Annotated in this window: 207 protein-coding genes, 2 tRNA genes and 1 pseudogene (1 of these 210 only partly in view); 103 read left to right on the top strand and 107 right to left on the bottom strand. The window is 33.4% G+C overall.

The genetic code is table 11. The features are described from left to right. Positions 1–301: 301 nt before the first annotated feature. The 6 genes from LG651_RS04520 to panC form a co-directional block, all read right to left on the bottom strand. Positions 302–6,763 carry a LamG-like jellyroll fold domain-containing protein gene (locus tag LG651_RS04520; RefSeq protein ID WP_226694956.1) on the bottom strand — a complete coding sequence of 2,154 codons (6,462 nt, stop codon included), beginning with the start codon at positions 6,761–6,763 and terminating at the stop codon, positions 302–304. Positions 6,764–7,051: 288 nt separating this feature from the next. Beyond that, positions 7,052–8,416, bottom strand: coding sequence for a DNA repair protein RadA (gene radA / locus LG651_RS04515; protein WP_226694955.1), 1,365 nt, complete (start codon positions 8,414–8,416; stop codon positions 7,052–7,054). Continuing rightward, positions 8,416–9,567, bottom strand: coding sequence for an alpha/beta hydrolase (locus LG651_RS04510; protein ID WP_226694954.1), 1,152 nt, complete (start codon positions 9,565–9,567; stop codon positions 8,416–8,418). The genes radA and LG651_RS04510 overlap by 1 nt, the downstream gene beginning before the upstream one ends. Before the next feature lie 64 nt (positions 9,568–9,631). Continuing rightward, complete coding sequence (locus tag LG651_RS04505) at positions 9,632–10,600, bottom strand: lysylphosphatidylglycerol synthase transmembrane domain-containing protein (RefSeq protein WP_226694953.1); 969 nt, start codon at positions 10,598–10,600, stop codon at positions 9,632–9,634. Between the two features lie 6 nt (positions 10,601–10,606). After that, complete coding sequence (panD, locus tag LG651_RS04500) at positions 10,607–10,957, bottom strand: aspartate 1-decarboxylase (RefSeq protein ID WP_226694952.1); 351 nt, start codon at positions 10,955–10,957, stop codon at positions 10,607–10,609. 13 nt (positions 10,958–10,970) lie between these two features. Further along, the gene (panC, locus tag LG651_RS04495) at positions 10,971–11,822 is read right to left on the bottom strand and encodes a pantoate--beta-alanine ligase (RefSeq protein ID WP_226694951.1); all 852 of its coding nucleotides are present in this window, start codon (positions 11,820–11,822) and stop codon (positions 10,971–10,973) included. 183 nt (positions 11,823–12,005) lie between these two features. Between panC and LG651_RS04490 the strand changes: the two genes are divergently transcribed. The 10 genes from LG651_RS04490 (at position 12,006) to LG651_RS04445 (ending at position 27,597) form a co-directional block, all read left to right on the top strand. After that, positions 12,006–12,815, top strand: a complete 810-nt coding sequence (locus tag LG651_RS04490; protein WP_226694950.1) for a glycogen/starch synthase — start codon at positions 12,006–12,008, stop codon at positions 12,813–12,815. Between the two features lie 22 nt (positions 12,816–12,837). Beyond that, positions 12,838–14,436, top strand: coding sequence for a DUF4270 domain-containing protein (locus LG651_RS04485; RefSeq protein ID WP_226694949.1), 1,599 nt, complete (start codon positions 12,838–12,840; stop codon positions 14,434–14,436). A gap of 44 nt (positions 14,437–14,480) precedes the next feature. Next, on the top strand, positions 14,481–16,334 hold the full coding sequence (glmS, locus tag LG651_RS04480; protein ID WP_226694948.1) for a glutamine--fructose-6-phosphate transaminase (isomerizing): 1,854 nt from the start codon (positions 14,481–14,483) through the stop codon (positions 16,332–16,334). A gap of 201 nt (positions 16,335–16,535) precedes the next feature. Beyond that, on the top strand, positions 16,536–19,289 hold the full coding sequence (locus LG651_RS04475; protein ID WP_226694947.1) for a TonB-dependent receptor: 2,754 nt from the start codon (positions 16,536–16,538) through the stop codon (positions 19,287–19,289). Between the two features lie 11 nt (positions 19,290–19,300). Next, entirely contained in the window at positions 19,301–20,959 is a 1,659-nt protein-coding gene (locus LG651_RS04470) for an SGNH/GDSL hydrolase family protein (protein WP_226694946.1), read from the top strand. A 167-nt stretch (positions 20,960–21,126) separates the two neighbouring features. Continuing rightward, positions 21,127–22,635: a F0F1 ATP synthase subunit beta gene (gene atpD, locus LG651_RS04465; protein ID WP_226694945.1), complete on the top strand. Its 1,509-nt coding sequence runs from the start codon at positions 21,127–21,129 to the stop codon at positions 22,633–22,635. 56 nt (positions 22,636–22,691) lie between these two features. After that, a complete protein-coding gene (locus LG651_RS04460) occupies positions 22,692–22,985 on the top strand; it encodes a F0F1 ATP synthase subunit epsilon (RefSeq protein ID WP_226694944.1) in 294 nt (97 codons plus the stop codon). Between the two features lie 146 nt (positions 22,986–23,131). Beyond that, positions 23,132–25,177: a BspA family leucine-rich repeat surface protein gene (locus tag LG651_RS04455; protein WP_226694943.1), complete on the top strand. Its 2,046-nt coding sequence runs from the start codon at positions 23,132–23,134 to the stop codon at positions 25,175–25,177. Positions 25,178–25,303: 126 nt separating this feature from the next. Then, a complete protein-coding gene (locus LG651_RS04450; RefSeq protein ID WP_226694942.1) occupies positions 25,304–26,008 on the top strand; it encodes a phosphatase PAP2 family protein in 705 nt (234 codons plus the stop codon). 5 nt (positions 26,009–26,013) lie between these two features. Next, a complete protein-coding gene (locus LG651_RS04445; RefSeq protein WP_226694941.1) occupies positions 26,014–27,597 on the top strand; it encodes an ArnT family glycosyltransferase in 1,584 nt (527 codons plus the stop codon). Between the two features lie 14 nt (positions 27,598–27,611). Here LG651_RS04445 and LG651_RS04440 read toward each other — a convergent pair whose 3' ends face one another. From LG651_RS04440 to LG651_RS04425, 4 genes are all read right to left on the bottom strand, one after another. Then, on the bottom strand, positions 27,612–28,487 hold the full coding sequence (locus LG651_RS04440) for a lysylphosphatidylglycerol synthase transmembrane domain-containing protein (protein ID WP_226694940.1): 876 nt from the start codon (positions 28,485–28,487) through the stop codon (positions 27,612–27,614). Beyond that, complete coding sequence (locus LG651_RS04435; protein ID WP_226694939.1) at positions 28,453–29,421, bottom strand: glycosyltransferase family 2 protein; 969 nt, start codon at positions 29,419–29,421, stop codon at positions 28,453–28,455. The genes LG651_RS04440 and LG651_RS04435 overlap by 35 nt, the downstream gene beginning before the upstream one ends. A gap of 8 nt (positions 29,422–29,429) precedes the next feature. Then, on the bottom strand, positions 29,430–30,488 hold the full coding sequence (locus tag LG651_RS04430; protein WP_226694938.1) for an NAD-dependent epimerase: 1,059 nt from the start codon (positions 30,486–30,488) through the stop codon (positions 29,430–29,432). Positions 30,489–30,644: 156 nt separating this feature from the next. Continuing rightward, positions 30,645–31,409 (bottom strand): XRE family transcriptional regulator, encoded by a 765-nt coding sequence (locus LG651_RS04425; RefSeq protein WP_226694937.1) that lies wholly within the window; start codon positions 31,407–31,409, stop codon positions 30,645–30,647. A gap of 80 nt (positions 31,410–31,489) precedes the next feature. On the opposite strand from LG651_RS04425, the gene LG651_RS04420 reads away from it, so the two are divergent. Genes LG651_RS04420 through LG651_RS04410 form a run of 3 tightly spaced genes read left to right on the top strand, consistent with a single transcriptional unit; the run spans position 31,490 to position 36,318 of the window. Next, entirely contained in the window at positions 31,490–34,528 is a 3,039-nt protein-coding gene (locus tag LG651_RS04420) for a DNA polymerase III subunit alpha (protein WP_226694936.1), read from the top strand. A gap of 13 nt (positions 34,529–34,541) precedes the next feature. Beyond that, positions 34,542–35,759, top strand: a complete 1,218-nt coding sequence (dinB, locus tag LG651_RS04415) for a DNA polymerase IV (RefSeq protein WP_226694935.1) — start codon at positions 34,542–34,544, stop codon at positions 35,757–35,759. Between the two features lie 16 nt (positions 35,760–35,775). Continuing rightward, the gene (locus LG651_RS04410) at positions 35,776–36,318 is read left to right on the top strand and encodes a hypothetical protein (RefSeq protein WP_226694934.1); all 543 of its coding nucleotides are present in this window, start codon (positions 35,776–35,778) and stop codon (positions 36,316–36,318) included. Here the strand turns inward: LG651_RS04410 and LG651_RS04405 are convergent. Both LG651_RS04405 and LG651_RS04400 read right to left on the bottom strand, forming a co-directional pair. Beyond that, positions 36,315–36,761 (bottom strand): DUF3157 family protein, encoded by a 447-nt coding sequence (locus tag LG651_RS04405; RefSeq protein ID WP_226694933.1) that lies wholly within the window; start codon positions 36,759–36,761, stop codon positions 36,315–36,317. The two genes, LG651_RS04410 and LG651_RS04405, sit on opposite strands and share 4 nt — an antisense overlap. Positions 36,762–36,808: 47 nt before the next feature. Continuing rightward, positions 36,809–38,305 carry an aminotransferase-like domain-containing protein gene (locus LG651_RS04400; RefSeq protein ID WP_226694932.1) on the bottom strand — a complete coding sequence of 499 codons (1,497 nt, stop codon included), beginning with the start codon at positions 38,303–38,305 and terminating at the stop codon, positions 36,809–36,811. Between the two features lie 71 nt (positions 38,306–38,376). On the opposite strand from LG651_RS04400, the gene LG651_RS04395 reads away from it, so the two are divergent. From LG651_RS04395 to LG651_RS04380, 4 genes are all read left to right on the top strand, one after another. Beyond that, a complete protein-coding gene (locus tag LG651_RS04395; protein ID WP_226694931.1) occupies positions 38,377–40,203 on the top strand; it encodes a TonB-dependent receptor plug domain-containing protein in 1,827 nt (608 codons plus the stop codon). Between the two features lie 14 nt (positions 40,204–40,217). Next, complete coding sequence (bioB, locus tag LG651_RS04390; protein WP_226694930.1) at positions 40,218–41,312, top strand: biotin synthase BioB; 1,095 nt, start codon at positions 40,218–40,220, stop codon at positions 41,310–41,312. Between the two features lie 159 nt (positions 41,313–41,471). Continuing rightward, positions 41,472–42,338: a cupin-like domain-containing protein gene (locus LG651_RS04385; protein WP_226694929.1), complete on the top strand. Its 867-nt coding sequence runs from the start codon at positions 41,472–41,474 to the stop codon at positions 42,336–42,338. 56 nt (positions 42,339–42,394) lie between these two features. Then, positions 42,395–42,910 (top strand): DUF6646 family protein, encoded by a 516-nt coding sequence (locus LG651_RS04380; protein ID WP_226694928.1) that lies wholly within the window; start codon positions 42,395–42,397, stop codon positions 42,908–42,910. An 83-nt stretch (positions 42,911–42,993) separates the two neighbouring features. Here the strand turns inward: LG651_RS04380 and LG651_RS04375 are convergent, their stop codons facing one another. Together LG651_RS04375 and LG651_RS04370 are read right to left on the bottom strand one after the other, a co-directional pair. Beyond that, positions 42,994–43,653, bottom strand: a complete 660-nt coding sequence (locus LG651_RS04375) for a response regulator transcription factor (protein ID WP_226694927.1) — start codon at positions 43,651–43,653, stop codon at positions 42,994–42,996. Between the two features lies 1 nt (position 43,654). Beyond that, positions 43,655–45,589, bottom strand: a complete 1,935-nt coding sequence (locus LG651_RS04370; protein ID WP_226694926.1) for a tetratricopeptide repeat-containing sensor histidine kinase — start codon at positions 45,587–45,589, stop codon at positions 43,655–43,657. Positions 45,590–45,895: 306 nt separating this feature from the next. Between LG651_RS04370 and LG651_RS04365 the strand changes: the two genes are divergently transcribed. Both LG651_RS04365 and LG651_RS04360 read left to right on the top strand, forming a co-directional pair. Continuing rightward, a complete protein-coding gene (locus LG651_RS04365) occupies positions 45,896–46,399 on the top strand; it encodes a hypothetical protein (RefSeq protein WP_226694925.1) in 504 nt (167 codons plus the stop codon). A gap of 62 nt (positions 46,400–46,461) precedes the next feature. Next, entirely contained in the window at positions 46,462–48,156 is a 1,695-nt protein-coding gene (locus LG651_RS04360; RefSeq protein ID WP_226694924.1) for a hypothetical protein, read from the top strand. A gap of 173 nt (positions 48,157–48,329) precedes the next feature. Here LG651_RS04360 and fbp read toward each other — a convergent pair whose 3' ends face one another. Then, positions 48,330–49,334: a class 1 fructose-bisphosphatase gene (fbp, locus tag LG651_RS04355; RefSeq protein WP_226694923.1), complete on the bottom strand. Its 1,005-nt coding sequence runs from the start codon at positions 49,332–49,334 to the stop codon at positions 48,330–48,332. A gap of 117 nt (positions 49,335–49,451) precedes the next feature. Between fbp and LG651_RS04350 the strand changes: the two genes are divergently transcribed. Together LG651_RS04350 and LG651_RS04345 are read left to right on the top strand one after the other, a co-directional pair. Continuing rightward, a complete protein-coding gene (locus LG651_RS04350) occupies positions 49,452–49,931 on the top strand; it encodes a GNAT family N-acetyltransferase (RefSeq protein WP_226694922.1) in 480 nt (159 codons plus the stop codon). 141 nt (positions 49,932–50,072) lie between these two features. After that, a complete protein-coding gene (locus LG651_RS04345) occupies positions 50,073–51,902 on the top strand; it encodes a GNAT family N-acyltransferase (RefSeq protein ID WP_226694921.1) in 1,830 nt (609 codons plus the stop codon). 39 nt (positions 51,903–51,941) lie between these two features. Here the strand turns inward: LG651_RS04345 and LG651_RS04340 are convergent. Then, positions 51,942–52,023: transfer RNA gene (locus LG651_RS04340), tRNA-Leu, on the bottom strand. 163 nt (positions 52,024–52,186) lie between these two features. On the opposite strand from LG651_RS04340, the gene LG651_RS04335 reads away from it, so the two are divergent. The 3 genes from LG651_RS04335 to pth all read left to right on the top strand — a co-directional run bounded on the left by LG651_RS04335 (position 52,187) and on the right by pth (position 54,487). Next, positions 52,187–53,128, top strand: coding sequence for a ribose-phosphate pyrophosphokinase (locus LG651_RS04335; RefSeq protein ID WP_226694920.1), 942 nt, complete (start codon positions 52,187–52,189; stop codon positions 53,126–53,128). Between the two features lie 24 nt (positions 53,129–53,152). Then, a complete protein-coding gene (locus LG651_RS04330; RefSeq protein WP_226694919.1) occupies positions 53,153–53,773 on the top strand; it encodes a 50S ribosomal protein L25/general stress protein Ctc in 621 nt (206 codons plus the stop codon). Positions 53,774–53,860: 87 nt separating this feature from the next. Next, a complete protein-coding gene (gene pth / locus LG651_RS04325) occupies positions 53,861–54,487 on the top strand; it encodes an aminoacyl-tRNA hydrolase (protein WP_226694918.1) in 627 nt (208 codons plus the stop codon). Positions 54,488–54,583: 96 nt separating this feature from the next. On the opposite strand, the gene LG651_RS04320 is transcribed toward pth, so the two are convergent. Next, positions 54,584–55,477: a heparin lyase I family protein gene (locus LG651_RS04320; protein ID WP_226694917.1), complete on the bottom strand. Its 894-nt coding sequence runs from the start codon at positions 55,475–55,477 to the stop codon at positions 54,584–54,586. A gap of 21 nt (positions 55,478–55,498) precedes the next feature. Further along, the gene (locus LG651_RS04315; RefSeq protein ID WP_226694916.1) at positions 55,499–58,162 is read right to left on the bottom strand and encodes a zinc-dependent metalloprotease; all 2,664 of its coding nucleotides are present in this window, start codon (positions 58,160–58,162) and stop codon (positions 55,499–55,501) included. A gap of 63 nt (positions 58,163–58,225) precedes the next feature. Between LG651_RS04315 and LG651_RS04310 the strand changes: the two genes are divergently transcribed. The 12 genes from LG651_RS04310 to LG651_RS04255 all read left to right on the top strand — a co-directional run bounded on the left by LG651_RS04310 (position 58,226) and on the right by LG651_RS04255 (position 68,497). Beyond that, the gene (locus LG651_RS04310) at positions 58,226–59,161 is read left to right on the top strand and encodes a bifunctional riboflavin kinase/FAD synthetase (RefSeq protein WP_226694915.1); all 936 of its coding nucleotides are present in this window, start codon (positions 58,226–58,228) and stop codon (positions 59,159–59,161) included. Then, on the top strand, positions 59,154–60,470 hold the full coding sequence (locus tag LG651_RS04305) for an HTTM domain-containing protein (RefSeq protein WP_226694914.1): 1,317 nt from the start codon (positions 59,154–59,156) through the stop codon (positions 60,468–60,470). Before LG651_RS04310 ends, LG651_RS04305 begins: the two co-directional genes overlap by 8 nt. Positions 60,471–60,547: 77 nt before the next feature. Continuing rightward, positions 60,548–61,819 carry a serine--tRNA ligase gene (serS, locus tag LG651_RS04300; RefSeq protein WP_226694913.1) on the top strand — a complete coding sequence of 424 codons (1,272 nt, stop codon included), beginning with the start codon at positions 60,548–60,550 and terminating at the stop codon, positions 61,817–61,819. Positions 61,820–62,412: 593 nt separating this feature from the next. Continuing rightward, complete coding sequence (locus LG651_RS04295) at positions 62,413–64,206, top strand: tetratricopeptide repeat protein (protein ID WP_226694912.1); 1,794 nt, start codon at positions 62,413–62,415, stop codon at positions 64,204–64,206. 2 nt (positions 64,207–64,208) lie between these two features. Next, positions 64,209–64,721: a GNAT family N-acetyltransferase gene (locus tag LG651_RS04290; protein ID WP_226694911.1), complete on the top strand. Its 513-nt coding sequence runs from the start codon at positions 64,209–64,211 to the stop codon at positions 64,719–64,721. 2 nt (positions 64,722–64,723) lie between these two features. Beyond that, on the top strand, positions 64,724–65,068 hold the full coding sequence (locus LG651_RS04285; RefSeq protein ID WP_226694910.1) for a DUF4286 family protein: 345 nt from the start codon (positions 64,724–64,726) through the stop codon (positions 65,066–65,068). Positions 65,069–65,092: 24 nt separating this feature from the next. Further along, on the top strand, positions 65,093–65,545 hold the full coding sequence (locus LG651_RS04280; RefSeq protein WP_226694909.1) for a GNAT family N-acetyltransferase: 453 nt from the start codon (positions 65,093–65,095) through the stop codon (positions 65,543–65,545). Positions 65,546–65,577: 32 nt separating this feature from the next. Further along, positions 65,578–66,342 (top strand): sulfite exporter TauE/SafE family protein, encoded by a 765-nt coding sequence (locus LG651_RS04275; RefSeq protein ID WP_226694908.1) that lies wholly within the window; start codon positions 65,578–65,580, stop codon positions 66,340–66,342. Positions 66,343–66,440: 98 nt separating this feature from the next. Beyond that, positions 66,441–66,869 carry an NINE protein gene (locus LG651_RS04270; protein WP_226694907.1) on the top strand — a complete coding sequence of 143 codons (429 nt, stop codon included), beginning with the start codon at positions 66,441–66,443 and terminating at the stop codon, positions 66,867–66,869. Positions 66,870–66,965: 96 nt separating this feature from the next. Beyond that, the gene (locus LG651_RS04265; protein WP_226694906.1) at positions 66,966–67,289 is read left to right on the top strand and encodes an ArsR/SmtB family transcription factor; all 324 of its coding nucleotides are present in this window, start codon (positions 66,966–66,968) and stop codon (positions 67,287–67,289) included. Positions 67,290–67,333: 44 nt separating this feature from the next. Beyond that, the gene (locus LG651_RS04260) at positions 67,334–67,834 is read left to right on the top strand and encodes a DUF6428 family protein (RefSeq protein WP_226694905.1); all 501 of its coding nucleotides are present in this window, start codon (positions 67,334–67,336) and stop codon (positions 67,832–67,834) included. Between the two features lie 45 nt (positions 67,835–67,879). Continuing rightward, a complete protein-coding gene (locus LG651_RS04255; protein ID WP_226694904.1) occupies positions 67,880–68,497 on the top strand; it encodes an arsenate-mycothiol transferase ArsC in 618 nt (205 codons plus the stop codon). Positions 68,498–68,657: 160 nt separating this feature from the next. Here LG651_RS04255 and LG651_RS04250 read toward each other — a convergent pair whose 3' ends face one another. The 3 genes from LG651_RS04250 to mfd all read right to left on the bottom strand — a co-directional run bounded on the left by LG651_RS04250 (position 68,658) and on the right by mfd (position 73,845). Then, a complete protein-coding gene (locus LG651_RS04250) occupies positions 68,658–69,017 on the bottom strand; it encodes a YraN family protein (protein WP_226694903.1) in 360 nt (119 codons plus the stop codon). A gap of 107 nt (positions 69,018–69,124) precedes the next feature. After that, on the bottom strand, positions 69,125–70,453 hold the full coding sequence (locus tag LG651_RS04245) for a TlpA family protein disulfide reductase (RefSeq protein WP_226694902.1): 1,329 nt from the start codon (positions 70,451–70,453) through the stop codon (positions 69,125–69,127). 32 nt (positions 70,454–70,485) lie between these two features. After that, on the bottom strand, positions 70,486–73,845 hold the full coding sequence (mfd, locus tag LG651_RS04240; protein WP_226694901.1) for a transcription-repair coupling factor: 3,360 nt from the start codon (positions 73,843–73,845) through the stop codon (positions 70,486–70,488). Positions 73,846–74,089: 244 nt separating this feature from the next. Between mfd and LG651_RS04235 the strand changes: the two genes are divergently transcribed. Further along, on the top strand, positions 74,090–74,521 hold the full coding sequence (locus tag LG651_RS04235) for a tellurite resistance TerB family protein (protein WP_226694900.1): 432 nt from the start codon (positions 74,090–74,092) through the stop codon (positions 74,519–74,521). Between the two features lie 59 nt (positions 74,522–74,580). Here LG651_RS04235 and LG651_RS04230 read toward each other — a convergent pair whose 3' ends face one another. Then, the gene (locus tag LG651_RS04230; RefSeq protein ID WP_226694899.1) at positions 74,581–76,704 is read right to left on the bottom strand and encodes a Tex family protein; all 2,124 of its coding nucleotides are present in this window, start codon (positions 76,702–76,704) and stop codon (positions 74,581–74,583) included. A 128-nt stretch (positions 76,705–76,832) separates the two neighbouring features. On the opposite strand from LG651_RS04230, the gene LG651_RS04225 reads away from it, so the two are divergent. Genes LG651_RS04225 through LG651_RS04210 form a run of 4 tightly spaced genes read left to right on the top strand, consistent with a single transcriptional unit; the run spans position 76,833 to position 81,962 of the window. After that, positions 76,833–79,271 carry an MORN repeat-containing protein gene (locus tag LG651_RS04225; RefSeq protein WP_226694898.1) on the top strand — a complete coding sequence of 813 codons (2,439 nt, stop codon included), beginning with the start codon at positions 76,833–76,835 and terminating at the stop codon, positions 79,269–79,271. Then, a complete protein-coding gene (locus LG651_RS04220; protein WP_226694897.1) occupies positions 79,255–80,271 on the top strand; it encodes a hypothetical protein in 1,017 nt (338 codons plus the stop codon). The genes LG651_RS04225 and LG651_RS04220 overlap by 17 nt, the downstream gene beginning before the upstream one ends. A 10-nt stretch (positions 80,272–80,281) precedes the next feature. Further along, positions 80,282–81,283 carry a hypothetical protein gene (locus LG651_RS04215; RefSeq protein ID WP_226694896.1) on the top strand — a complete coding sequence of 334 codons (1,002 nt, stop codon included), beginning with the start codon at positions 80,282–80,284 and terminating at the stop codon, positions 81,281–81,283. A gap of 58 nt (positions 81,284–81,341) precedes the next feature. After that, positions 81,342–81,962 carry a hypothetical protein gene (locus LG651_RS04210; RefSeq protein WP_226694895.1) on the top strand — a complete coding sequence of 207 codons (621 nt, stop codon included), beginning with the start codon at positions 81,342–81,344 and terminating at the stop codon, positions 81,960–81,962. A gap of 64 nt (positions 81,963–82,026) precedes the next feature. On the opposite strand, the gene LG651_RS04205 is transcribed toward LG651_RS04210, so the two are convergent. From LG651_RS04205 to metG, 4 genes are all read right to left on the bottom strand, one after another. Beyond that, positions 82,027–82,230, bottom strand: coding sequence for a hypothetical protein (locus tag LG651_RS04205; protein WP_226695012.1), 204 nt, complete (start codon positions 82,228–82,230; stop codon positions 82,027–82,029). A 162-nt stretch (positions 82,231–82,392) separates the two neighbouring features. Beyond that, positions 82,393–83,097, bottom strand: coding sequence for an OmpA family protein (locus LG651_RS04200; protein ID WP_226694894.1), 705 nt, complete (start codon positions 83,095–83,097; stop codon positions 82,393–82,395). 24 nt (positions 83,098–83,121) lie between these two features. Further along, the gene (locus LG651_RS04195) at positions 83,122–83,589 is read right to left on the bottom strand and encodes a lipocalin family protein (protein WP_226694893.1); all 468 of its coding nucleotides are present in this window, start codon (positions 83,587–83,589) and stop codon (positions 83,122–83,124) included. A 226-nt stretch (positions 83,590–83,815) separates the two neighbouring features. Continuing rightward, a complete protein-coding gene (gene metG / locus LG651_RS04190; protein WP_226694892.1) occupies positions 83,816–85,912 on the bottom strand; it encodes a methionine--tRNA ligase in 2,097 nt (698 codons plus the stop codon). A gap of 38 nt (positions 85,913–85,950) precedes the next feature. Here metG and LG651_RS04185 point away from each other — a divergent pair, with 38 nt between their 5' ends. Continuing rightward, on the top strand, positions 85,951–86,970 hold the full coding sequence (locus LG651_RS04185; protein ID WP_226694891.1) for a S66 peptidase family protein: 1,020 nt from the start codon (positions 85,951–85,953) through the stop codon (positions 86,968–86,970). Between the two features lie 184 nt (positions 86,971–87,154). Here the strand turns inward: LG651_RS04185 and LG651_RS04180 are convergent, their stop codons facing one another. Further along, positions 87,155–87,934: a TerB family tellurite resistance protein gene (locus LG651_RS04180; protein ID WP_226694890.1), complete on the bottom strand. Its 780-nt coding sequence runs from the start codon at positions 87,932–87,934 to the stop codon at positions 87,155–87,157. A gap of 139 nt (positions 87,935–88,073) precedes the next feature. Here LG651_RS04180 and LG651_RS04175 point away from each other — a divergent pair, with 139 nt between their 5' ends. Beyond that, positions 88,074–88,484, top strand: coding sequence for a BrxA/BrxB family bacilliredoxin (locus LG651_RS04175; RefSeq protein WP_226694889.1), 411 nt, complete (start codon positions 88,074–88,076; stop codon positions 88,482–88,484). Positions 88,485–89,478: 994 nt separating this feature from the next. Beyond that, complete coding sequence (locus LG651_RS04170; protein ID WP_226694888.1) at positions 89,479–90,366, top strand: AraC family transcriptional regulator; 888 nt, start codon at positions 89,479–89,481, stop codon at positions 90,364–90,366. Here the strand turns inward: LG651_RS04170 and LG651_RS04165 are convergent. The 6 genes from LG651_RS04165 to rseP all read right to left on the bottom strand — a co-directional run bounded on the left by LG651_RS04165 (position 90,363) and on the right by rseP (position 94,944). Then, positions 90,363–91,019, bottom strand: a complete 657-nt coding sequence (locus LG651_RS04165) for an HD domain-containing protein (RefSeq protein ID WP_226694887.1) — start codon at positions 91,017–91,019, stop codon at positions 90,363–90,365. The genes LG651_RS04170 and LG651_RS04165 overlap by 4 nt on opposite strands. Positions 91,020–91,024: 5 nt before the next feature. Then, positions 91,025–92,017 carry an acyl-ACP desaturase gene (locus tag LG651_RS04160; RefSeq protein WP_226694886.1) on the bottom strand — a complete coding sequence of 331 codons (993 nt, stop codon included), beginning with the start codon at positions 92,015–92,017 and terminating at the stop codon, positions 91,025–91,027. Positions 92,018–92,029: 12 nt separating this feature from the next. After that, a complete protein-coding gene (locus LG651_RS04155; RefSeq protein ID WP_226694885.1) occupies positions 92,030–92,764 on the bottom strand; it encodes a lysophospholipid acyltransferase family protein in 735 nt (244 codons plus the stop codon). A gap of 302 nt (positions 92,765–93,066) precedes the next feature. After that, a complete protein-coding gene (locus LG651_RS04150; protein ID WP_226694884.1) occupies positions 93,067–93,375 on the bottom strand; it encodes a GIY-YIG nuclease family protein in 309 nt (102 codons plus the stop codon). A gap of 52 nt (positions 93,376–93,427) precedes the next feature. Then, positions 93,428–93,501 (bottom strand) — tRNA-Asn (locus LG651_RS04145). A gap of 99 nt (positions 93,502–93,600) precedes the next feature. Further along, complete coding sequence (gene rseP / locus LG651_RS04140; protein WP_226694883.1) at positions 93,601–94,944, bottom strand: RIP metalloprotease RseP; 1,344 nt, start codon at positions 94,942–94,944, stop codon at positions 93,601–93,603. Between the two features lie 162 nt (positions 94,945–95,106). Here rseP and LG651_RS04135 point away from each other — a divergent pair, with 162 nt between their 5' ends. From LG651_RS04135 to feoB, 3 genes are all read left to right on the top strand, one after another. Further along, positions 95,107–95,781, top strand: coding sequence for an SCO family protein (locus tag LG651_RS04135; protein ID WP_226694882.1), 675 nt, complete (start codon positions 95,107–95,109; stop codon positions 95,779–95,781). A gap of 195 nt (positions 95,782–95,976) precedes the next feature. Then, complete coding sequence (locus LG651_RS04130; protein ID WP_226541308.1) at positions 95,977–96,210, top strand: FeoA family protein; 234 nt, start codon at positions 95,977–95,979, stop codon at positions 96,208–96,210. Continuing rightward, positions 96,207–98,309 (top strand): ferrous iron transport protein B, encoded by a 2,103-nt coding sequence (gene feoB / locus LG651_RS04125; protein ID WP_226694881.1) that lies wholly within the window; start codon positions 96,207–96,209, stop codon positions 98,307–98,309. The genes LG651_RS04130 and feoB overlap by 4 nt, the downstream gene beginning before the upstream one ends. A gap of 162 nt (positions 98,310–98,471) precedes the next feature. Here the strand turns inward: feoB and pgl are convergent, their stop codons facing one another. Then, positions 98,472–99,182 carry a 6-phosphogluconolactonase gene (pgl, locus tag LG651_RS04115; RefSeq protein WP_226694879.1) on the bottom strand — a complete coding sequence of 237 codons (711 nt, stop codon included), beginning with the start codon at positions 99,180–99,182 and terminating at the stop codon, positions 98,472–98,474. Next, a complete protein-coding gene (zwf, locus tag LG651_RS04110; RefSeq protein WP_226694878.1) occupies positions 99,163–100,719 on the bottom strand; it encodes a glucose-6-phosphate dehydrogenase in 1,557 nt (518 codons plus the stop codon). Before zwf ends, pgl begins: the two co-directional genes overlap by 20 nt. Positions 100,720–100,889: 170 nt before the next feature. Here zwf and gndA point away from each other — a divergent pair, with 170 nt between their 5' ends. Both gndA and LG651_RS04100 read left to right on the top strand, forming a co-directional pair. Then, positions 100,890–102,305 carry an NADP-dependent phosphogluconate dehydrogenase gene (gene gndA, locus LG651_RS04105; RefSeq protein WP_226694877.1) on the top strand — a complete coding sequence of 472 codons (1,416 nt, stop codon included), beginning with the start codon at positions 100,890–100,892 and terminating at the stop codon, positions 102,303–102,305. A 106-nt stretch (positions 102,306–102,411) separates the two neighbouring features. Continuing rightward, positions 102,412–103,290 carry a 3-keto-disaccharide hydrolase gene (locus LG651_RS04100; protein ID WP_226694876.1) on the top strand — a complete coding sequence of 293 codons (879 nt, stop codon included), beginning with the start codon at positions 102,412–102,414 and terminating at the stop codon, positions 103,288–103,290. An 81-nt stretch (positions 103,291–103,371) separates the two neighbouring features. On the opposite strand, the gene LG651_RS04095 is transcribed toward LG651_RS04100, so the two are convergent. Then, entirely contained in the window at positions 103,372–104,028 is a 657-nt protein-coding gene (locus tag LG651_RS04095; protein WP_226695010.1) for a metal-dependent transcriptional regulator, read from the bottom strand. Between the two features lie 93 nt (positions 104,029–104,121). On the opposite strand from LG651_RS04095, the gene LG651_RS04090 reads away from it, so the two are divergent. The 7 genes from LG651_RS04090 to LG651_RS04060 all read left to right on the top strand — a co-directional run bounded on the left by LG651_RS04090 (position 104,122) and on the right by LG651_RS04060 (position 111,881). Then, on the top strand, positions 104,122–106,482 hold the full coding sequence (locus tag LG651_RS04090; protein ID WP_226694875.1) for a TonB-dependent receptor: 2,361 nt from the start codon (positions 104,122–104,124) through the stop codon (positions 106,480–106,482). A 61-nt stretch (positions 106,483–106,543) separates the two neighbouring features. Further along, positions 106,544–107,050: a thioredoxin family protein gene (locus tag LG651_RS04085; protein ID WP_226694874.1), complete on the top strand. Its 507-nt coding sequence runs from the start codon at positions 106,544–106,546 to the stop codon at positions 107,048–107,050. Positions 107,051–107,150: 100 nt separating this feature from the next. Next, entirely contained in the window at positions 107,151–108,068 is a 918-nt protein-coding gene (locus tag LG651_RS04080; protein WP_226694873.1) for a metal ABC transporter solute-binding protein, Zn/Mn family, read from the top strand. Between the two features lie 281 nt (positions 108,069–108,349). Continuing rightward, on the top strand, positions 108,350–109,105 hold the full coding sequence (locus LG651_RS04075; RefSeq protein WP_226694872.1) for a metal ABC transporter ATP-binding protein: 756 nt from the start codon (positions 108,350–108,352) through the stop codon (positions 109,103–109,105). Positions 109,106–109,109: 4 nt separating this feature from the next. Continuing rightward, complete coding sequence (locus LG651_RS04070) at positions 109,110–109,574, top strand: GNAT family N-acetyltransferase (protein ID WP_226694871.1); 465 nt, start codon at positions 109,110–109,112, stop codon at positions 109,572–109,574. A gap of 26 nt (positions 109,575–109,600) precedes the next feature. Then, positions 109,601–110,728, top strand: coding sequence for a metal ABC transporter permease (locus LG651_RS04065; RefSeq protein WP_147132257.1), 1,128 nt, complete (start codon positions 109,601–109,603; stop codon positions 110,726–110,728). Next, positions 110,721–111,881, top strand: a complete 1,161-nt coding sequence (locus LG651_RS04060; protein ID WP_226694870.1) for a metal ABC transporter permease — start codon at positions 110,721–110,723, stop codon at positions 111,879–111,881. The genes LG651_RS04065 and LG651_RS04060 overlap by 8 nt, the downstream gene beginning before the upstream one ends. Before the next feature lie 61 nt (positions 111,882–111,942). On the opposite strand, the gene LG651_RS04055 is transcribed toward LG651_RS04060, so the two are convergent. Further along, positions 111,943–112,419 carry a regulatory protein RecX gene (locus LG651_RS04055; RefSeq protein WP_226694869.1) on the bottom strand — a complete coding sequence of 159 codons (477 nt, stop codon included), beginning with the start codon at positions 112,417–112,419 and terminating at the stop codon, positions 111,943–111,945. 93 nt (positions 112,420–112,512) lie between these two features. Between LG651_RS04055 and LG651_RS04050 the strand changes: the two genes are divergently transcribed. Then, positions 112,513–114,939 (top strand): T9SS type A sorting domain-containing protein, encoded by a 2,427-nt coding sequence (locus LG651_RS04050; protein ID WP_226694868.1) that lies wholly within the window; start codon positions 112,513–112,515, stop codon positions 114,937–114,939. Between the two features lie 76 nt (positions 114,940–115,015). On the opposite strand, the gene LG651_RS04045 is transcribed toward LG651_RS04050, so the two are convergent. The 4 genes from LG651_RS04045 to gdhA all read right to left on the bottom strand — a co-directional run bounded on the left by LG651_RS04045 (position 115,016) and on the right by gdhA (position 121,950). Then, positions 115,016–117,421 carry a TonB-dependent receptor plug domain-containing protein gene (locus tag LG651_RS04045; protein ID WP_226694867.1) on the bottom strand — a complete coding sequence of 802 codons (2,406 nt, stop codon included), beginning with the start codon at positions 117,419–117,421 and terminating at the stop codon, positions 115,016–115,018. Continuing rightward, a complete protein-coding gene (recO, locus tag LG651_RS04040; RefSeq protein WP_226694866.1) occupies positions 117,421–118,140 on the bottom strand; it encodes a DNA repair protein RecO in 720 nt (239 codons plus the stop codon). The genes LG651_RS04045 and recO overlap by 1 nt, the downstream gene beginning before the upstream one ends. Next, on the bottom strand, positions 118,140–120,488 hold the full coding sequence (gene porZ, locus LG651_RS04035) for a type IX secretion system anionic LPS delivery protein PorZ (protein ID WP_226694865.1): 2,349 nt from the start codon (positions 120,486–120,488) through the stop codon (positions 118,140–118,142). The genes recO and porZ overlap by 1 nt, the downstream gene beginning before the upstream one ends. A 118-nt stretch (positions 120,489–120,606) precedes the next feature. Next, the gene (gdhA, locus tag LG651_RS04030) at positions 120,607–121,950 is read right to left on the bottom strand and encodes an NADP-specific glutamate dehydrogenase (RefSeq protein WP_226694864.1); all 1,344 of its coding nucleotides are present in this window, start codon (positions 121,948–121,950) and stop codon (positions 120,607–120,609) included. 203 nt (positions 121,951–122,153) lie between these two features. Here gdhA and LG651_RS04025 point away from each other — a divergent pair, with 203 nt between their 5' ends. Together LG651_RS04025 and LG651_RS04020 are read left to right on the top strand one after the other, a co-directional pair. Then, on the top strand, positions 122,154–122,984 hold the full coding sequence (locus tag LG651_RS04025; protein ID WP_226694863.1) for a THC0290_0291 family protein: 831 nt from the start codon (positions 122,154–122,156) through the stop codon (positions 122,982–122,984). Between the two features lie 90 nt (positions 122,985–123,074). Continuing rightward, positions 123,075–123,797 (top strand): DUF3298 and DUF4163 domain-containing protein, encoded by a 723-nt coding sequence (locus LG651_RS04020; protein ID WP_226694862.1) that lies wholly within the window; start codon positions 123,075–123,077, stop codon positions 123,795–123,797. On the opposite strand, the gene LG651_RS04015 is transcribed toward LG651_RS04020, so the two are convergent. Then, positions 123,777–124,241, bottom strand: coding sequence for a DinB family protein (locus tag LG651_RS04015; RefSeq protein ID WP_226694861.1), 465 nt, complete (start codon positions 124,239–124,241; stop codon positions 123,777–123,779). The genes LG651_RS04020 and LG651_RS04015 overlap by 21 nt on opposite strands. Before the next feature lie 52 nt (positions 124,242–124,293). Between LG651_RS04015 and LG651_RS04010 the strand changes: the two genes are divergently transcribed. The 6 genes from LG651_RS04010 (at position 124,294) to LG651_RS03985 (ending at position 129,530) form a co-directional block, all read left to right on the top strand. Next, positions 124,294–124,647 (top strand): arsenate reductase family protein, encoded by a 354-nt coding sequence (locus LG651_RS04010; protein ID WP_226694860.1) that lies wholly within the window; start codon positions 124,294–124,296, stop codon positions 124,645–124,647. 258 nt (positions 124,648–124,905) lie between these two features. Then, positions 124,906–125,463 carry a TetR/AcrR family transcriptional regulator gene (locus LG651_RS04005; RefSeq protein WP_226694859.1) on the top strand — a complete coding sequence of 186 codons (558 nt, stop codon included), beginning with the start codon at positions 124,906–124,908 and terminating at the stop codon, positions 125,461–125,463. Between the two features lie 66 nt (positions 125,464–125,529). Continuing rightward, complete coding sequence (locus LG651_RS04000; RefSeq protein ID WP_226694858.1) at positions 125,530–126,078, top strand: carboxymuconolactone decarboxylase family protein; 549 nt, start codon at positions 125,530–125,532, stop codon at positions 126,076–126,078. A 655-nt stretch (positions 126,079–126,733) separates the two neighbouring features. Next, positions 126,734–127,333 carry a hypothetical protein gene (locus LG651_RS03995; protein ID WP_226694857.1) on the top strand — a complete coding sequence of 200 codons (600 nt, stop codon included), beginning with the start codon at positions 126,734–126,736 and terminating at the stop codon, positions 127,331–127,333. A gap of 363 nt (positions 127,334–127,696) precedes the next feature. Beyond that, entirely contained in the window at positions 127,697–128,290 is a 594-nt protein-coding gene (locus LG651_RS03990) for a hypothetical protein (RefSeq protein WP_226694856.1), read from the top strand. A gap of 649 nt (positions 128,291–128,939) precedes the next feature. Next, positions 128,940–129,530, top strand: a complete 591-nt coding sequence (locus LG651_RS03985; protein ID WP_226694855.1) for a hypothetical protein — start codon at positions 128,940–128,942, stop codon at positions 129,528–129,530. A gap of 58 nt (positions 129,531–129,588) precedes the next feature. Here LG651_RS03985 and LG651_RS03980 read toward each other — a convergent pair whose 3' ends face one another. Then, positions 129,589–130,662, bottom strand: coding sequence for a PA0069 family radical SAM protein (locus LG651_RS03980; protein WP_226694854.1), 1,074 nt, complete (start codon positions 130,660–130,662; stop codon positions 129,589–129,591). 203 nt (positions 130,663–130,865) lie between these two features. On the opposite strand from LG651_RS03980, the gene LG651_RS03975 reads away from it, so the two are divergent. Further along, positions 130,866–131,294, top strand: coding sequence for a phage tail protein (locus LG651_RS03975; protein ID WP_226694853.1), 429 nt, complete (start codon positions 130,866–130,868; stop codon positions 131,292–131,294). Between the two features lie 5 nt (positions 131,295–131,299). Here the strand turns inward: LG651_RS03975 and LG651_RS03970 are convergent, their stop codons facing one another. From LG651_RS03970 to LG651_RS03930, 9 genes are all read right to left on the bottom strand, one after another. Beyond that, complete coding sequence (locus LG651_RS03970) at positions 131,300–131,899, bottom strand: hypothetical protein (protein ID WP_226694852.1); 600 nt, start codon at positions 131,897–131,899, stop codon at positions 131,300–131,302. A 3-nt stretch (positions 131,900–131,902) separates the two neighbouring features. Beyond that, positions 131,903–132,685, bottom strand: coding sequence for an enoyl-CoA hydratase/isomerase family protein (locus LG651_RS03965; protein ID WP_226694851.1), 783 nt, complete (start codon positions 132,683–132,685; stop codon positions 131,903–131,905). 4 nt (positions 132,686–132,689) lie between these two features. Further along, a complete protein-coding gene (locus LG651_RS03960) occupies positions 132,690–134,102 on the bottom strand; it encodes a sensor histidine kinase (RefSeq protein ID WP_226694850.1) in 1,413 nt (470 codons plus the stop codon). Positions 134,103–134,373: 271 nt separating this feature from the next. Next, positions 134,374–134,916 (bottom strand): CopD family protein, encoded by a 543-nt coding sequence (locus LG651_RS03955; protein WP_226694849.1) that lies wholly within the window; start codon positions 134,914–134,916, stop codon positions 134,374–134,376. 5 nt (positions 134,917–134,921) lie between these two features. After that, positions 134,922–135,938, bottom strand: a complete 1,017-nt coding sequence (gene hemH / locus LG651_RS03950) for a ferrochelatase (RefSeq protein WP_226694848.1) — start codon at positions 135,936–135,938, stop codon at positions 134,922–134,924. 37 nt (positions 135,939–135,975) lie between these two features. Next, positions 135,976–136,458, bottom strand: coding sequence for a hypothetical protein (locus LG651_RS03945; protein ID WP_226694847.1), 483 nt, complete (start codon positions 136,456–136,458; stop codon positions 135,976–135,978). A 40-nt stretch (positions 136,459–136,498) separates the two neighbouring features. Continuing rightward, the gene (locus tag LG651_RS03940) at positions 136,499–137,206 is read right to left on the bottom strand and encodes a ThuA domain-containing protein (protein WP_226694846.1); all 708 of its coding nucleotides are present in this window, start codon (positions 137,204–137,206) and stop codon (positions 136,499–136,501) included. Between the two features lie 3 nt (positions 137,207–137,209). Beyond that, the gene (locus LG651_RS03935; RefSeq protein WP_226694845.1) at positions 137,210–137,371 is read right to left on the bottom strand and encodes a hypothetical protein; all 162 of its coding nucleotides are present in this window, start codon (positions 137,369–137,371) and stop codon (positions 137,210–137,212) included. Between the two features lie 6 nt (positions 137,372–137,377). Then, positions 137,378–138,277 carry a helix-turn-helix transcriptional regulator gene (locus LG651_RS03930; protein WP_226694844.1) on the bottom strand — a complete coding sequence of 300 codons (900 nt, stop codon included), beginning with the start codon at positions 138,275–138,277 and terminating at the stop codon, positions 137,378–137,380. A 188-nt stretch (positions 138,278–138,465) separates the two neighbouring features. On the opposite strand from LG651_RS03930, the gene hemA reads away from it, so the two are divergent. The 8 genes from hemA (at position 138,466) to LG651_RS03890 (ending at position 145,801) form a co-directional block, all read left to right on the top strand. Next, positions 138,466–139,728: a glutamyl-tRNA reductase gene (gene hemA / locus LG651_RS03925; RefSeq protein WP_226694843.1), complete on the top strand. Its 1,263-nt coding sequence runs from the start codon at positions 138,466–138,468 to the stop codon at positions 139,726–139,728. Further along, positions 139,721–141,295 carry a hydroxymethylbilane synthase gene (gene hemC / locus LG651_RS03920; protein ID WP_226694842.1) on the top strand — a complete coding sequence of 525 codons (1,575 nt, stop codon included), beginning with the start codon at positions 139,721–139,723 and terminating at the stop codon, positions 141,293–141,295. Before hemA ends, hemC begins: the two co-directional genes overlap by 8 nt. A gap of 82 nt (positions 141,296–141,377) precedes the next feature. Beyond that, entirely contained in the window at positions 141,378–142,403 is a 1,026-nt protein-coding gene (hemE, locus tag LG651_RS03915) for a uroporphyrinogen decarboxylase (protein ID WP_226694841.1), read from the top strand. Positions 142,404–142,552: 149 nt separating this feature from the next. Continuing rightward, a complete protein-coding gene (locus LG651_RS03910; protein ID WP_226694840.1) occupies positions 142,553–143,311 on the top strand; it encodes an EI24 domain-containing protein in 759 nt (252 codons plus the stop codon). Then, positions 143,301–143,837, top strand: coding sequence for a GNAT family N-acetyltransferase (locus LG651_RS03905; RefSeq protein ID WP_226694839.1), 537 nt, complete (start codon positions 143,301–143,303; stop codon positions 143,835–143,837). The genes LG651_RS03910 and LG651_RS03905 overlap by 11 nt, the downstream gene beginning before the upstream one ends. A gap of 7 nt (positions 143,838–143,844) precedes the next feature. Beyond that, on the top strand, positions 143,845–144,489 hold the full coding sequence (locus LG651_RS03900) for a hypothetical protein (RefSeq protein WP_226694838.1): 645 nt from the start codon (positions 143,845–143,847) through the stop codon (positions 144,487–144,489). A 13-nt stretch (positions 144,490–144,502) separates the two neighbouring features. Continuing rightward, positions 144,503–145,405 carry an oxygen-dependent coproporphyrinogen oxidase gene (gene hemF / locus LG651_RS03895; protein WP_226694837.1) on the top strand — a complete coding sequence of 301 codons (903 nt, stop codon included), beginning with the start codon at positions 144,503–144,505 and terminating at the stop codon, positions 145,403–145,405. Between the two features lie 9 nt (positions 145,406–145,414). Further along, positions 145,415–145,801: a YchJ family protein gene (locus LG651_RS03890; RefSeq protein WP_226694836.1), complete on the top strand. Its 387-nt coding sequence runs from the start codon at positions 145,415–145,417 to the stop codon at positions 145,799–145,801. A gap of 1 nt (position 145,802) precedes the next feature. Here the strand turns inward: LG651_RS03890 and LG651_RS03885 are convergent, their stop codons facing one another. Then, on the bottom strand, positions 145,803–148,439 hold the full coding sequence (locus LG651_RS03885) for a DEAD/DEAH box helicase family protein (RefSeq protein ID WP_226694835.1): 2,637 nt from the start codon (positions 148,437–148,439) through the stop codon (positions 145,803–145,805). 53 nt (positions 148,440–148,492) lie between these two features. On the opposite strand from LG651_RS03885, the gene hemB reads away from it, so the two are divergent. The 3 genes from hemB (at position 148,493) to mgtE (ending at position 151,810) form a co-directional block, all read left to right on the top strand. After that, positions 148,493–149,482, top strand: coding sequence for a porphobilinogen synthase (gene hemB / locus LG651_RS03880; protein ID WP_226694834.1), 990 nt, complete (start codon positions 148,493–148,495; stop codon positions 149,480–149,482). Between the two features lie 74 nt (positions 149,483–149,556). Then, entirely contained in the window at positions 149,557–150,354 is a 798-nt protein-coding gene (gene rsmA / locus LG651_RS03875; protein WP_226694833.1) for a 16S rRNA (adenine(1518)-N(6)/adenine(1519)-N(6))-dimethyltransferase RsmA, read from the top strand. 79 nt (positions 150,355–150,433) lie between these two features. Beyond that, on the top strand, positions 150,434–151,810 hold the full coding sequence (gene mgtE, locus LG651_RS03870; RefSeq protein WP_226694832.1) for a magnesium transporter: 1,377 nt from the start codon (positions 150,434–150,436) through the stop codon (positions 151,808–151,810). Positions 151,811–151,893: 83 nt separating this feature from the next. Here mgtE and LG651_RS03865 read toward each other — a convergent pair whose 3' ends face one another. Further along, positions 151,894–152,397 (bottom strand): DUF4411 family protein, encoded by a 504-nt coding sequence (locus LG651_RS03865; RefSeq protein WP_226694831.1) that lies wholly within the window; start codon positions 152,395–152,397, stop codon positions 151,894–151,896. Further along, positions 152,394–153,533 (bottom strand): ImmA/IrrE family metallo-endopeptidase, encoded by a 1,140-nt coding sequence (locus LG651_RS03860; RefSeq protein WP_226694830.1) that lies wholly within the window; start codon positions 153,531–153,533, stop codon positions 152,394–152,396. The genes LG651_RS03865 and LG651_RS03860 overlap by 4 nt, the downstream gene beginning before the upstream one ends. Before the next feature lie 264 nt (positions 153,534–153,797). Here LG651_RS03860 and LG651_RS03855 point away from each other — a divergent pair, with 264 nt between their 5' ends. The 12 genes from LG651_RS03855 (at position 153,798) to LG651_RS03800 (ending at position 165,768) form a co-directional block, all read left to right on the top strand. Then, positions 153,798–154,754 carry a 2-hydroxyacid dehydrogenase gene (locus LG651_RS03855; protein ID WP_226694829.1) on the top strand — a complete coding sequence of 319 codons (957 nt, stop codon included), beginning with the start codon at positions 153,798–153,800 and terminating at the stop codon, positions 154,752–154,754. 24 nt (positions 154,755–154,778) lie between these two features. After that, on the top strand, positions 154,779–155,234 hold the full coding sequence (locus tag LG651_RS03850; RefSeq protein ID WP_226694828.1) for a DUF1801 domain-containing protein: 456 nt from the start codon (positions 154,779–154,781) through the stop codon (positions 155,232–155,234). Positions 155,235–155,249: 15 nt separating this feature from the next. Further along, positions 155,250–155,621 (top strand): VOC family protein, encoded by a 372-nt coding sequence (locus LG651_RS03845; protein WP_226694827.1) that lies wholly within the window; start codon positions 155,250–155,252, stop codon positions 155,619–155,621. Between the two features lie 49 nt (positions 155,622–155,670). After that, the gene (locus LG651_RS03840) at positions 155,671–156,057 is read left to right on the top strand and encodes a VOC family protein (protein WP_226694826.1); all 387 of its coding nucleotides are present in this window, start codon (positions 155,671–155,673) and stop codon (positions 156,055–156,057) included. A gap of 10 nt (positions 156,058–156,067) precedes the next feature. After that, positions 156,068–157,357 carry a serine hydrolase domain-containing protein gene (locus tag LG651_RS03835; protein WP_226694825.1) on the top strand — a complete coding sequence of 430 codons (1,290 nt, stop codon included), beginning with the start codon at positions 156,068–156,070 and terminating at the stop codon, positions 157,355–157,357. A 55-nt stretch (positions 157,358–157,412) separates the two neighbouring features. Then, a complete protein-coding gene (locus tag LG651_RS03830) occupies positions 157,413–157,823 on the top strand; it encodes a DM13 domain-containing protein (protein WP_226694824.1) in 411 nt (136 codons plus the stop codon). A 372-nt stretch (positions 157,824–158,195) separates the two neighbouring features. Beyond that, a complete protein-coding gene (locus LG651_RS03825; protein WP_226694823.1) occupies positions 158,196–159,314 on the top strand; it encodes a CNNM domain-containing protein in 1,119 nt (372 codons plus the stop codon). Further along, on the top strand, positions 159,314–159,787 hold the full coding sequence (locus tag LG651_RS03820; protein ID WP_226694822.1) for a methylated-DNA--[protein]-cysteine S-methyltransferase: 474 nt from the start codon (positions 159,314–159,316) through the stop codon (positions 159,785–159,787). Before LG651_RS03825 ends, LG651_RS03820 begins: the two co-directional genes overlap by 1 nt. 85 nt (positions 159,788–159,872) lie before the next feature. Next, positions 159,873–161,018 (top strand): serine hydrolase domain-containing protein, encoded by a 1,146-nt coding sequence (locus LG651_RS03815; RefSeq protein WP_226694821.1) that lies wholly within the window; start codon positions 159,873–159,875, stop codon positions 161,016–161,018. Between the two features lie 25 nt (positions 161,019–161,043). Then, positions 161,044–161,757: a 3'-5' exonuclease gene (locus tag LG651_RS03810; RefSeq protein ID WP_226694820.1), complete on the top strand. Its 714-nt coding sequence runs from the start codon at positions 161,044–161,046 to the stop codon at positions 161,755–161,757. A 15-nt stretch (positions 161,758–161,772) separates the two neighbouring features. Then, positions 161,773–163,452: an ABC transporter ATP-binding protein gene (locus LG651_RS03805; RefSeq protein ID WP_226694819.1), complete on the top strand. Its 1,680-nt coding sequence runs from the start codon at positions 161,773–161,775 to the stop codon at positions 163,450–163,452. A gap of 354 nt (positions 163,453–163,806) precedes the next feature. After that, entirely contained in the window at positions 163,807–165,768 is a 1,962-nt protein-coding gene (locus LG651_RS03800; RefSeq protein ID WP_226694818.1) for an acetoacetate--CoA ligase, read from the top strand. On the opposite strand, the gene LG651_RS03795 is transcribed toward LG651_RS03800, so the two are convergent. From LG651_RS03795 to trhO, 4 genes are all read right to left on the bottom strand, one after another. Further along, positions 165,765–168,110 (bottom strand): penicillin-binding protein 1A, encoded by a 2,346-nt coding sequence (locus tag LG651_RS03795; RefSeq protein ID WP_226694817.1) that lies wholly within the window; start codon positions 168,108–168,110, stop codon positions 165,765–165,767. The genes LG651_RS03800 and LG651_RS03795 overlap by 4 nt on opposite strands. A 33-nt stretch (positions 168,111–168,143) precedes the next feature. Next, positions 168,144–168,641: a gliding motility lipoprotein GldH gene (locus LG651_RS03790; RefSeq protein WP_226694816.1), complete on the bottom strand. Its 498-nt coding sequence runs from the start codon at positions 168,639–168,641 to the stop codon at positions 168,144–168,146. Then, on the bottom strand, positions 168,628–169,893 hold the full coding sequence (locus LG651_RS03785) for a PSP1 domain-containing protein (RefSeq protein WP_226694815.1): 1,266 nt from the start codon (positions 169,891–169,893) through the stop codon (positions 168,628–168,630). Before LG651_RS03785 ends, LG651_RS03790 begins: the two co-directional genes overlap by 14 nt. A gap of 216 nt (positions 169,894–170,109) precedes the next feature. Continuing rightward, positions 170,110–171,174, bottom strand: coding sequence for an oxygen-dependent tRNA uridine(34) hydroxylase TrhO (gene trhO, locus LG651_RS03780; RefSeq protein ID WP_226694814.1), 1,065 nt, complete (start codon positions 171,172–171,174; stop codon positions 170,110–170,112). Between the two features lie 412 nt (positions 171,175–171,586). On the opposite strand from trhO, the gene recA reads away from it, so the two are divergent. The 4 genes from recA (at position 171,587) to LG651_RS03760 (ending at position 175,245) form a co-directional block, all read left to right on the top strand. Next, entirely contained in the window at positions 171,587–172,594 is a 1,008-nt protein-coding gene (gene recA, locus LG651_RS03775; protein WP_226694813.1) for a recombinase RecA, read from the top strand. A 112-nt stretch (positions 172,595–172,706) separates the two neighbouring features. Continuing rightward, positions 172,707–173,114: a hypothetical protein gene (locus tag LG651_RS03770; RefSeq protein ID WP_226694812.1), complete on the top strand. Its 408-nt coding sequence runs from the start codon at positions 172,707–172,709 to the stop codon at positions 173,112–173,114. Between the two features lie 29 nt (positions 173,115–173,143). Beyond that, complete coding sequence (locus LG651_RS03765; protein WP_226694811.1) at positions 173,144–173,686, top strand: RNA polymerase sigma factor; 543 nt, start codon at positions 173,144–173,146, stop codon at positions 173,684–173,686. Further along, on the top strand, positions 173,686–175,245 hold the full coding sequence (locus LG651_RS03760; RefSeq protein WP_226694810.1) for a hypothetical protein: 1,560 nt from the start codon (positions 173,686–173,688) through the stop codon (positions 175,243–175,245). Before LG651_RS03765 ends, LG651_RS03760 begins: the two co-directional genes overlap by 1 nt. Positions 175,246–175,318: 73 nt before the next feature. Here LG651_RS03760 and LG651_RS03755 read toward each other — a convergent pair whose 3' ends face one another. Next, complete coding sequence (locus LG651_RS03755; protein ID WP_226694809.1) at positions 175,319–176,056, bottom strand: lysophospholipid acyltransferase family protein; 738 nt, start codon at positions 176,054–176,056, stop codon at positions 175,319–175,321. A 103-nt stretch (positions 176,057–176,159) separates the two neighbouring features. On the opposite strand from LG651_RS03755, the gene trpS reads away from it, so the two are divergent. Together trpS and LG651_RS03745 are read left to right on the top strand one after the other, a co-directional pair. Further along, entirely contained in the window at positions 176,160–177,131 is a 972-nt protein-coding gene (gene trpS / locus LG651_RS03750) for a tryptophan--tRNA ligase (protein WP_226694808.1), read from the top strand. A gap of 11 nt (positions 177,132–177,142) precedes the next feature. After that, on the top strand, positions 177,143–177,643 hold the full coding sequence (locus LG651_RS03745; RefSeq protein ID WP_226694807.1) for a hypothetical protein: 501 nt from the start codon (positions 177,143–177,145) through the stop codon (positions 177,641–177,643). A 20-nt stretch (positions 177,644–177,663) separates the two neighbouring features. Here LG651_RS03745 and dprA read toward each other — a convergent pair whose 3' ends face one another. Further along, positions 177,664–178,767, bottom strand: a complete 1,104-nt coding sequence (dprA, locus tag LG651_RS03740) for a DNA-processing protein DprA (protein ID WP_226694806.1) — start codon at positions 178,765–178,767, stop codon at positions 177,664–177,666. Between the two features lie 106 nt (positions 178,768–178,873). Between dprA and LG651_RS03735 the strand changes: the two genes are divergently transcribed. Together LG651_RS03735 and LG651_RS03730 are read left to right on the top strand one after the other, a co-directional pair. After that, positions 178,874–179,818 (top strand): HU domain-containing protein, encoded by a 945-nt coding sequence (locus LG651_RS03735; RefSeq protein ID WP_226694805.1) that lies wholly within the window; start codon positions 178,874–178,876, stop codon positions 179,816–179,818. A gap of 56 nt (positions 179,819–179,874) precedes the next feature. Beyond that, complete coding sequence (locus tag LG651_RS03730) at positions 179,875–180,384, top strand: acyl-CoA thioesterase (protein WP_226694804.1); 510 nt, start codon at positions 179,875–179,877, stop codon at positions 180,382–180,384. Between the two features lie 477 nt (positions 180,385–180,861). On the opposite strand, the gene LG651_RS03725 is transcribed toward LG651_RS03730, so the two are convergent. The 25 genes from LG651_RS03725 to LG651_RS03605 all read right to left on the bottom strand — a co-directional run bounded on the left by LG651_RS03725 (position 180,862) and on the right by LG651_RS03605 (position 202,348). Then, positions 180,862–181,716, bottom strand: a complete 855-nt coding sequence (locus LG651_RS03725) for a CPBP family intramembrane glutamic endopeptidase (RefSeq protein ID WP_226694803.1) — start codon at positions 181,714–181,716, stop codon at positions 180,862–180,864. A gap of 201 nt (positions 181,717–181,917) precedes the next feature. Beyond that, positions 181,918–183,150: a murein hydrolase activator EnvC family protein gene (locus LG651_RS03720; RefSeq protein WP_226694802.1), complete on the bottom strand. Its 1,233-nt coding sequence runs from the start codon at positions 183,148–183,150 to the stop codon at positions 181,918–181,920. Then, positions 183,150–183,920, bottom strand: a complete 771-nt coding sequence (locus LG651_RS03715) for a DUF4292 domain-containing protein (RefSeq protein ID WP_226694801.1) — start codon at positions 183,918–183,920, stop codon at positions 183,150–183,152. The genes LG651_RS03720 and LG651_RS03715 overlap by 1 nt, the downstream gene beginning before the upstream one ends. Further along, the gene (locus LG651_RS03710) at positions 183,920–185,260 is read right to left on the bottom strand and encodes a tetratricopeptide repeat protein (protein ID WP_226694800.1); all 1,341 of its coding nucleotides are present in this window, start codon (positions 185,258–185,260) and stop codon (positions 183,920–183,922) included. The genes LG651_RS03715 and LG651_RS03710 overlap by 1 nt, the downstream gene beginning before the upstream one ends. Before the next feature lie 69 nt (positions 185,261–185,329). Continuing rightward, positions 185,330–186,349, bottom strand: coding sequence for a sugar phosphate nucleotidyltransferase (locus LG651_RS03705; RefSeq protein WP_226694799.1), 1,020 nt, complete (start codon positions 186,347–186,349; stop codon positions 185,330–185,332). 38 nt (positions 186,350–186,387) lie between these two features. Further along, positions 186,388–186,681, bottom strand: coding sequence for a GIY-YIG nuclease family protein (locus LG651_RS03700; RefSeq protein ID WP_317197709.1), 294 nt, complete (start codon positions 186,679–186,681; stop codon positions 186,388–186,390). A 60-nt stretch (positions 186,682–186,741) separates the two neighbouring features. Further along, positions 186,742–187,176, bottom strand: a complete 435-nt coding sequence (gene dut, locus LG651_RS03695) for a dUTP diphosphatase (RefSeq protein WP_226694798.1) — start codon at positions 187,174–187,176, stop codon at positions 186,742–186,744. 1 nt (position 187,177) lies between these two features. Further along, complete coding sequence (locus tag LG651_RS03690) at positions 187,178–188,638, bottom strand: oligosaccharide flippase family protein (protein ID WP_226694797.1); 1,461 nt, start codon at positions 188,636–188,638, stop codon at positions 187,178–187,180. Positions 188,639–188,702: 64 nt separating this feature from the next. Continuing rightward, positions 188,703–189,209 carry a hypothetical protein gene (locus LG651_RS03685; RefSeq protein ID WP_226694796.1) on the bottom strand — a complete coding sequence of 169 codons (507 nt, stop codon included), beginning with the start codon at positions 189,207–189,209 and terminating at the stop codon, positions 188,703–188,705. A 232-nt stretch (positions 189,210–189,441) separates the two neighbouring features. After that, positions 189,442–190,302 carry an ATP synthase F1 subunit gamma gene (gene atpG / locus LG651_RS03680; RefSeq protein ID WP_226694795.1) on the bottom strand — a complete coding sequence of 287 codons (861 nt, stop codon included), beginning with the start codon at positions 190,300–190,302 and terminating at the stop codon, positions 189,442–189,444. Positions 190,303–190,331: 29 nt separating this feature from the next. Continuing rightward, a complete protein-coding gene (locus tag LG651_RS03675) occupies positions 190,332–190,676 on the bottom strand; it encodes a four helix bundle protein (RefSeq protein ID WP_044625626.1) in 345 nt (114 codons plus the stop codon). A 23-nt stretch (positions 190,677–190,699) separates the two neighbouring features. Continuing rightward, positions 190,700–192,277 (bottom strand): F0F1 ATP synthase subunit alpha, encoded by a 1,578-nt coding sequence (gene atpA, locus LG651_RS03670; protein WP_226694794.1) that lies wholly within the window; start codon positions 192,275–192,277, stop codon positions 190,700–190,702. A gap of 43 nt (positions 192,278–192,320) precedes the next feature. Further along, a complete protein-coding gene (gene atpH, locus LG651_RS03665; protein ID WP_226694793.1) occupies positions 192,321–192,857 on the bottom strand; it encodes an ATP synthase F1 subunit delta in 537 nt (178 codons plus the stop codon). Positions 192,858–192,863: 6 nt separating this feature from the next. Next, the gene (locus LG651_RS03660; protein ID WP_226694792.1) at positions 192,864–193,364 is read right to left on the bottom strand and encodes a F0F1 ATP synthase subunit B; all 501 of its coding nucleotides are present in this window, start codon (positions 193,362–193,364) and stop codon (positions 192,864–192,866) included. A gap of 104 nt (positions 193,365–193,468) precedes the next feature. After that, positions 193,469–193,657: an ATP synthase F0 subunit C gene (gene atpE, locus LG651_RS03655; protein ID WP_004569351.1), complete on the bottom strand. Its 189-nt coding sequence runs from the start codon at positions 193,655–193,657 to the stop codon at positions 193,469–193,471. A 40-nt stretch (positions 193,658–193,697) separates the two neighbouring features. Beyond that, a complete protein-coding gene (gene atpB, locus LG651_RS03650; RefSeq protein ID WP_262905081.1) occupies positions 193,698–194,819 on the bottom strand; it encodes a F0F1 ATP synthase subunit A in 1,122 nt (373 codons plus the stop codon). A gap of 140 nt (positions 194,820–194,959) precedes the next feature. After that, positions 194,960–195,331 carry a DUF6168 family protein gene (locus LG651_RS03645; protein WP_226694791.1) on the bottom strand — a complete coding sequence of 124 codons (372 nt, stop codon included), beginning with the start codon at positions 195,329–195,331 and terminating at the stop codon, positions 194,960–194,962. A gap of 2 nt (positions 195,332–195,333) precedes the next feature. Further along, positions 195,334–195,561 (bottom strand): AtpZ/AtpI family protein, encoded by a 228-nt coding sequence (locus tag LG651_RS03640; protein ID WP_317197707.1) that lies wholly within the window; start codon positions 195,559–195,561, stop codon positions 195,334–195,336. Further along, positions 195,533–195,940 carry a bactofilin family protein gene (locus tag LG651_RS03635; RefSeq protein ID WP_226694789.1) on the bottom strand — a complete coding sequence of 136 codons (408 nt, stop codon included), beginning with the start codon at positions 195,938–195,940 and terminating at the stop codon, positions 195,533–195,535. Before LG651_RS03635 ends, LG651_RS03640 begins: the two co-directional genes overlap by 29 nt. Positions 195,941–195,953: 13 nt before the next feature. Next, a complete protein-coding gene (gene porW, locus LG651_RS03630; protein WP_226694788.1) occupies positions 195,954–198,545 on the bottom strand; it encodes a type IX secretion system periplasmic lipoprotein PorW/SprE in 2,592 nt (863 codons plus the stop codon). A 115-nt stretch (positions 198,546–198,660) separates the two neighbouring features. Then, complete coding sequence (locus tag LG651_RS03625; protein ID WP_226694787.1) at positions 198,661–199,356, bottom strand: ABC transporter ATP-binding protein; 696 nt, start codon at positions 199,354–199,356, stop codon at positions 198,661–198,663. A gap of 12 nt (positions 199,357–199,368) precedes the next feature. Next, positions 199,369–200,847, bottom strand: a complete 1,479-nt coding sequence (locus LG651_RS03620) for a DUF5687 family protein (RefSeq protein WP_226694786.1) — start codon at positions 200,845–200,847, stop codon at positions 199,369–199,371. Between the two features lie 3 nt (positions 200,848–200,850). Beyond that, positions 200,851–201,255, bottom strand: coding sequence for a DUF2059 domain-containing protein (locus LG651_RS03615; protein ID WP_226694785.1), 405 nt, complete (start codon positions 201,253–201,255; stop codon positions 200,851–200,853). A 61-nt stretch (positions 201,256–201,316) separates the two neighbouring features. Continuing rightward, positions 201,317–202,009, bottom strand: a complete 693-nt coding sequence (locus LG651_RS03610) for a hypothetical protein (protein ID WP_226694784.1) — start codon at positions 202,007–202,009, stop codon at positions 201,317–201,319. Between the two features lie 9 nt (positions 202,010–202,018). After that, positions 202,019–202,348 (bottom strand): PadR family transcriptional regulator, encoded by a 330-nt coding sequence (locus LG651_RS03605; protein WP_226694783.1) that lies wholly within the window; start codon positions 202,346–202,348, stop codon positions 202,019–202,021. A 110-nt stretch (positions 202,349–202,458) separates the two neighbouring features. Between LG651_RS03605 and LG651_RS03600 the strand changes: the two genes are divergently transcribed. Next, positions 202,459–203,517 (top strand): ferredoxin--NADP reductase, encoded by a 1,059-nt coding sequence (locus LG651_RS03600; protein ID WP_226694782.1) that lies wholly within the window; start codon positions 202,459–202,461, stop codon positions 203,515–203,517. Positions 203,518–203,608: 91 nt separating this feature from the next. Here LG651_RS03600 and LG651_RS03595 read toward each other — a convergent pair whose 3' ends face one another. Continuing rightward, entirely contained in the window at positions 203,609–204,628 is a 1,020-nt protein-coding gene (locus tag LG651_RS03595; protein ID WP_226694781.1) for a glycosyltransferase family 9 protein, read from the bottom strand. 96 nt (positions 204,629–204,724) lie between these two features. After that, the gene (locus LG651_RS03590; protein WP_226694780.1) at positions 204,725–205,330 is read right to left on the bottom strand and encodes a DUF4254 domain-containing protein; all 606 of its coding nucleotides are present in this window, start codon (positions 205,328–205,330) and stop codon (positions 204,725–204,727) included. A 131-nt stretch (positions 205,331–205,461) separates the two neighbouring features. Between LG651_RS03590 and upp the strand changes: the two genes are divergently transcribed. After that, the gene (upp, locus tag LG651_RS03585) at positions 205,462–206,121 is read left to right on the top strand and encodes a uracil phosphoribosyltransferase (RefSeq protein WP_226694779.1); all 660 of its coding nucleotides are present in this window, start codon (positions 205,462–205,464) and stop codon (positions 206,119–206,121) included. Here upp and LG651_RS03580 read toward each other — a convergent pair. After that, entirely contained in the window at positions 206,110–207,033 is a 924-nt protein-coding gene (locus LG651_RS03580) for a DUF6427 family protein (RefSeq protein WP_226694778.1), read from the bottom strand. The two genes, upp and LG651_RS03580, sit on opposite strands and share 12 nt — an antisense overlap. A gap of 68 nt (positions 207,034–207,101) precedes the next feature. Between LG651_RS03580 and LG651_RS03575 the strand changes: the two genes are divergently transcribed. Beyond that, positions 207,102–207,329, top strand: a complete 228-nt coding sequence (locus tag LG651_RS03575) for a DUF6341 family protein (protein ID WP_226694777.1) — start codon at positions 207,102–207,104, stop codon at positions 207,327–207,329. Here LG651_RS03575 and purD read toward each other — a convergent pair. Further along, positions 207,324–208,598 (bottom strand): phosphoribosylamine--glycine ligase, encoded by a 1,275-nt coding sequence (purD, locus tag LG651_RS03570; RefSeq protein ID WP_226694776.1) that lies wholly within the window; start codon positions 208,596–208,598, stop codon positions 207,324–207,326. The genes LG651_RS03575 and purD overlap by 6 nt on opposite strands. Positions 208,599–208,683: 85 nt before the next feature. Here purD and LG651_RS03565 point away from each other — a divergent pair, with 85 nt between their 5' ends. Genes LG651_RS03565 through LG651_RS15790 form a run of 3 tightly spaced genes read left to right on the top strand, consistent with a single transcriptional unit; the run spans position 208,684 to position 212,257 of the window. After that, positions 208,684–210,003 (top strand): phenylacetate--CoA ligase family protein, encoded by a 1,320-nt coding sequence (locus tag LG651_RS03565; protein WP_226695008.1) that lies wholly within the window; start codon positions 208,684–208,686, stop codon positions 210,001–210,003. Then, positions 210,000–211,094, top strand: coding sequence for a non-hydrolyzing UDP-N-acetylglucosamine 2-epimerase (gene wecB, locus LG651_RS03560; RefSeq protein WP_226694775.1), 1,095 nt, complete (start codon positions 210,000–210,002; stop codon positions 211,092–211,094). The genes LG651_RS03565 and wecB overlap by 4 nt, the downstream gene beginning before the upstream one ends. Then, positions 211,094–212,257, top strand: a complete 1,164-nt coding sequence (locus LG651_RS15790) for a glycosyltransferase family 4 protein (RefSeq protein ID WP_226694774.1) — start codon at positions 211,094–211,096, stop codon at positions 212,255–212,257. The genes wecB and LG651_RS15790 overlap by 1 nt, the downstream gene beginning before the upstream one ends. 4 nt (positions 212,258–212,261) lie before the next feature. Here LG651_RS15790 and LG651_RS03550 read toward each other — a convergent pair whose 3' ends face one another. The 17 genes and pseudogenes from LG651_RS03550 to LG651_RS03470 form a co-directional block, all read right to left on the bottom strand. Further along, positions 212,262–213,248 carry a UDP-glucuronic acid decarboxylase family protein gene (locus LG651_RS03550; protein ID WP_226694773.1) on the bottom strand — a complete coding sequence of 329 codons (987 nt, stop codon included), beginning with the start codon at positions 213,246–213,248 and terminating at the stop codon, positions 212,262–212,264. Between the two features lie 98 nt (positions 213,249–213,346). After that, the gene (locus LG651_RS03545) at positions 213,347–214,483 is read right to left on the bottom strand and encodes an aminotransferase class I/II-fold pyridoxal phosphate-dependent enzyme (protein ID WP_226694772.1); all 1,137 of its coding nucleotides are present in this window, start codon (positions 214,481–214,483) and stop codon (positions 213,347–213,349) included. 7 nt (positions 214,484–214,490) lie between these two features. Then, positions 214,491–215,843, bottom strand: a complete 1,353-nt coding sequence (locus LG651_RS03540; protein ID WP_226694771.1) for an exopolysaccharide biosynthesis polyprenyl glycosylphosphotransferase — start codon at positions 215,841–215,843, stop codon at positions 214,491–214,493. After that, entirely contained in the window at positions 215,840–216,934 is a 1,095-nt protein-coding gene (locus LG651_RS03535) for a glycosyltransferase family protein (RefSeq protein WP_226694770.1), read from the bottom strand. The genes LG651_RS03540 and LG651_RS03535 overlap by 4 nt, the downstream gene beginning before the upstream one ends. A gap of 1,058 nt (positions 216,935–217,992) precedes the next feature. Then, entirely contained in the window at positions 217,993–219,240 is a 1,248-nt protein-coding gene (locus LG651_RS03530; RefSeq protein WP_226694769.1) for an O-antigen ligase family protein, read from the bottom strand. A 13-nt stretch (positions 219,241–219,253) separates the two neighbouring features. Beyond that, a pseudogene (locus tag LG651_RS15850) lies at positions 219,254–219,541 on the bottom strand (CatB-related O-acetyltransferase); the annotation flags it as partial. 289 nt (positions 219,542–219,830) lie between these two features. Further along, a complete protein-coding gene (locus LG651_RS03520) occupies positions 219,831–220,745 on the bottom strand; it encodes a glycosyltransferase (protein ID WP_226694767.1) in 915 nt (304 codons plus the stop codon). Between the two features lies 1 nt (position 220,746). Continuing rightward, positions 220,747–221,964 (bottom strand): O-antigen ligase family protein, encoded by a 1,218-nt coding sequence (locus LG651_RS03515; protein WP_226694766.1) that lies wholly within the window; start codon positions 221,962–221,964, stop codon positions 220,747–220,749. Positions 221,965–222,049: 85 nt separating this feature from the next. Next, positions 222,050–222,787 (bottom strand): glycosyltransferase family 2 protein, encoded by a 738-nt coding sequence (locus LG651_RS03510; protein WP_226694765.1) that lies wholly within the window; start codon positions 222,785–222,787, stop codon positions 222,050–222,052. A 16-nt stretch (positions 222,788–222,803) separates the two neighbouring features. Beyond that, positions 222,804–223,991, bottom strand: coding sequence for a glycosyltransferase family 2 protein (locus LG651_RS03505; protein ID WP_226694764.1), 1,188 nt, complete (start codon positions 223,989–223,991; stop codon positions 222,804–222,806). Continuing rightward, positions 223,991–225,139 (bottom strand): polysaccharide pyruvyl transferase family protein, encoded by a 1,149-nt coding sequence (locus tag LG651_RS03500; protein ID WP_226694763.1) that lies wholly within the window; start codon positions 225,137–225,139, stop codon positions 223,991–223,993. Before LG651_RS03500 ends, LG651_RS03505 begins: the two co-directional genes overlap by 1 nt. A gap of 4 nt (positions 225,140–225,143) precedes the next feature. Next, a complete protein-coding gene (locus LG651_RS03495; protein ID WP_226694762.1) occupies positions 225,144–226,190 on the bottom strand; it encodes a nitroreductase family protein in 1,047 nt (348 codons plus the stop codon). 6 nt (positions 226,191–226,196) lie between these two features. Continuing rightward, complete coding sequence (locus LG651_RS03490) at positions 226,197–227,726, bottom strand: MATE family efflux transporter (protein WP_226694761.1); 1,530 nt, start codon at positions 227,724–227,726, stop codon at positions 226,197–226,199. Positions 227,727–227,830: 104 nt separating this feature from the next. Then, entirely contained in the window at positions 227,831–229,117 is a 1,287-nt protein-coding gene (cysN, locus tag LG651_RS03485) for a sulfate adenylyltransferase subunit CysN (RefSeq protein WP_226695007.1), read from the bottom strand. A 3-nt stretch (positions 229,118–229,120) separates the two neighbouring features. After that, positions 229,121–230,026: a sulfate adenylyltransferase subunit CysD gene (cysD, locus tag LG651_RS03480; protein WP_044625592.1), complete on the bottom strand. Its 906-nt coding sequence runs from the start codon at positions 230,024–230,026 to the stop codon at positions 229,121–229,123. Next, entirely contained in the window at positions 230,026–230,622 is a 597-nt protein-coding gene (gene cysC, locus LG651_RS03475) for an adenylyl-sulfate kinase (RefSeq protein ID WP_226694760.1), read from the bottom strand. Before cysC ends, cysD begins: the two co-directional genes overlap by 1 nt. Beyond that, positions 230,577–230,686, bottom strand: the end of a protein-coding gene (locus LG651_RS03470; protein WP_226694759.1) for a DUF2061 domain-containing protein. 349 nt of this gene lie beyond the right edge of the window; the window shows 110 of its 459 coding nt (coding positions 350–459); its start codon lies beyond the right edge, outside the window; it ends in the stop codon at positions 230,577–230,579. Before LG651_RS03470 ends, cysC begins: the two co-directional genes overlap by 46 nt.

Raw genomic sequence — 230,686 nt, 5'->3', positions numbered from 1 at the left:
TGTAAAGGATACAACTTGAATAAAAGTGCTCAATGTAGCATAAATTAGTATAAATTACATTCATAGGTTAAAATTTTAATTAGTTTGGGACTAATAAATTTTGTACTAATAACTACTACTTTAAAATTGAATGGATTTGATTAAGAAATATTTACGAGGGAAGTAAATGTATTTAAATTAAAGCTTTATTTCATTATAAATTTATATTGGTTTTAAATTGCTTGTTATCGCGTTATTTAATTTTCGGTAAAATAATAAAAATTTAACTGTTCATTTTTATCAATTATAAACATGTCTTTCATCATTTCACAACTATTTTTTTAGTGAGTACTTCATTAGCATCGGTGCGTAAACAAATCACGTAGGCTCCTGTTGATATATTACTCAGCACGATACCATTTTCTAACCGTGATTGCTCAACATTTTCTTGCTCTATAACGCGTTGTCCGCGCATATTGATTACTGCTAAATTCTTTACTTGGGCGTTTAACTTCTTTACATAAAACGTGTTTGTGCTATTTTGGTAATACATAAAATTAGCTTCTCTCTGAGATTCGTTTACTGATAAGGTCTCTGCTTTACTCTGAAATACTATCGCAAAACGTTCGTTAAACTTCCCTTGTGCACTAGTAAAACTATATGCTTCGCCTTGGCTTAAATCGAAATACACATCGGTGGTACTATCGCGTAAATATATTGCCTGATCTGCTGGTATATTGATTTGTTCGCTTAACTGGATCTTAAAGCTATTGTTGCCCGATGAATTAAACTGCAACGGAATCTCCTTCTCTGCACTTATTACTCCATAGGCTTGCATGGTCATACCCTGACCATTTAATGCTAACAATAAATCGTTCTTGTTGGTCGCTGTACACTTCGCATCGTATCCATAATCATAATCGTCGCTTGTATAATCGCTAAATCCTAACAACAACTCTCTATTGGTTTTGGGTCCAGATACTGATGTTAAAGCTAGACGTAACTTTTGCATTCCATCTGTTGATGCCTGTGCCGTTTTACTATCACTACTTTTTGAAAACACAGAACCATTATATTCGCTCCCATCGGCATCAGACTCTTTTATAAACACGCGTTGACCATTATTAAACTCAACCTCTCCATCGGCTATTACTTCTACCATAAATCCTTGACCAACGGGCATGTACCTAGTTGGTACTATCGTGCCGTCTTGCGAACCATTGTTCGCGCCTGATATACCTACAAATTGATACGCTCGTATACTTCCTAATTTGTTTATTTGAGCATATCCGCCTTCATATTCACTTAAATAATGGGAGTTTCCTGCCCATTGTTGCCAAACACTTACTGTGCCATCGATTACGCCTTGATTATCCTCTATAAATTGGTGAATATCTATGGCTGATGCATAAGGGTTACCTACTAAATATTCTGTCTTTGAAACATCTGGCACGGATCCTGAACCGCCTCTATCGCTTACAGCTATTTTTATTGTACCGTTATTAGGCTTACCTGAAAATATATATTGCTGGGTCGCTCCTGATACACCTGTTCCTTTTTGTGTATAACCTACTCCTGTACCTATATTAGACGACGGACCTATTTGCGCCCAATCCCAATACTTTAATCCGTTTTTGTAGGTATACAACCAATACGTACTTATACTATTACTTCCGGTATATCCAGATACAAACGTCCAATTATTACCACTTGCATCTTTTAACATGTTTAAGTTAAAAGCACTATTATTAGCATTATTACTTGTTGCATTATTATCGCTTAATGGCGTGGTGCCTAAAGCCCCTACCGGAGAACTCCAATAATTATACCTAAAGGCATTGGATGTCCCTTCTTGACGACGTAACACCTTGCCCGTTGAAGAGGTTACCAAATCGCTGCGAATGCCTTGTACTAATTGTGAATCATCTTCTAAATCTAAATCGCCATTTAACTCAAAATACCAACTGTTATTTATCTCATGGTCTCCATGTACCGTTAAGGTCTTACCTGAATCGATTAATAATCCTAAACTGCTATGTGAGCCGGTTATTTCTATATCATCTTTTATATGAACGATACTCCAGTCTTTTAAATCTGTTACATCTGTAATATCCCATACAGTGCCATGTAGCCATGTTGATGTACTAGTCCAATCTCCTGCTGCTGTTGTTTCGTAAGGCATAGGCGCGGTTTGTTCTTGTACCGTGGTTATATTATGTAGGGTTAAATTATTACCTGTACTTGAATAATCGCTGGTTGTGCCACTAATGATATTGGTCATTGGGTAGTAACCTTGTAAATTTAACCATGATACTTTACTTCCTAAGCTATGATCTTCTACGTCTTTTGGAATTATACTACCTTGAATTACTCCCCCATTATTTTCAATCTCTTGGTAAACCATTTGTTGAATTTGCTCTGCCGTTAAGGCGGTGTCGAACACGCGTACCTCGTCTATATTACCTCTAAAATGTCCAAATCCTGAGGCACTTGTATTGGTTGGGTAACGGCCTATTGTAAACTCACGGGTGGAGTAAACATGTGGTGTACCATCATAATTTTGTGTGATTAATTCGGAGTTTAAATACCCACTTGAGGTGGTGCCAACTAATTCGCCGTTTAAATATAGTTTTACCGTTTCTTCTGAAGAATTAAAAACGCCTGCAACATGATACCACATATCATTCTTTAAGCTGATGCCTAATAATGGATCGGGCTGTACACTTATATTTGATGATGGATAGTTACTCGATGAGGTTACCTGGTCTTGGGTTATTACATAAAACGCTGGTGTGCGACCGTTAGTAATGTATAATCGCATACTTTCTTGCCCTGCTATACTGTACATATTTGGTAGGTTACCATCATTATCGTGCTCTATTTTTATCCAACTCATTATGGTACCATTGTCCCAATTGGTTATAAATGGTGTGCCATCTAAATAATCGTCTACACCATCAAAATCGATAGTCGCTACCTCTGAAAGTACCGTTAATTCGTCGCGGTAATCTACATCGCCGGTGGTAAGTACATCGCCATCGGCATCGGGTAGTATGCTTAAATCTGTTGGATCTTCTATCGACTCGTTTACATCTAAACTTGAATCGTTTACCCCATTGGTCTCGAAAGCATCATCTAAACCATCACCATCGGTATCGGTTCCGCTTACCGCGTTAGCCATACCGTTTTCTTCTATATCGGGCGTACCATCGTTATCACTGTCTAAATCTATGTAATCGGGCGTGCCATCGTTGTCGGTGTCTTCTAATAATAAACCGCCGGTGTAATTGTTATCTACTCCATCTAAATCGTAACCATAGGTGGGTAATACATAACCTACCGTAGGTTGAGCTTCTATATTATCTGGAATACCGTCGTTGTCGCTGTCGAGGTCTAAATGGTTAGGATAACTATCGCTATCCGAATCTAAATCACAATTAGCCGAAAAATACGCTTCAGAATAGTCAACATCCATTGCTTCGGCAGAATAACCATAAGGACCTTCATCACCATTTAATTCTATTGTCCCTGTTACCGTTACCGAAGTAATGTTATCTGGCAAATTAATTTCATAGTTATAGAAACTACCATCTTGAGTTCCTTCTAGATTAGGATTTTTAGCCTCATATAAATCTCCATCATTATCTGAAACAAATTTGTAACCATTTGTAACAATACTACCTGCAAAAACAGGATTTGAAGCTGTTGAAGATGGATTATAAATATTATAAGCTGTATTATTTTTAGGATTACTATCAATTGCTGTTCCTGTAGCCCCAGGTATTCCTCCTGTCCAAGTTATAGTCCAAATTATAACATCTGAAACATGGGTTACACTATTATTAGGTTTAATTTTAACACCTGAAATAGCGCTATCAAAGGTTTGAGTTGTGCTAAAAGTAAAACCACTTGAACCCTCAACCGGAGCCCAAGTTAACCGTACAATTTCATTATTTACTATTGTGCCATTTCCGTTAATATCACCATTTCTAGTAACAGTATTACTAGTTGTTGATGAAGAATCGTCTGTTAAAATAAAATTAGGAATAGTTCCTGAAACTGTTAAACCAAGATTAGCAGAATTACCACATTCAACCGTATCTAAAATACCATCGTTATCATCGTCTAAATCACAATTGTTACCAATCCCATCATTATCTGTGTCTATAAATAAAGAGCTATTGCTATTACAGCTATCACACTCATCGGACTGTTGTGTAAAATCTTGAGAAATACCAATGCCATTATTAGAACCATTGGGTGCTCCATAGGTGGCACTTGCGGAATCTGAATCAATAGGATTACTTGAGGTATTAATGCTATAATCGAAATTTAAATCGTTGAACAAATAACTGCTAGAATTAGCCTCTATAGCATCGGGACAACCATCGTTGTCGCTATCTGTATCCTGACTGTTAACAACTCCATCACCATCGTTATCGTTATTACAAGCTAATTCGAAAGCTGTGATATCATCAATATAATATTCAGTAGTTTCGTTTCCTGCATAAAAATAATATCGAATTTTATAAGTTGTATTTACAGCTAATGAAAACTGAATATTAGTTGCAATATTAACATCTTCGCCTACGGAATAATCGTCCTCATAATAAAAATCTGCATTTAAAATGGTACTTGTCGCAAAATCATCATCGGAAATTAAAACCCCAATATGATAACCATATGCTAAACTGCCGCTTGTGCCTCCATGTCTTAACCTTAATCTATCGAGATTCATGGTATTTGTTGTAAAGGTTGAGGCTGTTGTAAAGCTTTGTTCAATATAATCATTATTAGTTATGGCATTGCTTAAATTTGATTCGCCCGCACCTGTAAATCTAAACGAGGTGCTTTGGTGATAAAAATTAATTCCAGAACCTAAAATTAAATCGGTTGCACTAATTACTCTTCCGTATGGTAATGTTTCGAACGCACTACTTGTATTATTTCCTGTAGTTTCGAAAATGCTGCTATTACTACAATCGTCCTCGACACTATCTAAAATACCATCGTTATCGTCATCTAAATCACAGGCATTACCAATGCCATCGCCATCGGTATCGTAGTATTCAGCGTGGCTAGAATCACAGGTATTACATTCTGCAGTTTGCACCGTATTATCTATACTACTACCAACTCCTTGACCACCGCTTGCCGCTGAAGGCACACCATTGGAATCTTGACCTCCTGTAATTCCGTAATATTCGTTTAAATCGTCATGATTAATTTGACTATTTGGCGCAGAACCTTCTAATGCATCTGGACAACCATCGTTATCACTATCGGTATCGAAATGGTCTGGGATACCATCATTATCTGAATCTAAATAACTACAATCATCAACCCTTATTTTTATACTCATTCTCGGGTTTCCGCTTAAAACTTCAAGCTCAAACAAATCTGTTGTAGATACAATAGACCAGTTAAATCTATTTTCGGGAGTTGCTGTAACGCCGTCATCAGCTCTTCTTGGAATTATTCTTAATTCTGTGGCAGTTTGAGAAACCGTTCTAAAGATATCATCAGGATCTGTAAAGGCATAAGAATCATTAAATGTATAAAGAACCTCATCTTGATCGTAAGAACCATCAACGCCAGAAGCACCAGTAATACGATTGGATGACATTATAGTTAGTGAGATAGGTTCTGAAGTTGATATACGTATTTTATCTCCTGTATTAATGCCTCCAACATCACCTAAATTTGTCGCTGGGCTTGTATTGGTTGTATAGCCAATAGGGTGAGAAGTGTCATCTACCAAAACTTCAAAGGTTACATCCACAAAATTTCCTGTAGAAGGATTAAAAATTGTTTGTGTAAGTGGGCTACCCAAACTTGCTCCATCCCAGTTTAAATAATTAGAACCACAAGATAACCCTTCATTCACATCGGTAATACCGTCGTTATCATCATCTAAATCATCAATATCACTATAGCCATCTTCATCATTATCATTTATTGTTAGTATAAAAACCTTGCCATCTCCGTGATCGCTGGTTGCACCAGTTAGCACCACATTTGCAATGGTCGATCCAATTGGAGCGATGTCATCTAAATAAAAAAGAGCAATACCGATGGTTCCTCTATTTTCTGTAACGCGATCGCTTAACCAATAATCTGACCCTGTAGATGGCGGATTTACCGATCCCGGTGTTCCCATATCACCACTACCTGCACCAGTGCCACCAAAACCCCATTCAGTTGTTGTTTGATTAACAAAGGTTTTACCAAGCGATTGTACTACGGTACTTCCTGAGAGTGTCCCAAAAAGTTCTACATAATAACAATTATTAGCACTACGCTCTGTAATAGCCAAAATACTACTTGAACTGGCTGTAATACCAGGCTCATAAGTTAACGTTTGCTTTTGAGCATTTGTGGTTGTAGAAGCCGCAGAAAAATCGTCGCAAATATTATCTCCATTTCCGTTAGAAATAAAATAATGGTTTAAATTTAGATCTTGATATGCAGATAATGCTGAGTCGTTCCAACTAGCACTAGCACTAGTTGTTTCAATATTAGTTCCATTATTTTTAATAGAATTTACGGCATGACCATCGACACCTAGCTGTGTTAGTTCGTAGCTAGAGGGAATATTGTATGTGTCATAAACCAAATTATTTACAACAATACTTTGAATTGTCGCAGGATCTCTGCGATCGTTTTGTGTATCGCTCCACCTAAAATCTACACCTGTTTGTATACTCGGCGCATTTGTTTGGCAGACTAATCCATTAAACATAAGGCACGCAATAAAGGTGCAAAATAGTAGCTTTTGTGTCATTTTTTGATAGATTTGGGATATCAAAATAGAACTTCAAAATTTTATATCGTCTACATTAATAAGTAGCTTTTGGCAATAAATAATTACCTTTTTTAACCTAAAAAAACTGCAAACTATTAGTTGAAAATGAGCTGAGGGAAGAATATTTTCAAATATAATTTTTTATAAAACAATAAAATTCATCACAATATTAGTTAAAAAAAATGGTATTACCTAACAAAATATCGATATAAGGTTATTTTTTTTCGGTAAAATGCAGTTTTTTTAAAAAATCGAAATAATTTAGTGTTATTGTATTAATTGCACTACAAAATCTTCAATTTTAGAAAGTAAATTAACCTTTATTGCCGTAGTTTTAAGTGTGATTTTATTGTATTTAGATACATAAATAGTAGAAAAGCCTAACTTTTCGGCTTCTAAAATACGTTGCTCTACACGTTGCACAGGACGAATTTCTCCAGATAAGCCAACTTCGCCTGCGAAACAAACATCTTTTGGTAGAGGTTCATCTTCGTTTGAAGATAGTATTGAAGCTACAACTGCCAAATCGATAGCGGGGTCATCAACCGTAATACCTCCTGTAATATTTAAAAATACATCTTTAGCCCCTAAACGGAAACCTGCACGTTTTTCTAACACAGCTAGAAGCATATTTAAACGTTTGGCATTAAAACCTGTGGCACTACGTTGTGGCGTACCATAAACTGCTGTACTTACAAGTGCTTGTACTTCTATCATTAAAGGTCGCATACCTTCTAAAGTTGCAGCAATGGCATTACCCGAAAGGTCTTCATCTTTTTTTGAAATTAAAATCTCTGAGGGATTGGTAACTTCTCGCAACCCACTACCTTGCATTTCGTAGATACCAATTTCGTTGGTAGACCCAAAACGGTTTTTGTGAGCCCGCAAAATTCTGAATACATGATTACGGTCGCCTTCAAATTGCAAAACGGTATCGACCATATGCTCTAAAATTTTTGGTCCTGCAATATTACCATCCTTTGTAATATGGCCAATTAAAATTACTGGTGTTGCTGTTTCTTTAGCGAACTTAATTAACTCTGAAGTACATTCTTTTATTTGCGAAATACTACCCGACGACGACTCGATATAATCGCTATGTAAAGTTTGTATACTATCTATTATAACAACATCGGGCTGTAAGGCTTCAACTTGCTTAAAAATATTTTGGGTTTTGGTTTCGGTTAACACAAAACAATTTTCACTATCGGGTTTTATGCGTTCGGCACGCATTTTTATTTGTTTTTGGCTTTCTTCACCAGAAACATATAAAGTTTTATAAGGCAACTGTAATGATATTTGTAGCAATAAGGTACTTTTACCAATACCTGGTTCGCCTCCCAATAATATTACAGAACCAGGAACAATCCCTCCACCTAATACTCTATTAAACTCACTATCTATTGTGTTTAATCGCGTTTCTTTAGCCGAATTAATTTCGTTAATTCGTAATGGAACAGATGCTTTTTTTAAGTTTGTTGAAGGCGTTGTTTTCCAATCGTTTTTTTCTGGTTTTTGTATAACTTCTTCAACAATGGTATTCCATTGTTTACACGCATTACATTGCCCTTGCCATTTGGAATATTGCGTTCCACAGCTCTGACAAAAAAAACTAGTTTTAACTTTTGCCATTAAAGTCCGAAGTCCTCTTTTATAGTTTCTACTCGAATTAACACATCGTCTTTCGTAATTCCTGCAATTTCTTCAAGATCGAATGCGGCCTGATAAGCTTTTAAGGCTTTTTTAGGTTTTCCTGTTTCTTCTAAAAAGCGTCCTTCGTAATAACCTCCTAATAAAGATTCTGGGTAGTCTTTTTTTGCTAGTTTACTTAACCTGTCGTAATCTTCAAACAACTCATTTTTTTCTATAGCTGCAGATATAGCTTTAAAATCGTTAACTAAAATTTCTTTTCTAATACCGTACAAATCGTAAATGGTTTTGTATTTATCTTCAAGATAAGTAACCGGAGAATCATCTAACTCCACAATAACTTCTTTGTACTCCTTTCTAGAAATTGGCTGAAATACCTTAAACATATTTTCAATAGCACTGGGGATGGCATGTGTTGGCACCCCATAATGCGAAGTCACTTCAAAACTATCGAATTTATAATTTACATTCGGGTTACTCACACTTTGTAAATCGGTATTTAAAGCGTTTGTCATTTCCACTATACTTCCAATATCCTCTTTGGTATTAGCTAAATAATAAAAGATTTTAGATTCTGTTTTTCCTAATACTTCAGGAATATAATTTAACATATTAGGTGCTAATTCTGGACTTATGGATATATAACCTTGAAAAATAGGATTCGGTTTTAACAAATAATAGTTTATAAAATTTGCTGTACTACCATGCCCTACAGCCACTCTAAAAGTTCCTGCATTAAAATTACGCTCTAAATATGGAATTAGTTCCATACCTAAAAACTCGAAAAACACAGCACCAGTTTCAGAAGGCAGAGAACTCATTTGTGAATACATACAATCATCGAAACGTGTTCCAGATTGATTTAAACCAACTACTAAGGCATCTGGCATATCTTCCCAATAGGAAAAATAATCGGTGTTTCCAGCTACGGCTTCAAACATATAATCGCCATCTAAAACTAAAAATAACGGATAGGTTTTATTACTATCGGGATTGTAACCGCGCGGTAATTGTATTTTTAATTCGCGCTTATCTCGCAATTTTTCCGATTGAAAAATTTCGTATTTTACTTGAGCTTCAACATATATTATTGAGCAGATAAAGAACAAAAAGAAAAACGTATTTTTATTCATTTTTTAAAGATTTGAGATTTAAAATGCAAGTTACTAAAAATTAATATAGCTCGGAAAACCAGATTTAAATCTTAGTTTTAGTGTTTTTTCTATTAAAAATAGGTAAATAAACTAACGAAAAGCCTCCTAAAACTATGATTGCAAAGGTTTGCGATGCCCACATAATCCAACCAAAAGCTCTACTAGGATCTTCTGCAATACTAAATAATGAAAAAGCTAAAACTATGGCCTCTGGATACGAACCAATACCGCCATTTGTAGCAGCGATACTAAAACTAGCAGCAATAAAAGCTATTAAAAGTGCTGCAATGGGTAAATTACTTGTTTCGGGTAAAGCAAACGAGGTTACATAAAACATGAGTAAATACATGAGCCAAATAAAAAGCGTATGCCCTATAAATGCCCATTTTTTCTTCATTTTAAAAATACTTAAAACACCTTCTATAAGGCCAATTAAAAAGCCTTTAACCTTTAAAGCAAATGTAGATTTACTTTTGTTTATTAGCCAAACAATTACCCCCAAAAATACCAGACCTCCAAAAGCTGCTATAATCAATTTTAAAGGATTAAATTTTTCGATTAAAAACCCATAAATAAAATCGAATTCGAGCATTAAAGTAATGGCAATAATACTTAACATAACTACCATGTCGGCAACCCGTTCGGCAACAATAGTACCAATACCTTTTTCGAAAGGTACGTTTTCGTAATTTGTTAAAATAGAAGCACGAGCCACCTCACCAGCTCTTGGTATGGTATAATTTATTAAATAGGTAGCAAAAACAGCCATAACACTATTTCCTAATTTAACTTTATACCCCATTGGTTCTAGCTGAAAACGCCAACGATATGCCCTAGATAAATGACTTAACAAGCCCAATACCATTCCTAAAAAAATAAACGCGTAATCGGCTTTTTTAAAATATCGTATTAATTCTTCAATCGAAATTCGAGACAACGAATACCAAACTAAAAAAACTCCCAATAATAATGGGAGTATAATTTTTAAACTATTTTTTATGTTGAATTTCAAAAGAAATTATTTCAGCAAATTGGTGGCTTCGTCTGGAAAAACTAAGGCCGGTTTAAAGGTTTTAGCTTCTTCAATTTCCATAAATGCGTAGGTAATTAAAATTAAAGTATCGCCTAAGGCTACTTTTCTGGCTGCCGCACCATTTAATGTAATTTCGCCACTGTTTCGAGGCCCTGGAATACAATAAGTTTCTAAACGCTCGCCATTGTTATTATTTACAATTTGAACCTTTTCTCCTTGTATTATATTAGCTGCATCCATTAAGTCTTCATCAATAGTTATACTACCAATATAGTTGAGTTCTGCACCAGTGCATTTTACTCTATGAATTTTAGATTTTACTACTTGTATTTGCATATGGCAAAGATAATTAATTTAGTGCGATATTATCTATAAGTCTTATATCATCTGCGTATACCGCTATAAACGCTCTGTATTTCTTTTTATCGGATTTTCTATAAACCGGTTTAAGAGTTTCTGCATCGGCAATTATAAAATACTCTAACTTAAGTAAATTATGCTCTGCAAATGCTTTAGTAACCCACTGTGTAACTAATGTAGCACTTTTTGTGCCAAAATGCGCTTGAGCAGACTTTAAGGTTTTGTAAATAAAAGGAGCCGCGTCCTTATACTTTGGTTTTAACCTCGTATTACGTGAGCTCATCGCTAAACCGTTAGCTTCTCGATAAATAGCACAACCTACAATTTTTACTGGTATACTATGCTTTTCAACCAATTTTTTAATAATGGCTAATTGCTGAAAATCTTTTTCACCAAAATAAGCACGATCTGGGGCAATAATTTCGAAAAAGCGTTTTACAATAGTTCCAACGCCATCAAAATGCCCATGTCGAAATTTACCTTCCATTTCAAGTTCTAACCCATCAAAATCAAACGATTCCGACACGGTATTTCCCTCATAAATATCTTCGACTGTTGGCGCATAAACCAAAATATCGGATTCACTCAAAGTCTTTAAAAGGCTAACATCTGCATTTAAGGTTCTTGGATATTTTTCTAGGTCGTCGTTATTATTAAATTGCGTAGGATTTACAAAAATACTGACCACCACTTTATCGTTTTCCTTTAAAGCTCGTTTTACCAATTGCAAATGGCCTTCGTGCAAAGCACCCATTGTTGGCACCATACCTAGGTTGCTGTTAATTTGCCTCAGCGCAGCAATTGCAGCTGTAATTTCTTCTTTTTTATTATAAACTTCCACGCCTTAAAAAAATTTAACGGGTGCAAACTTAAGATTTTACGGCCAATTAGCATAAATTTTTGTAGTTTTGCATGTTTTTTAAATCGAAATTAAAGAAAATAAGCTTTTTATTTCGATGAAAAACAAATCAATAATTACTAGCGATTTTTTAAAAAATCGTTATCAGTCAACAAAAACAAACATATGAAAGATAAGAGGATATTATATGTATCATCTGAAGTAGTGCCTTATTTACCCGAAACCGAAATTTCTTCTATGTCTTTTGAAGCGCCAAGATTGGTGAATCAACAAGGTGGACAAATTCGTATTTTTATGCCAAGGTATGGTAATATTAACGAACGCAGACACCAACTACACGAAGTAATACGTCTTTCCGGTATAAACTTGGTAATTAACGATTTAGATATGCCACTAATAATAAAAGTAGCATCGATACCAAAAGAGCGCATTCAAGTTTATTTTATTGACAACGACGAGTATTTTAAAAGAAAAGCTACGTTAACCGACGAAGATGGCAACTTATTTCCAGATAACGATGAACGCGCCATATTTTTTGCAAAAGGTGTTATTGAAACTGTTAAAAAATTAAATTGGTCGCCAGACATTATACATGTTCATGGTTGGTTGGCTGCTTTATTACCGTTATATTTAAAAGAATATTACAAAGACGAGCCGTTATTTAGCGACAGCAAAATAGTTACATCGGTTTACAACCAGAGCTTCGACAACATGCTAAATAATGATTTAATTAATAAAATTAAATTTGACAACATTACCGAAGACGCTATAAAAATCTTAGACAAACCAACATACAACAATTTAATGAAGGTTGCTATCGACCAATCGGACGCGTTAATTGTTGGGTCAGAACATATTCCAGAAGAGCTTGATGCTCATATAAAAGCATCAGACAAACCAACCTTAGAATACAAAAGTAGAGACGAATTTGGCGAAGCTTATACAACATTTTTCAATAATTCCGTTTTAAGCTAAACAGTATTTCTTATAAAAATCTATGAAAAAGAATTTTAAAGCCCTTAAGTTTTCTGTTGCTTTTTTTATGCTTGCATTATTTTTTATTGCTTGCGACAAAGACTTTAACGTAATAGAAAGTGATGTTTTAGGTAGAAACAACTCCAATTTTTCAACGGAATTTAGCGAGTTGCCTATAGTTGCATACAATAAAAAATTAGATTCGATTCAAATAAATGGATTGTCATCAAATATGCTAGGTGTTTTTAACGATCCTGCTTATGGGCAAACCGTTGCTAGTATTGTAGCTCAAGTTACCCCATCAACATACACAGCAACCATTGGAGATAACCCAGAAATAGAATCGGTAGTTATAAATATTCCTTATTACAGCACTATTGTAGATTACGACGAAGACGGCAATGCGGAATACGAATTGGATTCGGTTTACGGCAACACATCAAAATCTATAAAACTATCTATTTATCAAAATAATTACTTTCTAAGAGACGCTAACCCAAATACAGAAGATAATAGTGTTCAAAACTATTACTCGAACTCTAACAGCACTCAAAACTCAATGTTAACTGGTACGTTTACTGTTAATTTTGACAATCATATAGGAGAAACAATTTTAGAAGACCCAGATTTTAAAGTAAGCGCTCTAAGTAATGAGGTAATTACAGATACAGATACCACTTACGCTGCACCCGCCATAAGATATACAATTACAGATGAAGACGACCTAGCATTTTGGTTTAACACATTTATTGCAAAGGCCGAGGACCAAGAATTAAGCAACGAAAGCGAATTTAAAAACTATTTTAGAGGCCTTTATTTAAAGGCTGAAGCCAACGATAACGATGGTAGTTTGGTTTTATTAAATTTAGCTTCAACCGACGCCTCTATAACAATAAACTACACCGAAGATTCTACAACTGCTGGCGAGCGAATTGATGCCACATATACCTTAAATTTCTCAGGAAACATAATAAACCCAATTATAAACAACTATAACTTAGTTACCTTTCCAACTCCAAATAAAACTGAAGGAGACGATAAATTATACCTAAAAGGTCAAGCAGGTTCTATGGCTATAGTTGATTTATTCCCAGATGGCGTTCAAGCTTTTAAAGACGAATTTTTAAACGGTGATGGTGACTTATTAAAACTTATTAATGAAGTTCATTTAGAAATTTATGAAGATTCCGATATAGAAATTGGCACATACGACGAAACTTTTCATAGATACGATCGCATTTATGCTTACGATATTAAAAACAACTCAATCACGTTCGATTATGCTAGCGATGTAACAGCTAATACAGTAACACCTGTAAGCTCAAATATAATTAGTTTAAGTCAACGTGATACTATTTCGGGTAAATACAAAATTCGTTTAACCGAACATTTTAATAATATTATTTTAAACGACTCAACAAACACAAAAATTGGTTTAGTAATTTCTAATAATGTAAATTATACCACTACAGCCGAAATTTTAAATAGTGAAGACGAAGTTACGGCAATTCCTGCCGCGACTTACATTTCGCCAAGAGGAACTATTTTACATGGAAGCAACGAAAACATTCCAGACGATAAACGTTTAAAACTTAAACTATTTTTTACCGAACCAAAATAAAAATTAGCTTAGTACCATATTAAAAACCTCAACAACTAAACATTATGTGCGGAATTGTAGGATATATTGGCCATAGAGATGCATACCCAATTATTATTGAAGGCTTAAAACGACTAGAATACCGTGGGTACGACAGTGCAGGAATTGCACTTTACAACGGTAAAACACTTCATGTTTCTAAAACCAAAGGAAAAGTTTCCGATTTAGAAGCTCGTTTTGAAACAGAAACATCAAAAGAGGGCACTGTTGGTATTGGCCACACGCGTTGGGCAACTCACGGGGTTCCAAACGATATTAACTCTCACCCGCATACTTCAAACTCCGGAGATTTAGTAATTATTCATAATGGTATTATCGAAAATTACGAATCGCTTAAACAAGAATTAACAACTAGAGGTTACACCTTTAAATCGGACACCGACACCGAAGTTCTTGTTAATTTAATTGAAGATGTAAAATTGCAAGAAAACGTAAAACTTGGACAAGCAGTACAAATTGCCTTAAACCAAGTTATTGGCGCATATGCTATTGCAGTATTCGATAAAAACAAACCCGAAGAAGTTGTTGTAGCTCGTCTTGGTAGCCCATTAGCTATTGGTATTGGCGAAAAAGACAACGAGTTTTTTATAGCTAGTGACGCCTCTCCGTTTTTAGAGTACACCAAAGATGCCGTGTATTTAGAAGACGAAGAATTAGCCATAATTAGCCGTAAAAAAGGTGTTAAAGTTCGAAAAATTAAAGATGACAGCTTAGTACCGACATACGTGCAAAAACTGCAGCTTAATTTAGAGCAAATAGAAAAAGGCGGTTACGAGCATTTTATGCTTAAAGAAATTCACGAGCAACCAAAAGCTATTAGAGACACCTATCGTGGTAGGTTACTACGTAACGAAGCCATTATTAAAATGGCCGGTGTAGAAGATAATATGAAAAAGTTTCTTAACGCCAATCGTTTTATAATTGTTGCCTGCGGAACTTCATGGCACGCTGGTTTGGTAGCCGAATATATTTTTGAAGATTTAGCACGAATTCCTGTTGAAGTTGAATACGCTTCAGAATTTAGATACCGAAATCCTGTAATTACCGAAAATGATGTGGTTATTGCCATTTCGCAATCTGGAGAAACAGCCGATACTTTAGCCGCTATTAAGTTAGCGAAATCTAAAGGTGCTTTTGTTTTTGGTGTTTGTAATGTGGTTGGCTCATCAATTGCACGTGAAACTAATGCAGGTGCTTACACCCATGCAGGACCAGAAATTGGTGTTGCTTCAACAAAAGCTTTTACCACTCAAATTACGGTATTAACTTTAATGGCATTGCGACTTGCAAGAGCAAAAGGCACAATTAGTAGTTCCGATTTTAGAAAGTACTTACTAGAGCTGGAAATGATTCCAAATAAGGTTGAAAAGTCTTTAGAATCTGATGCACACATCAAACTTATATCCGATATTTATAAAGATTCAAACAACTGTTTATACTTAGGAAGAGGTTTTAATTTCCCAGTAGCCCTAGAAGGCGCATTAAAACTCAAAGAAATCTCATATATTCATGCAGAAGGCTATCCGGCTGCCGAAATGAAACATGGTCCCATTGCCTTAATCGACGAGAACATGCCTATTATTGTAATTGCCACAAAAAAAGGACACTACGAAAAGGTAGTAAGCAACATTCAAGAAATAAAATCAAGAAAAGGAAAAATTATTGGCATAGTAACTGAAGGCGACCAACAAGTTAAAGCATTAGCAGACCACGTTATTGAAGTTCCAGAAACTTTAGAGTTTTTAACGCCGTTATTAACCACCATTCCTTTACAGCTATTATCCTATCATATGGCAGTTTTGTTAAACAAAAACGTTGACCAACCACGAAATTTAGCAAAGTCTGTTACGGTAGAATAATTTTTCAAGTTGCTTTTTCCAAAACCAAACTCTAGAAAAGAGTAATTCTCACTTATAAAGCACTTCTTTTAAACAAATAATAATTTTTTTAGTCGTTTTTTGTTAAAAAACTAATATGCATGCATAATTTTTTCTATTTTTATGTTAAGTAATATATTATTTACATATATTGCTTATTCGAACTAAAACTAAATTTTATAGATGAAAACAATTCTCCAATTCTTTTTGTTACTATTTTGCGGCCTATCCTTTTCGCAAACAACCATTTCGGGTTCGGTAGTTGATGACAACGACCAGCCAATTCCCGGAGCAAACATTTTAATTTTAGGAACCTCGACAGGAGTTGTAACCGATTTTGATGGCAACTTCACATTAACCTACGGCCAAAATCCACCATTTACAGTACAAGCTAGTAGTGTTGGCTTCGAAAGTTCCTCGATTAAAGTCACCCAAAACAACCAAAAATTAAAATTCACCTTAAAAGAAGGCACCACGCTCGACGAAGTTGTAATTTCTGCATCTAGAACACCAGAACGTGTTTTCGAATCGCCAGTAACTGTAGAGCGTTTTGGGTTAAAAGAAATTAAAAATACGGCTTCGGCCGATTTTTACGACGGATTAGAAAACTTAAAAGGTGTCGATGTTAACACCAACAGTTTAACCTTTAAATCTGTAAACACACGTGGATTTGCCACCTTTGCAAACAACCGTTTTATGCAACTAGTTGATGGTATGGACAACTCTACGCCAGCATTAAATTTCCCTATTGGAAACCTTGTTGGTATGACAGAAACAGATGTACTAAGCGTAGAACTATTACCAGGAGCATCATCGGCATTATACGGTGCCAATGCCTTTAACGGTATATTATTTATGCGCAGTAAAAACCCTTTCGATCACCAAGGCATTAGTGGTTCGGTGAAAAAAGGAATAACCTCACAAGAAGCTGCTGGCGACAACGGCTATATCGATGTTAATTTTCGTGCCGCTTATAAATTTACCGAACATTTTGCAGCCAAAATTAATTTTGGGTATTTAAAAGGTACCGATTGGGCCGCTACTAGCGAAGTGGACAAAATAGACCCAACAAGAACCCGAGCAGATTTAAATTACGATGGAATAAATGTTTATGGTGATGAGGTTTCGGCAAATATACGCTCGGAAGCACCAGACGCAATTAAAGGAATTATGCCAGACGTTGAAGTGAGCCGAACTGGATATAACGAGCGTTACTTAACCGACTATAATGCCGAAAGTATAAAAGCAGACTGGGGCTTATATTTACGCCCTTGGGCAAACGATTTTGAAATTCAATATGTTGGTAAAGTTGGTACAGGATCTACTATTTACCAAGGAACAAATCGCTATTACATCGATAACTTTTTCCAACAACAACATAAATTAGAATTTAAAAACGATAACTTCTTCTTAAGAGGTTACGTGGTTGCCGATAAAGCTGGAGATTCTTACGATATGGTATTTACAGGTATTAATATTAACCGTGCCTGGAAAAGTGACGAAGATTGGTTTAGACAATATATTGAAACTTATGCAGGAGCAACTCTTGGTGGTGCAACAGAAGCACAGGCGCATGCCGCGGCAAGAGCACAAGCGGAAGATGGCAGATACGAACCTGGTTCGCAAGAATTCATAAATGCCTTTAACCAAAGTATAAATGATCCCGATTTATCTACAGGATCTAAATTTCAAGATGCCTCTAAATACTATCATGCCGATGCCAATTATAATTTTGGACATTTAACAGATTGGGCCGAAATTCAAGTTGGTGGATCGTACAGACGCTATAGTTTAAATTCATTTGGAACCATTTACACCGATACCGACGGCCCAATCGACTATTCAGAATATGGTTTATACACACAAATTCAAAAAACCATTCCTTTTGACGAGGAACTAAGTTTAAAAATCACAGGGTCGGCTCGTTATGATAAATCTGAATTTTTTGATGGTTTTGTATCACCTCGTTTATCTTTAGGTTTAACACTTAACAAAAACCACAACATTAGAGCCTCTGTACAAACCGGTTTTAGAAATCCAACAACTCAAGATTTATTTATTGGTTTAGATGCTGGTAGAGCTATTTTAGTTGGTTCTGCCCCAGATAATTTAGACAGATATTCAAGAACCTTCGATTTAAGTACAGAAGGCCAAGCCTTAACGCAACAGCAAAGCATAACACAAACAGGTCGTGTTGCTTACGAAAACTCGTATACAGCAAGCTCGGTGTTAGAATTAGCCGAAACTGGAAACCCTGCTGTTTTAGAAGTTTCGAACCCAAACCTTATTAAACCAGAACAAGTAACTTCGGCCGAAGTTGGATATCGTGGTAAATTCAACAGTATTATTGTAGATTTTAGTGCGTATTACAACAAATACCAAGATTTTATCTCACAAGAAGTTGTTATTTCCCCTTTTTACGGTACTGTAGGAGATGGTGGTGCTTCGGTAGCTGCTATTGCAAACGACGATTACCAAGCATACAGCACCTATACCAACTCACCAGCAGATGTAAACTCATACGGTGCCTCTTTAGGTTTATCGACTAAAATATTTGGAAATTTCGATTTAAGCGGAAGTTATACTTACGCAAAATTAGATTTCGATCGTGATAGATTCCCCGATTTCACAACAAACTTCAACACGCCAGAACATAAGTTTAAAGCATCTTTTGGAAATACCGAATTATTTAAAAACTTCGGTTTCAACGTTGCATACAGATTTAGTGACGACTACTACTGGGAAGCTACTTTTGGGAACGGTTTAGTTCCAGAATTTCACGTGGTTGATGCTCAAATCAATTTAAAAGTGCCAAATATTAAGTCCGTTTTTAAAGCTGGAGCCACTAACCTTTTAGGAGACGAATACTTTACTGCATTTGGTACAGGAAACATTGGTTCAATGTACTACGTTTCTTGGACAATTAACAACCTATAATTATGAAAAAGATGATGAACATAAAATACCTATGGCTAATTGTTTTATTCGTTGGATTTGTTTCTTGTAACGATCCAGAAGATGTTTTAGCCGACTTTAATATAGACACAAGCACAGAAACCGTACCTACCCTAACAGCAGGCTCGGTTGATTTCTCAACCTACGTAGCCGTAGGAAACTCGTTAACAGCAGGTTTTACAGATAACGCACTTTTTATTGCCAGTCAAGAAAACTCTATACCTAATATTTTATCTCAAAAATTTCAATCATTAGGCGCTGGAACATTTACACAGCCATTAATGAATGATAACTTTGGCGGACTTATTTTAGGTGGAAATATAGTATACGATCCTGATACTGGCGAACAGTTATTTGCACCGCGTTTAGTAACTACTGGTGGCGCACCGTTAGCCTTAACCGATGTTATTGGAAATGTTACACCAACTACCGATTTTTTATTAAATAACCCAACAGGGCCATTTAATAATATGGGAGTTCCTGGAGCTAAAAGTTTTCATTTATTAGCTTCTGGTTATGGTAATATCTCTAACTTCCCAACTGCAGCCAACCCATATTTTATACGAATGACAGGCAGTACACCAAACGCAAGTGTTCTTGAATTAGCTATGGCTCAAAACCCTACGTTTTTTACACTTTGGGCAGGAAATAATGATGTATTAGGATATGCAACAACGGGAGGAGACGGTACCGACCCTATAACCGATGAAACAACATTTAATTTTGCTATTAATACACTTGTAACTTCACTTACATCCAATGGCGCAAAAGGCGTAATGGCAAATATTCCGTATGTAACAGACATTCCGCATTTTACAACAGTACCTTATAATGCGTTAGATCCTACAGATGAAGACTCAGGACCCGATTTAGTTGCACAAATACCAACTTTAAATACTGTTTACGGTGCTTTAAACCAAATTTTCTCGGTATTAGACCCTTCAAGAATTATAACCTTTTCTGAAACTCAAGCTAACGGTGTTGTTATACACGATGAAACACTTACAGATTTATCTATGCAAATAACCGCCTCTTTAAGCGCAAGCGATAGTTTTTCACTATTTGTGCAAAGCCTTGGTTTATCTGAATCTTTTGTGCCACTTGTAGCAACTTTAATGGGTAACTATTACGGACAAGCAAGACAGGCAACAGAAGACGATTTATTGGTTTTACCTAGCAGTTCAGTGATAGGTGAAGTTAACACCACTTCGTATGCTACACTTTTAGGTTATAACTTATCACCTGCATTAGCAGCTCAATTTTCTGTTGAAGGTATAACATTACCTTTAGAAGACAAATGGGTATTGCTACCAAGCGAACAAGAAGACATAAAAACAGCAACAGATTTATTTAATGCAACTCTTAAAACTGTAGCAGACAATGCAGGTTTAGCCTTTGTTGATGCTAACGCTTTATTAACGGAATTAGCAACAACTGGTTTAGCGTCAGATAACTTCATTTTAGAATCGAATTTAGTTACTGGCGGTGCTTTTTCTTTAGACGGAGTACATTTAACAGCCAGAGGTTATGCCTATTTAGCAAATGAATTCATGAAAGCTATCGATGTAACTTACGGGAGCAACTTTGAAGCTTCAAACAACTTGGTAGATATAGGAAACTACCCTACAAACTATTCGCCTTTGCTACAATAAGTTAAAATTTTCACAATTTATAAAACACCTTCAAATTGGAGGTGTTTTTTTATTATGAAAAAACACAAAAAAACAACTTTCAATTTAAATTAAAAGGTATATCTTTGCACGCGAAAACTAAAAGTGTTTTCATTTAATTAAAACACATAATATTAAACAAATAAGCAATGTCTAAAGTTACAGGTAAAGTTGCACAAATAGTTGGTCCAGTTATCGATGTTGAATTCGCAGCTGGTTCAGAGCTTCCAAAAATTTATGATTCATTAGAAATACAAAAGCCAGATGGTTCTGCTTTGGTATTAGAAGTACAATCGCATATTGGCGAAGATACTGTTCGTACTATTGCAATGGACTCTTCAGATGGTTTAAGTAGAGGAACTGAAGTTATCGCAACTGGTGCACCTATACAAATGCCAATTGGTGATGCCGTTTACGGACGCTTATTTAATGTAATTGGTGATGCTATTGATGGTTTAGGAAACTTACCTAAAGCAAATGATGCGGGTTTACCAATTCACCGTCAAGCCCCTGCGTTTGACCAATTATCAACTTCAACCGAAGTTTTATTTACAGGTATTAAAGTAATCGATTTAATTGAGCCTTATGCAAAAGGTGGTAAAATTGGTTTATTTGGTGGTGCCGGTGTAGGTAAAACAGTATTAATACAAGAGTTAATTAATAACATTGCAAAAGGTCACGGTGGTTTATCAGTATTCGCTGGTGTAGGTGAAAGAACTCGTGAAGGAAACGATCTTTTACGTGAGATGTTAGAATCTGGTATTATTAAATACGGTGATGATTTTATGCACTCTATGGAAGAAGGTGGATGGGATTTAGCAAAAGTAGATAAATCTGCTATGAAAGATTCTAAAGCAACTTTCGTATTCGGACAAATGAATGAGCCACCAGGAGCACGTGCGCGTGTTGCCTTATCTGGTTTAACAATTGCTGAATATTTCCGTGATGGTGCTGGCGACGGACAAGGTAAAGATGTACTTTTCTTCGTAGATAACATTTTCCGTTTTACACAAGCAGGTTCAGAGGTGTCGGCGCTTTTAGGACGTATGCCATCTGCCGTAGGATACCAACCAACATTAGCAACCGAAATGGGTGCGATGCAAGAGCGTATTACTTCAACTAAAAAAGGATCTATTACATCTGTACAAGCGGTTTACGTACCTGCAGATGATTTAACGGATCCGGCTCCAGCAACAACGTTTGCTCACTTAGATGCTACAACAGTATTATCTCGTAAAATTGCCGAGTTAGGTATTTACCCAGCGGTAGATCCATTAGATTCTACTTCTCGTATTTTAACTCCAGATATTTTAGGAGCAGATCATTATAACTGTGCGCAACGTGTAAAAGAGCTTTTACAACGTTATAAAGAGTTACAAGATATTATTGCTATTCTTGGTATGGAAGAATTAAGTGAAGAAGATAAAATGGCTGTAGGACGTGCAAGACGTGTACAACGTTTCTTATCTCAACCTTTCCACGTAGCAGAACAGTTTACAGGTATACCAGGTGTATTAGTAGATATTAAAGAAACTATTAAAGGTTTTAACATGATTATGGATGGTGAATTAGATCACTTACCAGAATCTGCATTTAACCTTAAAGGTAGCATTGAAGAAGCTATTGAAGCTGGTGAGAAAATGTTAGCTGAGGCTTAATTGGTTGATAGTTTTTCCAACAACAACCCTTACTAACAACAAACAACTAAAAGAATATGTATTTAGAAATTGTATCACCAGAAGCGACACTTTTTAGTTCGGAAGTAGATTCTGTTGTTGTACCAGGTATAAATGGAGAGTTTGAATTATTAAAAGGACATGCTCCTATAGTTTCTCTTTTAAAAGAAGGTACTGTTAAAATAAGAACACACTCTCAAAGCCATTTAGAATTAGATGATTTACACGGTAGTGTTGTTCCTCATAAAGACGACAAGAAATTACTAACTCTAGCTATTAATTCTGGTACTTTAGAAATTAATAATGATAAGGTTATTGTTTTAGCTGATTAAAACAATCGTTCATAAAAAAAAATGCGAAGCAAATGCTTCGCATTTTTTTTTATAACAACCTAAATGTTAATTAAATTAGTTTACTATAAACCAAGTAGTTATTTTTTTATATTTGAACAACCAGCTACTCTAAACTATTTAATTAATTGACATTAAAATACACCACAACAAATCTAATTTTCAATATTAGGTTGCTCATTATTATTTCTGCATTAAATTCATTTTACACATTTGCAGGAACTACACCTTTTGTTACGACCTGGCTTGCGGGCGATGAAGTCGACAATTTTGGCATTAGATTAGATAATTCTGTTTTAATACTTACCAACGGAAACGGTCATAATTTTACTGTAGATTGGGGCGATGGTAACATCACTACAAATCATACAGGAAACGCCAGTCACGATTATGAATTTGCAGGTATTTACACCGTTAGTATTACCGGCGATTTCCCAAACCTAAATTTTGCTTACCAAGACCGTTTGCTAACCATTGAGCAATGGGGCGACAATAAGTGGACATCTATGCACAACATGTTTAATGGATGTTATCGTCTTAAAGGAAATTACACCGATCGTCCTGACACATCAAACGTTAACGATATGTCTTACATGTTTTATGGAGCTCAAAGTTTTAATGAATATATTGCCAACTGGGACATTAGCAACGTTACTAATATGGAAAATATGTTTTTTAACGCATACAATTTCAATCAAGACCTTGGTAATTGGAATGTTAGTAATGTTATAAACATGAGCAACCTGTTCACCAACGCCAGGTCATTCAATCAAAATATTGGAAATTGGAATGTTAGTAAAGTTACCTCAATGTCTAGCATGTTTGAAGGCACCAGTTTCAACCATGACATTGGTAATTGGAATGTAGCACAAGTTACAGACATGAGTAATATGTTTTACCTAAACGCGGATTTTAATCACGATATAACTCGATGGGATGTAAGTAACGTTATGGACATGAAACAAATGTTTTCTCATGCCTTTAAATTCAACCAAGATATTAGTGTTTGGGACGTTAGCAATGTACTTAACATGAGCAATATGTTTTATGCTGCAGAAGCTTTTAATCAAGACATAGGTATTTGGGATGTTAGTAAAGTAACAAATATGGAGCTTATGTTTGGGTTGGCTAACAATTTCGACCAAGATTTAAGTAACTGGAATGTATCGAACGTATTAAAAATGTTCGGAATGTTTACAGGCATTACATTATCTACCCCAAACTACGACTCCTTATTAATAGGTTGGTCGAAGCTAAATTTAAGTTCAAATGTCGAGTTTCATGGTGGCTACAGCACCTATTGTTCTGCAGAAGATGCTAGAGAAAAAATAATTACAGAATATAATTGGAATATAATTGATGGTGGTTCTGTTGCGCCAATACTAAATAATTTAACCGACCAAAACGTTGTAGATAACTTTATTTTTCCGCAAATTAAAGGTGAAAAATTAACGGGAAACGAAAAATATTACACCCAACCAGATGGTAATGGTATGGCCTATAATTCTGGAGATAGCATAAATTTTGAAGATTTCGATTCCTATCCCATTCAACTGTATATTTACTCAAAGTACAATGCTTATTGCAGCTCGGAAGTAAATTTTCCGCTTACAATAATATCAAGTGCCATTAATTGTTCTAATTTAACCTTCCCTACTCCTGGTGCTACAAATGTTGATGTTTCAACAAACATTAACTGGAACAATGTTAAGGGAGCTGAAGGCTATAAGTTATCAATAGGAACAAACTTTGAAGCAAATAACATAATTGACTCATTGAACGTTGCAAATACTACCACCTTTACGCCAGAAATGGCTTTACCCCAAAACCAAACTATTTTTGTAAAAATAACGCCTTATAATGCAATTACAGAAAGCGAATCTTGCCTTATTGATAGCTTTAAAACAGTATTAACCTATACTGGAATTCCAAAATATTTCACGCCAAATAACGACGGATATAATGATAAATGGATTATTCCAGAAACTGTTAGCTCTATTTCTAATGTGCTAATATTTAACCGTTACGGTAAATTATTAAAACAATTAAATGACCCCTACTCTGGATGGGATGGTACATACTCAAAAAAAATGTTGCCAAACGACGATTATTGGTATAAAATAATATTTACTGATGGCTCCTGGTTAACAGGTCATTTTTCCTTAATCCATTAAATAAAATTATTACCTAATAAAGGCGTAACAATTATTTAAAACATACCATCAAAACTTAACCCTAAAATATAAACGCATAACATAAAATTAAGACACCAACATTTACTATAATGTAATTTTACTTACATGAAAGTTAAGTTTAAAACGGTATTACCTTTTGCTATTGTTTTAGCGGTGTTTTTTCCTCTTATTTTTGTTTCTAAAGAAGCAACTTCAATTTTTATAAATAGTTTTCATACGCCTAAATTAGATTCCTTTTTTATAAAAACAACATGGTTAGGTGAAGGTTTCATGCTAATAAGTGCATTACTTTTAATTTTGGTAAAAAAAACAAAATGGATAATTGCTTTTTTAATAGGACTTGCCATTCATTTTATTTTTATTCAAATAAACAAACTGCTATTATTTCCTGATGTCTTAAGGCCACTTGGGTACTTTGAAGCTATCGGTAAAGAACATTTACTTTACCGCATAGAAAACCTAAGAGTATACAGAACAACTAGTTTTCCTTCTGGGCATACAACAGGAGCAACATTCGGTGCAGCATTTATAGCTTTTGCTTTTAAAAAAATACGAAGTGTTTCTTGGGTTATGATGACATTATCGGTATTTGTTGGGCTGTCACGAATTTATTTAATTCAACATTTTCTAATCGATGTTTATTTTGGCTTATTATTTGGGTTTGTATCTGCAGTATTAGCCATTGTTCTAACAAAAAGAATTCATAAAAAATATGCTTGGATGAATAAATTTTTAATACCAAAATTTAAACATTTAGAAGTTTATATTGAAGAACCCGATGTTATCGAAGAATCTTGGAATTCCAACTAAATACAATGTTTCAATTTGTTAAAAAACATAAATTAAACATTGCTGTATTTTTAATTAGCTTAATACTATGCTTACTAGGTTCAGGACATTATCCTATCTATATTTTAGACGAAGCTAAAAACGCCGAAGCTGCAAGAGAAATGTTAAGCAATGGCAACTTTATAACGCCTTATTTCAACAACATTTTAAGAACGGACAAACCGCCTTTACATTACTTTTTTATGATTTTAAGTTATAAAATATTTGGTGTAAATGCCTTTGCTGCTCGTTTTTTTTCTGGTGTATTTGGGGCATTAACCATGGCAACCTCTTACCATTTTGTAAAAAAAAACACAAACAAAACTAATGCCTTAGTTTATATTTTAATATTATGGTCGTCGGTATTTTTTGTACAAGAATTCCATTTATCGGTTCCAGATCCTTATTTAATTTTCTTTATAAGTGCAGGGTTATGGTGTTTTTATAATTTTCAAGTTAGCAACAACAAAACATCACTTTGGCTATTTTATGTATGTTTAGCCTTTGGTGTATTAGCTAAAGGACCTGTTGCCATTGCCCTACCCGGCTTAATTTGTTTAATTTTTATTATAGCTACAAAACAATTTAGTATTAACGGAATTTTTAAATATAAACCTATTTTAGGCTTATTAATTATTTTAATAATTGCTTTGCCTTGGTATATTTTAGTACATATAAAAACAAATGGAGCTTGGACTCAAGGTTTTTTTATTGACCATAATATAAATCGATTTGGAAGTAAAATGGAAGGCCACGGAGGTATTTTTTTAATCACCTGGGCATTTGTTTTATTAGGGCTAATGCCTTTTTCATTTTTTATAATTAACGCCATTAAAAACGCCTATTTTAATAGAAAAAATACATTAACCTTATTTGCATTAATTGTTTCAAGTGTATTTATTGTATTCTTTAGTATTTCTGGCACAAAATTACCAAACTATACCATGCCTTGTTATCCGTTTTTGGCATTTTTAATAAGCTTGTATTTAGTTAAAACTTTTCAAAATAATAAAAAGAAAACAGGAATTACTGTGGTAGTTATTTTAATAACAATGTTATCAGTTTTATTACCCATTGCTGGGAAATTGGCTCTGGCTAACGAAAAATCACTAACGGTTGTAAGTAATGTAGCTTATTGGTTAATCCCTACTTCAGTTTTATCGGTAATAGGATTATTTTTTTATTTAAAAAATCAGTTTAATAAATCATTTCTTAGTATTGCTTCAGGTTGGATAATGCTGGCTCCTATACTATTTTTAGTAATTTACCCTAAATTAACAAATGAAAGTCCTGTACAAGCTTCAAAAAAAATCATTTCAAAAAACAGCAAAATAATAGTTTATAAACGCTTTGATCCTGCTTTTCCTATTAATTTTAAACGAACATTTAATGTAAGTAACAAAGCTTCAGAAGTGTTTCATTTTATTGAAAATAATCCGGACGGTTTTATTATCACTAATGATAGAAACGATTACAAAATTCTTTCTGAACACAAAAACTTAGAGCTTGTTCTTGAACGTAAAGCTATTTTTGAAAATCATACAACAAGAATTTTCAGAAAAAAACAGTAATTGCCTTTTAAAAATTAATATAATCGTTGCTTTATAAAGGCCTTCTTTTGACTTTTAAAGTGATAAACAATTCCAAAAAGAGAAATAACTGCTGTTAATACAGAAAATAACAACCCAACAGTTACGGCCTTTGAAGCATCAAATAAAAACATAGACGATGCTTGTAAAAAAATCATTTCGCGTACACCAATTCCTGAAAAGGAGAATATTGATAAAACAGAGGATATTAAAAAAACCAGTATATAAACTAAATAAGTGCTAAGTGGTAATTTTAAGGATAGCAGAATAAAAACGACCGATAAACACTGCAATAATTGTATAAAAAACGATAACAGAATAGCTTTTGTTGAAATTTTTAAAAAAGAATTAAACCATTGTTTTAATATAAAAAAAGAACCTAAAGCACCCAAAATTAGTAATACGCCTAAAAGCCAAAATAAATTTTCTGTTTTAAAATAAGGTACAAAAAAGCATATTAAAACAGTTAAAAAGCTAATTGCAATTAAACCAAAAAACCTATCAATAAAAACTACTGCAGAAAGCTTTTTTATTGGCCAATTAAACGTTTTATTTAAAATGTAAACCTTATAAGCATCGCCACCAACTCCACCCGGAATAAAAAAATTATAAAACATGCCTAATAAGTATAACTTATAATTACTTTTTCTAGAAATAGCAAAACCGGAACTTATAAAAATTGAATAAAGTCGTTTAGCTGATATAATTTGAGAAAAACTAAAACATAGCAATGCTACGATAAAAAACTCAATATTTATTTTTTGTAAAACACTATAAATATCTGTAAAAGAAATATTGGTAAAAACCCAATACAACAGAATACAAGTTACCGTAATTTTAAGAAGCGTATAAAGTTGTTTTTTTGTCTCCAAAACTTGTAATATTTCTAACGTTATAAGGTGTTTTGTTTTGGGACTCGTAATAGGTGCGCATCAATAAATCTGCAACAATTCCAATTGTAAACAATTGAATACCAACTAAAATTAATAAAATCCCTAAAAATAACAAAGGTCTTGTGCCAATATCGTTACCTAAAAATTTTACAATTAATAAATATATGTTTATTAATAATCCTAAGCCAAAAAATGCCATCCCCATATTACCAAATAAATACAATGGTTTTTGAAGGTATTTACGCTGAAATAATATAAGTAGCAAATCATTCATTACCTTAAATGTTCTTCCTAAGCCGTATTTTGATACCCCAAATTTTCGTGGATGATGTTTTACTGGTATTTCGGTTATTCTGGCGCCATCAATATGAGCATTTAGAGCAATAAAACGGTGTAACTCGCCGTAAAGTGGAATATTTTTTGCTGTTTCGGAAGTCATTACTTTTAAAGCACAACCTGCATCGGAAATATGAAGTTTTGTTGCTTTTCTTATTATAAAATTGGCAATTTTAGATGGGAATGTTTTTATAATATTATCTTTTCGTTTGGCACGAATACCTGTTACCAAATCCCAGTCTTCGGCAATAGCCAGCTCTAGCATGTTTGGTATATCGGAAGGGTCGTTTTGCATATCGCCATCCATGGTAACCACATAATTTCCACGAGCAAATTCTATACCAGCAGCAAGTGCAGAACTTTGTCCGTAATTTCGTTTAAGCTCGATAAGTATCACATTAGGGTTCTCAAGATCTTTTATTTGTTGTCTGGTTTTATCTGTTGAAAAATCATCGACATAAATAATTTCATATTTATACAATTTTAAAGCATCTTCAATAGATTTTGTTAATAACCCAACGTTACCTTCTTCATTATAAACAGGTATTACTACAGATATATATGTATTAGAGCTCATTATAAATTTTAATTTTCTTGAATTTCTTTTTCTAAATTTTTGGTGTTTTTTTCAGCAAAATAATCTACATACCAATCTACAAATGCTTTAACACCATCATTTAAACTCGTTGTTGGTTTATACCCAATGGCTTTTTTTAAGCTGGTTACATTCGCAAATGTTCGTTTAACATCGCCAGGTTGCATAGGCAAAAACATTTTCTTGGCTTTTATATTTAAATTATTTTCTAAGGCTTTTATAAATGCCATAAGTTTAATTGGCTTACTGTTACCAACATTGTGTAACACATAAGGTGGTTTTTTATTTTTTGCAACTGGCGGATGTTTGCTTATTCCTATAATGCCTTTTACAATATCATCTACATAGGTAAAATCGCGTTTCATTTTACCGTTATTAAAAATTTTAATGGGTTTGTTATTTATAATGGCATCGGTAAAAAGTGACGGTGCCATATCTGGCCTACCCCAAGGCCCATAAACCGTAAAAAAACGCAACCCTGTAGTTGGTATTTTGAATAAATGACTGTATGTATGCGCCATGAGCTCATTGCTTTTTTTGGTTGCCGCATATAAACTTATGGGTGTATCTACTTTATGTTTTACAGAAAATGGCACTTTTTTATGATTACCATAAACGGAAGAGCTTGAAGCATATACTAGATGTTTTACAGGGTTTTGCCTGCAAGCTTCAAGAATATTTAAAAAACCATCAACATTACTTTTTAAATATATTTCGGGATTTTGTATGCTATAACGAACACCTGCTTGTGCTGCTAGATGAATTACAATATCGAATTTATGTGTTTCAAAAAGTTGCACAACTGCTTCCTTTTGGCATAAATCCATTTTAATAAAAAAGTAATTAGAATACGTTTCGGACTGAACCTCAACATTATTTAAAACCTTATGTTTTAAAATTCCGGTTTGTGCTAAACGGTCGTATTTAAGTTGTGTACTGTAATACTTGTTTAAATTATCGAAACCAACTACAAAATGACCTGCATTTAATAGTTTTGAAACTACATGAAAACCAATAAATCCGGCGGCACCTGTTACTAACACTTTCATACGAAAACTAACTCGATTAATACACCAAGTTATTAATTATTAAACGTATAAATATGCCAATAAGTAAATACTAACAGTTATTTAATGGTTAGGAAACAAACCTATTACAAACACACACATTCGTTAATTTACAAGTAACATTACAAACTGTTTTATTTATTTTTTAATAGATTCCAACTCTACTTTTAGTTCTTGAAACATATTCATTATACTGCTTAACTTTAACTCGTCTTTATCGTACTCTTGAGTGTTAATACAGCAAGTAAACTCCCAAAGTTCTATAACATCTTCAGTTTTTACTTCGTAAGGTTGGTAAGCTTTGTTATCGGAATGCAGTTCTAAACTCCCTTTTTCTTTTATAGTATTGTAAACGCGCTTGTACACCAAACCATCATTTTTAGTTAAAACAATATAGGTTCGGCCGTTTTTTACATCATTTATATCGTCTAAAAATTTAGCGACTACAAATGAGCCGTTTTTTACAGGTAACATAGAATCGCCACTAATTGGAAATGCGCGATGTGTTCCAGTAGGTAAAAATGGTAATTTTATTTTTTGAAGTTGCTCTATGTACTCAGGGTCGGCATAACCCTGTAAATAACCCGCCGAGGCTTTTGCTGGTACAATTTCTATTAAATCTTCGTTGGCTTCATTTACGGTAATAGGAAACAATACACGTTTATTCCCTACTTCTATAAACGAGGTGTCTTTAGCGGCACGCAAATCGTTTTTTACTAAAATATCTATAGGAATATCGAAATAATTTGAAAGCTCTATTAACCGATGTATTGGTGGTTCCGAGCGCCCTTCTTCGTACGAACCAACCATGGAACGCGTCCATTTTAATTCTTCGGCAAAACGCTCTTGCGAAAACTTTTTAAGCCCACGAAGGTGCTTTATGTTAAACTGAATATGTGTCATCTTAAAAAATAAACTTTAACATTATTTGCTACAAATATAAGCAACAAAAACTACATATAGTAGCTAATTTTGTTAATCCTATGTATTTAAATTGTCATTCATATTACAGCTTACGTTACGGCACCATTGCGCCGAAGCAATTATTGGCAATAGCTTCTGCCAATGGTGTTAATACATTGGCTTTAACCGATATTAATAATACTTCGGCAAGTTTAGACTTTGTTCGCCTTTCGGAAAAATACAACATTAAACCTGTGCTTGGTGTCGATTTTAGAAACGGTGCACAACAGCAATTTGTATTGTTAGCAAAAAACAACAATGGTTTTAAAAACATAAATAGCTACCTCTCTACGTTTTTGCACGACGACACCTTAAAAATTCCTGAAACCGCACCAGAGTTAAACGACACTTTTGTTATTTATCCTTATAAAAACGGTGTAAATTACAATTTAAGGCATAACGAATTTTTAGGCATAAAGCCTCAAGACCTCAACGCACTTAAATTCTCGAAATGGAATAAATTACAACACAAACTAGTTATTTTAAAAACGGTGTCTTTTCAAAATAAAAAAGGCTTTAACATGCATCGTTTATTACGCGCTATTGATAACAATACATTGTTGAGCAAACTCTCGAAAAACGAAGAAGGCCAACCCAACGATACCATGTTGCCTTATAACGAATTGTGCGATACTTATAACGAATTCCCACAGCTTATAAAAAACACCAAGTCGGTTTTAGAAGGTTGCCAAATTGAATTCGATTTTTCGCAAGAAACACCAAACAATCAAAAATCGTATACTAAAACTGAAGCATCCGATTTCGAGTTACTAAAAAAACTCACTTACGAAGGCTTGCCTTATCGCTATAAAACACCTAACAACATTATTCATGAACGTATAAAAAAAGAGCTTAATATTATAAAAGAGAAAGGTTTTGTATCGTACTTTCTTATTAACTGGCGCATTTTAGAATATGCTCGTAGCAAAGGGTATTACCACGTTGGCCGTGGTAGTGGTGCCAATAGTATTGTAGCTTATTTACTTAAAATTACCGATGTAGATCCTGTAGAACTCGACTTGTATTTCGAACGTTTTATAAATTTATATCGTAAAAATCCACCCGATTTCGATATTGATTTCTCATGGACCGATCGCGACGATGTTACCAATTTTATATTTAAAACCTTTAAAAATACCGCGCTATTAACCGTTTACAACACTTTTAAGTTTAAAGCTGCCGTACGCGAATTAGGTAAAGTTTTTGGCTTACCTAAAACCGAAATAGATAAACTTACACGTGGCAAATACCAACTACAAAACCTAGATAAACTCTCGCAATTGGTTATAAAATATAGCGAATACATTCAAGGCTTTCCCAACTATTTAGGTATTCATGCTAGCGGTATTATTATCTCAGAAAAGCCTATACATTACTACACCGCCACCTTTTTACCACCAAAAGGCTACGCTACTACGCATTTCGATATGGTTGTAGCCGAAGATATTGGCTTGTATAAATTCGACATTTTAAGTCAGCGTGGTTTAGGAAAAATTAAAGACGCTGTAGAAATAGTTACATACAATCACCCAGAACAAGTACCTATAGACATTCATGACATTAAACGTTTTAAACAAGACGAGCGCATTAAATATTTACTAAAAAATGCCAAGGCTATTGGTTGTTTTTATGTAGAATCTCCCGCCATGCGCATGCTGCTAAAAAAACTGCAAGTCGATAATTATTTGGGCTTAGTAGCTGCGAGTTCTATAATTCGTCCTGGAGTAGCAAAATCTGGTATGATGCGCGAGTATATTTTACGCTACCGCTACCCCGAGCGCATTAAAAAAGCACATCCTGTTTTGCTTAAAATAATGCCCGAAACTTACGGCGTTATGGTTTACCAAGAGGATGTAATTAAAGTAGCCCATATTTATGGCGGATTAACTTTAGGTGAAGCTGATAAATTACGACGTGGTATGTCGGGAAAATTTAGGTCTCGCGAAGAGTTTTTACAAGTTAAACAACTGTTTTTTAATAACTGCAAACAAAAAGGTGAAGCCGAAGCTACCACACAAGATATTTGGCGCCAAATAGAAAGTTTTGCAGGTTATGCCTTTGCCAAAGGACACTCGGCTTCGTATGCTGTAGAAAGCTACCAAAGTTTATTTTTAAAAGCTTATTTCCCATTAGAATACATGGTAGCAACTATTAATAATTTTGGCGGATTTTATAATACCGAATTGTATGTACACGAAGCCAGAATGCATCAAGGTATTATTGAAGCACCTTGTATAAACCAAAGCTTTAACCAAACCATAATTAAAGGGAAAACTATTGTTTTAGGGTTTATGTTTTTACATGCTTTAGAGCAAAAAACCATTAGCAAAATTCTTAGCGACCGTCAAAAAAATGGAATTTTTAAAAGTTTAGATCATTTTATTGAGCGTGTACCCATTTCTATTGAGCAAATTTCAATATTAATAAAAATTAATGCTTTTAGATTTACAGGAATAAACAAGCGGGAATTACTCTGGGAAGCACACCTAAAAATAAGCAAAACAGTTATTAAAGACCATGTTATAACACTTTTTAAAACCCAACGCATCAATTACAAAACACCTCAATTATCTAGTTCGGGTTTGGAAAATGCTTTCGATGAAATGGAACTTCTTGGTTTTCCGTTATGCAACCCATTTCATTTACTACAAAACCCAACAAACAACCCTTTACGAGCCACACATTTAATAACGCTTGAAAATAAAACAATAACTATTGAAGGCTATTTGGTTACCGTAAAAAACACCCGAACAGCCAATGGTAAAACCATGCATTTTGGTACGTTTTTAGACTACGATGGTAATTTTATCGATACGGTTCACTTTCCGCCAATAGCATCAAAATACCCGTTTCGAGGCAAAGGTATTTACAGTATTACTGGAAAAATTATAGTAGAATTCGACTGTGTAACTATTGAGGTTTCGGCTATGGAACGTTCGGCTATTATTGAAGATCCGCGTTACGCTGTAAACTCGGTAAACAAAACGTTTCAGAATAAAAAAAGCTTTGCAACCCATAAGGCGAATCAGCTATCGCCAATGTCTCCAAAATCTATATAATTTTTGTGTTTTTATGAGTTTTCAGCGTTCTATAGTTCATATGGATTTAGACACCTTTTTTGTGTCCTGCGAGCGATTGTTAGACAGTCGTTTAAACAATAAACCCGTGCTTATTGGCGGCACTTCCGATAGAGGTGTTGTAGCTTCATGCAGTTACGAAGCTCGGCGTTTTGGCATACATTCGGCAATGCCCATGCGCTTAGCAAAACAATTGTGTCCCGAAGCCATAATTTTAAGAGGAAACTCTGGAATTTACACCAAGTTTTCGCAAAATGTTACCGAAGTCATTAAAGACACTGTACCGCTATACGAAAAAACATCAATCGATGAGTTTTATATAGATTTAACCGGAATGGATAAGTTTTTTGGCTGCCATAAACTGGCTACCGAATTACGCCAACGTATTATTAAAGAAACCGGTTTACCTATTTCGTTTGGTTTATCTATTAACAAAACCGTATCGAAAATAGCAACTGGCGAAGCTAAACCAAATAACGAAATACGCATTATTTCGGGTACCGAAAAACCTTTTTTAGCACCACTTTCGGTTAAAAAAATACCAATGGTGGGCAATGTTACTTACAAAGCTTTGTGCGACTTAGGTGTAAAACGCATAAAAACGGTGCAAGATATGCCTATGGAACTCATGCATCGTGTACTTGGTAAAAACGGATTAAGTATTTGGAAAAAAGCCAACGGAATAGATAATAGCCCTGTAATACAATATCACGAACGTAAATCTATTTCAACAGAACGCACTTTTAATAAAGACACTACCGATGTTGCTAAACTAAAAGGTATTATTGTAGCTATGGCCGAAAATTTAGCCTATCAATTACGGCGTGGTAATAAATTAACGGCTTGTATCACGTTTAAAATTCGTTATTCCGATTTTCAAACCTATACACAACAACAACGCATTCCGTACAGCGCTATGGATCACACCATAATTCCTGTGGTTTTAGATTTGTATAATAAACTTTATAACCGACGATTACTCGTTAGGCTTATTGGTGTAAAATTTAGCCATTTAGTTGAAGGCGGATACCAAATTAATTTATTTGAAGACAACGAAAAACAACTGCGTTTAATTGAAGCTATAGATAAAATGCGTGTACGTTATGGCGATAGAGCTGTAATAAATGCCGCTGGAATGGATGCCAAAAGTATAAGCCGTTGGAATCCGTTTAACGGCGAACCACCACCACTTTTAGCCAACAGACGCCAGTAATGTTTATATTTACAACATGCACACCGTAGAGTTTACCATTAGAGAACCTAAACGACATTGGCTCATTAAAGTTTTTGTTGCTGCTGCATTTTCGGGTTTCTTTACCTATTTAATTCATTTTTTTACAACGTCAGAATACAACACAGCACAAACATGGACATTAATCACCTATTTTATCTGGTTTTTTGGTGTGTTGTTTGTCGTTCTTATTCCTTTAATTGCACAACACTACATTCATTTAAATTTTACAAAACTAAAAATTAAACACAGCTATTCTATCGGCATCCTTACTTACAACGAAAGCTGGCAAGATTTGAAAAACTTAGAATACATCTCGGTGTTTAAAACACAAAATGGTTATGAAATAAATATGTGGTTTAATAAAAACGATATACTTAACCTTGCCGCTCTAGAAGATGCTGATGAGGCCATTAACCAAGGTTTATTCTTTTCAGAAAAATTAAATATTGATTTACTCGACGCCAGAAAACGAGGCTATCATAAATGGGTTGATAAAACAGCATCAAAAAAAACTAATGCAATCGTTTACAAAAACTAAAAAACTTCTATTTTCTTAGCAACACTATGGCCTATACGCTTATAAGTCACTTTTTCACCATTGGCGCAAAACTTATAAGTTCCTGTTTTTTTATTTTCTTTTACAGCGAGTAGTACTATGTCTTCAGGGTTACACTCAAAATCTTTAGCTACTTTTTGTTTAATATGTTTTATAGTTGCACGCCCTTTTTTTAATTGATTTTGAACTTTTTTATCTAATTCTGGTTCAATAAAATTTGACTGAACATGACAGGCATTTTCATTGCTTTTTATAGGTTTAACTTCGGGAATTTGGTCTCTAGGTACATCTAAATCGATGTATTCCCAAGTAAAATCGGCTTTAAGTAATACACGACGGCCATCTTCGGTTTTAACAATGTAATTGTTTTGAGAAAATGCAGTTAGGGAAATAAAAAATAGAAAAATACAAACTAAAGACTTCATAAAATTAAAATATGGTTTCGTTCAAAAATACAATTTATTTTTCTTTGCTATTTGTTCATTAGTTTATCATATGATTGTTTTAAGAGCTTCACTACAATTTCAATCTCATCTTCATTTAAATGCCCAAAACCAAAACGAATCGCGCAGTTGTTTTTATCTTGATATAAAATAGTTTTAGGCAAAAGTAAATCATGCTCATGAGCCACTTTAGCCAATTTAATTAATGAAACTTTAGTTTTAAATTGCAACCAAATTGCTAATCCGCCGCTAGGTATATTGTACGTTACAATATCTTTTAAGTGCAATTTCAATTGTTTGCATAACGCATCGCGACGCTGTTTATAAGTTACTACATTCTTTTTTAGGAGTCTGTAAATTTCGCCTTCGTAAATTAATTCCGAAAGCATTTGTTCCTGTATTAAATCGCCTTGTTGGTCAAGTAACTGCAAATAGTTTTTTGCTTCAGAAATTAAATTTTCCGGAGCAACTACAAAACCTGATTGAAAACTAGGAAATAGCGATTGCCCCATTTTTCCTAAATAAATTATCATACCATTGGCATCGGCACTTGCCATAGGTAACATAGCAGAACCGCTGAACTGAAAATCGTAATCATAATCGTCCTCAATAATGGCGAAACCATAAGTTTTTGCTAATTGCAGTAATTGTAAACGCCTTTCGGTACTTAAAGAAACGGTGGTTGGGTAATCGCGATTAGCACAAATGTAAACGCAGCGAATGCGGTTTTTAATAAAATGCGTTTTTATATATTCAATATCCAGTCCGTTTTCATCAACAGGAATAGTTATTATCGTGGCACCGGCTTGCTGAAAAATCATGTTTGCTGCATAGTTACTTAATTGTCCAACCAAAACAATATCGTTGGGTTTTAAAAGTAATTGCGAAACAATGTACAAACTCATTTCGGTGCTTCGTGTACTTACAATATTGCTCGGCTTAATATGAAACCCTCGTGTAGTATTTAAAAAATTACATAATTGAGTTTTAAATAAGGTGTTTTTTGCTTTATTTGATTTGTTCCATTTATTAACCAAAGTATTCCGTTTCATTGCGGCGCTATACCATCGCGAAAATTGATGCACTGGGTGTAAACGTAAATCGGGTTTACCATCGTTAATACTATATTTAGCTTCGGAAGATTGCGTAGTTGGCGATAAATGAAACGATTTTTGAAAAGGAAACCCTGTTGATTCAGAATATTGATAAGCTTTATTAATTGATGCTGCTGAAGCTTTTATTTTTGAAGCATTCTCTTCTGGAAACAATACAAAAGTGCCTTTATTAGCTATAATTTCTACCCAACCTTGTGATGCTAATTCGTCGTAAATAGCAACAGCCGTATTTCTATGAACACCTAATAATTCACTTAAAACACGGGTACCAGGTAATTTATTTCCTTTCGATAAATACCCACGCTGTATGGCATTTATAATTTGCTGAGACACTTGTATATACACTGGTTGCGATAAACTTTTATCGAAACTTATAAGTTGTTTTAACAAATTTCTAACCGGACTACTCACTGTTTTAAAACTGGACTATTTTAATCGTCCGGAAAGTTACGATTTTTGCAGCATCAAATTAAAACAAACTAATGAAAACTAAATTTTCTCTCTTTACAATTATAATATTATCTATTATCAACATTGGTGCTCAAGAAGAAACCGTTAAAACCGATTCGTTGCAAGAAGTTGTTATTACTTCTACAAGAATTGATTTACCGTTTAAGGAAAACTCTCGAACTATAACGGTGGTTTCTTCTGAGGACATTAAAAAAAGTGCAGCAACAAATGTTGCCGATGTTTTACAACAATTTGCTGGTGTAGATATTCGTCGTCGTGGTACTTCTGGTAGTCAGGCCGATTTATACATTCGAGGTGGCGGGTTCGACCAAACACTTTTATTAATTGATGGCATAAAAATGGACGATGCGCAAACGGGCCATCACACCATGAACGCCGCTTTACCATTAGAAGTTATTGAGCGCATAGAAATAATTAAAGGTCCAGCAGCGCGTGTTTTTGGGCAAAATGCTTTTACTGGCGCTATAAATATTGTCACTAAAAAAAATGTAGCTAATAGTATTTCAGTAAAAGTTGAAACCGGTTCTTTTGGGCAGTTAAATGGAGGTGTTACTGCTGGAGTTAGCTTAAAAAATTCATCGCATATTGTACATATAGATAAGCTTTCATCGGAAGGCTATCGTTATAATTCCGATTACGATAATAGCAACTATTTTATTAAAAGTGTATTTAATAAAACAGGTCAAGCTATAGAAATGACAACCACTTTTCAAGAACGTAAGTTTGGAGCTAATGGGTTTTATGCTAGTGCAAGTGCCACAGAACAATACGAAGAAACACAAAATAGTTTACTAGCCTTTGCAACTACATTTACTAAAAATAATTTAACCATTACACCTCGAGTGTATTGGAAACGCAATCAAGATATGTATGTGTACCTGCGTAACGACCCAACGGTATACAGAAACTTACATATTACCAATAAAATTGGAGCCGAAGTTAATGCCTCATACCAATCTAATTTAGGAATTACTGGTTTTGGGGTAGATATGTCTCAAATTTACATTAGTAGTAATAACCTTGGTAATCGTGAGCGTTTCATGACTAACCTATTCTTAGAGCACCGTTTTAAATTATTTAATAATCTTGTAGATGTAACACCTGGTGTAGCCGTAACGTATTTCTCAGATTTCGATTTTTATGCCTTTCCTGGTATAGATGTTGGGGTAAAAATAACAGACGATTTAAAAGCTTACGGTAACATTGGTTACACCTATCGTGTTCCAACTTATACCGATTTATATTATAGCGATCCTGTAACACAAGGCAACGAAGATTTAGAGGTTGAAGAAGCACTAGCTCAAGAAATTGGTTTAAAATACTTTTCAGAAAAATTTAATGCTGCTGTAGCTGTTTACAATAGAGATGCTAAAAACTTAATTGATTATATAAGGCCATCTACAGACGTTACTATTTACACAGCAACTAATATTGCAGAAGTAAACACAAAAGGAATTGAGGTAGATTTAGGCTACAATTTTAACCTTGCAAATTACAAACAAACTATTGCCGTTGGTTATAATTATTTAGAAGATGATATTATAGACCAAAACGAAGCATTATCACGCTATTCGTTAAACACTTTAAAACATCATTTTACTACACGTTTAAGCACACAATTGTTTAAAAACGTAAGCCAGAATATTATTTACAAACACGCTGAACGTGCCACAGGCCAAAGTTATAATGTTTGGGATGCATCAGTAGCTATTAACTTAAAACAATTAGAATTCACTTTTACCGCTAATAATATTTTTGATGCCGATTATATTGAGGCCGGATTTGTACCAATGCCACCAAGCAACGTACTTTTTGGTTTACGATATAATTTTAATTAAAAAAACCAATTACCATGAGCAGCTTTAAACATAACTGGACAAAATCTGAGATTTTAGAAATTTATAACAAACCCTTAATGGATTTGTTGTTTGAGGCTGCTAAGGTACATCGAAAACACCACGACCCTAACACTGTACAAGTAAGTACTTTATTATCTATAAAAACCGGCGGTTGCCCCGAAGATTGTGGTTATTGCCCACAAGCGGCACGCTACCACACTAATGTAGAAGGTAACGATTTAATGAGTGTACAACAAGTTAAAGCTCAGGCATTACGCGCTAAAGCAAGTGGTAGTTCTCGGGTTTGTATGGGCGCTGCATGGCGTAATGTAAAAGACGGCAAAGAGTTTGATGATGTTTTAGAAATGGTAAGAACCATAAACAAACTAGATATGGAAGTTTGTTGTACTTTAGGTATGCTTACCGAAAACCAAGCACAACGTTTGGCAGAAGCGGGTTTATACGCTTATAATCATAATTTAGATTCTTCGGAGGAATATTATAAAGAAGTCATTTCTACCCGTGGTTTTGAAGACCGAATTAAAACTATTAATAACGTTAGAAAAACCAATGTTACCGTTTGTTCTGGAGGCATAATAGGTATGGGCGAGCGTATTGAAGATCGCGCAGGTATGCTTGTAGCCTTAGCTACTTTAAACCCGCAGCCAGAATCTGTACCAATTAATGCTTTAGTTGCTGTTGAAGGTACTCCTTTAGAAAATGAACAACCGGTTTCTATTTGGGATATGGTGCGTATGGTTGCTACAACACGAATTGTAATGCCAGAAACTCAAGTACGTTTAAGCGCAGGTAGAACCCAAATGAGCCAAGAAGGGCAAGCTATGTGCTTTTTTGCCGGTGCCAACTCTATTTTTGCTGGCGATAAATTACTTACCACACCAAACCCCGATGTTAATGAAGACATGAAAATGTTTGAACTTCTGGGGTTAAATCCGCAAAAGCCTTTCATTAAAAAAATGCAACCTAAAACAATTGAGGCTAAAGATTCTCACTTTAAAGATTTAGGTGAAAAACCCAAATGGACACGCCCTGAGCATAAAATACCGCGTAACGAAAATGCTAAAATCAAATCGAAAAACTTAAAATAACCACTTTCCTGCGTTAGGGATTGTAGCGGTTAGCTTTTGGCGAGGCGCGCATCGAGCCAAAACTATTAGTGTAAAGCCCGACCAAAGCTTTGGGAACGCCCAAATACTATTTTTACTTTAATAACGTTTTCTTAACTTTGCTCACTTAATTTTATAAAATTGTCGCTAAACCTACAAGGTATTCCTCGTGTAAAAACAATTACAAAACAGGAGTTTTTAAATCGTTATTTTAAACCGCAAAAACCTGTGGTTATTGAGCGTTTTATTGAAGATTGGCCCGCTTATAAAAAATGGAATTTAGAGTATATTAAATCTTTAGGAAGTAATATTACCGTTCCGCTTTACGATGACAGACCGGTAAATCATGAAGATGGGTTTAACGAACCACATGCTAAAATGAAACTTGCCGAGTATATTGATTTACTTAAGCGCGAACCTACTAAGTTTCGTATTTTTTTATGGAATGCCTTAAAGGAAATACCGCAATTACAAAAAGATTTTACCTTTCCCGATTTTGGTTTACGCCTAATGAAAAGCATACCTATGTTGTTTTTTGGCGGAAGAGATTCGTATACCTTTATGCATTACGATATTGATTTGGCAAACATTTTTCACTTTCATTTCGATGGGCAAAAAAAGTGCATACTTTTCGACCAAAACCAAAACGATTTTTTATACAAAATTCCGCATTCGTTAATAACGCGAGAAGACATAGATTTTAACAACCCAGATTTTAAAAAATGGCCTGCTTTAAAAAAAGCTAAAGGTTGGGTTTGCGAGCTAAACCACGGCGAAATATTATATATTCCTGAAGGGTATTGGCACTATATGCGTTATAAAACACCTGGTTTTTCTATGAGTTTACGCGCTATTGCACGAAACCCTAAAAACCTTAGCAAAGCCATTTACAACGTGTTTATAATGCGAAATTTAGATAATGTTATGCGCCGTTTAAAAGGGCAAAAATGGATAGATTGGAAAAATGAACAAGCCATAAAAAGAACCAACAAAATATTACGTAAGTAAATTTTTATACTTGAAAAAATACATATATTTGCGCAACAAATCTTTTTAAGAAACATATGAAAAATTTAATTTTATTATTAGCATTAACTAGTACTTTATTTATTAATGCACAAGCTTTTGAGGGCAAGGGTGATGCTAAATTTCAAGTAGGTTTAAATGCTCAAGAAAATGGTAGTGGTTTAAATTTAAGTTACGATTATGGTATTGGAGAAAACATCTCAATCGGGTTATCTTCTACTTACCTTTTAGGTGTAAATGAAGCGCTTTTAGATAATGATGGAAATGATGATTTAAATGCCGATTTTGGAGATCGCTTTGACTTAAAGGCTCGTTTTAACGCCAATTTAGGTAACGTTATTAATATTGATGATAATTTTGATTTATACCCTGGTTTAAGCCTTAGCTTGAAAAATTTAGGAGGCCATATTGGTGCGCGCTACTTTTTTACTGATGGCTTTGGGGTTTTTACTGAATTGAATGTTCCTTTAGCTAAATATGAAGAATCAGTTTACGCTCCTCAAGAATTAAACAACCAAGTTACAGTAAACATTGGAGCATCGTTTAACTTATAAAAAACGATTAATTAAAATATTATTTAAAAACATTTTTAACCAATTATAAAAAGCTAATAGTTTTTTGTAATTGGTTTTTTGTTTTAAAGCTTGTAACCAGTTTCGCGATTACCATTTTTGTATTGGCTGTATATAGAAACTAAGTGCGGCGTATTTCGTGCTTCCATTTTTTTTGTTAGGTTTTTTATATGAGTTTCTACAGTGCGACTACTAATGTTTAAACTGTGAGCAATTTCTTTTTGGGTAAGCCCTTGTGAAAGCAAGTTAATAACATCTTTTTCGCGTCGCGAAATATTAAGCCACTTCCCTATTTCTAGCATCGCTTTTATATTTTTATCGATGTATTTTTCGTTATTCATTATGGCTGTTAATGCGCCAAGGGTTTCTTCTATACCTAATTGTTTATCTAAATACCCATCGACATGTATTTGTTTAAAAAGTACTTCGTAATTATCTATTTTGGCTTCTTGGGTGAGGATTATTATCTTAATTTTTGGGTATAGGTTTTTTACTTTTTTAGCAATTATAAAACCATTGTAGTCGTCGGATTCAAAATTTAAATCTAAAATAAGTGTATTTACTGTTGCTGTTGCTAAAACTTTTAGCGCTTGCTCGTAATTATGCGCCACTTGAATACTGCTAACATAATCGGGATATTGCTCGAGTAGCGACACTAAACCTTGTGAAAATATTACCGAATCGTCTACAATTAAAATATCTGCTCTTTTAGTTTTTAAATTCATTTTAACCCGTTTTATCTATTGGAAAATAAATATGAACTCGTGTACCTGTTTCTATATTCGTTATTTTACATGTGCCTTCCAATATTTCGGCACGTTGCTTAATGTTTAGCAACCCAATACCTTCTTTATGGTCTTTGGTAATACCAACGCCATTATCTTCAAAAATAAAATGTAAATTGTGGGTGTTATCTAACCTATTTTTAATGGTTAATTTTGTTGCAACAGCATGTTTTTCAATATTATTTAAAACTTCTAAAAAAATACCATAAAAGTTATTTTGTAATGCTAAACTTTGCTTATTTAATAGTTCTGGAAACTTATTTTCAAGTTCGACAAACACCTTACTATAAAGCTGAAACTCGGTTAGTCTGGACGTGATAACATCGGTAAATTTTTGTTTTCCCATATACATTTCTAACGGGTATAATCGATGTGAAACCGTACGAATTTGATTGTTCATTTTTTTTAAATCGGTTGTAATTCCATCAATTTTTTCACTAATATTATCAGAACGTTTTAAAGCTAACACGCGTAAACGCAAACCATCAAAATTTGTTGTTATTATATCGTGTAAGTCTCTAGAAATACGCTTTTTAATGCTTTCTTGCCCGTTATAAATTGCTTCTAATTTTTCAATTTTTATTTTTTGATTTGTAGTTTTTTGTCTTTGTAGAAATAAATAATATAGTACAATTAACAATAACAGAATGACAACTAAAACTATAAGCGTTAAGTTTTTTTCCCTAATATTTTTCGTTTTTTCTTCGAGCAAAAATTGGTTTTCGTTATCCTTTAGCTTTAATTTTAATATTTGGTTTTCTTTTTTATTATAATCGAATTGAGCTTGAAGCTTTTGTGCTATTTGACTCATTTCTAAATTATATACTTCCTCGTATAACGTATTGTATTGTTTTAAGCTCTGTATGGCTTTTTGGTAATTTTTAGTTTTCTCGTAATAACTAGCTTCATTATTATAATAACCAAGCTGTAAATTTTTATCGGTAATTCTTGGTAATATTTCGCTCGCTTTTTTTAAATATTCGTTCGTGTTTTTTAAATCATTACGTTTTAAATACAAACTTGTAATTCCATTAAAACTATACATCAAGGAAATAGTATCTTTTAAATTCTTATTTAAATTAATGGCTTCTAGATAGTAGTTTTTAGAGGCATTAAAATCGTCTAAACCAAAATAAACACCTCCTAAATTATTTAAAAGTCCAGTGTACTGTGGCGCGGTTGGTTTAAATAATGTAAGCGCCTTTTTATAATTTATAATAGTTGAATCTGTCTCATTTAAACTACTATAAACATTACCAATATTTGTGTAACAAATAGCCTTTCCGAAGTTATTTTTTAATATTGAGTTAAGCTCCAAAGCTTCAAAATGATATTGCAACGATTGGTTATAATTTTTTAAATGATTTTGAACACTACCAATTACCGTACAAGCATCGGCCAATTTTTGTTTATTATTAATACTATCGAAACCTTTATATGCTTTAATAGAATAATTTAAAGCTTGCTCGTATAATTGTCTGTCTTTATACAAAATTCCTGCCCGTAAAAAAGCTTTATATGCCGCTTGATTTAGTTTAAATTTTTCATATAAAGAAATACTATTTTGCAAATAAAACAAAGCACTATCTTGTTGATTTTTAGCGCTTTTTATTAAAGAAATATTGTAAAGCAAATCGGCAGTGGTTATCGATAAACTATCCAAACGAATACCTTTTTTATAAAAATTTTCGGCCGTTACATAGTCGTGTTTTGTATGATAAATTACACCTGCTTTTTTACAAAGAATACTTGCTTGATCGAATAAATTACTATCTAAAGCAATAACTAATGCATTATTAAAGATTTTTAAAGCATCATCTTTATTTATTTTTTTTAAGCTATCACCTTGTTTAATTAACCCTTGGACTGTATCCAAATTTTGTTTGACCTTTTGGTTTTGACCAAATGACATTACAACATTTAATAAAATGAATAAAAGGTAAAGATGTGGATTCATTAAAAATACAATTGCTCTACCAAATTACAGAATATTCGATTAAAAACACCTGATAATCTGAAAAATACGGGAATTTACGTATTGCTATACATACACTATGGTAAGTATATTAGATGTATAAAAAATGACTCTTTTTTCCACGTTCTTTCCCCAAAACATCTAACCAAATACTTTTCGTGCTTATTAATTATGGTTTAGCTATTAACCAATAATTAAATAACAATCATGAAAAAATTAATTTTATTAACATTTACCGTATTTGCATTTACATTTTCTAACAAAACCAATGCCCAAATGCTTGAAGGAGGCTCTATTGGTGTTGGAGCGCAATTTAATACCTTGTTTTACGGTATTAGTGCTAAATACAACATTACCGATGTGCACAATGCACAATTTATTGTAGGTGGCGCCAATTACGGTTATTCTAGCGACTATAGTTCGTTCACAGCAACCGGTCGTTACTTGTATAACTTTCTATTTTTAGATGGTATAAACCTAAAAACATATGGTTTCGGACAATTAGGTTACTGGTCGGTTAAATTCGATTATAGCGGTAACAAGTACTCTTCGGTAGCTTTTGGTGTAGGTGGCGGAGGTGAATATTCGTTCGATGGCCTAGAGCAATTAGGTTTAAACGCCGAAGTTGGTTATGGAACTGGTGGTTCTTTCGGCTATTACAGCAGTTATCGTAAAGCCTTCGTTGGTATAGGCGTGCACTACTACTTTTAATTTTAAAAATAAATCTTTTTTTTCAAGCGCTAGTTTTACTACTAGCGCTTTAATTCTCACTTATGATAATTAAAAAACAAACCATCTCGTTTTTCATTTTATTTTGTTTTGGCTTACTAATAAAAACAGTAAATGCCCAAAATTTAAATAATTTGGTTGAAACACTAGCCACTTCTTTACAAACAGTTGAAGCCGCAAAACAAGAATACAGCCAAAGCTTAAAACTATTAGAAAACAATTATGTTAACTATAGCCTAACCGCTATAGATGCAAAAGGCAATACAGAAGAAGTTATTTACAATTTTAGCTTCGGCGATATTGATATAAATACCGTTAGATCGGTAACCAAAAAAGACGTAATTATTGTTCAATTACTTATAAATAGCAAGCAAAAATTGATTAAAGAAGTTTCAAATAATGGCGATAAAATAAGTTATACCGATAATCTAGCCTTTTTTGCAAAAAACATAGATAATGCTAGAGATTTAGTAGATGCCATAAAAAACATTATACCAACAAACGAAACTTTAGAAAAAAATAAACTGGCATTAACCAGTTATCAAGATCATATTAATTGGTTGGAAAAAAATGTGCAAGATGTAGATAATGTAAAAACTCAAATCATTCAAAAAATTGAAGGAAGCACAAAAAACGACGGCCATATTAAATTAAGTACCACAATTAATTCTAAAAGTAAAACGAAAGCTATTGATGCCGAGTTTAACTTAGCAACTTTAAACCCAAATAGTTTAATGTATAAAATTAGTGGTGAAGAATTTTTTATTCAAGCCTCAAACCGTAGAAACATAAAGGCTATAAAAGTTTTTCAAGATGGTGTTCAGCAAAGTTATACCAACGTTATTTACTTTTACTGCAACTCTATAGAAAACGCCAAGGACCTGTATAAAGTTCTCTCGCAAAGTATTCCGTTAGCCGAAAAGGCCTTGGAAGCATCAAAACCAAGCATAAATACTACAGCAAATGCAGTGAGCTATTTAAATAAAGTTATTGCAAATATTTCAAGTAACGAAACCTCGTACACTCAAAGTATTGAAGGCGATTGCGTTTCTAAAATTATTGTAAAAGAAACCAACCCTAAAGGATCAACAGATAATTTATACACCTTTAATTTTAGCGATATCAATACTGATAATATTGATTACGATTCTAGCAAAACACAGCTTTTTCTTGAGATAAACACACGTAAAAAAGCAAAATTTATCCGTCATTTAAAAAACGATGAATTACAAAACTACACCGATTCGTTTAAAATATATTTCGAAAATATTGAAGACGCCTTAACAGCAAAAGAAGCTTTGCAAACCATAACTAGAAATTGCGAAGATTACCAAGGCACGCCTAACGTTACATCGGTTTCATCTGGATTAGAGGCATTAAAAAAAGAAATTACTATTGTTAAAATTGGTGACGATAATTTCGATCAAACCTTCGAAATTGTTAGTACAAATCCTTATACCGTAAAATTAACCGAAGTGTTTTCTAACCTTAAAAAAAGTGTAGAAGGTATTTTTGAGTTTGGTTTAGCCGATATAAACCCGAAGAACATAAGTATTGCCACAGCAGGTAAATCGACTTTGGTGGAACTAAACACTAATCATTTAGAAAAAATTATAAAAACCTACGAAGATGGCAACATAAAAAGCTATTCCTATAAACTTGCTATACAAGCAACCGATATTGAAAATGCTCGAAATATTGCGGCATTATTAAAACAGACTATTGAACAATTAAAATAACAGCTATTAAGTAAAATTAAGTAATTATTTATTCTCTCAATAAAGATGACAACTTAAGCACACAATACTAAAAAACTAGGTTAGTCACTTAGTTAAAAATTGCTAGTTAATTTTTAGGGACTGAAAAAGCGGGCTTTTAGCCCGCTTTTCTTATTTAATTATATGAGTTTTTTTTAAGCGTTTTTCATAAACTCTTCAGCCTTTTCAACCATATTTTTACTTCCACAAATTAATGGCGCGCGCTGGTGAAGTTCGGTAGGTTCTAAATCTAAAATTCTTGTAAACCCGTCGCTTGCTTTACCATTAGCTTGTTCTGCTAAAAAAGCCATAGGGTTACATTCGTATAACAAACGTAACTTTCCTTTTGGGTTTTTAGAGGTTTCAGGATACATATAAATACCTCCTTTTATCATGTTTCTATGAAAATCGGACACCAAAGAACCAATATATCTAGACGTATATGGGCGATCGCCTTCCTCTTGTTGGCAATATTTAATATAATTTTTTACACCTTGCGGAAAATGCACGTAATTCCCTTCGTTTACTGAGTAAATCGATCCGTCTTCAGGAAATTGCATATCTGGATGCGACAAGTAAAACGACCCAATGGCAGGGTTTAAAGTAAATCCGTTTACACCGTCACCTGTTGTATAAACAAGCATTGTAGATGTACCATAAACAACATAACCAGCTGCCACTTGTTGGTTTCCTTTTTGTAAAAAATCTTCAAGTTGCACAGGCGTACCAATTGGTGTTACACGTCTGTAAATAGAAAAAATAGTTCCAACCGATACGTTTACATCAATATTCGACGAACCATCTAAAGGATCAATTAAAACCACGTATTTATTTTGGTGTTGTTCATCTTGACTATTAATTGTTATGTAGTCATCTTCTTCTTCACTCGCAATACCACAAACAATATTACGTTTAGTTAAGGTTTGAATAAATTTTTCGTTAGCATAAACATCTAGTTTTTGCTGATCTTCACCTTGAATATTTGTATCACCAGCAGCCCCAATTATATCCACCAATCCGGCTTTATTAACTTCGTGATTTACTACTTTTGCAGCCAGTCTTATGGAGTTTAGTAAACTGGACAATTCTCCAGAAGAATATTTAAAAGATGATTGATTTTCAATTATAAATTCTCCTAAAGTTTGTTTTTTTAAAGACATAAAATTTTATTTGCGTGTATACAAATTAACATCTTTTTTTAACAAACTACAACGTTTTCGCTTCGGATTAAGTAATTTTTTTACTTTAACTTATATTTGCTTTAATTTTTAAGAAATATGAATTATACAATAAGAAAATCTGTAAAATCCGATATGCCGCAAGTGCTCGATTTAATTAACGAACTTGCCATTTACGAAAAAGAACCCGATGCCGTTGAAGTTACTCTTAAAGATCTAGAAAACGATGGTTTTGGCGAAAATCCTGCGTTTTTATGCTTTGTTGCCGAAATTGATAATAAGGTTGAAGGTATTGCATTAATTTACAATCGTTATTCTACCTGGAAAGGTAAAATTATTCATTTAGAAGATTTAATTGTTAGCCAAAAAATGCGAGGTAAAGGTTTAGGTACTGCCCTTTTAAACCAAGTTGTAAAATACGGCCATAGCATTGGTGTAAAACGCATAAATTGGGAAGTACTCGATTGGAACGAACCTGCTATTAAATTTTACGAAAGTAAAGGCGCGAACGTAATGCGCGATTGGGATGTTGTGCAGCTAAGCGAAACAGGAATTAAAAATTATCTTTCTAAAATTTAATAATAAAACTAAGATAACTTTTAACTACTATTAAATTAAGAGTATTGTTAAATAAAACCATAAAAACGCATACTTTTAAATTATATACTCAACAAACCATTATAATAGTAACTAAATAGTTTATTTAGTACTTTTACAGTCATGAATAAGCCACAAGATACAGGATTGGTTACCGCCAAAGAAGTCGCGAAAGCAATACAACTCAACAAGTACGGTTTTATTGGTACTTTTATTGGTTGGTTATTAATGAAAGTTTTAAAAATTTCGAAACTAAATCGCGTTTATAACAATAACAAACACCTATCTGATCTTGATTTTTTAAATGCCATTTTAAACGATTTTCAAATAAAATTCGAAATTCCAGAAAAAGACTTAAAACGTTTACCAAAAGATGGCGCATACATAACCATATCAAACCATCCGCTGGGAGGAATTGATGGCATTTTATTATTAAAATTAATGCTTGAACAGCGCAGCGACTTTAAAATTATTGCCAATTTTTTACTGCACCGTATAGAGCCATTAAAGCCTTATATAATGCCTGTAAACCCTTTTGAAGACAGAAAAGATGCAAAATCTAGTCTTTCTGGTTTCAAAAACTCCATTTTACATTTAAAAGAAGGGCATCCGCTTGGTATTTTTCCAGCAGGAGAAGTATCAACCTATCGCGATGGCAAGCTAGTTGTAGACAAGCCTTGGGAAGAAGCCGCCATGAAACTGGTAAAAAAAGCCGAAGTGCCTGTGGTCCCTATTTACTTTCATGCCAAGAATAGCAAATTATTTTATAAGCTTTCAAAAATTAGCGATACGTTTAGAACCGCAAAACTACCATCAGAACTGTTAACCCAAAAACGCCGTGTAATTAAAGTAAGAATTGGTCGCCCTATTACAGTAGCAGACCAAAAAGAACACACCAGCCTAAAAGATTTTACCGAGTTTTTACGCCGTAAAACGTATTTACTATCCAATTCTTTTGAAGAAAAACCTAAAATTCTAGATAATATTTCCTCATCGCTAAAACCCCATAAAATACCTAAGCGTATTGTAACTCCCGTTGACGCACAACTTATGGAAACCGAAGTTAAAACCCTTTTTAAAAATGGTTTTAGGCTATTAAAAAGTAAAAATTACGAAGTGTTTTTAGCACCAGCTCAACATATTCCAAATATTTTACGAGAAATTGGGCGTTTACGCGAAATTACCTTTAGAGAAGTGGGCGAAGGCACTAATGAAGCTATAGATTTAGACACCTTCGATACCTATTACCACCATATGTTTTTATGGGATAGCGAACAAAAACTTATTGCAGGTGCCTACCGCATGGGGTTAGGCGATAAAATTTTCGAAAAATTTGGTATTAACGGCTTTTATCTACAAGATTTATTTCGTTTCGAGCCCGAACTTTATAAAATGATGAGCGAATCTATAGAAATGGGAAGAGCCTTCATTATTAAAGAATACCAACAAAAACCAATGCCTTTATTTTTACTTTGGAAAGGTATTGTACACACAACACTTCGCTACCCAGAACACAATTATTTAATTGGTGGTGTTAGCATTAGTAATCAGTTTTCAAACTTTTCAAAATCGTTAATGATTGAGTTTATGAAATCGCATTACTACGACCCTTACATTGCACAATACGTGCGCCCGAAAAAAGAATTTAAAGTAAAACTTAAAGATGCCGATAAAGACTTTGTTTTCGATGAAACCGAAGCCGATTTAAATAAATTCGATAAGTTTATTGATGAAATAGAACCAGGTGCATTACGCCTACCCGTACTCTTAAAAAAATACATAAAACAAAATGCCAAATTGGTCGCATTTAATGTAGACCCGCTATTTAACAACTCGGTTGATGGATTAATGTATATTAAAATTGCCGATTTACCCGAAAGCACCGTGCGCCCGGTAATGGAAGAATTTCAAGCCGAATTGGAACGCAAAATTCATGGTGAAAATAAGGTATAAAAAAAAGCAGATTAAATAAATTTTAATCTGCTTTTTTAGTACTCAAGGTGGGAATCGAACCCACACTTCCGAAGAAACTGGATTTTGAATCCAGCGCGTCTACCAATTCCGCCACTTGAGCGTTTTAACAACCAATTTGGTTATTAGTCTGCAAAAATAAATATAATTTTAATATTTAAGCCAAAATTAACCACTAAAAACTTTATAGGTTAAAATAAATGTATAAATTTGCACCTCGTTAAAAATAACGCAGTGTTTGCTCACTCTAAAACAACAAGTTAACTATGCCTATTGTTATTACCGAAGCCAAAATTTTTGCATGTAAGCAAAGTAAAGTCTTAGGCGAAAAAATAGCTAAGGCATTTGGTGCCAAACTAGGAAACGTCATTACATCAACTTATAGCGATGGTGAGTTTCAACCATCTTACGAGGAGTCAATTCGTGGCACACGTATTTTCATTATAGGTTCCACCAATCCAGGGCCAGAAAATTTAATGGAAATGTTGTTAATGATTGATGCTGCCAAACGCGCATCGGCAAGACATATTACAGCCGTTTTACCATATTTTGGTTGGGCTAGGCAAGATCGTAAAGACAAACCAAGAGTGCCAATTGCAGCAAAATTGGTTGCCAAAATGCTTGAAGCAGCAGGAGCAACACGAATTATAACAATGGATTTGCATGCAGACCAAATTCAAGGTTTTTTTGAAAAACCAGTCGATCATTTATTTGCATCTACTATTTTTCTACCTTATTTAGAAAGCTTAAATCTAGAAAATTTAACCATTGCTTCTCCAGATATGGGAGGTTCAAAAAGAGCATATTCATATGCAAAAGCCTTAAAAAGCGATGTGGTTATTTGTTATAAGCAACGCGCTAAAGCCAATGTTATTTCACACATGGAATTAATTGGTGATGTTACAGGAAAAAACGTGGTTTTAGTAGACGACATGGTCGATACAGCCGGTACCTTAACAAAAGCAGCCGATTTAATGATGGAACGTGGCGCATTAAGTGTTAGAGCAATTTGTACACATCCACTGTTATCGGGCGATGCTTACGAGAAACTAAACAACTCGAAATTAGAAGAGTTAATTGTAACCGATTCTATTCCAGTAAAACCTTTAAGCAATAAAGTTAGGGTTTTAAGCTGTGCAGAATTGTTTGCTGAAGTAATGGATAAGGTTCATAACAACCAATCCATTTCATCAAAATTTTTAATGTAATTTAATAATTAATATAAATAGAAAATGAAATCAATTACAATCAATGGATCTCAAAGAGAAAGCGTGGGCAAAAAAGCAACAAAAGCCTTACGTAATGCTGGTCAGGTTCCTTGCGTATTATACGGAGGAGATAAGCCAGTACATTTCTCTGCGGCAGAATTGGCTTTCTCTAAACTTGTATACACACCAAATGCGCATACAGTTGTGATTGAGCTAGACAATGGTACAACTTTAAACGCTGTACTTCAAGACATTCAATTTCACCCAGTAACAGACCGAATTTTACATGTTGACTTCTATCAGTTATTCGATGATAAAGAAATCGCTCTTGATATTCCAGTACAGTTAGTAGGTAACTCTCGTGGTGTTAAAAATGGTGGTGTTTTAAGAAGAAACTTAAGAAAACTTCGTATTAAAGCATTACCAGCTAACTTACCAGATTTTATCGAAATAGACATTACGCCTTTAAAAATTGGTGATAAAGTTTATGTTGGTTCGTTACCTGCAGAAGATTACACATTCTTACATTCTGATAACACTGTAGTTACACAAATTAAAACGTCTAGAACAGCTGTTGCTGATGATGACGAAGATGAAGATGAAGCTGAAGGTGGTGCAGAAGCAGAAGCTACGGCAGCAGAATAAGCATAGTCTTAAATTAAAACATAAAGCATTCCGAATCGAAATTATTAAGATTCGGAATGCTTTTTTATTTTTACAAAAATGTAATTTATGTTTCAATTTTTGTATAAGTTATTTGGAAATAAAAACGTTACAGACGAACAAAATCCTATGAAAAAGTTTTTAATTGTTGGTTTAGGAAATATTGGTGATAAATATGAAAACACAAGACACAATATTGGTTTTAAAGTATTAGATTTTTTTGCAAAACAAGAAAATTTAACCTTTGAAACTAAAAAATTAGGAGATGTCGCTTTGTATAAACTTAAAGGCAGAACATTTATATTTTTAAAACCTAATACGTTTATGAACTTAAGCGGAAAAGCAGTTTTGTATTGGCAAACTCAAGAAAAAATTCCGCTAGAAAATGTATTAGTTATAACAGATGATTTAAATTTACCTTTTGGAAGCATTCGCTTAAAAACTAAAGGAAGCGACGGCGGACATAACGGTTTAAAAGACATACAAGCTAAATTAAATACGACTAAATACAACCGTTTTAGGTTCGGTATTAGTGATGCTTTTAGCAAAGGTCGGCAGGTAGATTATGTTTTAGGTGAATGGACCAACGAAGAAGAAAACCAACTTCCAGAACGTTTAGAAAAATCGGTAGAACTTATTAAATCCTTTGTTTTAGCAGGTGTAAACAATACTATGAACACCTTTAATGGTAAATAAACGCTATAATATAATTCATAAAATCGGGTATGATTTCTTAGCAATTGAAAATAAATTCCGATTTAAGCAATTCAACCGAAAAGAGTTATTGAATTGTTAAGGCTCATATTTTTCAATAGATAATGAAAAATTATCAACGAATAGTTCTATGTTCTCAGAAGTAGGATTTGCCGTAGCTCCAATTTGAATTCTTTCATAAGAAATAGGCTCTTGCAAGTTAAAATCTATTCCTTCCTGTGCAAATAAATCGCGAAACTTTTCGGGATTAGGCATATTTATTCCAGTGGTATGTATTATTTCGGTACCATTTACTAAAAGTTTATTAACTCCACTGTCGTTATTAGCCAAAATAAGTTCCCATTGAACTGTTACCCATTCATTTCTTGGAAATTTAAATGACGTTTGCTGAATTGTACTTTCTCCAATTTTACCCCTTTCAATAGACAGATAATCGTTTCCGCCCGACATTTGTAATCTAACTCCTGGACATTGATTATCCACATTTGCGGTATTATCCCAGCAAGAACAACATTCCAAATCAATTAAAAGTAAGTTTTCAATATTGGCATCGCTATTTACATAAAAATCTGCTTTAATAAGAACCTTATCATTTTCAAAGGCATTGAAGCCTTCTTTCTCAATATTCATTTTTGACAATGTGTTATCAGATGAATTAGCAAATAAACGTAAGGCACTTTCCCCTTCTATAAATATGCTTTGAGATATTGAAATTTCATTAATTGAATTGCTTGGATTAACTTGTTGTATTGATGTCCAACGACTTCCATTTAATGGAAAAAGTTCATCTAAAGTATTATTTAGAGTTTCAAAACCGTCTTGGAACACAAAATTTTCACTACCTGAACTTCCAGAATTATCATTACCTGTTTCACAACCTGATGTTAAAAAAACTGCCGCGATTAATATAATTAGCTTAAAGAATTTCATGTTAGATAATCGTGTTTTTCCAATGCCTATTGTGCATTCCATTTAAATGTGTTCTAAAAACTACTATTTTACAATAAGCTTTTTTATCGACTGGTTTTTTCCATCATCAACACTTAAAAAATACACACCTGTTTGAGCGGTTTTTAATTGTATTATTTCTTTAAAATAACCTCGATTTTCAAGGGTGTTTTTATAAATAACTCTACCTCTAACATCAACAACTTTAAGATTTAAAAAATCAGATTCAGAATTACCTAATTGCACGGTAAACTCTCCTTTGTTAGGGTTAGGGTAAACTTTTAAGTCTCCTATTTCAAAATCTTCAACATCTAACTGTGTTTCTGTTGTTTCACAAACCTCAACATACCACGAATTTAAAGTACCAACATCTCCGTTGCCAAAATCGCCTAAAGAAAGCGTCCAGTTTCCATTTAAATTTTCACCATTAAAGCTAGACAATAAACTACGTATAGATTCATAGGATTTGTTGCTTGCCGAATCGCTGCAATCTAGCGGTTGCTCATTATCATTAAAAACCATTAACATATCGTCTTCATTAGAACAATCATCAAAAGATTTTAGCAACTTTGTGGTACCATCTGGACTTGTTAATGCTATTACCAAGTCGCCAATGTATGGGTGCGTAATATCAATGCCAATATTTAAATCTTCAATTACACCAGAATCTCCAATAAAAATTGAACTACTTTGACTAAAAGAACCCGTATTATCTGTAATTGTTAAGTTTAAATTTGACGAAGAATTGTAAGTTGAACATGTTGTACCAACACTGTAATCTATGGCAAAATCTTCGGTGTTTATTGCAAAAAAATAGTTGTTTGTAGGCTCAATCATTATTCTACAATATGGTGAAGGCGTATTGGGAACCGTAATGGAGTAACTTCCATTATTAGGTATGTTATTGGCAATTTCGGTGTAAGTTACACCTCCATCGGTCGATAATAGTATGTTTACATTCGAAGCACCAGTTAAGCTATTAGTATTATTTACATTCCAGGTAATGGTTTCTGTACTACCGCCAGTCCAAACAATTCCTGTGGTGTTTTGAGATGTGATTTCGAAAGGCCCATAACTTGTACTAAAAGTTACTACCATATCGTCGTGTGTATTATTGGCACCACCTGGTTTGTTATCTCTAACGGTTAATCTAAAATCGACCGTTCTATTTACATTTGGTACTTTTTCCCATTTATTAGCCTCAATTCCAAACTTTAAATCCTTTAAATTAGGAAAATACCTTTCACTACTAGTAGTTGGAGCAAAGGACCTAAATAATACCGAATTTGAATTAGTTGAATTTGAATTTGGTAATGTAGTTGCAGCATTATTTTCATTAAACTGCTCCCAGCAATATGTTATAGCATCGCCATCGGCATCACTGCTCGAACCAATTAACTTAAATGCTGTACCAATAGGTAATATTAAATCTGGTCCTGCATTTGCTGTAGGCGTTGTATTTCCTGTATTTGTAATGGTTGCACAGCTTGTTCCCTGTATAGTTGTAACAACTTGATCTATTGAAATGGCATGAAAATAAGCATCACTATTAGCCTGTACATTGTAAGACCCAGCAATACCAGCATACCCCATTATTGTAGAACCACTTCCAGGTTCCATTTGGGAATTAAACCCTTCATTACCACCAAAAGTCCATGTATGGCTAGCTCCTAGTTGATGCCCTAATTCGTGCGCAAATAAATCAACATCAAATATAACACCTCCAGGAGTTTCACTTGCTGTAAATGCACTCCCTTTATGATTTACACCCACGGTACCCCCGTTATTACAAACACAACCAATACACCCAGCATCACCATCGTAACCAGTAGATGTCGCTAATAAATGCCCAACATCATAATTAGCATCTAAAATTTCGGTATTCATTACATTAGCTACTTCACTATTATAATTGTTAATATTTGAATACGGATCGGTGCTTGCATTCAAATAAATAATATCATCATTATTAGCAATTAATTGTAAAGACACGTTAAATTCATTCTCAAAAATGGCATTTACGTTGGTTAAACTTGCCGCCAAGGCAGCATTAACACCAGATAAAGTACCACCATGATAGGCTGCATATTCACCCGTAACCGAAATAGCAATTCGATACGTACGTTTTTGGCTATCGTCGGCATCTTTAAGCTCACCAGATTTTTGTGTTGTTTGATTTTTAAAGTTATCTATAGTTTTACATAAAAAACTATTTTCCTTTAACAAATCAGACTTATTTTTAACCGAAATTAGATTAGAATTATTTTCGTCTGGTAACATGGTTAAAGTTTGTTCGCCACCTAACACCAGTCCAGTAAACCCTTTATTTGGAGATAAACTAAAGCGCACAACAACCGAAGGATTATTAGTTTGATATCCAACATAAGATCTTATCTCAGGATATTTAGCTTGCAAATCGGGATGCATTACAGAGGCTTCTTCAACTATGTATTCCACTAAATTATCATCACTATCGGGTAACATTAAAGTTAGGTCTACCTCCTTATTTAAGCCCGCACTTTGTTTTTGCAAATATTGAGAAAGCGCCGTGTTATCGAATTGATAAACGCTACCACTTATAACCGATTTTAAATTATTTGAAGTTTTACTTTGCGAAGACTCTTTTTTTAAAAAAAATGCTTGACCTGAAGCCGAAAAAATCGTCAAAAGCATTGCTATTGATAAAACATAACGTAGATTTGTTTTCATGGTTGGGGCTATTAATTACTCCAAATATAATAAATCTTAATATAAATTGACTTTTAAAACCAAGTGAGTCAAACTAAAAATATAGAAAAATATTCAATTAATCAACCTTCGGTAGTTACCATTGGCACTTTTGATGGCGTACATATTGGGCATCAAAAAATTATAAAGCAACTTGTAAACACCTCCAAATTGGAAGGGTTAAAATCGGTAGTACTTACCTTTTTTCCGCACCCCAGAATGGTATTGCAAAAGGAATCGAATATTAAACTTATAAATACCATAAACGAGCGTTATGACATTTTAAATAGTTTAGGGTTAGACTATTTACTTATTAAAACCTTTACCAAGGAATTCTCGCGTTTATCGGCCGAAGATTTTGTAAAACAAATTTTGGTAGATAAACTTAATGCCAAAAAAGTAATAATTGGTTACGATCATCGCTTTGGTCGCAACCGAAATGCCGATATTAATAACTTAAAAGTATTTGGAGAAACTTACGGATTTGCAGTGGAAGAAATAGCTGCGCAAGACATTGACGATGTTTCGGTAAGTTCTACAAAAATTAGAAAAGCGCTTATAGAGGGCGATATTACCACGGCAAATAATTATTTAGGTTATAATTTTATGCTTAACGGCATAGTAGCAAAAGGAAAAGGATTGGGGAAAACCATAAATTTCCCAACCGCCAATATTTTAATTTCTGAAGACTATAAAATTATACCAAAACAAGGTTCTTATGTTGTAAAATCTGTTATTGAAAACACTCTAGTTTATGGTATGATGAATATTGGTGTAAACCCAACTGTAAACGGAAATACACAAACTATTGAAGTACACTTTTTTAACTTTAACAACGACATTTACAACAAAAACCTTCAAATTGAGCTGTTAAAGCGCATTCGCGACGAGCAAAAATTTGAATCGGTTGAAGCCTTAACACAGCAATTAAAAAAAGATAAAGAAACCTCGTTACAATTTATAGCAACCCAAAATGCTTAAATCGTTTTTATTTAAACACATCGATAATTCGGCTTTAATTGTTTTCCGAATATGTTTTGGTTTACTGTGTTTTTTAGAGTCGGTTGGCGCCATTTTTACCGGATGGGTAAGAGTAAATTTGGTAACGCCTAAGTTTACATTTTCGTTTATAGGTTTCGAATGGCTACAACCACTTCCCGGAAACGGCATGTATTTTTACTACGCCTTAATGGGCATTTTCGGCTTGCTGGTAATGTTAGGCTACAAATACCGTTTAGCCATAATTAGCTTTACACTTATGTGGACAGCGAGTTATTTAATGCAAAAAACCTCGTACAACAACCATTACTATTTGTTAATTTTAATTAGCAGTATTATGGTGTTTATGCCCGCTCATAAATACGCCTCGTTAGATGCGAAAATAAACCCTAAAATTAAAAGCAATGCCATGCCGCAATGGTGTAAATGGGTTATTGTTTTGCAATTATTTATTGTTTACACCTACGCATCGTTAGCTAAGTTTTACCCCGATTGGTTAAACACCACTTTTATTGCCAATTTAATGAGCGGAAAAGCAGATTACCCATTAGTTGGCCCTTTGCTTCAGCAAAAATGGTTTCATTATACTTTAACTTATGGAGGTATTTTATTTGATGGTTTAGTGGTTCCTTTATTACTATTTAAACCCACGAGAAAATTCATTTTTATAGTTTCAATTATATTTCATTTGTTCAACTCGTTTGTGCTTCAAATTGGCATATTCCCCTATTTAGCTTTAGCATTTACCTTGTTTTTCTTTGAAGCAGAAACCATTCAAAATTTATTTTTAAAGAAAAAACCGCTGTACAATTCAAATGAGATTATTATTCCAAAAAGCAGTAGTTTTTTTATTGCAATATTTTCAGTTTATTTTATTGTGCAAATTGGGCTACCATTACGCCATCACTTTTTTAAAGACGATGTACTCTGGACCGAAGAAGGCCATCGCCTATCGTGGCGCATGATGCTACGCTCTAAAAGCGGTATAATATCTTACCACGTAGAGAATAAAACTACTGGCGAACGCATAAGGATTAATTTAAACCACTATTTAACCAAAAAACAAAAGCGAAAATTAGCCATTGCGCCCGACGCAATTTGGCAATTTGCGCAACATTTAAAACAGGAATTTAAAGCAAAAAACCAAGATATTGAAGTATACGTTACTTGCCGTGTTAGTGTAAACCGCAAACCTTACAAAATGTTTATAAACCCGAAGGTAGATTTAGCAAATGTGGAGTGGCAACCCTTAAAACATAGCGATTGGATTTTGCCATATAAACCCAAATAATTTTACTTTATAAACTAAAGCATAAATATTTCGTTACTTGGGGTATTTCATTAAATTTGTCACTTAAAATTTAACCCATGTTACAAGTTCCTTTTATTAGAGAGAATAAAGATTTAATTATTGAGCGTTTAAAAAAGCGTAACATTGATGCTGCGCAAATGATAGCTGACGTTTTAACATTTGATGAAGAACGCCGAAGTATTCAAGCACAATTAGATAATACTTTAGCTGAATCGAACTCTTTATCGAAAGAAATAGGAAACTTATACAAATCGGGAAAAGCGCAGGAAGCTAATGCTTTAAAAGAAAAAACTTCGCAGCTTAAAGAAACCTCTAAAACCTTAACTGAAGCTTTAAACACTAAAGCCGAAGCATTAAACGAATTGTTGTACAAAATACCAAATGTACCAAATGAGATTGTGCCTAGTGGAAACTCGGATGAAGATAACGAAGTTGTTTTTGAAGCTGGCGCTATTCCGAAATTATACGATAAAGCAGAACCACATTGGGAACTTGCTAAAAAATACGATATTATAGATTTTGAGCTTGGTAATAAAATTACAGGTGCCGGTTTTCCTGTTTACAAAGGAAAAGGTGCACGATTACAACGTGCTTTAATTGCTTATTTTTTAGATAAAAATACAGAAGCAGGCTACACCGAATACCAACTACCGCATTTGGTAAACGAAGCTTCAGGTTTTGGTACTGGTCAATTACCCGATAAAGAAGGGCAAATGTATCATGTTACAGGCGACAATTTATATCTAATTCCAACAGGAGAGGTTCCAGGAACCAATATATTTCGCGATGTTGTTTTAAACGAAACCGATTTACCTATTAGCATTACAGGTTATACACCGTGTTTTCGTCGTGAAGCCGGAAGTTATGGTGCACATGTTCGTGGTTTAAACCGTTTACATCAATTCGATAAAGTTGAAATTATTCGTGTAGAACACCCAAGTAATTCTTATGATGCTTTAACAGGCATGGTAGAACATGTAAAAAGTATTTTAAACGAATTAAAGTTACCATATCGTATTTTACGTTTATGTGGTGGCGATTTAGGGTTTACCTCTGCCCTTACTTACGATTTTGAAGTGTTCTCGACAGCGCAAGACCGTTGGTTAGAAATTTCGTCAGTTTCAAATTTCGAAACCTTTCAAGCTAATCGCTTAAAGTTACGTTTTAAAAATAGCGACGGTAAAAACGAGTTAGCACATACTTTAAACGGTAGTTCACTGGCATTACCAAGAGTACTAGCTGGTATTTTAGAAAACTATCAAACCGAAAATGGTATAGAAATTCCAGAAGTTTTACAACCTTACACCGGTTTTAAAATAATCGAGTAGCCTTAGTTTTATTAAATAAAAGATTATTTTTATCGACGAAATACACATAATTATCGTTGTTTAACGATTTTATTGTGTGTTTCTTTGTGTTTTTTAAAATTTTTATCAAGTTAGCTTAACCAAAAACCGTTAACCTACTTAGCCATGAAAAATTTAAAACGCATTATACTTATAGTTGCGCTAGCTCTGGTAGCAAGCAAAGTATTATTTTCAGACTTCGAAATAGTAAAATCTAAAAATAATGAAACCGCCGTAGTAAGTAAATAAACTTACTTCATTTGTTTTATATCTAGTTTAAACATTTTTTAAAAACGAATTTTCTATCATTTTTAATTCTACTTCTTTTTAATTTTTAAAATAGACTAAGCGTTTTTTAAAGTTTAACCATCGAATAAAAACAAAATCACAATTTTTTCAAACTAGTCATTTCTTAATTTATAGAAATTTACGACTGTCCCCAATCGATTATCATTTAATGTAAAGTTAATAGAAAATTATTTTTGGTTGGTAAGTGCCCGGTATTCTATCGGGCACTTTTTATTAAAAGTGTAAATTAACGGGTATGTAAAACCAACAATTGTTATCTTTACATTATGAGATTATTAGCTTTCTTATTTCTTTTAATTACAACATTAGGTTTTGCTCAAAACGATGCTATTGCCAAAGCCTACTTTAAAAATGGTGAATACGAAAAAGCGCTTGTTGAGTATAAAAAGCTATACAAAGCATCACCATCAAACATTACTATCGTAAATCAAATAGTTGCCACCCACCAACAATTAGAACAATACAACGAAGCCCAAGCTTTTTTAACCCAACTAATGGCACGTATTAAATATGCTGCTTTTATTGTTGAACTTGGTTATAATTTCCAATTAAAAAACGATACTATTTCTGCGCAAAAACATTACAAAGAAGCTTTAAATAGTATAGATAAACGTGCAAGCAATGTTTATGCTGTAGCCCGAAGTTTTCAAAGCCATAGTTTATTAAAAGAAGCCATTGAAGCCTACGAAAAGGCAATGATTGTTAATCCAAAATATAATTTTAGTTTGCAGCTAGCTCAAATTTACGGCGAGCAAGGTAATATTGAAAAAATGTTTGCTAGTTATTTAAGCTATATTGAAAAACAACCCGCTTTAGCACGGGATGTAAAACGCGCCATTAACGATTTTATTAGCGAAGATGCTTTTACCGACAACAATATTTTATTAAGAAAAATGCTGCTAAAAAACATGCAGCAACAGCCACAATTAGTTTGGAATGAAATGTTAAGTTGGCTATTTATTAAACAAAAGCAGTTTGAAAAGGCCTTTATACAAGAAAAAGCAATTTACAAACGAGAGCGAATTGGAACTGGCAGAATAAAAGAATTGGCCGACATTGCTGTAAGAGAAAATGAAATTAACATAGCTCAAGATATTTACGAATACCTCATTGAAATATCTGAATTTAACGAAGACAAATTACAGGCACACCATGAACTCCTTCAATTAAAAATTAGAGAAGCCCAGCCTAAAGCATATCCAGAAATTAAAGCGACCTATTTAGAATTATTAGCTACCACTAAAAACAGCACTGAAACTATCCAGGAAAAAGAAGTTTTAAACCTAAAAATTGCCTACGCGCATTTTTTAGCATTTTACTTACAAGACACAAATGAGGCAACACGTATATTAACGAGCATGCTCGAATTACCTTTGTCTAAATTTCAAGCAGCCGAGGTTAAATTAGAACTCGCCGATATTTTGGTGCTACAAGAAAAATTTAATCAGGCTTTAATTTATTACACACAAATTCAGCGTAACTTAAAAAACAGTACTTTATCGCAAGAAGCCCGGTTTAAAGTAGCTAAAACAAGTTATTATAAAGGCGACTTTAAATGGGCAGAATCTCAGCTTAAAATTTTAAAATCGTCTACATCACAACTCATTGCAAACGACGCCTTAAATTTAAAATTACTTATTACAGATAACAAATATGAAGATTCGCTGCAAACCGCATTAAAAATTTATGCCAAAGCCGATTTGTTAGCGTTTCAAAACCGAAACGACGAAGCTATACAGTTACTAAATAACATTTTAGAAGCCCATAAAACCGAACCCATAATTGCCCAAACTTTATTTAAACAAGCCCAACTATTCGAACTTAAAAAAGAATTTAATAAGGCCAAAGCAAATTACGAAGTGTTAATTGAAAACTATCGCGATGGTATTTTAGTAGACGATGCTTATTTTTATTTAGCGAAGATTTACGAAACCGAACTAAACTTACCAGAAAAAGCAAAACAACTATACGAGCAAATTATATTTAATCATGCCGATAGTATTTATTTTGTCGATGCCCGAAAACGCTTCAGGACTTTACGCGGCGATGCTATAAATTAAAGATGAAAGTAGCCGAAACAGAACGTTTAATATTAGAAACATTTACTTTAAACGACGCGCCATTTTTTCTAGAATTAGTAAATTCCCCAAATTGGATAAAATATATTGGAGATAGAAACACTAAAACCATAAAAGATGCCGAAATTCGCATAACAAAAGGGCATTTACAAAGTTATAAAAATCACGGTTTTGGCTTTTACAAGGTGCTTTTAAAATCTGAAAACCAGAAACCTATTGGTACTTGTGGGTTAATAAAGCGAGAAGAATTACCCGACGCAGACTTAGGTTTTGCCTTTTTGCCAGAATATGAAGGCGAAGGTTTTGGCTTTGAAGCTTCAGAGGAAGTAATAAAACTAGCCAAAAATAAATACGGTTTAAAAATACTTTTAGCCATTGTACAAGCAGAAAACAAAAATTCAATTAAGCTATTAAGTAAATTAGGATTTGTATTTAAAAAAATAATTATTCCGTTTAACGACGGCAAAGAACTTAAATTATTTACAAAAAAAATATAATTATGTACATATATAATGTAACCTCAAACATAGACGAAAGCATTCACGAAGCGTGGTTAAACTGGATGAAACAGGAACATATTCCGCAGGTTTTGGCTACCGGAAAATTTACTAGTGCAACACTAACCAAAGTATTAGTAAAAGAAGATATGGGTGGTGTTACCTACTCGGTACAATACCGCGCCAATTCGCGCGAAGACCTAGAAAATTATTACAATTTGCATGCCGAAACATTGCGCAGTGAAGGGCTAAAAAAATTTGCCGACAAAATGCTTTCCTTCCGTACCGAATTGGAAATAATAGACGAATTTACTGTGAATTTCACCAATAAGTTTTCTCAAAATTAAATATAAGAATCAATCGTAAAAACTATGATTTTTAGAAAAGCTACTTTAGAAGATTTACCTTCAATAATTGCTATGTTTGCCGACGACAAGTTAGGCAAAACTCGCGAACGTTTCGAAAACCCTTTACCCAAAGTTTATACCGATGCTTTTAAACGGATAAATGAAGACAAAAACCAAGAACTTATAGTTGTAGTTAACGAGTTAAACGAAATAATAGGAACACTTCAACTTACCTTTTTGCAATATTTAAACCGCTTAGGAAGCTTGCGCGCGCAAATAGAATCGGTGCACATAAAAAAAGAATATCGCGGTAAAGGTTATGGAAAAACCATGTTCGAATGGGCCATAAATCGCGCTAAAGAACAAGGCGCTGTTTTAATACAACTCACCTCTGATAAAAAACGCCCCGAAGCCATAAAATTTTACGAAAAATTAGGTTTTACGGCATCGCATGAAGGCTTAAAACTTCAACTTTAATCGTTATTAATCTTTTTCTTAAACAACATATATTGACTTACATCGAAATTTTAGAATCGTATAATTTATCTACTTTACAATGGCTAGCCATTAGTTTTGCCGTGTTTATTTTAGGCGTTTCAAAAGCAGGATTAAAAGGCATAAGCATATTTATTGTAATAATTATGGCCTTTGTTTTTGGCGAAAAGGCCTCGACAGGCGTTTTACTTCCCATGCTAATTATTGCCGATATCTTAGCCGTAACCTATTACAATCAACATGCCAATTGGAGTATTATAAAAAAGCTAATTCCCTGGATGATTGTTGGTGTTTTAGTTGGTGTTTGGGTTGGTAACGATATTTCCGAAATGGTTTTTAAACGCCTTATGGCAATCATTGTTTTAATATCTGTTGGCATCATGCTTTTTACAGAGCGGTTGCAAACCAACAATATGCCAAACAATAAATTTTTCTCGGCAATCATGGGGTTTTTAACAGGTTTTACTACAATGGTTGGTAATTTGGCAGGCCCCATTTCTAATGTGTATTTTTTAGCTATAAGATTTAAAAAAAATGAATTTATTGGCACTGCAGCTTGGTTATTTTTTTTAATAAACCTATTTAAATTACCGTTTCACATTTTTGTTTGGGAAACCGTTACAGTTAAAACATTGGTTTTAAATTCGGTACTCATTCCTGCCTCAATAATAGGATTTTTTACAGGAGCTTATATTGTTAAACTTATTTCGAATGTAAACTACAGAAAGTTTATTTTAATAATTACCGCTATTGCTGGTATACTGTTATTTATTCGATAAATTGTAACAAAATTGCAATAACAACTACAAACTAATACAACTGGTTTAAATTTTTTACTAAATTTAAGCACTAATCAATTACAAAATACACACTAATCATGTCTGATGAAAAAAATTTAAGCGACGACCTAAACGAAATGTTAGACGACGCCAAAGATGGCGCAAAAAAAGCGGCCGGTAAAGCCGAAGAATTTGCTGGGGAAGCCAAAGAGAAAGCAAAGGAATTTGCAGATGATGCTAAAGAAACAGCATCGGAGTTCGCAAACAACGCCAAAGAAACTTTTAACGAGGTAACTGGAGAAAACAAAAAAGTATTAGCTGGTATATTGGCTATTGTTATAGGCTCTCTAGGAATTCATAAGTTTATACTTGGATACAATAAAGAAGGAATTATTCAAATAGTTCTTACATTCGTAACATGTGGATTAGCAGGAATTGTACCTTTTATTGAAGGCATTATTTATTTAACAAAATCCGACGACGAGTTTTACAACACCTACCAAATAGGTAAAAAAGGCTGGTTTTAAGCGTTAAAATATATTTAAAAAGTCAAAATTTAAGCATTTTGACTTTTTTAATTCAATTTATCATCGTAATATTGCAATATACAACTAAACAAAATTATGGGCATTACAAAATCAGACATTTTCACCACCAAACAAAACGACTTAGCACAATTTTTTAAAGTTCTTGGGCATCCTGCCAGAGTAGCTATTCTTCAATATATAGGCAATCAAAATTCATGTATTTGCAGTGACTTGGTAGACGAAATTGGTTTAGCACAAGCCACCATTTCGCAACATTTAAAAGAGCTTAAAAGTATTGGCCTATTAAAAGGAGAAATTGAAGGTAAAAGCATGTGTTATTGCATAAACGTAGAACGTTGGAACGAAATTCAACAACATTTAAACCTGTTTTTTAACAACACAAAATCCAATTGTTGTTAAATCATACTCATTAAAATGCAACTTAACTTTTAAATAGTAAAATCATGAAAACACAAGAGTTATTAAACGTTTTAAATCAAAATAAAAATAAAAGTTTACTATTTGAATATGCTCCAAATTTATTAGTTGGCGCAAATTATCATATCACCGAAGTTAAACATGTTACTATCGAATCTGTGGACTGTGGTGCACAAACCGATGCTTGGAAAGAAACCGTAATTCAGCTTTGGGAAAGCCCTAGTGAATTAGGAAAAACGGAATATATGACTGTTTTAAAAGCTTTAGGCATTTTAAATAAAGTTGGAAAACTAAAATCGTATGAAGCCAATGCGGAAGTAAAATTTGAATATAGCAACGCTAATTTTCATACAGCACAACTATTTGTTAACGATTTTGAAATACGAAACAATAATATCATTTTTAAGTTAGCCGTAGAAAAAACCGATTGTAAAGCAAAAGGTATTTGCGGAGTACCAGAAGAAGCTCCTGTTTTAGAAAATACAAGCAACGAACCTTGTTGTTCTCCAGATGGAAACTGCTGTTAAGCATAAATTTATCATTCAAAAAAAGATATATTTAATTTAAACACCATGAAAACACCCCTTTTTGAAACTATTAACCAAACCATAGTTTCATTAAACACTGATACAATTTCTGAAGAAAGAAAAGCCGTTTTAAATCCGTTAACCGAATATATTAAGGCCAAAATTGAAGCCAAAGCACCAATTAATATTAATTTTATTTGTACGCACAATTCTCGCCGAAGCCATTTAACCCAAATTTGGGCGCAAGCTATGGCTACTTTTTTTAATATTGATAATGTAACTTGTTATTCTGGTGGAACAGAAACCACGGCTATGTTCCCAAAAGTTGGTGAAACATTACAAAATCAAGGTTTTCAAGTTTTAAAATTATCTGATAGCGACAATCCTGTTTATGCCATAAAATACGCTAAAAACAATCCTGCCGTTATTGCTTTTTCTAAAATTTATAGTGATGTTTTTAATCCTGAAAGCGACTTTGCAGCCATAATGACCTGCTCGTCTGCCGATGGTGGCTGCCCGTTTGTAGCTGGTTGCGATAAACGTATTGCTATTACCTATGAAGATCCAAAAGCATCAGACGGAACACCAGAGCAAACTAAAGTTTATGCCGAACGTAGCTTACAAATCGCTACCGAAATGAAATATATTTTTGCTAATATTTAGCAAATCCATTTAAATAAGAATTCTTCGAAGCACCTAATTTTAAAACATAATTTTAATGTTTTTTTAGGTGCTTCGATGTTTTTTTAACACAAAGCTTAATTAGGTTACAAAACTTGAACAAGGCGGTGAAAATTGAGCAATTAATTTATAGATATCATTATTAAAAATGATAAAAAGCATCTTCTAAATGCTCTAATTTAAATTGTTTTCCTTCTTTAACAATCGCTATTATATCAAAACGAACTTCTACATCTAATTCGTTTATTGTAACATATTCATCAACTGCTTTAACTAGGTTATTTATTTGTTTAGGTTTTACAAAATCTTGCGGATTCCCAAAATCGGTAGTAGAGCGGGTTTTAACTTCAATTATGGCAAGAATATCTTCTTTTTGGGCAATAATATCGACTTCAGCTTTATTAAAACGGTAATTGCGTTCTAAAATAGCGTAGTTGTTTTCAATTAAAAAATCTACCGCCATTTGCTCGCCTTTATTCCCTAATTCGTTGTGTTTTGCCATATCACTAAAATAAGATTTATTATTCTGATATTTTTAAGGCAATACTGATGAAGACTTATTTAAATACAAACTATTGTTTGCGCTCTGGCATTTTTAAAGCAGAAAAACTATTCTGCCTCAAAAAAATCTTTTAATGCCTCGAAATTTTCTGGTTTTACTATGATTTTTTTATTCTTATCGAGCACAAAATAAGTTGGAGTTGCTGTAACATTGTAGTCGTTTCCTATTTGATTATCCCATTTACCTTCACCATAAACATGAATAAACTCGGGGTAATCGTAGGTTAGCGTTTTCCAACCGTAAATTTGGTCTTCTAAACCAATAGCAATCACTTTTAATTTACCTTTTTGGAAAGTATTAACGAATTTGTGTAACTCTGGAATTTCCTCTAAACAATGCGAACAGCCACTGCTCCAAAACACAATAATATAATTTTCGGCCAGCTTTAATTCGCTTAACTTTTTGGTAGTTACTGTATTTTCTTTTTTAAACTCAATTGAAAAGTCTGGTGCTACACTACCATTCGATAAATTTTTATACAAAATTAAATTATGTAAAAGCTCTTGATCGTTAAGCTCTACGGCAATATCCATTAAATAATTCTCCGAAATGTAATTTGCCACCGGTTCCAAGCCTAAATCTACCATTTGCTGCCATAAATCTACCAACATAATACGTTTAGTTTTTATGGGCACTTTTTGCATGGCTTTACAAAATATGCTAATGTTTTGTTTGTAATTAGTAACATCGTCTTTGGTTTCGTCGCTTATACCAAAAACGTAATTAAGCATTTTTTCGTCTAAAAAATTAGAGCTTTGCAACGTTGTATTAGTAAAGTCGATATTATCGAAATAATGCTTTCTTAAATTGCCGATATAAGTCTTTACATCTTCAACTTTTGTTGGTATATACGGTTTATTGGCTTTAATAAAATGTAACGCAATGGTGTTTTGAGCCGCTTTTTCAAAATTAGCCTGTGTCTCTTTTTGAGTTTTAAAAATAGCTTTTAAAGCTAAAGTATCCTTACTATTACTGCCATAATAATTGCTTAAGCTTTGCGTAATCATTGACATGCTATTGGTGTATGATGCCAGCAACTTGTTTTCAACAGATTTTACAAAAGTTACACCTGTTTCAGAATTAAAGGTTAACTCAATATCTTCCTTTCCGTTGTAAATAATATCGAAATTGTAATCTTCTTGCGGAATGGCATACACCAATCGATACATGCCTTTAGTTACCGTAGAATCTAGTTTTATATTAAACGAACCATCTTTTTCCAACTCGTAACTAGCAACGTATTTCGACACTGTTGGTGTTACTTTATACAAAATAGTAGCACGAAATTCGCCTGCTGGCGAAAATACACCTTTTACAGAGTGTTGTGCAATTAAAATTGCGGGTAAAAAAAGAGTTATAAATAGTATGCGTTTCATTTAAACTTAGCTTTGTTTAATGTTTACAATTATTAAGCCACAATGGGTTTTAAAGCATTTAAGGCTTGTTTTACGGTTTTTATGTTACTAAAAGTAAGCAACAATCGCAATCCGTTTCGGGTTTGTTTTTCTTTCATCTTACAAGCTTCGGGGTGTTTTTGTACAAATTGTAACACTTTGGTAAAATTAGTACTTTGATAAAAACTACTTTGCTGATCGGTAACAAAATAACCTATAAGCTTGCCTTGTTTCATTATTATTTTTTCGAAACCAATTTTGGTTGCTAACCACTTTATTTGGACACTGTTTAACAAATCGGTCACTTGTTCTGGTAATTCACCAAATCTATCTATTAAGTTAGCTTCAAACTTTTGCAATTCCTCATCTGTTTTTAACTCGTTAAGTTGAGTGTATAAACTTAAACGCTCTGCAATATTATTTACGTAACTATCTGGAAAAAGGAGCTCGAAATCGGTATCGATGGTTACATCTTTTACATAAACCTTATTTTCTTCGGGTTCATCATACAAATCTTTAAACTCGTTTTCTTTAAGCTCATCAATAGCTTCGCTTAATATTTTTTGATAGGTATCGAAACCTATTTCGTTAATAAATCCGCTTTGTTCTCCACCAAGTAAATCGCCCGCACCACGAATTTCAAGATCTTTCATTGCGATATTAAAACCGCTACCCAGTTCTGTAAATTGCGCTAAGGCTGTAATTCGTTTTCTAGCATCTTCGGTCATTGCCGAATATTCTGGTGTAATAAAATAACAAAATGCTTTTTTATTGCTTCGCCCTACTCTACCGCGCATTTGGTGTAAATCGCTCAGCCCAAAATTATTGGCATTGTTTATAAAAATGGTATTGGCGTTTGGCACATCTAATCCGCTTTCAATAATAGTTGTACTTACCAACACATCGAAAGCGCCATCCATAAATTGAAGCATAAGCTCTTCGAGTTTTTTTCCATCCATTTGCCCATGGCCAACAGCCACTTTCGCATCGGGAACTAAACGCTGAATCATGCCAGCAACTTCTTTAATATTTTCTATACGATTGTGAATGAAGAAAATTTGCCCACCACGTTCTATCTCATAACTTACTGCATCGCGAATAGTTTCTTCGTTAAAGCGAATAACATGACTTTCTATAGGATAACGATTTGGCGGTGGCGTTGTAATTACCGATAAATCGCGCGCCGCCATTAAACTAAACTGAAGCGTTCGAGGTATTGGTGTTGCGGTAAGCGTTAATACATCTACGTTTTCTTTTATGGTTTTTAGCTTTTCTTTTACTGCTACTCCAAATTTTTGTTCTTCGTCTACAATTAAAAGCCCTAAATCTTTAAACTTTACGTTTTTATTTACCAATTGGTGTGTACCAATAATAATATCGACAGCGCCTTTTTCTAACTGTTCTAAAGTTTCGCGTTTTTGTTTGGCGGTTCTAAAACGATTCACGTAATCTACGGTTACAGGGAAATCTTCTAAACGTTTTCTAAACGTTCGCGCATGCTGGTATGCTAAAATTGTTGTTGGCACCAAAACAGCCACTTGTTTGCCGTTATCTACAGCTTTAAAAGCAGCACGAATGGCTACTTCGGTTTTACCAAAACCAACATCGCCACAAACAAGTCTGTCCATTGGGCGTTCGCTTTCCATATCGGCTTTAATATCGGCCGTTGCGCTACTTTGGTCTGGCGTATCTTCGTAAATAAATGAGGCTTCTAGTTCGTGTTGTAAATAACTATCGGGTTGGTATTGAAACCCTTTTTCGGTTTTACGTTTTGCGTAAAGTTTTATTAAGTTAAACGCCACGTGTTTAACTCGTGCTTTAGTTTTTTGTTTGAGCTTTTTCCAGGCGGTGCTACCTAATTTGTAAATTTTAGGTGGTTTGCCGTCTTTACCATTAAACTTGGTTATTTTGTGTAAAGAGTGAATGCTTAAATACAATACATCGCGCTCGCCATACACCAGTTTTATAGCTTCTTGCTTGTTGCCTTCTACATCTATTTTTTGTAAGCCACCAAAACGCCCAACTCCATGATCGATGTGTGTTACGTAATCGCCAATTTCTAAATTAGTAAGCTCTTTTAAACTTATGGCTTGTTTTTTTGCGTAGCCATTTTTAATGTGAAATTTATGATAGCGTTCAAAAATTTCATGATCGGTGTAGCAAACTATTTTATTTTGATGATCGACAAACCCTTGATGAAGCGATAAAATTATGGTGTTATACGGACTAACTTCAAGGTTTGAATCGTCGAAAATATCGTGAAAACGTTTGGCTTGTTGCTCGCTTACACAAGCTATGTAATTAGTGTAACCTTTATTGTGATTGCTGTTTAAATCTTCAATAAGTAAATTAAACTGTTTATTAAACGATGGTTGCGGTGTGGTGTTAAACTCTAAAAGTGTATTTTTTGAAGTTTCAATTTGGCTTAACATAACCGATGCATTACCAAACTCGACAATTGAAAAATCTAGCAATTGCTTTTTTAGTAATGCAGAATCGCAAAACAACTCGTTGGGTTTAGCGTGTTTTATATCGGATGAAAGTCCAGCAAATGCTTCTTGGGCTTTGGAGTAAAAATCGTCTATTCTTGAAAATAGTAAATCGGCATTTTTTATACCAATTACTGTTTTTTGTGCAATATATTTTAGGAAACTTTGGCGTTTTTCCTCAATCATTTTATTCGCCACATTGGGAATAATATTGATTTTTTTTAACTGATTTATGGATAACTGCGTTTCTACATCGAAGGTACGAATGGTGTCGACTTCATCGCCAAAAAACTCGATACGGTAAGGCTCGTCGTTACTAAACGAAAACACGTCTACTATACCACCGCGCACTGAAAATTCGCCAGGTTCGGTTACAAAATCTACACGTTTAAATTTGTACTCGAAAAGAACTTCGTTTACAAAATCTAAAGAAATATTATCGCTTACAGCTATTTTTAAAGTATTACGCTCTAACTCTTTTCGGGTTACTACTTGCTCGAAAAGTGCATCGGGATAAGTAACTATTAACGCTGGTTTTTTTTGCGAGTTTATACGGTTTAAAACCTCGGCACGTAATAATACATTGGCATTATCGGTTTCTTCTATTTCGTAAGGTCTGCGGTAACTACCTGGATAAAAAAGCACATTGGTTTTATCGCAGAGTTGCTCGAAATCGTTAAGGTAATGTGCGGCTTCTTCTTTATCTTCGAACACCAATAAAAATGGCTTGTTTGCTTGTTTAAACGCATTGGCTAAAACAAAGGATAACGATGACCCTACTAGGCCTTTTATATGTGTTTTTGTTTGGTTTTGGGATAGGGCGTCTTGCAGATTATGCGTTTGCAAATCCTGTAAATAGGTTTGAGAGATATGGGTTTTACTCACCTAATTTTGTTTTTAAAGTTGCAAAGATAAGGTATGCACTTTATTTTTAGTAATATACTGCATTAAATTGCAAAGTTTATTGGGCTGAACCCGCGTTAGGGATTGAGCGGTATGTTTGAGCTCGCCGACGCAGGAGGCAGCGAGTAGCGAAAGCCCGCCCGTTAGGAACGCCCAAATTTTTAAATTTTTAAGTTAATTTATTAAAAAAATATGTAGGTTTGCAACACTTAAAAAATTGATACTTATGTCGTTTTCAGATTTATTTGATAGTGGTTTTAAAAAGCGTAATGAAGACCATTTCGCTGCTATTGTTCGCGTTGCTATGGATGATGGTATTATTACCCCAGAAGAAAAAGCGTTTTTAGATAGACTTGCTCGTAATTTAAATATTAGTGAGATTGATTACGAAACTATTTTAAAAGACTACAAAAAACACCCAATTAATGCGCCGCATTCTTACGATTTACGCCTTGAGCGCTTGTATGATTTGGCTAGAATGGTACATGTTGATACCATTAAGGATGAGGATGAACAAAATTTACTTAAAAAAATTGGTGTTGGTTTAGGGTTTCATCCAGAAAATGTAAAATATATTGTTGATAAAGCTTTAACTCTGGTTACTGCTGGTGTTGATTTAGATACTTTTATTGACGAAATGAAAAATATGAATAAATAATTGTAAAGTTATTTGTTGAAACAGAAAAGCGAGTTCTTAATAGTAAGAACTCGCTTTTTTTATTTCTCTAATTTTAATTGAATACGCTTTCGCGGAAGATCTACTTCTAAAACCTTAACAATAACTTGCTGATGCAAACTAACGTGCTCGTTTACATCGCTTACAAAACCATCGGATAAATTTGAAATATGAATTAAGCCGCTTTCCTTAATACCAATATCTACAAAAGCACCAAAATTGGTAACATTATTTACAATTCCTGGTAATAATTGCCCTTCTTGCACATCGGTTATGGTTTTTATGTTTTGATTGAAGGTAAAAACCTTAGCCTGCTCACGAATATCTAAACCAGGTTTTTCTAATTCTTTTACAATATCTTGAAGCGTTGGCAATCCCACTTTATCTGAAACATACTGTTTTAAATTAATATTTTTTAAAACCGAAGCATTACCAATAAGTTCGCTAACTGTTTTGCCTTCGTTTTTAGCAATAGTTTTTACAATATGATAACTTTCTGGATGAACTGCAGAATCGTCTAACGGATTTTTAGCGTCTTTAATTCGAAGAAAGGCCGAACCTTGCTCGAAAGCCTTTCCGCCAAGGCGTGGTACACTTTTTAAATCTGTACGCGACTTAAATGCTCCGTTTTCATCACGATAACTCACAATATTTTCGGCAAGTTTTGGGCCAATGCCAGACACATAACTTAACAAACTTTTACTAGCTGTATTTAAATTTACGCCAACAGCATTTACACAATGCTCTACAACGGTATCAAGCTCGCTTTTTAATTTAGTTTGATCTACATCGTGCTGATATTGCCCAACACCAATACTTTTAGCATCAATTTTAACCAATTCTGCCAACGGGTCTTGTAAGCGGCGCCCAATAGAAACGCTTCCGCGCACGGTAACATCGTAATTCGGGAATTCGTCGCGCGCAATTTTTGATGCCGAATAAATACTTGCTCCTGCTTCGCTAACCACAAATACTTGCATTTCGTTTTTAAACCTAATTTTACGCACTAAAGCTTCGGTTTCGCGTGAGGCTGTTCCGTTTCCAATAGCTATAGCTTCAATTTTATAAGCTTCGGCTAACGTGCTAATTTTTTTAATAGCACCTGTGCTATCATTTTTTGGCGGATGCGGATAAATGGTTTCGTTGTGTTTTAATTGCCCTTGCGCATCTAAACACACAATTTTACAACCTGTACGAAATCCTGGGTCGATTGCTAAAACACGCTTTTCTCCTAACGGCGAACCTAATAATAATTGCTTTAAGTTTTTAGCAAACACGGTTATAGCAGCTTCGTCGGCTTTTTGTTTAGCTTGTTGCAACGCTTCGTTACTTAACGATGGTAACAACAAACGTTTGTAAGCATCTTTTATGGCTATTTCTATTTGTTCGGCGCAGTCGTTATTCGATTTTATAATGCGTTGTTCAATTTTATTTAACGCTCTGTCGTCATCAATTTCAATTTTTACACGAATAAAACCTTCCTTTTCTGCTCTAAGAATGGCGAGTAAACGGTGCGACGGAATTCTGCTTAGCGATTCTTCCCAATTAAAATAATCTTTAAATTTTTGGGCATCTTCTTCGTTTTCTTTTGTTTTTACAACCTTTGTTGAAATAATAGCAAAACGTTCTAATTGATATCGGATGTTATTACGAATATCGCTGCGCTCATTTATCCATTCGGCAATTATGTGGCGCGCACCTTCCAAAGCATCTTCAACCGAATTAACGTCTCCTTTTACATAACGAAATGCCACCGACTCGACATCTCTGGCATTCTGGCCCATTATTATTTTGGCCAACGGTTCCAAACCTAACTGGCGCGCTTTTTCTGCTTTTGTTTTTCGGCTTTTTTTGTAAGGCAAGTATAAATCTTCAAGCGTCGTTAAATCTGTTGTTGATGTTATTTTATGTTCTAATTCTGAAGTTAAAACACCTTGCTCTTCTAAAGCTTTTAAAATGGCTGCTTTTCGTTTTTCTAGAGCTTCAAATTGTTCTTTATATTTTACAATCTCACCAATTTGTACCTCATCTAAATTTCCTGTGGCTTCCTTCCGGTAACGGGAAATAAACGGTACGGTACATGCATCATTAAGTAAATTAATGGTGTTTTGTATTGCGGTTTTGGGCAGTTGGGTATGCGAGAAAATATAATCGGTTATTAACATAAAAGGTGTTCTTATTCTGTAAAAAAGCAAATATAGAAAGTTACTTTATTAAAATATACGACATTCATCGTATTACTTCCTATTTCATTAAAAAGTAGTTTTGTTTCCCTCAACAACACGTATTTTTTATGAAAACTCTGAAAGATTTAAGTTTCTTAATTACACTACTCTTAGCATTTAATGCTTATTCGCAAAAAGTAGATTTTGTAAATGCACCTAAAAACCCTTTACCATTAGGAGTTAATTTAGAGAAAACACAGCTTAAAGGCGATGTTTTTCAACATAATTTGACATTTTATGACACTAATGGAAAAAGGCTTGATTTAGAAAAAAGAAAGCATATTTCTTACGACCAGTTGAATAGACCTATTTCTATAACCTACCCTAACGGAACTATAAAAGAATATAAATACGATGCTTCTGGTAATCTAATATATGATGATGGAATAATTTATAAATATGACAACCAAAACAGAATAATAAAAGCAAACTATAATTGGGAAATTGTGGAATACAGCTATACAAAACAAGGCGATATTATTATAGTAACTATGACACATAAAGCAAAAGATAAAGCACCAACTACCCAAATAGAATACTATAACAAAGGTGTATTAACAGCAAGAAAGAAAGGCAAAGAGCGTAAAAAAACTTTCTTTAAATATAAGTACGATGAAAAAGGCAACTTGATTGAAAGCATGGAAACAGGTGCAGCAGGAAATTTAATAAATCAAGATTTATCTAGCATTATTTACCATAGTGAATATAAAGAGTTTAATAAAAATGCAGTACTTAAAAAAACCACTGGAGATTTAAATTTAAAAGGTGGAGTAGCTATACCTCATTTGTATATTAATGGTAAATTAGACTTTACAAATTTGTGGAATAAATTCAATAACGATTATATATTCTATAATCCGCTTACTTCTAAATATTACGTAGCAAAAAATGCTTTTAACGAGTCAATTGCTCTTAACCAAAACATTCCGTTTAAGCCTTTAATAGAGGGAGAAAACATACTTATTAGTGATGGTAAAACTGTATTGCTAATAGAGCAAGGAACGTCAACAATGTTTGCAAATAGAGAATGGAAGTACGAAGCTAAATATAAAAACATCATAGTCAGAGACACAAAAAGTGGCGATGTTTATTTTGTTCCAAACGCTTTGGGAAAAGGTACTAACGAAACTAAAGCCTATCATGCTATTTCTATGAATACAAAAGATAGCGAAGTGTGGTACATACCAAACACAACAAAAAAAGGAGTAAATCTTTATGTTAAAGGAGAAGAAATTAAAGGTTATGGAGTAGCAGGTTATATTGATGGCTCAGTAGATTTTGTGCTTACTACAAACGGGAAACCTACTTATGTTTTAAGCAACTATAGCAATTCTAAGCCACAACAATTTAGTAAAGGCCGTTATTTTAATGCTACAGTTGATAAAGTTTCAAGCACATCAAATACAAATTCAACTACATCACAAAACAAATCATCAACCGCTTCTTGTATTACAGGAAATTGTGCAGACGGCTACGGAACATATACTTATGAAAGCGGTGCTAAAGTAGAAGGTTTTTTTAAGAATGGGAAACTTGACGGTTACGGAGAGTTTATTTACGCTAATGGCGACACTTATAATGGTAATTACCTTGACGGTCAACTCGATGGTTATGGCATTTATCACTGGAAACAGAAAAACTTACTGTATTATGGCCATTGGAAAGATACAAAGCAACACGGTTACGGATATTTTGTAAAAAATGGAGAAACAGTTGAAGCTGGTATCTATAACGAAGGGAAATTGATAACCAATCTTTTAACCGACTTTTCTAACGGCAAGTCTAGTGGAAATTGTCTCGGTAATTGTACCAATGGCTATGGGTCTATCACCTACGATCAAGGTGATGTTTATGAGGGATTATTTAAAAACGGTAAGCCATACAAAGCTGGTACTTATATGTGGACTAACGGCAATAGTTATATGGGTGATTGGGACGATTTGGGTAAAATTAATTATACCGGCCAATTTTTTACAGATACCTATCTGTATAAAGGTGCTTTTGCACACAATGGATTTATTACAGGACTTGGTGTAAAACTAGATAAAAAAACAAACACTAAAAGCTATGGTGAGTTTAAAAGCGGGAAATTGGTTGTAGATTATGCCAAGAGCCATACATCCACAGCCACTACAAAAAATAACAGTTCTGCCTCAAAACAAGCAGAAAAAGCAATGATAACCGCAGCAAATTCATTAATAAGCCTATACTACAAAAGTAATTCTGAGTTTAAGAAAATTGTAGTTAAACAACATAATAATTTCACACAAACAATGAGCATTGATAAGTTAAATAAACTACATGCATTATTTATTAAACACCTATTTCAATTAGATAAAGTAGTCGCTCATAGATACTTATTATACTTACCAAACCCTTATGCAAATGCCAATACAAGCAAAATTTTAACCGAATTTAGTAATGAAGAACGAACTTTCATGCGAGAAGAATCTAAGCGGTTTTCTAGTCAATATAAATTAAAAGAACAATATGTGCCTAAAAATTAAAATATTTTTAACTAGCCTATTACTACTTAGTTTAAATACAATTGCACAATCTGTAACAAATATAAATGCAAAAGATTACGGATTTGACCCTAACACCAAACAAGTTGAAATTACAAACTACAATATTGATAATGACAGTGCAGTGGCGTTAGAAATTAGTAGCTACAGCTTTAACAATGAAGGTAATATTGAAAGCTATGAAAACCGAAATAAGCAAAACAAGTTGTGGGAAAAAGAAAAAAACATTTATAAGAAGGGAAAATTACACAAAAGAACTTGTAAGAATACTAATTCTACCCTAAATAAAAAGTATTACTACACCTATGATGACAATGGTTATCTAATCAATGAACAAATTCGTTTAAATAACGGAAATACTAATACTTTGAAATTTGAGTATAAAAATAATTTACTTCACAAAGTTAGCAGTAGCACCAATGAGAGTATAACTACATATCACTATAGCCAAAAAGGGCATTTATTTAAAAAAGTATACTCTAAGAAAGGAACTGACAAAACAAATGTTATTTCCAAACACTTTTATTTAGAAAATAAAGAAATTTTCTCTTGCACAGCGCCAAAAAACCATTATAAAGCACATATCTATAATGAAAACGTATACATTGGTTTTGAACTTATAGACGACGAGCGTATTAAAAGCAAACTAGATAGAGGCATTCAACGATTTAACAAAGAAGCGCCTAAAGATAATCTTCCGTTCAATCTACAAAAGCATTGTAACCAAACTTGGCAGTTTTACAATAAAAATTTAGACAAAGTAATCCCTTTTGAAATAAAAATTCACAAGTATAAAAAAGATGCTTCGGGTAATAATATAAAATATGCCGAAGCACTAGTAAACATAAAAACAAAAACCATTACAAGTATTAGTTTTTACAAAACAACCTTTAAAAACAATAATGTTGTAGGTAGTACAGCTTTTGATAGTAAAGCATTTTCTGAATTTAAAGAAGATATTACGTTTATAAATATTCCTTAACATTTATTAAATGACAACTAGCAATTTTGAAATAAAGCCACTATCCTCTCAAGACAGAAACAAACTTAAAAAGCAATACCTATTTGCTATTTTATTTTTACTTGTAGCAAGTGCTATATTTTATTTTATATATGCCTTTGTTATAAAACCAGATAACTTTAGCACAATTCCTATTGTAATGTTTTCTATATTCATGTTATTCTTTGCTGGTATTTTTTCTTATATATTTTGGAATACCTACATCGATTTAAAACGAGGTGTTAAACACTGTTACACAGGTAATATTACCGACAAACGTATAGATAAACACACTACTAAATCAAGAAGTTATAATACAGGATTTGGAACAAAAACAAGACACAAGTCTAGCAGAACATATTATTATATAAGTATTGATAACAACGAACATAGTGTACCATATTCAGAATATGCAAAAGTAAGCGTAAATGATAAAGTATATTTAGAATCTAGCCCTAAAAGCAAAACGGTTTTAGCGTTTACTATTTTAGAAAAACATCTAAATTCGGCTAATAACATTACCAACTCATTGCATGTTATTCCTTTTAAAAGTAAAAGTATTACCAAACCTATGCGCCAACAAGAAATTGAATTAGTAAAAAAATTAGTTTTCAAAAAAATTAGAAAAAAAACAATCTATTTTCTACTAAGTGCCATGTTACTTTTTGTGCTTTGGACGGGTTTTATTTTGTTTCTAATTCCATTAATAATTGCGTTTATATATTATGCCATTACGGCACTCATTCAGCTAAATCAATATGCTAAATTTAAACGGAATGGATGTTTAAAAACAATTAGTAAAGTGCAGGTAATAGATAAATTAAAAACAACCTCAAACAAACATTCTACTGGTTTTAAAATTAAAACTAACAACGGCATTATTAATGTTACTGCACTTGTTTATAATAAAATACAAGCCTCTCAATATATAAATTTACATAAAGCATCTATTATAAATATTATGTATGACGTAAGTTTTGATGAACATATATAGGTTGAACACAGTACAAAAAACAACATTTTAAATTTTACCAACAGAAAATATTAACCTTATGAATAGTTTTTTTTCTCTTATAGATAAGCCGTTAAAACATTATGCACAATGGGATTTTTTAGTGTTTATGCTACTTACTACTTTATCTATTGGAAACGGACAAACCACTGTGTTTTATGTTATTTTCTTTTTTTGGTGGAATGAACTTATTAGATTAATAATTGATAGATTACTTTATAAAAGAAACAAAAATGCTGTAATTTTAAGTAACAAAACGTCTATTATAAGTTCATTATTTCAAATGGGTGTTTATTTTGTTTTTATTGTAGTTTTCTTTGCGTTTATGGCTAACTGGAATAACGATGTACTTATTTTCACTAACATGAAAATATTATTTTTCAGAAATTGGTTTTTTAATATTAATCTTTTATTTCTTCTTGTAGAGCGTATTATACTTCACCGCACACAACAACCTTTAAAAATAAGTTTTGGAGTTTTTACACCAAACATGTTAGTTCTACATGCTTCCATTATTTTAGGCGTAATTATTATGTTGTTTGTGGTTCGTAATTTTCCTGAAACATTTACACCAACAAATTTATTGGGTTCAGTACTTATAATTTTACCTTTTTTATTTATTAGAGGTATGGTTCAATATTTTAAATCTAAGTATAGTTAAGTTTCATTTTCTTATAATAGAAAATAAAAAACTGTTAGCAGAAAACGAAATATTCTATAATTTTTTAAGCGACCTTTTTAAGCAAATCGAAACATGGGCATTTACCACAGCGTTTTTTTTCGCCTTTTTTATATTTTTCACAACATTTGCTCTTTACTTTTTTGGCATTAATTATGCCTGCTTCATGTAAAGTTTTAAGCGCTTTTTTTTGCTGTTTTTTTTCTTTCTTCTTCTTTCCCATAGTTTTACAGAGAAATAATTTTAGCAAAAATACTTGTTTTTAATTAATCTAAATAAAATACATTGTTAAAATTTAATAGCCATAAATAATTTCTATTAGAAAAACATTGTAAATAAGTAAAACTTAAAAAGCCACACGAATTGTGTGGCTTTTTAAAGTTAAATTAAATAGTAATCCCTTATAAATAAATTAACTTCCTGCTTGTTGTTTAGCATCTTCAATCATTTTTTCGTTTGGAAGAATAGCTATGTTTACACGACGATTTTTTGCTCTACCATCGGCAGTAGCATTATCGTACATAGGCTGAGTTTCACCAAACCAATTGGTTGTTAATCTACCATTACTAATGCCATGACCCGACAAATAATTTGTAACGGCATACGCCCTGTTTTTCGATAATGTCATGTTATATTCTTCTGCTCCTTGGCTATCGGTATGCCCAACCACCAAAATATTAGTGTCTGGATATTCTTTAAAAACACCTATTAACTTGTTTAAGTTATCCTCTGAGGCTGCATTAATATTGTATTTATTCGTTGCAAAGTAAACACCGCTATTTTCATCGAAGGTTACTACAATACCATCGTCTACACGTTCTACTTCAGCTCCTGGAACTTCTTCTTCTATTTGTTGGGCTTGCTTATCCATTTTGTTACCAATAAGCACACCGGCACCACCACCAACAACGCCACCAATAACAGCCCCTAGTTCACCGTTGCCACCCTTACCAAGGTTATTTCCTAAAATAGCCCCAATTACAGCACCACTAGTAGCACCTATTACAGCTCCTTTTTGCTTATTATTAGCATTTTGTACAGATTTACAGTTGGTAAACGCTATTACTGTTACTATTGCAAGTATTGTTATTCCGGTTATATTTATTATTCTTTTCATATTTATTGTTTTTTTGATAGCTTGTTATTTTGAAAAATTCATGGTTATTGTAAATGGTTGTCCATCTACATTTAAAGTTTGCTGCCACTGCATTGTAGTTTCAGATAGATTTGTTAAACTAAATCTGAAACCTACATTAGTTTCCGATTTGTACTTCTCGGTGGTTGGCTTTAACAAAAAGTCGTAAAGTCCTGTGGTTTCATCAATTTCTTGAATTGTAAATACAAAATGGCGTTCTCCTGCAGAACAATCGGTATTATTTATACTATAAATTCCTGTATTGTTATTTGGCACAAATTGCCATGTACTGCCTTCGAAGCAATATTTTGAAACATCGTTTAATAAAGTAACATTGTAAGTTCCCGGTTGGCTGTAGGTAATTGAATTTAACGACCAACTTCCTTTGATTACCTTATTTGATTGCCGCACGACTTTTGATGATCCGCAAGACATTAATCCAATAAGTGTAAATAATAAAAGTATTCGTTTCATAAAGTTGTTTTTGATTCATAACTACTTTATTTACGATACCAAATAACCTATTGGTTTTACTTTTACTTTATTTTAAGAGTTTGTGAAGTTTAAAGATTACTCACTAAAATCACTATAAAACAGAGTTTTACATCTTGTTTTGTTTAAATATTTTTAACTATAGTTTAACAAAAAAAGCACCTATTAAAGGTGCTTTTCAAATTATAATTATATCTGTTTTTATTGATTAACTTATCTGTAATCCTGGTTTCACACTATCATTATCATCTGGATTTACAAAAACCAATTTACCTTCTGGAGTCTCGGTCATTAAAATCATACCTTGACTCTCTACACCTCTTAATTTTCTTGGCGCTAAGTTTACCAAAACAGTAACTTTTTTACCAACCACTTCTTCTGGGGAAAAACTTTCGGCAATACCTGAAACTATGGTTCTTGTATCAATACCTGTATCAACTTTTAAAACCAATAATTTTTTAGTTTTTGGCATTTTTTCAGCTTCAAGAATAGTTCCTACACGAATATCAAGTTTCGTAAAATCTTCAAAAGTAATAACGTCTTTTTGAGGTTCTATCGTTTTATTAGCCGCTTCGTTTGCTTTTTTACTTGCTTCTAACTTATCTAGTTGCTCCTGGATAGTTTTGTCTTCAATTTTACTGAATAAAAGTTCAGCTTTACCAATTTGGTGGTTTGCTGGAAGTAGTACTTCTTTTTCTGAAATATCATTCCATGAATTCTCGACTGCACTCGAACTGACTTTAAGAATGCTTTTCAATTTTTTTGAAGTAAATGGTAAAAACGGCTCGCTTAATGTTGCTAAAGCACTTGCAATTTGCAATGCCACGTACATTATGGTTTTAGTTCTTGCTTCGTCTTCTTTAATTACTTTCCAAGGTTCGGCATCGGCTAAATATTTATTTCCTAAACGTGCTAAATTCATAAGTTCTTGACCTGCTTCTCTAAAACGGTAACGTTCTATAGAACTTGCTATAACGTTTGGATATGCTTTTACTGCAGCTAGTGTTTCTAAATCTACATCTGTAAAATCGTTAGGTTCTGGAACAACACCGTCGTAATACTTGTTTGTTAAAACTACCACGCGGTTTATAAAGTTTCCAAAAATGGCTACTAACTCGTTATTATTTCTGGCTTGAAAATCCTTCCAAGTAAAATCGTTATCCTTAGTTTCTGGCGCATTAGCCGTTAACACATAACGCAACACATCTTGTTGGTCTGGAAATTCTTCTAAATATTCTGGTAACCACACCGCCCAATTTTTAGAGGTTGATAGTTTATTTCCTTCTAAATTTAAAAACTCGTTTGCAGGAACATTTTCTGGTAATATGTAACTGCCTTCGGCTTTTAACATACTTGGGAAAATAATGCAGTGAAACACAATATTATCTTTTCCTATAAAATGAATAAGCTTCGTGTTCTCATCTTTCCAATACGGTTCCCAGTCTTTACCTTCGCGTTCTGCCCACTCGATAGTTGATGAAATATAACCAATTGGTGCATCGAACCATACGTAAAGCACTTTACCTTCTCCTCCTTCGGCAGGCACAGGAATTCCCCAATCTAAATCACGGGTTACTGCTCTTGGGCGTAAACCATCGTCTATCCACGATTTTACTTGTCCGTAAACATTAGGTTTCCAATCTTTTTTATGCCCTTCAAGAATCCATTTTTTTAAGAAGTCTTCATGTTTATTTAAAGGTAAAAACCAGTGTTTGGTTTCTTTTAAAGTTGGTGTATTTCCGGTTAAGGTTGACTTCGGATTTATTAAATCGGTTGCGTTTAAACTAGTTCCGCATTTTTCACATTGATCGCCATAAGCTTCTTCATTACCACATTTAGGGCATGTACCCGTAACAAATCTATCGGCTAAAAACTGATTAGCTTCTGCATCGTACAACTGCTCTGTGGTTTCTTCAATAAATTCACCTTTTTCATTTAAAGTTTTAAAAAACTCCGATGCTGTTTTATGATGAATTGACGCCGATGTACGCGAATAATTATCAAAAGAAATACCAAAATCTTCAAAAGACTTTTTTATAATAGCATGATATTTATCTACTATATCTTGCGGTGTTACACCTTCATTTTTTGCTTTTATTGTAATTGGTACACCGTGCTCATCACTACCACCAATTAACACCACATCGTTTCCTGTTAATCGTAAATAGCGTGCATAAATATCGGCTGGTACGTAAACCCCTGCTAAATGCCCAATATGTATAGGACCGTTAGTATAAGGTAACGCAGTTGTAATGGTATATCTTTTTGACATTATATTTTGTTTTGAAGCCGTAAAAGTACGCATTTTGACTACTATTTAGAAAAAAAATGTACATTTACGTTATGTACAAATATCTTATTACTTTAAGCTTGTTTTTCGCTAGTTTTTTGGTTGAAAACCCATCTGCTTTTGCGCAAAACACCACAACTGAAACAAAAAGTATGACTTTAAAGCAACCTCCATACTTAAAACCAGGAGACACCGTGGCTATTGTAGCTCCATCTGGTATTTTAAAAAATCGAGAAAAAGAATTACAACAAGCCCAAAACTTAATGAAAAGTTGGGGCTTACATACGGTAATTGGCAAACATGTTTTTAGTAAAGCCAACCATTTTGCTGGAACCGACGACGAACGTTGCGAAGACCTACAAAAAGCTATGGACGACCCAACAATAAGCGCTATTTGGTGTGCACGAGGTGGCTATGGTACCGTAAGAGTTTTAGATAAATTAAACTGGACTAAATTTAATGCCAACCCAAAATGGCTTATTGGTTATTCTGACATTACTGCTTTACACAGCCAAATACATAACGAAGGTGTTGAAACTATACACGCCATGATGTGTACTAGTATGCGCGACGATTTATCTGAAATTGCCGAAACCGTTTCAACATTTAAAAATGCGCTTTTTGGCACTTCACTAAATTACACTTTAACAGGAAGTGCATACAATAAAATCGGAACAGCTGCAGGCCAAATAGTTGGAGGAAACCTAACACTAATTCACACCATGTTAGGCTCTAACACTAGCATTAATACTTCTGGAAAAATTTTATTTATTGAAGAAATTGGTGAATATAAATATCATATCGACAGAATGTTACAAAGTATGAAACGTGCCGGTTATTTCGATAACTGCAAAGGTGTAATTGTAGGTGATATGAGTAAAATGCGAAAAAATACCACACCTTGGGGTTCTAGCATTGAGCAACTGGTTTTAGATGCATTGGCAGAATACAATTTTCCTATTGCATTTAACATGCCTGCTGGTCATGAAAAAGATAATAGAGCTTTAATTTTAGGAAGAACTGTAAAACTTACGGTAAGTAAAGAACAGTCTTCGATTGTTTTTAACGAATAAAAAACATCTTACAGAAGCAGCACAAAGCGAAGGCTGGTAATTCGCTTCTGTTTACTTAAATAACAGTAATAAAATTGTTTATGTTTTCGATAAAGATAATAGTACAAAAAATTTACACCGGTAATCAGTTATGTACTAAGTGAAAATATAAAAGCCAACATCTATAATAAATGTTGGCTTTTTTTTAAAATCCAAGTTCCTTCTGCAGCTGCTCGTATGCCGCTTGTACTTGCCTAAACTTTTCTTCGGCACCTTCTTGGTGTTCTTTACCTAAATGAATAACACGATCTGGATGGTATTTTTTGGCCATTTTTCGGTATGCTTTTTTAATTTCATCAACCGTTGCCGATTTTTCAATTTCTAAAACCTTATAAGCGTTGTCACTGCTATTAAAAAACATAGCTTTAATGCTCTGGTAATCTACAGAACTTATTCCTAAATAACCTGCCATGGTATAAATTTGACGTTCTTCGTCTTGAGTTACCATGCCATCTGCTTTGGCTATACCAAATAAAAAATGAATGAGCTGTAAGCGCGATGCATGATCCATCATTTGTTTTATTTGTAAACAAACTGGCCTAACCGAAACTTGTTGTTTGCTAATATTTTTAAATAATTTAAAAGCTTGATTTGCTCGATCTTTTCCGTACATACTAACAAATTGCTGACGCACATAATCGAGTTCTCGCTGGTCTTGCTTTCCATCTGCTTTAATTATTACCGATGCTAAAATTAGCAAGCTAACTTCAAAATCGCCCGATTGGGTTTGTGGTCGTTGTCTCGGTTGTGTACGGTAAGTGGTTTGCCTTCTTCTGGTATTTGGTTCACCTTGTCCAATAAACGGGCTACCGCCTTCAGCAGATAAGTTATCTATTAAACTTCCTAAAGCTAAACCTATTATGGCTCCTATTGGCCCTCCAAACGACCATCCTAATGCGCCGCCTATCCATTTCGAAAAACTCATGTAATAGTATAAATTTTTATTATGGTTAAATATAATATTTGTTTGTAGATATCACAGCGTTTTTGTTACACAATTGATATCTTTGTATTCCAGTTCGAAATGAACAAAATTAAAATTTGTTAATTAAAAAAAATATAATATGTATCCAGCAGAATTAGTAAAGCCAATGCGTGAAGATTTAGTGAGCGCTGGTTTTAAAGAATTACACACTCCTGAAGCCGTAACCAAAGCTTTAGCTCAGGAAGGCACTACATTAGTTGTAGTAAACTCGGTTTGTGGTTGTGCAGCAGCAAATGCACGCCCAGGAGCTAAATTAAGCTTACAAAACGCAAAAAAACCAGACCAAATAGTAACCGTTTTTGCAGGTGTAGATAAAGAAGCTGTTGATGCTGCTAGAGGGCACATGGTTCCGTTTCCACCAAGTTCACCAAGTATGGCTTTATTTAAAGACGGTGAATTAGTACACATGTTAGAACGCCACCATATTGAAGGTCGTCCTGCTGAATTAATTGCAGAAAACTTAATGGACGCCTACAACGAGTTCTGTTAATTTATTATTTTAAAATTATTTTAGAGCTTTTATTGCGAGTGCTTTGTAAACTTAAAGCATAAAAATAAACAAATTAGAAACTGATTAATAGGTTTTAAAATTCACTCAATTTTTTTAATTGTTAATATTTTATTACTTATTAATCAGTTTTTTTATGCCCGATTTTTAATAAAAATGACTTGACTCCATTAAAAAAGTTAATTTTTATAACAAAAAAAAAGTGAGCCACCACAGCTCACTTTACCAACTAAACTAAATAAGACATTAAACTAATTATTAATGAATGTTTTTACTCTGTAGAGTATATTTTTATCGATTTTTATTTAATAGATTTAAAAAAATCTACCACCAATTTTTTTAAATCTGAAAACATTAAATTAAATCGAAATCTTTTAATAATGTTTAACAATACAAAAGTACACTAAAAGGGACTCATAAAAATCAATAGAATTGATTGGTTTATATGCTATATTATCAATTTTTAAATACTTGGGGTAAAATAGCATAGTTTATAGTTAAAAAAGTAGAAAATGTTTTGTGTAATTCATTTTTTGTATTATTTTCACAAAATATTAACTAAACTAAATAAGACAATAAAAAAAGTGAGCCACCACAGCTCACTTTTACCAACTAAACTAAATAAGACATTAAACTAATTATTAATGAATATTTTTACTCTATTTTTAGAGTTTATATTGTCTACGATTACCTAAAAGTACCTTAATAAAGCAATAAAACTGTTTTTATTAAGGTATTTTTATTTAGTTAATCTTAAGAGGTTATTTCAAATAATATACACCTCAAAGATAGTTATGTATTTCAACGACCGAAACAAATATTTTATCTAATTTATATGCTATATTAACCATTAATAAAATGTTAAATGCTGATAATGTTAAAATAACACACAATTTTGGGAAATTTATATACAATGTGCGCATAATAAATACTAATTTTGTATAATAATAGCACTGTCCTTAAAATACTAATTATTATGATTAACAAAAAACCTACATTTAGAAAACTTACGCCTAGTTTTGGTAGTTCGATATTAGTTAAACAACATGTAGATACTGTTGATAAGAATACTGCATATTGGCATTTTCACCCAGAGTTAGAACTTATATATGTAAATAAAGGCCAAGGTAAAACCCACATAGGAAACCATTTATCTTACTTTAATAATAGTCAATTAATTTTAATGGGGTCTAATTTACCTCATAATGGATTTACAGATAGATTAACCGCAACAGGAACTGAAACCACCATACAGTTTAAAGCGGACTTTCTAGGTGAAGGCTTTTTGCAAGTTCCTGAAAGCGCCAATTTAGCAGGTTTATTCGATAGAGCAAAAAAAGGTATTCGTTTTAAAGTAGAAACCAAACAAGAGTTAGGTCCGAAAATTGAAGCACTGAATAATTATGAAGGATTAAAAAAAGTGATTAAATTTTTAGAGATTTTAGAATACTTGGCCACTACAGACGACTATGAATTATTAAACGCAGATGGATTTGCTTTTGAGGCCGAAGCCCAAGATAGCTCGAAAATTGATGTTGTTTTTAAATATGTAAATCAAAATTTCCAGAACCATATCTCTTTAGATGAAATAGCAGATAAAGTAAGCATGACTGTTCCTGCATTTTGTAGATACTTTAAAAAAGCAACCGGAAAAACATTTACTCAATTAGTTAACGAGTATCGTGTAGTTCATGCCACCAAACTGCTTAACGAAAGCCAAATGAGCATTGCAGATATTTGTTACGAATGTGGATTTAACAACTTTTCGCATTTTAATAAACAGTTTACCGAAATTACAGGAAAAACGGCATCAAACTACCGAAAAGAAATTAAGTTAATAATACAACAATCGGAGGCCGTTTAACATTTACCGTCCCATTCGTTGTAAAATTGATCTAAAAATTCAAGCATGTAGTTATGACGCTTGCTTGCTATTTTTTTACCCGTTGCCGTATTCATTTTATCTTTTAATAGCAATAATTTTTCGTAAAAATGATTTATTGTTGGCGCGGTAGAGTTTTTATATTCCGCCTTCGTCATATTTAAATTTGGTGCAATGCTTGGATCGAACATTGGCCTGTTTTTAAATCCGCCATAATTAAAACATCTAGCAATTCCAATCGCTCCAATAGCATCTAACCTATCAGCATCTTGAACAACCTTTAATTCCTTCGATGTAAATGTTGTTTCTCCAGAAAGTGAATTTTTAAATGATATATGTTTAATAATATTTACAACATGCTCGATAACTAAAGAATCTACATTTAAATTAAATAAAAATTCACGAGCCATTTTAGGACCAACAGATTCGTCGCCATCATAAAACTTACTATCGGCAATATCGTGTAATAACGCTCCTAGAGCAACAACAAAACCATCAACTGTTTCATTTTTTGCAATAAGTAATGCGTTATTATAAACTCTTAAAACATGAAACCAATCATGACCACCTTCGGCATTTAACAGTGTATCTTTTACAAAAGCTTTGGTTTTATTAATAATTTCTTCCTGCGACATTTAAACTATTTTACCCTAGCTGGTTCTACCCATTTAAATTGATACGAATTTTCAGGAATTTTTATACGTTCGGCCAAGCGATACATACGACCTGGAAGTTTCATAAGGTAATCTCTTGCTTTTTCGGCCTCATCGGTTAAGTTCGTTATTTTATCAATTTCCCATCTATTAATAAGCTTTTGTAAAATATCTACATAGTCGTTTGATGTGTATACACCAATGCGCTGTGCTGTATTTGAAAACTCTTCGAAAGCCGTACTAATTTTATCACCAGATTCTCTTAAAAAGTGAGCAGGCATGGTAATTTTTTGTTTCATCATGTAGTAAAACGCCATCATCATTTGGCTTGGGTCTACTTTAAAAATGCGTTCAACAAACTCTGAATACGCGTGATGATGACGCATTTCGTCTCCAGAAATAATTTGACACATTTTACCCAGTTGTTTATTACCCGCTTTTTTTGCAATTTTTGCTACACGGTTATGAGAAATGTAAGTAGCTAACTCTTGAAAACTAGTGTACACAAAGTTTTTATAAGGATCTCTGTCGGTTCCAATGTCAAAACCATCAGAAATTAAATATTGCGTTGTTTTTTCAATTTCTCTCATATTCACTCTCCCTGAAAGGTATAAATATTTATTAAGCACATCTCCATGTCGGTTTTCTTCTGCGGTCCAATGCTTTACCCATTTAGACCATCCGTTAGGTTTTCCTACTTGATCTACGCCTTCAACATCCATCAACCACGATTCGTAGGTTGGCAAAGCTTCTTCTGTAATCATATCGCCAACTAAAACCACCCAAAAATCGTAAGGTAATTCTTTTGATAACTCGCGTATTTCTTCAATTTCTTCAAAAAATGTATCACCTTCAGAGTTCGGTAAAAAATCTGTAGGTTGCCAAATTTTATCAATAGGAATTAAATATTTTTCTATTAGTTCTTCAACATCTTTTTCAAGAAATTGCATCACTTCTAAACGTACATTTTTTAATGACATTTTTATATTTTTTTAATGAATAGCCTCTTTTATGGTTGCTTCAATGCGATTAATTAGCGCCATTTTATCTTCAAAATCGGAAAGTTTTAATGGTTCGTGAACTTGAAACTTTAAGTGCGCTCCAATACCCATTGGGAATTTACCAAATTTAACCAATTTCCACGAGTTATTTATCGTTATTGGAACAATAATAGCCGAAGGTACTTTTTTAAATAGTATTTCCAAACCTTTCGTTTGAAACGCTCTTGGTTTACCATTTTTACTTCTAGTCCCTTCAGGAAAAATAGCGGCAGCACGTTTGGTTTCCTCAATATACTCCCCAAATTTCATAATTGCCGGTAAAGCTTGTCTCGGATTTTTCCTCTCAATTAAAACCGAACCACCATGTCGCAGGTTATAAGACACGCTTGGAATTCCTTTTCCTAAAGATTTTTTACTAATAAACTTTACATGATGCTTACGTAAATACCACATTATTGGAGAAATATCGTACATACTCTGGTGGTTCGCAACAATAATAAGTGGCTCATTTTCTGGAATTTTATGAGCCATGTTAAACGAAAACCGCGTACCTAAAGCATTTAAACTTCTCATTATAAAAAATTGAAGCCAATCAACGCTAATTTTGTGAGCCTTGTAACCAAAAACATTATTACAAAACCATTGAATTGGATGAAAAATTAGTAATGTTAGTCCAAACAGTATAAAATAAACTATAGTTAGTTGATAAGCTAGTATTTTTTGCATACGGCAAAAATAAAGAAAACTACATTTTATTTTAACCAAATTCAATCTATATTTTATGAATTATAATTGAAATAAAGCTTTTTAATAGGCGCTTAAAAGAAGATAAGACTGCTTATTATTAACAGTCGCCTTTTTCTCCTCTTTTTTATCCAAAAGCAATTAAGATTAGAAGTTTTATTTGAAACTCAAATAACAAAAACCCTGTAATATCAAGAAAAGTTTAACCCACAAAAAAAGCCTAACATTTCTGTTAGGCTTTTCGCTCCTCAGGCTGGTGCCGAATAATCGGCAGACCCCTTTGATTAATTCCGCATGTGCGGAACTCTAACCAACTGAGCCAATTTACCCGTTAAAATAAAATTGGAATCTATTAACTTTTCTAATAAAATTCGACTCTTTTGTTTTTTTATGAATTTCTCTAGTTTTATGGCTTCGGTTTTAAGTTCACCAACTTTAAAAACCGCCCTTAAACACCAAGGCCTATATTTTGAAGTAAACGTATTAAATGGCACCGTGTTATGTTTAATAAGGCGTTCCCATGGGTTTTGAGAATATCCAACATAATATTTATCGTATTGCTCAGAATATATTATATATATGTAGTACGTCATCTATCTTAATTTTATCCACAAAAAAAGCCTAACATTTCTGTTAGGCTTTTAGCTCCTCAGGCTGGGCTCGAACCAGCGACCCTCTGATTAACAGTCAGATGCTCTAACCAACTGAGCTACTGAGGAAGGTTGTGCTTTGTCTTAGCGAGCGCAAATATATATATTATTTTATATTCTGCAAAAACAAAAACAAAAAAATATTTATTTTTTTCTCTGCGGTTTTTATTAATTAAAAATAGCTTTATAAATATCGTTTCCGTTAGCAAATAGAACTAAAGCTATAAGTATAAAGAAACCAACCATTTGGGCGTATTCCATAAACTTATCACCAGGTTTTCTTCCCGAAATCATTTCATATAGTAAAAACATAACGTGTCCGCCATCTAGCGCTGGAATTGGTAATAAATTTAAAACACCGAGCATAATAGATAAAAATGCAGTAATTCCCCAAAACACTTGCCAGCTCCAAAATTCCGGAAATATATCGTAAATAGCTTTAAAACCTCCAACACCTTTATATGCACCAGTACTAGGTGTAAATATCGCCTTTAACTGCCCCCAATATGATACTAAACGTTCTTTAGTTTTTGTAAAACCAACCGGAATAGACTCGAAAAAGCCGTACTTTTTAGTTTCGAATTTGTAATAACCTAATTTTTCAAGATTGTCTTGTGTTACCCCAGATACTACAATACCAAATTTACCTTCTTTACTAACTTGCATCGGTAATGTGGTTTTATTACCATCTCGCAAAATCGTAGCTTGTACTTCTTGACCTTTAAACTTTGTTAAGGCATCTTGTACTTGGTCTGAATATTTAGTTTCATAATCATTTATACCAACAACTATATCACCCTTTTTAATACCGCTATTTACATTCTTAGATGTATCTGGCACTTGTACTACAGCAAAAGGCATTCTTAAACTTATTAAGTCTTTTTCCTTAGAATCGATTAATTGGGCTAAAAAATCTTGTGGCATTGCAACTTTTGATTGCACACCATTTCTTTCGATAGTAATTTCTTTTCCAAATAAAACTTTCTCAGAAATTTCAGAATAGTTTTCAACTTTTACATCATCTACAGCTACAATATTATCGCCTGTTTTTAAACCAGCTTCGTTAGCTACAGTGTTTTCAATTAGCAAACCATCTTTTATATTTTCTACCGGTAAAAATTTATCGCCGTAATAATAACTCATTCCAATATAAATAAGAATTGCTAATAAAAAGTTTACGGTTACACCACCAAGCATAATAATTAAACGTTGCCATGCAGGTTTAGATCGGAATTCCCAAGGTTGTGGTTCTTGAGCCATTTGCTCGGTATCCATACTTTCATCAATCATTCCAGAAATTTTTACATAGCCACCAAGTGGTAACCAACCAATACCGTAAACGGTATCTCCTATTTTCTTTTTAAATAATGAGAATTTCACATCGAAAAACAGATAGAATTTTTCAACTCTTGTTTTAAATGCTTTTGCAGGAATAAAATGCCCTAATTCGTGTAAAATAATTAGTAAGGAAAGGCTCAGTAAAAACTGAGATATTTTTATTACAAAATCCATAGTTTGTTTTCAGTCAATTTTTTATAATCGCACAAAAGTAAGCTTTTAAACCAACTTTAAAAAAAGTATTAATTACTCTAGTACCATTTAACATTAATTTATGCTCAGTATTAATTTTTAAGCTCTAATTTTCAATGTATTTTTGTGTGAAATTTAAATGTTATGTTGTCGTTTTTTAAAGTTTACAAGAAGTTTGCCATAGTTTTTGCCATTATTTCGGTTATTATTCTAGTTTTAATTTATAACACACTTAATGTTTACCAACCGCTAAACATTTACCAACCTGCTATGGTTGATGAACAATTGGTAGATAGCACCATACAACACCAACGTAAATATCATAAAATAGCCAATTTTAGTCTTGTAAACCAAAATGGTAAAACCATTACACAAGATGATTATAAAGATAAAATTTATGTAGCCGATTTCTTTTTTACCACTTGCCAAACCATTTGCCCTATTATGACAAAAAACATGGCCGATATACAAAAAGAAATTAAAGATGACGATGAAGTTATGCTACTATCGCACAGCGTAACTCCAGAAATTGACACTGTTGCTCAGCTTAAGCGTTATGCTAAAGAAAAAGGTGTTATTGATAGTAAATGGAATTTAGTTACTGGCGATAAAAAACAAATTTATGAGCTTGCTAGAAAAAGTTATTTAGCGGTAAAAGACTTTGGAGATGGTGGCCCTTTTGATATGATACACACCGAAAACTTTATGCTTATTGATAAAAAACGACAAATTCGTGGGTTTTACGATGGCACGAATAAAGATGAAATTGAGCGTTTACTTAACGATATCGATATTTTAAAGGAAGAATACAAACAGTAGTTAGCCTGCCGCATTAGGGATTGCAGTGGATAGCTTTTGGCGAGGCGCGCATCGAGCCAAAACTAGTAACGAAAAGCCCGACCCTTTAGGGGAATGCCCTAAAACACTGTGATATTTAGAAAACTTTAAACCTGAAACTTTGAACCTGAAACTTTTTACATTATTTTTGCTTCTTTAAAATCAATCTAAATAAGTTTGCAAGATACTTTAGCTCATTTAAAAAAAGGTGAAACGGCTGTAATTACAGATGTGTCGTCTCGCGAAATCCCTTTAAAACTCTTAGAAATGGGGTGTTTACCCGGTAATACTGTAGAGTTATTACAGGTGGCACCACTGGCCGATCCTATTTATTTAAACATAAATGGCTCACATTTGGCTATTAGAAAAGAAACGGCTGCACTTATTTTAATTGAAAAAACTGCTAAATGAGTAAACAAATAAACGTTGCTTTAATTGGTAACCCTAACACGGGTAAAACTTCGGTTTTTAACGCCTTAACGGGTTTAAACCAAAAGGTTGGTAATTATCCGGGTATTACGGTTGATAAAAAAGAAGGTATTTGCAAACTGCCTCGCGGACTTAAAGCGCATATTTTAGATTTACCAGGAACTTATAGTTTAAACGCTTCGTCGCTTGATGAAAGTGTGGTTATTGAGCTACTTTTAAATAAAAACGACAAAGATTTTCCTGATGTTGCCGTAGTGGTTACCGATGTTGAAAACCTAAAACGTAACTTATTACTTTATACGCAAATTAAAGATTTAGAAATACCTACACTTTTGGTAATTAATATGGCCGATAGAATGGTAAAAAAAGGTATTTCTTTAAATATTGAACACCTAGAGGCACAATTACACACCAAAATTGCTGTTGTTAGTACACGTAAAAATGAAGGTATTAACGAGTTAAAAGAACTTATTACAAATTATGGCGTACTTAATACAACACCTTGTTTAAATATTAGTACTATTGATGATGCTTACTTTAGCAACTTAAAAAAAGCCTTTCCAAACCAATTACTTTACAAACTTTGGTTAGTAATTACACAAGATGTAAATTTTGGAAAAATACAGCGTAAAGATTTTAATGATATTAACGATTTTAAAACCAAAAGTACTGCCGATTTAAAACGACTACAACAAAAAGAAACTATAAAACGCTACCAGTTTATAAATGCTGTGTTAAAAGAAGGGCTAACAATAGATTTATCTGAAGCTACCGATTTACGCATTAAACTAGATAGAATTTTAACGCATAAAGTCTGGGGTTACCTCATCTTTTTTATAATTTTATTTTTAATGTTTCAAGCCGTTTACGATTGGGCTGGACCACCAACCGATTTTATAGACGAAAGCTTTGCAGCCCTTGCAGACTGGGTTAAAAACACCTTGCCACCAGGCGTATTTACCAACTTATTAGCCGAAGGTATTATTGCTGGTATTGGTGGTGTCATGGTTTTTATTCCGCCAATTGCATTCTTATTTTTATTTATTGCCCTGCTGGAAGAAAGTGGTTATATGAGCCGCGTGGTATTTTTAATGGACAATATTATGAAGCGTTTTGGCCTAAGCGGAAAAAGCGTTGTGCCATTAATTTCTGGAAACGCCTGTGCTGTTCCTGCTGTTATGGCCGCTAGAAATATTGAAAACTGGAAAGAACGCCTTATTACCATTTTAGTTACACCGTTTACTACCTGTTCGGCAAGGTTGCCTGTTTACGTTATAATTATTGCACTAGTAATTCCTGAAGGCACATTTTTAGGAATGAGCTACAAAGCTTTAACCTTAATGGGGCTTTATATTATTGGTTTTTTAACAGCAATAATTTCGGCTTATGCTTTAAATAAAGTTTTAAAAATTAAGAGTAAAAGTTACTTTGTAATGGAAATGCCAAGTTATAAAATTCCGTTATTTAAAAATGTAGCTTTAAGTGTTTACGAAAAAACACGAACGTTTATTTTAGAAGCTGGTAAAATAATTTTAGCTATTTCCATTGTGCTTTGGGTACTTGCATCGTACGGCCCTGGTGATAATTTTAATAATGCTGAAACGATTGTAAAAACTGAAAATCCGACACTTTCTGAAACCGAATTAGACGATAAAATTGCAGCACACAAGCTGGAATACAGTTATATTGGTATAGTTGGAAGAGCCATTGAGCCTGCCATTCGCCCGTTAGGTTACGATTGGAAAATAGGCATCGGGCTTGTAACATCGTTTGCAGCTCGCGAGGTTTTTGTGGGTACTTTAGCAACTATTTATAGTGTTGGTAGTGCCAACGATAATGAAGATGAAGACACCATAAAAAACAAAATGGCTGCCGAAACGTATAGCAACGGCACCAAAGTTTTTACTCTAGCAAGTGGTATTTCGCTATTGTTGTTTTACGCCTTTGCTATGCAATGTATGAGTACGCTAGCCATTGTAAAACGCGAAACAAACAGTTGGAAATGGCCCATGCTTCAACTGGTTTTTATGAGTGGTTTAGCTTATGTAACCGCCCTAATTGCTTTTCAGTTTTTGAAATAATTTGAAAATAAAACGACCAATACCACATGAATAACTTGATACAAAACATACTCGTTATATCTACGTTAGTAGTTGCAGTGGTGTTTTTATTGAAGAAATTTGTTTTTAAAAGCAAAAAATCTTCAAAAAAGTCGTGTGGTAATGGTGATTGTGGTTGCTAAATTATTTTATTTTTTCGGCTGCATCTTCATCTAAAAACCAATATAAATTACCACTTGTTGGCTTTACTAAAGTTGCAGGATAGTTTTTAGAAACTTCGGCAGTATTAATAATTTCGTCCACTTTTTCTGCTTTACTCGCTCCGGTTACTAAAAAGGCTACTTGCTTCGCATTATTAATAATTTTACCGGTAATAGACACACGTTTTTGTGCCGATTCTGGATGTGTCGCCACAACGCAACTTTCGGCAGCATCCCAAAGGTTTATTTCGTGAGGAAAAATAGAAGCAGTATGCCCATCATCACCCATTCCAAGAATAACTAAATCGAATTGCGGAACATCATGTTCTATTTCTAAAGTTTCATTTAAAACCATAGCGTAGCGTTTGGCTTCTTCATTTGGGCACTCTTCACCTAAAACTCTAAAAATATTTTCTTTAGGTATATCAATCTTAGATATTAAATGCTCTACCGTCATTAAGTAATTACTTTGCTCGTTTGTTGGTGGTACGCAACGCTCGTCGCCCCAATACAAAAACACTTTGCTCCAATCTAAATCGTTAAAGTTTTCGGCGATATAATCAAAAATCACTTTTGGTGTACTTCCACCAGATAAGGCAATGGTTAATTTATCGTTAGTTCTAATTAATTCTTTTAAATATATCGCGAAGTATTTGGCAACTTCGGCTTTGTCTTTATAAATTTTCAGTTCCATTATTGTTTATATTTAATACGCAATACGAAGGCTCATCGGCTAAGTTTTCACAAGGGTTTCTCCAAAAACCACGTCCTTCAATTAAATCATCGGCATGCAACGGCCCCCAAACACCAGCCGAATAACCATGTACAATGGCCGATTTGCTTTCGTTCCAATATTTTAAAATAGGGTCTACAAAAGCCCAAGCTGCTTCAACCTCATCGGCACGTGCATAAAGCGTAGCATCGCCTTGCATAGCATCGAGCAACAAGCGTTCGTAAGCTTCCATAATATTATCGCCTTCATCTAAATCGGAATAATAAAAATCCATATTAGCACGCTCAACATTAAAGCCTTGTCCTGGAACTTTTACACCAAACTTCATTAAAATACCTTCGTCTGGTTGAATACGGATAATAAGTTTATTATCGGTATCAAAATCTTGATCTTTAAAAATATGATGATGCGACGGTTTAAAATGTATTACAATTTCAGTAACTTTTGTTGGCATTCGCTTAGCAGTACGCACATAAAAAGGCACATCTTTCCAACGCCAATTATCTATATAAAATTTAATAGCTGCAAAGGTTTCTGTGGTCGATTCTGGATCTACACCTTCTTCTTCACGGTAACCTTTTACGGTCTCGCCATTTATTATGGCACTTGTGTATTGACCGCGAATCGTATGATCAAAAAGAGTTTGCTCATCATCCATAATTCGCAGTGCTTTTAACGCTTTTACCTTTTCGTTTCTAATTTCTTCAGGATCGTCGCTAATGGGTGGTTCCATAGCAACTATAGATACAATTTGCATTAAGTGATTTTGAAACATATCTCGCAATGCACCAGATTTGTCGTAATACCCTCCGCGGTTACCAACCCCAACACTTTCGGCATTTGTAATTTCTACGTGACGAATGTAATTTCGATTCCAAAGCGGCTCAAAAATGGTATTAGAAAAACGGGTTACCAATAAGTTTTGTACCGTTTCTTTACCTAAATAGTGGTCTATTCGGTAAATTTGCGATTCTTTAAAATACTTTTGTAAGCCAATGTTTAATTGTTTTGCTGTTTCTAAGCTATAACCAAAGGGTTTTTCAACAATTAAACGTTTCCATCCAACACCTTCAACACTTAAATCTACAGCTGCTAAATTTTTAGCAACGGTTTCGTAAATACTTGGTGGCAATGAAAAATAGAATACAAAATTGTGATTTATTTTAAACTTGGTATTAAGCTCGTGTATTCTCTCTTTTAGCGGTGTAAAATCAGTATCGTAGCCATCACCTAAATCTTTATAAAAAAGTTTTTTTGCAAATTCCGCTTTTGTTTCGTCGCTATTTTCTGCTTCATCATTTAAAAATTCACTATTAAAAACCACTCGATTTCTAAAATCGTCGTCTGTTAAATCACTTCTACTAGTTCCTAAAACCACGAAATTTTCCGGTAAAAAGTTACCTTTATGTAAATCGTAAAGCGCAGGTATTAATTTTCGTTTTGTTAAATCGCCCGATGCACCAAAAATGATAAGCATCTGCTCGTCCATAGACTTCATATTGTTTTGTTAATTTATTGAAAAGTAAGCTTTTTTAAAACCTATTTCATTAATAACTAAATAATTTATTTTACTTTTGAAACACTGTGTTTTTCGGCATTCAATATACGCTTTATTTTCTAGGTGTTTAAAGGATTTTAGTCGATTTCACTTAAATTTAACTACAAATTATGAGCGATAAAAAATACGATTTCGGATTAGTTGGTCTTGGTGTAATGGGCCGCAATTTTATATTAAATGTAGCAGACAACAACTTTTCGGCATTTGGCCACGATTTAGATCAAGAAAAGGTAGATGCTTTAATTGAAGAAGGCGGAAATACAGAAAAAGTAAATGCCTCGTCCGATTTAAAAACATTTATTGGCTCCCTTAGCACACCACGAAAAATTATGCTTTTAGTGCCTGCTGGAAAAGTGGTTGATATTGTAATAGATAGCTTAATTCCGCATTTAGATAAAGGTGATATTATTGTTGATGGCGGAAACTCGTTTTACACAGATACCGATCGTAGAGATGCCTATTTAGAAGAAAAAGGCATTCACTTTTTTGGAGCTGGTGTTTCTGGTGGCGCAAAAGGCGCCAGAAAAGGACCAAGTATTATGCCTGGTGGCGATGCCGAGGCTTATAAAGTAGTGCAACCCATTTTTGAAGCGGTTTCTGCAAAATACAAAGGCGAACCTTGTGTGGCTTACATGGGTAAAAAATCGGCCGGAAACTATGTGAAAATGGTACACAATGGTATTGAGTATGGCTTAATGCAACTTACTAGCGAAATTTACGATTTACTTAAAAAAGCAGGTGGTTTAACTAACAGCGAGCTTCATAAAACATATTCTGAATGGAATTCGGGAAGATTACAATCGTTTTTAGTTGAAATTACTGCCGATATTTTTACTGAAAAAGATGATAAAGGTGATGGCGATTTAGTTGATAAAATTCTAGACAAAGCCAAACAAAAAGGAACTGGAAAATGGACATCGCAAAACGCCATGGATTTAGGAATTCCTGTACCAAGTATAGATATTGCGGTGAGCATGCGTGAAATTTCGGCATTAAAAGACGAACGTATTTTAGCTGATGAATTATACGGCAGACCAACACCCGAACCTATTGATAAAGCTGAATTAACTAAGCTAGCCGAAGAAGCCTTGTATTTTGCATTTATTATAACCTACGCACAAGGTTTACACCAATTAACAGATGCATCGAAAGAATATGGTTATGGCTGCGATTTAGCTGTTATTGCCAAAATTTGGAGAGCCGGTTGTATTATTAGAGCTGCTTTATTGGCCGATATTACTGAAGCTTACAACGATAATCCAGAACTTAAAAATTTACTTTTAGCACCAAAATTTGTTGAAAAAGTACAGTCTACTGTAGCTTCGGCAAGAACCTTGGTAAGTTATGCTGCTAAAAGCGGAATTCCTGTACCAGGTTTATCAAATTCGTTAACGTATTTTGATGCTTACACCTCTAGTCGTTTACCATTAAATTTAATACAAGCGCAACGCGATTATTTTGGTTCGCATACCTACGAAAGATTAGACATAGAAGGCATTTTCCATACCGAATGGGAAAAGGAATAAAATATTACGTTTTAAAACATAAAACCAACCTGCAATTTTATTTTACAAATTTGCAGGTTTTTTGTTTTACATAATTCATATATTTGGTGTAAACCAAACTAAACATATGAAAACCAAACAATTATTTTTGCTGTTTGCCTGCATTGGTATGGCAGCTTTTTCTCAAAAAAAAGGACAATCTATTGCTTTATTAGATAAAGATTTAAGCCATTTTGATATCTGGCTAAGCATTCCACATTCCTCGGTTACAAATTTACCAGAAGGCACCTATCAATCGAATAAAATGAATTCGGGCGAACCTATAGGTTTAAACAACAACTTAAAAAATGTGTTTTCTATTATTGAAGAACATGGTGAACCTGTTTTAAAAATTACGGGCGAAATATTTGGTTGTATATCATCAAAAGCATCTTACTCAAATTATCATTTAAGTGTATTATTTAAATGGGGCGACAAAAAGTGGGAACCACGATTAGACAAAAAACGCGATAGCGGTATTTTATACCATTGCTACGGGCCGCATGGGCGTTTTTGGAATACCTGGAAAACCTGTTTAGAATACCAAGTGCAAGAAAGTGATTTAGGTGATTTTATTCCCTTAGGCGGAAACTCAGCAAAACCAAAAGTAGGTTCGCCAATTACCGATATTAGAGGCGATTTTAAAGAAGAAAAACGATTCGACCCAAATTCTGAAGTTTACTCGGTAGGCAAAGGCTACATTCATGCGGCTTCAGAGCACGATAAACCACATGGCGAATGGAACCTTTTAGAAATTTATGTTATTGGCAACAATGCGGTACATTTAGTAAACGGCGAAATTGTAATGGTGGTAGAAAATGCTAGAAAACACGACGGCACTATTTTAAACGAAGGCGAAATACAAATACAGTCTGAAGCTGCCGAATGCTATTACAAACAACTCACGTTAACACCAATAAAAAAGTTTCCAAAATTTATAACTAAAAACGTACGCTTTAAAAGCTAACGCTAACTAATACCTTTAAATTAAAAAATCTCTTAACAAATTAATTGCTAAGAGATTTTTTTTTACTTTTTAAAAGAGGCATTACTGCACTTTTACATACAAGTTTTTTGCAATTACATTCGAAACCACCAATTCTTTTTCGTTTATTTTAATAGTAACAGAATTATCAAAAGGTTCTATTTGCAAAACTTTTAAAGTAGCACCCAAGGCTATATTATTTTTATCTAAATACTGAAGAAACTCAACAGAAGAATCTTGAACACCAACACAAATACAACTGCTATTCTCTAAAGCTTCAGATAACAGTATTTTATCCATCTTTTTAATTTGACCGGAAGCATCAGGAATTGGTTCGCCATGCGGATCGTGTGTTGGGTAACCCAAAAACTTATCGAGCTGATTAATTAATTTTTTAGATTTAATGTGCTCTAAATGTTCTGCTACCTCATGTACTTCATCCCAATTAAAATTTAATTTTTCTACCAAAAACACTTCCCACAACCTGTGTTTTCTAATCATATTAACCGCAATAAACCTACCATCATCGGTTAAGGTAACACCCTGATACTTTTTATAATCCACAAAATTCTTTTCAGATAATTTTTTAATCATATCGGTAACAGAAGATGCTTTGGTATTCATAGCCTCTGCAATGGCATTTGTGTTTACAGTTTCTGTACCATTAAAGCCTAAATGATATATCGCTTTAATGTAATTCTCTTCAGCTAAAGTCAAAATCTAATTTTTCACAAAGATAAATTTTTTTAATCAAAAACATATTTTTAGATTTGTCTAAATTTTAAATTAGATACATAAAACAAAATATTTATTATGAATAAAATTAGTTTGATGCTTGTGGCTATTTTTATAAGCTTAACAATGCATGCCCAAGAATCAAAATCAATAGTATTTGGCAAAATCGAATCTAAAAATGGCCCAGTGCCTTATGCCAGTGTTTATGTAGAAAACGGTGAGAACGGGGTTAACACAGATATAGATGGCAATTACACGCTAGAGCTAACTAGTGGTAAAAACGTATTGGTTGTAAAATCGCAAGGTTACCGTACTTTAAAAAAAGAAATTAATCTTAATAATGATGAAAAAATAAAACTTGATTTCACACTTATTGAGGATATTTTGGATTTAGAACAAGTTGTTGTTAGCGCCACAAGAAACCGTGTAGAACGCAAAACTGCTCCTGTTGTAGTGTCTTCAATTAAACCTCGTTTACTTAATGCAACGCAATCGGTTTCCTTAGCAGATGGCTTAAAATTTTCACCAGGTGTTAGGGTGGAAACAAATTGCCAAAACTGCGGGTTTACCCAAGTACGATTAAACGGTTTAGATGGCGGATACACTCAAATTTTACTAAACAGTCGTCCCGTTTTTACATCGCTTATGGGCGTTTATGGTTTAGAGCAAATACCAACCAACATAATAGATAGAATTGAAGTTGTTCGTAGTGGCGGTTCTGCACTTTACGGCTCTAACGCTATTGCAGGAACTGTAAATGTTATTACAAAAGACCCTGTTTTAAACATCTGGGAAATTGGTAGTAGTTTAGGAATTATAGACGGCGATGCTTTAGATAGAAATGTAACGTTCAACACATCAACGGTTGCTGATAACTTAAATAGTGGCATTACAATATACGGAACTTACAGAAACAGAGACGAATACGATGCTAATAACGACGGATTTACAGAAATAACCAAACTACGCAATACCACCGTTGGTGCCAAAGCGTTTGTAAGGCCTAACGATCAAAGCAGAATTTCAATAAACTTAAACGCCATTCGCGAATACCGCCGCGGAGGTAATCGCCTAGATCTAGCACCACAGTTTACAGATATAACCGAAGAGTTAGATCACGACACCTTTATTGCCGGGGCAGATTACGAAATAAACAGTAAAGATAACACCAACAAATTTCAACTTTACACATCGGTATCATACACAAACCGTGGTAGTTATTACGGTGGTCTTGGTGGCGGAAGAACAGCAGAAGACAGCATATTAGCCAATAACGCCTTTGGCACAACTAAAGATTTAGCGTGGGTTAACGGTGCACAATACACAAAATACCTAAAAAATAACGATGTTTTTACGGCCGGTGCCGAATATAACATTACAAATACTGAAGATATAATTCCTGGTTATAACAGATTGATAGACCAAAGCGTAAATGCCCTTGGTGCCTATGCACAATACCAATGGAAACCAACCAAAAAATTTACAGCTTTAATAGGAACAAGGCTAGACAATGTAAATATTAATGGCAATTATACTATTCGCGATGTATCTCGCGAAATAGATTTAAACCAAACAGCAATATCGCCACGATTAACTTTATCGTATTTAATAACAGAAGCAATTAGACTGCGAGGTGGTTATGCGCGCGGATTTAGAGCGCCCCAAGCTTTTAACGAAGATTTGCACATTGCTAGCGTTGGCGGCGAACCACAATTTGTAATTTTATCGAACGATTTAAATACCGAATACTCCAACGCCTTTACAAGTTCTATTAATTACTCAAAATCTATTAATTTATTACAATTAGATTTTCTGTTAGAAGGGTTTTACACCAATATTCAAGACCCTTTTACCCTAGTGAGTACTGGCGCAACTCTAGAAAACGGTTCTATTTTAGAGGAAGTACGAAACGGCGAAAGCGCAAACGTTTATGGGGCTAATTTCGAATTTGGAGTTTCTCCAAATACAGAATGGCGTTTTCAACTAGGTGGCACTTTGCAACGTAGTAAATATAGTAACCCACAAACACTTTTTGAAACAGATGGCACTCCAGGAGAAACCGATATTATTATTGAAGAATTTGTTCGTGTACCAAATGTTTACGGTTATTTAAATACTTCATGGTTGCCTAGTAAAAAATTTAACGTAGACCTTACAAGTACTTACACTGGTAAAATGACTGTACCATTGGTAATTAGCGACACTGGCTTTTTAGCTTTAAATGAAGTTAATCCGTTTTTCGATCTTAATTTAAAATTAGAAAGTCACTTCGATTTTAGCGAAGATTTTATGGTTACCATTTCTGGAGGCGTTAAAAACATTTTTAACAGCTATCAAAACGATTTTGATACGGGGGCAGGTCGTGACTCCGATTATGTTTACGGCCCCAACCAACCAAGAACACTATTTTTGGGGCTAAAGTTTGGTAAGTTTCATTAATAACAAACTATCTTAAAGGCTGTATTCCTTTTTAGTGTTATTTGAAAGCCAAACACTAGTAATGCAGTCTTTATTTTTTAATATGAAATTAAAATTAGTTATACTTTCTACGCTTTTAGGGCTGTATATTCAACAAACCATAATAGCCCAAAACACAAATGCCATAAATTGGTTATCATTTAGTCAATTAGAAGATTCTCTGGCCATAAAACCTAAAAAAGTATTTATTAACTTCTATGCAGATTGGTGTGTTTATTGCAAAAAAAAGGATAAGGTTGCCTTTAAAGATAAGAGCGTAATTTCAAAATTAAATAAAGACTATTATGCTGTAAAAATGAATGCCGAAACTACCGATACTATAACCTTTGGTAACGAGACTTTTATTAATAAGGAAATAGGGAAAAAACGAAATCCAACACATCAAATTCCTTTACTACTAGCTTCTCGTAAAAACATTCCTTTTTCACTTCCAGCGACTGTAATTTTAAATGAACAATTTATAATATCTGAACGCTTTTTTGAATATTTAGACAGTGAAAAACTACTAGACCTTTTATCTAGAAAATAGTCTAAATCATTATACAACTTCGGTTTAAAAGCATTTCAAACTACATAAATCGCACAGCATAAATCAAATTTTAGTACATTCGTAATAAATTTTTAGACACATGAAAAAATACAGCATTATTTTCATTTTAAGTTTACTTCTTTTAAGCTGTAAAAACGAAAAAAAAGCATCAGGAAAACTGCAAATAGTAACCACAACAACCATGATAACCGATTTGGTTAAAAACATTGGTGGCGATGTTGTATATGTAAAAGGTTTAATGGGAAGCGGTGTCGATCCGCACCTTTATAAAGCCAGCGAAGGTGATGTTACTAAGTTAGCCAATGCCGATATAATTTTTTATAACGGTTTACATTTAGAAGGTAAGTTGGTTGAAGTTTTCGAAAAAATGAAAAACAAAAAAACCATTGCTATTGCCGATGCTTTAGATAAAAACACCTTAATTGGCTCTGAGTATTTTGCATCAAATTATGATCCGCACATTTGGTTTAACATAGATTATTGGTTACAAGCCGGAGCTTTTGTATCGAAAACCCTTGAAGCAGAATTACCTGAACAAGCAGAAACTTTCAGAAAAAATTGGGAAAATTACAAAGCGCAATTAATAACTTTAAAAGCTGAAATAACTAAAACCATTGAAGCTTTACCAAAAGAACAACGCATTTTAGTAACAGCCCACGATGCATTTAATTATTTTGGAAAATCTTTTAATTTTGAAGTTGTTGGTTTGCAGGGTATTTCAACAGCAACAGAAGCAGGCGTGCAAGATGTACAAAAATTAGCCGCATTTATTATAGAACATAAAGTACGAGCCATTTTTGTAGAAAGCTCGGTACCAAAACGTACCATTGAAGCTTTGCAAGCCGCAGTAAAATCGAAAAATCACGAGGTCGCTATTGGCGGAACTTTATATTCCGATGCATTAGGAACAGCAGGAACAGCAGAAGGCACTTATATAGGCATGTTTCAATACAATGTAAAAACTATTGTTGAAGCATTGAAAGCCTCGAACAAGTAGAGTAATCTAGAACTGTTCTTTGTGTTTAAACTAAAAAAAAGCAAAAAGTAAAGTCCCAAATCAATTCTTTTGAATTGAAAGTCAAGGCGCAGAATAGATGAAGAAAAGCTCCGAAATCAGGAGAACGGAGTTCGACGCGGAGTTTTCAAATCGGTTTTTATTTCGATTTTTTTATCGAAATAAAAAATTCCTCGACTTGAATGTCCTTTTTTGATTCGTTTTTTGGACAAGCAAAAAATGAATGAAACAAAATAAACAAACAGTCAACAGAACAATAGGTTATGATTGATATTAAAAATAAAACAACACCAATCGCTGTAAAAGTAGACGACCTTACCGTAGCCTACAATTACAAACCGGTACTTTGGGATATCGATTTAGAAATTCCCGAAGGCGTTCTTATGGCTATTGTTGGGCCTAATGGTGCAGGAAAATCAACTCTAATAAAATCTATTTTAGGTATTTTAAAACCTATTGCTGGAAGTGTGTCCATTTACGGAAAGCCATACGATAAGCAACGAAAACTGGTAGCCTACGTGCCACAAAAAGGTAGTGTAGATTGGGATTTTCCTACCACAGCACTCGATGTTGTTATGATGGGAACTTACGGCAATTTGGGTTGGATAAAACGCCCAGGGCAAAAACAAAAAAAAGAAGCGCTTGAAGCTTTAGAAAAAGTAGGCATGCTTCCTTTTAAAAACCGACAAATAAGTCAGTTATCTGGCGGCCAGCAACAACGTATATTTTTAGCCAGAGCCTTGGTGCAAAATGCCTCAATTTATTTTATGGATGAGCCATTTCAAGGTGTAGATGCCACCACCGAAATTGCCATTATAAACATTTTAAAAGCCTTACGAAAAGCTGGAAAAACAGTAATTGTAGTACATCACGATTTGCAAACTGTTCCAGAATATTTCGATTGGGTTACCTTTTTAAACGTAAAAAAAATAGCCACAGGCCCAGTAAAAGATATATTTAACGACGATTATTTAACAAAAACCTATGGCATAAATTACAAAGTAAGTATTCATAAGTAACATTATGGAAATAAGACGAGCAAAACTCGAAGATGCAAATAAAATTAGCTATTTAGTCATTAATACATCGGCAACACATAACCCGAATAATTACAATACCATTCAAGCCACAACTTGGCAAAAATACAATACGCCAGCACGCATAAAAGCGCAATTGCAAGAACGTACCGTTTTTTGCGCCTTTATAAATAACAAACTTGTTGGTACTATTGGATTAAAAGATAATTGGATTGTTGGATTTTACGTTAGCCATCACATGCGCGGTAAAGGCTTAGGTTCAGAATTAATTCATTTTATTGAAAATTATGCCTTAGAGCAAAAACAAAAAGAATTATTTTTAATTGCAACGCCATCGGCTGTAGCCTTTTATAAATCTAAAAATTACAGCATTACAAAACCCGTAATTGTAACTTTAGACCATGTGGATTATGATGAATTTGAAATGCATAAAAAACTAACTAAAAATTAATTTTTCGCTTTCGCGGAAATATAACAATGAATATTAAAGAATACATAGAACTTCTTTTTACAGACTACACACTGCGCACCATAACGTTGGGCACAGCTATTTTAGGTGCGGTAACAGGTATGTTAGGCAGTTTTGCAGTATTACGAAAACAAAGTTTGTTGGGCGATGCTATTTCTCATGCTGCATTACCAGGTATTGCCATTGCTTTTTTATTAACCGGAACAAAAGATTCAAACATTTTATTAATTGGTGCTTTAGTTAGCGGCTTAATTGGCACGTTCTGGATTCGAGGCATTGTTAAAAAAACGCATTTAAAATCCGATACCGCTTTAGGTTTAATTCTATCCTTATTTTTTGGTTTCGGTATGTTATTGCTTACGTTTATTCAAAAACAACCCAATGCCAATCAAGCAGGATTAGATAAATATTTATTTGGTCAAGCCGCAACACTTGTTGAAAGCGATGTATGGCTTATGGCTTTAGTTTCAGGTATATGTTTACTGGTGTTATTGTTTTTCTGGAAAGAATTTAAAATACTTTTATTTGATGCCGATTACACCAAAACACTCGGTTTTAATACCAAGTTTATCGATGTTTTAATAACCTCGTTTATAGTTTTAGCCATTGTTTTAGGCTTGCAAACTGTTGGCGTAGTTTTAATGAGCGCTATGTTACTGGCACCAGCTGCAGCAGCTCGCCAATGGACAAACAAACTAAGCACTATGGTGTTTTTAGCAGCACTATTTGGTGCGTTTTCTGGTGTATTTGGAACTGCCATTAGCGCCACACAAAACAATTTATCTACTGGTCCGGTTATCGTTATAATTGCAGGTGTTTTTGTGCTATTTTCGTTTGTATTCTCACCAAGTCGCGGATTACTATTTAAACAAATACGATTTATAAAAAACCGTCGCGATTTACAGCTTCATAAAACCCTAACATTTATGTTTCATATCGCCGAAGATCACGATAATATTTCGCATCCGCATGCTATTAAAATTTTAAATAATTTCCATGGTTACACTCGCGGAACACTTCAAAAACTAGAAAAAAAGAATTTTGTAAAGTTAGATGGAAACATGTGGAGCTTAACCGAAGAAGGTTACAAAACGGCATCAAATTTATACAATCAGCAAAACAAAACCAATGAGTAACGCACAATTAGAAATACAACTTATTGCAAGTATTGTTGCAATTGCTTGCGCTATTCCGGGTACATTTTTGGTGCTTCGTAAAATGGCCATGATAAGCGATGCTATTAGTCATTCTATTTTACCAGGCATAGTCATCGGTTTTTTTATTACCCAAGATTTAAATTCGCCATTACTTATTTTATTGGCTGCATTAACCGGAATTATAACCGTTGTTTTAGTAGAATACATTCAAAAAACGGGTTTAGTAAAAGAAGATACCGCTATAGGTTTAGTATTTCCAACCTTATTTAGTATTGGTGTTATTTTAATTGCTAAAAATGCTAACGATGTCCATTTAGATGTCGATGCCGTTTTACTTGGCGAACTCGCCTTTGCTCCTTTCGATAGAATGGTAATTTCTGGAGCAGATGTTGGTCCAAAATCCTTATGGATTATCGGCAGCATTCTACTTATTACCATCGCACTGCTTTTTGCCTTTTTTAAAGAACTTAAAGTAAGCACTTTTGATGCTGGTTTAGCAGCTTCGCTTGGGTTTTCGCCGGCTGTAATTCATTACGGTCTCATGACGGTCTCATCTATTACAACCGTTGGAGCTTTTGATGCCGTTGGAGCCATTTTAGTAGTTGCTTTAATGATTGCGCCACCTGCAACAGCCTACTTATTAACTACCGATTTAAAAAAGATGCTTTTTTACTCGGTTGGTTTTGGCATATTTTCGGCCATTTCTGGCTATTGGTTGGCACATGGTTTAGACGCTTCCATATCTGGCTCCATAACCACCATGTTAGGCATCATCTTTTTATTAGTGTATTTATTTGCTCCAAACAAAGGTGTTATTGCTGTTTTATATCGCGAAAAGCAACAACGCACCGAAGTACTTTTACTAACGTTTTTATTGCATTTAAAAAATCATACCGATGAAAGAGAACGCCATGTAAACCACTTAAACGAACATATAAATTGGCAAAAAATAAGAAGCAAAACCGTGCTAGATTTAGCCTTAAAAAACAACATGATTAAGTTTAATAAAAACATTGTGTCGTTAACCGAAAAAGGCAATGCTTTTACGTCGCAAGCCATCGACTATATCATTACCAACGAAGATGCGCAAATTGAAGATATGAAAGATGATTTCTTTTTGTTTCGTGGGTAGACTTAATTTGGGCAGTTTTTTAAAAATTTAGTAATAAGCCAAACTAAAATCAAAGCACCAATTATTTAAACAATTCGTTAGCTTTATCGTATACCAAATGCGATTCCCAACCCCGATAAAGCAAAAAATCTACCAGCTTCTTTTTTTTCTTTAGCTTATTAGGCTCGGTCATGCTATTCGCTTTCTTTTCGGCTAAATCATTAAAAACCTCGATGTATTCCGCATCATTAATTTCTCTGAAAGCCTCATTTATATTAGCTTTGCTTATGTCCTTTTTCTTTAGTTCTAAAGTTAATCGACGACGCCCCCATTTCTTAATTCTAAACTTGCCTCTAACAAAGGTTTTGGCAAAACGTTCTTCGTTTAAAAAGTTGTGCTGTAACAGGTGAACGATTACCGTATCGATAGCTTCGGGTATCATATGCATAGTCACTAATTTTTGCCGCACTTCTTTATGACAACGTTCTTGATATGCACAATAATGCTCCAATTTTTTAATAGCCTCTTGTAGTGTATATGTTTTTTTGAGTTGCTGCATGCGCTCAAAAATAAACATTGAAACCATAATAAATTAAAATAAAACACCAAATCTGATACTTTAAAACGTATCCAAAACAAAATCCCTCACGCTATGAAAAAAATTACCTTAATACTAATTCTCCTCGCCATAAATATAAGTACATCTCAAACTATATTATCTGTTGGGGATATAGCTATAAATGGATTTAATTCTAGAAATCCAGATCAATTTTCTTTTATCCTATTAACTAGTATCGATGCTGGGACATCTATAAATTTTACGGATAATGGCTGGGATAATACTACCAACGATTTTAGATATACTGGAACAGGAGCCTTTGGAGAAGGTGTAATTACCTGGACATCTACATCTTATTTACCTTGTGGAACTCAGGTTGTTATTGATGTAGACCCTGTTAATGCCTCCATAGCAAACGCTGTCGAAACTGATTCTAATTTCGGTTTAAACAATAGTGGAGACCAAATTTTGGCATTTCAAGGAAATACAACAACTCCCAATTTTTTATATGCTATAAATTTTGGTAGCACAACAGGCTGGACTAATACCACAATAACAACCAACACGAGCGCCGTTCCTCCTGGTTTAGCCGATGGAGTTTCAGCAATTAATTTTGGTGATTTTGATAATGGATCTCACGATTGTACCACCGAAACCAACCAAGCTCTTTTGTTTGCTGATGTGTCTAATTCAGCAAATTGGTCGTTTACAAATGGAAGTGGTAGCCACAGTAATTTAGGAACTTGCTCATATAGTTGCGAACCTTGTTCTAATACTATCACCTGGGACGGTGCCAATTGGAATAACGGTGTAGGGCCAGATTCAACTTTAAATGCCATTATTAACGGAGATTACACCACTTCGGTTGACGGTAGCTTTACAACTTGTAGTTTAACCGTTAATGCTGGTTATATTCTTAATGTTTCCGATGGCACTTATGTTGATGTAAATAACGATGTGCAGGTTGATGGTACCATAATTGTACAAACAACAGCCAATTTTAAGCAAAACGACGACGCTGCCACTTTTACTGTAAGCCCAACAGGTTTGGCGCGAGTAAACAAGACTACACCATTTAAAGACAAATGGTATTATTACACCTATTGGAGTTCGCCTGTTGATGGTGAAACAATAGAAAGCGTTTTTCCAGATGTAGATGGCGACAGACGCTTTTGGTTTGAAGCTGCAAATTTTGTTGATGAACATTCGGTAGGAACTACAAATGGTATCCCCGATGATATTGATGATGATGGCAACGATTGGCAAATTGCCTACGGAGCAAATACGATGATACCTGGAATGGGATATGCTGTAACAGAACCTCGCTCACATTCTGCTTTAGGAGCACAAGGTTATTACACTTTTGAAGGCGCATTTAACACCGGAGATAAAACCGTTACCATTTCAACAAACGCCGCCAACATAGCACCAGCACAAAACTGGAATTTTATTGGTAACCCATATCCTTCGGCGATAGATTTTGATGCCTTTTATGCAGCAAACAATACTGTTATAGACGGCGCAGCTTATTTATGGTCGCAAGCCACACCACCAGATGCTGCCAATGCAGGTAATCAAAATTTAAACTTTAGTAAAAACGATTATGCTATTTACGCTGTTGGTTCGGGCAGTATAACTACATCTCCAGGAGGTAGCGGAACAACTCCAAATCAATACATCCCTTCTGGTCAAGGCTTTTTTGTAGCAGGACTTGGTGCTGGTGGCACCGCAACTTTTACTAATGCTATGCGAATGGCAGATGTTTCAAGTAATACACAGTTTTTTAAAACAACAAGCACTAAAGAAGAAACCTCAACGGCAAACAGACTTTGGCTTAACTTAACTTCAGATAATGGGGTGTTTAACCAAATTTTAATAGCCTATGTTGATGGCGCAACTAACGGAATGGATGGTTTAACTTACGATGCACCTCGACTTTCTATAAGCAGTTTACCAGCTGTATTATACTCATCAATAGAAAACGAAAGCACTAAATTTGCTATTCAAGGAAAACACTCGAGTAGTTTAACCACCAACGAAGTTATTAAACTTGGGTTTAGTTCAAACATTAATCAACCTACCATTTACACAATATCCCTAGCCAATTTTGAAGGTGAATTTTTAGGTAATAATATGGTAATTTTAAAAGACAACTTGTTAAACAAAACACATAATTTAAGTGATACCGATTATAGTTTTACATCGGAAACCGGTGTGTTTAACAATCGTTTCGAAATTGTTTTTAATGCTACTGTTTTAAATACAGAAACTTTTAACACTAATACTAACAAACTCTCTATTATTAATTTAGAAAACAATTATGTAAAGTTTAGTGTTTCAAGTAACGAAACCATAAAGTCGGTTAAAATTTTAGATTTAGTAGGTCGCGAAATTTACAACTTCAGCGGGAATAGTTCCTCCGAAATATTTCAGCTAAACAACTTGAAAAATAAAATTTATATAGCAAAAGTTGAGCTTGAAAACGGTCAAGTTTTAAACAAAAAAGCGATTAAAAACTAATAATAATTAAATATCTTCCCCCTGAACTTAATTTATTAACTCCCATAAAACTAATGTTTTATGGGAGTTTTTAATTTTATAAACTATACTGTAAGGCTATAATAAAGTTTCGTCCTGCTGCCGCAATTCCAGAAGAGTAGGTTTTATAGCGCTGGTCGGTAATATTTTCGAGACTTGCGGTTACTCTTGCTGCTGGTGTTACTTGGTATTGTGTGCGTAAATTTAAAGTGTACCACGACGGGCTGTACGGATTGCCATTGGCATCGACAGCATAAATATAATCCTTTTCCTGCTCCGATGGTGCTAATTGCAAATACGAAAAACTATCACTAAAATTAGTAAAAGCATCGAGTGTAAACTTATTATCGCGCCATGTAAAATGCGCATTTCCAAAACTAGGCGACGCGTGCCGCACAGGAACTTCAATACCATCGTTAACCTCGGTACCACCAACTACATTGTACTGCGCGGTTAATTTAAGTTTGTTTGTAAAGTTTATTTTTCCGCCAACTTCAAAACCATAAATCCATGCTTTCGATGCATTTTGCATAGCCTGTACATTACTAAGTTCGCCGTTATAAATAATTTCAGTTTCACCATTTAATTGGTAATCGCGACGTACTAAAGCATTGTTTAAATAGGTGTAATACGTATTTAAATCTAAAACAACTGTATTGTTAAAATTTAAAACAACACCAAGTTCGCCCCCATAAGCATATTCCGGCTTTAGGTTGTTATTTGGCACAACCACCGAGCCAGGTTCGGAATCGAACACCTTGCCAACATCGTCGATATTGGGTGCCCTAAATGCAGAAGAAGCATTTAATTTCCATTGAATAATTGGGTTTGGAGCCCAACTTATACCTGCGGTTCCAGTAAGCGCATCAGAATCGTTATGCGCCTTTGAAAAAGGTAAATTTAAAAACACATTACTCTCAACAAAACTAGCCTTACTAGCTACATAATTATATCGTAAACCCGACTGAAACACAAAATGAGGTTGCGGCTTGTATTTTATACTACTATACACAGCTGCCGATTGCCAAGTAGCCCCATTTGGGTAACGTGACAACGCATTTTGATAAGTATTGGTATCGATAAATTCCGTTTTTCCAGTTGATTTTACTTGATTAAACACATACTCACCACCATAAAACAACTCTAATTTTGGTCCTAAGGTTTTTTCTAAATCTAAGTTAAACGATACAGCATCGACTGCTTCTTCGTTAATATTTCTTTCTACGGATTGATAATCGCGATCTAACCTACTTTCTTGAAAGTTTTGATACGCTAACGTGGCTTTTATTTTATCGTATAAATTAGAACTACTGCTTAGTTTAGTAATTTGTAGGTTAGACATAAACCACTTTTGTGGCCCGTAATTCCATTCGGCCGATCTTAGTAAGTCGTCTCGGTATCGTATCAATCGGTCGTAGCGTGAATAACTCGATGTTTTTGTATAAAACAAACCTAAATCGAAACTTAAATTACTTTTAGGTTGAAATTTTATTTTTTGCATTAAGTTTAATTGATTGTACCCAGAATATCGTTGTATTAAAGGGTTACTGTTACTAACAATTTCGTCGCCATTTGGAGTAGTAACAACATACTCGTTTCTTAAATAGGCGTTTGGCCCATGGCTACCCATTTTTAAATCATCAAAGTCATTGTAACTTATATTAGTAACAAATGCCCATTTGTTTAAACCTAAATTAATATCGAAATGTCCTGTTTTTTCATGACTCGCACTAGTGTATCTGGTTATGGCATTTGCCTTTAAATGCAATTTATTATTGTGCGAAAACTGAGGTTTTTGAGTATAAAAACTCATAACGCCACCAATGGCATCGCTACCGTAAATAACAGAACCTGCTCCTAAAGTAACTTCGGTATTTTGTATCGAAAACGGATCGATAGAAATTACATTTTGAAGATTTCCGCTTCTAAAAATCGCATTATTCATGCGTACACCATCGACCGTAATTAAAAGCCTGTTGGTAGAAAAACCGCGAATCATGGGGCTACCACCTCCATATTGGCTTTTCTGTACAAAAACATGCCCTGTTTGCTCCAATAAATCGGCACTTGTTTGCGGATTATTTAAAGTAACATCTTCGGCATTACTGCTTATTATTTTTTGGGGAATGTCGCGTTTGTTTTGTTCAAATTTTGAAGCCGAAATTACAATTTCGTCCAAACCTTGTGTATTAGCAACTAAAAACACCTTGTTAAACTTTATATCTGTCTTTTGCACGCGTTTTAGTAAATGCGATAAATGCTTAAAATATATAATTTCGGTATTTGTAAATTCCGAAATATTAGCTTCACCTCTAAAATTTGTAACCACACTTTTGGTTTTATCTACATTGTAAATAGCCACTCCAAAAAGCGGTTCGTTGGTTTTAGAGTTTAAAACTTTTATTTGTTGCGCCTGTGTTATTACCGAAAATAGTATACTACAAGCTAAGTAGAAATACTTCATTAACTAAATACTTGGTTAAAAATTTGCAACGATTTTGGTTTTTTAAAGGTACCTAAATGTAGCTCGAAATAAAGCAAAATAGTATTTAAAAATTGTTGCCTTTGTTTTGCACTAATTTTAACTGAAGAAAGTGCCTCAAAATTTATGCCTAAAAGGGTTTTTAATAATTCTAAATTTTCACCAGAAATACAATACTTATTTGATGCCTCTAACTGAAATTCGCCTTCGTATAAATTAAAATAAGGATACTTTAATAATGAAACATCTGGATAAAAACCCAAATACTTGGTAAGGTTTAATAAAAACAATAAATGAAAGTTCGCAAATGTTTGTTGACTATCCAACCAAAGCAAAGTATTTTCGAGATAACTATAAAGGGTTTTGTTTTGTTCTTCTTCTTTTAAAGTGTTTGCAAGTACTTCTGCCAAAAACATAACAATAGCACTTTTTACAACATTAGTATGTAAACTTGAATAAATATGAATTGGTTTGGTTTCTTTTACACTATGCAAGCTACTTTTGGCTTTGTAATTAACAACCATTTGAATTTGAGATAAAAGCTGATAATAAGCTACTTTCGATCCGCCTTTTTTACTTTTTAATACACCACGCAATAAAAAGCTTAAAACGCCTTTTTCCTCTGTATAGCATGTAACAATTAGGTCGTTATCTTTATAACGCAATTTAGAAAGCACAATGGCATTTGTAGTAATTAACATTAGCGTACTACCATTAGTTTTACAACCTTGGTTTCGAGCGTATCGAGGTCTGAAAGCATAATTAAATACACCCCCGAAGCAACCACATTATTGGCTAAGTTTTTGCCGTTCCAGTAAGCAGTACCACCATCAATCTCTAAATTGTAACCACTAAATCGTTGATTGATGTTAGATTGTGCTTCTGCCACTAAATTACCTGAAATATCTGTAATTTTAATATTTACGTTTTCCGAAATATCTTTTATGGTTACTTTTTTCTCAACAATATCAAAATTTGGTCTTACTGGATTAGGGTACGCATAAACATTTTCTAAAGTATTAAAAGTACCCGAACTTCCCGAAGAGAAAGAAACCAACCCATTATCTGTGGCAATATAAACTTTGCCATTATTGTAGTTTAAAGCAATATCGCGAATACTGTTTGATGGTAATGGCGAATTATCTGTTGTAAAATGATAAATGGTATTTTGCCCATCGGACGAAAAGTAAAATAACCCAGAACTATCTGTACCAACCCATTTATTATTCGATCCGTCTACCTTAATATCTGTAATATACTGCTGATATAGAAGTTCTTGAGCTTCACCGTTTTCTTCAATAATAATTTCATACACTTGAACATCGTCACTCTCAAGAAAATTTGAGGTATTATAAAGTACTCTTAAACCGCGGTAAGTTCCTATCCATAGTTGGTTTCTATTATCCATGGCTAAAGCCGTTGCTCTTTCATGCGGCATGTTTTGATCGTCGGTATAAATGGCTTTAATTACCGGATTAGAATTCTCGTTATAAGCAATTACACCATATTCGTAACATGAACTCCATTTTGTACCATTATTATCGACAACTAAATCTGAAAACCCGAGATTACCATCATTGAAACCATCGGCTATAACATCTGTATAACTAAAAACTTGCCATTGATTGGTTTCTGGATTAAAGGATTTTAATGGTTTGTCGACTAAGCTGGTTAAAGACCATAATAGCCCGTCGTTATCGAATACGGTTGGCCCTACTCGAATATCAATATAATTAGGATTATTAGCCAAAACCAACGATTCTAAACCACTGTTGGTTTCGTTATAAAGTGTGGTAGGCAAATCATCGTTAATTTCTAATAGTCCACTAAAAAAGGAACTTACAAATACTTGGTTTGTATTATTAGGATTTACCGCAATATTATTTAAACTTTTTGCTTCAAAAACTTCGCTGTAATTAATATTATTCCATTCGTTATTTTTTAAATGACTAATGCCTCGGCTATTTAACGGATATGGATTAAAAAAAATATCATACTCCCCAAAGGTTACCCAAACACCATCTGGCGAAGTTTCAATTGAGAACGGTTCATTTAAAAGCGGCCCATCTGGATGAATTTCTTCATAATCAAAACCATTGGATATACTTGTTTTTAGTATACCAAAATCTTGAGACCCTATATATAAATAATCAGAATATAACGCAGCTGCCGTAAACTCTGTTTCAAACAAGGGGTTTATTTCTGCTTGAGTTACTAAATTAAAACTAGCATCGAAAACAAACACATTACTGCTGGTTGTTACCATTAAATGTGTTGTTGTAGTGGAAAATTTTATAGGCGTTGTTTCGATCTGCTGCAATTGAATAAAAACATCGTTATTTCCCGAATATATATATCTATTTGTGTTTATAGCATACAAACTATTTTGTACAGCTTGAACACCCAACCAACTGCCCGAATTAACGGTATCCCAATTTTGATAATCGATTAAATTAGGGTTGGTTAAAAGGCCTTTTTTTATACCATTTCCGTCGGAACAAGCCGCATAAATAAATCCGTTATAAATGGTTGTTTGGTTAACTGTTAGTTGACCGCCATTATCACCAATAAAATAAGTGTCGCCAAACTCTAATCGCTCCAAATTAAATACCGAAATACCATAATTTGTTGCAATATATAAGTTGTTTTCTAGAGCATTAAAATGATTTATTCTCTTATTTGTTGGCGATATAGTAACCTTATCAACAATATCTACAAGAGTTAAAACGTCGCCACCATTGTTAAAAACAACTTCAATTAAACCGCTCTCATAGCCAACAACTAATAATTGGTAACTTTCGCTGTAATAAATAGTTGAAATAGTTTCGCCAGAAAGCCCATGAATAGTACTAATTTCTTCAATATCGTTTGTTTGCGTGTTAAACGAAAAAACCGCATTATTTGAAGCCGCAAAAATTTTATTATCACCTTGCGATACATCAATAATTTCATTGTACGAAAAATGCCCTTCCCAAAGCGCAGAATAATCTTGAGCAAAAAAACTCGAAGTAAATAAACATAATATTAAAACAAAAAGGTGTTTAAGCATACTATTGTTTTAGGTGTTCAAATATATTTATAAGTAACGAGTTTTTGTTTAAAATAATCTACTAAAACAAAAAAGCTTCACTTTAAAGTGAAGCTTTTACTATAAAATTTTAAAATTACTAGACTATACCTTGCGCTAACATAGCATCGGCAACTTTAACAAAGCCCGCGATATTTGCACCCTTAACATAGTTAATATAACCATCGTCTTCGGTTCCGTATTCTATACAAGCGTCATGTATATTTTTCATTATACCCTTTAAACGATCGTCTACTTCTTCTCTAGTCCAACTAATCCTCAATGAGTTTTGAGACATTTCTAACCCAGAAGTAGCTACACCACCAGCATTAGATGCTTTACCAGGAGCAAATAATATTTTAGCATCATGAAATGCGGCAATAGCTCCTTTGGTAGATGGCATATTGGCTCCTTCGCTAACACAAATACAACCATTACTTAACAAGGTTTCGGCATTATTTTTATTAAGTTCGTTTTGTGTTGCACATGGCAAGGCAATATCGCAAGTAACTTCCCAAGGTGTTTTTCCAGCCACAAACGTTGCGTTAGGATATGCGTTAACATATTCGTTAATGCGCCCTCGTTTTACATTCTTAAGTTCCATAACAAACTTAAGCTTAGCTTCATCAATCCCTTCTTCATCATAAATATATCCAGAAGAATCAGATAATGTAACCACTTTACCTCCCAAATGCAGCACTTTTTCGGCCGCAAATTGCGCCACGTTTCCAGAACCAGAAATAACAACCGTTTTACCTTTTACAGATTCATTTTTAGTATTAAGCATACTTTCTGCAAAATACACGGTACCGTAACCCGTTGCTTCTGGGCGAATTAACGAACCTCCCCAAGACAATCCTTTACCAGTTAAAACACCTGTAAATTCGTTTCGTAATTTTTTATACATACCAAAAAGGAAACCAATTTCGCGTGCACCAACACCAATATCGCCGGCAGGAACATCGGTATTTGGCCCAATATGCCTAAATAATTCACTCATAAAAGCATGACAAAAACGCATAATTTCGTTATCGCTTTTTCCTTTAGGGTCGAAATCGCTACCACCTTTACCTCCACCCATTGGCAATGTTGTTAGGGAGTTTTTAAATACCTGCTCGAAAGCTAAAAACTTTAAAATACTAGCGTTTACTGTTGGGTGAAAACGTAAACCACCTTTATATGGGCCAATGGCCGAATTCATTTGTATGCGATATCCTCTATTTACTTGTATTTCACCACTATCATCAACCCACGAAACTCTAAACGAAATTAAACGTTCGGGTTCAACCATTCGTAGTAAAATATTTTTACCATAATATATATCGTGTTTAACAATATAAGGAATTACCGTTTCGGCAACCTCCTCAACAGCTTGTAAAAATTCTGGCTCGTGACCATTTCGTAGCTTTACAAGGTCTAAAAATTCTTTAATATTTTTTTTCATATACAATCGTGTTGTATTAGTAATTTATTAAAATGATAATAATTTAAAGCAAATATACGATATCTACAATTTAAACGTTGATAATTTTATAATTTCGCAATACAAAATTAACCATTAGCGACTCAACTAATATTATTTGTTTGTTATCGATGTTTTTATATATTTGTGAACAGTAATTTGCCTCAAGAAAAACAAACCCTATTATGCTTAACTTGAAACATTTAGTTTCTGTCTTCCTACTGTTTGTTTCATTACAAACCGTAAATGCTCAATTAGGATTTTCTCATGAAATTGGTGCTATAGCTGGTCCTGTTCAATTTCGTTCGGATTTTGGGGGAAGAGATGAAAACGAAACTAACTTTGGCAACTCGGGCATAGGAATTGGTTTAATTCACTACATAAACTTTTCATATAGAGCAGATTGTAACTGTTACACTACCGACACTTATTTTAACGATCATTTTAAATTAAGAAACGAACTTTCTTATAACAGAACCAAATTAAATCATTTTGGTAAATGGGTTAGTGCAGACCGAATTTCGTTAGATGCCGATAAACTTCGAGCTCATAGCGGGATTGCAAGCAACTTAGATATCGGAACTCAACTGGAATATTTCCCTTTAAGTATTCGAGATTTTCAAGGCTTCGCATACAGTTTTGCTCCTTTTGTTAGTTTGGGCGTACATTACACTTACAGTTCTCCGCAAGCCACAACAACTTATGGCGATGGTAACATATTTAACGAAGACAATATATATTCGGGATGGTATCAAGATGAAACTAATTTACCGCCGTTAGACAGTGGTGCTACTCGTGATTATCCAATAGACACCTCATCGTTTTCTGCATGGTCTGTAGTTGCCAGTGTTGGAGTTCGTTATAAATTAACTAAATTATCTGATTTACTTTTAGACTTAAGATGGCAATACTACTTTAGTGATTGGGTTGACGGGCTAAATCATGAGCTAGAGTTTAATAGAAATAACGACTGGTTAGTTTGGCTTAACTTTGGCTATGTTTATTACCTCGATTAAAATTCAATTTTTAAAATAATGTTAAGGTTTTGCAATTAATAGGCTTTGTTAATTGCATTTTTTATTTTTAGTGGTAGTTAAAAACGCCTCATGACAAAACACATACTCCCAACTTTAATTATTATTCTTATCACCTTTTTTAGTTGTAAAAAAGAAACTGAAACAATTCAATTTAGGGAAACAAGTTTTAATGTAGAAAACAACAACCTAGTTGCAATAAACGCCATATTAGCTAAAGGAAATGAAAAAATAACTTCTAAAATTAACAGGCAAATTAATGCTGCTTTAATTAATGCTTTGCAGGTTAGAGATACAGATACAAAGGCTCTAGAAACTGTGGAAGAAGGCATTTCTTTATTTAATAGTACTTATAACAGTTTTTCGGAAGAAGTAAAGGAAGCTACACCACCTTGGGAAACACAAATTGATGTAGAAGTCATGTATCAATCTGAAGCATTAGCGTCAATAGCCATCACCTCTTATGTTTATGAAGGAGGCGCTCATGGGCTTACTACAATAATTTTTAAAAATTTCGATTTAACTACAGGTAATCTTATTGATAACGTTGACCTATTTACCGATTATAAGAGCTTTAAAAAACTATCGGAAACGTATTTCGATAAAAATATTGAAGATAAAAATAGTTTATTCGAGCCATCAAATTTTAAAATGCCAAAAAACATAGCTTATTCCAATGAAGGTATCGTTTTGCTTTACAACACTTACGAAATTGCACCTTACTCTACTGGAATTATAGAGTTTTTAATTCCCTACAACGAGTCTCAGCCATATTTAGCTTTTAACCACCTTTAAAAGAGCTAAAACATACCCGTAATGTAATCCTTCATGAAAGAAAACAAACTGTAAAGCGTCTTCAATTTTAGTTAAGGTATTTCCAGTTGTAGACACCGTATATTCATTAAAAGTTTTAAAAATTCCGGCATTATAATCGGTTTCAACTTTTTTAATAGTTGATGTAAGCAAGCCTTTAATTTCGTCCACTTCATTTTGCGATAATGCACCTTCTGGTTTCGAGTCTTTTTTGTACTTGTTTATCATCTCACTATCCAGAGAAACTTCTAAACCCGATAGTTTATAAGCTAACACTTCCAAGGTAACTACAACGTGAGCAATATTCCAGATAATATTATTGTTAAATCCTTCAGGTATTTTATTTAAATCTTCTAAAGTATTTTCCTCTATTATATTTTTAAAAATTTGACGTGTGTTATTTAAAACTTTAAATACGAAATCCATTTGTTTATTTTTGGCATAAAGATACCGTTATTTAATTTCAAATTAAAAAAACATGAAAAAAGTCTATTACCTAAAAACCTGTAATACTTGCACCAGAATTTTAAAAGAACTTAACTTACCAAAAGAGTTTGTTTTACAAGACATAAAAAGCGAGCCAATAACTGTAAATCAAATAGAAGCCATGAAAGCCCTTTCGGGTAGCTATGAAGCCTTATTTAGCAAGCGCGCTAAACTTTACAAAGAAATGGACTTAAAAAACCAAGATTTAACCGAACGCGATTACAAAAACTACATTTTAGAGCATTACACTTTTTTAAGTCGTCCGGTTATTATAAGTAACGAAGATATATTTATCGGAAGCTCAAAAAAGACTATTGAGGCGGCGAAAACAAAAATTATTGGTTAAGCGGCAACTTATTATCTTTAATTCAACAGATAATTAATGCTATTTAACTAAAAAACTGTTAAACATTATATTGTTTCTAAACGTTTAGTTAGTTTTGTGTTGTAATTATGACAAAGAAGTATATAAACTTAAACTCAAGCGTTAAACGCTAACAAAAATAACTTTAATAAAAAAGCCGATAAAACCACAAAAAAGGTTTGGGTAATTTGGCCAAAAACCGACATTACAACGTTTTGAAAAAAGATGTAAATTTGTAATATGCCAAGAACAAAAAATTATAACGAAAACGAAGTCATAGAAAAAGCCATGAACCTGTTTTGGAAAAATGGTTACGAAACTACGTCTATGCAAATGCTTGAAAAGGAAATGGGCATTAACAAGTTTTCCATATACGCAAGCTTTGGCAATAAAAATGGTGTTTTTTTAGAAAGTATAAAATGTTATAAATTAAAATTAAATATGCTTATTAGTAAGCTTGAAGCTTCAACAAATGGCATAAACGGTATTAAAACTTATTTTTATGACTTTATTACATTCTCCAAAGAAAAAGACTGCAGTAAAGGTTGTTTAATAACTAATACAGCTAACGAAATTGGAGACGATGCCGATGAGCAAATAAAAAATGCCTTATCTGCTTTTACCAATTCGGTACGCAGCGTTTTTGTAAAAATTCTAGCCCAGGAGAGCAATTATGCCAACGCAGAGCAACAAGCCGATTATTTAATAGTTGCCATGTTCGGACTATCATCAGCAAGTCGCGTGTTTAACGAAACACAACTAAATAATTACATAGAAAATATATTTAAAAACCTTTAAACAAAAATTTTTTAACCTATTTCTAAACAATCGTTTAGAAATAATTAATATTGAAAAAGAAAAATTATGAGTACATTAAAAATTCACACTATCGAATCTGCACCAGCAGAAAGTAAACCATTATTAGAAGAATCTGTAAAAAGTTTTGGTATGTTACCAGGACTACACGGTGTTTTAGCAGAATCTCCACAAATTTTAGAAGCCTACAAAGTTTTACATGGTTTGTTTGCGGGCTCGTCGTTTAACGCCGAAGAATTAACCGTAGTATGGCAAACTATAAACGTAGAACATGGCTGCCATTACTGCGTGCCTGCGCACACAGGAATTGCACATTCAATGAAAGTAGATCCTGCTTTAACCGAAGCATTAAGAAACCAGTCGCCAATGCCTACCGAAAAATTACAAGTATTACAAGATACTACTTTAAGCATATTAAGAAACCGAGGTAATATTACCGATGCAGAAATTACCAAATTTTACGAAGCTGGTTATACGCAGCGAAATTTATTAGATATTATTTTAGGTTTAGCACAAAAAGTTATCAGTAACTATACAAATCATATTGCAGAAACACCTGTAGACGATGCATTTAAAAAGTTTGCCTGGGCAAAATAATTGAGGGATGCAATTACCAGAGAAAAAGGGTTGGTATTTTTATACCAACTCTTTTTTAATTATACGCACTAAAAAAACTAAACCTAGCCAAAACAAAGCATATTTGCATAAAACTATACTAAATTAACACAATTTAATAAGCCAGATAAAATAACATATAATCGCGTTAATTTTATTGTTTTTTGTAACGCCATAGCAACGTATATTTGAAGTGTTAAACATTATTAAATATATTATCGATATCATTTTAATGTTAAATAGCTTAAAAATTTTGGTGGTAGATCTTTTTAAGTTAATTAAAATAGTAAGCGATAAAACATATACTCTAACAGAGTGACAATATTCATTAATAATTAGTTTAATGTCTTATTTAGTTTAGTTGGTAAAAGTGAGCTGTGGTGGCTCACTTTTTTTTATTTAAAATTTATTTTTCACTTAAATCAATTTTAAAACCTAACTTCTTTTACAAATTGAAAAAATGGTTAATCAAAATTACATTTTAACCTATTTTATAGTCTTTTAACACGTAGTTGTACCAAATTAACACCCTTAGCATTTCTCTGGTAATTTAGCATACAAACCCATTAATATCAATGTTTTGCACCTTTAACACGAACCCTAACTTTGTAGTGTTGAACGTTAATAACACCAAATCATGAAAAACGTAATTAAAAACACAAAAAAAGCATTATTAATAGTAACCATGTTTACTACCTTAATAAGTTTCGCTAACGAGCCTGCTAACTTAACTGTTACTAAAACTGCAAAAAGTACCATCTTAACTTTCGAAAGTGTTAAAGAGGGAAACATATTAACCATTACAGATAAAAATGGTGTTGTTCTATATAAAGAAGAAATTACCGAAACTGGAAATTATCAAAAAGCATTCGATTTTTCCGAACTTCCAAACGGAGAATATGTTTTTGAATTGAATAAAGACGTAGAAGTTTCTAGCATACCTTTTAAAGTAAACAATGAAGAAGTTGTTTTTAATAATAATTTAGAGACTGTTATTTATAAGCCTATTGTTCGTACTTCAAAAGATTTAGTTTTTATCAATAAATTATCATTAGACAAGTCTCCACTAAAAATTGAAGTTTTTTCTGGCTCTGAAGGATCGTTCGAGCTTATACACAAAGAAACTATTGAAAACACCGAGCTTATTGAGCGCGTATTTAAATTAAAAAGTTCAAGTAACGTTAACTATAAATTTGTTTTTACCACAAACGGTAAAACATTTACCAAGACCATATAACTCTCCATAAATTTAAATTAAAAAAGGGCTGCAAATTGCAGCCCTTTTTTAGTTGCTTATAATTAATTAGCACATACTTAAACTACTTTTATTAAAAAATAAAATTAACTGTGTTTTTTAATTCTATTATGTAATACATCTATATATAGTTTTAAACTAAAACACAATTAGAAATTCTTTAATTTAATAGATTTAAAAAAACGCATTTTGCTGGCTTTTGTATTCATTTAACCTGTTGTGTTGCTATATTAACACCTACCTAATTTATTGGGTAATTTAGCATATAAACAAATTAATATCAATGTTTTACACCTTTAATTCTTGCTGTAAATTTGTAGTGTTGAACGTTAATAACACCAAATCATGAAAAACGTAATTAAAAACACAAAAAAAGGATTCTTAATGGTAACAATGTTTGCTACCTTGTTAAGTTTCGCAACAGAGCCTGCAAATTTAATTATTGTTAAAGATGCTAAGAAAACTATCTTAACTTTAGATAGTGTAAAAGAAGGAAACCTATTAACCATTATTGACGCTAATGGTGTTGTATTATATAAAGAAGTTATTGCTAAAACTGGTAACTACCAGAAAGCTTTCGATTTAACTGCACTTCCTGATGGTGAGTATGTTTTTGAATTAGAAAAAGATTTAGAAATCGACACAATGCCTTTTACCGTAACAGACAACCAAGTCGTGTTTCATAAAGCTAGTGAGAAAATAACTTACAAACCTTTTTTACGTGTTGAAAACGGTGTAGTATTTGTTTCAAAGCTTTCATTAAACAAATCACCTTTAAAAGTTGAAATTTATTATGGTGAAGATTCTAACCTAGTTTTTTCTGAAAGTATTGAAAACACCAAAAACATACAAAAAGCATACAAGCTTTCTGGTTTAGGTGAAGGTAGTTACAAATTTGTTTTTACAACCGAAGGTAAAACCTTTACAGAACAAATTTAATCCCTTTATTTTCTTGATTTTATTAAGAAAGCGGATCATTTTATAGATGATTCGCTTTTTTGTTTTAACCATAACTACCCAATACCACCTTCACCCCTGCTTTTACATCTCCCAGACAACTGCTTTTAATTATTCTAAAAAATAATAAAAGCTTTAATTGTTTTTTTTTAGAACAGTTAATTACTACAACAGCTTCCTCCTATCTTTTCATTTAAAATTATAAATCCTGCAGAGCTTAATCAAATAATTCTAAGATATATTATTTACAGTTATTGTTTATACAACTAGCACTTATTTTTTTACTACCAATAAGTAATACACAATTAATGTAAACCTTTTGGTATTTTATTAAGTTATCGTCCGCAGAACTAATTTTAACTAGTGCATCTTTCTTCCGTTTAAAAAACAATCATAATTTAACTATTTAACGTCTTAAAATTAACCTCAAATTATATTCTTAATTGATAAAAATGTCATTAAAAAAACTATGCATTTCATCGATTTTATACTCATTTAATCCGAAACTATGCCATATTAACACCTAGTCAATTTTCTAGTTAAAATAGCATAATTATCAATTAATATCATTGTTTTCCAGGAGCTATTAGCGCCTTATCTTTGAAATGTTGAAAGTTAAAAACAACATATTATGAAAAACGTAATTAAAAACACAAAAAAAGGATTCTTAATGGTAACAATGTTTGCTACCTTGTTAAGTTTCGCAAATGAGTCTGCTAATGTAACTTTTACTAAAAACGCTAAAAAAACCGTAATCAGTTTACAAAGTGTTAAACAAGGTAACAAGTTAACTATTACTGATGCTAACGGTGTTATTTTATATAAAGAAGTAATTGCTGAAACTGGTAACTACCAAAAAGCATTCGATTTTACATCGCTACCTGATGGAAATTATACAGTAGAATTAGAAAAAGATTTAGAAATTGATACTATGCCTTTCTCTGTAATTTCTAGTGAAGTTAATTTCAAAAATGAAGACAAAACTATTACTTACAAGCCATACGCAAGATTAGAAAATGGCGTAGTTTACGTTTCAAAATTATCTTTAAACGAAGCTCCTTTAGAAGTAAATATTTACGATGTAAATTCAGACTTAGTTTACTCTGATAATATTGACCACAAAAGAAACATTCAAAAAGCTTATAAGTTAGAAGGATTAGGAAACAAACACTACAAGTTAGTTTTTAAATCTGAAGGTAAAATATTTACTCAAAATATTTAATATCTCTAATCACATTTCGATATATAAAAAGGTTGCCAAAATAGGCAACCTTTTTATTTTAAAACAATTTTAGTTGTCCGTTTTTATGCTGCTCAAACAAAGCAGTATTAAGATTAGGCATTTTTTTATTCGCAAAATACTTGCGTTTAGCTAAAGCTATTAGGCTATTTATTTGTTCTGCTATTTTACCTTCACCACGCATGCGGTCACCAAAACGCGAATCGTTTAAACTCCCACCGTGGCAATCGGCTATTTGATGCAATACTTTTTCTGCCTTATCGGGCATAGTTTTATAAATCCAATCGGTAAAAATGTCTCCAATCGCTCCATTTAATCTCACAATAGTATGGCTAATAGACAGTGCTCCGTTTTCTGAAACCAATTTGGCCAAAGGCAAAATTTCATGATTATTTATTCCTGGAATAATTGGTGCAAGCATAACATTAACAGGAATATTATTTTCGCTTAAAACTTTTACAGTCTCTAAACGTTTTTTAATACTAGCTGTTCGTGGTTCTAAAATACGTCGTGTGTCTTCAAACTGAGATGTAATTGAAATATTTACAGCCACTAAATTATCTTTTGCAAGTGCTTTTAAAACCTCTAAATCACGCAAAATTAAAGCGTTTTTAGTAATTATGCCTACCGGGTGTTTATATTTTAAAAACACCTGTAAACACTGCCTTGTAATTTCAAATTCTTTTTCGGCAGGTTGGTAACAATCGGTGTTACCGGACATGACTATAGTTTGCGCTTTCCAGGATTTCTTTTTTAAATGGGCTTCTAACAGTTTAGGCGCATCTTTTTTTACCAAAATACGCCTCTCAAAATCTAACCCAGCACTGTAACCCCAATATTCGTGCGTGTTTCGCGCATAACAGTAAATACAACCGTGTTCACAACCTTGATACATGTTCATAGAATATGCCATACCAACGTCGGGACTTTGTACTTTATTTACTATTGTTTTAGGAAATACTGGTAAGTAAAGCGTCTTGTTTTTATCGGCTTTTTCGCCTTCTTTATGGCAATATTCTAAGAAATCGTTACGCATTTCGTGGCTTAACTCGAAAAACCGATTAGGCGTGTTTTGTTGCGCTCCGCGACCTTTTATGGCAGATTTTGGGTTCAATATTTTGAGGGTTTGAGAGTTTTGTGGAAAAATTCAGTTTAAAGTTAAGTATTAAAATCGCTGGTAATTGTTAAAGCAAGCGTTGGTTATTAACAAATTGGCAAATTGAATAAAATATTTTAATTTTAAGAATTAAACTACTGATAATTAAAAACTTAATTTTAATTAATCGAATTAATTATCTTTTTAATAGCGTAATTTTTATGTCTAATTATCCTTTAAGTACAAATAGATTTACTGTTAGTTGGGGAGGCAATCGTATTGGCGTTTCGGAAGTAATAGGACTTTCATTAGAAATTGAACCTATTAAATATACCGAAGGAAGCTTTGTTACAAATGGCCCTATTTTAATGCCTGGACAACAAAAAAAGAATACTATCATTTTAAAACGAGGTCTTATTAAAAACGACAACGACTATTACAATTGGATAAATTCTGCAAAAGGCAACACTATTGAGCGTCGAGATATTACCATTTCGCTACTAAATGAAAATAAAGAACCCGAAATAACTTGGAAATTGTTAAACGCTTTTCCTATAAAGTTACAATGGAGCGACCTTAAAGCAAATACCAACGAACCTGCCATGGAAATACTAGAAATTGTATACGAAAATATACATTTGGTAAATTAATACACTTACTTCAACTTCTTCTTAAAATACCATGACAATAAAATCCCTAAATCGTTGTAAGCGGCACCAATACGCAACTCTCTTTCATAAGGAGCTACTTTAGCCTGTATCCTAATGGGAGCTTGTGATTGCCAAACCACGTTTTCAGGATTATTAATTTCGTAAACTTTAAGAGCGACATCAATTTTTGCAGGATGAGACCAACCTACATTATAACCAGGAAATACCCATAGTGTTTCAATATGTAAATTATACTTGGCTTTAGGATTATTTTTAACCAAATTAATTCGCCGTTTTTTGGGTATTGCCTTGTTAATATCTTTGACAAATAAAGGTTCGTAAACAGTTTCTCTATCTGCAAACCAAGCTTTCTCGAAAACAGCTCCAGAACCTGGTTCATGATTTTCTCTTATTTGAGCTTTATCTTTAACAAATTCGGCTTCGGTATCGTAGCCATGTACTTTAATGTTATCGTAGCCAAAAGTAACCGAGAGTTCTTTTTCTCCTATTAAAATAGAAATATCACCACTTTCTGTTTTAATACGCTGCGCAAAACTTTGAAGCGTAAAAACTAAAACCAATATTATACTAAAAAAACACCTCATATGCTATGCGCCTGGAAAATTAGCTTTTCGTTTTTCTAAAAATGCCGTGGTACCTTCTTTAAAATCATCGCTATCAAAACAAGCACCAAAAGCCGCTATTTCTGTAGTAAAACCATTTACACCTGTTTTAAAACCAGCATTAACAGCCTTAATGGCCTTACCAATGGCAACAGGTGAGTTACGTTTAATTTTTTCGGCAATACTTTCGCAAAGGTTTAGCAATTCGGCTTGTGTAGTAATATGGTTTACCAACCCGTTATTTAAAGCGGTGTTGGCATCAATCATACCAGCAGTCATAATCATTTCCATAGCACGACCTTTACCAATTAATTGTGGTAATCGTTGCGTACCACCGTAACCTGGAATAACACCTAAACTAACTTCTGGCAAGCCCATTTTAGCATTGTTACTTGCTACTCTAAAATGGCAAGCCATAGCCAATTCTAGCCCGCCACCAAGTGCAAAACCATTTACTGCAGCAATTACAGGCGTGTTTAGGTTTTCAATAAAATTAAAAAGTAAATCTTGTCCTTTTTGGGCTAATTCGGCACCTTCTTCTCCCGAAAAATTAGCAAACTCGCTAATATCGGCACCGGCAACAAAAGCCTTTTCACCACTACCCGTAACAATAATTACTTGGGTTTCTTTATGAATATTAGCAGCGTTAAACGCCTCATGAAGCTCGTTTATAGTTGCTTTATTTAGCGCGTTTAGTTTTTTTGGACGGTTTATAGTTATGGTTGTTATTCCATTTTTAAAACTCGACAATATATTATTATAACTCATAATTTTATTCTTTAGGAAAAGTGACTGTAAAGGTTGTCCCTATATTTTTTTGGGTTGTAAAGTTTATAGTTCCGTTGTGGTTTTCTACAATATTTTTTACCATCGCTAAACCAAGTCCCATTCCGCTGGTTTTAGTTGTAAACTTAGGCTCGAACACTTTATCGATATTCTCGTCGGAAATTCCCGAGCCATTATCGGCCACAGTAATTAATACCTGGCTCTCGTTTTTAGAAACATTGACTTCTATGCGTCCGGAAACCTCATTTGGAATGGCTTGAATGGCATTTTTAACTAAATTAGTGACAACACGTATAAGTTGTGTTCGGTCTACTTTGGCAATAATTTCGTCTTCTTCGGCAGAAAAATCGATGTAATTTTCGTTAAAAATATCCAAGGCTAATTTTACGATATTAACCACATTAAGTGTTTCGTTTTGTTGCGCTGGCATTTTTGCAAAGTTAGAAAATGCCGACGCTATAGAACTCATGGTATCGATTTGTTGTATGAGTGTTTTACTGTACTCGTTAACTTTAGTTTGAATTTCAGGGTCTTGTGGGTTAAACTTACGCTGAAAATTTTGCACCGTTAGTCGCATTGGTGTTAACGGGTTTTTTATTTCGTGTGCCACTTGTTTTGCCATTTCTCTCCAGGCTTGTTCACGCTCACTTTTTGCTAGTTGAATGGCACTTTCTTCAAGTTCATCAATCATACTATTGTACGATGTTACTAAAGTTGAAATTTCTTCGCTTGTATCGCTTACTTCTATTTTTTGGTTGCGCTTTTCTAAACGTGTGGCATTTATTTTATCGCTAATCGTTTTTAACGATTTGGTAATAAATTTAGAAAGCAAAAAGGCAATACCAATGGCCATTAACAATATTAAAAAAAAGGCGTAGCGTAAACGCTCTAAAAACTCGTTGAGCTCCATATCTAAAAAATCGTCGCTTTCTAAATATGGCAAGTTTAAAATGGCTAGCGAATTCGATTTTTTATCTTTTATATAAGTGTACGACGACAAAAATGTTTCGCCATTTTCTACATTTTTATCTACAAAACGGTGTTCCACCCCATGCGAAATGGCGTTTAAAATTTCGGCATCTATACATTTGTCTTCTGCTGTGGGTTTTAAATTTGCTTTTGATGAAATAAGTAAACTCCCATCTAAATCGTACAAATTTATTTGAAGCTTATGCACATGAGCAATGTTATAAATCTCTTCTTTAAATATGAATGGAATATTCTCGGTAATGACTTCCCAAGTATTTTGCCTGCCGTTTAAAACGCTAATTATATGGGTGCGAATATTTTCTTCTTTACGTTCTAGCCGACCGTTGTGGTAATCTTCACTTTGCTCTTTATATTGATACACTACAACAACCGAAATAAGTATAGATGCCAATAATACCAATAGTATCATGGCTATAAATATTCGAGTACGAAGGGATAATTTTTTTAGTTTCAACAACAAGGTATTTGCTGGTTTAAATATAGCAATAATTACACCAAAATTAGTTAAAGCTTATTTAAACCCTATTGGCTATTTTAATAATTATTTGGTTTTATGCACTGTTGTTTGCTGCGTTAGGGATTGAAATGGCATCCTTTTTTGAGGTTACGAGAAAAAGATAAAATGTAAAGCCCGACCGCGCCCAAAGCGCGGTAACGACCTGAAAATTTTAAAATTAGTACTACTTATTTTTTTCGCGAATGTTTTTATACAGCTTAAAGCCTAACATAATTAACACTCCTAAAACTAATATACCAACTACACCCCAAACCCAATTTATAGCACTTTTTAAAATAACCAAAAACACGACTGCAAATAGTATAAAGGTGGCTCCTTCGTTCCAGATGCGCATAAAATTTGATGTTTTTTTGCAAGTGTCGTTTTGTAATTGTTTGTAAAATTGATGGGTTTTTAAGTGATAAATATAAAGTAAAACTACAAAAGCTAGCTTTACATGCATCCATGGTTGTTGCAGCCAATGTGGCATAATAATTAACAACCAAATTGCAAAAAACGTTGCTAAAATAGCCGATGGCCACGTTATAATAAACCATAAACGATTGGCCATAATTTTAAGTTGCTTGCTTAATATTTCTTTTGCGGGCGATGGTTTTTGGTTGGCTTCAATTTGGTACACAAATAATCTTGGGATATAAAACAACCCTGCGAACCAAGTAATTACAAATATTAAATGAAAAGATTTTATGTAATTATAATATTCCATGACAACTAATTAGCCCAATTATTTACCCATTTTACGAGTAAATCAACCCATTCTTGATCGTCGTTTAAACAAGGAATAGTTGTAAAATCTTGTCCACCCACTTCATGAAACAGTTCTTGCCCTTCCATTGCAATTTCTTCTAGGGTTTCTAAACAATCGCTTACAAAGGCTGGTGTTACAATGGCCATATTTTTTATGCCTTGTTTTCCTAAACGTTCAATTGTTCTGTCGGTATATGGTTGTAACCAAGGATCGAAGCCTAAACGCGATTGAAACGATGTTGAAAAGCTTCCGGCTTTTAAACCTAATTTTTCGGCTACTAATCGGGTTACTTCTAAACATTGGTGCCTGTAACAAAACTCGTGTGCTTTACTTGGTGTTGCACAACAACTACCATCTATTTTACAATGCGATTTTGTAACGTCGCTTTTACGAATATGGCGTTCTGGAACCCCATGATATGAAAACAACATGTAATCGTAATTTTTATCTTTTACATGAGATTTTATAGCGTTAGAAAGTACATCGATGTAATCTGGTTTGTTATAAAAAGCAGGAAACGATTCTATTTTTAAACTAGGAAAATGCTCTTGACGCAATTGTTCGGTTAAAACGGTAATGGTTTCGGTAGTTGCCATAGCAAATTGCGGATACAACGGGAACAACAACACCTCATCTACTCCTTGATCTACTAAAGCTTGTAATCCTTTTTTAATAGTCATACTACCATATCGCATAGCCAAACCTACAGGTATATCGAGTTGTTCTTGCATTTTTGCTTGAACTCGCTCTGAAATAACAATAAGTGGCGACCCTTCGTCCCACCATATTTTTTGATATGCTGCCGCAGATTGCTTTGGTCTGGTTTTTAATATTATTCCTTTTACCAATGCCGCTCGAGCTATGGTTGGAATATCGATAACGCGCTCGTCCATTAAAAATTCACCTAAATACTTTTTAACATCTTTTGGTGTAGGACTATCTGGCGAACCTAAATTTACAAGTAAAACTCCTTTTTTCATTCTATTTTTTTACGAATATCTTACGTTTTTTAAAACTTTAAAGCATATTGTTATACGAATATGTTACCGTAAAATAAAAATTACTTATGCTAATTGGTTTATTTATGTATTTAAATTTATGAGACATGGCCTCCTGTAAAACTGCTTGAATTTCTGAAGCACTTAAAAACACTTGTTCTTTTGGCATAATTATAGCACAAGCCAGTGCCTCGCCTTGTTCGTTTAAAATATAATCTAAGCTAAAATGAATTTCTTTTTCGGCTTTAAAAATATTTTCTTTTTTTTCTGATTTTACTAAGTTGAAAAAGCTTTCGCTAAACCCATTATGCGCTTTATATTGGGCTTTAGTATGAGATTTTTCGAGTGTATTTTGTATGGTTTTATTTTGGTTCTGAAGCTTCTGTGAATAACCATCAAAGCCATCGGTTTCAAATACTGCATTACTACCTTCCGCGTAAGCGAAAACATGAACCTCCTGTGCCTTTAACTCATTAAAAGAAAAACAAACACTTAGCGCCACAATTATTTTTAATTTAAAAAACGACAGCAATACGATAATACTATTTTCTGTTTAAGCAATAAAATATCCCACCTAATAAATGCTGAAGAAATGTAGGATCGGTGTAAGATGCTTTTGTATGCCCTAAAGCTGTGTAAAACATGCGACCACCATCGAACTCTTGATACCACGCTATAGGATGAAAATCTCCGTTTTCTCCACCTTCGTAAGAACCTTCATCGACTGTTAAAACCACGTTAATTGCATCGCTAATGTTTTTAAAATTATACCATTCGTCGTGCTTTACCCAAGTTTCTTTTAAATGTTTGGTTGCCTCATGTTCACCATTTTCAACATGCATAGTAGCTTCGCATTGTTTTGGGTGGCTTAAAAAGTAAGCGCCAACCAGTTTATTATACCAAGGCCAATTAAACTCGGTATCGGTTGCAGCGTGTACACCTAGAAAGCTTCCACCTTTATTAATGTATTTTTTAAACGCTTGTTCTTGGCTTTCATTTAAAACATTTTTGGTAGTGTTTAAAAATATAACAAGTTGGTATTCCTTTAAATTTTTATAGGTAAACAAACTAGCATCTTCGCTATGGAAAACTTCAAACTGGTTTTCGTTACCAAGTTTTTTAATAGCTTCTGCGCCTACTTCTATAGATTTATGCCTGTAACCATCGGTTTTGCTAAATACCAGAACCTTATCGCCGGCATAAGATAACGCGGTAAAACCTAATAAGATTAATAACCAAAATTGTTTCATGTTTTATTTATTTTGTTGTTCTATTTTTTGCTCGTAGTAATATTTTTGGCGTTCGTTTTTGTTTTCGGTATCCTGAAAAATACCGCAAGACACACCTTGTTTTACTAACGATTTTCTGTTTGCTTCGTTGGCTAATGCTTCAATTTCTGGGGTTAAAAATTTCATAACATATTAATTTAAAGAGGTTACATATTTTTTGGGGGTTGTTCCATATTTCTTCTTAAAAGCCGCAATAAAATGACTTGCTGTACTGTATCCAACTTTTAGGCCAACTTCGTTAACATTATCGTTACCAGCTTCAAGCAATTTACGCGCCACTTCCATTTTGTAATCAAACAAAAAACTAAAAACCGAATCGCCATAAATTTGTTTAAAGCCTTCTTTTAACTTTTTTAGTGTTAAACCAATTTCGTCGGCAAGCTCTTGCAAACTTGGTGGTTCGGCCATTCTGGAGATGATAATATCTTTGGCTTTTCGAATTTTAATAACGTTGGTTTCATCAACTAAAAACGGACATTGTTCTACATTGGCATCTTCACTTCTATTAAAATATAAACTTAATAATTCGTATGCCTTGGCTTTAAAATACAAATTTTTAATGCTCTGATTTAAGTTATAGTTGATTAACTGATTTAAAACTATGGCCATAGACGGCGAAATAACACCATCTTTATAATATTTTTTATCCTTATTTTCTTCACTTAAAAACGTAATATAACCCGCCTCTTGAGAGAATAAACCGTGAAATTTTTTAATTGAAATTAATACCGAAACAATCCAAGAATTAGGGTCGGCTTCTAAATTTATTGGTAATTCGCGCTGCGGATTGTAAAGCAATAGCGCATTTTCTGCTAAAATATTTAAGGCATAACGACCTTGGTTAAATACAAACTTACTACTGCCTTTTAAACAAAAGTGAAACTGAATATAATCGCTATCTATATCTTTTACAATGTTTTGCGTTTCGTTACGATCGTTTTTATACATTAAAATAAAAAAGCCATCGTCTATTTTTGTTTCTTCAAAAGTACTTATAGCGACATTTTCTTTAAAATTCTGAGCGTTATTCATTCTTATTTTATTTAGATTTGTTCTAAATAGAACTATTCAAAACCATTGATTTTACTACAAAAATAACATAATTTGTTGTTATTAATCGAAAATAACGCTAAAAAACCCTTAACGACACTAAAAGTTCTTTGAGCGTTATTTTTATTTAAACCAACCACATATTTTTGTTTCAGATTTCAGGTTTGAATATGCAGCAGTACAACATTTCGAAAAGTAGCTCCTTTTACGCCATTGGTTTAAGTTATAAAAAAGCCGATGCCGAAGTAAGAGGATATTTTAGTTTAGATGATGAAGCAAAACAAAAGCTATTAATACAAGCAAAAGGCAACGGTATTGATAGTCTTATTGTTATTTCTACCTGCAACCGCACCGAAATCTACGGATTTGCACAACACCCTTATCAACTTATACAATTACTTTGCGATAACACACGCGGTACTGTTGAAGCCTTTAGAGAAGTAGCATACATTTACAAAAACCAAGAAGCCATTTCGCACATGTTTCGTGTAGGTTCTGGTTTAGATAGCCAAATTCTTGGCGATTTCGAAATTATTAGTCAGTTAAAAATTAGCGCACGTATTTCTAAAAAACACGACTTACTCAACCCGTTTTCAGAGCGTTTACTAAATGCTATAATTCAAGCGAGTAAACGTATAAAAACTGAAACAGGGATTTCGTCTGGCGCAACATCAGTTTCATTTGCTTCGGTTCAATATATTTTTAATACTGTTAAAGATATTCCTAGTAAAAATATTTTGCTTTTTGGAACCGGAAAAATAGGAAGAAACACCTGTGAAAACCTTGTAAAACACACAAAAAACGAGCATATTACTTTAATAAATCGTACCAAAACTAAAGCTGAAGAAATTGCTGGCAAGTTTAATTTAGTGGTTAAAGATTATGCCAATTTACAAGAAGAATTAAGCAAATCGGACATTTTAATTGTCGCCACAGGAGCACAACGCCCAACTATCGATAAATATTTAATTCAGAATAAAAAACCCTTATTAATTCTCGATTTATCTATACCTAAAAATGTAGATGAAAACGTAAAAGAACTAGATAACGTTACTCTGGTACATTTAGATCATCTATCAAAAATTACAGATGAAACCTTAGAAGCTAGAAAAAAATACATTCCTGTTGCAGAAACCATTATTGAAGATGTTAAAGCAGATTTTAACGCATGGTTAGAAACTAGAAAATTTGCACCAACAATAAAAGCTTTAAAACACAAGTTAAACGATTTTGCCGTTGCCGAACTCGATGTGCAACGTAAAAAACTATCCGATTTTAACGAAGCACAAGCGGAATTAATTAGTAATAACATTATACAAAAAATAACAAATCACTTTGCGCATCATTTAAAAGATGATAATATTTCTACCGACGATAGTTTAGAACTAATTAAAAAAGTGTTTCAATTAGAGCCTTCCACAAAAAATGTCTAAAATCATAAAAATAGGTACCCGCGATAGCGAATTAGCGTTATGGCAGGCCAAAACTGTACAACAACAACTCGAACATTTAGGATATAAAAGCGAGCTAGTTCCTGTAAAATCTACAGGCGATATTGTACTCGACAAGCCGCTTTACGAGCTTGGAATTACTGGTATTTTTACCAAAACTCTAGATATTGCTTTACTAAATAAAGATATAGATATTGCTGTGCATTCGTTAAAAGATGTGCCAACCATTTTACCAAAAGGCGTAAAACAAGTGGCTGTTTTAAAACGTGGCAATGTTAACGATACGTTGGTTTTTAAAGATAACGAAGAGTTTTTAGGAGCTAAAAATGCAACTATTGCCACCGGAAGTTTACGCAGGCGTGCACAATGGCTAAACCGCTATCCAACCCACAACGTTGTAGATTTACGCGGAAACGTAAACTCGCGTTTAGAAAAACTACAAAACAACGATTGGAATGGTGCTATTTTTGCCGCTGCAGGTATTGGTAGAATTGGAATAAGACCAACCGAGTCCATAAATTTAGATTGGATGATTCCTGCTCCCGCACAAGGCGCCATAATGATTGCTGCTCTGGCCGAAAACGACTTTGCAGTTGAAGCTTGCGAACTCCTTAACCACGAAGAAACCGAAATTTGCACAACCATAGAACGCGAATTTTTAAACAAACTTGAAGGCGGTTGTACCGCACCAATAGGCGCTTTAGCTAAAATTAAAGATGAAGAAGTTTCATTTAAAGGCATTCTTTTAAGCAAAGATGGAAGCAAAAAAATAGAAGTAACACGCGTTGAAAAACTTGGCAAACACCACGATATTGCAACCTACGCTTCAAATTATATTATAGAACGTGGTGGTAAACGTTTAATGGACGATATTAAAAACGAAGGCAAGCAAACCAACGTGTATTCAACAAAATCCTTAACCGAAGACCAACGTTTACTTTTTAGCGGTGCTATAAAAGCCGAAAGTTCAGATTTTATAAAAACTAACCCCAACCGCATTTTAAAACATATAATAAAAAACGAAATTGAAAACGTTATTATTACAAGTAAAAACGCTGTTGATGCTTTACTAACCAACTTTTCGGCACCCGAGTTACAATTTAAAAATATTTACTGTGTTGGCCGTCGTACAAAACGTTTAATTGAAAACAAAATTGGCAAAGTAAAGCACTCCGAAAAAAACGCAAAAGCTTTAGCCGAACATTTAGTTGAATATATTGAAGGCACCGAAGTCACTTACTTTTGTAGCAATTTAAGGCTAGACGAGTTACCAAATATTTTAGAAAACAATAATATTAAAGTAAACGAAGTTGAAGCTTACCAAACCAAATTCGATGCTGTAGAGCTTCCAAAATCAGTAAAGAGTGTGCTGTTTTTTAGCCCAAGTACCGTACAAAGTTACAAGCAAAAAAACGACAACGATATTACAGCATTTTGCATAGGTGAAACCACTGCCAAAGAAGCTCGAAAACATTTTAAAGAAGTAAAAATAGCAAAAGTACCAACCGTAGAAAGCGTTATCGAGTTGGTTAATAAACACCTTGTATAATGGTTGCTAGTTAATAGTTTCCGGTTATTTGTCATTAAACAAAACCCAACTAACAACTAACAACCAACAACCAAAAGCTAACATGATAAAAAACGATTTATTTTTAAGAGCATTAAAAGGAGAAACCGTAGAACGTCCACCCGTATGGATGATGCGTCAAGCAGGTCGCTATCTACCAGAGTTCATGGAAATTAAAGAAAAATACGATTTCTTTACACGTTGCCAAACTCCAGAACTTGCTAGCGAAATTACCGTTCAACCTATTCGTCGTTACGGTATGGATGCCGCTATTTTATTCAGCGATATTTTAGTAATTCCGCAAGCCATGAATATTGAGGTGCAAATGAAACCCAATTTTGGCCCGTATTTACCAAACCCAATTCGTACACAAAAAGATGTAGACAATGTAGTTGTACCAGATGTTACAGTAGAGTTAGACTACGTTTACAAAGCCATAAAAGCCACTAAAGAAAAGCTAAACAACGAAATACCATTAATAGGTTTCGCAGGTTCACCTTGGACAATACTTTGTTATTGCGTGCAAGGTCAAGGCAGTAAAACTTACGATAAAGCCAAAAAATTCTGCTTTACAAACCCTGTTGCGGCACACCAAATGCTGCAAAAAATTACCGACACAACTATTGCCTACTTAAAACAAAAAGTAAAAGCAGGTTGTAACGCCATACAAGTATTCGATTCTTGGGGTGGTATGCTGTCACCAACCGATTATCAAGAATTTTCTTGGCAATACATACAGCAAATAATCGATGCTTTAAAAGATGAAACACCAGTAATTGCCTTTGGTAAAGGCTGTTGGTTTGCCCTAGATGTTATGGCAAAATCTGGAGCTTCTGCCCTTGGTGTAGACTGGACTTGCTCTCCAAAAAACGCCCGTTATTTAACCGGTGGTAATATTACCCTTCAAGGTAATTTCGATCCAACACGATTGTATTCTTCACCAGAAAAAATAAAAGAAATGGTTACAGAAATGATTAACCAATTTGGTAAAGACAAATACATCGTAAATCTAGGGCACGGTATTTTACCAGACATACCTTTAGAAAACGCAAAAGCCTTTATCGATGCTGTAAAAAGCTATAAAGCCTAAAATAAATTGGGCGTTACCTACTTTTTTAAGTAACAATTAGTCATAAATTTCAACTAATAGAAATAAAAAAGTAGGTCGCGCTTTCACTACTCGCTCTCTGCGAGGAGCTCAAACAGACCGTTCAATCGCTAACGCAAAACGAAGAACGCATGCTAAAAAACATCATTTCAGGAATTAAAGCATACTTTGGTGCTTTCGGTTTAATAACAAAACTAAAACTCTGGAAATACTTTGCTATACCTATGTTAATTAGTGTTATTACAGCCATAATTATTTTTGGTTCTGCTTATGCGCTTTCAGATAACATCGGGCATTTTATAGCCAAAATCTGGATCTGGGATTGGGGTCACGAAACCTTCACAACCATAAGCGCGTTTATTGGCGGTTTAGTTATATTAGTAATTGGTTTAATTCTGTTTAAACACATCATAATGGCGCTTTCTGCACCATTTATGAGTCCTGTTTCCGAAAAAATTGAAGCGCATATAACAGGTAAAACCATTCATTACCATCGTAACACCACTTTTAAAGAACAACTGTGGCGTGGTATTCGAGTAAATGTTAGAAATTTAGGCATGGAACTACTTTACACAATTCCTATTTTGCTTTTAAAATTCATTCCAGTAATAAACATCTTTTCATCCGTTTTACTATTTTTAATGCAAGCCTACTATGCCGGTTTTGGTAATATGGATTACACTTTAGAACGCCATTTTAAATACCAAGAAAGCATTCAGTTTGTTAAAAAAAATCGCGGAATAGCCATCGGCAACGGTATTGTATTCCTACTCATTTTACTAATTCCTATAATTGGTTTTGTATTAGTACTACCGCTTTCTGTAACTGCAGCATCGGTTACAACTATAAATGCTTTAAAATCGAACAACAAACCGCAACATGCTGTATAATTCAACGCTATTTGAAATACATACCATTTCAGAAAAAGATGCTTGGAGCATTTGCGATTTTGTATCAGCCAACGAAGATAGATTAAAACGCTATTTCCCATTAACATTAGCACAAAATTTAACACCAGATTTAGCGCAACTTTTTGTAGCAAAAAAAGTAAAAGAGTTCAATGCAAAAAAAGAATTCCTATTCACATTAAAACCCAATAATTCTAAAAAAATAATAGGTCTCATCTATTTAAAAGCCCTAAACTGGAATACAAAACAAGGCGAATTTGCTTATGCTATCGATTATAATTTTGAAGGCAAAGGCATGATTTCAAAAGCTATAAAATTCTTGTCTCAATATGCTTTTCAAGAATTTAAGTTAGAAACCCTTCAAATTATTGTTCACCACACCAATATTGCAAGTATTAAAGTTGCAGAAAATTGTAAATTTACTTGGATAAAAACCCTTGAAAAAGAACACACGCCTCCCGGCGAAAACCCATTAGACATGGAGCTTTACGAATTTTATAAGCCATAATGTATTAATGAATATTATTGAAAAATACGACAAACCGTTTCAGTACGCAGGAATAGCATTAAACATTATAATGGCTTACCATTTCTGTATGCTTTGGTTCGAACCTACGATTTTAGATGTCGATAAATTACTGTCTTTTATAAGCTTAATTGCATTCGAGTTTGTAATGGTGCATTCAGGAATTTTTATGTCTGTAATGCCTAAACACATCTCGTTATTTTTAATGGTTCCCTTTTATGGTGTTTTTGCTTATGCATTTAATAAAATGACTGATGACAACACAATTCTAATTCTATATTGCGTAGTGGTTTTTAACCGCATGCGTTTTGCTTTTTCAGATGTAAGTAAAGCCCTAAAAACTAGAGTTGCAGCAATTGCTTTTTCTTCTATGGGAGTTTATTTTGTGTTTGTTTTTGTTATTTTAATATGTAGCTCATATATACCTTACTTAGGCTTAACACCAGAGTTTTTAAAACAATCGAAGTATTTTGATCACACAACTGCTACTGGAGAATTTATTGAAAAACCGCATATTACCATGTGTTTTGGTCTAGTTTATTATTTAGGATTAACTATGGTAGAAGCTTATTTTTTAAGTTGGCAACCAGCACCTAAAAAAAGTCAATCGACCCCAAAAATTAAAAATTTTTAAAAAAACATTCGAAATGAAAGATACCTTTTTTAAATATATACACGAATTACAAGATAAAATTACCTCAACCTTAGAAGCCTTAGACGGTAAAGCCAAATTTCAAGAAGACCTTTGGAAACGACCAGAAGGTGGCGGCGGTCGCACCCGAGTTATAGAAAACGGAAATGTTTTTGAAAAAGGCGGTGTAAACATTTCTGGTGTACATGGTAAACTTCCCGACTCAATGCAAAAATATTTTGGTGTAGAAGATGCCGATTTTTTTGCCTGCGGATTAAGTTTGGTTTTGCACCCTAAAAACCCAATGGTGCCAACCGTTCATGCCAATTGGCGTTATTTCGAAATGTATGATAAAGACGGAAAAATTGTAGACCAATGGTTTGGTGGCGGACAAGATTTAACGCCCTATTATTTATTTGAAGAAGACGCGAAACACTTTCACCAAACTTGTAAAACGGCTTGCGACAAACATAATCCTGAGTTTTACCCGAAATATAAAGCGCGCTGCGACGAATATTTTTATAATGCACACCGCAATGAAGGTCGTGGTATTGGCGGCTTGTTTTTCGATTATTGTAAAGCAACCGAAACTATGAATATGCAAGATTGGTATAATTTTGTAACCGAAGTTGGCAACAGTTTCTTAGAAGCTTACGTGCCTATTGTTGAAAACCGCAAAGATTTACCATATACCGAAGCCAATAGAAATTGGCAAGAAATTCGTCGTGGTCGTTATGTAGAATTTAATTTAGTGCACGATAAAGGCACCCTTTTTGGGCTAAAAACAAACGGACGAATAGAAAGTATTTTAATGAGTTTGCCACCACATGTACAATGGGTTTACAATCATCAACCAGAATCAGGCAGCGAAGAAGAAAAATTAATTAAAGTATTACAAAATCCTGTAAACTGGGTTTAATTATTAAATATGAATTGCTACTGCGGACAACCAAAAACTTACGCCAACTGCTGCGAACAAGTACATAAAAACATAGAGAAAGCAAAAACGGCCGAACAGCTTATGCGTTCTAGATATTCAGCTTTTGTTACTGCTAATGGCGAATATTTAATGCAAAGTCATCACTCCTCAACCAGACCAATTAAAGAGAAAAAAGCCATTGTAAAATGGGCAAAATCTGTAGAATGGATTAAACTAGATGTTCTAGAAACAACAAAAGGAACAGAAAACGACACCGAAGGCACCGTAACTTTTAAAGCTTATTTTTACGAAAACGGAAAAGTAGCTGTTATTCACGAAAAATCGGCTTTTGTAAAAGAAAATAACAAATGGTATTATTTAGGCTTGAGTAAATAATTTACTTCCAAACAGTAACTTCTTTCGATACTTCTTTAAAAGCATTATAAACATGAAATAACCTTGCTTTTAGAAGTAACTTTCTACCTTCAACTTGCCTGGTAAACACCAGTTTATTTCTTCCTAAAAATTTTGTCCAATACTTTTTAAAAACCAAGGCATTATTTTTCTTGTTTCCAAATAGTTCCGGAACCGGATAAAAATTTTCGGTTTTAAATCGTTTTCTAAATAAACTAGTTTTTATAATAAGGTAGCGCGGCGAATCTACCGGATCTAAAACTTCGGTTAATGCTTTTGTAAATAAGGCATTTTCATAATTATTAGCACCAACCAAACTACAAACTACATCACCTTTATTTATGCGTTCTGCAACCACTTCAATATTGCGAATATCGGTGTTTAAAATCTTTAAGTCCTTAAAAGTGTAAAGTATGGCTAAACCTATTTTTTTAATTTTTTTATGCAAATATCCATAACGCAAATACAAAATAACCGCTTTGTACAGTTTATAACCAAATCTAAAAACAAAGGCAGCAAAAAATGCATAAATAAAATAAGAAAGGCCGCGACTAATTACAAGTTGTATACCTTTTAAAATAAACTCAAAATAAAACCACAACATGGTTATCATTAATTCCACTACAAAAAAACGAACCACATCGAAAAAATAAACCTGTTTTTGGGCTTTAAAAGGTTTCTCTCCAGTATGTAACAAACTAACTTGCTTGGTTAATTTACTGCCTTTACCAATAGATGTTTGCCATTGTTTTGATATTAATGGTCGTTGTTTTGCTTTTTCTAATGTTTGATTATTAAGATGCTCGATATCGCTAACCGAAATAGCTTCAGGAAAGTTAAGTCGATCGAAACCATTGGATATAAACGGTATTGTGGTATTTGTTATTCCAACAAAAGCTTCAAAACGACGTTTTAAAATATCAACTTCACGCCCACCGTTAGTCACCGTTGGATCTATACAGGCTAAATGCCAAACATTTCCTGTTTTATTTGGTTTCTCGGCATCCTTTCGGATAGCGCGACCTCGCATTTGGTTTGAAGACACAAAAGAACCTACAAACGATGCCAAAATTAAACTGTTAATTGAAGGCGCATCCCAACCTTCGCCTAACAACGATTTTGTACCAATTAAAACCTTAATGGTTCCGTTTTCAAAAAGTTTGGTTAGTATTTCAACAATGGAATTTTTAGACCTGTTTTTTTGCTCAACCTGCACAAACGAATTATCACTTTCTAATGGAATAAAGGAAAAATTATGGAGTGGCTCAATTTCCGCGAAAGCGTTAAAAATAGCTTTATTAATAATTACAACGCTTCCGGTTAATACGGCTAAATCTTCATGATGCGAACAATAGTTTTTTACATATTTAAAAATGGGTAAAACGCCAATTTTATTTATGGTTTCAATACTTGAAAACGTGGTGTTTAAAAACTCTTTTCGAATATAATCGGTTAAAATAACGCAACTTAAATTGGTTCCTAACGCTGCACTTTCTGCCGAAACAATATCTACAATACTTTTTAATTTACTCGGGCTGTAAGCTAAAGATTTATATAGCAATTGTTTGCCAACAAAATTGACTTGCTTTCTTTCGAAAACATTTAGTTTTCGTAATTTTTTTTCTAGAGTTAACAAGTAATCTTCATCATTTATTAGTTGTTCTCTATCGGTAACCAATAAATTTTGAAATAAAATCTCTAACCATTCTAGGTTTAATTCTGGAAATTTTATGTTTTCATATTTATTAAAACCTAAAATTTCTAATTTTTCGGGTTCTACAGAAATTCCGCAACTGTTTAAAAAGATTAAAATTGATGAGAAATACGATGTATTCGTGTAAATATCATCTAAATTCACCTTTGGGTTTTTATAAAACCGATGTTCCTGTAAAAAACGAATAAACGCTTCGTCCTGCCCTAAATCATCTTTAAACTGAGCAATTTTCTTTCGGTATTCAACAATGAAGTTAATTTCTAAATCGTTGGGTTTAGAAAAATATACGAAATCTTGATGCGGACTTAAATCGTTTTCTTTCACCAAATCGGGCACCGCAATCTCATCGTCTACTTCGCCACAAAGTGTAAAATATTTGGTGAGTTCACTTCGGCTACTATCGTAAGGTGGTGTTGCAGTTAAAGCAACCGTAAAAAATGAATTTCTGTTTTTTAAAGCCATAAGGCATTTCCACCAAGCACTTTTTAAATGATGAGCTTCATCTAAAACAACGGTTTCAACGTTATGATATTTAAAGAATTTGAAATAGTCTTCTTTATCTTCAAACGATTTATAAAAGGCATGAAGCGATTGGTAAGTTGAAAACGTAACGTCTTTGGGCGATTTTATATCGAATGAAAAGTTTTTGAAATCATTATTCTTAACAAAAAACTCTTGAAGCCTGTTTTCCCATTGATTTCGAATGGTTAAAGTAGGTGCTAAAACCAATGTTTTTTTACCTAATCGTCTTAAAATTTCGATACCTAAAATGGTTTTTCCAGATCCAGGAGGTGCAATAACATGAAAATGATAGTCTGAAACATGACTATCGAAATTTTGCAAAAAAGATTCTTGATAACTCCTCCAAGGAAACTTAAATTCTAAAACACTTAAGGATTCTAACAATACAAAATGGGTTTTAATGATTAACTTTGTACTCGATAAAAGTAACAAAAACTATGTACCCATTACGAAGAAATAGAAGATTAAGAACGAACGAGGCTATTCGCAGTTTAGTTCGAGAAACTGTTATAACGCCTAACGATTTTTTAGTACCACTTTTTGTAGTTGAAGGTAAAGGTGTAAAAGACGAAATTGCATCCATGCCCAATTACTTTCGTTATAGTTTAGATTTATTAGAAAAAGAAGTTAAAGAATTATGGGGTTTAGGCTTAAAAGCTGTATTACTTTTTGCAAAAGTTCCAGACCATTTAAAAGACAATAAAGGCACCGAAGCCTTAAACCCAAATGGCTTAATGCAACGCGCGGTTAAAACCGTAAAAAATGCCTGTCCAGATATGTTGGTAATGACCGATATTGCTCTAGACCCTTACTCTTCGGTTGGTCACGATGGCATTGTACAAAACGGCATGATAATTAACGACGAATCGGCAGAAGTTTTAGCAAAAATGGCCTTAACCCACGCTCAAGCTGGAGCCGATTTTGTGGCACCAAGCGACATGAACGATGGGCGCACTTTAAAAATTCGCGAGTTATTAGAGCAAGAAGGTTTTATAAATACAGGTATTATGGCTTACACCGCTAAATATGCCTCATCTTTTTACGGGCCATTTCGTGATGCTCTGGATTCTGCTCCTGTTGATTTAGTTGATGTACCAAAAGATAAAAAAACCTACCAAATGGATTTTGGTAACAGAATAGAAGCGGTTCGTGAAACTTTAATTGATATTGAAGAAGGCGCCGATATTGTTATGGTAAAACCAGGAATTTCATATTTAGATATTCTTCGAGATATTAAAAACGAAGTCGATGTGCCTGTTGCTGTATATCAAGTTTCTGGCGAATACGCCATGATTAAAGCAGCAGCCGAAAAAGGTTGGTTAAACCACGACCAAATTATGTTAGAAACCACTATAGCGTTTAAACGTGCTGGAGCCGATATTATAACAAGTTATTTTGCTAAAGATGTAGTAAAATTATTAGGTTAAAATTTTAAAACCCTTTAGTAAAAAGCAATCCTGAAGGGTTTTGTATCTTTGTACCCTAAAAAAGGCATCTATTCGTGGTAAAAAACTCCAACAATCATCAGGTAAAAGCAAAAAAGCATTTAGGACAACATTTTTTAAATGATGAAACGGTTGCCGAAAAAATAGCCAATACACTTTCACTACAAGGCTATAAAAATGTGCTAGAAATAGGGCCAGGAATGGGTGTGCTCACAAAGTATTTACTAAAAAAAGACTGTACCGCTTACGTTATAGAAATAGATAGCGAATCTGTAGAATACTTGCAGAACAACTACCAAAATTTAGCACCACGAATAATAGAAAAAGACTTTTTAAAGTACAATTTAAACGAGGTTTTTAATAACGAACCTTTGGCCATAATAGGTAACTTTCCGTATAACATATCTAGCCAAATTGTATTTAAAACTTTAGAAATGCGTGATCAAATTCCAGAATTTTCCGGAATGTTTCAAAAAGAAGTGGCGCAACGTATTTGCTCAAAAGAAGGCAGTAAAGTTTACGGTATTTTATCGGTTTTAACACAAGCTTTTTACGATGCCGAATACTTGTTTACTGTGCCACCAAACGTATTTAACCCGCCACCAAAAGTCGATTCTGGCGTGCTTATTTTAAAGCGCAAAGAAAACTACCAATTACCTTGCGACGAAAAATTATTTTTTAGGGTGGTAAAAACCGCATTTCAGCAACGCCGAAAAACACTTCGTAACAGTTTAAAAACATTCAATCTGTCCGATAATTTAAAAGCAAATACTATCTTTGGGCAGCGGCCAGAACAATTAAGCGTAGAACAGTTTTTAGAACTTACGCAACTTATTGATAACGACCAGAATTAATAAAGTTTCATAGAATTTCAAATTATGCATAAGTTACAAAAATTATGCATCAGGAAATTTCAAAACACGGTGAAATCTCATGTCAGAAGAAAAAGAAAATAGCCAATTTCAGTTAACAGATACGCTTTTAGAGCAAGTGGAGTTACTTATCGAAACCCAAAACGATAAGGAACTTAAACGTGTTATGGACGAGTTTCATTACGCCGACATTGCCGAAATTCTAGATGAATTAAATCTAGAACAAGCCATGTACGTTATAAAACTTCTAGATTCTGAAACTACCGCCGATATTTTAATGGAGCTCGATGAAGACAATCGAGAAAAAGTATTAAAAAACCTATCAGCAAAAGAAATTGCCGAAGAAGTTGAAGAGCTCGATACCGATGATGCTGCCGATATTATTGCCGAATTACCTGAAGAACGCCAACAAGCTGTAATAGACCAAATAGAAGACGAGGCACACAAAGCCGAAATTACCGAGTTATTAACCTACGACGACGATGTTGCCGGAGGACTCATGGCTAAAGAACTTGTAAAAGTTTACGAAACCTGGACTGTAGCCGGTTGTTTACGCCGAATTCGCGGGCAAGCTAAAGACGTAAAACGTGTACACTCCATTTATGTAGTCGATAAGCAAGATCGATTAATTGGGCGCCTTTCGTTAAAAGATTTAATCGTAGCTAAAAGCGAACAAAAAATCGCCGATATTTATATATCTAATGTCGATTATGTGAACGTAAACGAAGATGCCGAAGAAGTAGCCAAAATTATGGCAAAGTACGATTTAGAAGCCATTCCAGTAATTGAAAGCGACGACAATAAGGTACTTTTAGGCCGCATAACCATCGACGATATTGTCGATGTTTTAAAAGAAGAAGCCGACAAAGATTACCAAATGGCCGCAGGTATTACAAGCGATGTCGAAGCCGACGATAGCATCATACAACTCACCAAAGCCCGTTTACCATGGTTATTTCTTGGTTTAGTTGGTGGTGTAGGCGCTTTTTTAATTATGGAAGGGTTCCACGAAGCTTTTAGTAAATATGCCGTATTATTTTTCTTTACACCGTTAATTGCCGCCATGGCAGGAAACGTAGGTGTACAATCTAGCGCCATAATTGTTCAAGGTCTGGCAAACGACGATGTAAAAGGAAGTATAAACAGTCGTCTGTTAAAAGAAATGCTACTCGCAGCCCTAAACGGACTAATTCTCGCCTTATTTTTATTTGTATTTGTATGGATAGCACAAGGCGAAGCCAACACCGCATTAGCCGTATCAATTTCCTTAGTTGTGGTAATAATTGTAGCCGGATTAATAGGCACATTTGTACCCTTATTTCTAGATAAACGCGGTATCGATCCAGCCATTGCTACAGGGCCATTTATAACCACCAGTAACGATATTTTTGGCATCTTAATTTACTTTTCAATAGCCAAACTTATTCTAGGAATCTAGATTTTTGTTGAAATTACCAAACCATTAAAATAATTTTTATAAACTAGATATTATTTTAATTATTAAAGTTATTATTTGTGATGCTAAAAGCTTTCTTTTAGCTCTCTAAACATCTGTATTGTATCAATATGTCTTATATTAAATTGATTACAAACTTCAGGTATTTTTATTCTGTTTTTTCTTTCAGGTTGGCTTTTTTCATAAGTAACAATAGTCCAATTATTACTCATAGCGAAAGCAACAAGCCAAGGGTCAGCCAAGTCAGTTTCAAGAAATTCCTGGATCGCATTTGGCGAGAAATGATGGGACATAGAATTTGCCCAATTTACAATCGAAATATAATTTTGAAGAACAGTATCTGTGTTGATAAAAAAATCGTCTGGTAAATTAGAATCACACCATATTTTAAGTTCATCTTCGTGAGAAGAATTATCATAAATTTCTTTCTTTACTTTATCAATACTTACTATAGTTCCATTTTGAGATAATACATTGACTTTTACCCAAAAACTTTGAACAACATCAAGAGGATAAATTGAACGATGAGCTTGTATAAAGAAGTTGGAATCTACAATGTATTTACTCATACTTGATATAGATATTCGTTAATAAACTTCTCGTACGTGTTACCTTTTAAACTAGTTAATTTATAAGCATCTCTATATAAAAGATTGTTTTCGTTTACTGCATTATTAACATAACTAGCAAATCTTAAACTAATTCTCTTTTTAGCAGTAGCATAAAAATTACCACCAGAACTTTGATTTTCTTTTTTGTTTTTAAATTCAGCTATATAATTGTTATAAAATTCAAAAAAAGAAGGTTTAGTAATTAAATTTAAATCTAACGCTCTTCTTGCAATTACAATTGGACTAACTTTAAAAACTCTACTTAAATATTTTATATCTTGACTGTTATTCCATTTTTCTCTAAAGAAAATTTCCGGCACTAAAAATTCTGCTGCAACTTTATCACATAATAATTCAGTTGGGTCATTAGCAGGAAGCATTTGTTTATTATCAAACCCAGCACTTTCTCCTAACCAAATATGAGCAACTTCGTGTATTAAAGTAAACATTTGAGCAGCTTTAGCATCTGCGGAATTTACAAATAGAAAAGGTGCTTTATTATTTACTAAAACAAAACCTCTACATTCTTCGACTGAAATTTTTCTTCTAGTATTGTTTCCAACAATTCCATTAAAATTGATAATTATCCCAATTTCCTCAATTTGTAATGTCAAATAATCTAAAGCCTGTTCCCAAGTTCCAAGTTTACTCGCCCAATTAACAGGTAATTTTAAAGTATTTCTAATGTCTTTTGCAATTTCTTTATAATCAGAGCTGTCATTGTATTTTCCAACAAAATCTAAATCAGGATAACCACTTTCTTTAAGATAGTTCGTCAACCAATTTTGTCTATCTTTTATAATTTGGATTGTATGATAAACATTTAAAGAAACTTTATCTCTAGGTGCTCCTCCTGTTCTAAAAAAAGGTATTGGGATTTCCTCTTTAGGTGGTTCATTCATAAACATATATCCAAAAGGTACATGAACTTTATGAGTAAAGTTTTCTAATTGCTTTAAAGTAGGTTTCTTATTTCCTTCTATCCAATCTAAAACATCAGGATTATCCGCATAAAATTCCTCCAGACTATTACCTGCTCGAGTAATTGCCCAGTTTATAATTTCAGAATTTATATTTTCAATCCTTGTTGCCATTAGACAAATATAATTTAATATTTATAATTAGCTGTTTTTTTATCTTTAGTCGGCCGTTTCATGAAATACATACAGCGCATATTATTGATTTAAATCGCTCTACAACATAGATAAAAAAATTGCAGGAATAAATAAATTGAGATTTGCATGAGTTTCAAATTTTTGCTGTTAAATAAAATATTAATCTAAAAAATACAGCAATTTTTTATGCACACTTTTAGTTAGTTAAAAAGAATTAGAATAAAAACTTCGTAATTTTACAACATGAAAATACTTCACCTAGATTCCAACCATGAGTTATTAATAAATCAATTAAACGATTTAGGATTTACAAACCACACCGATTTTACAGCTTCAAAAGAAGCAATTGAAGCAAAAATTTCAAACTACGATGGTATTGTAATCCGTAGTCGTTTTACTATCGATAAACAATTTCTAGATGCCGCCACTAATTTAAAATTTATTGGTCGTGTTGGAGCCGGTTTAGAAAACATAGACTGCGATTATGCCGAAGCCAAAGGCATTCATTTAATATCTGCTCCAGAAGGTAACCGAAACGCTGTTGGCGAACATAGCTTAGGCATGCTGTTATCGCTTTTTAATAAATTAAACCAAGCCGATGCCGAAGTTAGAAGCGGTAAATGGCTTCGTGAGGCCAACCGAGGTATAGAACTCGATGGCAGAACCGTTGGGCTAATTGGTTATGGCAATATGGGAAATGCCTTTTCTAAAAAACTACGTGGTTTCGATGTAGAGGTGTTGTGTTACGATATTAAAGAAGGCGTTGGTAACGAAAATGCTAAACAAGTATCGCTTAAAGAATTTCAAGAAAAGGTAGATGTAGTAAGTTTACACACGCCACAAACACCACTTACTTTAAACATGATTAATGCCGATTTTATAAACGGCTTTAAAAAACCATTTTGGTTAATAAACACCGCGCGAGGTAAAAGTGTGGTAACAAAAGATTTAGTTGCCGCTTTAAAATCTGGTAAAATATTAGGCGCAGGTTTAGATGTTTTAGAATACGAAAAAACATCGTTCGAGAACCTATTTAAACAAGACGATACATCGGGCGCAGTGGAAATGCCAGAAGCGTTTCAGTATTTAATCAAAGCTAAAAATGTGTTATTAACACCGCATGTTGCTGGTTGGACTGTAGAAAGTAAAGAAAAACTAGCCCAAACCATTGTAGATAAAATTAAAGCTAAATTTTGTTAACTTTAGGTTTCTAAAGTCAACACTATGCAATACAAAGCCAACTCGCCAGAAGACTACATAAAACAAACGCCAGAAAACAGGCACGAAGCCTTAAATAAATTACGAGAGGTTATAAATAAAAACCTTCCGGATGGTTTTAAAGAAGGCATGCAATATGGTATGATTGGGTATTTTGTGCCACACAGCATTTATCCAGATGGTTACCATTGCAAACCAGAAGAACCTTTGCCTTTTATGAGTTTTGCTTCGCAGAAAAACTCGGTAAATTTATATCACAGCGGTATTTATGCTGTTCCCGAAATTCACGATTGGTTTGTTAACGAATACCCCAAACACTCTAAATTAAAACTCGATATGGGAAAAAGCTGTATCCGATTTAAAAAAGTAGATCAAATTCCGTTTGAACTTATTGCAGAACTTTGCCAAAAACTGACTGTTGAAAAATGGATTTCCATTTACGAAACCGCAATTAAAAAGTAACTAAACGCAAATATTATGAAACTAGGCGCATTTTCAACAAGCTTGAGTGTAAAAGACATTAAAGCATCAAAACAATTTTATGAAACCTTAGGGTTTTCGGTTTTTGCTGGCGATTTAGATAAAAATTATCTCATCATGAAAAACGGCAATGCTTTAATTGGTTTGTTTCAAGGCATGTTTGAAGAAAATATTTTAACCTTTAATCCTGGTTGGGACGAAAATGCTCAAACCCTACCCGATTTCGATGATGTTCGCAGCATTCAAAAACATTTAAAAAACAACGGTGTTACCCTTATTAATGAAGCCGACGAAGCTTCAACCGGACCAGCAAGCATTGTACTTAAAGATCCTGACGGGAATACTATTTTAATCGATCAGCATGTTTAACATGCCGTGTTACATTTCCGCGAAAGCGAAACTTTAAATAATATAATCCATGAAAAAACGAGTAACAGGAATAGGCGGACTATTTTTTAAAACCAAAGATCCTAATGCCACTAAAAATTGGTACAAAAAGCACCTTGGTTTTAATACCGACGATTATGGCTGTACCTTTTGGTGGAAAGACGAAGCTGGCAATAAATGCTCGACGCAATGGAGCCCGTTTCCGGAAGACACGAAATACTACGAACCATCGAAAAAAGATTTTATGTTTAACTATCGTGTAGAAAATTTACATGAATTATTAAAGGTTTTAAAAGAAGAAGGCGTAACCATTGTTGGCGAAGTTGAAGAATACGAATACGGCAAATTTGGTTATGTTCTAGATAACGATGGCAACAAAATTGAACTTTGGGAACCTGTAGATAGTGCTTTTTTGTAAATGTTGTTTAATGATAAAGCCTGCTATTCAATTCGTTTTATTATTAGTTTTTTGCCAACTTGCTTGCGCGCAAATGCCTTATACAAACCCAGAATCGGTAGGGTTAAACGGCGATTACATTAACACGCAAGTCGATTCTATTATGCAATTAGCAATTAAAGAGCAGGCTTTTCCTGGCGCTCAAATATTAGTTGCTAAACAAGGGCAAATTATTTTTCACGAAGCTTATGGTTATCACACTTACGATAGCATTAATAAAGTAAGTTTAAACGATATTTATGATTTAGCTTCGGTGACTAAAATTGTGGGTCCACTACCCGCTTTAATGAAACTTTACGAAGAAGGTAAGCTGGATTTAGATGCGCCTTTTAGTAATTACTGGAACGCTTGGAAACATAAAAAAGACAAAAAACACATCACGTTGCGCGAACTTTTAGCGCATCAATCGGGAATGCAACCTTATATTGTGTTTTTAAGTCGAGTTTTTAAAAACGGTAAAATAAAAAAGCGATTTATTAAAACTAAAGCTAGCAAACGATTTTCTAACCAAATGTACGAAGGCATTTATGTAAAAAATCGTTTTAAAAACAAAGTATTTCGAAACATAAATCGCTCCAAAGTTAGTAATGATAAAACTTATAAATACTCGGGCTTAGCCTCATTAATTTATCCCGAAATTATTGAAAATATTACAGGTGAAAATTACACCGATTATCTTAAAAAACAATTTTACAAACCTTTAGGCTGCGAAACTTTAGGTTATCTTCCTAAAACAAAAAACTTTAAAAACACCATTGTTCCTACCGAAAACGATTCCGTTTTTAGAAAAACACTAACTCACGGTTGGGTTCACGACGAAAATGCGGCTTTACTTGGTGGTATTTCGGGAAATGCAGGCTTATTTGGCACTGCAACCGATTTAGCAAAATACATGCAAATGCTAACAAATTTCGGAACTTTTAATGGCAACACTTTTTTTAAACCTGAAACCGTAAGAGAATTTACAAAAATGCAATATCCAAAAAATAATAACCGCCGCGGTTTAGGTTTCGATAAACCCTTAATTGGTAACGACACATTAAGCATTACAAAAGCTTATCCTGCGCCACAGGTTAGTCCGGAAAGCTTTGGTCATGCTGGTTTTACAGGCACTTTTGTTTGGGCAGACCCAAAGGCAGAATTGGTTTTTATATTTTTATCTAATCGTGTTTACCCATCGCGAAGCCATCGAAATATTTATAATTTAAACATTCGCCCTAAACTGCAGCAAATTTTTTATAGCGCTACGCTCACTAATTAAACCTTTAAAGTAAGCATTTTGGTTGGCAACCGACTATATTAAAAAATCAATTATAATGTCTAGAATTTTTATTTTCACTTGTTTATTGATTAGTTTTTTCTCGTGTAATACTGAAGAAATTGGTGCAGAGGAAACACCTCTTATCGTCTCTAAATCGGGCTTTGTTGCCACAACTAGCGACTACGAATTAATGGGAAGTTTTACACTTTCTAGCATTGAAAACACTAACAATTTATTGCTTACTCTAAACGAAAACTATGTAGCTTCAACAGAGTTGCCTGGTTTGTATGTGTATTTAACTAACGATGCCAATTCGGTTACTAATGCTTTATCTCTTGGCCCAGTTGAGGTTTTTAGTGGCGCACACAACTACATTATAGAAAATGTAAACTTAACCGATTACACCTATTTACTCTATTGGTGCGAGCCTTTTAGCGTAAAAGTTGGCGGTGGTGATATTGAATAAATTATCCTTTTAAAAAAGTTCCTTAAAGTCTAAATCCAAATTCACCCCTAAAAGCGTAATTAAATTATTGTCTTCAGGAAAACCTTTACCAAATGCAAGAGTAATAATTATATTTCATTTAGTAGTATTTTCATTGTTAAAACACCCATATGCTAAATAAAAAACAAATGAATTTCACAATACTAAATTGACATTTTTAAGGAGGAAACACAATACCTACAACAGGATAACTAATTGATTTTCATTAAAATACCAAACAACAAAAAAAATAACTTGTGCCTTATCGTCTTAATGAATTAAGCAATGCTAAAAAAGCCTTTAATTGTAAATTGCTTTTTGTAACTTAGTGCTATATTAAATTATATTCAACCTATGGCCTTACTTATTTTTTACGGCGTTATTTCCATTTTCTTTTCGTTTTTATGCTCTATTTTAGAAGCCGTTTTATTAAGTGTTACCCCAACCTTTATTAATGTTAAAAAACAGGAAGGCAAAGCTTTTGCAACAAGTTTAGAACAATTAAAACAAGATGTAGACCGCCCGTTAATTGCAATTTTAACCCTTAACACAATTGCACATACGGTTGGCGCTATTTTAGTTGGTGTGCAAGCTAAAGTGGCATATGCCGAAATTTACGGCTCGAAATCCTCATCTTTTCTTGGCATTACTGTTACCGAAGATTTAATGGTAGGTATTGTTTCGTCGATTATGACTATTTTAATCCTTGTTGCTTCAGAAATTATTCCTAAAACCATTGGCGCCACCTACTGGAAAGGTTTAGCCAATTTTACCACAAAAGCGCTTCATATTTTAATATTTCCTTTAAAATGGACAGGTATTTTATGGTTACTTCAATTAACCACAAAACTCATTGGCGGTAAAGGTCATGGTAGCGTATTAAATCGTGAAAGCTTTATGGTTATGACCGATATGGCGCATAAAGAAGGTGTTTTTCAGGAAAATGAAAGTAAAATAATTAAAAATTTACTCACATTTAAAGAAGTGTTTGCTAAAGACATTATGACTCCGCGAACCGTAATGAAAGCCGAAAACCAAAACACAACTGTTAAAGATTTTTTTAATACAAACCTAAATATTCGCTTTTCTAGAATCCCCATCTATTCAGATAACCCAGACAATATTAAAGGACTGGTTTTAAAAGATGAAATTTTTAAAGAAATGGCACTTGGTAATGGCTCAAAATTATTATCAGAATTACAACGAAATATTATAATAATAGACCGTAATTTACCCATTCCAACGCTTTTCGAGCAACTTGTTGAAAGCCGAAACCATATGGCTTTAGTTGTAGACGAATACGGAAGCGTAAGCGGTTTAGTAACCATGGAAGATGTTATTGAAACACTACTTGGTTTAGAAATTATGGACGAAAGCGACAATGTTTTAGACCTCCAACTACAAGCCAGAAAAAGTTGGGAAGCGAGAGCCAAAAAACTAGGTATTTTAGGAGATGAAACTCCAACAAAATAGTGGAAACTTGTATAATAAAATCGCCTCTTGGTTTCACCAAAATAAATGGTGATGTAACTGGAATTTCATCTATTGTTGTGCTTAATTCTCAAGAAAAACCAAACGATATTATTCCAGAAGTTTTACAAGATTGTGTTATTCAATTAAACGAATATTTTCAAGGAACTCGCAAACAATTCAGCTTAAAACTAAATCCAGAAGGCACCGATTTTCAAAAGCGAATTTGGAAACTCTTAGAACAAATTCCCTACGGCAAAACGTTATCGTACCTAGAACTATCTAAACAATTAGGCGATATAAAAGCTATTCGAGCCGTTGCCAACGCCAACGGAAAAAACCCATTATGGATAGTTATTCCTTGCCACCGCGTAATAGGAAGCGATGGTAGTTTAACAGGGTACGCTGGTGGCTTACACCGAAAACAATGGCTTTTAAACCATGAAAGCCCATTTAAACAACAAACCTTATTTTAATAACTATTTATTCAGCCATTTTAACAATACATATTCATCGTACTCAAAATAATCCCTATATTTAATACAGCTAAACTCTAAATACATGAAATTTATTAAAAACCTTTTTAAGTGGCTTATGCTACTCATTTTAATTCTTGTTTTATCGCTTTATGTATTTGACTACGACTATATAATTAAAGGTGCTAAAACGGTTTATTTTACAGGACATAAAACGGCTTTTATAGACGATTACCCTTACTTTGAAAACGATACTATAAAAAAAGGAAACCATGTTGATGCTTGGGCAATACACAAAAACTACAACAGCGTTTCTCCTACAGAAAAACTAAGCCAAGTAAACCAAGATTGGGGCACTATTGCCTATTTAATTATAAAAAACGATAGTATTTGGTTCGAAAAATATTACGACGGATATAATAAAAACTCTAAAACCAACTCGTTCTCAATGGCAAAAAGCATTACTTCTGCCCTATTAGGAAAAGCCATTATGGACGGCTACATAAAAAGCTTAGACCAACCTTTAAGCGATTTTTACCCGCAATATAGCTATGCGAAAACAACAGTAGGCGATTTATCGTCCATGGCATCGGGGTTAGATTGGGTCGAGCATTACACAAGTCCGTTTTCGGTAACCGCAAGAGCCAATTACGACGACGATTTAGCCGAAACCATTTTAAACCAAAAAGTAGTAAAAACACCCGGCGAAGCATTCGAATATTTAAGCGGAAGCACCGCCCTTTTAGGAATGGTTATTAAAAAAGCAACCGGTAAAACCCTGTCTAACTACCTTTCAGAAAGTTTTTGGCAACCCATGGGCGCTGCAAACGACGCCCTTTGGCAACTCGACGATGCCGAAAACCGATTAGCAAAAACCTTTTGTTGTATCTCTAGCAGTGCACGAGATTTTGCCCGTTTTGGCAAGCTTTATAAAGACCACGGAAAATGGAACGGCAAACAACTACTAGACTCTTCATTTGTAAAAAAAAGCATTACACCTCGTTTTAAAGGAAGTCCAGAGTACGGTTATGGCTGGTGGATAAAAGACATTGGCGACAAACACTTTTTTATGATGCGTGGCCACTTGGGGCAATACGTTTTGGTAGAGCCTAACGATAACCTCATCATTGTGCGCCTAGGCCATAGAAAATCGCCCGATCAAGGTGTAGGTAAGTTTACTAACGATATTACTGTTTATGTTGAAGAAGCATATAAAATGATGAATAATTAAAATAGCGCTTTCGCGGAAGACTGGCATGATACAAAAGTTAAATCTAGAAAACATACTATTTTTAGACATCGAAACAGTACCAGAAACTGCGCATTTTTCAGATTTAGATGAAACCAAACAAACCCTTTGGGAACACAAATCGAAATACCAACGAAAAGACGATTTTACGCCCGAAGAATTTTACGAACGCGCCGGTATTTGGGCCGAATTTGGTAAAATAGTGTGTATCTCGGTAGGTTATTTTAACTTTCAAGGCGATTTACGAAAGTTTAGAGTTACCTCCTTTTTTGGTGAAGAAGCCCAACTATTACGAGATTTTAAAAATCTTTTAATATCACATTTTAGTCAAGGTCATCATTTACTTTGTGCACATAACGGTAAGGAATTCGACTTTCCATACATTGCACGTCGCATGATAATAAACAACATCGAATTACCATACAAACTCAATCTTTTTGGTAAAAAACCGTGGGAAGTACCACATTTAGACACCCTAGAACTCTGGAAATTTGGCGATTATAAAACCTATACCTCGTTAAAATTACTAACTAATGTGTTAGGAATTCCGTCGCCAAAAGACGATATTGACGGTAGCGAAGTTGCTCGTGTATTCTACGAAGAAAACGACATAGACCGAATTATAATTTATTGCGAAAAAGATACTATTGCCGTAGCACAAATTTTGCTACGCCTGCGTGGTGACGACATTTTAAATGAAGACGAAATTTTGCATGTATAAAATTGAATACTACAAATGAACAAAGAACCTATTTTATCAATAAATAACCTTAAAATTTCTTTTGGTAATAACGAAGTTATTCATGGTATTTCTTATCAAGTTTTCGAAAACGAAATTTTAGGAATCGTTGGAGAGTCGGGTTCTGGAAAATCGGTGTCTTCGTTAGCAATTTTAGGGTTGCTTCCTAAAAAAATTTCAAAAATAACATCAGGCTCCATTTCTTATAATAAAAAAGAGCTAACCACGTTACCATCAAAAGCATTTCAAGACATTCGCGGTAATAAAATTGCCATGATTTTTCAGGAACCCATGAGTTCATTAAATCCATCCTTAACCTGTGGCGAACAAGTTTTAGAAATACTAACACAACATACCTTTTACGAAAAAAAAGAAGCTAAACCAGAAGTTATTTCACTTTTTGAAAAAGTAAAATTACCCAATCCAGAACGTGTATTTAAAGCCTACCCTCATGAAATTTCTGGCGGACAAAAGCAACGCGTTATGATTGCAATGGCCATTGCCTGTAAACCCGATATTTTAATTGCAGACGAGCCAACAACAGCGCTCGATGTAACCGTACAAAAAGACATAGTTAAGCTTTTAAAATCGTTACAAAGCGATACTAAAATGAGTATTATTTTTATTACTCACGATTTATCGCTAATCTCCGAAATTTCCAACCGTATTTTAGTAATGTACAAAGGAGATATTGTAGAGCAAGGCGATGCAAAAACTATTTTTAGAGAACCGCAACACCTTTACACCAAAGCTTTAATAAATTCCAGACCATCGCTAGATACCCGATTAAAAGTTTTACCAACCATTCAAGATTTTTTAGATGGCACACCAAAAACCGAAATCATTACAACCGAACAACGTGCCAAAAACCATAAGAAAATATATAGCAAACCACCTCTTTTAGAAGTCATAAATGTTGAAAAAGAATATTTAAATAAAGGTGGTTGGTTTACAAAACCAGATAGTTTTAAGGCCGTTAACAATGTAAGTTTTAAACTTTACGAAGGCGAAACCTTAGGTTTAGTTGGCGAATCAGGTTGTGGTAAAAGCACCTTAGGTAATGCCATTTTACAACTAGACAAGGCTACAGCAGGAAGTATTTTATATAAAGGCAACGATATTACCAAACTAAAAAATAGCGATTTAAAACGCTTAAGAAAAGAGATTCAAATTATATTTCAAGATCCATATTCTTCTTTAAATCCGCGCATGCCCGTTGGCGAGGCTATTATGGAACCCATGAAAGTGCATAAACTTTATAAAACAGATAACGAGCGTAAAGAGAAAACTATCGATATTTTAAACCGAGTGGGTTTAAATGAAACTTATTTTAACCGATATCCGCACGAATTTTCAGGAGGCCAACGTCAGCGTATTGGTATTGCACGTACCATTGCATTACAACCTAAATTAATAGTTTGCGACGAGTCGGTTTCTGCACTCGATATTTCGGTACAAGCTCAAGTTTTAAACTTGTTAAACGAATTAAAAGAAACCTTTGGTTTTACATATATATTTATTTCGCACGATTTAGCGGTTGTAAAATATATGAGCGACCAATTATTGGTAATGAATAAAGGTGAAATTGAAGAATTAGATGATGCCGATGCTATTTATAGCAATCCTAAAAAGGCATACACCCAAAAGCTAATTCATGCTATACCCAAAGGGTTATAGCATGAAAATCTTTTTGGTTAGATAAAGCAAACTTTTCAAAAACTGTATATTTTTTCTAACAGTTTCCTTGAATTTGCTTTCAATTAAAGTAGGTTGTTCAGGTAGATTTGAGGCAAAGTTCATAGGTTAAAGTTTTTGGTTAAGTTCAGGTAGATTTGGGTCTACATGTTTGGTTAATTTTTTAGTAGATTTGGGTAAATCTATTATTAATATTTTGGTTATTTTGGGTGTTACGAATATAACAGAGTTTTTAAAAACTATCGCTAAAAAACATATTTTTTCGTTGAAATACATTTTTTTTTAACATTTAAAGTGTTTTTCACCGAAATCAGCTAAACTAAAAACATACAAACTATGCCAGTTGCACCACTTTATACACCACCAAGAAGCGTTACGCAACAAAGCCATTTAAATCAATATAAAAACTGGTTATCAACGCATTACAATCTGCAGTTTAATTCATATGAAGACTTATGGACTTGGTCCATTACACATATAGAAGATTTTTGGAAAAGCATTACCCAATATTTCGATGTTAGCTTCCATTCACCATACAAAAACGTACTATCAAATTACAACATGCCTGGTGTAAAATGGTTTGAAGGCGCTAAACTAAACTATGCCGAACATATTTTTAAAAATTACCAAGCCAATAAAACAGCCATTATTTTTGGTCACGAATCCGGGACCATTAAAAATATAACTTGGAAAGCATTAAAGCTTAAAGTTGCCGCTATGGCACAATATTTTAAAAGTATTGGTATACAAAAAGGCGATCGTGTGGTGGCGTTTTTACCCAACATACCCGAAGCCACCATTTGTTTTTTGGCAGCAAATAGTTTAGGCGCAATTTGGTCGAGCACTTCACCCGATTTTGGCGTTGATAGTGTAATAGACCGCTTTTTGCAAATAAATCCGAAAGTAATAATTGCTGTAAACGGCTATTATTACAACGGAAAACCATTCGATAAAACCGATGTTGTAAATGGTATTGTTAAAGCATTACCATCGCTTGAGAACGTTATTATTCATAATTACATAAAGGAAGCTAACACATTTCCAGAACATTATACAAGTATTGAAACCCTTTGGAACAACACTACCGAAACTTTAGAATTCACGCCAGTTGAATTTAACGATCCTATTTGGATTCTGTACTCCTCTGGTACAACAGGCTTACCAAAACCAATTGTGCATAGCACTGGTGGTATTTTATTAGAACATTTAAAATACATGGCTTTTCACAACGATGTGAAACCTAAGGAAAACTACTTTTGGTTTTCTACAACCGGTTGGATGATGTGGAATTTCTTGCAAGCTTCATTACTCATGGGAGCCACCATGGTATTGTTCGATGGTTCTCCTACTTTTCCAAACTTTAATGCGCTTTGGGATTTTTCCGAAAAGATAAAAATCACACATTTTGGCACTAGCGCACCGTTTTTAGTAGCGAGTATGAAGCGTAATATATCGCCAAAAACAACTCATAATTTGGCGTCCATTCGATCTATTAGTTCTACGGGCGCACCACTGCCTCCAGATGCTTTCGAGTATGTTTACAAACACATTATAGATGATGTTTGGTTATGCTCTATGGCTGGTGGCACCGATGTTTGTACTGCTTTTGTTGGAGGCTGTTTAGACTACCCTGTGTATTCCGGTGAAATTCAATGTAGAGCTTTAGGCGTATCGCTTTTTGCTTATAATGATGTAGCCGAAACAGTTGAAGATGAATTAGGCGAAATGGTAATTGATAAACCTATGCCCTCAATGCCTATTTATTTTTGGAATGATGCCGAAAACAAACGTTATAAATCCAGTTATTTTGAAGATTACCCAGGCAAATGGCGCCACGGCGATTTTATAAAAATTAATTCTGAAACACACGGATTGGTAATTTACGGACGCTCTGATGCTACTTTAAACCGACACGGTATTAGAATTGGTACTGCCGAAATTTATAGAGCCATTAACAACATAACCGAAATTGAAGATGCTTTAATTGTTAATTTAGAACTTGAAGGTGGTAACCATTACATGCCACTTTTTGTAAAAATGAAACCCAACCAAGTTTTAAATAACGATTTAAAAGCGCAAATAAATCACGAACTTAAAACCGAATATTCACCTCGCCACGTGCCCGATGCGATTATTGAAGTTCCTGATATACCGTATACCATTAGCGGAAAAAAAATGGAAGCACCGGTAAAAAAGATTTTACTTAAAATGCCTTTAGAAAAAAGCATAAATATTGACGCTATGAAAAACCCCGAATCGGTGGCGTTTTTTATTGATTTTGCTAAAAGTATTAGTTAAAAATCCAAATCATCTAAAGTTTCATCGGTATTTGGAGTATCATCTGAAGCATTATCGTTATCATCTTTAACGGAGCAATCAATGTTAATTGTTAACTCTTTTGGAGCAATAAAATCTTCTTTTGAGATATTTAAATCGGTATCGGCGTAACAATTTTTCATATAAACACCCCAAATAGGTAAAGCCATTGTAGCGCCTTGCCCGTAGGTAATACTTTTAAAATGCGCAGCTCTATCATCGGCACCAACCCAAACACCCGTTACTAAATTTGGAACCATACCCATAAACCAACCATCACTTTGGTTTTGCGTAGTACCTGTTTTACCAGCTATTGGGTTTGTAAATTGGTACGGATATCCTGTAATAACTTCTCTGTATTCTGCACGCCACTTATCGTAACCTACGGTTCGTAAACGTGTACCCGAACCACCTTCGGTAACACCTTGCATTAATTTAACTGTAACATACGCTGTTTCTTCACTTAAAACATCGCGTGTTTCTGGTTTAAATTGGTATAAAATAGTCCCGTTTTTATCTTCAATTGTGGTTACCATAACTGGTTTGGTGTAAACACCTTGGTTTGCAAACGTAGAATAGGCACCAACCATTTCGTAAACACTAATATCTGGTGTACCTAAAGCAATTGATGGCACTGCAGGAATATCGGATTCTATACCAAGTCTTTGAGCTAAATCGGCTACGGTTTGCGGACCAACTTTGTCTATTAACTGCGCGGTAATTGTATTTACCGAATTTGCTAAGGCGTTTTTTAATGATCGGGTTCCACCATAGTCTGGCGTCGAGTTTTTTGGACACCATTCTTCTGGATTTCCATATTTATTAGCTTCTATACAATATGGCACATCTGGAAACTCATCGCATGGTGAATAGTGTAACTGATCGATAGCTGCTGTATACACCAAAGGCTTAAAGGTTGAACCTATTTGGCGTTTCCCTTGCTTTACCATGTCGTACTGAAAATGTCTGTAATTTACACCACCAACCCAAGCTTTTACATGACCCGTATGCGGATCCATAGACATCATACCTGTACGTAAAAACGATTTGTAATAACGCATAGAATCAATAGGCTTCATAATGGTATCAATCTCGGTTGGTTTACCATTGTCCCAAGCAAAAACTTCCATTTGCGTTGGTTTGTAAAATGAATCTTCTATCTCTTTATTCGATTTTTTTAAATCGTATTTCATGTGTCTCCAACGCTCCGATCGGCGCATTGAACGATTCATTAGATCGGTAATCTCATCTTCCTCTAAATCTAAAAACGGTGCGGTTGGGTTTCTGTCTGGCGTATTTTGATGAAAAAACTCAGCTTGTAGCCTTGGCATGTGTTGTGCTACGGCATCTTCGGCATGTTTTTGCATACGCGAATCGATGGTGGTGTAAATTTTAAGTCCGTCGTTGAAACTCCAGTTTTCACCATCAGGTTTCGGATTGTCTTTTATCCACTGCTTCATAAAATCACGAAGATATTCTCTGAAATAAGTGGCGATTCCTTGGCTGTGTGTTTCTGGCGTATAGTCTAAATCTAGTTCGGTATTTTGTAAAGAATCTTTAAGTGTTTCAGCAATAAAATCGTACTTATTCATTTGTGCTAAAACCACATTTCGACGATTTTTTACACCAACAGGATTTCGTCGCGGATTGTATAATGATGAATTTTTAAACATTCCAACCAACATCGCCGATTCCTTTAAATCGAGCTCATTTGGTTCTTTATTAAAATAAATCCTGGATGCACTGCGAATGCCATCGGCATTATTACCAAAATCGTAAATATTAAAATATTGTGCTATAATTTCTTCTTTGGTGTATTGGCGCTCTAAACGTATGGCAATAATCCATTCTTTGGCTTTTTGTAATACACGCTCTACTATGTTTTTTGAACCTTCGCCATGAAACAATTGTTTGGCTAACTGCTGAGAAATGGTACTTGCACCACCTCCAGCGCCTAACTTTACTATAGCTCGTAAAGTACCACGAGCATCGATACCAGAATGTTTGAAAAAACGAGCATCTTCGGTAGCTACTAAAGCATCAACTAAATTTTGAGGCAATTGATCGAACCCTACCGGTGTGCGGTTATCGTCAAAATAAAATTTACCAAGGGTTTTACCATCGGAAGAAATAATTTCGGTAGCCAATTTGGTTTTAGGATTTTCTAAAACCGTATGGTCTGGCATATCGCCAAAAGCGCCCCATGACGCTAATAAAAAAATAAAAATAACCGAAAAAATACCGCCTAAAAATAACCACCAAAACCAACGAATGTATTTTGAGAATCCTTGCGATTCAGTTTCTTGTTTTTTTGCTTTAGCCATAATTTATTTTAATAATTACCTTAACAAGTTCAATTAATTACTATTCGCTGAATGCTCTATTCTAAAACCAACATCGGTTATACCCGTTAGTTCTTCAACACCATTTACTTTTCCATTTTCGCGCATGGCGTGTTGTATGTTTACTGTATAATTACCCGCTTCGTTAAATAAAACACCTTCTTTGTACCATAATTTATTTTCTTTTACATCGGTATAACCAACACCTAAAAGTTTACCAGTTGGGTCTGCCATTCGGTACTCCAGAGTATCCTTTATGGTTTTTCCATGTGGGAATTGCATTTCTACAATTAAAAATAAATTATTGAATTTATAGGCACTGGTATTTCGTAAATTCACAAATAAATTATATGCATTCGTAGAATCGGGCGGCGTAATATTAAAACTAACAATAGAATCCTTATGCCATTTATTGGGTACCGATTTATAAGAATCGAACACCCGATTAGAATCGCAAGACACGGCGCTTATTGCAACAATTAACAACAATAAAATAACATTACTTCGAGCCATTATTCGATTTTTGTCTTTGTGGTTTTCTTCGCTTGTTGTTGTTATTCTTGTTATTATTACGGTTGTTATTGCGGTTACGATTGTTACTACTATTGTTATTCGCGTTATTTTTATTCCCGTTGTTTTGTTTGTTTCTATTGTTTTTACGTTTTCTAGTACGTTTTGGACTATCGAAACGTGTTAAACTATCTTGACCTACAACGTTCTCGAAATTAGTTTTAGTATCTTCAACCAAATCGCTAGCATATTCTTCGAGGCTAGCTATTTTTTTATTTTGCTTATTAAGGGCAATAATTTCGTTGGCTTGCTCGGTGGTAATTTTGTGCCAATTCATCCATTCGCCTTCGTAAGCGTACCACATATGCCCTTTAAAAATATCTGTTTTTTGGCAAATAGCCGTTCCTTTTTCGGTATAAATTTTCGTTTCGACCTTAGGAAAATCTTTTAAAGCATCTAAATACGTATCTAACTCATAATTTAAACAGCATTTTAGCTTACCACATTGCCCTGCTAACTTCTGCGGATTTAAAGATAATTGTTGATAACGCGCTGCCGATGTGCTTACCGAACGAAAATCGGTTAACCAAGTAGAACAACATAACTCGCGCCCACATGAACCAATACCTCCAAGTCTGGCTGCTTCTTGGCGAAAACCTACTTGCTTCATTTCAATTCTAGTACGAAACTCTCGTGCAAAAACTTTAATAAGCTCTCTAAAATCGACGCGCTCTTCGGCGGTATAATAAAATGTGGCTTTACTGGCGTCGCCTTGAAATTCGATATCCGATATTTTCATTTGCAACTTTAAATCTATTGCAAATTGTCTCGCTTTAACCTTCATGGGCTCTTCGCGATCTCTGGCTTTTTGCCAAATATCAATATCTTTTTGGCTTGCTTTTCGGTAAATTTTTAAGGCTTCTTTAGTATCGGTTGGTATTTTTTTACGCTTCATTTGTACGCGCACTAATTCCCCCGTAAGGGTAACCATACCTATATCGTGACCAGCTTTTGCTTGTGTTGCCACAATATCGCCTATGCTAAGTGTTAGGTTTTCGGAATTTAAATAATATTCTTTTCTTCCGTTTTTATAACGAACCTCAACCCAATTAAATGGTTCTTCCCCATTGGGAAGCGACATATTCGATAACCAGTCGAAAACCGTTAGTTTGTTACAACTATCGGTACCGCAAGTACCATTATTTTTGCAGCCTTTAGGTTGGCCGTCTTTTGTTGAGCAGCTTGTACAAGCCATAAATTGATTTTGTATATATTGAATTCGCTAATAATAAAAAATTATTACGAATAACGGTTTGTAATTAATTTTAATGCGTAAAGATAACATTATTTGTTTAGTTTATTAAATATACCTTTTTTGTAACTTAAACAATATTAAAATTAAAAATTCCTTTTTTTTGATATATAACTTAATAAAAAAAAGCAACCTAGAAAAGTTGCTTTTTTATTAAATTTATTTTTTGAAATGCTCAAAAATATTGCGTAGGTCTTTTTTATATGGCAAATGGTCTGCTCGTCCTTTTTTAAAAATATCGTTGCTATTGCCTTGACCTTTGCGTAGTTCTTTTTGTTCTTCGTAAGGTAAACGGTTTATTTCCATACATGCTGTAGAGCAACAATTTTCCATTTCTTCTTTGCATTTTGGGCACTGAATAAATAATAAATGGCAAGCTTCGTTAGCACAGTTTGTATGTACATCGAAAGGTTCACCGCATTGGTGACAATTGGCTATAACATCGTCGCTAATGCGTTCTGCACGCCTATCGTCGAACACAAAGTTTTGCCCTAAAAACTTATTTTCTAAGTTTTCTTCTTTTACTTGTCTGGTGTATTCTATAATACCACCTTCGAGTTGATATACGTTTTTAAATCCTTTATGTTTAAAATAAGCACTAGCTTTTTCGCAACGAATACCGCCAGTACAATACATAACTAGGTTTTTATCTTCCTTGTGTTCTTTTAAATCATCTTCAATAATATCCAACGATTCTCTAAAAGTATCAACATCTGGTGTTACTGCATTTTTAAAATGGCCAATTTCACTTTCGTAGTGGTTTCTCATATCGACCAAAACGGTATTTTCGTCTTCAATAAGTTGGTTAAACTCATTGGCGGCGACATGAATACCTTTGTTTGTAACATCGAATGTATCGTCGTTTAAACCATCGGCAACAATTTTTTGTCGCACCTTAACTTTTAGTTTTAAAAACGACATGTTGTCTTGCTCTACGGCAATATTCAATCTAATATCTTTTAAAAAATCTATGGTATCTAAATGAGTTTTAAACGCTTCAAAATTTTCGGCTGGTAACGATAATTGCCCGTTAATGCCTTCGGTAGCTACATAAATTCTACCTAAAACATCGAGTTTGTCCCAAACTAAAAAAAGTTGATTTCTAAATTCTTGAGGATTCTCAATTTTGGCGTACTGATAAAAAGAAAGTGTTAATCGATCTTTTCCTGCTTTTTCGATTAACTCGGCTCTTTCCTTTGCGCTTAATTTGTTGTACAGTTGCATGCTATACTATTTTTTAAGGTTAAAAAAGAAATATTTTAAAGTGCAAAGCTACAATTTTCGAAGTTTTCAGCAATTAATTGTCACAAAAAAAGCACCTTAACTTAAAATTAAAGTGCTTTTCTGCCTTGTGCGGTTTACAGTTATCATGAAGTAAAACAAGTATTTGTAAATCTCAAGACATTAGTTAATTTAGTTTTCGTGAAAAATAAAATAGTCTTTTCATAGCAATTTTTTCCACTAACAATTAGTAGATGCAAAAATTATAAAAAGGTTGCGTATTAAAGTTAATTTGAAGCTTATAATAAATTATTAACAACAACGCAAATTGTTAAAAAAGCTTATGCATTAATATTGTAAGATGCCAAAAGTTATAGTATTTTAGCATACAATTTTTTAGAAAAAAAACGAAACGATGAGTAGCGAAAAAGAAGCAAAATTAAAAGCACTAAAACTTACTTTAGATAAACTAGACAAAGCCTACGGAAAAGGTACTGTAATGAAAATGAGCGACTCTGCCATTGTAGATGTAGAAGCTATTTCGTCGGGATCTTTAGGTTTAGATATAGCCTTAGGCGTTGGCGGTTACCCACGCGGACGTGTTATAGAAATTTATGGTCCGGAATCGTCAGGTAAAACTACCTTAACACTTCATGCAATTGCCGAAGCACAAAAATCTGGTGGTATTGCTGCTTTTATTGATGCCGAACATGCTTTTGATAGATTTTATGCCGAAAAATTAAACGTTGATATAGACAACCTAATTATTTCGCAACCAGATAACGGAGAACAAGCTTTAGAAATTGCCGATAACCTAATTCGCTCTGGTGCTATAGACATTGTAGTTGTAGATTCTGTTGCAGCTTTAACACCAAAAAGTGAAATTGAAGGCGAAATGGGAGACTCTAAAATGGGATTACATGCCCGTTTAATGTCTCAGGCATTGCGAAAACTTACAGCATCAATTAGCAAAACTAATTGTACTGTAATTTTTATTAACCAGTTACGTGAAAAAATTGGAGTTATGTTTGGTAACCCAGAAACCACAACAGGTGGTAACGCATTAAAATTCTACGCGTCAGTTAGGTTAGATATTCGCAGGTCCACACAAATAAAAGACACAAATGGCGAGGTTTCGGGTAACAAAACCCGCGTAAAAGTGGTTAAAAACAAAGTAGCACCGCCATTTAAAACTGCCGAATTCGACATTATGTATGGCGAAGGTGTTAGCAAAGTAGGTGAAATTTTAGACTTAGCCGTAGACTACGAAATTGTAAAGAAAAGCGGTTCGTGGTTTAGTTATGACGACACAAAACTTGGCCAAGGTAGAGACTCGGTAAAAGCCTTAATAAAGGACAACCCAGAACTTATGGACGAACTAGAAGCCAAAGTAAGACAAGCTGTCGCAGATAGCAAAGCTTAAAAAAACTCATAAAATCCCGTTAAAAACGGGATTTTTTTATTTTGCTACGCAACCTTTTATTAAACATTGCATCTTAAGGTCAAACATGTATAATTTCCCTAAATTTAAAGCAATGAAAAAGTTTATTGCGCTTTGTATACTAACTTTTAGCCTAGCCTCATGTAGTCTAGACGAAGACCCTAATTACTATTTTGAGGTATTACCCGTTGATAGCGTAGATATCCCCAATGAATTCGTTATGGGAGAAACATACCCCATAACTATTTATTATTATAGGCCAACCAGCTGTCACAGTTTCAGAGATTTTTATTATAATAAAGAAAATAACGAACGTACCGTAGCTCCAATTACTTATGTTTTTGAAGGTAGCGAATGCGAACCTCTAGACAACGAATTGGTAGAAGCCACCTTTAATTTTCTAGTTACAAGTAACGGATCGTATATTTTTAAATTTTGGCAAGGTGAAAACGATGCAGAAGAAGACACCTATTTAACCATAGAAGTACCAGTAACCGAATAAACTAATTATAAACTAATACATGTTTTAAGTTGAGTTTAAAACAACTCATAGAAAATTGTAAAACCAATGATACCAAAGCACAAAGCGAACTATACAAACTCTTTTCGGGTAAGTTATTCGCCACCTGCTTAAAGTATTCGCGTAATTATGCCGAAGCCGAAGATAATTTACAAGATGCTTTTTTAACAATTTTCAATAAAATAGAACAATATAAACACAAAGGCTCTTTTGAAGGTTGGTTAAAACGTATTACTGTAAACACTGCCTTACAGCGTTACCGAAACGAAAAAGTTTTTGATATAGTTAACGAAAATAATATTGAAGATGAGTATATAGAAATTGACGACAGCAACATTTCTATAGAATATCTTTTAAAAATAATTCAAGAATTACCCGACAGATATCGTTTGGTGTTTAACCTTTACGTATTAGATGGGTATTCGCATAAAGAAATAGCTGGTTTGCTAAATATTAATATTGGCACATCAAAATCGAACTTAGCAAGAGCAAGACACATTTTGATACAAACCATAGAAGCACATAAAGCGCGACCACAGTCGCAAACCTTATAATGAGTGATAAAAAACACATAGATAGATTATTTCAGGAAGGCTTTAAAGATTTTGAAGCCACACCTAATAATGCCGTTTGGGAACGTATTGAAACAGAACTTAACCAGAAAAAGAAAAAACGTCGTGTTATACCAATTTGGTGGCGTTATGCTGGTGTAGCTGCCGCTTTATTACTGTTGTTAACCATAGGATTTAATTATTTTGATTCTGATAAACCACAAGAAACCATAAAAGTTGTTAATTCTGAAAACACACCAGAAAACAATACAAATAATATTGCTGAAGAAAATAACGTTGAAAACACAAACGCAGCAAACAAAAATAACATAGCCAATACAAGCCAAACAAAACCAAACGACGCCCAAACACAAACGGAAGCTGTTTTAAACACCAAAACCGCTTCAACTGTTGTAAAAGCTTCAGATGAAACGGTAATTACAAAACCGTTTAATACAAATACAAAATCAGCTAATAAAACTAAAAATAATTCGCATCTGGCCCAAAATCCGGGTTTAACCCAAAACAAAAACACGTTTAAAAACATTGCTAAAAACGAAAGTAAGTCGGTTTTAAATAACCATAACGACAGCGAACCTGTGGTTGCAACACCAAACAACAGCGAAAAACCAACTGTTTTAATTGATAAAACCCAAGCTAAGAAACTTATCACCCAAACCAATAACAATAATATAACTGTTACAAAAACCAAAACAAGTAACGAAAACAATAACACCGAAAGCAATACAAAGGCCTCTTTAACCATTGAAGAAGCCCTTGAAAACAATAAAACAACCATTGAAGAAGAAAAAGAAAACCCCAAAAACAGGTGGAGCGTTGCCCCAAATGCTGCGCCTGTTTATTTTAACACTATGGGCAATGGTTCTTCTATCGATCCGCAATTTAATAGCAACTCTAAAACAGGAAATATTAATATGAGTTATGGTATTTCGGCAAGTTATGCTGTTAATAATAAAATTACGATTCGCTCTGGCGTGAACCGTGTAAATTTAGGCTACAACACCAACGATGTGCTTGTATTTCAATCGGCTGGAGTTAGTAACCGTAGTGCTTTGCAAAACTTATCTATTAATAGTAGTGACGCTTTAATAACCAACGATGCTTCTGGCAGCAATACCAATGTAAGCTTTGAAAGCGCCAAAGCTGCTGCTGTAATACCTAATTCGTTTGAAACGGAAAACACTTCGCTAAACCAATCGCTTGGATATATTGAAGTGCCCTTAGAAATTCAATATGCCGTTTTAAATAAAAAATTTGGTATTAATGTAATTGGCGGTTTTAGCTCGTTATTTTTAAATAAAAATGAAATTTACTCGGAGTCTACAAATGGCAACAGCATTCTTTTAGGAGAAGCCAACAATATTAACAGCTTTAGCTACAGTGCCAATTTAGGCCTTGGCTTAAATTATAAAATGACAAATACTATTGATTTGAATTTAGAACCTATGTTTAAATATCAAATTAATACGTTTAATAATACTTCTGGTAATTTCACACCATTTTTTATTGGCGTGTATACTGGATTCGCTATTAAATTTTAGGTTTTTGGTTAGATCTGGATGTGTGCCAAAAAGCACATATCTAAAAAAACTGTTCGTTCCCCCGGGCAGTTTTTTATTTTTTATACATCTGTAGTTTATTTAAAATAACCATGCGTGCTTGTTCATTAAGCGCTTTTGTGCTCTGTATGGTTAAGCCTTCGGTTTTTATAAATTTATGAATATAAGCCCGCATTTTCCCTGGGCTTCCACTAAAAAAAGTAAATGAAAACCGTTTTTTATTATCGGCAAAAGTTATGGGTACTATTGGAATTTGATGGTTTATAGCTAACCTAAAAGCGCCATCTTTAAAACTATCTAAAAACACATCTTCTTCGGGCACGCCTCCTTCAGGAAAAATACAAATACTTAGTCCCGATTTTAAACGACGTTGGGCTCTTAAAAACACAGCTTTTCTGCTTTTTTCTGAACTTCTATCAACCAAAATACAAGTGCGTTTATAAAAAAATCCGAACAGTGGTATTTTTGCTAATTCTGCTTTACCAACAAATACAAACGGATTTTTTACAGCAGCCAACATAAGCATAATATCGGTCATTGATGTATGGTTAGCAATAAACATATAACTTTTACTTTTGTTGGGTGTTTGTTCACGCTTAATGCTATAAGTGAAACCCATTCCTATGAGTATAAACTTCGCCCAAAATCGCGCAAGCTTAAAGAAATACGGGTACCAAGATTCCTTTGAAATTGAAATGAGCAAAAATGGAAACAAAATAAGAATAGGCAGCGCTACAAGCACGTAAAACCAAATACGGTACAAGGTCCAAAAAATGTATTTAAATGCTCTCATGGATTTCAAAAATACAGAATTGTATTGAGCAATTCTATTAAAAAATATACCTTTGCTTTTTGTTTAACAATTTTAAAAAATTTCTGCTTTCGCAGGAAGCATTATGGCAAGAGTTTTAACCGGAATACAAAGCACAGGAACACCACATTTAGGTAATATTTTAGGCGCTATTTTACCTGCAATAAAAATGGCAGAACAGCCAGAAAACGAATCGTATTTATTTATTGCAAACCTACATACTTTAACTCAAATTAAAGATGCCGAAACCTTACGAAGCAACACATACTCGGTTGCTGCCACATGGTTAGCTTTTGGTTTAGATATTGAAAAAACAGTATTTTACAGACAAAGCGATGTGCCACAAGTTACCGAACTATCTTGGTATTTAAGTTGCTTTTTTCCGTATCAACGTTTAACGCTTGCACATAGTTTTAAAGATAAAGCCGATAGGTTGGAAGATGTTAACTCCGGGCTTTTTTACTACCCAATGCTTATGGCTGCAGATATTTTGGCCTACGACGCCGAAATTATTCCGGTTGGTAAAGACCAATTACAACATATTGAAATGACACGCGATGTGGCCTCACGCTTTCACGCTAAATTAGGCGATGATACCTTTGTAATTCCTGAAGGTAAAATTCAAGAAAACACCAAATTAATTCCGGGAACAGATGGTGAAAAAATGAGTAAAAGTCGTAACAACACCATCAATATATTTTTAAATGATAAAAAGTTACGCAAACAAATTATGGGAATTCAAACCGATAGTACGCCTCTTGAAGAGCCTAAAGACTGGAGTACCTGTAATTGTTTTGCAATTTATAGCTTGTTAGCTAACAACGAACAAATTGCCACTATGAAAGCCAATTACGAAAATGGTAATTATGGTTACGGACACGCCAAACAAGCACTTTTTGAACTTATTGTAGAAACCTTTGCAACGCAACGCGAAAAGTACCATTACTATATGAACAACCTTGATGAACTTGATAAGGCGCTACAAGTAGGTGCAAAAAAAGCATCGAAAGTTGCAAATGATGTTATTGGTCGTGTTCGTGAAAAGGTTGGATATTAAAAGCATTTAAATTGTTAGAGGAATTTGAAAAAGAAATAAAAACTTCAAAAGATAATTTCTATCTTTTAAACACGATAGGTATTGGTCTTTTTTTAATTTATTCTCTTTTCGAGTTTTGCAGCTTTTTAAAATTTATTTTTCAACATTTTTTAATAATAACAAAAACTGATGCCCAAACAATTTTATGGTTATCAGAATTGATTGCATTTATTTTGTTTGTTATTCTATTTAGTTATTTGTTTAATTACTTTTATGACTTTAAAAATAAGGCTTCAAAAAAGTTACTTATTAGTTGTGTTGCTGCTTTTTTTCTGATTATAATTCTCCAGTTTTTATTTAGCTATTTAGGCGTTAGCTATCTTTATGAAAATTACTCTTCCGCATACGATTTTTATTATGATAATATTGATGGCTACTATCAACTCAATATAATAACCACATCAATTCCAATAATAGAATATATAATTATTGCTTATTTTTTTATTTCGAAAAGGAAGCTTAAAATAAATTAAGTCGTTTTACTTTACAAAGCTTAAACAACCTCAAACAATTTTCCTGGTAAGGGACGCACAACGCCTTTTAATTCCATATTTAATAACAAACTACTTACCTTAAAAACTGGTAAGTTGCAGTTTATAGCAATTGTATCAAGTTGTTCTTTATTACTGTCTTTTAAGTAATTATAAATTATTTTTTCGTCAGAATCTAGTTCCACAAACAATTGCTTTTGTATAGTTGGTGGTGTTTTTTCTTCGAGTTGCCAATTTAATAGATAAGGCACGTCTAGTGGTGTGTTTAGTAAATGTGCTTTTTGATGTTTTATTAAGTTATTACATCCAACGCTTTGGCTATCGGTTGTTCGCCCAGGTACTGCAAAAACATCTCGATTATACGAATTAGCAATATCGGCAGTAACCAAACTACCACCTTTTTCGGCCGATTCTATAACTATTGTTGCTTCGCTTAAACCAGCAATTACTCTGTTTCGTTTTAAAAAGTTATTTCTATCAAATTTATCGCTACTCCAAAAATCGGTTAAAAAACCTCCATTTTTTTCAACATCAACCATGTATTTTTTATGTACTTTGGGGTAAATCGTGTTTAGGCCATGGGCCAAACAGCCTATAGTTTGCAATTGGTTTTTAATCGCAGCTTTGTGAGCAGTAATATCGGTGCCATAAGCAAAACCTGAAACAATAATAGGGTTGTATACAGCAAGTGCTTCAATTAAATTTTCGCAAAAGGCAATTCCCGAATTGGTTATTTTTCGAGTACCCACAATACTAATAATATGTTGATTTTCTAAATCGATATTTCCAGATTGAAACAACAAAATAGGTCCGTCGATACAATGTTTTAGTTTTTTCGGATAATTATTAGCTTCAAAATAAAGTGTTTTTATGTTGTTTTCTTTTATAAAACGAAGTTCCTTTTCTGCTTCAGCTAAATGCGAAGACTCATGTAAATGCTTAATTGTAATTTTTCCAATTCCATCAATTTTTAAAAGATTTGATAACTTTTCTTTTAACACCGCCTCTGCCGATCCACAATGATTTATTAATCGTTTCGCTATGATATCACCAATATTCGGTACGTTTTGTAGGGCTAAAATGTATATTAAATCTTGTTCGGTCACTTAGTAAATAGTTGATATTTAAGTCAAAATAAAATAATTTTCACGGTACATAAAAAATAGTTTCACAAATTTTTATGTGAAACCAAAAAATTTTAACTTTGTATTTATGCAATTAGAAACCTACATAAGCGATTTATTGTACCGTTACGAGTGCGTTACCGTACCAGATTTTGGTTCATTTTTAACCCAAAATGCGTCGGCTACAATCGATGAAGCGTCGAACACCTTTTTTGCTCCAAAAAAAATTATGTCGTTTAACGAGCAAATTCAAAATAACGATGGTTTGTTAGCGCATTATATTGCCGATGTAGAAAAAATACCTTTTGAAACGGCAAATCAAAAAATTGCAAATCGTGTTAAAAATTTAAAATCGTTTTTAACACAAGGCGAAACAATAACCTTTAATAATATTGGTGCTATTTCGCTTAACGGGGAAGGTAAGTTAAAGTTCGAGCCAACCTATCATTTAAACTATTTGACTGAAGCTTTTGGTTTATCGCAGTTTACTTCTCCTAAAATTGATAGAGAAATTTACAAAGAAGAAGCAGAAGCTATAGAAAAAGTAGTGCCTATTGCTGTTACCAGTAACAAACGTAAAACGCTACCTTTTTTAAAGTACGCCTCTGTTGCTTTAGTTGCCTTAACACTTGGCGCTTATGCAGCTTCAAATTTCTATGCTACTAAAGTTGAAGCTCACAACCAAGTGGCTCAAGAAGAAGCTACAAAACAATTAGACACAAAAATTCAACAAGCTACTTTTAATTTAAATCCGCTACCAGCAATAACTTTAAGTGTAAATAAAACCGAAAAAACATTGGGGAACTTCCACATTGTTGCAGGAGCGTTTAGAGTTGAAGCCAATGGTGATACTAAAGTTAAAGAACTTAAAGCACTAGGTTACGATGCCAGAAAAATTGGGCTAAACGAATATGGCTTACACCAAGTAGTTTATGGTACTTACAAAACCGGTAGAGAAGCTTTAGCTGCTGTAAAAAGCATTAGAAAAAACCACAATACCGATGCTTGGATTTTAGTTAAGGAGTTAAACTAGTTTCTTTCTTAAAAACCAAGAATAATTTTACCTTTGCCACATCATAAAAATCTACTATGGAGGCAAAAACACCCGAAGCATCAAAAACTATATTAACCGATGTTGTTTTACCAGGCGAAACCAACGCATTAAATAACCTGTTTGGAGGCGAACTTTTAGCCCGTATGGATCGTGCTGCAAGTATTGCTGCCGGTAGACATAGTCGTAGAATTACCGTTACAGCTTCTGTAAACCACGTGGCCTTTACAAAAGCGGTTCCGTTAGGCAGTGTTGTTACCATTGAAGCTAAAGTATCACGCGCTTTTAAAACCTCAATGGAAGTGTGTATTGATGTTTGGATAGAAGATCGTGAATCGGGAGATAGAACTAGGGTAAATCAAGCTATTTACACCTTTGTCGCCGTTGATGAAACAGGAAAACCAACTGCTATTCCTGAAGTTATTCCAGAAACCGAACTTGAAAAAGAGCGCTACGATGCGGCTTTACGTCGTAAACAACTTAGTTTACTACTTGCAGGGAAAATAAAACCGCAAGATGCTACCGAATTAAAAGCGTTGTTTGATTAAAAAATAATGTTATAGTAAGTTATTTGTTCTCGATACAATTCTTCGTGCCTCAGAATCACTCGAACTGACGTCATAACTAAAATAAAACCTTATTACATAAAACTCATATTGTCTCTTCTAGTGGATTTGCGAAGAGAAACGTATCAAATTTGTATCGAAAAGTATTATACAACCTAATTGTTTTCAAAATCATTCATAGTTCTTCAGAATTACTCAAACTGACGGTTTAACTTTAATTAAAAGACTTCTTTACATAAAACTCAAACCGTCGCTTCGAGTGAATTTGCGTAGAGCAACGAAGCAAATTTATATCGAGAAGTATTGTACAACCTAATTGTTTTAAAAAGCATTCATAGTTCTTCAGAATTACCAGCACTGAATGTTCAATATTGTTGTATATGATTAGTTCTATGTTTTTATGATGTAATAGAAAGTCCTCTAGAGCTTTTTTAAATAGGCTAAAACCTGCAATTAGTTTTATACGGTATTGAGAGTTTTTTTTGTATTGTAATATGTTCCAATTCCGATTATAGTTAAAATTTCAGCTATTATTGATAAATACGAACCCTCAAAACCAAAAGCTCCGCCATTTATTAAATTACTTTCATTTGTTTTAAATTCAATAATTGAATAAGTGTCTTGACCACTAACATTAAATCCAAGAAGTGTTTGAAATAAATTCCAGCTTAAATGCATTGCAATAGGAAACCATAAGTTTTTAGTGTAGATATATGACAAGCCAAGAACAATTCCCGCTAAGAATAAATTAAATAAAGAGAATAGGCTAATATTCGGATTCAACCCGTGCATTATAGAAAATAGAATTGATGAAAGAATTAGTGCTGTATATTTATTAAATGAACTCATTAGGTTTTTTAAAATATAACCACGACAAAGCGTTTCCTCAACAATAGCGACAATCGTAAAAAGTAATATTGATTTAATTAATTCCTCCAAATTAAAATTAACTTTTATAAAAAATATTTCTTTCAAGTAAATTAGTAGAAAATAGCCTATTGTCATTATTATTAGGCCAATTATAATTCCAATAATAAAATCTTTTAATCTATTTTTAGTCTGAAATCCAAGTTCAATAAACGACTCTTTATCAACAAATTTCATAAAAAGCCAAATAATAAAAAAAGTGCCAATTAAGTCAAAAAAACTAATTATCAATTGTTCAGTAGATGTTTCTACATAATCGAAATTTCCAAATTCGGTTCCGGCCATTAAAGTTCCAAAATATTGGCATATTCCAACAATAATAAAATACGATATCATAAATAGAAAGATTCTTCCAGTTGTATTCATTTTCATTCCAATATCTTTCATTTTCATAGAATTATAATCGTATTTTTAATTCTCTACATTTTAAATAAAGCCTTCTTTACATAAAACTCATATTGTCATTTCGAGTGGATTTGCGAAGAGAAACGAAGCAAATTTGTATCGAGAAGTATTTTCATCCTAACCTTGTAACTTAAATTACAGCAAACAACATTTTAATAAATTTATTTCATCTTAAAAGCAATACTACATTTTATACAACCAACTCGCAGGATTTTGGGTATTACTATCCTTTGAAATGATAAAGCTTAAAATAGTTTCTCCATTACTTGGATTAGTGAACACCTCGCCAATAGCCTGTTTTGTAGAAACCTTATCGCCTACTTTTACATAAACCTTACTTAAATTTTTATAAATGCTTAGGTAGTTTCCATGCCTAATCATAACAATAGGATTTACGTTTCGCATTTTTAAAATCTCACTGACTTCACCATTAAAAATGGCTCGAACTTGCGCACCTTTTTGAGTGGTAATTCTAACACCATTACTTTTTATGGTTAAACTTTTATCGATTGGATGGCGTTGTGTACCATAACCTAGACTCACATAACCATTATCTACAGGCCATGGTAACTTACCACGATTAGAGGTGAAATTTGAAGCTAACACTTTTTCTTCTGGCGTTAACGCAAAACTTTTTGAACTGGAACTTTTACCTGCTTTGGTGTTCGATTTTGCAATGGCCGCCTTTATAATTTTATCTATTTCGGCATCAATGCGGTTTACTTCACGCTGTTTTTGCCTAATTTGAGAGGTGTAAGTCGATAAATTCTTTTGAATAGATTGCATTAAGGCTTCGTGCTCTTTTCTATCTGCTTGCAATGTTTTTTGCACCTGTCTATTTTCGGCAATCAAGGTGTTTTTTTCCTTTTGCTGATTAAGCAACTTGGTGTTTGTAGCCTGTAATTCCAGAGTTTTGGCTTTAATATTTTCACCTTGCTTTTTTTGATGATCTGCGTACTGCTGAATGTATTGCAAACGCTTATAAGCTTGCTTAAAATTGTTTGACGACAGCAAAAACATTATTCTGCTTTGTCTGTTTTTACTTTTATAAGCCTTAACTACCATAGCAGCGTAATCGTCTTTTAAATCGGCTAATTCTTTGCGTAAATCGGTTATTTTTTTTTGATTACTGTTAATTTCACGGGTAAGTAAATTAGCTTGCTGGTTGGTTACCTTAATTAAATTTGAAAGCACACTAATTTTATGATTTACACCTTCAACTAAACTTAATTGCGACTTCTGTTTAGTTTTATTATCGGCACGCAATTTGTTTAATTGCTGAATTTCGTTACGCAACTCTTGCCGACGTGTTTCTAATTCTTTTTGTTTATTGTTTTGAGAAAATACCATAGTGCTTGCCAAAATAAAAGCTAGCAAAACACATTCTTTAACATATGATTTTATTGTAAAATTCATTAAAGTTCAATGGCTTTAAAACCAGAAGGTATTTTAAACGGAAATCTTAAATCTTCGTTTAGCACAACATTTTTAAACTCCAAATTTACAATTAACTCTTCATTTTCTTCAACAGCAATTACCTTTATTTCTTCGGGCAAACTTTGGCTGTTAATATTTTGATGACTTAAATAATTAATTTGTAAATCTCTTTGCTCTACTGGTTGCAAAATACGTTGCGATGTAACCTTAAAAATACTCGGATCGATTAAAAATAAAATATCAAATAAGTTACGTTGTACTTTAGGTTGTACCAAATAATTACCATCGATAACTTCGGCTTTATAATCACTTGTATTTAAATTATAAATAGTTTCGCCAATAAGTAAATTCTGCACTTTATAAAAATCGAGTTCTGTACCTAATAACTCACTTAAATAGTTATAATCGCCATCAAAATAAGTGTTATCTAGCTTATTGTAGAAACTCACTTTTTCTGGTGTTATCATAGCTCGAATTACCGAAAAAGGAGCGTTTATCCAGATAACTTCGTCCATTTTACTTCGGTAAGTAACCGTGTACGATTGTGTTTTTCCTTTTTGGGTTAAGGTTAACTTTAATTTAGATTGTAACGTTTTATAGGACGCTATACGTTTTGCATTTTCCTTAATTAATTGCTTGGTATTTAAGTTTAAATTAGCTTCACCATTAGTTACTGTTTTAGCCGTTTTACAACCAAAAACCAAAACAACTAAACCTAATACAAAGCTGTATTTAATATATTTTATCATTAATTTGAAGATTCTAATTTTTGCGCTTTATCACTAAACGTTTTTGCCTTTTGCGTATTGTTTAACAAGGTATAAGCTTTACTTAATTGTTTGTAAAAATCGGCTTCCATTTTGTTATCATCAATAATAAAATCCAATCCCATTTCTAAAGCCTCTAATGCTTTTTTTGGAGAATTCAACTCGTTTAATGCCACACCATTTACAAGATAAAACAAGGGTTGAGATGGATATTCTTCTAAAGCTTCACTACTTTTTTCTTGGGCTAATTTGTACTGTTTTAAATCGATATATAACAGCATTACGGTGCGCAACACATTAAAATTATCGGGCTCCAGTTGAAGTGCTGTTTCAAAATACTCTAAAGCCTTTGTTTTATCGTTTTTAGTTAAATGATATTGCCCAAGCTCGATTAATGTTTTACTGTTGTTTGTATTACTTACCAAAGTTGTAGCTTCTACTAAATCTTGTTCGTATTCAGGATTTTCACTTACAAATTGTACAAAATCGGTTAATACTTTTAGTTTAGCTTCGGGCTTAATTTCGCTACTTTTCACCACAATTTTCATAGATTCAATGGCTTTTTCGGCATCATTTTCATCTAAATAAAACTTATATAAGGCTAGGTGAACCAATTGCGATTCTGGGTTCATTTTAAGCAACTCCTTAGCTGTTTTAAACGCTTTTTCTTTTTCGTTGTTTTCGCTGTAGCGGAAGATAAGAGCCAAGTAATTCGACTCTTTTTCTGGGTTATTCTCTACCCGATCTTGTAAATTTTTAATTTGATCTTTTTTTCGACCGGTAATTTGATAAATTCTGTTTCGCATTAAATCGCGAGATACTGAAACGCCATGTTTTGCGTCCATTTGGTCTAAAACCTCTAAAGCTTCATCATATTTTTCGGATTTCATGTACAGCGAAGCTAAATCTTCTTCGTAATCCAGATGATACTTAACCAATTGTTTTACGGTTTTTATAGCGTTTTTATAATCGTTTTGCGAGGCGTAATAACCATACAATTCATCAAGGTACCATTCATTATTAGGATCTTTATTTACCGCTTCTTTTAAAGCATCTTCGGCAGCGCCAAAATTTTTAAGTTGTATATAATTTTTACCTAATTCGAAATATAATACGGGTACCGATTTATCTATTTCAATACAAGCCAAAAGGGCTTCAGCCGAACGATCGTAGTTTTCAATGCTTTTTTGTTTCAAAGCTTCATAAAACAACTCCTGAAACTTATCGTCGTTATCCCCTAAATCGTCGTTTTGGGCAAAGCCAAATTTGGGAACTAAAATAATTCCGAAAAGGAAAACTAATATGTAAACATTTTGTTTCATAGTTTTGATATTCTACCAAAAACACTTCAATTTTTCTTAAAGCAACCTCAAGTTAAGAGCATATCATAGTTATTCAAGCACCGAATAATCGCCAATACTAATACTTGTAAAGTTACCATTATATTTTACATGATTACCAATCATAGCATTATCTAAATTGGCGTTTTTTATACTGGTTTCAGTTTGTATTAAACTGTTTTTTATAGTTGAATTTTCGATAACAGAACCATCGCCAATCGATACATTAGGACCAACTGTTGCATTTTTTAACACTACGTTTTTACCAATAAAACAAGGTTCTATAATTTTAGAATTTTCAAGCGTTACCGAGGTGTCAACCAAAGTTTCTTGGGCATCTGCATGTAAAAATCCTAACATTTTCCCGTTGGTTTCAACGGTTATGGCTTTATTACCACAATCCATCCATTCATCTACGGTTCCGGTTTTAAATATTTTACCTTCTGCCATCATGCGCTTAATACCATCGTTAATTTGGTACTCACCTCCATTCATAACGTTCTCATCAAGAACTTCTTGCAATTTATCTTTTAAAATAGCAACATCCTTAAAATAATAAATGCCAATTACTGCTTGATTGCTTACAAACTCCTTTGGTTTTTCAACCAATTCTACAATTTCTTCGTTTTTATTAAGCTTAACAACGCCGTATGCTTCTGGGTTTTCAACCTCTTTAGTCCAGATTACGCTATCGGCTTCGGGGTCTAAATCAAAAGCTGCACGAATTAAAGTATCTGCGTAAGCAATAACTGCAGGACCTGAAAGAGACGGTTTAGCACACATAATAGCATGGCCAGTTCCAAGCGGTTTGTCTTGACGGTAAATGGATGCTTTGGCACCTAAACTAGTAGCTAACTCGGTTAAACTTTGCACAACATCATCGCCAAACCATGCTGGGTCGCCAAGAACAAAGGCAACTTCTTCAATGGGTTGTTTTAACACTTTAGCAATATCGCTTACCAAACGATGCACAATAGGTTTTCCCGCTACTGGAATTAGCGGTTTTGGTACGGTTAAACTATGAGGGCGTAATCGAGAGCCTCGACCTGCCATTGGGACTATTATTTTCATATCTCATGCCCGCGAAAGCGGGTATCTTTTGTTTTAATTTATTTCCTAATTTTATTGTAATTCAAGTTCCAGTTAGCACTTAAATCTGACCAACTTGGATTCATTTCTTCAATTAATTCAATTTTCCAATCACGTTTCCATTTTTTGAACTGCCTTTCCCTTCTCTCTGCAATTTTTCCTTCACTAAATTCTTCAAAATAAATCAGTTTATCACAATTATATTTTGCCGTAAATGACTTTGGGTAAACTTTTAACTTATGCTCTTTTACTCTTTCATCCAAATTATCAGTTACACCAATGTACAAGACACCATTGGGCTTGTTTGCCATGATGTAGACATACCAAAGTTCATGATGGCTTTATTTTGAGATTCCTGCTTTCGCAGGAATTGGTTACTTAACCCCAGTACTTCCAAAACCACCTTCTCCTCTAGCTGTTTCAGATAGTTCTTCAACTATATCCCATTCGGCACGCTCGTGTTTTGCAATTACTAATTGCGCAATGCGCTCGCCGTTGTTAATTTCGAAATCGTCGTTTGATAAATTTACCAAAATAACGCCTATTTCACCTCTATAATCGGCATCTATAGTTCCTGGAGCGTTAAGTACTGTTACTCCTTTTTTAGCAGCCAAACCGCTTCTAGGGCGTACCTGAGCTTCGAAACCAACCGGAAGTTCTATGAAAAGTCCTGTACCAACAATGGTGCGCTCTAACGGTTTTAAAATACGTGATTCGGATAAATTTGCACGTAAATCCATTCCTGCCGATGCCAAAGTTTCGTAATGAGGCAACTCGTGATTGGATTTGTTTACTATTTTTATTTTCATATTACTTTTTTAATAATTGTTTTATGGTGTTTTTTTCTAAGGCGTAAACGATAGCCAAAAATACAATTAACATAGAAACTCCTACCACATAATTGCCTCTAAATTGATAAAACGACACTACAGAAAACAAAATTGAACCAGATAAATAAAGTACTATTTTTTTTATGTTGTAAGGAATTGGATAATATTTTTTTCCGAAAAAATACGAGGCTAACATCATACTTGCGTATGCTGTTAATGTTGCTATTGCAGAACCTTTGTAACTCATAATTGGTATTAACCAGAAATTTAGTAATAGGGTTAACAACGCACCAAAAACCGAAATGTACGCACCAAATTTTGTTCTATCGGTTATTTTATACCAAACCGATAAATTGTGGTAAATACCTAAACAGAAATTTGCTAATAATATTATGGGCACAATCCACATGGCTTGCCAGTAAGCTTCATCGCCTATAAAAATCACTTTTAAAATATCTGCAAATACCACAACGCCTAACAAAATTACAGAACCAAAAATTACAAAATACTCTAAAATTCTGGCATAGTTTTTTTGAGGGTTTTCTGTTTTTGCATGACTAAAGAAAAATGGTTCAATGCCTAAACGATACGCGGTTGCAAACAGCGTCATAAACAACGCCAATTTATAACATGCCGAATACATACCAATTTCGGTTTTGGCAATATTTTCTGGTAATAATTTATCAAGTAAAATTCTATCGAAAGTTTCATTAATCGAAAATGCAACACCTGCAATTAAAACAGGAAAGGCATATTGCATCATTTGTTTCCAAAGTGCCTTATTGAACGTATACTTTATTTTGAAATAAAATGAAAACATCAATAAAAGTGTAACTGCACTCGCAACCAAGTTTGCTATGAAAATGTAATTAATTTCGAAATTTGGTTTGTAAATGATGTTTAAAATGGTGCTTTCTTCGGCTAAGTCTTTCAACCACAATAATAAAAAGAGGTTTAATCCTAGATTTATTATAACGTTTAAAATTTTAATAATAGCGTATTTTATTGGTCTTGCATTAGCGCGTAACCAAGCGAAAGGAACAATAACGAGGGCGTCTAGTAACAGAATCCAAATAACGAGATTTATATAGGCTTCGTTTAAATCGGTTAACGCAGCTATTTGGCTTTTAAAAAGAAGCGCAAGTGTAAAAAACATGAAAGAAGAAACTATTAAGGAAATAGCCGATGTTCCAACCACCTTAGCTTTATCATCTTCTTTATTAAAAAACCGAAAAAAAGCAGTTTCCATGCCGTACGCTAATATTACATTGAAGAGCACGAAGTATGAAAAAATAAGTGATACATCACCGTAATCGGCCACCGAACTTAAAACACTTTCGTCGGTATGAAGACGTACAAGTAAAAAGCTTAACATTCTAGGTAAAACCGTAGCTAAACCGTAAATAAATGTTTGCTTGAATAATGTTTTGAGTCCGCTCAATTCATAAATATTTGATGGTTAAAAATACGCTTTTAGTTGTCTTAAAGCAAAATATAAGTCGGGCTTATTGTAGTTTTACAGAAGGTATAGGTCGAGATTTTTTAAAAACAACATCGCCTACCTTAAAATATTTTTTGATTCCGTTTTCTAGGTAACTTATAACGCATTCATTTTCTTCAAGTTCGAAAGGCATTTTAGGCGTATACATTGACTTATTTTGACCATATTCGGCATATGCCTCGTTACTCATAATAATATCTTCTTTCGACCTGTTGGCTTCTGTTTTAAAACGTCCTACAACCAATTCCTGGTTGATCATTTCTAATTTAGCGCCTTTACCTTGAAAATAAACAGAATCTAAAACAGATTTATTTGTGTTTGATTGAATTGGAATAAACAAGTTAACACCAGAACCACCGCCTTTTACACCGGCTACCCAACGTTCGTAATACACTTGCTTTAGCGTTATACTTGGTTTCTTTTCTAATGTGTTTGTACTTGCACACTGCGAAAAACTCATAGTTATTAGCATTAAAATTACGGCAGAGAAAGTTTGCTTTAAAAGATTCATAACGCTTATTTTTAGATTTATAAATATAACGTTTACAAAATGGATGCCATAAAAAAAGCCTCATTTAATAGGATGAGGCTTTTCTAGTTTGTTTAGTTTTATTTGCTTTAGCACTAAAACTAATATTGTTTATTGTTCACGGCTTCCGCCTTTTTATAATTTAACTCGCTTTTGGCTCGTTTAATTATTCAACGCTTCCGCCTTTTTATAATTTAACTCGCTTTTGGCTCGTTTAATTATTCAACGCTTCCGCACCACCAACAATTTCTAAAATTTCGTTTGTAATAGCAGCTTGACGTGCTTTGTTGTACGTTAATTTAAGCTGATCTCTTAACTCTTTAGCGTTATCGGTTGCTTTATGCATCGCTGTCATACGTGCACCGTGCTCTGATGCAAACGAATCGCGAATACCTTTGTACAACTGAATTTTTAATGACTTTGGAATTAACTGCTCAACGATTTCTACCTTCGATGGTTCGAAAATATAATCGGCATTTACGTTAGCTTCAGCTTCTACAGGAATTAACGGTAAAAACTGCTCGGTCATTACAATTTGAGTTGCAGCGTTTTTAAACTTGTTATAAACTATTTCAATTTTATCGAAATCGCCAGCAACAAACTTATCCATTAGGCCTTGCGCAATTGCAGCTACGTTTTCAAAAGTTAAATCATCAAAAACATCACTATTATTTGCAATAACCTTATTGCTTTTCTTAAAGGCATCGTTCGCTTTTTTACCAATAGCAATATAAGATACTTCTTGGTTGGCGTAAGTTTCGTTTGTAAGCTTGTTAACTTCTTTTATAATGTTAGAGTTAAAAGCACCTGCTAAACCTCTGTTTGAAGTAATTGCAACAATTAAAACCTTTTTTACCTCACGTTGCGTTGCAAAAACACTACCAGCATCGTCGTTTAACGTTGCACTTAACGTTTGTAAAAGCTCGGTAAGTTTATCTGCATACGGACGCATAGCAGTAATGGCATCTTGCGCCTTCTTTAACTTTGCAGCCGATACCATTTTCATGGCACTGGTAATCTGCATGGTTGAAGACACCGATGATATTCTACTACGTATTTCTTTTAGATTTGCCATATTTCAAATTATGAATTATGAATTACTGATTATGAATTTTTTATAATTGAAACTAAAAGCTTAATTAATGTTTCACAATCTTCCCTTAAACTTGAAGGAACATTAAAAATTTTTGTTTCTTCTATAACGTCCAACCAAAAGGATGTTTCGTCAGCTTCTTTAAGAGCAATTCCTAATTTATTTTTAAAATCTTTTTTACTAACACCTCTTTGTGACTCTCTCACATTAGCACCAATACTAGTGCCAGACTTTAGTAATTGATTTGCTATTTCAAAATAACGTTTTTCTTTTAGTTTTTCAGCATAAATTACAATATCACAAGCAAAGTAAAAACTTCTATCAACAATAGCATTACCACTTGCCTTGTAACTCATAATTCTGAATTCCTAATTCAAAATTATTTATATTTCGCCGATAATTCTTTTGCTACCGCTACTAAAGTATCGGTCGCTTCGTCAGTTAATTTACCAGATTTTAAAGTATCTAAAACACCACGGTGTTTAGCGTTTAAGAACTCAATATAATTCGCTTCAAATTCTTTTACTTTATCAACTGGTACGTCTTTTAATAAGTTTTTAGATCCTGCATAAATAATTGCAATTTGATCTTCAACTGTAAATGGATCGTTTTGTGCTTGCTTTAAGATTTCAACGTTACGTTTACCTTTTTCAATTACGTTTAAAGTAGCCGCATCTAAATCTGAACCAAACTTCGCGAAAGCTTCTAACTCACGGAACTGTGCTTGGTCTAATTTTAAAGTACCAGATACTTTTTTCATTGATTTTATTTGCGCATTACCACCAACACGAGATACCGAAATACCTACGTTAATTGCTGGACGAACACCAGAGTTAAATAAATCTGACTCTAAGAATATTTGTCCGTCGGTAATAGAAATTACGTTTGTTGGAATATAAGCCGAAACGTCTCCCGCTTGCGTTTCAATAATTGGTAACGCTGTTAACGAACCACCACCTTTTACTATTGGTTTAAGGCTTTCAGGTAAATCGTTCATTTCTTTAGCGATATTGTCGTCGTTAATTACTTTCGCCGAACGCTCTAATAAACGCGAGTGTAAGTAGAAAACGTCACCTGGATACGCCTCACGTCCTGGTGGACGACGTAATAATAAAGACACCTCACGGTATGCTACTGCTTGCTTCGATAAATCATCATAAATAATTAAAGCAGGACGACCAGTATCTCTAAAATACTCACCAATTGCAGCACCCGCCATTGGAGCGTATACTTGCATTGGAGCAGGATCTGATGCGTTTGCAGCAACAATAGTTGTATAGGCTAAAGCACCTTTATCTTCTAAAGTTTTAGCAATGTTTGCTACCGTTGAAGCTTTTTGCCCAACAGCAACATATATACAATATACTGGCTCACCAGCATCGTAAAATTCTTTTTGATTTAAGATGGTATCGATACAAACTGTAGTTTTACCAGTTTGACGGTCACCAATAACAAGCTCACGTTGTCCGCGACCAACAGGAATCATAGCGTCGATAGACTTAATACCAGTTTGTAATGGCTCGGTTACAGGCTCACGATAAATAACACCAGGTGCCTTACGCTCTAATGGCATTTGGTACGTTTCGCCAGCGATAGGTCCTTTACCATCAATTGGGTTACCTAGAGTATCAACCACACGACCAACAATGCCTTCACCTACATTAATAGAAGCAATTACACCTTTTCTCTTTACTGTAGAACCTTCTTTTACACCTTTTGAAGCACCTAATAATACAATACCTACATTATCCTCTTCAAGGTTAAGTACGATACCTTCTAAGCCGCCTTCAAATTCTACTAACTCACCGTATTGTGCGTTCGATAATCCGTAAGCACGTACAATACCATCACCTACAGTTAATACAGTTCCTACCTCATCTAACGAAGCACTTGCTTCGAAACCTGATAGTTGTTGTTTTAAGATTGCTGATATTTCAGCTGGTTTTACTTCTGCCATCTTTATTAAATTTTGAATTCAGAATACTGAATTCTGAATTATTTTAATTTATTGTAAATTCTTGTTTTAGTTTATTTAGTTGGTTTGCCACACTTGCGTTGTATTGTACATCGCCAATGCGTAAAATAAAACCGCCTAAAATAGTTTCGTCAATAACGTTTTTAATTTCAACTGTTTTACCAGTAAGTTCTTTAGCTTTTGCTAGAACTTTTTGCTCAATCGCTGGTGTAATCGCTACAGCAGTAGTTACTGTTGCCAATTCAATACCTTTTGAAGCATCAAAAAGTTGATTAAATTTTACAGCAACATGATTTAAAATATCAATTCGGTTATTGCTTATTAATGTGTTTATTAAACTTAAAGTTGATTTGTCTGTACCTTTAAAAACTTCGTTTAAAACCGACTTTTTAACGGTTGAAGTAATTACTGGACTTTGAAGCATATCACTTAAGTCTTTGCTTTCTGCTATGGTGTTTGCAATTAGCTTCATATCATTGTTTACAACCTCGGTTGTATTTTGATCTGCTGCTAAACTAAACACGGCTTTAGCGTAACGTATGGCTGCTCTTGCTCCAGACATGTTGTATTAGTTTAATTGTTTATCTTCTAACATTGACTCAACTAATTGTAATTGTTTGTCTTTATTAGATAATTCTGTACGTACTACTTTCTCTGCAATTTCTAAAGAAATACCAGCTACTTGACTTTTCAGTTCTGCCATAGCCGCATTTTTTTCGCTCTCGATAGATGCCTGTGCTTGTGCAATTAACTTATTAGCTTGTTCTTGAGCTTCAGTTTTAGCATCCTCAATCATTTTGTCTTTAAGCTCGCGCGCTTCTTTAAGCATTGTTTCGCGTTCTGCTCTTGCTTCTTTTAACAATCTGTCGTTATCTGCCTGAAGATTTTGCATTTCTAACTTTGCATTTTCAGCAGATTCTAATGCATTTTTAATACCATCTTCGCGATCTTGTAAAGAATTTAAAATAGGTTTCCATGCAAATTTACGCATCAATACTATTAAGATTAATAATATTATGGCTTGCATGAAAAACAAACCTGGTGAAAAATCGTTTAATAACTGATCCATGGTTTTTTATTAAATGGGTTATTTATTGTTTAATTGTTTTAAAAACCAGAACCTGGAACCAACCGTTACAGGTATTCTGGTTTTTTGTTTTTAATACGGAAATATTATTTTCCTAAGATTAATGCACCGAAAGCTAAACCTTCTAATAATGCACCGATGATGATCATCGCAGTTTGGATTTTTCCAGCTGCTTCAGGTTGACGAGCAATACCTTCCATTGCTTTACCACCAATTTGACCTAAACCGATACCTCCACCGATTACGATTAATCCTGCTCCAATTAAATTGTACATACTAATTGATTTTAAATATATTAATTAAACAAATTTATATTTAGTGATGTTCGTGTTCTTCAACAGCCATCCCTATAAATAACGATGATAACATCGTAAAAATAAACGCTTGTAAAAAGGCTACCAATATTTCGATAACCGATATAAACAATGCTAACACCAACGACATGCCTGTAGACACAGTTGGACCAAAGGCTTCTTTCATGGTAATCATTAAAGCAATTAAACTCATTACCACAAAGTGACCAGCCGTCATGTTTGCGAATAAACGCACTAACAAAGAGAATGGTTTAATTAAAACAAAACCAACCAACTCAATTACTGCTAAAACAGGACGTAAAATTACCGGAACACCTGGCATCCATAATGTATGCGCCCAAAAATCTTTACTACCACTAAACATATAAATTAACATGGTAAAAATAGCCAAACATACTGTTACCGCTATTTGCCCTGTTACGTTAAACCCTAGTGGTGTTAATCCTAATAAATTTAATATCCAAATAAAGAAAAACACGGTTAATAAAAAGCCCATGAATTTTCTATATTTCTTTTCCCCAATATTTGGCTTTGCAATTTCGTCTCGGACATAAATTACTAATGGCTCTAAAACACGACCTATTCCCGTTGGAATTGTTTTTCCGTTTTTATAACCTCTAGCTAATGCTCCAAAACCTAAAATCATTAAAAGTGCCGCTAACAACATACCAAAAACACTTTTGGTAATAGAAAAATCTAAAACCCTGTGAGCGTTTATAGCATGGTGATGATCATCGAATTCTACTTCGTGTGCACCAGCTTCTAATTCGTAAATTTTACTGTGAATTTTAGTTAAGTGTACACCATCTTTTTCTACAACAACGTGTCCAGCATCATCGTGATGAAACTCTGAAGACATAAACGTTCTTAACCCTTCGCTGGTCCAAACAATTACAGGCAACGGAAAACTAACATGCGAACCAGTTGCATTATCTGTATAAAAATGAAAATCGTGAGAATCTTTTAAGTGGTGTTCAATATACCCTTTAATTTCTTCTGGAGTATCAATTTGGTTTCCTTCAGCGTGATGGTTTTCTTGGTCGCCTCCATTAGCAAATACTGCAAATGAAGCTGTTAATGTGAACAATACGACTAAAAACTTGATAGATTGTTTTGCTATCATAATTTCTTTTCTAAATAATAACATTTAGGCTTTGTAAAATTTTGTGCAAATGTAAACAATAATTTAAAAAACCAAGCCCTTTTTTTGTTTAGTTTTATTTAACACTTCATTATTGTATTTATTTTGCTTAAGCACCTAGTTTATTTGCTGTTAAGAAGACGCGCTACAGCGATAGCTTCAATTATTAAAAATAAAAATAAAGGAACCACTAGAGCTACCGATTCTACTTTAAGTAAACTTTCTTTAGCAAACACCGACTCTTGAAAAATTAAAACAAAGGCTCCAATTTTAAAAAACATTAGCATTAAATAGGCGTAACCAGCCTGATTTGGTAGTTTTTCGGCCGTAATTTCAACACACAAATACACTAAAAACGCGGCAATAGCATGAAATACATAAACTTGCCATAATTTAAATGAAAGTGCTGTTGAAATAATATAATCGTGCAAAAAGTAAGATGAAAACAATGCGCTAACCACAACTAGCGCATAAAGAAGAATACGTTTAATCAAATTTAATCGTTTTTATTGGTAATGTTTAAAACCTGCCTAATTACAACGTACATCGCTAAAAAAACAGCTAAAAGTGTTGCAATTTTATAATATAGCTGATTGGTGTTATTAAATTTAACATCGAGCCATTCCCCAAGTAAGCTACCTAAATAAATGGTTACACCCATTTGTAGTGCCATGGTTGTAAACCTAATGTATTTATTAAACTGCTTTTGCGGCTTTTCCGTCACCTTTTCCAACTTGTTTTACCGCCCCTTGCATACTACAAGACACATTAAAAGTCGCACCTGGTTCTACAGCCAGTTTTCCTGCCACAACTTCGCCTTCTACTTTAGCAGAAGCTTTTAATGTTAACGTACCCGATAGTGTTAATTTACCCGAAAATTCCCCTTCAAAATAAGCATCAGTACCGTTTAAAGTACCTGTTATCACACCGGTTTTACCTAAAACTATTTTGCCTTTTGTGTTTACATTACCCTCAATAGTGCCATCAATTCTAAAATCGCCTTCACTATTAATATCGCCAACCAACTTAGTGCCTTTAGCAATAATATTTTGGCTTGAGCTTGTATCTGCCATGTGTCGTTCTTTTTTATTATCTGAAAACATAACCTGTTAGGTTTTAATTGTTGTTTAGGTTTAAATATACATTTAAATATTTATGCACTTGTATTATTTGATAATTAGTTGACGAAACCGCAAAAAATGGTTCTTTTATTTTTTCTTGATCTTCGTCGGTAAATAACTGCGTAAAGGTTTTTGCCACGGTTTCCGATTTTATACCATGCACCACAACAAACGTTGTTTCTGTATCGTAAACATCTACAGATGCTGTTAAATCGTAATACCTAACATGCTCTAAAACCTCATCTAAAGCTGTTTTAAATGCTGTTAATTTTTCTGGGTTATTACTATTAAATTGATATACTACCTTATAATTATCGTTTGTATCATCAGTACCAGTTGCAATAAAATTAGCATTTGCGAGTTGCGGTAAAACATTAGTTTCGATATGCTGCGCTTGTTTACCTTCGGGTGTATTAGCATAAGTTAATGCCACATTATTTATCGCTTCTTTATACGCGTCGTAACCATATAATCTCCCCATGGCCGTAGCCTTTAACAATGCAAATTTTGGCACAAGCACATCGCCTTCGTAATCGTTTATAAAGGCTTCGCTTGCTTTAATAACATCGACATATTCCTGGTTTTCATGTTTAACAAAAAGAGTTGCGTAAATATTATCCGGACTGTTTTCATCTTTTTCGGATACCGCATCTGGATTGGTTAATATTTTTGCGTAACGCGAATCTGGAAAACTCGAAATAATATCTACTTTTAATTTTGCAGCTTCACTTTCTTCTCCTAACAATTCATACAACTTATAAAGGTTATATTTTGAAGGTAAAACAAAACGCTCTTCCGGTTGGCTATCTAATAAATTTAAAAATCTATTTTTCGATAATTCGTATTCCTTAAATCGTTCTTTATAAATTAAACCAAGTTGATAGTAAGCAAAATTTCTATCTTTTTTAATACTATCTATTTCTTTTTCGGTTGAAGGAATTTGAGATAAATAAAACTCAGGATTGTAACGCTCATCTTGGGTTGCTAAAGCTTCAACATTGTTTTCTGCTATATTTGAAACCTCTGAAATACTGGATGTTTTTGTGGACCATCGCCAATTATCTTCCAACGGACGATTACCCCAAACTTTTACAAACTCATTTTTACCATAAGCCAATGTTGTTGGATTATAAAAGTAAAATAAAGCCGCTTGCCCTTGCTGAAAATTAACTGGCGGCCCAAAACCTGTACGTGGCGCATTTGAATTTTTAATTCCTAAATTATTATTAGCCTTATTGGTTTCTGCTTCAGCTTGTGCTTCTGCTAGTTCTTGTTCGGCTTCATCCTTAATCTTTAAATCTTCAATATAACGCTCAAAATAAGACAAGCGTAATGCTTCCGGCAGACTTATTAAGGTTAAAATACTGTCGTTAGCCTTGGCAATAGCTTCATATTGAATAACATCGTCTAAATTATCGCGTTTACGCTTCATAACCCGATAAGGTTTCGAGTTAAGCTTTTGATTTAGCATAGTGCTATCGTAATATTTACCTGCTTCGGCATAAATAGTTTCATCAAAATTCATATCGCCTAAAATCTCGTAAGTTTTGGCTTTTAAAACTTTGTCAATGGAATTAGCTCGTAAAGATTTATTATAATAAACTACGGCTAAAGAATCTTTATTATTTTTTAAATGAAAGGTGCCAATTTGATGATAAATTTTATCTAAAAACGGGCGATTTTCACGGTTTTCTTCAAGCTTAGTAAGTAATTCTTGAGCTTCAAGTTTATTTCCATTTTCGTAATCGAAATTCTTTATTTTTTCTAAATAAGCCGAAATTAAATAGATTCTAGGAATACGACGGTTAAGCTCTATAACTCGATCGAAAGCATAATTTGCACTGTCTTTATACCCTAAAGTATTGTACAATTGCCCTTGTATAAAACGATATCGCCCACGCTCGTCGCTACTTTTTGTGGCATTTGAAGCGACTTCCAACAAAGTAATCGCGGTATCGACAACCTTAATATTTAAATAGGCTTGAGCTAAAATTGATGTAGCATCGGCTAAGTCTTGACCTTCTATTTCCTCCTGCTTTAAAAGACGTTTTAAATTTTTAATAGCCAACTCGTTATTATCTAAACGAATATTGGTTTTTTCGCGCCAAACTTTAGCCTGATTAATTTTATCACTTGCCGGATATTTATAAAGAATATAGTTGAAAGCCTCTAACGCCGGAATAAAACGTTGATCGAAATAACGCGCTTTACCTAAAAGCAGATAAGCTTCATCTATTTGCGGATTTTTTTCTTTTCCGCCAATATTCATGCTGTGTTTTTGTATGGCTTTTACCGCTTTTTCTTCGGCACGCGTAAATTGCTCGTTTTTTGATTGCCCTGGAAGTACAATTTCATCGAAAACCTGCATACGCTCGATAGGTAAAACTTCCCAATAATTATCGAAATAAGCATCATTTAGTGCTTCTCTACCTTCAGTAAAAGCAATTTGCCCATTGTAAAGTATATTATATTCGGCAGTAACCGCATGAAAATTTCTGCTTAAAAATTTATCTTTTTTTCTGGAACAACTAGCCACAAAAAAAACGATACTAAAAACGAATAAGTATTTTAACGATTTACTAAACAAGGTTAATATTTTACCATAATAATAACTTTAAAGGCTTGCCATTATTATATTTCATCGTAAAAATAAGCATCTTTTTGAATTTAGCTAGATAAAGCCATTACTTTTAAACGAAATTCTAGTTAGCAAAATGCGCTTCCAATTCTTTTAATGTGGCCTCGCTTGTTTCTAAATCTTTTACAATTTCTCCTTTCTCTAATACTACAATGCGCTCGCAAACATCGGTAACATGCAATAAATCGTGGCTTGAAATTAACACGGTAACGCCTTTTGTTTCGGCCAAATCTTTCACAATAGCTTTTAACCTAATTTGCGTTGTGGGATCGAGGTTTGCAAAAGGTTCATCTAAAATTACAACCTCAGGATTTCCAATTAAAGCAGCGACAATTCCTGCTTTTTTTTGGTTTCCTTTGCTTAAATCGCGTAAGTATTTTTTTTGCCCTAATATTTCACCGTGGAAAAAATCTTCAAATTGATTTACTAAAGCATCAACATCGGCTTTATTTTGATTGCGTAATTCGCCAATAAAATAGAAATATTCTTCGGGTGTTAAGTAACCAATTAAAAAGCTTTCATCTATAAATGCCGAAGTAAATGGCTTCCAGTTTTCGCTTTCGTTAACCTTAACTTCATTGTTTATAATATGACCTGTAGTTGGTTTTATTAAATCTAACAACAAACTAAAATAGGTGGTTTTACCAGCACCATTATTACCAACTAACCCAAAACTTTGTCCTTTCGGGATTTCTAAAGTTTCAATATTTAAAACTTGTTTTCCGGCGTATTTTTTTGATAAATTAATAGTAGATATCATTCTTTAAATGTATTAGTTGTCTTGATCGAAAGCATCAATCATTTTATACTTCGATTGTAAATATTTGGTTGTAATGGCTTTCATGAATTGCTTATGAAACACTACACCTATAATGCCTAAAACAGCAATTATTACACAGGCAACCTCGAAACCTATTGTAAAAAAAGCTAGAGAAAATATACCCATTGGCAGCAACAATAACGGGATGCCAATTAACCATTGCACCGCACCAGTACCTTGATAATTAAAGGCGGCTTTTTGCGATAAATCTATTTTTTTGCGGTTAAACGAACCGCCCAATAAAATAACATGTGTATTAACGCCAACATTATAAATGGCAGCGGCAAAATGTGCTACTAAAATTTTCCAACCAAAAAACACATACGGAATACCAAGTAAAAACAAAACACCTACGCTAATTGCCATTAAGGTTAATTTAGACTTTAAATATTGCTCGTATTTTAAATTCTGACTCATTAATAGTTTGTAATATGCACTGTCCCAAGCCGGAATGAATTGCCCGAAATTAATTAAGAAAATACCTGTTGAAAATATTCCAACGAAAACATAAATACCTTCAAAGTTTTTAAACTGTGGATTCGGATAAAAAACCAAGCCATAAAGCAAACCCATGGCCAGCATCCAAACTGATGATTTTGTACGCTTATTTCGCCAAATAAGTTTTAAATCAAGTTTTAAAAATGGAGCGATGTCTCCAAAATTTTTAGTCCATTCTAAGTTTGAAGCCTTAACTTCTTTAACTTTTGTTTTTAGTCCACTATCTAAGAAAAGTTTTTGCTTTAATAGTTTCGCATTGTAAATGTATAACCCAACCAAAACCAACAAAGGCGCTAGAACATAAATAGGGTTTTCGTAAACCGCATTAAAACCAGCACCAACAATGGTATTAAAAGACACTATGTTAAAATGGTTTAAAGCATACAAACCACCTGTTAAAAGTATAACTGGTAAAAAAGAAAATTCGGTTTCGGCCGAAAAACTTTCAATAATAAAATTTAAAAAATTTATTATTAAAGTGGTTAAAACAACCGCAAGCATCCAGCTTAAAACCGAAGCGACAGGATAATTTTTAACTAACAATGTTATTCCAAAAGGAACAATGGCGAATAAAGGCAAAAAGTTAAAAAACGATACTGCCGATTTTCGCAGAACATAATTAACCACCTTACTGCGCTTTACAGGTAAGATTAATAATGGTTTTACCACCATAACAGGTAGTTTTTGAAAGAAAAACCGAAATACTAAATCGATTAAAATCCAGTAAAAAAGAACATTATTTAAAATATAAATAGGTTCTTGGTCTGGAAATTCCTTTTTTAAACCCGGATAAAGCACCAAGCCAGCTCCCAAAAACATAACAATAAAATACAAGGCGAATAAACCCATAAATATTTTAATACCTATGGATTTACCAAAGCTAGCAGATCGGTAAAGCGATTTCCATTCTAGTTTTAAAAACTGGCTAACCATGCATTACATGTGTTTTTGAGCAATACCTTGCACCTCAATACCCCAAGATTGACCTAGCATCATGGCTTGTTGGGTTAATCCTAATTGTTTTTCGGCTAATTTTTTACCTAAATCGGTGTTGTAAAAAGCAACTAATTCTTTAATCTCGTCTTGTGTGAATTCTTTCATGTATAATTCGGCCATTTTATCATAAAGTCCATCTAAAGTCCCTAGAGCTTCTTGCCTATAGGCTTCTTTTTTGGCATCGGGCACCATGGCTCCTATTTGGCTAATGGCATTTTCGAAAGCAGCACCGGCTCCTGTAATTTTTATAAATTCAATGGTTTCAGTTTTAAAAGCATCATCTTGAGCTTGCATTTGGGTAGTTAATCCTAAAACGAATAAACAAAGTAGTAGTAATTTTTTCATGTAAATTGAGTGATTTAATAATTGATAATTATTTGTATGAAATTTAGTTAAAATGTTACAACTAAATAAATTTAAACTGTGGGAATTGTTTTTGTGCTTGTACACGTAATTTGGGGGTTACAATATTTACACCAACATATAAAATTAATATATAAAGCACCGTTCCAATTGAAAATATAATTTGATACCGTAAAGACCATGGATTATTAAAATTCAATAAATCAGGTACATACAACATAAAATTGATACAATGTACCAAACCACCCAACTCGAAGGTTATCCTCTGAAAAAGCCAATCTTTTCCTGTTAATTGCTTAATTTTTTTTCGTTTTTTTCGTTCAAAAATTAAATACCACATTTGATAAACAAACAAAAAAACAAATAATGGAATAACGATATAGTTTTTATTTTCAACTACTGTTAAAAGTTTAAACAAAGCCCAAAAACTAAATAAGGTTAGTATGATTTTTGGCAGTTTAAAATATTGTTTGGTGTATTTATAAACTTGTTTACGGTAGTGCTTAGACAGTGCATTATATTTCTGCTCTACCACATCGGAAAAACCATAAATACCAAATTTTTTAAATTCAATTCTAAGGGCGTCTTCAAATTTTACTTCTGGATTTTCTTCCCATTGGGCTTCTATGCCATTCGCCAAATGATCTACAAGCTCAGTTTGTACATCGTAAAACTCAACGTAATGTTTAGCTGTAAATGTGTAGAGCTCTTGTATTTGTTGTTCAGTTATTTTCATTAAATAAAGTTAGGCTAGCTTGCCTATTAAACTCTGCATGGTTTGTAAATAATTCTGCAATTCTTCAAGCTTATTTTCCGTTTCTTTGGTGCCGCTTTCGGTAAGTTTATAGTATTTACGTAGTCTGTTATCTACTTTTACCATCTCAACATCCAACAATCCATCGGCTTCTAATTTGTGTAACGATGGGTAAAGCGCTCCTTCTGTAATATTTAATTCACCTTTAGTGAGTTCCTTAACCTTCTGTGTAATTTCGTATCCATACATTTTATCATGCTCATTTAAAAGCTTCAAAATGATTGTAGTTATACTTCCTTTGTACAATTTAGAGTTCGGCATAAATCAAATATACAGAAAAATACTATACCTAAGAATTTTAGGTATTAATTTTTTTAGAAAAACAGGATAAACAAATTAGGCTTCCTTATTTTTGCTAAAAATTTATTTTCATGGCGTCATTTTACAACCTATCTATAAAAAATATAACTCGATTAACAGACAAAGCTGTTAGCATCACTTTTAATTTACCAGAAAACTTAAAAGATACTTTTAGCTACAAAGCTGGTCAATACATTACTTTAAAAACCGACATAAATGGTGAAGAAGTTAGAAGAGATTATTCGCTTTGCGATGCTCCTACTAGCGGAAATATTATCGTAGCAGTAAAAGAAGTTGAAAACGGCACATTCTCAGTTTTTGCAAACAATACACTTCAAGCTGGAGATACTTTAGAGGTTGGTACGCCAAATGGTCGTTTTACATTTACACCTAAAGACAATAAAACAAAAAACATCGCCCTTTTTGCTGCAGGAAGCGGTATTACGCCAATTTTAGGCATTATTAAATGTGCTTTAACAGAAGAAGTAAATAGTAAAATCGTTTTGGTTTATGGTAACAAAACCACAAAAGACACGATGTTTTTAAACCAACTATTAGAGTTGCAAAACCAATATAGCGAACGCTTTTCTATTCAGTTTGTATTTAGCCAACAAGACGAAACCGATGCTGTTTTTGGTAGAATTGAAAAAAGTACCATAAACTACGTTGTTAAAAATAAATACAAGCACATCGAGCCAAATGCCTATTACATTTGTGGGCCAGAAGGTATGATACATACGGTAAAAGATGTTTTAACGGAACATGGTGTTTCTGAAGATTTAATACATTTTGAATTGTTTAAAGCTTCAAAAGCTGAGGCTGAAGCAGCAAGCGCTCCTGTGACTAGCGGTAAAACACAAATTACGGTTACAGTTGATGATGAAACAACAAGCTTTGAAATGGATGCGAAACAAACTATTCTTGAAGCAGCGCTTGACGAAGATTTAGATGCTCCTTACTCCTGCCAAGGCGGTATTTGTAGCAGTTGTTTGGCTCGTGTTACCGAAGGTGAAGCTACCATGAGACAAAACAATATTTTAACTGAAAACGAAGTGGCTGAAGGCTTAATTTTAACTTGTCAAGCTCATCCAACTAGTGCAACTATTACTGTTGATTTTGATGATGTTTAAACCCCATTTGATTTGTTATTCCCGCGAAAGCGGGAATCTTATGTTAAATAGAGAATAGCTTCTATTAAAAAAATTCCCATTTTAATGGAAATTATAAAATTAACTCTTTTATTTTCTTTACAATAGCTTCCGGAGAAACACTTCCTGCCGCATTTTTATAACCTTCAGGATGTTTATTGCCGTAAATTGAAGTTGGTATTAACGGGTATTTAGTTCTGTCTGCTACCAAAGCAAAGTCTTCTGGCTGATTAAATGGTGCAAACCCAGCATACGGATGCGTTACACCCCAAATAGTTACCACTTTTACGCCTAACATGGCTGCAATGTGTGCGTTTCCAGAATCCATAGAAAGCATAACGTCCAGATTCGAAATTACATCAAGCTCTTCGTTTAAGCTTAGTTTGCCCGCAACGTTTTGTACATTTTCATGAGCTTCAGAAATGTTATTTAACACCTCTATTTCTTGTTTGCCGCCACCAAATAAATAGATTTTATGCTGTTTAGATAGAGTTTCAATAACTTCCTTCATTAAACTTAAAGGATACATTTTGCCTTCATGTGCAGCAAAAGGTGCAATACCAATACGTTTACTTTTTAAATCACCTAAAAGCGCTTCACATTTATTATTTAAAATGGCATTTTTAGGAAAAGTTGGATTGCTTAAATCTATAGGAAACCCTAAACTTTTGAAAACATCGGCATAACGCTGATGTGTTGTTTTTAAAGGCTTAAAAACAACACCCGATATCAAAGCTTTTTTTTCGTTTCTCCCTTTATCTATTTGGTAAAAAGGCTTTCCAGATAAAAAAAACTTTAAAATTTTGCTGCGTAATACATTATGCAAATCAGCTACAGCATCTACACCTAAAGTTTTTATTTCTTTAGAGAGTTTATAAAGCCCTAAAATGCCTTTATGCTTTCCTTTTACATCGGCAGTAAGTACTTGAACATTTTGTAAATCTCTAAAGAAAGGCGCAAAAAAAGCCCGAGTTAAAATAGTAATTTTAAGCTCGGGATATTGTTTTATTAATGCTCGCAACACAGGCACCGTCATAGCCACATCGCCCATTGCAGATAAGCGAATAACGAGTATGTGTTTTGAATTTGGCATTAAGATTTAAATTGAGATCCTGAATCGACACTCGGAACGAGCTTGTCGTGAGCACAGTCGAAAGGCTCAGTGTAACATTTCAGAAAATCGAATATTTTACTTCTGAGAGCGTAACACTGGGTTTAACTCGTCGTCGTTGTACATTTTCATTTGTTTGTAAACTTTCATGTACTTATCTCCGTTTTCAATATCGGTTAAAAGCGTATCGATTGCTGTAGATAAATCTACACGTTGCTCTAACAAAATATCCAGTTTTCGCTGGCAAGCTTCACGATGAGAATCTGTGGCGTCTTCACGTGTAGCTTCCTCATTCATATGGTATATTTTTAATGCTAAAATTGATAACCTATCAACTCCCCAAGCCGGACTTTCGGTATTTATTGTAGCGTTTTCTTTAGGAGAAACATTTTTATATTTCTCAAGAAAATAGCTATCAATATACTCAACCATATCTGTTCTATCTTGGTTTGACGCATCAATTTGGCGCTTCAATGTTAAGGCAGCCACAGGATCTATTTGCGGATCGCGAATAATATCTTCGTAATGCCATTGCACGGTATCAATCCAACATTTTCTGTATAATAAATGTTCTATTAAATTGCTTTTATCGTAAGGGTTTTCAAAAGGCTGATCTACGGTATTAATAATATGGTATTTTTCAATAACGTCTTGAAATATTTTGTTGGCTTTTTCTATAAACATGTTCAAAAAATTTAATGTGCAAAACTACGTAATTTAAATAATATGGCACTATTTATACAATTACAAGTTTTAAATCAGCTCTTTTTAATTTAAATTATACTTAACTTTACCTTTAAAACAACTTACTTAAAATGCATATTCATAACATTTCAACAGAAAACTCTATTTTAAACCATTTTATTGCAGAAATTCGTGATAAAAACATTCAAAAAGATAGCATGCGGTTTAGACGAAACATAGAGCGTATTGGCGAAATTTTATGTTATGAAATGAGCAAAACCTTAAGTTTTAAAGCCGTTTCGGTTGAAACCCCATTAGGAATAAACAACACTTTTTTACCAGAAACCGATGTTGTGTTGTGCTCTATTTTACGCGCTGGTGTACCTCTACATAATGGTTTATTAAATTATTTCGATAATGCTGAAAACGCTTTTATTTCTGCTTATCGCCATCATAAACAAAACCCTGAAACCTTTGAAATTGTTGTAGAATATTTAGCTTGCCCAAGCTTAGAAGGAAAAACTCTTATTCTAGCCGATCCTATGCTTGCCACCGGACAATCGATGCTAGCTACTTTTGAAGCATTAAAACCATTTGGAACACCTAAAGAAGTACATTTAATAAGTGTTATTGGCGCACAAGAAGGTGTTGATTTTGTAAACAAAAATTTTGATGACAACACACATTTGTGGATTGCAGCCGTAGACAAAAACCTCAATGATAAAGGCTATATTATACCAGGTTTAGGTGATGCTGGAGATTTAGCTTTTGGCGAAAAGTTACAGCATTAAAAGTATAAAAGGCGCAAAGATTAAGATCCCTAAAAAAATTTCTTTAAACCATTTTTCGTGAATAACTTCAATGTAATTGGTTATAATAATTGCTAAGGGTGCGAATAGGAATAAAAACTCGCTTCCGTTTTTATTAGGTACAATAATAACCAGTAAAAAGGCAATTATAGCTGCAAAAATAATGGTAGTAAACGATGCGCGAAACGCTTTTTTCTTCTTTTTTATATTTTTTAAATAAAACAAAGAGGACCATGCACCAAACGAAAAAAGTAGTGTAATTGCAATAATATAACTTAAAGAATTGTATATACTAAAATCGAAACTTACCGAAAACGATTGATCGATAAACTGAAAGTAATTATCATAAAAAATAATTGATATAACAATAGACAAAACGAAAACCGTTAAAATACCTAGAAAAGGAATAATCCAATGCCTTAAATTACCATCTGAAAACAGTATAAGTGACAAAATAATAAGCGCAAAAAACAATACCGACCAAAAGTAAAAAAGTGCCGCAATGCCAATCCAAAAAGCAGCATCAAACAACTTCTCTTTTGTGTTTTTTGGCGTTCTTAAGCTTATTAATCGCCTTAATGCCAGCAAAATAAAAAGATTAGAAATTAACACATTAAAATGTTGCGTCGACTGTGTTATAAACAGTAAAAACAAACTAAACAGCAACATTTCGTAATTATCTTTTTGTGTTAAACTGTTTTTACTAACTATAAAATTAAGCAATAAAATAGATGCAAAAATAATAACAACAAAACCAGATAACTTAACAAAAAAAGTAAAATCTAAATCCTGATTTACAGCACCTAATTTACCTATTAATAATGCTAATAAGGCAATGAAAAAAACAATAATAAAATTTATTGATTTAGATTTTTTAAAAAAACTTGTTATCATTAACTGTTTTTGTATTTTTGCTATGTAAATATACTAACAATTACGAGTTAGAAAACACAAATTACATTATGAAAGATTTCTTTTACGCTATACAAGACTTGTTTGTAAATGTTCTTTTTGCACCTATGGATGCATTAAAAAAATTAGAACTAGAAAACTGGTGGGCAGCCAATACTATTTCTTGGATTTTCATCATTATTTGTATGGCCGCTATAGTTTACTGGTTAAAACAATTACAGATATTTAATAAAACCGAAGCTGAAGACAAAAGCGTTTCTTCGCACTCGTTTTTATAAATCGAATCCAATATCTTTACGATAATTCATCTTATCAAAATGTAGTTTTTCTATACTTTGGTAAGATTTTTTTATGGCCTCTTGGTACGTTTCTCCGTACGATGTAATAGAAATTACACGTCCGCCAGAGGTTACAATTTTACCATCTTTTAACTGCGCACCTGCATGAAATGGAATAGATTCTGTTATGTTTTCTATACCTGTAATTTCTTTTCCTTTTTCGTAAGCTTCAGGGTAACCACCAGAAACAACCATAATAGTTGTAGCAGCACGCTCATCAATTTCAATGTTAATTTTGTCTAATGTTTGGTTTGCCATAGCATCTAACACTTCAACTAAATCGTTTTTAAGCCTTGGAAAAACCACCTCGGTTTCTGGATCGCCCATGCGCACGTTATATTCAATAACCTTAGGGTCGTCGTTTTCAACTTTAATTAAGCCAATAAACACAAAACCAACATACGGTAATTTATCCTTTGCAAAACCATTAATGGTTGGTTTAACAACACGTTCTTCAATTTTATTTAAAAATTCTGGAGTCGCAAAAGGCACTGGAGAAACAGCTCCCATACCACCTGTATTTAAACCCGTATCGCCTTCGCCAATACGTTTATAATCTTTTGCTGTTGGTAAAATTTTGTAGTTTTTCCCATCGGTAAGCACAAAACAACTAAGCTCGATACCATCTAAAAACTCTTCAATAACCACTTTTGCACTCGCGTCACCAAATTTAGCATCAACTAACATGCTTTTTAATTCAGCTTTAGCTTCATCTAAATCATTTAAAATCACCACGCCTTTACCAGCAGCTAATCCATCGGCTTTTAAAACGTAAGGTGGTTTTAAACTTTCTAAAAACGTATAACCAGCTTCAACATTATCTTTTGTAAAACTTTGGTAAGCAGCCGTCGGTATGCTGTGCCTTTCCATAAACTCTTTGGCAAACTCTTTACTACCTTCAAGTTCGGCAGCAACTTTTTGTGGCCCAATTACCGATACGTTTTTTAACGCATCATCGTTTAAAAAATAATCGTGAACACCTTTTACAAGCGGTGCTTCTGGCCCAACAACAACTAAGCTAATGTCTTCTTTTAACACTAATTCTTTAATCGCATCGAAGTCGGTTTCGCTAATATTTACATTGGTTGCAACTTCGGCAGTTCCCGAGTTTCCTGGTGCTACAAATAAATTATTACATTTATCGCTTTGCGCTATTTTCCAAGCAAATGTGTGCTCTCTTCCTCCAGAGCCAAGAATTAAAATGTTCATGAGTTTTGTTGTTTGCACAAAAATAAACTAATGCTTTAAATACACGAATTATTTTTAGTTACTTTACCTAATAATTTTGCTTACGTTGAATGTATTCGATTTTTCTTTAAAACTAAATGGCTTTCCTATAGCGAAAGCTAAACGCATTTTAAAAGACATTCAAAGTAAAAATGAAGTAGATTTTATCGCTTTCACGGAAGAGAAAAAACGTGACATAATAAAGTATCACTTAAATCATAATCCGTTCTACAAGTCCTTCGGAAAAAACATCGATTTAAACGATTGGAACAGTGTTCCTGTAATGACTAAAGCCGATTTACAACAACCGCTAGAACAACGTTTAAGCCAAGGGTTTACAACCAAAAATGTATACGTTAACAAAACTTCAGGTTCGTCCGGACACCCATTTATTTTTGCAAAAGATAAGTTTTGTCATGCTTTAACTTGGGCGGTTATTCAAAACCGATTTGGCTGGTACAACATCAATTTTAATAGCTCAAAACAAGCCCGTTTTTACGGTATTCCGTTAAATAAAGTTAGTTATTACAAAGAGCGTTTTAAAGATTTTTTGAGTCACCGTTATCGGTTTTCTGTTTTTAATTTAAGTGATGAAGCTTTTGAAACTACTTTGCAAAAATTCAAAACCACAACATTCCATTACATCAATGGTTACACCAGTGCCATTGTACAATTTGCTAAATTTTTAGAGAAAAAAAACATTGTTTTAAAATCGGTTTGCCCGAGTTTGAATGTATGTGTAGTAACGTCTGAAATGCTTTTTGAAACCGACAAAAAGCTACTGGAAACCCAATTAGGAATTCCTGTGGTGAACGAATATGGTGCTTCCGAACTCGATTTAATAGCTTTTCAGAACCCAAACGGCAACTGGCAACTTAATAGCGAAACTTTATTTATTGAAATTCTTGATGAACAAAACAATGTATTACCAAATGGCGAAGAAGGTCGTGTTGTAATTACCTCGCTTTACAACAAAGCACAGCCATTTATTCGCTACGACCTTGGTGATATTGGTGTATTAAGTAAAAAAAGCACCCTAAAAACCCCTATTTTAGAAAAACTTACCGGAAGAACAAACGATATTGTAATTTTGCCTAGCGGAAAAAAAGCAGCTGGTTTAACCTTTTATTACATTACCAAAAGCATTATTGAAAACGATGGCAAGGTTAAAGAATTTGTAATTGAACAGTTAAAACCCGATACTTTTAAAATTATTTATGTTGGAGATGAAACACTTTCCGAAAGCCAAAAACAAACCATAAATCGTAAAATTGAGCATTACCTTGAAAGCGGGTTGCACATTATTTACGAAAAACAAAATAAGTTAAACCGACAGAAAAGTGGTAAATTGAAACAGTTTTCGTCGTATTTAAACAAAACAAAATGAATATTACCATAGTTGCAGGTGCACGACCAAATTTTATGAAAATAGCTCCTATTATTGAAGCTATTAAACAAAAAAAAAGTGCAGGTTTTAATTTAAACTTCAGGTTAGTACACACTGGGCAACATTACGATAAAAATTTAAGTGGTACTTTTTTCGAAGAATTAAATATTCCGTTACCAGACATTAACCTTGAAGTAAAGAGCGGTACCCAAGCCGAACAAACGGCAGGTATTATGGTTGGTTTTGAAAAAGAACTTACCCAAAACCCATGCGATTTAGTGTTGGTTGTTGGCGATGTAACCTCAACAATGGCTTGTACTATAGTTGCAAAAAAAGCTGGAATTGATGTGGCTCATGTCGAGGCTGGAATTCGCTCGGGAGATATGCGAATGCCCGAAGAAATTAATCGTATTGTAACCGATAGTTTAACTGATTATTTTTTTACAACCTCAACCAGAGCCAACAAAAACTTATTAAACTTAGGCGTAAAACCAGAGCAAATTTTCTTTGTTGGTAACGTCATGATTGACACCCTTAGAAAAAACGAACATCGCCTAAAGCAACCCGAAGTGTGGCAAACTTTAAATCTAAAACCAAAAAACTATTTAGTAATTACATTACATCGCCCAAGTAATGTAGATGAAGAAAACCGGCTAAAATCATTAATCACACAAATAGTAACTTTAGGTAAAGATTTACCTATTATTTTTCCCGTGCACCCGCGTACTAAAAAATTATTAGAAGGCTTAAATTTAAACTTTAAAAATCTCCATTACACCAATCCGTTAGGGTATTTAGAGTTTAATTATTTAGTAAAATATGCCCTTGGTGTTTTAACCGACTCTGGCGGTATAACCGAAGAAACCACAGTTATGAATGTGCCGTGTATTACACTTCGTGAAAATACCGAACGCCCAGAAACCTGCGAAATTGGCACCAATATTTTAGTAGGAAGCGACAGCAAAAAAATTGAAGAAGCCTTTAAAAACTTATTGGCAAATAATTGGAAAGCAGGTAAAATTCCAGAATTATGGGACGGACAAGCCGCAGAAAGAATTGTTAATCATCTAGTTGAAATTTACCAATTATAGTGAAGGAGATTTTAATAATAACCAACTATTTTCCGCCCGAAACAGGAGCAGCATCGAACCGTATTTTTCATTTAGCCGAAGGTTTACAAGGGCAAAACTACAAGGTTTCGGTAATTACACCTTTACCCAATTACCCCAAAGGCAAAATTTTTGACGGTTACCGAGGCACTTTCAAAAAAACATCGGTCGAGAACAACATTACCATACACCGCTTATGGATTTACGCTAGCAACTCTAAAAACAAACTAAAACGCTTAATTGCCATGCTTTCTTATAGTTTTAGTTTAATTTGGTTTTTTATGTGGAACAAACTTCCGGAGAAAGTTATTGTGCAGTCTCCGCCGCTTTTAGTCGCCTTTACTTGTATGTTTTTTATAAGAAATAAGAAACGTAAACTTATTTTAAATGTAAGCGACTTATGGCCTATTGCGGGTTTAGAGCTTGGTGCATTTAAAAAGAATTTTAGTTACAAACTTTTAGAACGCATAGAACGCTTTAATTACAAAAAAGCCGATTTAATTTTAGGACAAAGTGAAGAAATTTTAACACACATAACATCACTTTTCCCTGAAAAAGATACTTTTTTATACCGAAATTTTCCAGATTTTAATCCGCCAATTCTAGAAGAACAAGCTGCCAAAAACAGAAAAATAAAAATGGTTTACGCTGGCTTACTTGGTATAGCACAAGGCATTTATAAACTTTGTACTGAGCTTGATTATAAGAATATACAGTTTCATATTTATGGTGCTGGCGCCGAAAAAGAAAAAATTGAAGACTTAGTTGCTAAAAACCCAGAACTCGATATTGCATATCATGGTGAAATTGCCCGTACAGAACTTCATGAGGCGCTTTTAAAATACGATTTAACCGTTATTCCGCTTTTAAATAGAATTTATGGCTCTGTACCTTCAAAAATATTTGAATACGGCAAATTAGGGCTTCCTATGCTTTATTTTGGTGGTGGTGAAGGCGAAAATATTATTGAAACTTATAAATTAGGTTGGGTAGTTCCTCCAACAAATTATAAAGCATTAAACCTTCAGCTTTCAAAAATTGAAATCAATAAATTAAACCATCAATTTAAGTCTCAAATACAAAAAACTGCTTTACAAAACTTTAATTTTGAAAAGCAGCTGATTGCTTTGATTGAAATTATATAGAATATTATTCCTTAATAAACCCTGTAAAATCTTTGTGTTCGCTTTTGTAAAGCTCTTCTTCGGTTAAACTTTTAAAATAATCAAACGTTATTTTCATTCCTTCAGCACGATCTACTTTTGGTTCCCAACCTAAAATTTTCTTAGCTAAAGTTATGTCTGGTTGCCTTTGCATTGGGTCGTTTACTGGTAAATCTTTATAAATTACTTTTTGAGTTGTACCTGTAAGTTTTATAATTTCTTCTGCAAAATCTCTTATCGAGATTTCGTGAGGGTTTCCAATGTTTACTGGATGTGAATAATCGCTTAATAATAAACGGTAAATACCTTCAACTTGATCGTCTACATAACAAAACGAACGGGTTTGCGATCCATCACCAAAAACAGTTAAATCTTCACCACGTAAAGCTTGCCCCATAAAAGCAGGAATTACGCGTCCGTCATTAAGTCGCATTCTTGGGCCATAGGTATTAAATATACGTACAATACGTGTTTCTACACCATGAAAAGTATGATAAGCCATGGTTATAGATTCTTGGAAACGCTTAGCTTCATCATATACACCACGAGGACCAATGGTGTTTACGTTACCGTAATAGTCTTCGGTTTGTGGGTGAACCAGTGGATCTCCATAAATTTCGGATGTAGATGCGATTAAAATTCTTGCGCCTTTTGCCTTTGCCAGACCTAATAAATTATGAGTTCCTAACGATCCTACTTTAAGGGTTTGAATAGGAATTTTTAAATAATCTATTGGACTTGCAGGAGATGCAAAATGAAGAATATAGTCTAAATCGCCTTTAAAATCAATAAATTCTGTTACATCATGATCAATAAATTCAAAATTTGGATTATCGGCTAAATGGCTTATATTTTTAAAATCGCCTGTAATAAAGTTATCCATTCCAAAAACTTGGTATCCCTCTTTAATAAATCGATCGCATAAATGAGAGCCTAAAAAACCTGCCGCTCCAGTAATTAATATTTTTTTCATGAGTATTATTGTTATTATTAATTCCTATTTATCTGTTTAATAGCGATTAAATCTAAAACTTAAATTGCAAACAAGTACCTTAAAAATTAAATAAGTTTTCATTTTTTAGATATAAAGTTCATTATTACAGATTTAATGTAAACTTTGTCTTGGATTGACAAATTTGATCCCGAAGGCAAGCACAAACCTATATTAAATAATTGCTCGCTGGAACTCTTTCCGTAATATGGAAATTCACTAAATATAGGCTGTAAATGTAAAGGTTTCCATAAAAACCGGGTTTCTATATTATGCTTTTCTAATTCCTTTTTTAAATCTTCGTTAGAAAAACCTGCCTCTTCAAAATTAATTAAAATACAGGTTAACCAATGGTTAGAATAATAATATTCACTAGGCTCAGTTAATAGAGTAATGCCATTAATACCTTCAAAAATTTCTTTATAAAACACATTAACTTCTCGCCTTTTTAAAACTCGCTCTTTTAAAACCTCCATTTGGGCTCTACCTATACCGGCAACTATATTGCTCATACTGTAATTATATCCAATTTCTTCGTGGTGGTAAAACGGTTTATTTGCTTTTGATTGTGTTGCTAAAAAATTCGCTTTTATTTTTTGATCTTCTGCAGTACAAATTAAAGCACCACCGCTAGATGATGTAATTATTTTATTTCCATTGAAAGATATGATACCAAATTCTCCAAAACTACCGCACTTTAAACCCTTGTAAGTACTGCCAAGTGCGCCGGCTGCATCTTCGATTAATGGAATACTAAATTTTTCTGAAATTTTTAAAATCTCATCTATTTTCGCTGGCATTCCATAACTATGAACAACAATAATTGCCTTCGGTTTTATACCTAAAGACATTCTGTCTTTTATTGCCGTTTCTAATTGAACGGGGCACATATTCCAGGTTTCTGGTTCGCTATCTATAAAAATAGGAATAGCCTTTTGGTAAACTATAGGATTGGCCGTAGCAGAAAAGGTAAAACTTTGGCAAATAACTTCATCATTAGCTTTTATTCCTAATTGAATTAAGGCTAAATGTATAGCAGACGTACCTGAATTTAAAAGTGCTATTCTATTGGGTTTAGAAAAGTATGTTTCTAATTGCTTATTAAAGACATTTAAATTGTTACCGTAATTTGAAAGTTGATTATTCAAAACAGCTTCTTCAACGTATTTTACTTCGTTGTTAGCATTATGTGCCAATGAGAGTTTAATTGGCTTCATAGTTTTTTTAATAAGCTTTATCTTCGCCTTGAAAAATATTTACAACAGTTTGAATTATGATATTTATGTCAAGTAAAAACGACCAGTTTTCTAGGTAAAAAATATCGTATTTAGTTCGGTTAATTATATCAAAATCTGTTTCAACTTCACCCCTATAACCGCTTACCTGAGCCAAACCTGTAATTCCAGGTTTTACATTGTGGCGTACCATATATTTATTCGCTTTTTTCATATAAACCTCAGATAAAGAAGTCATGTGTGGTCTTGGTCCAACAACAGACATATGCCCCATAAATACATTATAAAATTGTGGCAACTCATCGATACTAGTTTTTCGAATAAAACGACCAACTTTAGTAACACGCATATCGTTTTTCTTTACGTGCAAATCGTTTGTTTTCATGTTAACAGCCATGGATCTGAATTTTAAACAAGCAAACTCTTGGCCATCTAAACCGTGTCGACGTTGTTTAAAAAATATTGGCCCCTTAGACTCTAAACGTATTAAAAAAGCCATTAGCGGTGTTAGCCATGATAAAATAAATATAATAACCACCGACGAAAAAATAAGATCTACAACTCGTTTTACAAAAGCATTTAGAGGTTCTCGAACGGCTATTTTGCGTAATGATAAAATGGGTGTAAAATCGTAATACTCGTATTTCAATTTTTTTGAAAAAATATCTTTATTATCGGGAACAAATTTTAGAGTTCTAAGGTTATTATCGCAAAAATTGATAAAGGCATTAATTTGTTTATTACTTAAATCTGAAACCGAAACGAATATTTCGTCTACATAATTATCTACAACATAGTTAAAACAATGGTCCAAAGAAAAATCTTTATCAGTACTACTAAACTGACCTTTAAACTTTAAACCAAACTCAGGGTTGTTTTTAAATGTATTTATAAGTTGTCTTGTTTTAGCGTTTTTACCAATTACAATAACATCCCTTTGATTACCTCTTAATACAGAACGGAATTTTTTGAAAAAATAAAAAGTAAAAAACTTAAAAAGAAAAATTAAAACAATTGTAAAAATTAAATATTTTGCTAAAGCCATTCGGCCCATATCAGGCTGTTTAAAAAAACCCATGTAAGCATATAATACAAAAGACAACGATACAAGTTGTTTTGCTAATAGCCTAACGACCTGAATTATTTTTGTGTGTCTGTAAACTTCATAAAAATTATTACGCAGTGCAATAATTATCCAAGAAACAGAAATATAACACGCGAATAAATAATGATTATTTAAATTAATTGGAAACAGAAAAATAGCTCCATTTAAAATGGTTAAATCTATAAAACCTAAAATTGGTTTTATAAACCTTGAGTATCTCCCTTGCTTATATTTCACTTTAAATTCATTTTATTAACCATAGATTCTAAACTAAATATTCCCTTCAAAACTTCTACTTTTTCATCATCAATTGTTTTTTCGTTATTTAACAAATCCAATAGAGAGTTTAATAAATTATTATTATCCCATGATGTTACCACCTTTTCTAAGTCGTACTTTTTAAACAATTTTTCAATTTCACCTCCAGAGTCGGTTATAACTAAAGTTTTACATTTAGAAATCAATAAATTAGGCAACTTGGAAGGTAAAGAACCTATTGATGTGCCAGGAAGTTGTGGAACAATTTGAACAGTACTTTTTAAATACAACTCTGATAGACTTTCTTTTGGAACTAAATCGTGAAAAAATATAAGACTGTTTTTATTACTTTTTTTTAGACTATTAAAAATATCTCCTTGTGAGAAAATATGAAATTGACAGTTTTCAATTTTCTTGGAGGCAAAATCGTAAAAAGCATATAGCCCTAGTGGGTTTTGCTTTTCACTCAAAGCACCAGAATAAACTATATGAATTTTATCTTGGGGTAAAATATTATTTAGAATATCAGTTGTGTTTTCATTGTTTATATTAGCAAAAGGATACTGTACCACTAATTTATCTTCGCTTAATTTATAGAGTTCTTTTGCTGTTTCTTTCATTTCATTTGAGAGAAATAAAAGGGTATCACAATTTCTAAAAGCCTTTCCCTCAATTTTATTTATAAAATAACTAACCACCTGATTTAAAAAACCCCTCTTACCGTTTGAATAAACCTCTTGTAAATCGTGAATCATACCTATTTTTATTGTTTTCTTTTTGTATAAAATAGATGTTACATAAAAAGCTAAACTAGGAGGAAATACAGGTAAAACAAAATCTATAGATTTTCTATTTTTAAGAACATAAATTAACACATAAATACCATACCATAACTCAAGAATAGCTCGTCTTAGAAAAGGATTAGTCGAATACCTTATATATAAACCACCTCGCTTAATTTCAATACCAGATATTTTTTCTGATGTCCTTTCTGGTTTCCAATTTGGATATAAAGGAAATGAACTCAAAACACTTACACAATAACCCTTGTCCCGCAAAGCAATTGCCATATCTGTATTAAACTTTCCAGTTGAAATTTTTTCTGGAAAAAAAAACGGCGATATAATTGTAATGTTTTTAATCTTATTTTAATTTTAAATATTGTTCATTTGAGCAAATATAATAGTTTTAAACTTTATCCTTAATTAAAATTTTACAATTGATATGATTAACGTTTTTTGCTATTCTTTTTCTATTTTAAAAATAAATTCAAAAATCAACTTAAATTTAGGGTATACAAAATATATTTTAGAGATTAATTAATACAAGAAACTGTAATATTTTCGTTTGCAGTGATAGCACTGTTAATGAAAGTGAAGAACGGGTATTTAGTTTTGCTAATGAATATATAAATCAAAAACACCCCATTATTACTTAGTAAGGGAACAGGAAAAAACACCGTAAATTTGTACAATAGCACTGTAAGTAGCGGGATTACACAAGACCTTTAAGGGAAAAAAATCACTTCATTTATTAATTATAAATCATAATTTAATCAATTATTAAAACTTCAAAAACAACATACAAGAAACTAAAGCATTTTATTTAGAGTTATTGAAGAGTTTCTTACTTGCGGCCCAAATACAGGTTTTCTCGTTTTTTCTCAAAGCCCTAGACAAAATGACAACATAATAGATAATAATTATACTACAGCCAAACTTTTAGGTAAAAGGAATGACTATGGATTACTAGATGTTTTTTTAAATACATGGCGTTAAATAAAAATGCAGTTTTATATAACGATATTATCCACTCCTCAAATTAGGTGCAGAATTTTATTTAAAACCCTTAAATGAGGCTTTTAAAAATTGTGTAGTTTGTTCAATACCTAATTCCCATAAATCGACTATTCTGCCTGACTTTACAATATTACCTGACTTAATAGCGCATTTTCCAGAAAATAAAAACAAGTATTTTTACGATTGGAGCAAATAAAAGCATGGTAAAAAAAGACTCCACAGTTTTTGAAAACAATTCTAATAAAATGGTATTATTTATTATTCCTTTCCTAAAAAATTATGGAAAGACTAGATAGGAAAACTCTTCCTGTAAATATGGGTCAAGGTGATTAAAGATAAGTAACACTATTATTTTTTAGTTTTTTATTACTGAAAACAAATAAATTCATAATAAAAGAGAATAAAATAACTCCTGATTGCCGACTTAAAATATTTTCAAAAATAAAAACGATACAATACAAAGTAATAATTGACAACATTAAATAATCTTTATTTTCTATTGCATTTTTAAAATAATATAATAAACAGCCAAAAAACACAAAAACACCCAACAAGCCACAAGAAAGCCAGACAAAAAAGTATTGGTTATGAGAGTTAAATTCCCCTTTTTTAAATTTAAAATTTTCTTTAGTATAACATGCATCTAGTAAACTTTGAACATCACCAACTCCATACCCAATAATTGGATTTTCTTTCAAAAGCTTTAAGTTACATTTTAAAATACTAAAACGTATACTAGTTGAATTATTCATATCTACACTAGAATATGTTTCTTTTTTAAAGAAGTTACTAAATCTATTATTACTTTTTGGAAGCATAAAAATTAATGCTACAACCAAAGAAGATATGCATACAATAACATAAAAGGCCTTTTTTTTTCTTGAAACAAACCAAACTATTCCCGACACAAATAAGGCGCAAATAACACTTTTACTCATTAATAATATAATTAGAATAAACATTGAAATTTGTCCAACCGCTAAAAAGGCATAATTATACCACTTATTATTACACCTACTATAAAAAGTAAAACCTATCAAGAAGGCTAATGCCAAAAATATTGACACATAAATTGGATGCTCACCAATTAACGGAACATCTATTAAAGCGTTTCTAAAAAAATTTGAGTCTTTATTTAAATATTTCTTGTTTTCATAATTATAAAAAACAAGTATTGATAAAAGCGAGTAAATAAAATTACTTAAAAAGTATATTTTTAGAAAAATTGCTTTTAGTTTTTGTTTATTTAAGTTTACCCTAGATAAAAACACGTAAAAAATTAAGGGTAAAATAATCAAGCTAGACATTGTCTCTAGTTTTTTAAATGCTCTAGCCGTATCAGAAGAATAAATTGCGCTTAAAAAAAATAAAATAAAAATGGCAGAAGAAATTATAAAACTTCTTTTCAAATACATTTGATTGTCTTTATAAAAAACAACAAACATTAGTAATGAAGATAAAGCCAATATAATAACTGTAAAGCTTTCAAAGCTTTCTGGAATTAATGGATATAACCCAAATACAAAGAAAGCAAAAAGAAGAAATATACTTAATAGCTTATCCTTACCTAAAGACATTAATTTAATTTGTTTAATTTTCAATTGATTTTAATTCATTCAAAGTAACCTCTTTAGAAAAGAGTTTGTTATATTTTTTAAGCTTATTATCATCCCAGTTCCACCATTTTAAACGTTTTAACTCCTTAATCATTTCATCAGAAAATCTGTATTTAATTATTTTTGCCGGAACACCTCCTACAATTGCATAGTCAGGCACATCTTTAGTAACTACAGATTTTGCTCCAATTATAGCTCCGTTACCTATTGTAACACCGTCTAAGATAATTACATCAGCACCAATCCAAACATCATTTTTTATTGTAACAGGTTTAAATTCTGTAAAATTATCTGTTTCTGAAAAAGTTTTGTTTAGTGCATTTTTCTTAGAATAAAATATTGGCGAAGTACTTATAAAATTTGACGGATGAATGCCTAACCCTGATTTAAAATTAATCGAAATTGAGCAATATTTCCCAATTGTAGTATTATTAACTTTTGCAAAAAGGTTAACATAAGAATAATCATCTATTATTGAATTACTAATTCTGCAAAACGGGAATACTTTTGCTAACCTACTTATTTGCGATTTACGTTTTAAAATTAGCATATTACTTTTGCTTTCTATCTAAAATAATTCCTGTTTTTAAATAAATCATTGTTTTAATTTTATCTATAATTTTAGGCCCCATAAAATGTTGTCTAAATTCTCGTATTACATCTAAATTACAAGAAAAATTTTCATCGAATTTAAATATTGTTTTATTATGTACTTTGGTTTGATTGAATCTATCGTAACTAACTTTATGTTCACCTGTACCATCAAACCCAATATTTTTGATTTGCGACGTACTAGCCCAAGAGCACAAACCTTTTTCTTTAAAAATATGGGCATACCATCTAATTAACCAACTGTTAATTTCGCCCTTTGTCTGTAGTTTTAAAAAGTGCGAAAAAGACTTACCTGAAAAATCAAACTTTTCTTTTAATTCTTTGTCATTTAAAATTTGTTGGTAATACGCTTCATCCTCAAAATTACATGCTAACCACTCCTTTTTCCATGTTGCCCAACCCCAAGAACAAGGGTATGGTGTAAAATAATTATCATATTCAAATGCAAACTTCATGGGAAGAGCAAAGCCGGATATATGTTTAATTTTATCCTGATATTTATATTTTATTAATGATTCTTGCATATAATTAAAAAAGCTTTCCTCTGGAACACAATCATCCTCTAAAACAATTACGCCTTCATAACCTTTTTTAAACACAACATTAATACCTTCTATTACGTTTTTTGCTAAACCATAATTTTTATCTCGGAAAACAACTTCTATCTTCTCTTCGCTATTTGTATTTTTTTTAATAAATGCTCTAACCTTCTTTACCCCGTTATCATCATTTTCTTTAAAACCGTCGCAAAACACAAAGAGATCTCTATCCTTACGATAATTTAAAATTTTTGAAAAAGATTTTCTAGTATGATTTATCCTGTTAAAACAATAGTATACTATGGCTATTTTCATTTCAATCGATGTTATCTTGTTTAGTTGATATTTCTTTTTCTCTTTTTTTACATAAATACAAATAAGCAACAAATAGCCCAATACTAGCGTATAAGCCTTTATGCATCCATAACGTAAAACTTATTAGTGCTTCCGAGAAAAAATATATAATCATGCAAAATAACAAAATTAAGGTAGAATTATTATTTTTTCGTTTGAAGGTTTCCTTGAAAAAGACCCAAAGAAGCAGTACAAAATAAGCACTTAAAAACCAACCAACTGCTCCAAAAAACACCGTATAATCTAAGAAAAAATTATGTGGGTAGGTAAAAATAAAACCAGACGTACCAACTCCCAAAAGTTTAGTAAAACTTATTTTAAATGCCTCTAATAAAATTTCTGTTCTTGACGAAATTGAAGCATCATTATTAAATGTATTAAATATTCTTTCAAGATAAATATCGTAATCTACAAAATAAACTGATGTTATTATAACAATCACAAAAATTACTAGTAAAATTTTAAGGTTTTTAACACTTATCACTCTTCTCGGAAATAAATAAATAAACAAAAAACTAGATAATCCTATTGATAATATAATTCCTCTTGTATTCGATAATAATACGGAAAACATTAAAAATAAGGCAGCAATAATAATTAAAATATTGTATTTGCTGTTTGTTCTTAATATTTCTCCTTTGGAAAACAACGAACTTATTAATATTAAAACTCCTAATCCTATTACTTGCGCATAAGGAATAGGGTGCACTCCTGGAATCGATATTCTTTCTATTCTATACTCTTTTCCATTTCCTAATGAAGGTTCGAAAAAATCAACTGAATAAGCAAACAACAGTCCAACAATAGCAGTTAACAAAGAAGCTAAAACACATAATTTAAAATACTTTAAGTATAATTCATTAAAATCTATTTGATAATTAATAATAATAAATTTACTAATGAAGTAGAAGGGCGCGCCTATACATATATATTTAAATGCATAACTTAGACCGTTTACAATATTTGGGGATACCAAGGTATAAAGAAAAATTACTATAGCAGATAAAATAAAAAAGAAGTCTGTATAGTCAAAAACGTATTTAGGTTTCGTTCTTTTTAAAACTATTATTAAAAATGAGGTTAATGGCAAAATAACGGATAAATACAAATTACTTTCAAGTAAAACTCTAAAACTAAAGTTGTTATAATCCATTTCTACGAGTGTCCTTATTGAATTCATGTTTAAAATAACCACAAACGCCACAATTGGCTTTTTATAGGCTAAATAAACAATTAGAACAGAAATGATAAAAATTAGCATCTACTTAGTTTTCTCCTTTTAAGTTGTACTTTTTACTTAATTTTTCTTTTACGGCAAGTTTTATACCTCTAAAAACCCCCATAAACCCATAATACTTAAACAAAATATTAAATTTCTCTTTTCGCTTTTGCCAAGTAACAAAAGAAGAAACACCCCCACCCAAGTACTTACAAATGGGGTAATTTAAATAATTTATTTTCTCAGGTGCTAGCAAATAAATCTTATTTACTAGCTCATAATCCCCATAAATACCGTATTTAAGGTTATAGACTAGTTGTTCCTTTAATAACGATTTATTAAAAAACATAGCCTGGTGGCAAGCCATTATTATTCCGTATTTAAGAAAATTTATTGAATGAGCTTTAACAATTTTATTTAAATAAATTTTATCGCCGTATACTAAGTTTAAATCGTTTGGTTGAAGAGATACCTTACTTAAAACCTGTTCACTTGAAAAAGTATCTCCTGCATTCATGAAATTTATCCATGTACCTCGAGACACTTTTATTCCCTTATTCATAGCATCAAAAATACCATTATCTTTCTCACTTGAAATATAATCGATGTGGTTTTCAAATTTGTTAATAATACTCAAGGTCTGATCCTTGGATCCCCCGTCAATAATTATAAATTCAAAGTTTTTAAAATTTTGTTCAATTACACTTTTAATTGTTTTTTCAATTTCCTTTTCACCATTGTAAACTACAGTAATTATCGAAAAAAGCGGCTGGTTCAAAATCATTTAATTCGCATATTTATTAACTTAAATTTTTATTCAAAATTTTTGAAAAAAGTTTAAACAATGTTCTGTAAAATACTACAATTACCATTTCTTTAATAGAATAAATTTTTCTTATGTTATATAATTTTCTTCCTTTTTCATAAACTCTTTGCTTTTCAAAAAAATCTTGTTTTAATGACAAATTAAAGATATCTCCTTTCTGATTTAACTCTAAGTTTTTTTCATAGGGTATAAATATATGGGAATAACCTTGTATTAATCTTTTTGTTTTTTTCATAGACAAGAGGTAGTCAGCCTTTACGTTTTTAATCTCTTTTGTTCCAAACAAATCAAACTCAATTTCAACAGCTTTATTTAATTTTTCAATGAAGACTTTTTTGTTAGTTGGCTGAAAGAATGCGTCATAAGACAACCCTTCTTCTTTAAACCTAGAAAACTGAAACTTTTGCAAATCATTACCTGCATTTAGTTTAACAAAATTCTGTCGAGAATCTTCTTTTGCATGAATTCCCCCTCCGTCTTTTAAGGTTGTAAAAGACTCATAAGGATAAACAAAAAAACGGTTGGTCTCTACTAAATAAGCTATATAAAATTTTTTCCAAGATTTTCTCCAGTTTTTTACTCGATCAGGAATGTTTAGTTTATTTATATTCGGGTTGTTTTTATACCATTGTTTAAATTTCGACCATTGTTCATCTGTCCACAACTGTCCCCACGACGATGCCCACTGCATGAAAAAAGTGTCTCCATTTTTTTTACATGGATAAAACTTAAACCAACCTAATTCTTCATATTCATAAGCATATAAAGAAATGCCTGCTATATTATTGTCATGATAATAAGCATTTGCACTCGCCAAAGCAAAATTATAAAAGTTTGGAGAAACAATTAGATCGTCTTCCAAAATTATTACAGAACCATATTTTAATGATAAATCTCCGCAAGAAATAATATGTGTTCTCAATCCAATGTTTTGTGTATGCGTTATTATTTCTTTTTGGCCATATTTCCAATTAAAATTTCTTGCTATTTCAACAACATTATCATGTTTTTCTGAATCTTGAAAGTCAATACTAATTACTAAATTTACATTTTTTGACAATTTATAATTAGCCTGATTGATGGATTCTAAAAGTCGAGTTAAGGACTCAGGCCTGTTAAAAGCCACTATTACAATTACAGGGTTCAAATTTAATGAAGACATTAGTGTAATTTGTAATTATTAAAAATAGCATTCCACATTTGATCAATCTCTTTTAAAAGCTCTACTTTTTTTATTTTTAATGCTTTAGAAATTTCAGTATAATTATTGTAAACTTTCTCCACTTTTAACAGATTGTCCTGCACTTGTGCATCAGAATTTATAATGCAATTTTCTTGTCCATAAATTTTAAAAAGCATTTCATATTTATGATTCCAACTCGTAGATAAACATGGCACACCTTGACTTAATGCACTAGCCACACCATGAAACCTAGAAGAAACTGTAAGTTTAGAATTTCCTATTAACCCCTTTATTTCTTTTGCAGGAAGACCCGAAACTATTTCTAAGTTTGTTCTTAATTCAGAATTAATAAGTTTACAAATTTCTAGATCACCTTCCCCTTCATGGTTAAGTAAAAAAATACGCTCTCCTTTGGACAGGAAATAATTGATGATATTTTTTAATAAGTTTAAATAATTTCCGGAATTATCACCGCCATGCGTTATCATTTTTTTGTTTGGTATTATAACGATATGGTTTTTTAAATGTTTAAAATTATTAGGTACAATGCCCTTTACTTTGAACGTAAAATCACAAGAGACTTTAGTTTTATTCACATCAACATTTGCTTCTTGTAGGTACTGATACGATTGTACCTCGCGTGCAAAAATTAAGTCGCAATAAGTACTTAACATTTTTACCGAAGCAATGCCTTCTTCAGTCTTAAATGGCCCAAATGCCTGAGTTAAAAAATAAATTTTAGTGCCTTTATTTCTGGCATTTTGATAATACTCCTTTTTAGAATTTAACCAAGCCATACTCCTATTCCATTGGTCAGAATATTTAAAGCCACTGGCATCTAAAATCATATCAACCCCGCCCACTGCATAATTTTGGTTAAAAAAACCGAAAGGTTGTTTTATTTTCAATTTCCCAAAAACTTTATTTACTAAGTTACCAAGTTTTAATCCTGGTCTGTATTTTATATTCAACTTGTATTTAGGTAATAACTTAAAATTTAAATTACTATCAGGATTTATAAAAACTGTACTGTTTGGAAATCTGGTTTCAAGTTCTTCCAAAACGGCAACTAACATTAATTCAGCTCCTTTATTTTGGGTATTTACGCCATCAATTTGTATTGTCATTTTGCTAATTAAATTTTCTTATTAAGTCTAGATTACGCTTTTCTGAAAATGCCACCATGCCTTCAGGGTCTGGATATCCAACTGCTAAGCACATTATAGCTCTTTGATGCTTTTCCAATTTAAGAGCAATTTCCATTTTCTTCTCTAATTCTTCAATATCTGGCCAATTAATGCAACATGAGCTTAAACCTAAAGTTTCTAGTGCAAAAATCAAACTCATATTTGCTAATGAGGTGTCAATGTATATTAAATGACGATCTCGCTCATCGAAATAGGCATCTAAATTACCAACTGCTACAATCATCATCGGAATATTCTCTCTATAGCCACCAACACCCATTGGAAGTGAAGTAATTTTTTCAAGTAATTCGGGGTTATCCACAACTCTATACTCGAAGGGCTGCCTATTGCATGCACTTGGTGATTGATTTGCTGCAAGTATGGCTTTATCTATCAAATAATGGGGTACTTTTTTATTTAAAAACCACCTGACTGAACGTCTGTATTTTGTTAATTTGTAAAAATCTTCATAGGAAATAGCAGGTTTATCAACCTCTAAACGCTTGTATGGTAAAGAATGTTTATTGGTAATTGATACCTTAAAACTTGTTTGTTCAAAAATTTTTCTTTGTTTATTTATCACCGGATGATCTCCTGTAACAGAAAAGTATTCATTTAAAACATCGTAAACCCATTTAACTTGTGAATTAGGTAAATAGTCTTCTTCCTTAAAAATTGTAACATAATTGTTCATTGTTTCAACTATAAAATCCAAAGCAAAAATGTCGCGTCGTGGTCGCATTAAAAGCCCTTTTTCTAAACGGTGTATATTTCGAATAAGTGTATAAAAACTGTCTTTATTTTTAAGAGACTCTTTTGTATGTTTTACTTTACCAACCAAAACAGCGTGATGTTCTCTTTTAAATTGTGAAGAGAAGAATAAATAATAAATACTACTTAATAACTTACTTTTGATAAAATACTTTGGAAGTATTCTATCGCAAAATGTACGATACTTTCTAATTATCTTTTTAATTATTTTAATTAGCATTTTTAATTATTTTTTCAACTTTAATTTTAACTTAGTTATAAAACCTTTAGCCACTTGTTTTTCATCTTTTGACAAACCTACAAAATAAATAATTATACCATAAAGAATAAAGGCTAAGCCATGTAAAGCGATTATGTAAACTCCGCTCAAATTTAATACTGTCTTGAAAAACCAAATAACGACTAGTATTATAAATAAGCAAGAGAATGAAGTAAAAATAACCGAAATGAAGTATGTTTTTACTGAAAACCCCGTTAAGTATTTAAAATAAAACATTCTGAAAACTGTTGAAATTACCTCTAATCCAAAGGAAATTAAGATGATGGAGTAAGGTTCATACCCTAATTTTAAGACTACGAACCCCAATGGTAATGTTAAAAGTTGAACACTTCCAGCAACAATTTGATATACTTTTATTTCTCCAATTGCCTGAACTGCAGACATCAACCCCATATTAATTTGATTCATCATTGTAAGCAAAATTATTGCCCGACAAAATTCAACCGAATAATTAGGAACATCTTTTAACCAAAATTTTAAAACCAATGGCATTTCGAAAAACAATGGAATCGCAAAAAGTGTAAATAAAAAAAAAGATAATTTATTTGCTGTTAATGCCAACTTTATCATTCTGCTTCTGTTTTTGGCTCCTTCGCTCTTCATTATTTGAGGCCTTAATGCGCTCATTAAAGTTTGCGAGAAAAACATCAATTGGCTATTAATTTGACTGGCTATACCATATGCCGCATTAACAATTGTTGTATAAAAAAGGTTTAATATAACTGAAACACCTTGGTTTCTTCCTAAAGCACACAAGGTGCCAAAAAGATTCCAACTTGCAAAAGAAGTTAATTCTTTAATCTCCTTTGGTTCGTAGGACTTTAGCACCTTTGTATTACACTCTTCATATTTTTTCTTGCTATAGATACATTTAATTGTAATTCTAAAAATTGTGCATAGCATTATTAAAAGTCCGTAAAAAAATAAGCGATTGTCTACAAAAAAACTTAAACTAAAGGCTACTACAAGTTTAAGAAAAGCTTCTACAATTCCTAAAACCGCCAAAAAAGTCATGTTTTCGTGTGCATTGATAACTGCGTTGTAAGGAACCGTTATAATGGTAAAAAAGGTAGAAATGGCTAAAAAATGTAAAATCCATAAGGCAGTTTGTACTTTTTCAGGGGCAATTACCAATTGTTTTTTAATTAAATAAACCCCAACAACTTCAATTAGAATTACTACAATTAGTGCTAAAAAAAAATGTATAATTATACTGTTACCAAAAATAGTTTTAACCTTATCAAAACTACCAGTTCCTAGACTGTAAGAAAGATATCTTTGCGTAGAAGTTGTCATTGCAGCATTTAAAAATGATAACATTGCAATCATGCCACCGACAACATTATAAATTCCAAAATCGGCTGCCCCTAACGAATTTAGGATTAACCTAGTAGCATAAAGCGAAACTATAGAAGTAACGATCGCCTTGGCATAGGTAATAGCTGTATTGAATAGCACACGATCAGTTCCTTTCATTGGTCTACTAATTTAAAAACAGCGTTTAGCCTTAAATTAAAATTGTAAAAACTAATTTTAAATATTGATGTTTTTAAAATCTCTTTTGTTTTTAAAAACAACCTTTAAACAATCATCCCCGCAGCAACAGTTTCATTAGTTGCATCATCAACTAAAATAATACTTCCAGTTGTTCGGTTTTCACGATAAGAATCTATCATTAATGGCTTAGTCGTACGTATTTTAACCTTTGCAATTTCGTTCATTTTTAGTTCAGCTTCATCTTCCTTACGTTGCAAGGTATTAATATCTATTTTATAAACCAACTCCTTAATCATGGCTTTCTGTTGATTTGAAGTGTGGAATATGCTATATTTTGCTCTTGGTTTAGATGGTGCATTGTTTAACCAACATAACATAACCTCGATATCTTGTGAAGCATCTGGCTTGTTGTTAGAGCGCACCAACATATCGCCACGGCTAATATCAATATCATCTTCTAAAGTTATTGATACAGACATTGGTGCAAAGGCTTCATCTAGTTCTTTATCGAAAGCATCAATAGTTTTAATTTTACTTGTAAAACCAGAAGGCATTACTGTAACCTCATCGCCTTTTCTAAACACACCACTCGAAATTCTACCAGCATAACCTCTATAATCTATAAAACCTTCTCGTTGTGGCCTTAAAACGGTTTGTACGGGGAAACGTGCGTCTACTTTATTTACATCGCTACTAATATGCATAGTTTCTAAAGTATGTAATAACGGAGCTCCTTGATACCAACTCATATTTTCGCTGCGGTTTACTACGTTATCACCTAATAAAGCACTCATTGGAATAAAACGTACATCTTTTACTAAAAGTTTTGATGAGAATTCTTCAAACTGACTTAAAACTTTATTATAAGCTTCTTCACTAAAATCAACTAAATCCATTTTGTTAACACAAACAATTATGTGTGGAATTTGTAATAATGAAGCAATAAATGCATGACGTCTAGTTTGCTCGATAACCCCATGGCGTGCATCAACTAAAATTAAGGCTGCATTTGCTGTTGAAGCTCCTGTAACCATGTTTCTAGTATATTGAATATGTCCTGGTGTATCGGCTATAATAAATTTACGTTTTGGTGTTGTAAAATAACGATAAGCCACATCGATAGTGATTCCTTGTTCGCGCTCGTCGCGTAAACCGTCAGTAAACAATGCCAAATCTACCCCTTCGTGTCCTTTTTGTTTACTTGTTTTTTCGATAGATTCTATTTGATCTTCAAAAATAGATTTAGAATCGTATAACAGTCGACCTATTAAGGTACTCTTTCCATCATCTACACTTCCCGCAGTTGTAAAACGTAATAATTGATTATTATCTAACATCTTGATTTTTTCTTTTTTTTGATTAGAACTAATTGATTAAAAATACCCTTGACGCTTACGGTCTTCCATTGCAGACTCCGAGCGTTTATCGTCGCTACGGTTACCACGTTCGGTTTGACGCATGGTTGAAACCTCATCTGCAATTTTTTCTAATGTATCGGCATCAGATTCGATACCACCAGTAATTGTGATATCTCCTAAAGTTCTAAATCTTATTTTTTTGGTAACTACTTCCTCATGGTCTTCTAATACTAAAAACTCAGAGTTTGGTATCCATGAGTTTTGTCTCCAAACCACCTCTCGCTCATGAGCAAAATATAACGATGGAATAGCAAGGTTTTCTCGCTTTATATAATTCCAAACATCCATTTCGGTCCAGTTACTAATAGGGAACGCTCTAAAGTGCTCACCTTCGAAATATTTACCGTTAAAGATGTTCCATAATTCCGGACGTTGGTTTTTTGGGTCCCATTGCCCAAAATCGTCACGATGTGAAAAGAAACGCTCTTTGGCACGTGCTTTTTCTTCATCACGACGCCCACCGCCAATAGCACAATCTACTTTATTGGCTTCAATGGCATCTAAAAGTGTTGTTATTTGAAGCGCGTTACGGGTAGCGTTTTTTCCTTTCTCTTCAGCAACACGTCCTTCATCAATCGATTCTTGTACAGAACCTACAATTAAGTTTGCTCCTAGTTCTTTTATTAAATCATCTCTAAACTGAATAGTTTCTGGAAAGTTATGTCCTGTATCGACATGCATTAAAGAAAATGGTATTTTAGAAGGATAAAAGGCTTTTTTAGCTAAATGTGTAACTACAATGGAATCTTTTCCTCCTGAAAATAATATTACTGGGTTTTGAAATTGTGCCCAAACTTCTCTTAAAACGAAAATCGCTTCAGATTCTAATTCGTCTAAATAGTTTAAATAATATTTACTCATTATTCTTTAATTTCTAATTTATTTTTTATGGCTTGAAAAATAATTTCAACCGATTCTTCTACAGAGTTTAAATGCGAAACTTCAACCGTTGGGTTTTGCGGTGCTTCGTAAGGTGCCGAAATACCTGTCATGTTCTTTATTTCTCCCGCTCTGGCTTTTTTATACAAGCCTTTTACGTCTCTTCGTTCACATTCTTCTAAACTCGTGTTTACAAAAACTTCGACAAAGTTATCAGTTTTAACGGTATCTTCTATGTTTTTTCTGTCTTTTTCGTACGGCGCTACAAATGCCGCTAGTGTAACAACACCGGCATCGACAAAAAGTTTTGCTGTTTCGCCAATACGTCTAATATTTTCGGTGCGATCTTCTGGTGTAAAACTTAAATCTTTATTTAAACCAAAACGCATATTATCACCATCGAGCGTGTATGTGTGTACACTTAGTTTATTAAGTTTTTCTTCAAGTGCATTTGCAATTGTAGATTTTCCCGAGCCAGAAAGACCAGTAAAAAATATTAAAAAGGAATTATGCCCTTTTAATTTTTGGCGGTCTAATTTCCCGACTCTGTACTCGTGTTTTTTGATGTTTTTTTCCATCGTTTTAATCGTCTGCGTTTATCTAATCCAAAATCAATTTTATACCAAGCGCGTTCGTGCAGGT

It is taken from the genome of Neotamlana sargassicola, from assembly GCF_020523965.1.
GTDB lineage: Bacteria > Bacteroidota > Bacteroidia > Flavobacteriales > Flavobacteriaceae > Neotamlana > Neotamlana sargassicola.
Note: the sequence above shows the minus strand (reverse complement) of the source record. Positions and strands in the feature narration are given on the sequence as shown.

Excerpts from the sequence above, each read along its gene's own strand:
- LG651_RS04160 (WP_226694886.1), bottom strand. The coding sequence starts at position 92,017 with ATGTCATTAAAAAATGTACGTTTAGAAGTGATGCAATTTCTTGAAAAA.
- LG651_RS04395 (WP_226694931.1), top strand. The coding sequence starts at position 38,377 with ATGAAAACTAAATTTTCTCTCTTTACAATTATAATATTATCTATTATC.
- LG651_RS04460 (WP_226694944.1), top strand. The coding sequence starts at position 22,692 with ATGTATTTAGAAATTGTATCACCAGAAGCGACACTTTTTAGTTCGGAA.
- LG651_RS03835 (WP_226694825.1), top strand. The coding sequence starts at position 156,068 with ATGATAAAGCCTGCTATTCAATTCGTTTTATTATTAGTTTTTTGCCAA.
- trhO (WP_226694814.1), bottom strand. The coding sequence starts at position 171,174 with ATGCAACTGTACAACAAATTAAGCGCAAAGGAAAGAGCCGAGTTAATC.
- LG651_RS03810 (WP_226694820.1), top strand. The coding sequence starts at position 161,044 with ATGATACAAAAGTTAAATCTAGAAAACATACTATTTTTAGACATCGAA.
- LG651_RS03625 (WP_226694787.1), bottom strand. The coding sequence starts at position 199,356 with ATGATATCTACTATTAATTTATCAAAAAAATACGCCGGAAAACAAGTT.
- LG651_RS04475 (WP_226694947.1), top strand. The coding sequence starts at position 16,536 with ATGAAAACAATTCTCCAATTCTTTTTGTTACTATTTTGCGGCCTATCC.
- LG651_RS04055 (WP_226694869.1), bottom strand. The coding sequence starts at position 112,419 with ATGCAGCAACTCAAAAAAACATATACACTACAAGAGGCTATTAAAAAA.
- LG651_RS03940 (WP_226694846.1), bottom strand. The coding sequence starts at position 137,206 with ATGAAACAATTTTGGTTATTAATCTTATTAGGTTTTACCGCGTTATCT.
- LG651_RS04335 (WP_226694920.1), top strand. The coding sequence starts at position 52,187 with ATGCCTATTGTTATTACCGAAGCCAAAATTTTTGCATGTAAGCAAAGT.
- LG651_RS03620 (WP_226694786.1), bottom strand. The coding sequence starts at position 200,847 with ATGGTTAGCCAGTTTTTAAAACTAGAATGGAAATCGCTTTACCGATCT.
- LG651_RS04170 (WP_226694888.1), top strand. The coding sequence starts at position 89,479 with ATGATTAACAAAAAACCTACATTTAGAAAACTTACGCCTAGTTTTGGT.
- LG651_RS04260 (WP_226694905.1), top strand. The coding sequence starts at position 67,334 with ATGAAAACACAAGAGTTATTAAACGTTTTAAATCAAAATAAAAATAAA.
- LG651_RS03955 (WP_226694849.1), bottom strand. The coding sequence starts at position 134,916 with ATGGAATATTATAATTACATAAAATCTTTTCATTTAATATTTGTAATT.
- LG651_RS03755 (WP_226694809.1), bottom strand. The coding sequence starts at position 176,056 with ATGAGAGCATTTAAATACATTTTTTGGACCTTGTACCGTATTTGGTTT.
- LG651_RS04015 (WP_226694861.1), bottom strand. The coding sequence starts at position 124,241 with ATGGATTTCGTATTTAAAGTTTTAAATAACACACGTCAAATTTTTAAA.
- LG651_RS03615 (WP_226694785.1), bottom strand. The coding sequence starts at position 201,255 with ATGAAAAAATTACTACTACTTTGTTTATTCGTTTTAGGATTAACTACC.
- hemB (WP_226694834.1), top strand. The coding sequence starts at position 148,493 with ATGTACCCATTACGAAGAAATAGAAGATTAAGAACGAACGAGGCTATT.
- LG651_RS04405 (WP_226694933.1), bottom strand. The coding sequence starts at position 36,761 with ATGAAGTCTTTAGTTTGTATTTTTCTATTTTTTATTTCCCTAACTGCA.
- LG651_RS04490 (WP_226694950.1), top strand. The coding sequence starts at position 12,006 with ATGAAAGATAAGAGGATATTATATGTATCATCTGAAGTAGTGCCTTAT.
- LG651_RS03535 (WP_226694770.1), bottom strand. The coding sequence starts at position 216,934 with ATGGCAATTGCTTTGCGGGACAAGGGTTATTGTGTAAGTGTTTTGAGT.
- LG651_RS04265 (WP_226694906.1), top strand. The coding sequence starts at position 66,966 with ATGGGCATTACAAAATCAGACATTTTCACCACCAAACAAAACGACTTA.
- LG651_RS03965 (WP_226694851.1), bottom strand. The coding sequence starts at position 132,685 with ATGAGTTATAATAATATATTGTCGAGTTTTAAAAATGGAATAACAACC.
- LG651_RS03500 (WP_226694763.1), bottom strand. The coding sequence starts at position 225,139 with ATGACAATACAAATTGATGGCGTAAATACCCAAAATAAAGGAGCTGAA.
- LG651_RS03830 (WP_226694824.1), top strand. The coding sequence starts at position 157,413 with ATGTCTAGAATTTTTATTTTCACTTGTTTATTGATTAGTTTTTTCTCG.
- LG651_RS04510 (WP_226694954.1), bottom strand. The coding sequence starts at position 9,567 with ATGAATAAAAATACGTTTTTCTTTTTGTTCTTTATCTGCTCAATAATA.
- LG651_RS04025 (WP_226694863.1), top strand. The coding sequence starts at position 122,154 with ATGCTTAACTTGAAACATTTAGTTTCTGTCTTCCTACTGTTTGTTTCA.
- LG651_RS03595 (WP_226694781.1), bottom strand. The coding sequence starts at position 204,628 with ATGCCAAATTCAAAACACATACTCGTTATTCGCTTATCTGCAATGGGC.
- LG651_RS03800 (WP_226694818.1), top strand. The coding sequence starts at position 163,807 with ATGCCAGTTGCACCACTTTATACACCACCAAGAAGCGTTACGCAACAA.
- LG651_RS04060 (WP_226694870.1), top strand. The coding sequence starts at position 110,721 with ATGAGTAACGCACAATTAGAAATACAACTTATTGCAAGTATTGTTGCA.
- LG651_RS03575 (WP_226694777.1), top strand. The coding sequence starts at position 207,102 with ATGAAAGATTTCTTTTACGCTATACAAGACTTGTTTGTAAATGTTCTT.
- LG651_RS04285 (WP_226694910.1), top strand. The coding sequence starts at position 64,724 with ATGTACATATATAATGTAACCTCAAACATAGACGAAAGCATTCACGAA.
- LG651_RS04485 (WP_226694949.1), top strand. The coding sequence starts at position 12,838 with ATGAAAAAGAATTTTAAAGCCCTTAAGTTTTCTGTTGCTTTTTTTATG.
- atpA (WP_226694794.1), bottom strand. The coding sequence starts at position 192,277 with ATGGCAGAAGTAAAACCAGCTGAAATATCAGCAATCTTAAAACAACAA.
- LG651_RS03660 (WP_226694792.1), bottom strand. The coding sequence starts at position 193,364 with ATGGATCAGTTATTAAACGATTTTTCACCAGGTTTGTTTTTCATGCAA.
- LG651_RS04375 (WP_226694927.1), bottom strand. The coding sequence starts at position 43,653 with ATGAATTTAAAAACTAAAAGAGCAGATATTTTAATTGTAGACGATTCG.
- LG651_RS04050 (WP_226694868.1), top strand. The coding sequence starts at position 112,513 with ATGAAAAAAATTACCTTAATACTAATTCTCCTCGCCATAAATATAAGT.
- LG651_RS03635 (WP_226694789.1), bottom strand. The coding sequence starts at position 195,940 with ATGTTTTCAGATAATAAAAAAGAACGACACATGGCAGATACAAGCTCA.
- LG651_RS03715 (WP_226694801.1), bottom strand. The coding sequence starts at position 183,920 with ATGATAAAATATATTAAATACAGCTTTGTATTAGGTTTAGTTGTTTTG.
- panD (WP_226694952.1), bottom strand. The coding sequence starts at position 10,957 with ATGCAAATACAAGTAGTAAAATCTAAAATTCATAGAGTAAAATGCACT.
- LG651_RS04255 (WP_226694904.1), top strand. The coding sequence starts at position 67,880 with ATGAAAACACCCCTTTTTGAAACTATTAACCAAACCATAGTTTCATTA.
- LG651_RS04185 (WP_226694891.1), top strand. The coding sequence starts at position 85,951 with ATGTACAAATATCTTATTACTTTAAGCTTGTTTTTCGCTAGTTTTTTG.
- LG651_RS04420 (WP_226694936.1), top strand. The coding sequence starts at position 31,490 with ATGTATTTAAATTGTCATTCATATTACAGCTTACGTTACGGCACCATT.
- metG (WP_226694892.1), bottom strand. The coding sequence starts at position 85,912 with ATGCGTACTTTTACGGCTTCAAAACAAAATATAATGTCAAAAAGATAT.
- bioB (WP_226694930.1), top strand. The coding sequence starts at position 40,218 with ATGAGCAGCTTTAAACATAACTGGACAAAATCTGAGATTTTAGAAATT.
- hemC (WP_226694842.1), top strand. The coding sequence starts at position 139,721 with ATGTCTAAAATCATAAAAATAGGTACCCGCGATAGCGAATTAGCGTTA.
- LG651_RS04430 (WP_226694938.1), bottom strand. The coding sequence starts at position 30,488 with ATGAAAGTGTTAGTAACAGGTGCCGCCGGATTTATTGGTTTTCATGTA.
- atpE (WP_004569351.1), bottom strand. The coding sequence starts at position 193,657 with ATGTACAATTTAATTGGAGCAGGATTAATCGTAATCGGTGGAGGTATC.
- LG651_RS04150 (WP_226694884.1), bottom strand. The coding sequence starts at position 93,375 with ATGACGTACTACATATATATAATATATTCTGAGCAATACGATAAATAT.
- LG651_RS04245 (WP_226694902.1), bottom strand. The coding sequence starts at position 70,453 with ATGAAACGCATACTATTTATAACTCTTTTTTTACCCGCAATTTTAATT.
- hemA (WP_226694843.1), top strand. The coding sequence starts at position 138,466 with ATGCAGCAGTACAACATTTCGAAAAGTAGCTCCTTTTACGCCATTGGT.
- LG651_RS03785 (WP_226694815.1), bottom strand. The coding sequence starts at position 169,893 with ATGGCTTGTACAAGCTGCTCAACAAAAGACGGCCAACCTAAAGGCTGC.
- purD (WP_226694776.1), bottom strand. The coding sequence starts at position 208,598 with ATGAACATTTTAATTCTTGGCTCTGGAGGAAGAGAGCACACATTTGCT.
- LG651_RS04425 (WP_226694937.1), bottom strand. The coding sequence starts at position 31,409 with ATGACACATATTCAGTTTAACATAAAGCACCTTCGTGGGCTTAAAAAG.
- glmS (WP_226694948.1), top strand. The coding sequence starts at position 14,481 with ATGTGCGGAATTGTAGGATATATTGGCCATAGAGATGCATACCCAATT.
- LG651_RS04135 (WP_226694882.1), top strand. The coding sequence starts at position 95,107 with ATGTTGTCGTTTTTTAAAGTTTACAAGAAGTTTGCCATAGTTTTTGCC.
- LG651_RS04080 (WP_226694873.1), top strand. The coding sequence starts at position 107,151 with ATGAAAAAATACAGCATTATTTTCATTTTAAGTTTACTTCTTTTAAGC.
- LG651_RS04225 (WP_226694898.1), top strand. The coding sequence starts at position 76,833 with ATGAAAACTCTGAAAGATTTAAGTTTCTTAATTACACTACTCTTAGCA.
- LG651_RS04305 (WP_226694914.1), top strand. The coding sequence starts at position 59,154 with ATGCTTAAATCGTTTTTATTTAAACACATCGATAATTCGGCTTTAATT.
- LG651_RS03840 (WP_226694826.1), top strand. The coding sequence starts at position 155,671 with ATGAAAAAACGAGTAACAGGAATAGGCGGACTATTTTTTAAAACCAAA.
- LG651_RS04270 (WP_226694907.1), top strand. The coding sequence starts at position 66,441 with ATGTCTGATGAAAAAAATTTAAGCGACGACCTAAACGAAATGTTAGAC.
- LG651_RS04010 (WP_226694860.1), top strand. The coding sequence starts at position 124,294 with ATGAAAAAAGTCTATTACCTAAAAACCTGTAATACTTGCACCAGAATT.
- LG651_RS04345 (WP_226694921.1), top strand. The coding sequence starts at position 50,073 with ATGAATAAGCCACAAGATACAGGATTGGTTACCGCCAAAGAAGTCGCG.
- LG651_RS03725 (WP_226694803.1), bottom strand. The coding sequence starts at position 181,716 with ATGAAAGATATTGGAATGAAAATGAATACAACTGGAAGAATCTTTCTA.
- LG651_RS04410 (WP_226694934.1), top strand. The coding sequence starts at position 35,776 with ATGCACACCGTAGAGTTTACCATTAGAGAACCTAAACGACATTGGCTC.
- LG651_RS04230 (WP_226694899.1), bottom strand. The coding sequence starts at position 76,704 with ATGTTAATAACCGATTATATTTTCTCGCATACCCAACTGCCCAAAACC.
- LG651_RS04090 (WP_226694875.1), top strand. The coding sequence starts at position 104,122 with ATGAATAAAATTAGTTTGATGCTTGTGGCTATTTTTATAAGCTTAACA.
- LG651_RS03495 (WP_226694762.1), bottom strand. The coding sequence starts at position 226,190 with ATGCTAATTAAAATAATTAAAAAGATAATTAGAAAGTATCGTACATTT.
- LG651_RS03985 (WP_226694855.1), top strand. The coding sequence starts at position 128,940 with ATGAAAAACGTAATTAAAAACACAAAAAAAGGATTCTTAATGGTAACA.
- fbp (WP_226694923.1), bottom strand. The coding sequence starts at position 49,334 with ATGTCTTTAAAAAAACAAACTTTAGGAGAATTTATAATTGAAAATCAA.
- feoB (WP_226694881.1), top strand. The coding sequence starts at position 96,207 with ATGAGTAAACAAATAAACGTTGCTTTAATTGGTAACCCTAACACGGGT.
- LG651_RS03900 (WP_226694838.1), top strand. The coding sequence starts at position 143,845 with ATGAATATTATTGAAAAATACGACAAACCGTTTCAGTACGCAGGAATA.
- trpS (WP_226694808.1), top strand. The coding sequence starts at position 176,160 with ATGGCAAGAGTTTTAACCGGAATACAAAGCACAGGAACACCACATTTA.
- LG651_RS04435 (WP_226694939.1), bottom strand. The coding sequence starts at position 29,421 with ATGAGCTCTAATACATATATATCTGTAGTAATACCTGTTTATAATGAA.
- LG651_RS04250 (WP_226694903.1), bottom strand. The coding sequence starts at position 69,017 with ATGGCAAAACACAACGAATTAGGGAATAAAGGCGAGCAAATGGCGGTA.
- LG651_RS04195 (WP_226694893.1), bottom strand. The coding sequence starts at position 83,589 with ATGAAACGAATACTTTTATTATTTACACTTATTGGATTAATGTCTTGC.
- pth (WP_226694918.1), top strand. The coding sequence starts at position 53,861 with ATGTTTCAATTTTTGTATAAGTTATTTGGAAATAAAAACGTTACAGAC.
- LG651_RS04215 (WP_226694896.1), top strand. The coding sequence starts at position 80,282 with ATGACAACTAGCAATTTTGAAATAAAGCCACTATCCTCTCAAGACAGA.
- LG651_RS03905 (WP_226694839.1), top strand. The coding sequence starts at position 143,301 with ATGCTGTATAATTCAACGCTATTTGAAATACATACCATTTCAGAAAAA.
- LG651_RS04320 (WP_226694917.1), bottom strand. The coding sequence starts at position 55,477 with ATGGAATGCACAATAGGCATTGGAAAAACACGATTATCTAACATGAAA.
- LG651_RS04085 (WP_226694874.1), top strand. The coding sequence starts at position 106,544 with ATGCAGTCTTTATTTTTTAATATGAAATTAAAATTAGTTATACTTTCT.
- hemF (WP_226694837.1), top strand. The coding sequence starts at position 144,503 with ATGAAAGATACCTTTTTTAAATATATACACGAATTACAAGATAAAATT.
- recO (WP_226694866.1), bottom strand. The coding sequence starts at position 118,140 with ATGTTAATTACTACAAATGCCATTGTGCTTTCTAAATTGCGTTATAAA.
- LG651_RS03935 (WP_226694845.1), bottom strand. The coding sequence starts at position 137,371 with ATGAAATTTTTAACCCCAGAAATTGAAGCATTAGCCAACGAAGCAAAC.
- radA (WP_226694955.1), bottom strand. The coding sequence starts at position 8,416 with ATGGCAAAAGTTAAAACTAGTTTTTTTTGTCAGAGCTGTGGAACGCAA.
- LG651_RS03705 (WP_226694799.1), bottom strand. The coding sequence starts at position 186,349 with ATGAAAATAATAGTCCCAATGGCAGGTCGAGGCTCTCGATTACGCCCT.
- porZ (WP_226694865.1), bottom strand. The coding sequence starts at position 120,488 with ATGCTTAAACACCTTTTTGTTTTAATATTATGTTTATTTACTTCGAGT.
- hemH (WP_226694848.1), bottom strand. The coding sequence starts at position 135,938 with ATGAAAAAAGGAGTTTTACTTGTAAATTTAGGTTCGCCAGATAGTCCT.
- LG651_RS03550 (WP_226694773.1), bottom strand. The coding sequence starts at position 213,248 with ATGAAAAAAATATTAATTACTGGAGCGGCAGGTTTTTTAGGCTCTCAT.
- LG651_RS03970 (WP_226694852.1), bottom strand. The coding sequence starts at position 131,899 with ATGAGGTGTTTTTTTAGTATAATATTGGTTTTAGTTTTTACGCTTCAA.
- LG651_RS04220 (WP_226694897.1), top strand. The coding sequence starts at position 79,255 with ATGTGCCTAAAAATTAAAATATTTTTAACTAGCCTATTACTACTTAGT.
- rseP (WP_226694883.1), bottom strand. The coding sequence starts at position 94,944 with ATGGATTTTGTAATAAAAATATCTCAGTTTTTACTGAGCCTTTCCTTA.
- LG651_RS03890 (WP_226694836.1), top strand. The coding sequence starts at position 145,415 with ATGAATTGCTACTGCGGACAACCAAAAACTTACGCCAACTGCTGCGAA.
- LG651_RS03865 (WP_226694831.1), bottom strand. The coding sequence starts at position 152,397 with ATGAGTAAATACATTGTAGATTCCAACTTCTTTATACAAGCTCATCGT.
- LG651_RS04165 (WP_226694887.1), bottom strand. The coding sequence starts at position 91,019 with ATGTCGCAGGAAGAAATTATTAATAAAACCAAAGCTTTTGTAAAAGAT.
- LG651_RS04070 (WP_226694871.1), top strand. The coding sequence starts at position 109,110 with ATGGAAATAAGACGAGCAAAACTCGAAGATGCAAATAAAATTAGCTAT.
- LG651_RS04065 (WP_147132257.1), top strand. The coding sequence starts at position 109,601 with ATGAATATTAAAGAATACATAGAACTTCTTTTTACAGACTACACACTG.
- LG651_RS03815 (WP_226694821.1), top strand. The coding sequence starts at position 159,873 with ATGAAATTTATTAAAAACCTTTTTAAGTGGCTTATGCTACTCATTTTA.
- dinB (WP_226694935.1), top strand. The coding sequence starts at position 34,542 with ATGAGTTTTCAGCGTTCTATAGTTCATATGGATTTAGACACCTTTTTT.
- LG651_RS03930 (WP_226694844.1), bottom strand. The coding sequence starts at position 138,277 with ATGAATAACGCTCAGAATTTTAAAGAAAATGTCGCTATAAGTACTTTT.
- LG651_RS04235 (WP_226694900.1), top strand. The coding sequence starts at position 74,090 with ATGTCGTTTTCAGATTTATTTGATAGTGGTTTTAAAAAGCGTAATGAA.
- LG651_RS03860 (WP_226694830.1), bottom strand. The coding sequence starts at position 153,533 with ATGGCAACAAGGATTGAAAATATAAATTCTGAAATTATAAACTGGGCA.
- LG651_RS03675 (WP_044625626.1), bottom strand. The coding sequence starts at position 190,676 with ATGAGTTACAAGGCAAGTGGTAATGCTATTGTTGATAGAAGTTTTTAC.
- LG651_RS03990 (WP_226694856.1), top strand. The coding sequence starts at position 127,697 with ATGAAAAACGTAATTAAAAACACAAAAAAAGGATTCTTAATGGTAACA.
- LG651_RS04330 (WP_226694919.1), top strand. The coding sequence starts at position 53,153 with ATGAAATCAATTACAATCAATGGATCTCAAAGAGAAAGCGTGGGCAAA.
- LG651_RS03520 (WP_226694767.1), bottom strand. The coding sequence starts at position 220,745 with ATGAAAATAGCCATAGTATACTATTGTTTTAACAGGATAAATCATACT.
- LG651_RS04520 (WP_226694956.1), bottom strand. The coding sequence starts at position 6,763 with ATGACACAAAAGCTACTATTTTGCACCTTTATTGCGTGCCTTATGTTT.
- LG651_RS03600 (WP_226694782.1), top strand. The coding sequence starts at position 202,459 with ATGGCGTCATTTTACAACCTATCTATAAAAAATATAACTCGATTAACA.
- LG651_RS04020 (WP_226694862.1), top strand. The coding sequence starts at position 123,075 with ATGACAAAACACATACTCCCAACTTTAATTATTATTCTTATCACCTTT.
- atpH (WP_226694793.1), bottom strand. The coding sequence starts at position 192,857 with ATGTCTGGAGCAAGAGCAGCCATACGTTACGCTAAAGCCGTGTTTAGT.
- LG651_RS03730 (WP_226694804.1), top strand. The coding sequence starts at position 179,875 with ATGGAGGCAAAAACACCCGAAGCATCAAAAACTATATTAACCGATGTT.
- LG651_RS03510 (WP_226694765.1), bottom strand. The coding sequence starts at position 222,787 with ATGATTTTGAACCAGCCGCTTTTTTCGATAATTACTGTAGTTTACAAT.
- LG651_RS03735 (WP_226694805.1), top strand. The coding sequence starts at position 178,874 with ATGCAATTAGAAACCTACATAAGCGATTTATTGTACCGTTACGAGTGC.
- LG651_RS03795 (WP_226694817.1), bottom strand. The coding sequence starts at position 168,110 with ATGGCTAAAGCAAAAAAACAAGAAACTGAATCGCAAGGATTCTCAAAA.
- LG651_RS03770 (WP_226694812.1), top strand. The coding sequence starts at position 172,707 with ATGAAAAAGTTTATTGCGCTTTGTATACTAACTTTTAGCCTAGCCTCA.
- LG651_RS03685 (WP_226694796.1), bottom strand. The coding sequence starts at position 189,209 with ATGAATCTTTTAAAGCAAACTTTCTCTGCCGTAATTTTAATGCTAATA.
- LG651_RS03845 (WP_226694827.1), top strand. The coding sequence starts at position 155,250 with ATGAAACTAGGCGCATTTTCAACAAGCTTGAGTGTAAAAGACATTAAA.
- serS (WP_226694913.1), top strand. The coding sequence starts at position 60,548 with ATGTTACAAGTTCCTTTTATTAGAGAGAATAAAGATTTAATTATTGAG.
- LG651_RS03825 (WP_226694823.1), top strand. The coding sequence starts at position 158,196 with ATGGCCTTACTTATTTTTTACGGCGTTATTTCCATTTTCTTTTCGTTT.
- LG651_RS03590 (WP_226694780.1), bottom strand. The coding sequence starts at position 205,330 with ATGTTTATAGAAAAAGCCAACAAAATATTTCAAGACGTTATTGAAAAA.
- LG651_RS04045 (WP_226694867.1), bottom strand. The coding sequence starts at position 117,421 with ATGAAGTATTTCTACTTAGCTTGTAGTATACTATTTTCGGTAATAACA.
- LG651_RS03605 (WP_226694783.1), bottom strand. The coding sequence starts at position 202,348 with ATGCCGAACTCTAAATTGTACAAAGGAAGTATAACTACAATCATTTTG.
- LG651_RS04290 (WP_226694911.1), top strand. The coding sequence starts at position 64,209 with ATGAAAGTAGCCGAAACAGAACGTTTAATATTAGAAACATTTACTTTA.
- LG651_RS04365 (WP_226694925.1), top strand. The coding sequence starts at position 45,896 with ATGAAAAAATTAATTTTATTAACATTTACCGTATTTGCATTTACATTT.
- LG651_RS03805 (WP_226694819.1), top strand. The coding sequence starts at position 161,773 with ATGAACAAAGAACCTATTTTATCAATAAATAACCTTAAAATTTCTTTT.
- pgl (WP_226694879.1), bottom strand. The coding sequence starts at position 99,182 with ATGGAACTGAAAATTTATAAAGACAAAGCCGAAGTTGCCAAATACTTC.
- LG651_RS03855 (WP_226694829.1), top strand. The coding sequence starts at position 153,798 with ATGAAAATACTTCACCTAGATTCCAACCATGAGTTATTAATAAATCAA.
- LG651_RS04210 (WP_226694895.1), top strand. The coding sequence starts at position 81,342 with ATGAATAGTTTTTTTTCTCTTATAGATAAGCCGTTAAAACATTATGCA.
- atpB (WP_262905081.1), bottom strand. The coding sequence starts at position 194,819 with ATGATAGCAAAACAATCTATCAAGTTTTTAGTCGTATTGTTCACATTA.
- LG651_RS04380 (WP_226694928.1), top strand. The coding sequence starts at position 42,395 with ATGAAAAATTTAATTTTATTATTAGCATTAACTAGTACTTTATTTATT.
- LG651_RS04450 (WP_226694942.1), top strand. The coding sequence starts at position 25,304 with ATGAAAGTTAAGTTTAAAACGGTATTACCTTTTGCTATTGTTTTAGCG.
- upp (WP_226694779.1), top strand. The coding sequence starts at position 205,462 with ATGCATATTCATAACATTTCAACAGAAAACTCTATTTTAAACCATTTT.
- LG651_RS04445 (WP_226694941.1), top strand. The coding sequence starts at position 26,014 with ATGTTTCAATTTGTTAAAAAACATAAATTAAACATTGCTGTATTTTTA.
- LG651_RS04200 (WP_226694894.1), bottom strand. The coding sequence starts at position 83,097 with ATGAAAAGAATAATAAATATAACCGGAATAACAATACTTGCAATAGTA.
- LG651_RS03505 (WP_226694764.1), bottom strand. The coding sequence starts at position 223,991 with ATGTCTTCATTAAATTTGAACCCTGTAATTGTAATAGTGGCTTTTAAC.
- cysC (WP_226694760.1), bottom strand. The coding sequence starts at position 230,622 with ATGGAAAAAAACATCAAAAAACACGAGTACAGAGTCGGGAAATTAGAC.
- gndA (WP_226694877.1), top strand. The coding sequence starts at position 100,890 with ATGAGCGATAAAAAATACGATTTCGGATTAGTTGGTCTTGGTGTAATG.
- mgtE (WP_226694832.1), top strand. The coding sequence starts at position 150,434 with ATGTCAGAAGAAAAAGAAAATAGCCAATTTCAGTTAACAGATACGCTT.
- LG651_RS03490 (WP_226694761.1), bottom strand. The coding sequence starts at position 227,726 with ATGAAAGGAACTGATCGTGTGCTATTCAATACAGCTATTACCTATGCC.
- LG651_RS03720 (WP_226694802.1), bottom strand. The coding sequence starts at position 183,150 with ATGAATTTTACAATAAAATCATATGTTAAAGAATGTGTTTTGCTAGCT.
- LG651_RS04350 (WP_226694922.1), top strand. The coding sequence starts at position 49,452 with ATGAATTATACAATAAGAAAATCTGTAAAATCCGATATGCCGCAAGTG.
- atpD (WP_226694945.1), top strand. The coding sequence starts at position 21,127 with ATGTCTAAAGTTACAGGTAAAGTTGCACAAATAGTTGGTCCAGTTATC.
- LG651_RS03530 (WP_226694769.1), bottom strand. The coding sequence starts at position 219,240 with ATGTCTTTAGGTAAGGATAAGCTATTAAGTATATTTCTTCTTTTTGCT.
- atpG (WP_226694795.1), bottom strand. The coding sequence starts at position 190,302 with ATGGCAAATCTAAAAGAAATACGTAGTAGAATATCATCGGTGTCTTCA.
- dut (WP_226694798.1), bottom strand. The coding sequence starts at position 187,176 with ATGAAAATAAAAATAGTAAACAAATCCAATCACGAGTTGCCTCATTAC.
- LG651_RS03515 (WP_226694766.1), bottom strand. The coding sequence starts at position 221,964 with ATGAATTCAATAAGGACACTCGTAGAAATGGATTATAACAACTTTAGT.
- LG651_RS04315 (WP_226694916.1), bottom strand. The coding sequence starts at position 58,162 with ATGAAAACAAATCTACGTTATGTTTTATCAATAGCAATGCTTTTGACG.
- LG651_RS04180 (WP_226694890.1), bottom strand. The coding sequence starts at position 87,934 with ATGAGTTTTTCGAAATGGATAGGCGGCGCATTAGGATGGTCGTTTGGA.
- LG651_RS03760 (WP_226694810.1), top strand. The coding sequence starts at position 173,686 with ATGAGTGATAAAAAACACATAGATAGATTATTTCAGGAAGGCTTTAAA.
- hemE (WP_226694841.1), top strand. The coding sequence starts at position 141,378 with ATGATAAAAAACGATTTATTTTTAAGAGCATTAAAAGGAGAAACCGTA.
- LG651_RS04075 (WP_226694872.1), top strand. The coding sequence starts at position 108,350 with ATGATTGATATTAAAAATAAAACAACACCAATCGCTGTAAAAGTAGAC.
- LG651_RS04175 (WP_226694889.1), top strand. The coding sequence starts at position 88,074 with ATGTATCCAGCAGAATTAGTAAAGCCAATGCGTGAAGATTTAGTGAGC.
- LG651_RS04005 (WP_226694859.1), top strand. The coding sequence starts at position 124,906 with ATGCCAAGAACAAAAAATTATAACGAAAACGAAGTCATAGAAAAAGCC.
- LG651_RS03790 (WP_226694816.1), bottom strand. The coding sequence starts at position 168,641 with ATGGCTCGAAGTAATGTTATTTTATTGTTGTTAATTGTTGCAATAAGC.
- gdhA (WP_226694864.1), bottom strand. The coding sequence starts at position 121,950 with ATGAAAAAAAATATTAAAGAATTTTTAGACCTTGTAAAGCTACGAAAT.
- LG651_RS03960 (WP_226694850.1), bottom strand. The coding sequence starts at position 134,102 with ATGATACTATTGGTATTATTGGCATCTATACTTATTTCGGTTGTTGTA.
- LG651_RS04295 (WP_226694912.1), top strand. The coding sequence starts at position 62,413 with ATGAGATTATTAGCTTTCTTATTTCTTTTAATTACAACATTAGGTTTT.
- LG651_RS03850 (WP_226694828.1), top strand. The coding sequence starts at position 154,779 with ATGCAATACAAAGCCAACTCGCCAGAAGACTACATAAAACAAACGCCA.
- LG651_RS03545 (WP_226694772.1), bottom strand. The coding sequence starts at position 214,483 with ATGAAGCCAATTAAACTCTCATTGGCACATAATGCTAACAACGAAGTA.
- LG651_RS03995 (WP_226694857.1), top strand. The coding sequence starts at position 126,734 with ATGAAAAACGTAATTAAAAACACAAAAAAAGCATTATTAATAGTAACC.
- wecB (WP_226694775.1), top strand. The coding sequence starts at position 210,000 with ATGAATATTACCATAGTTGCAGGTGCACGACCAAATTTTATGAAAATA.
- LG651_RS03610 (WP_226694784.1), bottom strand. The coding sequence starts at position 202,009 with ATGAAAATAACTGAACAACAAATACAAGAGCTCTACACATTTACAGCT.
- recA (WP_226694813.1), top strand. The coding sequence starts at position 171,587 with ATGAGTAGCGAAAAAGAAGCAAAATTAAAAGCACTAAAACTTACTTTA.
- LG651_RS03710 (WP_226694800.1), bottom strand. The coding sequence starts at position 185,260 with ATGAAACAAAATGTTTACATATTAGTTTTCCTTTTCGGAATTATTTTA.
- LG651_RS04100 (WP_226694876.1), top strand. The coding sequence starts at position 102,412 with ATGAAAACCAAACAATTATTTTTGCTGTTTGCCTGCATTGGTATGGCA.
- LG651_RS03975 (WP_226694853.1), top strand. The coding sequence starts at position 130,866 with ATGTCTAATTATCCTTTAAGTACAAATAGATTTACTGTTAGTTGGGGA.
- LG651_RS04360 (WP_226694924.1), top strand. The coding sequence starts at position 46,462 with ATGATAATTAAAAAACAAACCATCTCGTTTTTCATTTTATTTTGTTTT.
- LG651_RS04155 (WP_226694885.1), bottom strand. The coding sequence starts at position 92,764 with ATGCAAAAAATACTAGCTTATCAACTAACTATAGTTTATTTTATACTG.
- LG651_RS04280 (WP_226694909.1), top strand. The coding sequence starts at position 65,093 with ATGATTTTTAGAAAAGCTACTTTAGAAGATTTACCTTCAATAATTGCT.
- LG651_RS03580 (WP_226694778.1), bottom strand. The coding sequence starts at position 207,033 with ATGATAACAAGTTTTTTTAAAAAATCTAAATCAATAAATTTTATTATT.
- LG651_RS04000 (WP_226694858.1), top strand. The coding sequence starts at position 125,530 with ATGAGTACATTAAAAATTCACACTATCGAATCTGCACCAGCAGAAAGT.
- LG651_RS03910 (WP_226694840.1), top strand. The coding sequence starts at position 142,553 with ATGCTAAAAAACATCATTTCAGGAATTAAAGCATACTTTGGTGCTTTC.
- zwf (WP_226694878.1), bottom strand. The coding sequence starts at position 100,719 with ATGAAGTCTATGGACGAGCAGATGCTTATCATTTTTGGTGCATCGGGC.
- cysD (WP_044625592.1), bottom strand. The coding sequence starts at position 230,026 with ATGAGTAAATATTATTTAAACTATTTAGACGAATTAGAATCTGAAGCG.
- LG651_RS04470 (WP_226694946.1), top strand. The coding sequence starts at position 19,301 with ATGATGAACATAAAATACCTATGGCTAATTGTTTTATTCGTTGGATTT.